Below are 162,854 nucleotides of genomic sequence, written 5' to 3' on the forward strand. Positions count from 1 at the left end.
GTACCACCTGATCCCATCCCGAACTCAGAAGTGAAACGCGCATGCGCCGATGGTAGTGTGGCTTTGCCATGCAAGAGTAGGTCACCGCCAGGGGCTTTACCCTGAAACACCCTCACCGGCAACGGTGGGGGTTTTTCTTTGGGCGTTGTTGCTGTGGCGACCGCCGGTCGCGACCCGCCACAGGTCATCGCCAGGGGCTTTATCCTAGAAGGCCTCCCCATCCGGGGAGGCCTTCGCCTTTATAGCGTTTGCTCCCGCGATCGACGATATCCGACGTTTGTGGTCTCGGCGGTGGGTGGCGCTTGCGTATATCGATAAGCTGCCCCAGCCCGGTGACAAGCAGGCCGGCGCGCATTCAACACGAGCGGGTGAGGCACGACGATCGCTCCAAGCATGACCTGTTGCTACTCTTTACCGACAGGTTAGTGCGAAGGGAAGTGCCGTGGCGCAACGTTATGTATTGGCGATAGATCAGGGCACGACCAGTTCGCGCGCGATGCTGTTTGATCGAGCCGGCGCTGTCGCCGGCTCGGCGCAGCGCGAATTCCGCCAGATTTTCCCGCAGTCGGGCTGGGTGGAGCACGATCCGCAGGCGATCCTGGCCAGCGTGCTGGCGACGGTCGCCGAAGTACTGGCCGCGGCACAAGTCGATGCCAGCGAATTGGCCGGCATCGGCATCACCAACCAGCGCGAAACCACGGTGGTGTGGGATCGGCGCACCGGCCAGCCGGTCTACAACGCGATCGTCTGGCAGTCGCGGCAGAGCCTGGCGATCTGCGAGAAGCTGGAGGCGGACGGCTATGCCCCGCTGGTGCGCGAAAAGACCGGGCTGCTGATCGACGCGTACTTTTCCGGCAGCAAGATCCGCTGGGTCCTCGATCATGTTGACGGCGCGCGCGCCCGTGCGGAGCGCGGCGAACTGTTGTTCGGCACGATCGACAGCTGGCTGATCTGGAATCTCAGTGGCGGCAAGCTGCACGTCACCGACGTCAGCAATGCCGCGCGTACGTTGTTGTTCGACATCCACACGCGTCAGTGGGACGACGAACTGCTGCACATGCTGGATATTCCGCGCAGCATGTTGCCGCAGGTGCGTTCGTGCAGCGAGGTATACGGCCATACCGTGGCGTTGCCCGGTTTGCCAGCCGGGGTGCCGATCAGCGGCGTGGCCGGCGACCAGCAGGCGGCGCTGTTCGGCCAAGCCTGTTTTGTGCCCGGCATGGCCAAGAATACCTACGGCACGGGTTGCTTCATGCTGATGCATACCGGAACCCGGGCGGTGCCATCACGCCACGGGTTGTTGACCACGATCGCGTGGGAGCTGGATGGCGTCGTCGAGTACGCGCTGGAAGGCAGCATCTTCGTCGCCGGCTCGGTGGTGCAGTGGTTGCGCGATGGCTTGCACATGCTGGCGCACGCCAGCGATTCGCAGGCCTGTGCCGAGAGCGTGGATTCGAGCGAAGGCGTGTACCTGGTACCGGCTTTCGTCGGGCTGGGTGCGCCGTACTGGCGCAGCGACGTGCGTGGCGCGATGTTTGGTTTGTCGCGCGGCACCCGCAAGGAGCATGTGGTGCGCGCTGCGCTCGAGTCGATGGCCTATCAGTCGCGCGACGTGCTGGCTGCGATGGAGGCCGATGCCGGCATTCCGCTGAAGGAATTGCGTGCCGACGGCGGCGCGATCGCCAACGACTTCATGGCGCAGTTCCAGAGCGACATGCTCGGCGTGCCGGTACTGCGCCCACGGGTCGCCGAGACCACCGCACTGGGCGCGGCCTACCTGGCAGGCCTGGCCGTGGGCTTCTGGGAGAGTCGCGAGCAGATCGCGGCGCTGTGGCAGATGGACCGGTGCTTCCAGCCCGTCATGGAAGAGTCCCGCCGTGAGCGGCTGTATCGCGGCTGGCAGGATGCGGTGAGCGCCACCATCGGTTTTCGCGTCGACTGAGAACGAGCGAGGCTCGCGGGGCATGCCGCGCGAGCCTTGTGATCAAGCCACGGTCAGTCCAGCGCGTAACCGAACTGATCGAGGAACTCCGCGGCGAATTCGGCGTAATCGAAGCGCTGGTTCTGCGTGCCGGGATGCTCCACCTTGAGCGCGCCCATCAGCGAAGCCATGCGACCGACCGTGGGCCAGTCCTTCTTGCGCATGATGCCGAAGATCAGGCCGGCTCGATAAGCGTCGCCGCAGCCGGTCGGGTCCACGATCTGGCGCTCGCGTGCCGGCGGGATGTGATGGGTATCGCTGCCGACGTGGATGAGCGAACCGCGCGGGCCCTGGGTCACGATGTACGCGGTCACCCTTCCGGCGATCTCGGCGGCGCTCCAGCCAGTGCGGGCCTGCAGCAGTTGCGACTCGTAGTCGTTGACGATCACGTAGGTCGACTTGCCGATCATCGAGCGGAACTCGTCGCCGCTGAACAACGGCATCGCCTGGCCCGGGTCGAAGATGAACGGCACGCCGCGCGTGGCGAACTCCTCGACGTGCTGCAGCATCGCCTCGCGGCCGTCGGGCGCGACGATCGCGAAGTCGATCTCGGGGATGTCGCGCACGTGGTTTTCCTGCGCGCTGGACATCGCGCCGGGGTGGAAGGCGGTGATCTGGTTGTTGTCCAGGTCGGTGGTGATGAAGCACTGCGGGGTGAACTGGTCGTCGAATTCGCGCACGCAGTCGAGCCGGATGCCGCACTGTTCCATGTGCTTGCGGTACGGCCCGAAATCCTGGCCCACGGCCGCCACCGGCAGCGGGTCGCCGCCGAGCAGCTTGAGGTTGTAGGCGATATTGCCGGCGCAGCCGCCGAACTCGCGGCGCATCCGCGGCACCAGGAACGACACATTCAAGATGTGCATCTGGTCGGGCAGGATGTGGTTTTTGAACTGGTCCTGGAACACCATGATGGTGTCGTAGGCCAGCGATCCGCAGATGACAGCAGACATGGTGTGCGGGAGTCCCCCGGATAAGGTGTGGAAAGACCGTGCTACCGCGGTCGGTCGAGTGCCGAGCCGACCGGCTTCGGCCAAAGGCTGGAATCGTACCGCTATCTGTCCTTGTTGGCGACTTTTTACGAGAGGCTTCAGCTCACTTCGAGACGCAGAAAGTGTGCTTATGGTCGTGTTGTAAAAGGGTTTCTTAACGTTATTGTCCTTGCGCATGCGAGCCACGCTGACTAGACTGGCGAGCTTACTTTTTAGCCAGGCCGAACCACGGCGGACCCATGTTCAAGAAGTTTCGCGGGATCTTCTCCAACGACATCTCCATCGACCTCGGCACAGCCAACACGCTGATCTATGTGCGTGGGCAGGGCATCGTGCTGAACGAACCTTCGGTGGTGGCGATTCGCCAGGATCGCGGCCCCGGCGGCCCGCGCACGATTGCCGCGGTGGGCGGCGACGCCAAGCGCATGCTCGGCCGCACGCCGGGCAACATCGCCACCGTGCGGCCGATGAAGGACGGCGTGATCGCCGACTTCACCATGACCGAGGCGATGCTGCAGCACTTCATCAAGCAGGTGCACAAGTCGCGCTTCCTGCGCCCGAGCCCGCGCGTGCTGGTCTGCGTGCCGTGCGGTTCGACCCAGGTCGAGCGTCGCGCGATCAAGGAATCGGCCGAAGGCGCCGGTGCGCGCGACGTGTTCCTGATCGAGGAGCCGATGGCCGCGGCGATCGGCGCCGGCATCCCGGTGCACGAGGCGCGCGGCGCGATGGTGCTGGACATCGGCGGCGGCACCTCGGAAGTGGCGGTGATCTCGCTCAACGGCATCGTCTACTCGCAGTCGGTGCGCGTCGGCGGCGACCGCTTCGACGAGGCGATCATCAACTACGTGCGGCGCAACCACGGCACCCTGATCGGCGAATCCACCGCCGAGCGGATCAAGCTGCAGATCGGCTGCGCGTTCCCGCAGAGCGAGGTCAAGGAGATCGAGATCTCCGGGCGCAACCTCGCCGAGGGCGTGCCGCGCATGTTCACGATCAACTCCAACGAGATCCTCGAGGCGCTGCACGAGCCGCTCGCCGGTATCGTGGCGGCGGTCAAGTCGGCGTTGGAGCAGACCCCGCCGGAATTGTGTTCCGACGTCGCCGAGCGCGGCATCGTGCTCACCGGTGGCGGCGCGTTGCTGCGCGACCTCGACCGCCTGATCTCCGAGGAGACCGGCCTGCACGTGCAGGTGGCCGACGACCCGCTCACCTGCGTGGCGCGTGGTGGCGGCAAGGCGCTGGAGCTGATCGATCAGCACGGCAGCGACTTCTTCGCGCCCGAATAAACAGAGCCTGCTCATGGTCTCTCCGCAGCGCGCGTTGTCGGCGAACTGCCCCTTTGGGGCAGCCCGCCGACAACCCTTCGGGCCGGGGCGATTTGCGCGCATGCCGGCGTCATCGCTCAGTCGTGTATCGACATACACTCCTTCGGTCTTCCTTGGCCTGCGCGCAAACCGCTCCCGGCGCGGCTGTGGCGAGACCATGAGCAGGCTCTAGTCCATGGCGCGCACGCGCGATGAGTCCTCGCCGCTGTTCGCCGGCAATGCCGCCGGCACGCTGCGGCTGATCGTCTATCTCGCGCTGGCCGTGGTGCTGATGGTGCTCGACCATCGCAACGGCTGGTTGTGGCGTCTGCGCTACACGGCCGCGGCCGTGGTCGAGCCGATGTATCGGCTGGCCGGGCTGCCGGCGGTCGGCGTGCGCACCATGAGCGTGGCGTTTGCCGACCGCCAGCGGCTGACCGAGCAGAACCAGCGCCTGCGCGAGGACCTGCTGCTGGCCAACGCCAAGTTGAACCGGATGGCGGCCGTCGCCGAACAGAATCAACGGCTGAAGGAACTGCTCGACACCCAGCACAGCCTCGAACTGAACGTGCAGCTGGCGCGGGTGATCGGCGTGGACCTGGGCGCCTACCGTTACCAGATGACTCTGAACATGGGTGCGCGCGACGGGGTCAGGCCGGGCCAGCCGGTGATCGACGCGCATGGCGTGATGGGCCAGGTGAAAGAGGTGCTGCCGACCACCTCGGTGGTGATGCTGATCACCGATCCGGCGCACGCGATTCCAGTGGTGATCGAGCGTACCGGCTTGCGCACGGTGGCTTATGGTTCGCGCGACGGCGACCAGCTCGCCCTTCCGAACATTCCGCTGGCGGCCGATGTGCGTGCGGGCGACAAGCTGCTTACGTCAGGTCTCGGTGGGCGCTTCCCGCCGGGCTTCCCGGTCGGCGAGGTGCGCACGGTGGCGCCGGCGGCGACCGGCATGTTCCTGGTGGCGATGGCGCAGCCGTCGGCCGACCTCGACCGCAGCGAAGACGTGCTGCTGCTGCACGACCAGGCCGAACCGGACGGGCCGCCCGCGCCGGTGACGCCGATGGGGCCGCCCGGTGATCTGGCGCCGACGGGCGCAGCCTCGACTGCTCCGCCGGCAACCAGCGGAGCGCTGCGATGAACAAGCAGCGCCTGAGCCTGTGCTGGTTCGTCGGCACGCTGGTGTTCGCGCTGCTCTCGATGCTGGTGCCGTTGCCCGGCGTGCTGGAGCCGTTCAAACCGTACTGGCCGGCGCTGTTCCTGCTGTACTGGTCGCTGGAATCGGAGGATCGGGTCACCCTGGGGCTGGCCTTCATGGTGGGCCTGGCGGCGGATCTGCTCAACGGCATGGTGCTGGGCGAGCAGGCGTTGCGCCTGTGCGCACTGGTCTTCATCGCCTTGCGTTTCCGCTCGCGCCTGCGTTTCTTCCCGATGTGGCAGCAGGCCCTGGCGGTGCTGGCGCTGCTGCTGAACGACCGCATCCTGCTGCTGATCGTGCGCGTGCTGGCCGGTGCGTCGCTGCCGCCGGCAAGCTGGTGGATCTCGCCCTTCGTCGGCGCCGCGCTGTGGCCGTTCCTGTTCCTGCTGCTCGACGACCTGCGCGCGCGACTGCGGATTCAATGAGGCATGAACCAGTGACATGAAGCTCCGGCGTTCGATCAAGGACCCCCGCGGCGAAAGCCTGCTGTTCCGGCGCCGCGCGCTGGCCGGCTTCGTGCTGATCGTGCTGAGCCTGTGCCTGCTGCTCAGCCGTTTCGTGTTCCTGCAGGTGACGCATCACGACGAGTTCGTCACGCGCTCGACCAACAACCGGGTCAAGCCGCGCGCGATTCCGCCGGCGCGCGGGCTGATCTACGACCGCAACGGCGTGCTGCTGGCCGACAACGTGCCGGCGTTCCGGCTGGAAGTGGTGCCCGAGCAGATCAAGGACATGCCGGCGCTGCTGGCCCAGCTGGGTCAAGTGGTGCCGCTGGACCAGGACGACCTGGACGCGTTCCGCAAGCAGCTCAAGCAGAGCCGGCGCTTCGAGAGCGTGCCGTTGAAGATGCATCTGACCGAGGACGAGATTGCGCGCTTCGCGGTGAACCGCTGGCGCTTTCCCGGCGTGGACGTGGTGCCCTACCTGACCCGGCGCTACCCGCTGGGCGGGATGTTCGCGCACGTGGTGGGCTACGTCGGGCGCATCGACACGGACGACCTGGAGCGGCTCGACCCCAAGCGCTACCAGGGCACCAGCCACGTCGGCCGCAGCGGTCTCGAGCGCTCCTACGAAAATATCCTGCACGGCACGCCGGGCTACGAACTGCTGGAGGTGAATGCCGACGGGCGCACTCAGCGCGTGCTGGAAACGCACGCGCCGACGCCGGGCAAGAACTTGTATCTGAGCCTCGACGTGCGCCTGCAGAAGGCCGCCGAAGCCGCGTTCGACGGCCGTCCCGGTGCGGCGGTGGCGATCGATCCGCGCAACGGCCAGGTGCTGGCGATGGTCAGCGTGCCCACGTTCGACCCCAACCTGTTCGTCAACGGCATCAGCCAGGTCGACTACGCCGCGCTGACCAACGATCCCGACAAGCCGCTGTACAACCGCGCGTTGCGCGGCGTGTATCCGCCCGGTTCCACGGTGAAGCCGCTGGTCGGCCTGGCCGGACTGGAGACCGGCATGCGCACGCCGCAGGACAGCGTGGTTTCCACCGGCGTGTTCTACATTCCAGGTCAACAGCGCGGCTATCGCGACGACCAGCGCGGCGGCGTGGGGCGAGTCGATCTGGTCGGCGCGATCGAGCAGTCGGTGAACACCTATTTCTACAAGCTCGCGCTGGACATGGGCATCGACCGGTTCAGCGACTACATGGGCAAGTTCGGTTTCGGCCGGCCGACCGGAATCGACCTGATCGGCGAGTCGTCCGGCGTGCTGCCCTCGCGCGAGTGGAAGGCGGCGAACTACAAGCAGCCGTGGTATCCGGGCGAGACGGTGATCGCCGGCATCGGCCAGGGTTTCTGGGCGGTGACGCCGCTGCAGCTGAGCCATGCGATCGCCACTTTCGCCGGGCATGGCGTGCCGTATGCGCCGCGCCTGGTGATGGCCACCCAGGGTGGCGTCAACGCGAAGCCGCAGCCGCTGGCCAATCCGCCGAGCGGACCCTCGGTGATCCGCAACCCGGCCGACTGGGACGTGGTGAACCAGGGCATGCAGCAAGTGATCTACGGCGCCAAGGGCACCGGTCGCCAGCTTGGCATCGGCTTTCCGTATCTGATGGCTGGCAAGAGCGGCACTGCCGAGCGCTTCTCGCGCCGGTCCGAGGCCTACGATACGAACCGCAGCACGGAATACCTGGCGACCCGCCATCGCGCCTGGTTCGTTGCCTACGCGCCGGCCGACAATCCGCAGATCGCGGTGGCGGCGATCCTGGAATCCGGCGCCTGGGGCGCCTCGGCGGCCGGGCCGATCGTGCGCACAATTCTCGATACCTGGCTGGCCGGGCACGACGGCGTGATCGCCGACGCGAAGCGCCTGCCGGTGTCGGCCGCGCCGTTGCCGCCGGCCGCGAGCATCCCGCCCGATGCCGGCGCGGAAGATATCGAGCCGGTCGAAGATTTGCCGGCGCAGGCTACGACGACGGGAGGCCCGCCATGATCGAGGCGCTGTACGCGCGCGCGCGCCGCTTCCTGCGCCGCATCCTTACCCGGCCGCGGATCGACCTGCCGCTGGCGTTCGGCCTGTTCGTGCTGGCGTTGACCGGACTGGCCACGCTGTACAGCGCGGGCGACGGCAGCCTGGCCCTGGTCGGCGGCCAGGCCGGCCGTTTCGTGCTGGGCGGTGCGCTGCTGCTGCTGGTATCGCGCATCCCGCCGCCGGTGCTGCGCGGCTGGGCGCCCTGGCTGTACGCCGGCAGCACCGCGCTGCTGGTGGTGGTGGCGATCCTGGGCGAGGGGCGCGGTTCGATCCGCTGGCTGGACCTGGGCGTGATGCGCTTCCAGCCGTCCGAACTGCTCAAGCTGACGATGCCGATGATGGTGGCCTGGTACCTGCACCCGCGCCAGTTGCCGCCGGGCTGGAAGGACATCGCGATGGTCGGCCTGCTGATCGCGATCCCGGTCGGCCTGATCGCCGAGCAGCCCGATCTGGGCACCGCCGTGCTGGTGGCCGCGGCCGGCGCGTTCGCGCTGTTCCTGTCCGGCATGGCGTGGTGGCGCATCGGCCTCTTGGTCGGTGCGGTCGCCGGCATGGTTCCGGTCGGCTGGCATTTCCTGCACCAGTATCAGCGCGATCGCGTGCTGACCCTGCTCAACCCCGAGTCCGATCCGCTCGGCAACGGCTGGCACATCATCCAGTCGCAGATCGCGGTGGGCTCCGGCGGCATCTTCGGCAAGGGCTGGCAGCACAGCACGCAGTCGCGGCTGGATTTCCTGCCCGAGCACACCACCGACTTCATCTTCGCGGTGTTCTCCGAAGAGTTCGGGCTGGTCGGCGTGGCCGCGCTGATCGCGCTGTACGCGTTCATCATCGGCCGCTGCCTGTGGATCGCGATGGAAGCGCGCGACACCTATTCGCGTCTGCTCGCCGGCGCGATCGGCATGAGCTTCTTCGTCTACGTGTTCGTCAACGGCGGCATGGTCGCCGGCATGTTGCCGGTGGTCGGTGTACCGCTGCCGCTGATCAGTTACGGCGGCACCTCGGCGGTGTCGCTGCTGACCGGTTTCGGCGTGCTGATGTCGATCCACGCGAACCGCAAGATGCACCTCTGAGTCCGCCCGGCGCATCGGCCTTGCGGCGCCCGAAGTTGCGCTCGCGTGCGTGTTAGGCTTTCGACGACATCGTTATTCTGTGAGCGAAGCCACAACATGACAGCCACGCCTGCGCCGCACCCGGCCCGTTTCCTCGCCATTCCGAGCCTGCTGTGTATCGGCCTGCTGTGGATGGGCGCACCGACCCCGGCCCTGGCGACGACGCACCCCGGCCAGGCCGAACTGGTACGCGAGGTGGCGCGCGAGACCGGCAAGAGTCCGCAGGCGCTGGACGCGCTGCTCGACGGCGCGAAGATGCAGCAGAGCATTCTCGATGCGATCAGCCGCCCGGCCGAGGCGAAGCCGTGGAAGGATTACCGGCCGATCTTCCTGACCGACCAGCGCATCGACAACGGCGTCGCGTTCTATCGCGAGCACCGCGCGCTGCTGGAGCAGATCTGCAAACAGTACGGCGTGGCGCCGCAGTACATCGTGGCGATCGTCGGCGTGGAGACCAGCTACGGCCGCAACACCGGCAAGTACAAGGTGCTCGACGCGCTGGTCACGCTGGGCCTGTACTACCCGCCGCGGGCGAAGTTTTTCCGCGAGCAGCTGAAGGAACTGCTGAGCATGCCGGACAACCACCTGGCCGGGCCGATCGACACGCTCACCGGCTCGTACGCCGGCGCCCAGGGTTGGGGCCAGTTCATGCCCACCAGCATCCGTGATTTCGCGGTGGACGCGGATCACGACGGCCACATCGACCTGCAGAATTCGCTGCCGGACATCTTCGCCAGCGTGGCGAACTACTTCGTGAAGCACGGCTGGGTCGATGGCGGCCCGGTGGCGGCGCGGGCGCAACCGGACGGGGCGGCCAAGCCGGTCGCGGCGAAGGACACCAAGCCGCAATGGCCGCTGGAGCAGTTCGAAGCCTGGGGCTACGCGCCGCTGCAGCCGTTGTCGCCGGCCGAACCCACCAGCCTGCAGACGCTGGAAGGGCCGAACGGGCCGGAATACTGGTTCACCTTCCAGAACTTCTACGTGATCACCCGCTACAATCGCAGCCCGCTGTACGCGATGGCGGTCGACCAGCTGGCGCAGGCGATCGCCGCCGGCGTGGGCCAGGCGGAAGTCGCGCGATGAGGGCGCTGTGCGCGGCGGCAATGCTGACGACGGTCCTGCTGCTGACCGGCTGCGGCAGCCACAAGACGAAACCCTCGCAGGGCGGCAGCCGGCAGGATCACGCGCGGGGCCAAGCCTCCGCCGGCAGCGGCGACGGTTTTCGCGACGACCTCAGCAAGCCGCAGGGCAGCCGCTATCGCGATGGCGAAGACAGCGTGCCGCCGCCGCTCGACGTCAGCAAGCTGGTCGAGCCGGTGCCGAAGGCCGAGCCGCGTTCGCTGTACGGCAACAAGTCGCCCTATACCGTGCGCGGGCAGACCTATCGCGTGCGGCCCAGCGCGCGCGGCTACGACGAACGCGGCATCGCCTCGTTCTACGGCAACAAGTTCCACGGCTACAAGACCTCCAGCCTGGAAACCTACGACATGTACGCGTTCAGCGCGGCCAGCACCACGCTGCCGCTGCCCAGCTACGCGCGGGTGACCAACCTGGAGACCGGCAAGAGCGTGATCGTGCGGGTCAACGACCGCGGCCCGTTCCACGACAACCGGCTGATCGACCTGTCCTACGCCGCCGCGGTGAAGATCGGCATCTGGCCCAAGGGCACCGGCCTGGTCGAGGTGCGCGGGATCGACCCCGGGCAGCCGCTGCAGGAACTGCCGCCGCCAGCCGTGGTCACAAGCGGACACCCCGGGATCTACCTGCAGGTAGGCGCGTTTGCCGACGCGGACAACGCCGACCGGCTGGCCCAGCGCCTGCGCCAGGCCAACCTCGGCGCGGTGCAGGTGAGCGCGGCGGTGATCAACGGCCAGCAGGTCCGCCGCGTGCGGGTCGGGCCGCTGGCCAGCGTGGATCGCGCCGACCAGGTCAGTGCCCGGATCGAGGGCATGGGTCTGCCGCGGCCCCAGGTCGCGGTAGACTGAACAGGATTTGCGCAGCTTTTTCCCATCATGTCGGCACCTGTCGCGCCGATATCCAGAAACCGGACTGAACAACACGATGAATTTTTTCCGCCGCACCCTGATCCCGTTCGCCGCCGTCCTGCTGGTCGGTGTTGCCGTTGCCCAGACGCCGCCGCGCCCGTCGCCGGTACCGCGTCCGGTGGTGCCGGACGCGCCGGTGCCGCCGCCGCCGGATGTCGACGGCAAGAGCTGGGTGCTGATGGACTACGCTACCGGCCAGATCCTCGCCAGCAAGGACCCCGACCTGCGCGTGGAGCCGGCGTCGATCACCAAGGTGATGACCGACTACGTGGTCTCGGCCGAAGTCGCCAACGGCAAGGTGCACATGACCGATCCGGTGACCATCAGCGAGAACGCGTGGCGCGGCGGCGGCGCCGGCACCGACGGCTCCACCAGCTTCCTGAAACTCAACAGCCAGGTGCCGCTGAAGGATTTGCTGTACGGCATGATCATCCAGTCCGGCAACGATGCGGCGATCGCGCTGGCCGAGCACACCGCCGGTTCCGAGCAGGCGTTCGCCGGCCTGATGAACGCGTACGCCAAGCAGTTGGGCATGGTCAACTCGAACTTCCAGAACGCCTCGGGCTACCCGATCGCCGACCACTACACCACCGCGCACGACATCGCGATCCTGTCGCGCGCGCTGATCCACGACTTCCCCGACGACTACGCGATCTCCGCCGTGAAGGAGTTCGAGTGGAACGGGATCAAGCAGCACAACCGCAACACTCTGCTGTGGCGCGACCCCAGCGTGGATGGCATCAAGACCGGCCACACCTCCGGCGCCGGTTACTGCCTGGCCGCTTCGGCCAAGCAGGGCGAGTCGCGCATGATCGCGATCGTGATGGGCGCCAGCAGCGAGAAGGCGCGCGCCGATTCGGCGATGGCCCTGCTCAACTACGGCTTCCGCTTCTACGAGACGCACAAGCTGTACGACGCCAGCAAGCCGCTGGCCACGCCGCGGTTGTGGAAGGGCGCGGCGAACCAGTTGTCGCTGGGTGTCGCCGACGACGTGCTGGTCACCGTCAAACGCGGCCAGTACGACCAGCTCAAGGCGACCATGGACATCCCGGCCACGCTGATCGCGCCGTTCACCAAGGGTCAGCAGATCGGCACGCTGCGCATCGCCCTGGACGGCAAGCCGGTGCAGAGCGTGCCGCTGGTGGTGCTGGCCGACGCGCCGCAGGGCGGTTTCTTCTCGCGCCTGTGGGACAGCATCCTGCTGTGGTTCCACAGCGACAAGAAAGCCGAGGCAGCCGCGCCGGCCAAGAGTGCGGACGCGAAGTAATGCAACCGATCGACTTCAGCAAGGCGAAGCAGGAAGGCAAGGGCTTCCAGTTTCCCGGCGAATTCGAGATCACCGCGGTCGGCAGTGCCAGCGCGAACCTGCCGACCCACGTGCCGCAGCTGCTGGAGCGCGCCGGTCTGCACGTGTTGCACGAGAGCGTGCGGCACCGGCATTCCGGCGCCGGCAACTTCGTCTCGGTCACGGTGAGCTTCCGCTGCGACAGCCGCGAGCAGTACGAGGCGGCGCACCAAGCGCTGCGCGCCGATCCGGATATCCGTTACACGATGTGACGCGCAGGGAACACGGCGCGGCGAAAGAGGTAGCCTCGCCCGTTTCGCCCGGGTGCCATTGATCACCTGCGAAGTACCCCAACGTTCCCCGTCTCCCGTTCCCCAAGGTTTGCTGTCATGTCGTTGCCGCTGAAAATCCGCCGTCTCGGTCGCCAGCCGTACGAGGCCATCTGGAAGGCGATGAGCGCGTTCACCGACAACCGCACCGCCGATACCGCCGACGAACTGTGGCTGCTGGAGCACGACCCGGTGTTCACCCTGGGCCAGGCCGGCAAGATGGAGCACGTGCTGGCGCCGGGCGATATTCCGGTGATACCGGTCGACCGCGGCGGCCAGGTGACCTACCACGGCCCCGGCCAGATCGTCGGTTATCCGCTGATCGACCTGCGCCGGGTCGGCGTCGGCGTACGCGAACTGGTCCACCGGATCGAGCAGTCGCTGATCGATACGCTGGCGCACTGGAACGTGGTCGCCGTGCGGCGCGAAGGCGCGCCCGGCGTCTACGTGGCCGACGCCAAGGTCGCCGCGCTCGGTTTGCGCGTGCGCCGCGGCTGCAGCTTCCACGGGCTGGCCTTCAACGTGGCCATGGACCTGGAGCCGTTTCACCGCATCAACCCCTGCGGTTACAAGGGTTTGGCAGTCACGCAGCTGCTAGACTTGGGCGGCCCGTCGCAGTTGGCCACGGTCGAGGACGTGCTGGTGGAGGAGTTCTGCCACCAGTTCGGCTTTGTCGCCGAGCCTGCTGCCCCCATCTTGCCCGAACTCCCCGCTCGCGCAGCGGTCTGAGCTGTCTACATGAGCGAAATCTCCACCTCTTCCGCCAAGGTCATCCCGATCACCGTCGTCAGCGGTGCGCCTGCGGGTGAAAAGCAGGTCGGCAACGACAAGATCGCGCTGAACCGCGCCGGTTTCGACACCGGCGTGCCGACCCTGCGCAAGCCGTCGTGGATCCGCGTGCGCCTGCCGCAGGGCAACGCCGTGCAGCAGCTGAAGGCACGCCTGCGCGAGAACTCGCTGGTCACCGTGTGCGAGGAAGCGTCCTGCCCGAACATCCACGAGTGCTTCAGCAAGGGCACCGCTACTTTCATGATCCTCGGCGAGGTCTGCACCCGCCGCTGCTCGTTCTGCGACGTGGCGCATGGTCGCCCGGTGGCGCCCGATCCGCTGGAGCCGGCGCGGCTGGCCGAGACGATCCACGACATGCGGCTGAAGTACGTGGTGATCACCTCGGTCGATCGCGACGACCTGCGCGATGGCGGTGCCGAACACTTCGCCGCCTGCATCCGCGCCACGCGCCACGCCAGTCCGAGCATCCGCATCGAGATCCTCACCCCGGACTTTCGCGGCAAGGGCCGCATGGAGCGCGCGCTGGAAGTGCTGAAAGACTTCCCGCCGGACGTGTTCAACCACAACCTCGAAACCGTGCCGCACCTGTACCGCGAAGTGCGTCCGGGCGCCGACTACCAGTGGTCGCTGGACCTGCTCAAGCGCTTCAAGGCGCAGCACCCGCAGGTGCCGACCAAGTCCGGCATCATGCTGGGCCTGGGCGAAACGATGGAGCAGGTGCTCGAAACGATGCGCGACCTGCGCGCTCATGACGTCGAGATGATCACCATCGGCCAATACCTGCAGCCCACGCCGCACCATCATCCGGTAGTGCGCTACTGGACTCCCGAAGAATTCGACGCGCTGCGCGTAGCCGGCGAGACGATGGGTTTCCACCACGTCGCCTCCGGTCCGCTGGTGCGTTCGTCCTATCACGCCGACCTGCAGGCCCATGCAGCCGGTGTCACCGAGTCAGCCTGAGAGCATCCATGAAATTCCGTCCCGCGCTGTTCCTGCTGCTAGCCCTCACCGCAACCTGTGCGTTCGCGCAGTCGGCGGCCGACCTCGGCGCCGGCAAGCCGCGCAAGGCGGCCACCTGGCCGCTCACGTCCACTCCCGAAGAGGCGCAGGCCGCGCAGTTGTCGGCGCGCTTCCTGACCCGTTTCCATTACGACGCGCAGCCGCTCGACGACGCGATGTCGGCGCGCATCTACACCGCCTACTTCAAGCTGCTGGACAGCGAGAAAGTGTTCTTCACCCAGGCCGACATGGCGAAGTTCGCGCCGCTGAAGCCCCAGCTCGACGACGCGATCTGGAACCAGGACCTGTCCGCGCCGTTCGCGGTGTTCAACCTGTACGTGCAGCGCGCGGTCGAGCGCATGAGCTACGCGCGCAACCTGCTCAAGCAGGGCTTCGACTTCTCCGCCGACGAGAGCTACACGTTCGACCGTGATCACGCCGACTGGCCGAAGGACCAGGCCGAGCTGGACGAGCTGTGGCGCAAGCGCACGATGAACGACTGGCTGCGCCTGAAGCTGGCCGGCAAGGACGATGCCGAGATCCGCAAGACGCTGGACAAGCGCTACGCGGGCTACATCGAGCGGGTCAGGCAGCTCGACGGCCAGGATGCGTTCCAGACCTTCATGACCGCCTACGCCGAGACCACCGATCCGCACACCGATTACCTCGGCCCGCGCGCGGCGGAGAACTTCGACATCTCGATGAAGCTGTCGCTGGAAGGCATCGGCGCGGTGCTGCAGCCGCGCGACGACTACACCCAGGTGCGCGAGCTGGTGCCGGCCGGCCCTGCCAACAAGTCCGGCAAGATCCAGGTCGGCGATCGCATCGTCGGCGTCGGTCAGGGCGACAACGGCCCGATCGTCGACGTGATCGGCTGGCGCCTGGACGACGTGGTCAATCTGATCCGCGGCAAGAAGGACACCACCGTGCGGCTGGAGGTCATTCCCGCGGACGTCGGCGTGGATGGCAAGCACGAGATGGTCACCCTGGTGCGCAAGAAGGTCAGCATTGAGGAGCAGGCGGCGAAGAAGAAGGTCGTCGAGATCAAGGACGGCGAGGTCACCCGCAAGATCGGCGTGATCGAGCTGCCCACGTTCTACTCGGACTTCGGCGCGCGCAGCGCCGGCGACAAGGACTTCAAGAGCGCCACCCGCGACGTCGCCCGGCTGCTCGGCGAACTGAAGCACGAGGGCGTGCAGGGCGTGGTGGTGGACCTGCGCAACAACGGTGGCGGTTCGCTGGCCGAGGCCAATTCGCTGACCGGCCTGTTCATCGACAAGGGCCCGGTGGTGCAGGTGCGCGACTCCAAGGGCCAGGTCGAGGAGCAGGGCGACGACGACCCGGGCATGGCCTGGAGTGGCCCGCTGGCGGTGCTGGTCAACCGCGGCACGGCGTCGGCGTCGGAAATCTTCTCCGCGGCGATCCAGGACTACCACCGCGGCCTGGTCATCGGCGAACCGACCTTCGGCAAGGGCACCGTGCAGAACCTGGTCGACCTGGACCGCTTCTCGCAGAGCGACAGCGAGAAGCCGCAGCTGGGCGAACTGAAGATGACCATCCAGGAATTCTTCCGCATCAACGGCGGCTCCACCCAGCTGAAGGGCGTGACGCCGGACATCGCGTTCCCGAAGAACGGCGACGACAAGGACTTCGGCGAGTCGACCTACGACAACGCGCTGAAGTGGACCCAGATCGCACCGGCCGACTACCAGGTGGTGGCGAACCTCAACGCCTACCTGCCGCAGCTGCAGCAGAAGCACGCCGAACGCGTGGCGCAGTCGCCGGCGTGGAAGCTGATGCTGGACGAGCTGGCGCAGTACCGCACGATGCGTGCGAAGACCGCGATCTCGCTGAACTTCGCCACGCGCGAGGTCGAACGCAAGCAGATGGAGGCGGTCCAGGCCGACTTCCGCGCGCGGCACAAGGCCATCGACGGCACCGACGCCTCGCTTGCCGACGAGGCGAGCAATCTCGACGACGGCCTCAACGCGAACGAGCGCAGCCTGAAGAGCGAGCTCAAGCAGGAGAAGGACGCGAAGAAGGCCAAGGACGTGCAGCTCAACGAGACCGCGCACATCCTGTTCGACGCGATCGGCATGATCAAGGCCGACCCGAAGCTGGCCAGCGAAGTGTTGCCCTACGGCGGCAAGTTCTCGCCCAACGCCATCGCCAGCGTTTCGACGCCGGCGCCGGCAACGAGCAGCGCCACGCACTGAGTGACCGGTTCCCGCACGACGAAGAAGGCAGCGCACAGCGCTGCCTTCTTCGTTTCCGGCACAAAGATGCGTGGAGATCGCGAACGGGCTTTCACGTGGTGTAGCCGAGGCGGTCGATCCACGGCTGCAGCACCGGCAGCACGGGCTCGAACTGCTCGCGGTAGTTCTGCCAGCGGTCGACCGCCTTGCGGTGAACGCCCTCGGTGACTTGCGCGTAGCTGGGTGTGCTGATGAAACGCTTGTGCCGGGCGTGTTCGGCGAAGCGTGTCATGGCTGACGTGTCGGCGGTTTCGAGAAACTGCCCCAGGCGCGCGACCTGCTCGTCGAACTGGCTGACCACGGACTCGTAGCGCCACTCCAGCACCTGCGGCGCAAACATCGCGACGTCGCGGTGCCACTGCTCGAAGGCCTTCGCGTAGCCCCGTGCCAGGCGTTGCAGCGACGAGCACAGCACCATGAAGGCCGGTGAACGGAACGGCTGCATGCTGCAGCTGAGCAGCACGTCGCAAGGGTGGCGCAGGCACAGGATGATGCGCGCGTGCGGAAACAGCCGCATGATCATCGGCAGGCACAGCATGTTGAGCGGATTCTTGTCGACCAGGCGACGCTCGCCGAGGTCGGGCAGCACTTCGCCGACCAGGCGCCGGTAGACGCTGCGCAGTTGGTCGGCGTCCTGCTGCGTCAGGTTCGCCAGGTCCGCGGGGTACGGCTGGCCGACCAGTTCCATGCCTTCGATCAGGTCGTGGATGTAGGCGCGCTCGTCCATGGACTGGAAATCCGGATGGGCATCGAGCATCTGTTCCAGCAAGGTGGTGCCGGAACGGGGGAAACCGACCACGAAGACCGGGCTCTGTCGGCTGCCAGGCGAGGACAGCGGTTTCCAGTCGGCACGGGTGCCGTGCCCGACGCCGCCGCCCGTCAACTGCAGCGGTTGACTGTCGGTTGCCAGCAGTTCCGGCACCACGTTGCGGGCGGTCTCGAGCTGTATGGCGTGCGCTTTCTGCAGGGCCTGCCACGCCTCGGGATAATGTCCTTGCCGGTCAAGCGCGGAAGCCAGGCCGAAAGCAGCGCTGGCCTGGCTTTCGTCGTCGTTGGCGCAGGCGAGTACACGCTGGTACAGCGCGTCGGCCTCGGCATAGGCGCCCCTGCGCATCGCCAGTGCGGCGTGCGCGCGCCAGCCGTCGGCGCGGGCCCGTTGCGCATCCGGCGGCAGGGCATCGAGTACGCTCGGCGGCAACTGCCGCAGTTCGTCTTGCGCTGCGTCGATCCGGTTGTTTCTTTCGTACAGCAGGGCGCGTTGCGCGGCGATGCGCAAGCGCATGATTCCGGCCGCCGGTTCGTCGTCGGGCACACGTGCGTGCGCCAGCGTGCGCAGCGCTGCGTCCAGGTCGCCCTGGACCGACAGCATGGCGGACAGCACCAGGGCTTGCTCGGCCGGTTGCGCCGGCCAGTCGATGGCTCCGCGCAGCATCGCCTCCTGCTGGGTGTTGTCGCCGCAGACATAACAGGCGTACGCAGCCTGCAGCCGGGCTTCGATGAAATGCGGGTCCAGCTGCGCGGCGTCCAGCAGGGCCTGCCTGGCCGGTATCCAGCGCTGTTGCTGCGTGTAGAGCAGGCCGAGGTTGTAGTGCACCTCGGCATCGTCCGGCGCCAGCGCCAGCGCCGTCAGCAGGGCCTGCTCGGAGGCGGGCAGGTCGCCCGCCTGCCGGCAGGCGACCGCCAGGTTGTTCCAATAGGCCGAAACGCCCGGCCGCATCTGCGCCAGCCGACGGAACGTCGCCGCGGCCTGCCGGTGACGACCGGTGGCCTGCTGCGCCAGGCCAAGCAGCGCCAGCACGCCTTCGTCTTCCTCGTCGGCCGGCGTGGCCTGCCCGGCGAGGGCAATGACCCGCTCTGTCTCGCCGGCGTTCCAGGCGCCGGCCATGGCCTTGGCCAGATCCGTGGTCGAAGTGGACACGGCTTCTCCATCAATCGTCTTCCGACCCCCATTATGCAAGAGGGCCGCGAATATGCTCGCGGCCCTCCTGCATGCTCCGGATTTTCCGGATGTCGCCTACCCGATCAAGTTGTCAGAACTTGATCGTCGCCCGCGCCCAGTAGTAGCGGCCGAGCACGTCGTACGTGGCGGTGTCCACGTTGTAGTTTCCGCTGTTCTGGTAGACCAGCGGCGGCAGCTTGTTGCTGAGGTTGTCCACGCCGATGTCGAAGCGGGTGTGGATCGACGGCACTGCGTAGCCCAGCTGGATCGAGTGGTAGAGCACCGAAGCCATCGGGATATTCACCCCGGTGATGGCGGCGTCGACGTTGAGGGCGGTCAGCCTGTGGATGTAGCGCGACTGCCACTGGGCGCTCCAGTTGTCCTTGTCCCAATTGAGCGTGGCCGTGCCGCGCCAGCGCGAGATGTTGCCGAATTGCTGGCTGTAAGTGCCGGCGTAGTTGATCGTCTTCGCGCCCGGCTCGCCGGGTGTGGCGTTGTTCTTGTACGTCGACGTGTAGCTGGTGCTGAGGCCGGCGCGGAAGTTGCCCGGATCCATGTTGCCCAGGTTGAAATGCGGGATCTTGTAGCGCAGCGTGTAGTCGATGCCGGTGGTGCTGAGGTTGCCCAGGTTGACCACCGGGGTATTGATCAGGAACACCTGGCCGGGCTGCCGGCTGGTGTTGTCTTCGCGGTGGATGAACGAGCAATACGGACTGCTGGCGTTGTTGAAGCAGGAGCCGACCACGGTATCGGCCTGGATCGCCGTGAGCGTGTCGGACAGGTGGATGTGCCAGAAGTCGAGGCTGGTGGACAGGCCGGGCAACCAGTCCGGGTCGTAGACCAGCCCGAGATCGATGGACTTGCCCTTTTCGGGTTTCAGCGTCGCGCCCACCGTGGAGGCGCCCGAGTAGAACGTGTTGACCTGCGCCGGCGAGTTGCCGGCCCAGTTCACCGGAACGAACTGGCAGGCTGCCGGATGCGCCGCAAGCTCGGCCGCGGTGAGTCCGACGCACGGGTCGTTCAAGTTCGGCTGGACCAGCGTGCGGCCATCGTAGAGTTCATTGAGATTGGGCGCGCGGAATACCTGGGAGACCGTGCCACGCAGCAGCAGATCGGACGTGGGACGCCACTCGATCGCGATCTTGCCGTTGGTGGTCGTGCCGGTGGTGCTGTAGTTCGACGTGCGGATGCCGAGGTCGAGGTTCAACGAGTGGGCCCATGGCTGCTCGGAGAGCAGCGGGATCAACGTTTCGGCATAGACTTCCTTGACATCGAAGTTGCCACGCCCGGGCGAGCCGCAGGCTTCCTGCAGGATCTGGCAGGTGGTGGTCACCGGATCGAGCACGGCAAAGTCGCTCACGGTGTAGTTCATGAACTGCTTGCGGTACAGGGCACCGGCAGACAGCTGCATCGCGCCGGCGGGCAAGTCCCACAGCTCGCCGCTGGCATTGAACTGGGCCTGCTTGGTGGACTGGGTGAAGACGTAGATCGGCGTCTTCACGCCGCCCCTCAATTGCGCGCCGACGCTCGGGTCGGCCTGGTTGAAGATGTTCGCGCCACCGTCGACGGCGGCCTGCAGCGCCGGTATGTCGACCTCATTGGTATCGCTTTGTTTGCGATTGGTATGGCTGTAGTTGACCGACGCATCCCAGATCCAGCTGCTTTCCTGGCCGAAATTGCCGCGCAGCCCTGCATTGATCTGTCCGGTGCTGGTGGTGAAACTGTGCACGCGGGTGCCGGCGCCGGTGAGGCGGGTCTGGAAGTTGTAGCCGCTGTTCGGGTCGCCGGGGACCGGATTCTGGCTGAACGTGACGCCAAACGGATTGATCGGATTGCTGGAGGAGATGATCAGGCCGTCGCCGGTGCCGACCGGCGAAGGAGCATCCTGGCCACTGGATACCGTGCGGTTGTAGAACGCATCGACGTACGCGGTCAGGCTGTCGGTGAGGTTGTAGCTGCCGAGCACAAAGCCGTTGGTGCGCTTCTGCGCGGTCTGGATGTAATTGAGCGCAGCGTAGTTGTAGGTATCCGAGGAGAGACGGCAGCGGTAGTCGCCGAGGGCCGATCCGTCGCCCTGCGCCAGGGTCACGTTGGCGGTGCCGCTCGAATTGATCGGGCAGCCGTACTGGTTGGCGATCGATGCGGGCAGCTGGATTCTGCCGGTCGGGATCGAGCTGGAACCGGCCGCCACGACAGAACCGCTCGACAGGTACAGCTGCTGCTTGGAGAACTTGCGCCTTTTGCCCAATACCGCGTCGTACTTGTTGTAATCAAGGCCGCCGACGATGCTGTAGTTCTCGCCCGTGTTGCCGGCGGTCAGGTTGAAGCCGCGGCGCTGCGCGTCGCCGTGGCTGGAGATACCGTCGTTCAGGCTGAACTGGGCGCCCTTGAAGTCCTTGCGCAGGATGAAGTTGACGACGCCGCCGATGGCGTCGGAGCCGTACACCGTGGAGGCGCCTTCGGCCAGCACGTCGACCCGATCGATCATTTCCGGCGGAATCAGGTTGAGATCCGGGTTGGCCATGCGCTGGCCGTTGACCAGTACCAGCGTGCGGTTGATGCCCAGGCCGCGCAGCGAGACGCGCGACGCGCCATTGCCGCCTTCCAGCAAGGGGCTGGCCACGCCGCCACCGTTGCTGTTGTTCTGCGGATTGGTGGCATTGCCGGAGATGCTCGGCATCTGCTGCAGCACGTCGCCCAGCACGGGCTTGCCCGAGTTGGAGATGGTTGCGCGGTCCAGTGTCACTACCGGGCTGGCCGTCTCGACGTCCACGCGCCGGATCAGCGAGCCGGTCACGACAACCGCTTGCAAGGTCTTGGCCTTGCTCTTGGACGGTGGCGTGGCCTGATCCGACGACGGCGGGTTATCCGCCTGCGGCGCCTGCGCCTGGGCCACACCCGCTGCCGTGATGATTCCCGCGGTCAATGCCAGGCGTACCGCCAGTGACAAGTGATTCATGCCGTATTTCATTTGGTATCCCCAATGGATGTTGGTATTCGTTCCCTGCCTTCGAGCGCGTCGAGTCCCCTCCCCGGGGTACGCGTTGGGCCACGCGACAATGATTGCCTGCGGTGCCCAACCGCCAGAAGATTACTCCGAGAGGCGGTCCAGCGCACAACCGCCGCAGTCGGCCCGACCATCGATCGACCAGGCCGCGGTCAGGATTTCAGGGATGGCGCTGCCGTCTCGCTGGACCGGTTGAAGTCGCCGATAGCTGCGACCAGGTCGGTTACCGCAGCCTGTTCCGCTTCGCTGAGATCGGGATTCCAACTGTCCAGAATCAGTACCACGCGGGTCTGGTCGCTGCGGTTCCACGCTTCGTGCTCGAACGTGTCGTCGAAGGTGACGCAGCGGCCTTCTTCCCACACATGGGTTTCGCCGCCCACGCGCAAGGCGCAGTCCGGCGGCACGATGAGCGGGAGATGCGTGACCAGGCGCGTGTTGGTGACGCCGCGGTGCGGCAGGATATGCGTGCCCGGGCGCAGCACGGAATACAGCGTTTCCGGCGCGTGGTCGCGCACCCGGACCAGCGGCATCGAGTCCAGCAGCGCGCTGGTGCGCGGGCAACGCGCGCACTGCATGTCGTGGCGCACGCCGTGCCGGTAGAAGAAGAAGGCATCCCAGGCTGCCTCTTGCGCACCGGACGAACCCAGCAACTGGGCCGCCACGGCCTCGCCTGAGTTGGTGCCCAGGAACGGCACCAGATCGTCCTGCGCGTGCGAGAGCACGGCGCGCAACTCCTCGCGTATCACGTCGACGGCAGCTTCCAGCCGCGCATGCGCCGGAAAGCGCTCGCGCGGGTAGAACGTCCGGCTGGGGATGCCCGGGAAATACAGGAACTTGGGGTGCTGTCGCGGATCGGGCAGCACTGCAGCCTGCTCGCCGAGATAGATCGCCAGGCACTGGTCGACGCGGGTCAGTTCCGATCGGCCGTAGCGTTGCCGCAACGGCTCGATGACCGCGTCGAACAGCTCGCGCCGGCCGGCCGCCACGTAGCGCACGGCATGCTTCACCGCGTCGCGCAGGCCCGGCGCGGTGGTGGCGTCGTCCAGCCACCGCCCTTGCGCTTGCGCGACATCGATCGCGCCGAAGTAGGCCAGCATGGCCTCGTGCCGGCGTCCCTGCTGCTCGAGCGCGACGCCCAGGCGCAGGCGCGCCACGAACATGCCGGGTGCGACTTGCAGACCTTGGCGCAAGCTGTCGGCGGCGGCCTCCAGCTCCCCGGCCAGCATCTGCACCTCGCCCAGCCGGTGCAGGATGGCTGCGTCCTGCGGTTGTGCGCGGTGTGCCGCGAACAGCAGCTCGATCGCGTGTTCCGCATCGCCCCGACCCAACTGGCGGGTGGCCAGGAACTGCAGCGCCTCGGCATCATCGGGCTGGGTTTCCAGCAGACGCAGGAAGGCCTGCTCGGCCATCGCCATGTCGCCGCGCTGCCATGCGGCAAGCGCCTGCTCGCGGCAAATGGCGGGAGAGGCGGGTGACGGCTTGTTCATCGGGAAGATTCGCTGTTGAACGTTCCCGGTGATTATAGGGACGCGCGCGACGGCTGCCGGCTCATGCCGTGGCAACTATTTGCGCGCCGCCCGCTGCTGCTTCATCCATTGCCGGTACGCTTCGACGTGCGGCATCGCGCGCAGCACCTTCGAGCGCGGGTCGACGATCAGCAGGCTGCCGGCCGGCACCTGCAGCTGGCCGCTGCCGTCGCGCATGGGCAAGGTGTGCACGCTGTCGCCCACCTGCACGTCGACCGGCATCGGGAACGGCTTGCCGTGTTCGGTCACCCAGCGCAGCTTCAGCGTATCGCCGTCGCGCTGCTCGTCCAGCCGCGGCAGCGCGGCGTCGCGCAGGTAGACGTCGAAGAACCAGTCCAGCTTGCGCCCGGTGACCTGGTCGACGATCGCGATGTAGTCGTTGGTGGTCGCGTAGCGCGGCTTGAAATTGCCCGGCTGCGGGTCGGGGCGGCCGTAGACCAGCCGGCGGGTGCTCTCGAAGAAGTCCCGGTCGCCGATCAGCTGGCGCAGCGTGTGCAGCATCAGCGCGCCCTTGTTGTAGATGTCTTGGCCGGGGCCGGCCGTCTCGTCGTAGACCTGCTCTTCGGTCTTGCTGCTGCCGGACACGATCGGATGGCGATTGCGCAACTGCAGCCGCAACTGGTGCAGCCAGCTGAAGTAATCCATGTCGCCGTTGAGGTACTGGCTGTACAGCGGCTGCATGTAGGTGCCGAAACTCTCGTGCAGCCACATGTCGTCCCAGTCGGCGTTGGTGACCTGGTTGCCGAACCATTCGTGCGCAAACTCGTGCTGCAGCAACCGGTCGAAACCGTAACCGTCCTGCTTGTAGCCGTTGCCGTAGGCGTTGAGGGTCTGGTGCTCCATGCCCAGGTGCGGGGTTTCCACCACGCCCATCTTCTCGTCGCCGAACGGATACGGGCCGATCTGCTGCTCGAAGAAATCCAGCATGCGCGGGAACCCGGCGAACAACTGTTTCGCCTGCGCCTCGTGTCCGCGCAGGTACCAGAACTGCATCGGGATGGTGTTGCCGTAGCGGCTCTTGTAGTCCGCCTTGAGTTCGTCGAACGGGCCGATGTTGATCGCGATCGCGTAGGTATCCGGGTGCTTGGCGCGCCAGTGGTACGTGTGCTGGTCGCCCGCGTCGGTGATGCCGACCAGCACGCCGTTGCCGGGCGCGGCCAGGGTCTTCGGCACGGTGACGTAGGTGTCGACCAGGTCGGGTTCGCCTTGCGGCTGGTCGATGCACGGCCAGAACAGGTCGCAGCCTTCGCCCTGCACCGCGCTGGCGACCCACGGCTGGCCGTCGGCGGTGTGGCTCCACACGAAGCCGCCATCCCACGGCGCCTTCTTCGCCACGTGCGGCTTGCCGCCGTAGCGGATCGTCACGCTCACTTTGCCGCCGGCGGCGAGCGGTGCCGGCAGCTGGATGAGCAGGCGGCCGTCCGGGTTGCTCCACGCGCTGGCAGCGAGCGGCTGGCCACCCAGCTCGATCGCGCTGATCGGCAGGTTGCGGTCCAGGTCCAGCAGCAGCGTGTCGGTGGCGGACTTCGCGGTGAAGCTCAGTGTCGCGCTGGCGTCGATGCTCTGCGTGGCCGCGTCGACCGCGAAATGCAGCTCGGCATGATCGAAATGCACGCGCGCCTGTTCGGCCGGCATCACGCCGCCTGAGTTCAGCGTCTGCGCGGTCGGTGCCGGCTGGGCCGGCGGCGCGGTTTTGGCGACGGGTACGCTGGTGCAGGCGGCGAGGCCGAGCGCTACGCCGGCGGCGAGCAGGTGCGGGCGAAGAGGCATGGCGGGCTCCGGTCCGGGGAATCCCGCAGGATGCAATTTTTCACTCCGGCGCGACAACGCCAGAAGTCATGCTGCCGGCTCAGCCGCCGTAGCGCTGCCGCAGGAACGCGAACGTCGCGCGCAGTCCCATCGCCTCGCCGCCGCGCGGGCGGCCCGGGCGGTCGGCGTCGTTCCACGCGTAGGTGTCCAGGTGCAGCCACGGCGTGCCGTCCGGCACGAAGCGTTCCAGGTACAGCGCTGCAGTGATCGCGCCGGCATGGCGCGACGGGCCGGCGTTGGCGAAGTCGGCCAGGTACGAATCGAGCATCTTGCGGTACGGCCGCCACAGCGGCAGCTGCCACAGTGGGTCGTCGACCGCGCGGCCGGCGGCCAGCACGCCGGCCGCCGCGGCCTCGTCATTGGCGAACAGCGCGGGCAGGTCCGGGCCCAGCGCCACGCGCGCGGCGCCGGTGAGGGTGGCGAAGTCGAGGATCAGGTCCGGCTGCTGCTCGGCGCCGTAGGCCAGCGCGTCGCACAGCACCAGGCGGCCTTCGGCGTCGGTGTTGTCGATCTCGACCGCGTGGCCGGCGCGGGTGACCACCACCTCGCCCGGGCGCAGCGCATTGCCGGCCACGGAGTTTTCCACCGCGGGAATCAGCAGGGTCAGCCGCACCGGCAACTGCGCCTGCATCACCAGGCCGGCCAGCGCGATCGCGTGCGCCGCGCCGCCCATGTCCTTCTTCATCCAGCGCATGCCGTCGGCGGATTTCAGGTCGAGTCCGCCGGTGTCGAAACACACGCCCTTGCCGACCAGCACGAGTTTGGGATGCTCGCGTTTGCCCCAGCTCAGCTCGACCAGCCGCGGTGCGCGATGGCTGGCGCGGCCGACCGCGTGGATGGTCGGAAAGTTCGCCTTGAGCAGTTCGTCGCCGACCCAGTCGCGCACCTTCGCCTTGTGCGTCTTGCCGAGCTGCTTGATCGCGTCGCCCAACTGCTCCGGGCCCATGTCTTCGGTCGGCGTGTTGACCAGGTCGCGCACCAGCGCGGTGGCTTCGACCAGCGGCGCCAATTGCCGCAAGTCGGCGGCCGGCACGGCGAGCCGGGCCGGCGCGCGCTTCGGCTGGCGATAGCGGTTGAACTGGTAGGCGCCGAGCGCCCAGCCCAGCGCGGCCTGGCCCGGATCGGCCAGCACGCCTTCATCGGCAAGGTGGTAGTTCGCTTCGGGCAGGCTGCACGGCAGCGCGGCCAGTGCCGCCAGCGGGTCGCGTGCGTCGACGCCGACCAGCACACGCACCAGCTTGCCCGCGGCGTCGGCCAGCAGCGCGAACGTGCCCGCGGCCGCCTCGAAACCGCTGTCCGCCAGCCAGCGCCGCTGCGCCGCGGTGAGCCGGCGACGGCTCGCGGCGTAGTGCGCGGCGTCGGTGGTCTCGATGGCGATGCTGTGGCGGGTGCCGGGCTGGCGTTCGATCAGGGCGGACATGCGGGATCCTTCTGGCTTGCGATGGCACGACGCGGGGCGTGCCATGAATGGCGAATCGCCAATGATGCGCGCAATGGCTGCTGCTTGCCTATGCGGCAGGATGCTGCGCTTCGAGCCAGTCGGCCAGCGCAGTCATGTCGCGCAGGTCCAGCTCGGGCGGCGTGCCCAGTTCGGCTGGCCAGGGCAGGCCTTCACGATTCATCCAGGCGGTGCGCAGGCCGGCGTCGCGCGCACCAACGACATCCATGACCGGGTCGTCGCCGACGTGCAGGATCTGCCCGGGCGCCACGCCCAGCCGTGCGGCCGCGGCCAGGAAGATCCGCGGGTCGGGCTTGGCCACGCCGCTGTCGCGCGCACAGACGTGGTGGGCGAAATGCGCGTGGATGCCGATGCGCTGCAGGTCGGCGTTGCCGTTGGTCAGGCTGGCCAGCGGCCAGCGCGCGGTGATCCGTTCCAGCGCGGGCAGGCTGTCCGGATACAGCTCCACGCGGTTGCGCGCGGCGAAGTAGATTTCCCACAGCGTCTCGATCGGCGCATCGTCCACGCCGCAGGCGGCGAACGCCTGTCGCAGGGTGAGCTGGCGCTGGCTGGTGAAGTCGTGTGCGAGGTCGAGCCGCTCGGTGGCGACCTGCATGCGCAGCGCGCGCATGGCCGCGATCGGCCACGCGCGTGCGACGTCGGGATGGTGCCGCTGCAGCCAGGCATCCACCGCCTGGTCGGCGCGTTCGAGCGCCGGCAGCACCGGCCACAAGGTATCGTCGAGATCCAGCGTCAGCGCGAGTATCGGCACGCCCGCACGGCTCAGCGGTTGCGGATGCGCAGCACCTGGCCGAGTTTGATCTGGTCGTTCTTCAGGTGGTTCCACTCGCGCAACTGGGCCACCTCGACCGAATGCCGCTTGGCGATCGTCGACAGCGTGTCGCCCTTGGTCACCTTGTAGGTAGTCGCGGCCTGACCGGCGTCGGCGCTGACCTTGCCGAAGTCCTTGCCCCTGGTCTGGCTGACCGTGGTGGCGCTGCCGTTCGCATGGGTTACGCCGCTGACGGTGACGTCGCTCACGCTGCCCTGCACCTTGCTCAGGCGGGCGGTGTCCCTGGCATCGGCGCGACGCTGTTCCAGCGCCTGCCGCGCTGCCAGCGTGTCGGGCGAGGTCGGCGCGATCGCGGCACGCGCCGCGTAGGTGGCACCCGGTGCCGACACCGGCGTGCTCCTGACCGGGCGCGCGCCGACTTCGGCCAGGATCCGGCTGCGCCGCGAGATGTCCATCGACGCCAGCGCGCCGCCATCCTGATACGGCAGCACGGCATGCCTGCGCAGCGCGGCCTTGCCCGGCTCGGTCTGCATGAAGTCGATGAACGCCTGCGCCTGCGCGGCCTTCGGGCTGCGCGGGTTGGTTACCAGGTACAGCGGGGTGAACAGCGGGTAGCTGCCGTCGGCGATGTTGGCGACGGTGGCCGGCTTGCCGTTGATCGGGATCGCCTTGAGCTTGGCATTGCCGCTGATGCTGGACAGCGTGGACACGCCCAGGCCGTTCGGGTTCAGCGCGATGCCTTCTTCCAGCTTGCGCGTGTTGACGTACAGCCGCGGCGCCGCCACCGGCTGGTTGCCGCGGCCGAACAGCAGGCTGCGCAGGCTGTATTCCACGCCGTCGCCGGGGCTGGCCACCGCGTATACGTCGATCGGCGCGCTGCGGCCGCCGACTTCGCTCCAGTTGTGGATCTTGCCGTAGTAGATGTCGTGCACCTGTTTCAGCGTGAGGCTGCGGACCGGGTTGGACGACTGGGTGATGATCACCAGCGCGTCCCACGCCACCGGGGTGAAGGTGAGGTTCGCGTTCTGCGCGCTGTTGTCGCTGGCGCGCGCGCTGCCGGCCAGGTCGGCGGTGCCCGACGCCACCGCGTCGATGCCCGAGGCGGTGTTGAACGGCTGCAGTTCGATCCGCCCGTGGCCGGTCTTCTCCCACGCCTTCGCCACTTCGTTGACCACGCCGTTCGCGGTGGCGACGTCGCCGCGCCAGACCAGGCTGCTCTTGGCGGGGGCGCTGGTGTGCGCCTTCGGCTTGCTCCTGGCGAACGCGGGGGTGGTGAGGCAGGCCCCGATCAGGGCGACGGACAGCAGGCGGGTAAGGCGAACGGACATGGTGGTAGGGAGCCCCGGCAAGATTTGAATGTGGATGTAATGGCGCGAGTATGGCGCCTTGCAGGCGCACGCAGGATGAAGCGGTGAGGATATTTCATCGGCCTGAATGCAGAACATCAAGCGCTTTCATGGGTTTGCGCGACGGCAGACCCCGAAGCTGTGCGCCGGGACACGGCCCGGAGGCGATCCCGGCCACGCTTTCGCCTGAACGGCTTTCGCCTAGTTGACCACCACGTAGCGCGTGCCATCGTCGTCGGCGACCACCAGCACCAGCTGGCGCGGCTTCACCCCGGCCAGTCCGCGCAGCATGTTCAGGCCGGTGATGCGCTGGTTGCCCACGCCGATCACCACGTCGTCGGCACTCAGCCCCGCGCGTGCCGCGCGACTGCCCGGCTGCACCGCGCTGATCGCCACGCCGTACCAGCCCTGGTTGCGCTGGTTCTGGCTCAGCTCGGTGAAGCGCACGCCGGCCAGGCGCGGATCGAGCTGGCCGCCGTCGACGCTGGCCAGCTTCTCCGCGGTGAGCGTGGCGCTGACTTCGCGCAGCTTGCCGTCGCGCAGCACGCCCAGGCGCAGCGTGCTGCCCAGCGGCAGCAGGCCCTCGGCGTTGTTCAGTTCCTGCACGTTATGCAGCGACTTGCCGTTCAGCGTGGTCAGCACGTCGCCCGGCTGCAGGCCGGCGTGCGCGGCGGCCGAGCCGTCGGTCACGCCGGTGACCACCACGCCGTTGCTGTCCTTCAGCCCGAGCAGCTGGGCGATGCGCGGGGTGATCGCCTGGGTCTGCGCGCCCAGGCTGCCGCGCTGCACCTTGCCGTGCGCCAGCAGTTGCGCCATCACTTCGCTGGTGAGGTTGCTGGGGATCGCGAAACCGATGCCGACGTTGCCGCCGGACGGCGAGAAGATCATCGTGTTGATGCCGACCAGCTCGCCGCGCAGGTTCACCAGCGCGCCGCCGGAATTGCCGGGGTTGATCGAGGCGTCGGTCTGGATGAAGTTCTGGTAACCCCCCGTGCCCGACGAGTTCTGGCCGAGGCCCGAGCGGCCCAGTGCCGAGACGATGCCGGCGGTGACCGTCTGGCCCAGCCCGAACGGGTCGCCCACCGCCACCACGTAGTCGCCCACCTGCAGCGCGGACGAATCGGCCAGCGGCAACGCCTTGAGGTTCTGCGCCGGAATCTGCACCACCGCCACGTCGGTGTCCGGGTCGCTGCCGATCAGCTTGCCCTTGAACGTGCGCCCATCCTGCAGCGTCACGCTGATGTCGTCGGCGCCGCCGACCACGTGGTTGTTGGTCAGCACGTAGCCCTTCGCCGCATCCACGATCACGCCCGAGCCCAGGCTCTGCTCGACGCGCTCGCGCGGCGTCGCCGGCAGGCCGAAGAACTGGCGCACCATCGGGTCGTCGAAATACGCATCGCGCACCTGCACCCGGGTCGTGGTGGAAATGTTCACCACCGCCGGGGTCACCCGCGTCAGCATCGGCGCCAGCGACGGCAGCGGTTGGCCGCCGATCGCGGCCGGCAAGGTCGCCGCACGGCTGCCGCCGGGCACGCTGCCGAGGGCGACGACGGCCACGACCAGCAGGCCGGTCAGCCAGGGCACAAGACGGGAAGGCAACGGCGACATGGAGTCCTCCAGAAGGCGGTAAAAGCAGCGCTGCTTCGACCGGAGCGCGGCGCGGCGGTTCCGTCCGGAAGAATGCTGTCGTGGGACTTTACAACCAGCGATGTCGGGGTTAACTTGCTTACCCGATATCAACCACAACATCTTGTGTTCACGAACCAGCGCCAAGACAAGCACTGGTGTCGACCGTCGCACTCTTGAGGGGGAGTCGTTGTCGTCGGGAATCAGCTGACACATGGGCTGGAGGGCAATCCTCGATGGCCCGTCACGTTGCCGCTGATGTAGTTGTGAATGACATAGCCGTATCGAATAAAAAACAACGCCGGCCACAAGGTCGCAGCGAGAGGTCAGGAAGCCGATGAGCACAGTGCGTGCGCCAGCCACAAGTTCAGCCCCCAGCGCGAACCCAAGTTCAACCATGAATCCAGCCGCCAGCCGTGATGCCGCCGTGGAAATTCCGCTGCAACCGGCGTCCTACGACATCTGGGACAAGAAGTATCGTCTGAAGGCGAAGTCCGGCGAACCGGTCGACGCCACCATCGACGAGACCTACCAGCGCGTGGCGCGCGCGTTGTCCGACGTCGAGGCCACCGACGAATTGCGCGGCCTCTGGTACGAAAAATTCCTGTGGGCGCTGCGCCGCGGTGCGATCCCGGCCGGCCGCATCACTTCCAACGCCGGCGCGCTGGCGCACAAGCCGGCCACTTCCACCATCAACTGCACCGTCTCGGGCACCATCCGCGACTCGATGGACGACATCCTGGAGAAGGTGCACGAGGCCGGCCTGACCCTGAAGGCCGGTTGCGGCATCGGCTACGAGTTCTCCACGCTGCGTCCGCGCGGCGCGTACGTGTCGGGCGCCGGCGCGTATACCAGCGGCCCGCTGTCGTTCATGGATATCTACGACAAGATGTGCTTCACCGTGTCCTCCGCCGGCGGCCGCCGCGGCGCGCAGATGGGCACGTTCGACATCAGCCATCCCGACGCCAAGGAATTCATCCGCGCCAAGCGCGAGGACGGCCGGCTGCGCCAGTTCAACCTCAGCCTGCTGATCACCGACGGCTTCATGGACGCGGTCGAGCACGACCAGGACTGGCCGCTGGTGTTCCCGGTGCACGTGAAGGAACGCGACGAAGTCGACCTGGCCGACCCGGCCCAGGTGGTCTGGCGCGAGTGGCCCACCCACGAGAACTACGTCGACCGCGAGGACGGCCTGGTCGCCTGCAAGATCTACGGCCACATCCGCGCGCGGCACCTGTGGGACATGATCATGGTCTCGACGTACGACTACGCCGAGCCCGGCTTCATCCTGATCGACAAGGTCAACGAGATGAACAACAACTGGTGGTGCGAGCACATCCGCGCCACCAACCCGTGCGGCGAACAGCCCTTGCCGCCGTACGGCTCGTGCCTGCTCGGCTCGATCAACCTGACCACCTTCGTGCGTGATCCGTTCGGCCCGAAGGCGCGTTTCGACTGGGACGAATACCGCGACGTGGTCAAGGTGTTCACCCGCATGCTCGACAACGTGGTCGAGATCAACGGCCTGCCGCTGGAGCAGCAGCGCAACGAGATCATGGGCAAGCGCCGCCACGGCATGGGCTTCCTCGGCCTGGGTTCCACCGTGACCATGCTGAAGATGCGCTACGGGTCGACCGACGCGGTCAGCTTCACCGAGGACGTCTCGCGCGAGATGGCGGTGGCCGGCTGGGAAGTGGCGCTGGAGCTGGCACAAGAAAAGGGCGCCGCGCCGATCCTGCTGCGCGACTACACCGTCACCGGCGACATGCTGCGCAAGCGCCCGGAAATGGTCACCGACGGCTACAAGGTCGGCGACGCCATCCCCGGCCGCGTGCTGCACGCCAGGTACAGCCGCTACATGCAGCGCATTGCCACGGTGGCGCCGAACCTGGTCGAGCAACTGGCCGAGACCGGCGCGCGCTTCACTCACCACAGCTCGATCGCGCCCACCGGCACGATCAGCCTGAGCCTGGCCAACAACGCCAGCAACGGCATCGAGCCCAGCTTCGCCCACAGCTATTCGCGCAACGTGATCCGCGAGGGCAAGAAGTCCAAGGAAAAGATCGAGGTGCTCAGCTACGAGCTGCTGGCCTACCGCGCCCTGATCAACGCCGACGCCAAGGCGTCCACCGACGAGGCGGCCAACAAGCTGCCGGACTACTTCGTCTCCGCCGACGACATCAGCCCGAAACAGCACGTGGACATCCAGGCCGCCTCGCAGAAGTGGATCGACTCGTCGATCTCCAAGACCGCCAACGTGCCCACCGACTACCCCTACGAAGACTTCAAGGACATCTACTTCTACGCCTACAAACAGGGCCTGAAGGGATGCACCACGTTCCGCTTCAACCCCGCCGCGTTCCAGGGCGTGCTGGTCAAGGACGCAGACCTTGAAAGCACCCTCTACCGCTTCGAGCTCGAAGACGGTAGCGTTGTCGAACTGAAAGGCAATGAGCAGGTGGAATACGACGGCGAGATGCACTCCGCCGCCAACCTCTTCGATGCCTTGAAGGAAGGCTACTACGGCAAGTTCTGAACCGTCGCACGCTCCCGGCGTGCGACAACTCAAGCGGTCCACCGGAGGGGAACACCAGCATGTCCATCGATAACGAAGTTGAAATGAACGCCACCACCGCGCCGGCCGCCGCCGAGGCGCCTGCCGTCGTCCTGCCGGTCTTGCCGGAAGTGCCGCCGGCTGCGCCGGTTGCCGCACCCGCGCCGGCAAAGAAGAAGCCGGCAGCGAAGAAGAAGGCCGCTCCGAAGAAGGCCGCGGCCAAGAAGGCTGCGCCGAAGAAGGCCGCTGCGAAGAAGGCTGCGCCGAAGAAGGCTGCTGCGAAGAAGGCTGCACCAAAGAAGGCTGCCGCCAAGAAGGCCGCGCCGAAGAAAGCCGCGGCAAAGAAGAAGGCCGCGCCCAAGAAGGCTGCGGCGAAAAAGGCCGCGCCGAAGAAGGCCGCCGCCAAGAAAGCCGTGAAGAAGGCGGCGAAGAAAGTCGCCCGGAAGGTGGCGAAGAAAGTGGCGGTGAAGAAGACCGCCGCGAAGAAGGCCGTCAAGAAGGCAGCAAAGAAAGTCGTCAAGAAGGCCGGCGCCGCGAAGAAAGCGGTGAAGAAGGTCGCCAAGAAAGTCGCCAAGGTGGTGAAGAAGAAAGCCGCCAAGGCCGCAAAGAAGGTCAGCAGCAAGAAGTCGGCCAGCAAGAAGGCCGCACCGAAAAAGGCGGCAGCGAAGAAGTCCGCCAGCAAGAAAGCCGTCGCCAAGACGGTCAAGAGGTCCACTGCCAGCAAGAAAGCGAGCGTCAAGTCGGCAGCGCGCAAGCCTGCCGCCAAGAAGGCCGCTGCAAAACGGAAGTAAGCAGCACCGCATCCGGCCCGGCCCAGCGCCGGGCCGGATGATCCACGCAGCACGCCGCGTCCGCACCGGCATCAACACTCAAGAAAGAAGCGAACACCATGGCGATCAAGATCGACAAGAAGATCACGGGCTACAACGTGGTCAAACCCGAAGACAAGGTTGCCGCCACCCCGGTCACCGCCGCCGCGTCGAAAGAGGCGCCCACGGCCGAAGTGATCCAGATGCACGAAAGCGTCGAGCGGCCCGAGACCCTGGTCGGCTCCACCTTCAAGATCAAGTCGCCGCTGTTCGAGCACGCGCTGTACGTCACCATCAACGACATCGTGCTCAACGCCGGCACCAAGCACGAGCTGCGCCGCCCCTTCGAGATCTTCATCAACTCGAAGAACATGGACCACTTCCAGTGGATCGTGGCGCTCACCCGCATCCTGTCCGCCGTGTTCCGCAAGGGCGGCGACGTCACCTTCATCGTGGAAGAACTGAAAGCCGTGTTCGACCCCCGCGGCGGCTACTTCAAGGCCGGCGGCATCTACATGCCCAGCATCGTCGCCGAGATCGGCGGCGTGATCGAACAGCACATGAAGAACATCGGCCTGATCCACGACCCGGAGATGGACGACGCGACGCGCAAGCTGATTGCCGAGAAGCGGGCGGCGTACGAGCAGGCTGGGGCAAAAAAAAACTCTGACGTGAGCAAGGCGGCTTCGGCCGCGACGACCTCCAGCGATACCGAATCCTCGGGCTTCCCGCCGGGCGCGACGCTGTGCGCGAAGTGCAATACGCAGGCGCTGGTGCTGATGGATGGGTGTCAGACGTGTTTGAATTGTGGGTATTCGAAGTGCGGCTGAGCAAATAAGCGTAATGTCGGTTTGAAAAAGGGTGGCAGTGATGCCGCCCTTTATTCTTTGAGCTAAGGAGGGGGTACGTGAAGACTATTTCAATCTTTAACAATAAAGGTGGCGTCGGCAAAACAACGCTGACCTACCATTTGGCGCATGCACTCGCCGAAATGGGGCATAAGACGCTAGTTATCGACCTCGACCCTCAGTGCAATTTAACTATCCTAGGTATGGACGAGGAGGTAATTCATGCGATATGGGCCGCGGAAGATGACTTCATCCAAGATTTTGAGAAGGCTAAGATTTCTATAGATGATGCGGCATTCGAGGCGATGCTTGATGCACCAAGGTCCATACATTTTCTTCTTAAACCGACTGAGGATGGTGTTGGTGATATACCAAGACTCCCGCCGCCATATGAGTTGTCGCACGGTCTGGGGCTTGTCCCTGGGCGCTTAACGATGCACATGTATGAAGACAAAATAAGCAAATTGTGGAGCGAGGCATTTCAGGGTGATCCTCAGGCAGTTCGCACGATTACAAAAATCCGCACGATTGCCCGTGCTTATGCATCCGCGCATGGTTACGAATTCGTAATCATGGATACTTCGCCGAGCCTTGGCGCCTTGAACAAGGTCGTTATCTCAACGACAGACGGCTTTTTGATTCCTTGCATGCCCGATATGTTCTCTTTGTATGGCATTCGTAATATCGGTGCTGCACTCGCGGGATGGAAAAAACAGTTTCACACCATGTATTCACTGCTTTCGGACGAGAAGCGTGCTGAGTTCCCGGAGCGTTTCATTAAATTGTTAGGATTTACAATTTATAATGCAAAAAAATATACTGCAGTCGATCATCCATGGAATTTGGCGACGGCGCATTTTAACTATGCAATGCAGATACCTACCGCTATCACTGATTTTATCCCAGAGGTCATTAGAGATCACTTGAGTCCTAAGTTGCTGAGTGCTCCAGTAGGCGGAGAGTCTGTGATGCATGGTCACAACACGCTTCCAGGTATGGCGCAAAAATATCATGCCCCGATCTGGAGGGTTCCAGATATAACTTCACTTGAAACGGATGATGCGTCGACAATTAGAGGTAATCGAGCAATTTATTATGGGACGAGAGCGAGTTACTTCGCTTTTGCTGAATCGCTCCTGGAACGAGTTGCTCTAATCTGACAACTGGAGGAAATCATGACTCCAGAGCGTCTGCGGGAGTTGATTGAAATTTTTAAGTCAAAGCGTAATGACTTTGACGTTTTTGCTAGTGGCATCAGGCAATGGTTTTTGGGTCATGAAGTCCTATTGAGAAAGAATAGTGTTCACTCGGTTAAATATCGCTTAAAGGATGTTGATCATCTTGAGGGGAAGTTGCAGCGTAAATTTGGAGAGGTAGATCTATCCAATCAGGATTTCTTTGCCCGGTTGACTGATTTGGCTGGTGTGCGGGTATTGCATCTACATCAAGCTCAGTTTGTCGATATTCATGAGGCGATCCGTGCGAAGATCGATCAGAACGACTGGGTTCTTGCTGAGCCTGCTAAAGCATTTACTTGGGATCCTGAGTCAAGGGACTTTTTTGTAGAGCAAGGCCTTGAGGTGGAGCTTCGAGATACTCATTATACAAGTGTGCACTATTTGGTTAGGCCTCGCGCTGACTCACCGTTATGCTGTGAAATTCAAGTGCGTACGCTATTTGAAGAGATCTGGGGTGAAGTTGACCACCAAATAAATTATCCCGTGCCTACACAAAATATTGCTAGTCGAGAGCAACTGCGTGTTTTATCTAAATTAGTCGGTGCCGGAAGTCGACTTCTGGATTCGATTTTTAGAACAAGAGAGTAAAGCTGGAGAAGCCGGGCCGCAGAAGCGCCCGCGAAACAGCGGAACCGGGACGGAGGCTGAGGTTTCCCCACGTTTTCATGCTGTCGCGGCCATCTGATCAAGCAGTGCGGGAGACGGCTTTCGTATCTGCTCCATTAGTTCTTTGAGCTTGGCGTTTGACCATCGTCGCATCAGCGCCTCACGGCCCAGTCGCATGATCGAGTACAGGCGTCGTTTGGCTCGGCATGGCGTCAGCCACCGCGAAACCGGGATGCAGAGAGCTGGGGTCAGAGTGCACTTCCCGGGAAAGGTCGGCTCACCCCTGTTTCAAAACGTGAGGGTCAGGTCTTGTTCTGCCACATGCCCGCTCGCGCGATATGGCTCACCGTGGCGTAGTGCAAACCGAAGCGCTCACTGATGGTCTTCAGTGCGAAGAGGGCAGGCATAGACGCGGGCTACGCTGAGCGATGTGGCAAAACAAGACCCGAGCCGGGGCTTCTTCAGATCACACGCCGCTTAATCGAGTTGCCAAGGTCAGGATCTGCTCGCGAACCTGGGCCTCAAGCGTGTGAGTCATCTCCGGATTGAGCTTCACCGAAAGTACTGACAGACGACCAATTTCGAGCCCAGGACTAGAGAAACCATCGGCGAGCGTTGGGCATTTTGGCGTACGCCCTGGTTCCTTGGGGTAGCGAGTCCGGCAATCAGCAAGCGTTGAGCCCTGCTACTCACGGCGTGATGGCGGCGACGGTCTGCTGGTCTGATGCTCGGCTTTCGCGCAAGCCAGCCAGGGTGCGGAAGTCCCGGGGCGGCATGTCATAGGCGCGACGGAACGCGTGATTGAAGTCTGCTGCGCTCCTGAATCCGAGCCCGTAAGCGATCTCCACCACCGGTGCCTGCGGGAATCGGATGAGTTCGTGCGCGGCTTCGCGCAGCCTGCGATTGCGAATGTAGGTGGCCAGGCCGCCCTCATGCTCGAACAGGCGGTACAACGTGGCGCGCGACAACCGCGACGCGCCCACGATGCTTTCCAGCGACAGTCCCGGCTCGTGCAGGTTGTGCTCGACATGCCGCCGCACCCTGCCGAATACCGCCGCGCGGACCGCGGCGCGCGCGTCGCCACTCAGGCCGCTCTGTTTGGCGAAGGCCCCGACGATCAGGCGCGCGCATGTGGCCATCATCACGCGGACTTCGGCCCCGCTCATCGCGCCGATGTTGCTGGAAAGCGCTTCCAGTTCGCCGAGAAACAGGCGCGCGAGTGGCGATGCGTAGTCGATCACGCGGCCATGCAACGATTCTGCATCGGGCAGCACCGACTCCACCAGGGCACGCGGCAGGAACAAGGCCATGACCTGGCTCCTGCACCCACGCTCCATGCGCATCGGCTGGTTCATATCCAGGGCCAGGATGCCCGGCTGGGCTTGCAGTGCCTTGCGCCGTGGATACAGGCCCGTCGTGGTTTCGATGCCGCCCCCCACCAGCACGTGGAAAACGTAATCGCGCATGTTGTCCGTGGAAATCCGCGCCGCCGTGCGGGTCTGCGTGGTCGGGTCGGTGCAGGCGTCGAGAAACGTCATGCCATCGACCCGGTAATGGTCGAGCGTGGCGCGAAACCCGTCGGCCACCTGCGCGTGCGACACCGCTATGTCGAGAAAGGAGGAGGTCTGATCACGCCATGCCACCAGCTGCTGCGCTCGAGCGATGTCGCATGTGCTGAAGTGGTGGTGGATCGGCGCGGAAGCGTTTGGCTCGACATCGACATGGCTTGTGCTGTTGCTGGTCATCCCGGGCCCCCGTCCGCGCGCGCCCATGCTACAGGACGCGCGCCCGCGCGCCCGCCTTTATCCCCGCATGTCGCCGCCTGTCGTGGCATGCCGTAACACCCTCCCGCGCAGGCCCTTCAGGGAACCTCGAAAACCTCCAAATGACGTCATTCCCGCGAAAGCGGGAATCCAAGCTGCCGTTACGCAAGGTCAAAATGGATTCCCGCTTTCGCGGGAACGACGTCATCGGGGGCGAGATTCCCTTCGGCTTCGGGCAGCTTGCGCATCGAGCCGGCACCCGGCACGACGCGCCACCCGCGGACACCACGAACAACCTTCCCTTCCCAACTGAGACAGTCGATCAAGTCGTCTGTGCTTTCGCGCGCAAAATTCGCCACTAACCAACCCGGTCATCCGAGCCTGCCCAAGAAGAGCTTGCACCGGAGATATCTGCGTTGCACCACAGGGGAATCGCGTGAATCACATCTACCGGCTGGTCTGGAGCCAGGTCCGTCGCACCTGGCTGGTCGTTTCCGAACTCGCCCGCGGTCGCGGCAAGGCCGGACGTACCTCGACGCCGCGCCGCGCACGCTCGGTCTGGTGGGCCGCGCTACCCCTGAGCCTGCCCATGCTGGCCCTCGCTGCCGCGCCAGCCGGCATCACGGCGATCGATGCCGTCCGTCCGGCTGCGGCAATCGTCGCCGTGCGTCCGGCGCTCGCGCTGACGGTCATCGCGCCGGCGGCATCCTCGACCCGTCCCACCGGTGGTCAGGTCACCGCCGGCAGCGGCCGTATCGATTACGGCGATCATCTCACCACCATCCAGCAGAACAGCCAGAACCTGTCGCTGAACTGGTTGAGCTTCAACATCGGCGCGGACAGCACGGTCAACTTCGTGCAGCCCAACGCACAAGCCATCGCCGTCAACCGCATCGCCGACCCCAACGGCAGCGTGATCCTCGGCCACTTGAACGCGAACGGCCAGGTGTTCCTGATCAATCCCAACGGCGTGCTGTTTGGACAAGGCGCGCAGGTCAACGTGGGCGGCCTGGTCGCCAGCACGCTCGACGTCAGCGACAGCGAACTGGGTCGCGGCACGTTGCACTTTGCCGGCGCGGGCGATGGCAGCGTGACCAATCGCGGCACGATCACCGCTGCGCCCGGCGGCTACGTGGCCCTGCTCGGCCACGCCGTGTCCAACCAGGGCGCGATCCACGCGCCGGCCGGCAGCGTGGCGCTGGCCGGCGGCAGCGCGGTCACCTTGAGTTTCGACGGCAACCATCTGCTCGACGTGCAGGTCGACGCCAGCACGCTGAACGCCCTGGCCGAGAACAAGCAGCTGATCGTCGCCGACGGTGGCCAGGTGCTGATGAGCGCCGGCGCGAAGAATGCGCTGCTGGCCAGCGTGGTCAACAACACCGGCACGATCCAGGCGCAAACGGTCGAAAACCGCGCCGGGAAAATCGTGCTGCTCGGCGGCATGGAAGCGGGCACCACGCAGGTGGACGGCACGCTGGACGCCAGCGCGCCGAACGGCGGCGACGGCGGCTTCATCGAAACCTCGGCGGCGCGCGTGCAGGTGGCCGACGGCACGAAGATCACCACCCTGACCGCCGCGGGCAACAACGGCACCTGGCTGATCGACCCCACCGACTTCACCATCGTCGCCAGCGGTGGCGACATGACCGGTGCCACACTGAACAACCAACTGGGCAGCGGCAACGTCACCATCGAATCCAGCCAAGGCGCCAACACCAGCGGCAGCGGCGACATCCACGTCAACGATGCGCTGACCTGGAGCGCCAACACCCTCACGCTCACCGCCGCCCACGATATCGACATCAGTGCCGTGATGACGGCCGCCGGCAGCGCCGGCCTCGCGCTGAACCCGGCCACCGCCAACGGCACCGATGCGATGGTGGCCCGCGGCACCGTCAACGTCCTGGCGGAACAGGGCGGCCGGGTGGATTTCATCGGCAATAGCAACACGCTGAAGATCAGCAATCAGCCGTATACCATCATCACCGCGCTGGGCGCGGCCGGCAGCGCGACCGGTACGGACCTGCAAGGCATCAACGGGGGCCTCGGCGGCCATTACGCGCTTGGCACCAATATCGACGCCAGCGCCACGGCCAGTTGGAATGGCGGCCTCGGCTTCACGCCGATCGGCAGATCAAGCACACGGTTCACCGGCGTCTTCGATGGCCTGGGCCACACCATCAGCGGTCTGACCATCAAGCGGGTCGTCGAGGATCTTGTGGGCCTGTTCGGTCTCACCGACACCGGCAGCGCAATCCGCAACCTTGGCCTGCTCGGCGGGTCGGTCACGGGCAACGACTACGCCGGCGGCCTGGTCGGAGGGAACTATGGCGGTACGATCAGCCACACCTACGCCACAGGCGTAGTCAACGGTCGGTACTACGTCGGTGGTCTGGTCGGGCAGAGCTTGGGTGGCGGAACGATCAGTCAGGCTCATGCCACTGGCGCGGTCGGAGGCTGGAGCGGCGTCGGCGGTCTGGTCGGGAAGATCGACAGCAGCAGCATCAGTCAGGCTTATGCCACCGGTACGGTCAGAGGCGACAGTGTTGCCATCGGCGGCCTGGTTGGGACCAGCAATGCCGGCTCGATAGGCCAGTCCTATGCCACGGGTACGGTCACCAGCTCCGGCGATCTAGTCGGCGGTCTGGTCGGGGACAATCGCGGCACGATCATCTTCGCCTATGCCACTGGTGCAGTCAGCGGCGCCGACTATGTCGGCGGTCTGGTCGGGTACAACAACAGCGGCGTGATCATCCAGACCTACGCCACCGGCGCGGTCAGCGGCGCAGCCAGCGTCGGTGGTCTGATCGGTTACAGCAACCGCGCGACCAGCAACAGCTACTGGGACACGGAAACCACCGGCCAGGTCGCCAGCGCCGGCGGCACTTCACTGACCACGACGGCGTTGATCGCGGCGCTGCCCACGGGTTTTGATGCCGGTGTTTGGGCCAACAGCGACAACCAGACCACGCCGTACCTGCTGGGCATGCCCGGCAATCAGGTGTTCAACAAGAACGACCTTCCCGGCACCGTGACGAGCGCCAGCCGGCCCAATCTCTACACCGTCATCCTGGATCTGAACCAACTGCAGGCCGTCGGCACCGGCCTCGCCGGTCGTTACGTGCTGGGCAACGACATTGACGCCAGCGCCTCAATCCACTGGGTGGGCATGGAGATGGATGCCAACGGCATACCCCGCTGGGGCATAACCGGCTTTGCGCCGATCGGCAACTCAGGCGCGTCGTTCACCGGCATCTTCGATGGCCTCGGCTACACCATCAACGGCCTGACCATCGACCGGCCAAATACCGATTACGTCGGCCTGTTCGGCGTTGCCGGCACCGGCAGCGCGATCCGCAACCTGGGTCTGCTCGGCGGGTCGGTTACCGGCCGGAAATACGTCGGTGGCCTGGCCGGAGACAACGGCGGCACGATCACGGGTACCTATGCCACCGGAGTAGTCAGCGGCGTCGCCTCCGTCGACGGCGACTACGTCGGCGGCCTGGTGGGGTACAACGACGCAGGCGGCAAGCTCACGGGCGTCTATGCCACCGGCACGGTCGGCGGCAACGACCATGTCGGCGGCCTGGTCGGAGACAACCTTGGCGCGATCACGAACGCCTATGCCACCGGGGCGGTCACCGGCACCTTCTATCTCGGTGGCGGTGACTACGTCGGCGGCCTGGTTGGCCACAACGACGCGGGCAGCACGATCACAAACACCTATGCCACCGGGGCGGTCAGAGGCAGCAACTATGTCGGTGGTCTGGTCGGTCTCTACGGCGGCGGCACCATCATCGGCAGCTACTGGGACACGGAAACCACAGGCCAATCCACCAGTGATGGCGGCGGCACCGGCCTGACCACCGCGCAGATGATGGACCCGGCCAGTTTTGCGGCCTGGGGCACGGATATCAGTGCGGTCGGCGGCAGCTCCGCGGCCTGGCGGATCTACGCGGGTGACACCGCGCCGTTGTTGCGTACCTTCATGACTGGCCTGGCGGTCACCGCCATGAATGTCGGCATGTTCTACAACGGCACCGCCTTTGTCGGCAGCAGCAGTTTGATCTTCGGCACGCTGACGCCGGGCTACTGGCTGCCGTCGAGCAGCGTGGATGCGAGCCTGATTCTGGGCGATGCCAACGCCAGAACCAGCACCCCGGCGACCAATGCCGGCAGCTACGCGCTGGCTGGCGACCTGTATTCCGGCCAGATGGGTTACGACATCGACTTCACGCCCGGCAAACTGACCATCGCCCCGGCCACACTGACCTATCTGGCCGATACCGCAACTACCACCTACGGCAGCACACCGACAGGGTTGACCGGCAAGGTAACCGGTTTTGTCAACGGAGAGACCCTGGCCAGCGCTACGACCGGCACCGCCAGTTTCACCACCGGTGCCACGGCCACCAGCAACGTCGGCAACTACGCCATCGTCGGCAACGGCCTGACCGCGGACAACGGCAACTACGTGTTCGCGCAGGCGGCAGGCAACGCCACCGCACTGACGATAAACCCCGCGACACTGACCTATACGGCGACATCGGCCAGCAGCATCTACGGCAACACACCGAGCGGCTTGACCGGCACGGTGACCGGCTTCGTCAACGGCCAGACCCTGGCCAGCGCCACGACCGGCACCGCCAGTTTCACCACCGGTGCCACGGCCACCAGCAACGTCGGCAGCTACGCCATCGACGGCAGCGGCCTGACCGCGAACTACGGCAACTACACGTTCGCGCAGGCGGCAGGCAACGCCGCCGCACTGACGATCAATCCCGCGACGCTGACCTATACGGCGACATCGGCCAGCAGCATCTACGGCAACACGCCGAGCGGGTTAACCGGCACGGTGACCGGCTTCGTCAACGGGGAGACCCTGGCCGGCGCCACGACCGGCACCGCCAGTTTCACCACCGTTGCCACGGCCACCAGCAACGCCGGCAGCTACGCCATCAACGGTAGCGGCCTGACCGCGAACTACGGCAACTACACGTTCGCGCAAGCGGCAGGCAACGCCGCCGCACTGACGGTGAGCCCGGCCATCCTGACCTATCTGGCGACATCGACCAGCAGCATCTACGGCAGCACACCGAGCGGATTGACCGGTACGGTAACCGGCTTCGTCAACGGAGAGACCCTGACCAGCGCCACGACCGGTACGGCCAGTTTCACCACCGGTGCCACGGCCACCAGCAATGTCGGCAGCTATGCCATCGACGGCAACGGCCTGACCGCGAACTACGGGCCGCCGCACTGACGGTGAACCCGGCCACGCTGACCTATCTGGCCAATACCGCCACCACCACTTACGGCAGCACGCCGAGCGGGTTGACCGGCACGGTAACCGGCTTCGTCAATGGAGAGACCCTGACCAGCGCCACGACCGGCACGGCCAGTTTCACCACCGGCGCCACGGCCACCAGCAACGTCGGCAGCTACGTCATCGGCGGTAGCGGCCTGACCGCGAACTACGGCAACTACACGTTCGCGCARGCGGCAGGCAACGCCGCCGCACTGACGGTGAACCCGGCCACGCTGACCTATCTGGCCRATACCGCCACCACCACCACTTACGGCAGCACGCCGAGCGGGTTGACCGGCACGATGACCGGCTTCGTCAACAGCCAGACCCTGGCCAGTGCCACGACCGGTACGGCCAGTTTCACCACCGGTGCCACGGCCACCAGCAATGTCGGCAGCTATGCCATCGACGGCAACGGCCTGACCGCGAACTACGGGGCAACGCCGCCGCACTGACGGTGAACCCGGCCACGCTGACCTATCTGGCCGATACCGCTACCACCACTTACGGCAGCACGCCGAGCGGGTTGACCGGCACGGTGACCGGCTTCGTCAACGGCCAGACCCTGGCCAGCGCCACGACCGGTGCCACCAGTTTCACCACCGGTGCCACGGCCACCAGTAATGTCGGCAACTACGCCATCAATGGCAGTGGCCTGACCGCGGACTACGGCAACTACACGTTCGCGCAAGCGGCGGGCAATGCCACCGCACTGAAAGTCAACCCCGCGATGCTGACCTATACGGCGACATCGGCCAGCAGCATCTACGGCAGCACGCCGAGCGGATTGACCGGCACGGTGACCGGCTTCGTCAACGGCCAGATCCTGACCAGTGCCACGACCGGCACCGCCAGTTTCACCACCGGTGCCACGGCCACCAGCGACGTAGGCAACTACGCCATCGACGGCAACGGCCTGASCGCGAACTACGGCAACTACACGTTCGCGCAAGCGGCAGGCAACGCCGCCGCACTGACGGTGAACCCGGCCATCCTGACAATCACGGCCAACGACGCCAGCAAGACCTACGGCGACACCCTCACGTTTGCGGGCAACGAGTTCACGGCCAGCGGCCTGCAGAACGGCGAAACCATCGGCGATGTCGCGCTCACCAGCGCCGGTGCCGCGGCAACCGCCAGTGTCACCGGCGGCCCGTACACCATCACGTCGAACGCAGCCACCGGCGGTAGCTTCAGCGCGAGCAACTACGCCATCACTTACAAGGGTGGCAACCTCACGGTGGGTCAGGCCGCGCTGACGGTCACCGCCAATGACGACAGCAAGACCTACGACGGCCTCGCCTACGCGGGCGGCCACGGCGTCACCTACAGCGGCTTCGTCAACGGCGAGACCGCCTCGGTGCTCGGCGGCACGCTGGGCTATGCCGGCGACTCGCAGGGCGCGATCGACGCGGGCAGCTACCTGCTGACCCCGGAGGGCCTGACCTCGGGCAACTACGCCATCACCTATGACAGCGGCACGCTGCTGGTGAACCTGGCAGCGTTGGTCGTCACCGCCAATGACGACAGCAAGACCTACAACGGTCTCGCTTACATGGGCGGCCACGGCGTCATCTACAGCGGCTTCGTCAACGGCGAGACCGCCTTGGTACTCGGCGGCACGCTGGCCTATACCGGCGACTCGCAGGGCGCCATCAACGCGGGCGGCTACACGATCACGCCCGACGGCCTCACCGCCGGCAACTACGCCATCACTTACAGGGGTGGCAACCTCACGGTGGGTCAGGCCGCGCTGACGGTCACCGCCAATGACGACAGCAAGACCTACGACGGCCTCGTTTACACAGGCGGCCACGGCGTCACCTACAGCGGCTTCGTCAACGGCGAGACCACCTCGGTACTCGGTGGCACGCTGGGCTATGCCGGCGATTCGCAGGGCGCGATCGACGCGGGCAGCTACCTCCTGACCCCGGAGGGCCTGACCTCGGGCAACTACGCCATCACCTATGACAGCGGCGCGCTGCTGGTGAACCTGGCAGCGTTGGTCGTCACCGCCACCGACGCCAGCAAGACCTACGACGGCCTCGCTTACACAGGCGGCCACGGCGTCAGCTACAGCGGCTTCGTCAACGGCGAGACCGCCGCCGTACTCGGTGGCACGCTGGGCTACGTCGGCGACTCGCAGGGCGCCACCAACGCGGGCAGCTACCTCCTGACCCCGGAGGGCCTGACTTCGGGCAACTACGCCATCGATTACGAAGATGGCCGCCTCACGGTGGATCAGGCCGCGCTGACGGTCAGCACCCGTGACGTCAGCAAAACCTACGATGGCGGCCTGAGCGCGATCGGTACAGCGGTGGTGAGCGGCGGCACGTTGTTCGGCAACGACACCCTCAGCGGTGGCAGCTTCGCCTTCACCGACAAGCAGGTCGGCACCGGCAAGCATGTGACCGTCAACGGCGTCACCGTGAGCGACGGCAACAGCGGCGGCAACTATGCCGTCACCTACGTCGACAACACCGGCAGCATCATCACTGCGCTGGGCATCACCGTCGATGCCACCGGCACCAACCGCGTCTACGACGGCACCACGGCCGATGCGGTGAACCTGGCCAGCACCGGCCTCCTCGTCGGTGACACGGTGCTCTTCAGCGGCATCGGTGCCTTCGGCGACAAGAACGTCGGTATCGCCAAGGCGGTCGGTGTCAGCAGCATCGTCGCCACGGGCGCCGACGCGAACAACTACAGCTTCAACACCTCCGCCCATACCACCGCCGACATCACCGCCAAGCCGATCACGATCGATGCGACCGGCGTGGACAAGGTCTACGACGGCAGCACGGCCGCAACGATTTCGGCGCTGGGCACGACCGGCCTGGTGGCGGGTGATGTAGTCACCTTCGGCAACACCGCGGCGGCCTTCGACGACAAGAATGCCGGCACCGGCAAGACCATCACCGTCAATGGCATTGCCGCCAGCGGCACCGACGCCGGCAACTACAGCTTCAGTACCAGCGCCAATACCACAGCCAACATCAGCCAGCTCGGCATCACCGTCGATGCGACCGGAAGCAACAAGGTCTACGACGGCACCACGGTCGATGCGGTCACGTTGGCGAGCACCGGCGTGCTGTCCGGTGACACGGTGAACTTCACCGGCACCGGTCATTTCGTCGACAAGAACGTGGGTGCCGGCAAGTCGGTGAGCGTGTCAGGCATCGTCGCCAGCGGCAGCGACGCCGGCAACTACAGCTACAACGCCGTTGCGGGCACGACCGCCGATATCGCCCCCGCCACCTTGACCTACCGCGCGAACACCGCTTCCTTCTGGACCGGACAGATTCCGGGCGATCTGGACGGTACCGTGACCGGCCTGGTGGGTGGCGACACGCTGGCCGAAGCCACCGCCGGCACGCTGGGATGGAACACGTCGGCCACTTCGGGCAGTCCGGCCGGGACGTACGCCATCGACGGCAGCGGTCTGTCTGCGCTCAACTACCTTTTTGCGCAGGCAGCTGGCAATGCCTCGGTGCTGCGCGTGGCCAATGGCAGCGCACCCGCCGCCGTGACCGCCATCGTGGCCGGGCTGCAACGGGATGACATGGCGCAGGACCGCGATGCGCCCACGCTCCATGCGCCGGATGTACGCGTTGTCGGTGGCGGGGTGCGTCTGCCGTGAAGCTTTCCCGCTACCTGCCATCCACCCATCATAGGGATCGCTGCATGTCCGTGTCCTCTTGCCTCCGCCTCTCGCCGCTGGCGTTGGCCTTGCTCGCCCTGCCGCTGGCCACGCCGGCACAGACGATCCCCAACAGCGGCCAGATCCTGCAGCAGGTGCAGCCGGCGCCATCGGAGAAGCCGCAGGCCGAACCGGGTCTGGTGATCGAATCGCCGGCTTCGTCCACGACCGCCGACAGCACGCCGTTCGCGGTGGCGCGCCTGCAGATCGACGGCAATGGCGCGTTCGACACTGCCACGCTGCATGCGCTGGTTGCCGACGGCGAGGGGCGCAGCTTGACCCTGACCGGGCTCAACGCGTTGGCGCAGCGCATCACCGATTACTACCGCGCACACGGTTATCCGCTGGCGCGCGCGCTGGTGCCAGCGCAGACGCTGAGCAACGGCACGGTGCACATCACCGTGGTCGAGGCGCGTTACGACCAGGTGCAACTGGATAACCGCAGCCGCGTCGGCGACGGTCTGTTGCGCGCCACGCTGGCGCCGCTGCAGGCGGGTCAACCGGTGACCCAATCGGCGCTGGATCGCAGCCTGCTGCTGCTCGGCGAACTGCCTGGCGTGTCGCCTCACGCCACGCTCAGCCCCGGTACCGACGCCGGCACTTCGACCCTGGGCGTGATGGCCGATGTGGCCCCGGCGCTGCAGGGCAACCTGCTCGTGGACGATGCCGGCAGCCGCTACACCGGCCGTTTGCGCGTGGGCGCCAATCTCGATATCAACAATCCGCTGCATCACGGCGACCAGCTCAACCTCAGCGCACTCACCGCCGGTCACGGCATGCGCTATGGGCGGCTGGGCTATCAATACACGTTGAACGGGCAGGGCACCCGGCTGGGCGCGGCGTATTCGGCGCTGACCTATGCATTGGGCGGACCGCTCGACGCGCTGGACGCGCACGGCGCGGCGCGGGTGGCCAGCGCATGGCTGACGCAACCGCTGGTGCGCACGCGCGGCAGCCGTCTGGACGTCCGTTTGCAATTCGACCGCAAGCAACTGCGCGACCGCATCGACACCACCGCGCTGCGCAACGATCGCCACAGCAACCATTGGGCCGCCGAGGCCTACGGTCAGCACAGCGACGATCTGGCCGGCGGCGGTCTCACCAACGCCAGCCTCAGCCTCGGCCACGGCCAGCTCGGGTTCGATCGCGGCGCGGCCGCGGCGGCCGCCGCGGATGCCGCCACCGCGCGCACCCAGGGCAGCTACACCCACTGGAACGCCAGCCTCGCGCGACTGCAGTCGCTCGGTTCCAGCACCCGTCTGTACGCCAGCGTCAGCGGCCAGCACAGCAACCGCAATCTCGATTCGTCCGAGCAGTTCCTGCTCGGCGGCCCGAACAGCGTGCGCGGTTACGACGTCGCCAGCGTGGCCGGCGCCAGCGGCTGGCTGGGCACGCTGGAGTTGCGCCACGACCTCGACTGGGGTTGCGCCGGCCACTGCGAAGGCAGCGTGTTTGCCGACCACGGCAGCTTGCGCATCAACGCCGATTCGTGGACCAGCGGCCCCAACCGCGCCCACCTGAGCAGTGCCGGCGTGGGCTTCAACTGGGTTGGCACCCGCCAATGGCAAGCGCAGGTGCAACTGGCCGTGCCAATGGGCGCCGCACCGGCATTACTCGGCAAGCGCAGCTCGGCGCGGGTGTGGTTGCAGGTGCTCAAGGGATTCTGAGCCCCGCGCTGAGACATCGGTGGCGCTCTGGAGAGGGCTTGCGCCGATCGCGGCGTCGCCACCGCGGCAGGCTACGAGAAGGTGCCTACGGTTCCCGCACGACGTCGAATGACCTTCACCGGGTTATTGAACGCCGGCGGTTGTCGATGACGAGGTCATGCGTGCTCGATCGACGTGTCCGATATCGATGGGTTCTCTTTGAAAAGCCAGGGTCCGCACGATCAGCAAGGCCAGGAGCGGGATGGCGATCGCGTAAACGTATTGCGTCCGCGATACGCCGATGCCGAACGGGAACCAGATGCCCGGCACGCCGATCGTATCGAGCAGCTCGGCGCCGAATAGCCCGGCCATGATCGAAGCCAGCGTGACAAGCGCCAGGATTTGCATCGGGCCGTTGCGGACCATGCGCGCGCCGATCACCACGAACAGTGCGATCGCCCCAAGCCGGCTACCGCTTGTCACGCTGGCCGAATGGGTCACGGCGCCGATGATCCCGGCGACCGCCAGCGCGACAGCCGACACGTCGATGCTCCGCCATGGACGCAGGCACCAGCGGTTCCAGGCCAACAGCCAGGCGGCCATCGTCGGCGCCCATATCACCGACGCCAGCCACGCATAGGTAGCCAGATCCAGCAGGTCGGTCCATGCGACGATCGCATTGTTGAGGCGCCTGGCTGCCGTAAGCGCAAGCGCGATGCTGGCAAAGACCAGGAAGCCCTTGCGGCTGCTGCGGGACCGGTAGCCAAGCGCCAGGCCGATGAGCGCCAGCATGGCGATCGGCTCGACCGCATCGACGATGTAACCGGCGATGGTTCGCTTCCATTGCACGCGGTGAAGCGCAGCGCCTATCGGCTGCGGCGCCAGTATCGGCGCGCTGTGCATGCCGCCGCCGTCCGCGCTGGCCCCGGAAACGGGAAGCATGTAGGTACGGACAGCGAGCACGCCACGGGTGCCTGCCGCATCGGCGGGAAGGGCGAACCGCAGCGGCCGCGTGCCGACGACGTGCGGGGCCGGGCCGAGCCTGCCCGACCCGCCTAGCCGTTGGCCGTTCCAATACAGTTCGTAGCCGTTCTCGACGAGGGTTGGCCCGAGGATGTCCCATGACGCTCGCCCAGCCGGCACGGTCACCTCGCGCCGGTACCAGGCGTAGCCGTGATAGCCGGGATGACCGTGCGCCATCCACCCGGCCACGTAATCGGGCAGGCCCACGTCGCCGTCGTGGCTGCCCGGCAAGGCGGTCATGTCGATCGTCTCCCAGTCGGTATCGTCCGTATTGGCGTCCGCCCAGCGTGGGTCATCGCCGGTATGGAATCGCCAGGAGCCATCGAGCAGGGTGGCGGCGGCGCGCAGCGTCGGCGGATCGGCGCGGCCACCGCTTGCCAGGTCGGCGATCACGATGGTCAATGCCATCAGCGTCGCCATGACGATGCCGGCAATCAGTTTGCGCTGTGTCGCATCGATCGATGGCGTCATCGAAGACATCCATTTGGGCATCATGCAATGATCTCGTCATCTTTTTGGCCATGATCGGCCTTCTTGGAAGTGTCCGCGTTAACGGGGGTGGAACCCGGCCAGTTTCATTTAACCGCGATCTGCATTTCATCGAGGAACAGGGATGACGTTTGAAGTCGATCAGAAGCTCCGGCCAGAACTGGCGCGGGACGAACGCCTGCTGTGGAGTGGCATGCCAGGACAAGGTCTGCGATGGCGTGCCGGCGACTGGTTCACCGTGCCCTTCACGTTATTCTGGCTGTACATGGTGGTGTTCGGCACGTCCCGGCACGGTTTCCAGGCAGACCAACCACCGCTGTATTTGCGGCCGGAAGGCATCCCCTTCGTGCTCGTCGGTGTCTACATGCTCGTGGGGCGATTCCTCGTGGACTGGTACCAGCGGACGCGCACGTACTACGGCCTCACCGATCAGCGCGTTCTCATTCTCGGCGGCCTGTTCAATCGGCAAGTCAAAAGCCTGACGCTGGCGACTCTCAGCGACATCACCTTCGATGTGCGATCCAACGGAAGCGGCACCATCACCTTCGGGCCTGGTGCATCGACGTCTTCATGGTTTGGTCGCAGTTCCTGGAGGGGTACGAACAACCAGCAGGCGCCAGCCTTCGACATGATCCAGGACGTGCGCAGGGTCTACGCGATGACCCGGGAAGCGCAGCAGTCGAACCGGTCGCGCACAATGGCGTGACGAAAGAAATACGGGGTGAGCCATGAGTGGTCGTGATGCCGACGCGGTGTTTGTGGGTTCCGTCCCGGAACTCTACGACACGTACATGGTGCCGCTGATCTTTGCGCCGTACGCGGCGGATCTGGCGAGCCGGTTGCGACCGAGGCCGCTTTCCCGGCTGCTGGAAATCGCCGCCGGTACCGGCGTGGCAACGCGTGCCATGGCAGCGGCGCTGCCGGAAAGCTGCGCGATCGTCGCCACCGATTTGAATCAGGCGATGCTCGATCATGCCTGCGCCGTGGGAACCCCTCGCGCCGTCGAATGGCGCCAGGCCGACGCGCTGCGGCTGCCCTTCCAGGACGCGACGTTCGACGCCGTGGTGTGCCAGTTCGGCGCGATGTTCTTCCCGGACAAGTCCAGGGCGTTCGCCGAGGCGCGTCGGGTGCTCGGGAAAGGCGGCGTGTTCATTTTCAGCGTGTGGGACCGGATCGGGGAAAACGAATTCGCCGACGTCGTCACCACCGCGCTGGCATCCGTCTTTCCGTCGGATCCGCCGCGCTTCATGGCCCGCACGCCCCACGGTTATCACGATCGCGAGCAGATCGCGCGGGATCTGGCCAAAGGCGGTTTCACCCGCGCGCCGCGGATCGACACCGTCGCGGCGCGCAGCCGCGCAGAGTCTCCCCTTGCCGCCGCCATGGCTTACTGTCAGGGCACCCCGCTGAGGAACGAGATCGAGACCCGCGATGCCACCCGGCTCGGTGAAGCCACCGAGGTCGCCGCGGAAGCGATCGCCAGGCGATTCGGGCGGGGCAGGGTCGACGGCAAGATCCAGGCGCACGTTGTCACCGTTGAAGCTGACGACTGACAGGCAAGCATGGCGGCCAGCTGGCCGGGTCCGAAAACATGCCAGTGACAATGGCTGCGGCTGGAGATGCCGGACACGGCCCTGCCGTTGCGAACGGACTGATCCGGCGCCCGCGAAAGGACTAGACTGGCCTCGGCAAACGTTCCCGCCCTCACGGCGTGGAGGGTTTCGGCATGGTGACCTGGGCGTACGCGGCAATCCTGGCATGGTCTGTTGCCGTGCCTGCACCGGTCGCGTCGGTTGCGCCGGCCCCCTCGATGGCGCCGGTCTCCTCGGTCACGCCAGTCACGCCGGCCGTGTTGCCGATACCGCGACCGGAGCAGGTCATGGCGGTGCCGCCGGAGTTGCGTGCGCAGCTGCAGCAGCAGGTCATCGACGCCGGCGGTTCCGGACGGTCGCGACTGGAACGGCTGGTGGGTTTCCTGTTCCAGAAGCCGGGCCTGGGCATGGAGTATTCGGCCGACGCCACGTCGACCGTCGAACAGGCCTACCGCACACGCAAGGCCAACTGCCTGACCTTCACCCTGCTGACCGTGGTGCTGGCGCGCGAGTCCGGCTTGCAGGCCTACGGGCAGGAGCTTGACGACATCGTGGCTTGGCGCGTGGGCGACGACATCATCTACCGGTTCAACCACGTCAACGCGGGAATCGCCATCGGTCGCTCGCGCCTCACGGTGGATGTGGCGCGGGATCTGGTGACGGCGCGCAATCCGCCCCAGCCGATTTCCGACCAGCGTCTGCTGGCGCTCTACTACAACAACCGCGCCGCCGAGCTGCTTGTCGGTGCCTCGCCCGCGGCGGCCATTCCGTACATGGCCATGGCGTTGCAGCTGGCCCCGCGCTATGCGAGTGCCTGGGCCAATGCCGGCGTGCTGCACCTGCGCCTGGGCGACCCGCGGGCGGCCGAACGCGATTACCTGAAGGCGCTGGCGCTCGATCCGGCCAACGCGGGTGCGCTGGTCAACATGGTGGCGCTGTACCGGTACAACGGCGACGAGGCGCGCCGCGCCATCTATGCGCGGCGTCTCGAGAAGGTCCAGGTGAAAGACCCCTACTTCCAGTTCCTGCAGGCCGAGGACGATGAGAAGCGGGGCGATTACGCGGGCGCCGTGCAGCACTACCGGCAGGCCATCCGCCTTTACGACGGCGACTCGCGTTTCTACTTCGGACTGGCCCGCGCTTACCAGCAACTGGGCGAGGAACGCCACGCACGCCGAGCCATGAGTCGTGCCGCCGCGCTCAGTCGCAGCGGCGCCGGGGAAAGAAACTAGGGTCGAGCTGAAGTTCAGAGTGTGCTTTTCGAGCGGGCCAGGCGAGTCGGAGGAACCAACCGGGCCACCTCAGCGCCACTTGCTTGTGTGCAGCAGGCTCCTGCGTTGGGGCAGGCCACCGCACGCTGGATCGGCGCCCCGTTCGTTTTCAGTAGAAGCGGATGCCCGGCCTGAGAACGAGCTGGAAGAGCAGTAGCAACCCTACGACCGCGGCGAACAGGTAGGCGAGCGACGGGGCGGTCGAGGTTCCGTTGGCCCTCACTTCGCGTACGCGCCAGGCTCCCGCCTGGATCCAGGGGGCGCCGGCAAGGAGCACCAGCAAGGGCACGACGAGGACTTCAATCAGTTCGCGCGGAACGCGGAACGGGAGGACCAGCGCGGTGGCGAGCAGCGCCGGCAGCGTGATGACGCGGAACACGAAACGCGCGCGGGAGCCGGGGCCCTCGATGTGCTCGCGTGCATGGGCGAGTTCGAGCGCCGGACGCCGGAGTTGCAACGCGATGACCGGCATCAGGCCCAGGGCGAGCAGGCCCGCACCGACGCGTGCGGTTTCGCCGAAGTGCAGGTAGCCCATCGCCATGCCGACGTCGCTGCCCGGGCTCAACGACCCGATGACGACCTGTGGCAACGCCATGAAGCAGCCGCAGTACGCCATCCAGTACAGGAACAACCGGGTGCCGTCCGATCGTTCCCGCGGTCGCCCGAGCAGCCACAGGCAGAACAGCCCGACGGACAGGGCCGCCAGTGCGCCGGTGCCCTGGAACAGGCCGGCAAGCGGATTCGTGCCCTCCCAGCTGTGGTTGTTGTGGAACAGGGTGGGGCGCAAACCCGGCGTGAGTGCCTTGGGGAGCACCAGGAGCAGTTCCTGGATGAAGAACGTCAGGTTGAACGCGAGCACGTAGAACAGCGTCGACGCCGCCGTGAGCCGCCAGCTTCCGGCGATGGCTGCACGGTCGCCAGGTGTGCGGCGAGCGGATAGGGCGCCGGCCAGCCCCAGCGCCAATGGCACCGCAACGATCGTCAGCGCCGAGGCTGCGAGGATCAGTATCGCTCCGGCAGTCATGATCCGCGATCTCCTGGAATGCCAGGTGACATTCTGTCGGCGCATGCTTGCATGGTCGATATGCCGTCGGTCACGCCGGAGTATCCGCAACGCGAAAAGCGCCTGACCTGCCTTCCGGGCCGGACGTATACTGACCCTCGCTGCTCCACTGCTACGACAGGCGGCCTGTTCCGCCACGGGAGATCCGCCATGAAATCTTCCCCGCTGTTCCGCCTGCTGTGCCTTGTCTGCCTGGGCCTTGCTTCGGTGACCGCATGGGCGGCGACGCCGCCGGACAACGTCAGCGTTCGCTACAAGAACCCCCAGCACTTCGCCGAGGCGACGCGCAGTTTCGGGTTGCACATGATCAAAGCCGACGCCTACCTGGAGCCGCTCAGGATCTACATCGCCCAGCGCGCCTCGCGCGTGCTGGCGCCGGGCCAGCGGCTGGACATCGAGGTGACCGATGTGGACCGCGCCGGCGAATACGAGCCCTGGCGTGGCCCCGACTTCGACGACGTGCGCATCATCAAGGACATCTATCCGCCGCGCATCGACTTGAACTTCACCTTGTACGGCGCCGACGGCAAGGTGCTGCGCGAGGACAGCCGCAAGCTGCGCGACGCGGCTTTTCTCAGCCGCAGTTCGCCGGTGGATCAGGATTCGCTGCGTTACGAGAAATCCCTGATCGATCTCTGGCTGCGCAAGGGCGCCGGGGAGCTTTGACGGGGGCGTCCCCGAACCGGGTCAAAACCTCTTGCCCGTTCGCTGGAATACGACACCTCGGGCACACCGTGCTGCCTGGTTTCCACCCCAAGTGGTAGCCCGCGAGGCGCTGCGTCGCGGCGCCTTGTCTCGGCTGGTGTGACGCCGTGCACGCTGCTTTGCCCATCGGCAGGCGTGTGTCGCAGTAGCATGTGCGTCAGGGGAGTGGATGTCGGCGTAGTCCGCGTGCCTCGGTGGAAATCACGTGCCTGCACAACGTCAGGCGAATGCTGCAAGCAAGCGAGGCTCCTCATGGTCCGTACCGGATGGTCGTGGTTGATGTGTGCAGTGCTGGCCACCGTCGACGGCGGGGGCGCCGTGCTGGCGGCTGACGTGGCAGCGGCGAACGACGCCCCATCTCCGGCGGCAGCATCCTCCAGTCATCGCATGCCGGCGCCGACCCATTACGCGGAATGGCCGGCGATCCACAGCCGGCTGGCCGCCGATCCCGCGCTGGAAGCGCGCGTGCGAAAGATCGTGGCGAGCATGAGCCTCGCCCAGAAAATCGGTCAGATGACGCAGGCCGAGATCAAGTCGATCACGCCGGCGCAGGTGACGAAATACCACATCGGCTCGGTACTCAACGGCGGCGGCTCCTGGCCCGGTGGCAACAAGCAAGCCGGGATCGCAGATTGGCTGGCGCTGTCCGACCGTTATTACGATGCGTCGATGGCGACCGACGCGGCGATCAAGGTGCCGATCATCTGGGGCATCGACGCGGTGCACGGGGACAACAATGTCTTCGGGGCCACGATGTTCCCGCACAACATCGGCCTGGGTGCGGCGCACGACCCGGCCTTGATCGAAGCCATCGGCGCGGCGACCGCCAGGGCGGTACGCGCCACCGGCGTCGAGTGGGTGTTCGCGCCGACCCTCGCCGTCGCGCAGAACGCCCGCTGGGGGCGCACCTACGAAAGTTTTTCCACCGAGGGTCCGCTGGTGCGCGCGTATGCGCGCGCCTACGTGGAAGGACTGCAGGGCAGCTTTGGCGACCACAACGTGATGGCGACCGCCAAGCATTTCATCGGCGACGGCGCGACGCAGAACGGAACGGACCAGGGCAACGCCAAGGTCAGCCAGAACGACATGATCAACGTGCACGGCTCGGGCTACTTCGGCGCGATCGAGGCCGGCGTGCAGAGCGTGATGGCGTCCTACAGCAGCTGGGATGATGTGGCTGCCGGCATCGACTACGGGAAAATGTCGGGCGCACGCGCCTTGTTGACGGGTGCGCTGAAGGACAAGATGGGCTTCGATGGCTTTGTGGTTTCCGACTGGAATGCCATCGGCCAGTTGCCGGGATGCACCAACGCCAGCTGCCCGCAGGCGATCAATGCCGGCATCGACATGGTGATGGTGCCCGATGACTGGCAGGCCTTCATCGCGAACACCACCCGCCAGGTCGAGCACGGCGAGATTCCGATGGCGCGCATCGACGACGCCGTCAGTCGGATCGTTCGGGCCAAGTTGCGCATGGGCCTGTTCGGCACGCGGCCGTCGCAACGGGCGGGGGCTGGCGACGCCGGGTCATTGCAGAGCCGCGCGCTGGCGCGGCGGGCCGTTCGCGAATCGCTGGTCCTGTTGAAGAACAATCACGGCGTGCTGCCGTTGAAGTCGGGGTCGAAGATCCTGGTCGTGGGGAAGAGCGCCGACAGCCTGTCCAACCAGACCGGCGGCTGGTCGTTGACCTGGCAGGGCACGAGCAACGGCAATGCCGACTTCCCCCACGGCGAAACGATCCTGGCCGGGCTGCGCCACGCCGCCGGTGCGGCGAACGTCACTTACAGCGAAACGGCACAGGGCGTGGATCTCAAACCCTTCGATGCCATCGTGGCGGTGATCGGCGAGACGCCGTACGCGGAGACCATGGGCGACATCATGCCGTCGGCAACGCTGCGGCATAGCGATCGCTACCCGGAGGATCTGGCCGTCTTGCAAACGGTGGCCAAGGGCCACAAGCCCATCGTCGCCGTGTTCGTGGCGGGGCGCCCGCTCTACGTCAACAACCTGCTCAACCTCTCCGACGCGTTCGTGGCCGCGTGGTTGCCCGGGACCGAAGGCGCGGGCGTGGCCGACGTGTTGTTTGCGGGCCATTCCGGCACGGGTGCCTACGATTTCAGCGGAACGCTCGCGATGCCGTGGCCGGGGGTTCCCTGTCCCGACGCGGGCGGCAGCAGTGCCAGGGCGACGCGCTGGCTGTTCGCGCCCGGCTACGGGCTGCACTATTCCGGCAAGCACGAGATGGCCACGCTGCCTACCGATCCCGCCGTCGACGCGTGCGCCGAAGCGTCGGTGCTGTCGGTGTTTCACACGCTTGCCGTGCTCCCGTTCTCGCTCTACCTGGCCGACGAGAACCCGCAGCACCCTGCGCACGACATCGGCGCCGATCTGAACGCCGTCGTCGAGTGGCCGGCCAGCCATCCGGCGCTGCGTTTGCGCACGGTGCAAGTCAACACCCAGCAGGACGCCAAATCCGTCACCTGGCTCGGCGCCGGCCGATTCTTTGCGCGGAGTCCTCAACCGAGGAACCTGACGCCACTGGTAGCCACCCACGCGGCCTTGCAGTTCGATGTGGTGATCGCCACGCCCGCCCAAGGGCCGGTGAAGGTGTACATGGGGTGTGGCCGCGACTGCACGAGGAGCGTCGACCTTGCGCACACCTTCGCCAGCTACGCGAACGGCGCCCGCCACACCGTGTCGATTCCGCTGGCGTGCTTCATCAAGGGCGGCGCCGACCTCTCGCACATCGACGTGCCGTTCGGCGTGCTGGCATCGCCGCCGTTTTCCGCGGCGTTTGCCGACGTGAAAATCGTCGCGGGTGCGCCGGCCGGACGCGCCGACCTGCCGTGCGCAAGCCTGGACACCCCGTGAGCATGGGGTGGTCGCAGGTACGCTGCAGCGCGGGCGATATGCGTCGCCGTGTGCACCATGGATGAGCCCAAGGGGGTCTCCGGCTGGATCGCCATTGCATCCGTTGCCCTGATTACCCTGTTTGCACTGGCGGCCCTGCAGTGGCAGCGCCACATGCATTCCGCGATAGAGTCCAGCGTTGCCTCGACGCCGCATCCGGTGCTGCCCGGCGTCGAGCTGTGGCTGAGCACGGCTGATCGCCGGCTGCGCCTGGCGCGGCAGCCTGACGTCGAGATGAGCGCCACCGAACCGGAGCCTGCCGATGTGGTCATCGACATCGACAGGAAGTATCAGTCCATCGTCGGCTTCGGCGCCGCGTTGACGGACTCGTCGGCGTGGTTGCTTCAGAACAAGTTGAATGAGCGGCAGCGTGGCGCGCTGTTGCAGGAACTGTTTGGCCCGCCGCCCGGCCTCAACCTGAACATGACGCGCCTGACCATCGGCGCCTCGGATTTCTCGCTGCAGCACTACACCCTGGACGATCTTCCCGTCGGCGAGGTCGATCCGACATTGCTGCATTTCAATGTCGCCTCCAATTTGCGTGACGTGATACCGACCATGCGCGAGGTCCTGTCCGTCAACCCGCAGCTGCGCACCATCGCATCGCCATGGAGCGCGCCGGCGTGGATGAAGACCAGTGCCAACCTGATCGGCGGGGAGCTGCTGCCGCAGTTTGAAAGCGCGTACGCGGACTATCTCGTCAAGTACCTCGACACCTACCGCGGCTACGGCATCCCCATCTTCGCCTTGACCCTGCAGAACGAGCCGGGCTTCGTGCCGGTGACCTACCCGGGCATGGAAGTGCCCGCGGCCACGCGGGCGCGCATCATCTCGCAGTATCTCGGCCCGGCGTTGGCGGGGCGCAAGCCGAAAACACGCATTCTCGATTGGGACCACAACTGGGACACCCCGGAACAGCCCTTGAGCGTGCTGGCCGATCCCGATGCGGCGCGCTATGTCGATGGCATCGCCTGGCACTGCTACAGCGGCAGCCCGTATGCGCAGGGCCAGGTACATCGTGCGTATCCCCGGAAGGACGCTTACATCACCGAGTGTTCGGGCGGGGACTGGGAGTCCGCGCGGAATGGCGAGCTGATGTGGTTCACGCGCGACTTGCTGCTCGCGGGGCTCAGGCAGTGGGCGCGCGGCGTCGTGTACTGGAACCTGGCGCTGGACGAGCAGCATGGCCCGCATTTCGGCGGGTGCGATCTCTGCAAGGGCGTGGTCACGATCGACTCGCGCACGGGCGAGGTAAGCCGCAACGATGAGTACTACGCGTTCGCACACTTCAGCCGATTCGTTCTGCCCGATGCCGTCCGGGTGGGCTCTACCGCGACCGACAAGGGCATCGACAACGTGGCCTTCCAGAACGCGTCCGGCGGGTCGGTGGTGCTGGTGATGGTCAACAGCAATGCGGATGCGCGCCGCGTCTCCGTGATGCAGGATCAGACCCGTTTCCACTACACGTTGCCGGCGCAGAGCGTGGCGACTTTCGTGTGGAACCCGGAGCCGACCGGCAAACCCGCGGACACCACGCGCCCGTCCCCGGCTGATTCATCCCCGGTGGATTCGCCGCCGGTCGAAAAGGCGCCCGGCGCCACGGCCACTAGCGAGACGATCGGTGAGCGCCAGGTGATCGAGTGATGCCTGTGTTCTGACAGGCGCCTTTTCTCCATCGACGGGATCGCATGATGTACTCAACTTCCGGTTTGCTTCGAAGCGTCGTCGCCACGGCGATGCTCTTTGCGGGCAGCGTCTCGCTCCCGCTGTGCGCACAGGCGGCGCCCGCAACGCAGAGGCCGAAGGTCATCGTGATCAGCCTGGACGCCTTCGCTGCGGCCAGCCTGCATGAGCCGCGGCTGCCCGCGCCGACGCTGCATGTGCTGATGCGACGCGGCGTCCATGCGGTTTCCATGCAGCCGATCAACCCCACCGTCACCTGGCCGAACCACACCGCCATGGTCACCGGCGTCGATGCGAGCCGGCATCACGTGCTGGTCAACGGGCTCATCGTCGACCAGCGCAGCGCCACGCCACCCAGTATCGACATGGGAGCGCCGAAGTCGCGGCTGGTCGCCTTCCCCACCGTGTACGACGCCGCGCACCAGGCGGGCCTCACCACGGCGCAGGTGGACTGGGTCGCCATCGAAGGCGCATCGAGCATCGACTGGCAATTCGCCGAACACCCCGATCCCGACGGCGCCATCGAGCGGGATCTCGTGGAACAGGGCATCGTCACCCGTGACCAACTCGCGCGTTTCGGCGAATCGTCCCAGGCGTGGCGCGATCGCATCTACACCCACGCGGCAATCGACATCATCCGGAAGCATCACCCCGACCTGCTGTTGCTGCACTTGCTGGCGCTCGACAACATCGAGCACGAGACGGGCTTCGGCAACGACTCGGGGCGCAACACCATCGCCTTCCTCGACGACCGCGTAAAGGATGTCGTCGACGCGGTGCGCGCCGCCGGCGAACTCGACCGCACGACCTTCATCATCGTCTCCGACCACGGCCAGCGGAGCGTTCACCAGCTATTGCACCCCAACGTCCTGCTCAAGCAAGCCGGCCTGCAGGCAGCCTCGGCGGCCCGCCCCAGTTTCTGCGTACCGGATGACGGTTTCGCCCTGGTCTTTCAGCAGCACGCCACGGAGGCTTCGATCAAAGAGTTGAAATTGCTCTTCGCGGGCAAGCCCGGCATCCGCTCGGTGCTGACGCCCGCCGAGGCGGCGAAAGAAGGCTGGCCGGTGCCGGCGCAAAGCGATCAGGCGCCCGATCTGCTGCTCTACGCAGCGGACGGCTACGCCTTCAAGAAGGGCGACACGGGAGACTTTGTGACACCGACCGAAGAAATCGGCGCCCACGGCTACCCCAACTCGGACCCCCTCATGCAGGGCATCTTCATTGCCGCGGGCTTCGGCATTCGGCCCAGGGGTGAAATCCCGGCGTTCCCCAATGTCGACATTGCGCCGACGATCGCGCAGCTGCTGCACGTTTCCCTCGGCACGATTCAGGGCAAGCCGCTGACGGACATTCTGGAATCGCCGGGCCGCGTGGCCGAGTAGGCAGGCCCGGCGCCAGTGTCGCGGCGGCCCGCGTTTCGGTCCGGTGTTAAAGTTGTGGGCATGGATATCCATGCAGAGCGAGCGACGCGATGACGAATGCCTTCTATCCGATCGGCACCCCCGGGCATCCCTGGGGGGCGCAGGAAGTCGCTGCCTGGCGCTCGCGACAGACCGTGCAGCGCAGCTACGCAGCGGATGTGCTGAGCGTGATCGAGACCCTGCGCGCACGCTTCGACGTGTCGGAGTACGGCCGACTCGATTACGCGCCCGACAGCTACCCGCTGTTCGCGATCAAGAGCCGCCACTGGCGCGACGAACTCCCCATCGCGCTGGTGACCGGCGGCGTGCACGGCTATGAAACCAGCGGCGTGCACGGCGCGCTGCAGTTCGTCGAGAAGCATGCGGCGAGCTATGCCGGCCGGGTCAACCTGATCGTGGCGCCGTGCGTCAGCCCGTGGGGTTACGAGCGCATCCACCGCTGGAACCCGAATGCGCTCGATCCGAACCGCTCGTTCCGCGACGACAGCCCGGCGCCGGAATCGGCGGCGCTGATGCGCCTGGTCGCGCCGCTGCGCGATCGCGTGCTGGTGCACATCGACCTGCACGAAACCACCGACAGCGACGAGAGCGAGTTCCGCCCGGCGCTGGCCGCGCGCGACGGCAAGGCGTACGCGCCGGGCACCATCCCGGACGGCTTCTACCTGTGCGCGGACAGCGCGCGGCCGGAACCGGCGTTTCAGCAGGCGGTGATCGCCGCAGTGGCCGAGGTCACCCACATCGCGCCGGCCGATCCCGACGGCACTATCATCGGCTCGCCAGTGATGGCGCATGGCGTGATCGAGTACGCCTGCCGCGAGCTGGGCCTGTGCGCCGGCATCACCGACGCGCACTACCGCACCACCACCGAGGTCTATCCCGACAGCCCGCGGGCGACGCCCGCGCAGTGCAACGATGCGCAGGCGGCAGCGGTGTGCGCGGCGATCGATTTCGCGCTGGCGCATCCGGCAGGCTGAGCCGGAAACGCGCATGTCGCTCAAGCTCGATTTCGAACTGATGGCCCGCTACAACCAGTGGATGAATGCGCGGCTCTATGCGGCCGCCGCGCAGCTGGACGAGGTGCAGTGGCATGCGGACCGGGGCGCGTTCTTCGGTTCGATCGCCGCCACGTTGGATCACATCCTCGCCGCCGATACGCACTGGATGAAACGTTTCGCGGCAGCCTTGCCCGAGCTGACCTCGCTCGATGCCGTGCGCGCGCTGCCGCTGCCCGAACTGGTCCGCGACATCACGTTTCCCGACTTTGCGCAGCTGCGCAGCGCGCGCGAGGCGATGGATGCGGCGATCGTGGACTTCACCTGCGAAGCCACCGATGCGTTGTATGGCCGGCCGCTGCACTACGTGAACAGCGCCGGCGAATCGCACGCCAAGCTGTCCGGGCCGGTGCTGCGCCATGTTTTCAATCACCAGACCCACCATCGCGGCCAGGTCACCACCTTGTTCAGCCAGCTCGGCATCGACGTCGGCGCGACGGATCTGTCCGCGCTGATTCCGGAATGTCTCGACTGAGTCCATCCATCCTGGCCTTCAACGAGGTCGCCCAGCGCGCTCGCGGGCACGCAGCCGCGTTGCGCGGAATGGGTGTGTTAGCATCTTCCGCTGAAGGGGAGTAGCTCCCAGTCGCTGTCGCCGTCATTACGGGCTCATGCCCCGGTGCAGCAGCAAACCGCCAGGCGGTTTGCGAGCAAGACCTTCGCCGTTCCACGGCGAAGGTGCGTCCATCACAGATGCCTTTCCAGCCGTGGCCTTTTGAGCCTTGCTGGAGCATCCGCATGCCACTGGACGTCCATCCGAAGTCGTGAAGCGCGCTTGTGCGCGTTCGTCGTTTCCGTTTGTCGGGGCTTGCCCCGGCAGGCTGGCCCGCGCATCCGCGCGGCTGGCGCCAACCCTTCATGCAACACCCGAGGAATATCCATGCTGTGTCCCGCCTGCAAAGACGTGAACCTGTCGATGACTGATCGTCAGGGCATCGAAATCGATTACTGCCCCAGCTGCCGCGGCATCTGGCTCGACCGCGGCGAGCTCGACCGGCTCATCGAGCGCGCCGAACTGGCGGCTCCCGCGCCTGCGCAGGCAGCCCCGTTCAACCGCGACTATCCGCCGCCGCATCGCGGCGATCGCCATGGCGATCACTCGCAGCACGAGCATCGGCCCAGGCGACGCAAGTCGTTGCTGGGGGATCTGTTCGATTTCTGAGTAGCGGCGGTTCCGCTTTTCTGCACCATCCCACCACCGCACCGTCACGCCGCCAATGGCGTGATGGCGCGCCACCCCTCGTCCATCGAAGAGACTTCCCATGGAATTGCTGGCCAATCCCGAAATCTGGATCGCCCTCGCCACACTGACCGCGCTTGAGCTGGTGCTGGGCATCGACAACATCATTTTCATCTCGATCCTGGCCGGCAAGCTGCCAGCGGAGCAGCGCGACAAGGCGCGCCGCGTCGGCATCATCCTGGCGGCGGTTACCCGGCTGGGGCTGCTGCTGGCGATCGCCTGGATCGTCGGGCTGACCGCGCCGCTGTTCTCGCTGCTCGGGCATACGTTCTCGTGGCGCGACCTGATCCTGATCGGCGGCGGCCTGTTCCTGATCGGCAAGGCCACCCACGAGATCCACCAGAAATTGGAGGGCGCCACCGAGCAGGTCACGGTGGGTACGGCGGCGGCGACGTTCGGCGGGGTGATCGTGCAGATCATGCTGCTCGACATCGTGTTCTCGCTCGATTCCATCATCACCGCGGTCGGCATGGTCGACGAGCGCTGGGTGATGGTCACCGCCATCCTCGCCTCGATCGGTTTCATGCTGATGTTCGCCCGGCCGATCGGCGAGTTCGTCGAGCGCCACCCCACGGTCAAGGTACTCGCGCTGAGCTTCCTGATCATGATCGGCCTGGTGCTGATGGCCGACGGCTTTGGCCAGCACATTCCCAAGGGCTACGTCTACGCCGCGATGGCCTTCTCGGTGTTCGTGGAGCTGATCAACCTGTGGATTCGCCGGCGCGCGAACAGGCAGGTCGCGCCGGTGGCGTTGCACGAGAAGTACGCGCAGGGCAGCGTCGAATAGGTTTGCGGGAGTGCTGCGCGGCGTGCCAGCGTGATGGCGCGCCGCCGGCGGTGGCCCGAATCGGAAGCTCTTGAAGTTGCCCGGCTTCGCGCAAGGTTCACGCGCCTGCGATCGTCCGGATACCATGAGTTCCCCTGCGGCTCGGAGCCCTTGCATGACCATGCTGCGCGACGCCACTCTCGCTGATTTTCCCGCCATCCTCGCCCTCAACGAGGCGTTCGTGGCCGTGCTCAGCCCGCTCGACGGCGCGCGACTGGCGCGGCTGCATGCGCAGGCGGCGCTGCATCGGGTGATCGAGCGGGACGGGCAGGTCGAGGCGTTCCTGCTCGCGTTCCGCGAAGGGGCGGACTACGACAGCCCGAACTACCGCTGGTTTGCGCAGCGCTATCCGCGCTTCCTCTACGTGGATCGCATCGTGGTGGCCGGCAGCACGCAGGCGCGCGGCGCCGGCCGCCGGCTCTATCGCGAGCTCCACGCGCTGGCGGTGCGCGACGCGGTGCCGTGGATCACCTGCGAGTTCGACGTCGAGCCGCCCAACCTGGCGTCCGAGCGCTTCCACGCCCGGCTGGGTTTTCGCGAAGTGGGTCGGCAGCAGCTGCATGGCGGAAGCAAGACCGTCTCGCTGCAGGCGCTCGATGTCGCCGCGGGCGATACGCCGCTGGCCAACCTCGACGCCGGCTGACGTCGGAGCGCTGCGGGAGTTCGCCGCCATGCCGCGGCGACAAGGGGCTATGCTGGCGGGGCAATCACGCCAGGAGGCTCCCGCCATGACTACGGTCTCCGGCACGACGAAGAACGGTTTTACCTACGAAGGCGATTACGAGCAGGCGAGCGCCGGCCGCATCGTCTGGTCGGCGACGTTCCGTCGCGATGGCGATTACGCCGGCATGCGGCATGGCCGCATGTTCGACATGCAGGATGTGGCGCCGACGGCGCTGGATGACCTGGTGAAGGCCGACATCGAGGCGACGTGGACTGACGCAACCTGATGTCGTCGTGCCGCGACTGGCGCGCTCGCCGATAATGCTTCCCCCTTGATTGCCTGGCATGCCCGTGACTGACCCTCGGCCGCCATTGCTGCTGCTTCCCGGATTCCTGTGCGACGAAGACCTGTGGCGCGACCAGTTGGCGGGTCTTGCCGATGTCGCCGACGGCCAGGTCGCCGACCTCGGCCACGGCGACAGCATCGCCGGGCTGGCCCGGCAGCTGCTGGCGACGGCGCCGCCGCGTTTTGCGCTGGCCGGCTTTTCGTTCGGCGGCTACGTCGCCCAGGAAATCGCGCGGCAGGCGCCGCAGCGCATCGAGCGGCTGGCGTTGCTCGACACCTCGTTCCACGCCGATACGCCCGAACGCATCGCGCGGCGGCGGGCGGCCAACAAGTCGGTCAGCCTGCCCGGCGAGTTCCGCGGCATGACCGAGCAACTGCTGCCGAGCTTCATCGCGGCGGAGCGCCTGCACGACACCGCGCTGGTGCAGCGGATCAACGCGATGACGTTGCGCCAGGGCCGCGAGGTGTTCGTGCGGCAGAATGCGATGCGGCGCGAAGACGGCGCGGCGGCATTGCGCGGACTGGCGTGTCCGGTGCTGGTGCTGTGCGGCCGGCACGATGCTCTCACCCCGCCGGCGCTGCACCAGGCGATGGCGGCGCTGATGCCGCAGGCACGGCTGGTGATCGTCGAAGACAGCGGTCACATGAGCCCGATGGAACAACCCGCCGCGGTCACCCGCGCGATGCGGCAGTGGCTGGCGGCGTAGTCGGGCGGTAGTTGCCTTGTGCGGGCCCGCCTCTGTCTGTCCGGCTGTCCGGCGACACTGCGTCAGCTGTCCGCGGACAGCCGGCGCGCATCGTCGGCGCCGTGCCGGCGGCCGATAAAACAACGGTTTGCGCGCTCCGGACGGGTTGGCACGGCGATTGCTCTCCATGCATCACAGGGAACATCACCCATCACTGGAGACACGTCATGAAATTCGAATCGCTGATCCTGGCCAGCCTGTTCGTCGTCTGCTTCACCGTTTGCGCGCTGGTCATGGGCGCCATGCTGACGGCCACGCCGAGCTCGGTACAACTGGCCGGCGCGAACAAGACCGCGGTGGTCGTACCGGTTGCGCGGGCGGGCTGAGACTTCGGGCGCGTGCGCACCCGGGTGGCCGCCGCGAATCGCCGTGACCCATGGCTTTAGTCATGGATGAAAACGCCGCGCATTGGGTAGGATCGGGGTTTACCCCACGACGAGATCCTTACTGATGAAGCATCCCATCGCGCTGGCCCTGGCCATTGCCCTGTCCGGCTCCATGGCCGCCTGCACCGATGCCGGCAGCGGCAAGAGCGAGTCCGCCACGTCGCAGGCGCAGACCGATAAGGTCGCAGCCGACGCCGGCAACCCGTTCTTCAGCGAAAGCCCGCTGCCGCTGCACTACCCGCAGTTCGACAAGATCAAGGACAGCGATTTCGCGCCCGGCTTTGACCGCGGCATGGCCGAGCATCTCAAGGAAGTCCAGGCGATCGCCGGCAACGCCGAGGCGCCGAGTTTCGACAACACCATCCTCGCGCTGGAGAAATCCGGGCAGATCCTCTCCCGCACCTCGACCGTGTTCTTCAGCCTGGTCGGCGTGGACACCAACGACGCGCGCAAGGCGCTGCAGGCCGAGTACGCGCCGAAGCTGGCCGCGCATCGCGACGCGATCTCGTTGGATCCGGCATTGTTCGCGCGCATCCAGCAGCTGTACGACACGCGCGACAGCCTGGGCCTGGACGCCGAGGGCGTGCGCCTGATTGAGCGTTACCACACCGACTTCGTGCGCGCCGGCGCCAAGCTGTCCGACGCCGACAAGGCGCACCTGAAGGAGATCAACGGCGAGCTGGCGAAGCTGGGCACGAAATTCAGCCAGAACGTGCTGGCCGAGGTGAACGACTCCGCCGTGGTGGTCGACACGAAGGAGGAACTGGCCGGCCTCACTGACGAGCAGATCGGCGCCGCCGCCGCTGCCGCGAAGGCGAAGGGCCTGGACGGCAAGTACGTGATCGCCTTGCTCAACACCACCGGGCAACCACCGGAAGCCCAATTGCAGAACCGTGCCCTGCGCGAACGCCTGCACCAGGCGTCGATCGTGCGCGGCAGCCGCGGCAATCAGTACGACAACACCGCGATCGTGTCGCAGGTGCTGAAGCTGCGCGCCGAGAAGGCGAAGATGCTCGGCTATCCCACCTACGCCGCCTACGTGCTGGCCGACGAAACGGCGAAGACGCCCGAAGCGGTCAACGCCATGCTGACCGAGCTGGCGCCGCCGGCGGTGGCGAATGCGAAGCGCGAGGGCGCGGCGATCCAGGCGATGATCGACAAGGAGCAGGCCGCGAAGGGCAAGCCCACGTTCGCGCTGCAGCCGTGGGACTGGGCGTACTACACCGAGAAGGTGCGCGCCGAGAAATACAGCTTCGACGAGAGCCAGTTGAAGCCCTACCTGGAAATGAAGAACGTGCTGGAGAACGGCGTGTTCTACGCCGCCGGCCAGCTCTACGGGCTCAGCTTCAAGCAGCGCACCGACCTGCCGGTCTACAACCCCGACGTGCTGGTGTACGACGTGTACAACGCGGACGGCAAGCAACTGGCGATCTTCCTGGCCGACATGTACGCGCGGCCGTCCAAACGCGGCGGCGCGTGGATGAACTCCTACGTCGAGCAGTCCGCGCTGACCGGCAACCTGCCGGTGGTGGCCAACCACCTCAACATCACCAAGCCGGCCAGCGGCCCGACCCTGCTGACCTGGGACGAAGTGACCACGACGTTCCACGAGTTCGGCCACGCGCTGCACGGCATGTTCTCGAACGTGAAGTACCCGTACTTCAGCGGCACCAGCGTGCCGCGCGACTTCGTGGAGTTCCCCTCGCAGGTCAACGAGATGTGGTCCGACTGGCCGAGCGTGCTGGCGAACTACGCCAAGCACTACCAGACCGGCGCGCCGATGCCGAAGGCGCTGCTGGACAAGGTGCTGGCCACCTCGAAGTTCAACCAGGGCTTCGCCACCACCGAGTACCTCGGCTCGGCGATGCTCGACCAGAGCTGGCACCAGATCGGCGCCGACAAGATTCCCGAAGCCGGCGGCGTGGTGGCGTTCGAGGCCGCCGCGTTGAAGGCGAACGGCACCGACTACGCGCCGGTGCCGCCGCGCTACCGCACGCCGTATTTCAGCCACATCATGGGCGGCTACGCAGCCGGCTACTACGCCTACATCTGGTCGGAAGTGCTGGACGCGGACACGGTCGATTGGATCAAGGCGAACGGTGGCCTCACCCGCGCCAACGGCGACCGCTTCCGCGCCACCCTGCTTTCGCAGGGCGGCAGCAAGGACGCGCTGCAGCTGTTCCGCGACTTCACCAGCCAGGAACCGAAGATCGAGCCGCTGCTGAAGCGTCGCGGGCTGGACGCCGCGGTCGACTGATCCAGAACCGCCCGCTGTAAACGAAGCCGCCCGGAGCGATCCGGGCGGCTTTTTCGTGCGATGCATGCAGCAGCGCAGGCGCGGTGAAACAGGCGCAGGTCGAATGCTCCGGGGTCGCGATGCCTTCGGCGCAAATGCCGAATGCCTGGGCCAGGTCATGGCCATGCACGAGCGCGTCGACCAGCTGATGCAGCAGCAGTAGGCCGTGGCAAGGGACAGCACGTCCCGGCGTGTCGGCATGCACCGGGGCACGAGCGCCGGGATGGATTGATCACGGAACCGGAACGGATTGACCACCGCCACCGATTTGGAATAACGGCCGACGGATATGCTGATCCTGGTGCGAGAGACTGCTACCGGCCACGAGCGGACGCACTAGCCAGCCACTTTGCGCTTGGATAAATGTACTGATGCCCGGATGAGTTGCGCTAGGCTGTCAGTGGCAAGTAAGGTCGCAACTGCCCCAGGATTCCTAGCCTATCGCACCGCGGTGATCCAAGCGCTGCTCGACGGCAATATGGAGAATGAAGCCTCCAACAGTATGGTTATGTTGTTTATCAGCTCCAAGCGAGCTCATTCTTGCGCAAAGGCAGCAGGAGGCTGATGGAGACCTGCGCGCTCTGTGGCGCTACTGTGCCGAGGCTAGCGGAATCGCACGTCTATCCGAAGGCGCTGCATCTCCTTTTCTCGGACGCACGAGACGATCTTCCACCGTTCGTGATCAACCGGAAGGCCGCCTATCCAGGCCAAACCGTCCAAAAATGCCGCGGAGGCGTATACGGCGAGTTCGTGTGCCCGGTTTGTGAGTTCAAACTCTTCGGGCCCGCGGACAACGAATTCATGCGTCTGCGCCATCAACTTTCGTCATGGCCGCTGCCCGACGGACAGATCGAAATGGCCCCAAACGTGGTTCCGGGCGACCCCAATCTCTTGCATCGTTTCGCTTTGCAGACGCTTTGGCGCTGGGCTGTTTGCCCTCGAAGCGGCATCGAACGGGTCGATGCTGTCGGGTTCGGCCCGGTGATTGAACGTATTCGCTCTTGGCTGTTGAATCCGGCAGGCACGCTTTGGACAAAGCATGACATCACCATCAGCTATCGCATCGCTGATGACCACGGTTTAGCACTACCGCCTCACGGTGGCTGGCGTGCTGGCGTAATCGTCATGACCATCGGGAGCTTCACCTTTTTCCTCGCCAGCCGGACGCGCGGGCTACGCGGTTCGTTGCAGGCCAACCGCCTACAAGCGGAAAACGGGGTGCGTTTGCTAGCAACTACGCGCATGCACGACTGGATCATCGATCCGATGGTGGACATGCTCGGGGAAGGGCGGATGGAGCTAGCCGACGAATTCATGGAGAGGATGCGAGCCTACTCGCGAGCGAGAAGGCGTTGAGGACTGCTGCTAGGCGCTCTGCGGAGAGCACAGGGGACGTGGTCTGAGAGGTCCGCTTTGGGTCGATAGCAGCCACTGAGCTCGAATAATCCGCATGGCGGCGCACTGATCAAGATTTCTTGGCCCTGGTGATCCATTTCATCGGCATGCGCTAGAGTCGGTCGACATCATTTTCACGAGCCTGCTTCTTGTCCATGTCTGGCCCAGCCGCCCCGGAACAACGTCGAGCCCGCATCGTGCGCTGGCTGCTGATCGTGGCCGGTGCGCTGTCGTTGGCGCTGGCCTTGGTCGGCATGGTGCTGCCGCTGTTGCCGACCGTGCCGTTCCTGTTGTTGACGGCGGCCTGCTGGTCGCGAGCGTCGCCGCGCTGGCACCGCTGGCTGTTGTCGCGGCCGCGGCTGGGGCCGGCGATCGCGCGCTGGGAGCGCGAGCGCACGGTGCCGCGGCGGGCCAAGCTGACCGCGATCGCGCTGGTCGTGCCGTCGATGACCGCGTCGATCTGGCTGGTGCGCAACCATGCGTGGCTGCCGTGGGTGCTGACGGGCGTGGCCGTGCTGGTGATCGTGTTCATCCTGCGCCTGCCGGAAACGCGCGACGGCGCGTGATGATCGAGCCGCGGCATGCGCGGATCGAGATGCGGACTGGTCGCGCAACGCGGACCCGACGGCAGGCGCATCGAGCTCAGTGGACGTAGTTGAGCGCCACCGCCGGGGTGATCGTGGTGGCGGTGGCGTGGCCGCCGGTGATCACGCGAACGCCTACCAGCATGCCTACGCGGGCGCTCCAGTTGTATTCGATCGCCGGTGCGAAACCGAACGCCGCGCTGGTGCCGGAATCGCTGCGCAGGTGTGAGCTTGCCTGCGCGCTGCCGGGAAGCGCGACGTCGCCGCGCACGCGGGTGTTGTGGCTGTGCCGGTAGGTGAGGTCGAACGCGAGCACCCAGCGCTGGCTCAGGCTGTATTCCCACGCCGCGTTGACGAGGAAGGAACGACCGGGCCGGGCCGTGCCGTGGAAGCCTTCCGGCGTGCCGTAGACGCTGACGTCCGCGACATCCGCCGTGCCGGAAAACGACTGCGCCACGTTGAAACGCATGCGCAGGATGCGGCCGTTGCCCAGCCAGAAGTAAGTCTGCGTGTTGACCTGCAGCGTGGTGGTGCGCGCGCCGCCGCCGAGGCCGTCGGCGGGGCGGTCGCCCAGCCGGTCGTACTTGCCGGTCGGCAGGGTTTCCTGCAGCTGCAGCGAGATCGTGGGCACCCAGCTGCCTTCGTGGAACTGGGTCAAGCGGTACTGCGCCTGCACGCTGACGTCGCCGAAGCCGACGCCGGAGCTGTCGGGGCCACCGTCCACCCGGTTGTAGCCCAGCACCGGCACCAGCCCGACGGTGAGCCGGTCGGTGAGTCCGTACAGCATGTAGGTGAGCGAGCCGTAGCCGTTCGCATGGGCCGAGCGCACGTCGTACAGATAGGGCTCGACCAGGACGTGGCCGCGCGGCAGCGTCGCCGCCGAGTTCGCCAGCATCGGGCCGGTCCACCACGCGTCGTCCAGCGACTGGCGCGGCGCCGGCGCGGCGCCGCCGACGGTCTGCGAATGCGCCACCTGCAGCGGCAGGGCGATGCCCAGCACGCTGCACAACAGTAGAGCCCAGCGGCCGTCCGGCCGGATTTTCATGATCGGTCTCGCACCGCTTTTTCCAACACGCACGCGTCGTTCTCCCCGCAGATGATCGTCGTTGACCCGGATAGTTACGTCCCGTGCACGCGCCGTGCATCGCGGCGCCCTGCCGGGAGCGCGCACAGCATGCGCCCGACGAACGGGACGGGACACCCCGTTTCTTGTCATGCCCCGCGCAGCGGGCCGGGCGCACGGTGGGCCGGTTGACGGCGCAGGATACATCGGTCGCAGAAGCGTGCCGGTTGCATCGGCGGGGCCATGGTTACACGCTGTCGCGCATGTATCCACGGCGTCCATCCATGACCATGAAAAAATCATTCCTGTCATTTGTCCTGTCCGGTCTGGCTGTCCTGCTTGCCGGCACGGCGGCCGCGGCGCAGCCCGATGCGCAGAAGACGCGCGCCTACATCGACCGCGCGTGGACCACGCTGACCCGTTCGATGGACGACTGCTCGGCGCTGGGCGACAGCAAGGTGGGCACGCCGCCGGTGCTGTACCTGCCAGCCAACCTGCCGGCGCCGCCGGGGCTGGCCGCGGTGCAGGCGCGTTGTCGCGTCGACGTGCACGTGCTGCCGCGGGCGATCGACGTACTGGGCGATGTCTCGCCACGTGCGTTGCCGCAGCAGGGGCTGCTCTATCTGCCGCATCCGTACGTGGTGCCGGGCGGCTTCTTCAACGAGATGTACGGCTGGGACAGCTACTTCATCGTGCTCGGGCTGCTGGCCGACCAGCGCACGGCGCTGGCGCGCGACATGGTCGACAACGCGCTGTTCGAGGTGCAGTACTACGGCGCGGTGCTCAACGCGAACCGCAGCTATTACCTGACCCGTTCGCAGCCGCCGTTTCTCGGCGCGATGATGCGCGCGCTGCTGGACGACCCGGCCAGCTTCAAGGACAAGGCCGCCGCGCGTGCGTGGCTGCAGCAGGCGTATCCGCTGGCGGTGCGCGACCATGCGACGTGGACGCGCAAGGAACACCTGGCCGGCGCTACCGGGCTGGCCCGCTACTACGACTACGGCGGCGCGGCGCCGGTGCTGGAGTTCCGCGACAGCCACTACCTGCGCGGCGTGATCGACTGGCTGCTGGCGCACCCGGCCGACGACCCGGGCTATCTGGTGAAGGCGGCCGAACACCCGGATGCGGCGGAAGTCGCGCGGCTGAAGAAAACCAGTTGCGACGTCGCGGCCTCGAAAGTCTGCGCCGGCGCGTGGTCGCAAGGCTATCGCCTCAGTGCCGACTACTACCTGGGCGACCGCGCGATGCGCGAATCGGGCTTCGACACCACTTTCCGCATGGGCCCGTTCGGCGGCTCCACCCATCACTACGCGCCGGTGGATCTGAACAGCCTGCTGTACCGCTACGAACGCGACCTGCACGACTTTGCCGTGCAACTGGGTCTGCAAGCGGATGCCGCGCACTGGGCCGATGTCGCCGCGGCGCGGCGCGCGGCGATCGACAAATACCTGTGGCGGGCCGACCAGGGCATGTACATGGACTACGACTTCGTCAGCGGCAAGCCGTCCGGCTACCGCTTCGTCACCACCTACTATCCCTTGTGGGCCGGTGCGGCCTCGCCGCAGCAGGCCGCGGCGCTGCGCGGCAAGCTCGGCGTGTTCGAGCGCAAGGGCGGCCTGCAGATGAGCGACCACGCCAGCGGCGCGCAATGGGATGCGCCGTTCGGTTGGGCGCCGACCAACTGGCTGGCGATCGATGGTCTGGACGCCTACGGTTTCCACGACGACGCCCGCCGCCTCGCGCGCGCGTTCACCGCCACCATCGACCGCAGCCTCGCCGCCGACGGCACCATCCGCGAGAAATACAACATGGCCAGCGGCAATGCCGACGTGAAGATCAGCGCCGGCTACAAGGACAACGTGATCGGCTTCGGCTGGAGCAACGGCGTGTACCTGAAGCTGCAGTCGCTGCTGCGGAAATAGTCCGTCCGGATGCGTCGGCGACCCGTTTGCACGTCAGTTTGGGGAAGCGGGTCAAGGCATTCCGCGGGAAGGAAACGGGTTCACGCAACTCAACAGGGGGAAGGGAAATGAATACCTATGATCCGTACGAGGCACCGAAGGACGATATCGCGGCGCCGGTGGCGAACGAGGCCGGCATCGAGCAGGTGGCCAGCGCGCAGAAACTGATCATCTACTCGATCCTTGCCTATGTCGCCGGCGCCGCCGCGAGGATTTTCCTGGGCCCGGTCGGCCTGCTGGTGGTGGTGTGCGCGGCGCTCGTGGGCCTGGTTGGCACCTTTCGCCTGTGCTCGGGCCTGGGCTACTCGATGGCGACCCGGGTGATCCTGATCGTGCTGATGTTCGTGCCGCTGGTCAGCCTGATCGTGCTGCTGGTGCTGAACGCGAAGGCGACCGGCAAGCTGCGCGCGGCCGGGTATCGCGTGGGGTTGCTGGGGGCGACGCGCTGAAGCGCGGACAGTGTTGTTGAGCAAGGCTCAAGGTTGCGCCGTGCTCTTCGGTTCGACGATCTCGCTCTCGACCACCATGTCCAGCACGTACGCGCTGGACGGCGCATCGGCCGGCGACTGCTTCAGCGGGTAGCGCTTCACGCGCAGCACGTTGCGCACGCCGGGCTCGTGCACGTAGCCCTCGATGTCCTGCTGCAGCGGCTGCCACGGGCCGGGCTCGCCCGCGCGCAGGCCGTTCGCGTCGTAGTGGCGTTCGCGCACCTGCAGGCAAGTTTTTTCCGGTATCAGCGGGTGCCGGCAGGGCACCGTCTGCGGCGCCACTTCCAGGAACATCGTTTCGCCGGGGCCGCCGTAGCGCGTCTCGGCGGTGGGCTGGCCGGCGAACGTGAGGGTCTGGCCGTTGGCGGCCGCCAGGGTGAGCAGCGGCGTGTTGCCGGGCGTCGACAGGATCAGCGCGGGCCGGCTCTGCAGCACGGCCTTGATGGTGGTTTCGCGCTGCATCAGGGTGGCGTCGGTGCAGGCCATCATGGTCTGCCGCAACGAAGTGGCGACCAGGTGGTCCTCGACGATCTTGTAGCCGCCGCCGATCGGGTTGCAGGCGTTGCGCACGCTGAGCTGGTCGGTGGTGAAGTCGAGTTGCAGCGGCGGCTTGTCCGTCTTGCCGAACAGCGCATCGAGGCGCTGGTTGCCGGCGTCGACGGCGTCGTGCAGTTGCCAGCGGTAGCGCGTGAGGGTGGTGGTCGATGTCGGCATGTCATCGCTGGCCGGCGCGGGCACGGCCGCTTGCGTGCCCGACTCCGGTGCCGCCATGCAGGCGGTCAGCACGAGCGGGAGCAGCCACAGGAAGTTTTTCATGCGATGCCTCCGGAAGGGCGTATGCCGTGAGGGTAGCGCAGGCGTCGCCGGTCATGGCGCGCGCGGTTCAGTGTGCGTTGAGGCTCGCGGTCATGGCGCGTGTCAAGCAGCTGCGGGGTGAGTTCGTGGTGGTCGACGGCCACGGCGCCGCTCTGAGGGCACCTCGGAGACCCTCGAACGTCCGTCATTCCGGCGAAAGCTGGAATCCAGCGCCTTGGCTGTTCAAGGGCTTGGAGTCGCTGGATCCCAGCTTTCGCTGGGATGACGAACAAAAGCCGAGTTATTCGAGGTTCCCTGAACCAAAAAAAGCCGCGCCGGCGGTAGAGCCGGGCGCGGCCAAGGTTTGAACCGATCCACTGCCAGTGCATCGGGTACCGGTGGCGGAGCGGTCCGCGCCGGCCAGGGCAGTTTGCCGAGCGTAGGTCTCACGGGCTGGGATTGCCCTGATCCCGGTCAGGGCGCCCGGCCGGGCCGGCCGCCATCATCGCCGTTGGCGGATGTCCCGCCGTTGCCCTGGAGACCGTACCGATGCTGTTTCAAGTGAAGGATCTTGCCGGTGATACCGGCGCCATCGCCGCCATCCTGCGTGCCCATGACGCCAACGCACAGGTCAGCGGCGATCCCGTCGCGGGACAGATCGACGTGGCGGCGTCATTGACCTCCGGCCAGGTCATCACCGCCCTGCACGAGGCGGGCTATGAGGCCAGTCGCGTGTCCGAGCCGCGGCAGATCCACGTCAGCGGCGGCAGCACGTGCTGCGGCAGCTGCTCATGATGCGTTGACGTCGTCGTCCGTGCCGCGTGGCCGCGCCGAGCGCGGCTTGCGCGGCCCCGGCGCGGAATGCCGGCCCTGCGCCGCGTCGATCGCGTCGATCCAGCCGGCGCGCGAACCGGGGAACGCGTCCGCGTACGGCACGTACGGCTTGATGTCGAGGATCGGCGTGCCGTCGAGCAGGTCCACTCCGCGCACGCGCAGCGTGCCGTCTTCGACCGCGACCAGCTCCACCGCGGACAGCCCGATCGCGTTCGGCCGGTGCGGCGAGCGGGTCGCCAGCACGCTGCGCTTGCCGCCGCCGCGTGGCGGGCGTACCTCGGCCTTCCAGCCTTCGCTGCGGTGGAACGCGAACAGCAGCCAGATCCGCTCGAAGCCGGCGAGATCGCGCCAGGCCGCCGCGGGGAAACCCGCCACGAACTCGATCACCGCCTCGGCCGCCGCCTGCGTCTCGGTGCCGGCGACCACGGTGGACTGGTGCGGCGCGTCGATGCGCCGCGCGTACGGCGAGCGCACGAACGCGATCGGATGGCAGGAGAATGCGCCGGGGGTATCGTGCACGGTGGTCATGTGCGGCATTATCCACGTTCGCACCGCTTCCCCATGGTTCCGTGAACCTTCCCCTGCCGAGGACGCCATGAAATTTCTCGTGATGATCTACTGCGACGACGCCTTGCTGGACGCGTTGCCGGAAGGCGAGTTCGACACCTTGATGCGCGGCTGCCTGGGCCACGCCGACGAATTGCAGGCCGACGGCTGCCTGCTCGGCTCGCAGCAGCTGGAACACCCGGCCACGGCGCGCACCCTGCGCGTGCGCGGCCAGCGCAGCAGCGTCGTCGACGGCCCGTTCGCCGAAACCAAGGAATACCTGGGCGGCTTCAACCTGATCGAGGCCGCCGACATGGACGAGGCGGTGCGGATCGCCGCGGAGTTCCCGTGGGCGCGCACCGGCGCGATCGAGATCCGCCCGGTGCGCGACATGGATGCGGTCAGGCGGCGGGTGGGCGCGTGAGCATGCGCGACGACGACGATTTCGATACCGGCCCGGACTTCGACGAGGAGGACGACTCGGTCGAGGCGAAGGTCTGGCAGTTGCTGCTGCTGATCAATCCCGGCGACGAGGAGACCGCGCTGCAGCAGTTCGCGGGTTACCGCGAGGCCGCGGCGGAGGTCGAAGACGCGGAGCCGGTCGAGCTGGTCGGCCGGGTGATCGACTGGCGCTCCGGCTTCATGGTCGACGAGCACGACCTGCGTGCGCTGGTGCAGGCGTTGGACGAGCTGAGCGCGCGCTGGAACCTGTCGATCGACTGGAACGGCGACCCGGACGACGACGACTTCTTCGACGACACCGATGCGGGCACCCTGCTCGGCATCGCCTACGACCGCCTCGCCGAATTCGGCTACACGGTGTGGTCGTGGGAAACCGCCGACGATGCCTGCGCCGGCTGGATCACCCTGACCCGCGACAACGAGCCGATGCGCGAACTGGCCACGGCCCTGCATATCAACCTGCGCCTGGGCAGCGACGTGGGCTGAACGGCGGAACACAGAGAACGGAACAACCATGCTGCAATTGATCGGTTTCGACGGCGACGACACGCTGTGGCACAGCGAGGGCTACTACCGCGCGGCCAGCGAGGCGTTCGCCGCGATCATGGGGCGCTACGTGGACCTCGGTGACCAGCACGTGCACGACAGCATGCTGGCCACCGAGCAGCGCAACCTCAAGCTGTTCGGCTACGGCGCCAAGGGCATGGCGCTGTCGATGGTGGAGACGGCGATCACGATCAGCGACGGCCGCATCAGCGCCGCCGACATCCATCGTCTGGTCGAGCTGGGCAAGACCGTGCTGCAGCATCCGGTGGAACTGCTGTCCGGCATCCGCGCAGCGGTCGAGGCGGTGGCGCAGCGGTACGAGGTGGTACTGATCACCAAGGGCGACCTGTTCCACCAGGAAAAGAAGGTGGCCGAGTCCGGGCTGGCCGACCTGTTCCGCCGCATCGAGATCGTGTCGGAGAAGAACGCCGCCACCTACCAGCGCGTGCTCGGCGAGTTCGCGCTGCAGCCGGCGCAGTTCGCGATGGTCGGCAACTCGCTGCGCTCGGACATCGAGCCGGTGGTGCGCCTGGGCGGCTGGGGCGTGTACCTGCCGTACCACGTGACCTGGGCGCACGAGTTGGAGAACGGCCTCGACGCCGACGAACCGCACGTGCTCACGGTGGATGCGCCGGCGGCGATCCCGGCGGCGGTGGAACGCTTGCGCGAACTCGCCGCGGTCTAGTCGTCGAAGCCGGTGTAGCCCTCGGGGAAGATCGGCGTGCCGTCCGCTTCCAGCCCGGTCATGTCGGCCAGCGCCTTGGCGGCGGCGGCTTCGGCGAGGCCCTTGTCGCGGAAGCTGCGGTTCTCGCAGATCGCGTAGTACACCGGAAAGCCGTGGCGGCGCGGCGTGACCGCGAGCCAGGCGGAGTAGCGCGAGCCTTCCAGGCTGGCGCCGGAGCGGGCAAGGTAGTTGTCGAACTCGCGCTCGGCCATGGTCGTCGGTTCCGGTCGGAAAGCGTGCAGTGTATAGCGTGGCCCGCTTGCCTCATCATGGCGCGATGACTGCCGACCACCTGCCGCCACCGCGCATCGTGCTGGACACCAATGTGTGCCTGGACCTGTTCGTGTTCCATGAACCGCAGTCCGCGGCGCTGCATGTGGCGATGCAGGACGGCACGATCGAGGCGGTGACGCGCGCCGATTGCCGCGCCGAATGGCTGCGCGTGCTGCACTACCCGCAGTTGCCGGTTACCGACGCCGCCCGCCCGGCGATCGAGGCGGCGTTCGATGCGCTGGTGCGCTGCCTGCCGGACGAACTGGCCACGGCGCCTGCCGATGTGCCGTTGCCGCGTTGCGCCGACCCGGACGACCAGAAGTTTCTGGAACTGGCGCAGGCATCGGGTGCGCGCTGGCTGGTCAGCAAGGACAACGAACTGCTGAAACTGGCCCCGCGCTGCGCGCGCGACGCGCTGTTCTGGATCGGCCTGCCGCAGGCATGGTCCCTGCGCAAGGGTTGAGCGTCGCATCGCCGACGCTACGCCGCCGTGGTGTACTTGGGCGCCCGCCTGTCGAGACGCGCCCATGCTCACGCCGCACACCATCGACTGCCCGTACTGCGGCGAGCCGATCGAGATCCTGGTTGATGCCTCGATCCCCAGCCAGCAGTACATCGAGGACTGCCAGGTGTGCTGCCGGCCGATCACGCTGCGCGTGGAGGTCGACGCGGACGGCGAGCCGCAGGTGCGTGCCTCCGGCGAGAACGACGCCTGAAGTTCAGGTGGCCGCCAGCGCCGTCGACGTGACGATGCCGATGCCTTGCGCCTGCAGCGTGGCGCGGCTGGCCTCGTCGCCGGCCGGCGCCACCGGGCGGCTCAAGTCCCACAGCACGCTGGCGCGGAAGCCCAGTTCCTGCGCGTCCTGCGCGGTCCACAGCACGCACACGTCGCGCGCCAGTCCGCACACGAACACCTCGTCCACGCCGCGCTCGCGCAGCCAGCCGGCCAGGCCGGTGCTGGGGCGGTTGCCGTGCGGGCCGTGGTTTTCGCGGAAGCCGCTGTAGGAATCCACGGCGGGGTCGCTGCCCTTGCGGATCACCGCGTCCAGCGCCGACCAGTCGATGCCCGGGTGCAGCTCGGCGCCCGGCGTGCCCTGCACGCAATGCTCCGGCCACAGCGTCTGCGGCTGGCCGTACAGCGTGATCTGCTCGAACGGTGCGCGGCCGGGATGCGAGCTGGCGAACGAGACGTGCCCGCGCGGATGCCAGTCCTGCGTGGCCACCACGTGGCGGAAGCGGCGCTGGCGCAGCAGCGCGTCGATGCCCGGCACGATCGCGTCGCCCTCGTGACAGGCCAGCGTGCCGCCGGGCATGAAGTCCGGCTGCACGTCGACCAGGATCAGGGCGGTGCGCGGCGAGAGTGGCTGGTTCATGGCGTGGCTTGCGCGGAAGTTCCGCCGAAGTCTAGCGCGCGCCGCGCCGTCCACGGCGATGACCCATAATGCGCGATGCAGTGGCAACACGGTTCAGGGGTGCGCGATGCAGTACGACCAGTCGTGGATGGGTTACGGGATCGTCGGCGGGGTCCAGGCCGGCTTGATCGCCGCGGCGGCAGGGCTGCTGCTGTTTTTCGTGTTCCACTGGCTGGGCCGGCGCAACGGCTGGGGCTACGGCCCGCAGATCGGCTGGTCGTTCCTGCTGGCAACCGCGCTGACCGCCAGCGGCGACTTGTGGAACCTGTTCTATTTCAACTACGGCCGGCTGCAGTCGCTGCAACTGTTGAGGGTGAAGCTGGCCGAAGTGCATGACCCGGACCACATCGGCCTGCGCGTGCTGTGCGAGTTGCTGGGCGTGACCGCCGGCATCTACGTGGGCTGGGCATTGTGCAGCGGCGACTGGCGCCGGCGCTTCGGTGGGCGCCGGTAGTTTCTCAGCGCGCGGGCAGGCGGTGCGCGAACAGCCACGGCCACAATTCTTTCGTCGCGTACGCCGCTTGCCAGGAGCCGTGGTTGACCCCGGCGAATTCGGTGTAGCGCACTTCGCTGCCGCGCGCCTGCAGCGCCGCGTGCATGCGGCGCGATTCTTCCGGCGGCACCACGTCGTCGAGCGCGCCGTGGAAGATCCACACCGGCAGCGCGCCGAGGTGTGCGGCGACCCAGGCGTACGGATCGCCGGCCTCGGCGGGAATCCCCTGCACGGACAGGTCGGCGTTGTCGTTCGGATGGCGGATGCCGCCGCAGATGACCGCGGCGGCGGCGAACATGCCGGGGCGGTCCAGTGCGATCTGCCACGCGCCGTAGCCGCCCATCGACAGGCCGGTGAGGTAGAGCCGCCGGCGGTCGCCGTGCCATTCGCCGATGCTGTCGTCGAGCGCCTTGAGCGCCATCTGCTCGATCTCGCCGTTCCAGCGGCGACCGTCGGGCGCCTGCGGGATCACCACCACGGCCGGAAAATTCCTGCCGTGTTCGCCGAGCCAGGGCGGCAGGCCCTGGCCGAGCTGGGCGCGGTTGTCGTTGCCGCGCTCGCCGCTGCCGTGCAGGAACAGCACCACCGGCCAGCTGCGTTTGGCCGTCCAGCCGTCCGGCACGAAGACCCGGTAGTGGTACGTCGTGCCGTGCAGTTCCAGCGAGCGCTCGACGAAGCGCGCCGGTTCGCTGGCGTGTCCGGCCAGGCTGACGGCCATCAGGCAAAGCAGCAGGGCGAGCTGGCGCATGGGCGTGCTCCTACAGCAGCGGATCGAACAATCGTGCCACATGCATCGCCACCCGGCGCAGGTACGGCGTGTTGCGGTATTCGTGTTCGTCGACGGCCTTCGCGTGGCTGAAATCCGCGTCGAGCATCGCGGCCACCTCGGTGGCGAAGGCGTGATCGACGACCAGGGCGGCGACCTCGAAGTTGAGCCGGAACGAGCGGCTGTCCAGGTTCAGGCTGCCGATCGCGGCGGTGTCGCGGTCGACCAGCAACGCCTTCTGGTGCAGGAAGCCGGGCTGGTAGCGGTATACGCGGATGCCGGTGCGCACGGCGTGGTAGGCGTGCAGGGTGGAGGCGAGGAACACGGTGCGGTGGTCCGGCCGCGACGGGATCAGCACGCGCACGTCGACCCCGCGCAGCACCGCCAGTTGCAGTGCCGCGCGCACCGCGGTGTCGGGCACGAAGTAGGGCGTGCTCAGCCATACGCGCTGCTGCGCCGCGTTGATCGCGGCGGCGAAGAACAGCGAGCCGGTTTCCTGCGGGTCGGCCGGGCCGCTGGCCACGACCAGCGCGCTGGCGTCGCCGTCGCCGGGCGGCGTGGGCAGCAGCGGCGGCGGCGCGCCGGTGATCCATTGCCAGTCCTCGGCAAACAGTTGCTGCAGGTCGGCCACCGCCGGTCCGCGCAGTTCCAGGTGGGTGTCGCGCCACGGCGCCAGCGGCGGCTTCAGGCCCAGGTATTCGTCGCCCACGTTGAGCCCGCCGACGAAGGCGCGCGCACCGTCCACCACCACGATCTTGCGGTGGTTGCGGAAGTTCAGCTGGAAGCGGTTGCGCCAGCGATGGGTGGCGAAGCGGTGGATCGCCACGCCACCCTCGCGCAAGGTCTCGACGTAGCGTCGCGGCAGCGCGTGGCTGCCGATGCCGTCGAACAACACGCACACTTTCACGCCGGCCGCGGCGCGTTGCAGCAACACCTGCTGCAGGCGCCGGCCCAGCGCGTCGTCGTGGATGATGAAGAACTGCACCAGCAGGCAGTGCTCGGCCGCGGCCATCGCCGCCAGCATGGCGTCGAAGCCGGCTTCGCCGTCGATCAGCAGGCGCAGCCGGTGGCCGCCGCGGAACGGCCGCCCCTGCAGCGCGCTGAGCGCGGCGTGGCGGGCGCAACCCGGGTCGACCGGCGAGGCGGCATCCGTCGCCGCGGAAAGCGCGCGTGCACGTGGCACGGGGTGCCCGGCGCGATAACCGAGGAAACGGCTGGAGCCCAGATACAGGTACGGCAGCAGGGTCACGTACGGCAGCAACAGCAGGCCGAGCGTCCAGCCGACCGCGCCCTGCGGCGTGCGTGCATGCATCACTGCGTGCATCGCCGCGAACATGCCCAGCAGGTGCAGCAGGACGATGCAGGCGGTGAGTGCGCTGGCGGTCATCGCGGGCGCGGCGGGTGGCTCAGTCGCTCAACAGCTGGTCGGCCAGGTGGCGGGCCTGTTGGCGGATTTCCGGCATCGCGGTGGACTCCCACAGCGTGCCGCGCAGCAGGCTGCCGATGGCGAACAGGTTCGGCCAGTACTGCTCCCCGTGCTGCAGGTGGCCGTCGGTGTCGGCCTGCACGCCAAGGCCGAGCGGGTCGGGTGCGATGTGCGCATTGGTGAGCAACTGGCTGACCAGCCGGTGGCTGTTGCGGCGCACGTCGGTATCCAGGCCGACGGTCTGGATCACCAGGTCGGCATCCAGCAGGTGGGTCGCGCCGGCGTGGCCCACGGTCAGTTGCAGCGTGGCGCCGGCGACGTCCACGTCCACCGCGTGCACGCGTCCGCGCTGGCGTTGCAGCCGGCTGTCGCGTTCCAGCGCGGTGATCGTTTCGCGTATCTGCGGCGGCATGCGGTGGCGCACGCGCTCCCACGCCCAGCGCGCGTGGCGCATGAAGCGCGCGCGCTGTTCCGGCGACAGCTCGGCCCACAGGCTGGGCAGGTGCGGGCGCAGGCTGTCGACGACGGCGCGCCATTCGGTGCCTTCCAGGGCGATCGCCTCGCGCAGCAGGCGCATCCAGCGGCGGATCTCGGGTGCATCGCGCATCGCCTCGACCAGCGCGGCGCCGTCATCGGCGGGCGCGGCGGCGGCGCGCAGGTGTGCCTCGGGGAAGCGGCCGTGGCGGGAGACCGCAACGAATTCGGCCTGCGGCCATTGCGCGGACAATTCCAGCAGCACGTCGACCGCGGTCAGCCCCAGCCCGATCACCACCACCTTGCGCGGCGGCGGTTGCAGCGCGCCGGCGTTGGCCAGCAGGCGCCATGGATCGACCACGTAACGGCCGCTGGCGAGGGCGGCGGCGCCGACTCCGGCCAGCGGCTGCGCCGGCAACGCACCCAGGGCCAGTACGGCGGCGTCGGCCGGGTGGCTTTCCTCGCCGTGGATCACGGTGACGCCATCGCGCTCGGGCACCAGCGCGTCGACCGCGAACGGGATGATGTTGACGTGGTGCCCGTGCACCTTGCCCTGCTGCAGTGCGCGCGCCACTTCCGCCTCGAGGTAGTCGCCGTAGCGGCGGCGCGGCAGGAAGTCGGTGCCGGCGATGGCGGGGTTGTCGCGCTGCACGAAATCCAGGAAGCCGCGCGGCTTGCCGGCGAACATGCTCATCGAGGCCGCCCGCACGTTCAGCAGGTGGCGTTCCGAAGTGGTGCCGTAGGCCACGCCGCGCGCCGGCGTGCCGCCGCCGGTGAACCAGTCCAGCTGCAGCGGCTGCGGCGACGCGCGCTCCAGCAGCTCGCTGAGCAGCGTGGCGGCCGCGGCACCGCCGCCGATGATGGCGACCCGTCGAAACATGAAATTCCTTGTGTGTGGTGTCGTGCGGGTCAGCCGGGCAGGCGGCCGGCGATGACGCTGCGCCGTGGCTGCGCGATCCAGCGCCCGGTGGGCTCGGCTTGTTCGTAGGCGAAGTATTCTGCCAGGTCGCCACCGTAGACGTGCAGCGACAGTGCCGTGTCGTGCCGCGACAGGTTGCGGCAGCGGTGCGCCTGCCCGCGGTCGCCCTCGAACCAGACGCCGTCGCCCGGGCCGAGCCAGTTGCGGCCGTGCAGGTTCAGTTCGCCGGAGTCGGCGTCGCGGTGGTACGACTGCACTTCCAGCGCGCCTACCAGGGTCATTTCCAGGCCCCACAGGCCGGCGTGGTCGTGCACGGGGGTGGCGTGGTTCGGCGGCCATGCCAGTACCAGCACGCTGATCGGCGGCTTGCTGCGCTCGGCCAGCAGCCAGCGTTCGAAACCGTGCCGGCGCTGGCGCAGCGAGGCCAGCCGGGCGGCCAGCGCCGACGCGTCCTGGTGCACCACGCGACCCAGTTCGCGCGCCATCGTGGCGAGGTCGGGGTGTTCGGCGGTGGCGTGTTCGAGCGCGATCGCGCGCAGGGTTTTCAAGGTGTGCTGATGCTTGCCCATGCGGTGGAACCTGGCAGGGTGAATGGGCGCCAGTGGAGCATGCGTATCGTTAAAGACGCGTAAGCCGACGGCACTGCTGCGGGCACTTGCGCCGGCGCGTGGATGGGTATCCGGTCGGCGTGGTTGCCGGCCGGATACCCGCGCCGGGCCGCTATTCGCGCAGGTCGAACGTCACCGGTACCCGCGCCCACGCGCGCACTGCCTGTCCGTTCACCATCGCCGGCTGGAACCGCCACCCGGCCAGCACCTGCTCGGCGGCACTGCGGTCGAGCAGCAGGTAGCCGCTGCCGTGCTCCACCGACACCTGCACCGGCTTGCCGGTCTCGTCCACCAGCACGCGCAGCAGCACCGTGCCCTGCATGTGCTGCTGCAGCGCGCGGGTGGGGAAGCGCAGCGGGGCCGAGCGGTAGGCCAGGCTGGCCTCGACCGGCGCGGTCAGCGCCGGCCCGGGCGTGCTGGCGTTCGGCAGCAGGGTCGGGGTGGTGACCGGCGGCACGGCGACATGGCCTTCGGTACTGGGCACGATGGCCGGCGGGCTGGCCGGCAACGGCCGCAGGTGCGCGACAGGCGCGACGGATGGATGCGGCAGTGGCGCCATCTCGACCGGCGGTAGCGGCAGTGGCGGTTTCGGTTCGACGAAACGGATCGTGGGTATCGGGTTGATCTGTTCGATCGCGTGGAAAAACGCCGGGCCGGTCGGTCGCGAGGCGATCACGATTACGGCAAGGTTGAGTGCGATCGCGGCGCTGATGGCGGCGATGCGTGCACGGTCGGGGTGGGTACGATGAGCTACGGCCAGGCTTGCGGACGACATGGCGACCTCCTGACTTCGGTGGGGATGTTGCGGCGGTCACGCTGCGCGAGCAGGGGGATCGTGCCGTCGCGACTGCAGCGTATGCCCCGGCAAGGCGGTTGCGCAAGCAGACGGCTGGATGGCCAAATGCCGGATGGCGGCGCGGTGGCCGCAGCGGGCAAAAAAAGCCCCGCGGGGAGGCGGGGCGGTAATGACGGATGGTCAGGGGATGCTCGCATCCGTAGCGGTAGCTTGAACGACGGCGGCCATGATCGGGTGTGGATTCTTTGTGAAGGCGGCTTTCACGCCGGTTCACGCCGCGAGCGCCGTCGTCCTGCAACAATCGGTCCCTGGCAACGGGCCGGCAGGCGATGAGGAACGACGATGAACCTGATCAAATGGGCGGGCGTGGTGGGGCTGGCGTGCGGCAGCCTGCTGTTGGGCACGCCGGCGCGGGCCGGCGACATTTCCTGCAAGATGAGTTTCCAGCTGTCCGGCTGGTCGGTGTTCTACAAGACCGCCAGCGGCAGCGGCACGGTCCGCTGCAGCAACGGCCAGAGCCTGCACGTGAAGCTGCGCGCCAAGGGCGGCGGCCTGACCTTCGGCAAGACGAAGATCACCGACGGCGTCGGCAAATTTACCGGCATCAGCAATGTGCGCGACGTGCTGGGCCACTATGCCAACGCCGAGGCGCATGCCGGCGCGGAGAAGTCGGCCGCGGCGCAGGTGCTAACCAAGGGCAACGTCTCGCTGGCGCTCAGCGGCAAGGGCGAGGGCTGGAACCTGGGCGTGGCGTTCGGCGCGTTCATCATCGAATAACGTGACGGGGTGCCGGTGCGGCCATGCGTCACGGTAGGCGGACGTGGGCGTGCCCGGTTAAGGTATGCCCACGCGCCTCGCGTTACCCAGGAGCCACGCATGTCAGGCACATCCGGTGCGGTGATCCCGCGCTACAGCTTCGGCGACGAGCTTGCCAGCAGCATCATCCACGGCCTCGGCATCGTGCTCAGCATTGCCGGGCTGGCGACGCTGGTGGCGTTCGCGGCCCTGCATGGCAACGCGCTGACCGTGGTGGCCTGCGCGGTGTTCGGCACCTCGCTGGTGCTGCTGTACACCGCCTCCACGCTGTACCACTCGGTTTCCGTGGCGGCCGCCAAGCCGGCGTTGCGCGCACTCGACCACATCGCGATCTACGTGCTGATCGCCGGCACCTACACCCCGTTCACCCTGGTCGCCTTGCCGGGAGCATGGGGCTGGAGCCTGTTCGTGGTGGTGTGGGCGCTGGCGCTGGCCGGCACCGCGCTGGAACTGGGCCTGCTTCGACGCTACCGCAAACTGGCGGTGCTGCTGTACGTGGGCATGGGTTGGATCGGCATGGTCGCGTTCAAGCCGCTCAGCGAGCATCTGCAGGCCGGCGGTACCGCGCTGCTGCTTGCCGGTGGCTTGGCCTATACGCTGGGCGTGCCGTTCTACCTGTGGCGGCGGCTGCCGTATCACCACGCGTTGTGGCACGTGTTCGTGCTGGCCGGCAGCGTGCTGCATTTCCTGGCCGTGCTGCTGTACGTGATCCCCGGACCGGCGTGAGCGTGCCGGCGAGCCTCGCGACCCTGCGCCGCGAACTGGAGGATGCCGCCACCCATCTGGGCCGGCCGCACGACCTGCGCTTCAAGCCGATGTTCGGCGGGCTGATGGCCTGGCTCGACGAGCAGCCCTGCGCGTGGCTGACGTCGGGCGGATTGGCCTTGAAACTGGCGCCGGCCGACCAGCCGGCGCTGCTGCGGATCGAAGGCACGGCGCGGCTGATCGCCAAGCCCGGTGCGGCACCGAGCCGGCACTACATCGTGTTGCCCGCCGCGCTCAGCCGCGACACCGTGCAGCTTGCCGGCTGGCTGGCCAGGAGCGCGACCGGCGCGGTGCGGAACGCGCGCTGAAACGCGTTCAGCCGAACAGCATGGCCAGGCCGAACAAGCCGACCATCACGAACGAGAGCACCAGTTTCACCAGCGTGCCGAGCAGCAGGCCGAGCCAGGTGCCGATGCCGACATGGGCCGAGCGCAGCACGCTGGTGCCGGAAGCCAGTTCGCCGGCGAGCGCACCGAGGAACGGCCCGAACAGCAGGCCGGGGATGCCGAGGAACATGCCCACCAGGGTGCCCAGCGCCGCGCCCCACAGGGCCAGCTTGCTGGCGCCCACCCGTTTGGCGCCGAGCGTGCTGGCGACGAAGTCGACGATCACCCCGAGCGTGCCGAGCGCGCCGATGATCAGCAGCCACCACAGACCCAGGTGCCGGTAGCCGTCCACCGCGGCGGCCAGCCAGATGCCGCCGAACAGCATCGGGATGCCGGGCAGGGCCGGCAGCACGGCGCCGGCCAGGCCGCCGACGATCAGCAACGCGGCCAGCACATACAACGCGATATCCATCAGTCCGATTCCGTTGACACGATCACACGGCGGGCATGCCGGCCGCACGACCATCGCCGGTTGAGACACTATGGCATGCAACCGCGCGTCGTTCGCGCCTGCCGGAATCCCCGTGTGGACGCTGCCAACCCGATCCTGCTCAAGGCTGATGAACTCGGCCGCATCGAGATCGTCGAACGCGACGGCGTGCGGATGATCCGCCGCGACGTTCGCGCCGCGCGATGGTGGGCGTGGCCGGCCGCCCATCGTGCGGCGGCGCGCGAGGCGCGGGCGCTGGCCCGGCTGGCCGGGATCGACGGCGTACCCGCACTGCTGGGCTGGGATGGCCGCGAACTGCTGCGCAGCTACATCGCCGGCGCGCCGATGCAGCAGGCGCGGCCGCGCGAACGCGGCTACTACCGTGATGCGCTGCGCCTGCTGGCGCGGTTGCACCGGCGCGGCATCGTGCACAACGATCTGGCCAAGGAACCGAACTGGCTGGTGCGCGCGGACGGCCGTCCGGCGCTGGTGGATTTCCAGCTTGCCTGGACCCGCGGCCGCCGTGGCCGCCTGTTCCGGTTGCTGGCGCGCGAGGACCTGCGCCACCTGCTCAAGCACAAGCGCACGTATTGCGCGGGGGCGTTGAGCGCACGCCAGCGCGCGATCCTCGAAACCCCCGCGCCGCATTCGCGGCTGTGGCGCGCCACCGGCAAGCGGCTGTACAAGCTGGTCGCGCGTCGCGTGTTCGGTTACTGGGACAACGAAGGCAACGGGCGCGTGCGCGATTGAAGCGTCCGGCACGTAAAAGCTACTTCTCCACGAACGCCCGCTCGATCACGTAGTCGCCCGGTTCGCGCGTGCGCGGTGAGGAGCGGAAGCCGCGGCCGTCGAGCAGGCCGCTCAAGTCGTCCAGCATCGCCGGGCTGCCGCACAGCATCACGCGATCGGTGGCCGGGTTCAGCGGCGGCAGGCCGGTCGCCGCGCTCATCACGCCGTCGACGATCGCGTCGGTGATGCGGCCACGGTGGCGGAACGGCTCGCGCGTCACGGTGGGGTAGTAGATCAGTTTCTCGCGCACCAGCTCGCCCAGGTAATCGTGCTGCGGCAGCTGGTTTTCCAGGTAGTCGGCGTAGGCCAGGTCGTCGACCCGGCGTACGCCATGGGCCAGCACGATCCTGTCGAAGCGCTCGTAGGTATCCGGGTCGCGGATGATGCTCATGAACGGCGCCAGCCCGGTGCCGGTGCCGAGCAGGTACAGGTGCCTGCCGGGCTTGAGGTCGGTCAGCACCAGGGTGCCGGTGGGCTTGCGCGTGACGATCAGCGGGTCGCCGGGTTGCAGGTGCTGCAGGCGCGAGGTGAGCGGGCCGTCGGGCACCTTGATCGAGAAGAACTCCAGGTGTTCCTCCCAGCTGGCGCTGGCGATCGAGTACGCGCGCATCAGCGGACGGCCGTCCGTTTCCAGCCCGATCATCACGAACTGGCCGCTGTCGAAGCGGAAACCCGGGTCGCGGGTGGTGCGGAAGGAAAACAGCGTGTCGTTCCAGTGCTGCACGTCGATCACGTGCTCGGTTGCCATTGCCGCCATGGTCGGTTGTCTCGCGTTGTTGCCGTATCGGTGCCGGGAAGTCGCACGCCGGGCCATCCGGCAGGCCGGAGATGGGGACTCGCGGGGAGGGCGGCCGTGGCCGCGGTGCCTTGCGAGCGCCGGGATGGGCGCGGCGACAGCTGCCTAGGATACGCGAGCGGCCATGAACACGCCCGTTTCGGACGCGGCCATGAGGGCGATGCGGCATCGTGCCGCGTCGCCAGCCATCGCCGGGAGCCGGGTGTCACGACGGAGCGCCGGTTTTGTGATCGGCGGCCGTTTCTGGTGCAGACAAGGTGATGTATTACGCCAGTCAGCGTTCCAGTACTACGTCGATAACGGCCAAGGATGACAGCAAGAACAGCCTTGGACTGCAGCGCGGAAACTGCGCATACTCCATCGTCGCCGCTGATCCGGTGCGCCGAGGCCGGATCGCGATGGGTACCAGGGGGATTTCATGGCGCGCCGATACTGGCGTGCCGGGGTTCTTGCTGGTGACTTCGGGGGCGGACGATGCCGGTGATGCTCGGCCAATCCAAGGCGATCCAGGCGGTGCGCGCGCAATTGCAGCGCTATGCCGGCTGCGATGTGCAGGTGCTGATCGAAGGCGAGACCGGCACCGGCAAGGAACTGGCGGCGCGGGAAATCCACTACGCCAGCGCACGCCGCGACCACCCGTTCGTGCCGGTCAACTGCGGCGCGATCCCCGACAGCCTGATCGAGAACGAACTGTTCGGGCATGACCGCGGCGCCTTCACCGACGCCAAGGGCGCCCAGCCCGGGCTGATCGACCACGCGCGCGGCGGCACGCTGTTCCTCGACGAGGTCGACACGCTCTCGGACAAGGGCCAGGTGACCTTGCTGCGCTTCCTGCAGGACAACGAATACCGGCCCGTCGGCTGCGGCGCGGCGCGAGTGTCGGACGCGCGCATCATCGCTGCCACCAATGCCAGCCTGGAGCGCCAGGTGGTGGCCGGGCGCTTCCGTCGCGACCTGCACTATCGACTCAATGCCTTGTACCTGCGGCTGCCGCCGCTGCGCGAACGCGACGACGACGTGGCCCTGCTGGCCGGCCATTTCGTCGGCGCCGTCGCGGTGCGGTTGCGGGGGCCGGCCAAGCAGTGGGGGGAAGATGCCCTGCAGGCGCTGCTTGCGTATGCCTGGCCGGGCAACGTGCGCGAGCTGGACAACATCGCGTTGCGTGCCTACATGTGCAGCGAGGGGCCGATCATCGGCCTCGCCGAACTGGCGGCGGCCGAGCCGGCCTTTGCCGGCGCGGGCGCGATGCCCAGGCGCCGCGCCAGCGAGCCGGACCTCGGCTTCAGCGCGGCCAAGCTGCACGCCATCCGCAAGTTCGAGCACGACTACCTCACTCACCTGATGCAGCAAGCCTGCGGCAATATCAGCGCCGCCGCCCGCCTGTCCGGCACCGAGCGCCGCCAGCTCGGCAAGCTGCTGCTGAAGCACGGCATCGGGACCAAGCCGTTCCGTCCAAGGTAATCGCGGCACGCGTTGTGCCCACCATCTTTTGTGCCGGGTGCAATGACACCCGCCGGGCCATCGCAGCGGGTCAACGCTGCCCCATGGGCCGCTGCCCGCGGCGCCGCCAACCCACGTGACAAGCCATTCTGCCGCGCCCGACGCGTGGCATGGATGTTGCCTTTTCAGCTGGCGCCTGCTGCATGACGCAATTCATGCGCAGCGGAACATCCCGCACCGTCGGCGCACGCGTGATCCGGAGGGCGACATGGCCAAGCATGAAGATTCTGCGATGAACACCGCACACACGCCGGCAGCGATTCCGTGCTGTCCACCCCTGGTGCCATGTGCGGTTTGCGACGTTCTGAATTTCACTTATCGGCTGCCGTTTCGCCCAGTGGTGACTGTTGGCGATCAGCGCCAGGCCGTGCCGGTCGAAGTCACCCTGCATTTCCGCCTGACGCGCTGCGCAGGCCCCCTTTCGCTGGGCGACCCGATATACACCACCACGCTGTTGCCTGGCGAGCAGGTGCGGCTCACCTCCAGCGACCGTCATACCCGCTACAGCTTCGACAGCGAAACCAACCTCAGCTATCGCAACGAATCCACCTCCGAGGAGTCCTACTACGCGGCCGGCATGGCGTACGGCATGAGCAACCTCGATGTGCTCGACACGACCAAGGCCAATTCGTCGTTCAGTTCGTCGTCGGTCAGCGGCGGCGGCGGTGCGGGTATCGATCTGGGCATCTTCAGCATCGGCGGTTCGGTCGCCGCCAGCTCCCATGACGCCCACTCCACCAGCACGCTGGCGCACTCGCTGAGCCAGCATTCACAGACACTGCAGCAGCACATGGAGGTCAGCACGCGCGCTGCGGCGTCGACCTCGATCGGCGAAGTGGCCACCCGCAGTCACCAGCAGGGCGAATCCGAGGATCAGTACGAGTCGGCCACGCGCACCTTCAGCAACCCCAACCATTGCCACGCCATCACGTTTTTCTTCTACCGCATCAACAAATGCCAGACGGTCAAATTCGAACTGGTGAGCATTGAGCGCCGCGTCGACGACCCGCTGGCGCCCACATCGGTGGCGTTGAATCCGCCGAAGCCGGCCACCGGAGTCGCGGTTCATTCCAGTGCGGTACTCGCCACAGGCGCGAATCGCCTCGATGTCGCACGCCGTGCCCTGGATAGCGTGGCGGTCGAACAGGCCGGCGTCGGCCCGGCTGCCGGGGTACTGCTCGGTCGGTCGTTCACGAATTTCACCCACGCCGCACCGATACCCGTGGACGCTCGGCGGGCCGCCCTGAAACAGGTGGATCAGGATCTGGTGAAGGAAGGCCTGCTGGACAAGGAGGGTGGAACGGTTTCCGCAGCGGCGCAGAAAACGCTCGGCTGGGAAAAGACCATGGCGATTCCTACACCGGGTGTTCTCGTCAAGGGATGCCTGGACGACTGCGATATCTGCGAGCCGGAACTCAAGCAGCAGATCGCGCTCGATCTGGTGCGCCGGGATCTCGAGAATCAACTGTTGAAGAAGCAGATCGACCTGCTGGAGAAATCACAGGAATACCGCTGTTGTCCGGCGGCTGAAACCGAGACCGTCACGCACTAGTTGCCATCTCGCCGAATCGGTTCGGGTCGCTTGGGCATCTGAGCAGAGGCTGGGTCATGACGAAACCGCGGAGCAGAGACGCGGGGGACGAAGGCGGTGGCGAAATCGAGATGTCGGTGCTCGCCTATCTGCAGCGTCACCCGCAAGCAGCGGACACCCTCCGCGGCATCGTCAACTGGTGGTTGCCGCGGCAGCGCTATGAAATCAGCTGCCAGCGTATCGAACATGTCCTGGGTCGGCTGGTGACCGAGGGGCTGCTGCATCGCGACGAGTTGCCCGATGGCGAAGTGTTGTATGCGCTGAACAAGCACAAGAAACCGCCGCAGCCGAACTGACTGCGACACGGGTTTTCACGACGGAGGACCGATCCCATGCCATCTTCGCTCACCTATCCGGGCGTCTACATCGAGGAAATTCCCAGCGGCGTCCGCACCATCACCGGGGTGGCCACCTCGATCACCGCCTTCGTCGGCCGCGCCGCCCGCGGACCGGCCGATGCCGACACGGAAAGCCCGGTCATCATCAACAGCTACGGCGATTTCGAGCGCAACTTCGGCAGCCTCGACCCGGCCTATCCGATGGGCTATGCCGTGCGCGACTTCTACCTCAACGGCGGCGCCCAGGCGGCGATCGTGCGGCTGTACAAGGGCACCGACGGCAAGCCGGCGAAGGCGGTCGTCGCGATCGCCAACCTGCCGCTGGAGGCGGCCACCGCCGGCAGCTGGGGCAACCAGTTGCGCGTGCGCGTCGACAGCAATGTGTCGCCCGATATTGCCACCAGCTTCGGGCTGGCGGTCGGCGATCTGTTCAACCTTACCGTGCGCGACATGGCCAGCGGCACCCAGGAAAGTTTCCTCAACCTCAGCGTGAAGGAAAGCCCGCGCCGGGTCGACCGCGTGCTGAAGGCGGGCTCCGCGTTGCTGCGCGTGGCCGCCGCGCCTGCGCTGACGGACAGCGTGCCGACCGCCCATGCCGCTGCGCCGGCGGGCAAGACTGTATGGGACGACGACACGTCCTCCACCGGTGTGGCTGCGCCAGCGGGGCAGGCCGTTGACAGCGCGGCGCTGGATGACAACACCTACCTGGGCAACGCCGACGCCAAGACCGGCATCTACGCGCTGAAGAAGACCGACCTGTTCAACCTGCTGTGCATTCCGCCCGACCTGCGTGGAGGCAACACGTCCAAGCCGGTCTACCAGAACGCGATGGCGCTCTGCGTGGAACGGCGTGCCTTGCTGATTGTCGATGCGCCGACCGAATGGGGCAGCGCCGGCGCCATCACCCCGGCCGTGCTGGCTGCCCTTGGCCTCACCGGCATCGCCGCGCGCAACGCCGCGCTGTACTTCCCGCGGGTGATCGAGTCGGACCCGAAGCGCCAGGGCCAGCTCGACACCTTCGTGCCCTGCGGCATCGTCGCCGGGGTGATGGCGCGCACCGATACGCAACGCGGCGTGTGGAAGGCGCCGGCCGGCATCGACGCGGCGCTGAACGGCGTGCAGGGGCTCGCCGCCACGCTCAACGACGCCGAGAACGGCATGCTCAATCCGCTCGGCGTGAACTGCCTGCGCAGCTTCCCGCTGGTCGGCCCGGTGGCATGGGGTTCGCGCACGCTGCGCGGCGCCGACCTGCTCGCCGACGAATACAAGTACGTGCCGGTGCGCCGGCTCGCGCTGTACATCGAGGAGAGCCTGTTCCGCGGCACCCAGTGGGTGGTGTTCGAGCCGAACGACGAGCCGCTGTGGTCGCAGATCCGCCTCAACGTGGGCGCCTTCATGCAGAACCTGTTCCGCCAGGGCGCGTTCCAGGGCAAGACGCCGAACGACGCCTACTTCGTGAAGTGCGACAAGGAAACCACCACGCAGAACGACATTAACCTCGGCATCGTCAACATCGTGGTCGGATTCGCGCCGCTCAAGCCCGCCGAGTTCGTGGTCATCCAGCTGCAGCAGATGGCCGGCCAGATCCAGACCTGAGGAAACCACCATGGCTCAGTTCAGCGTCAATGCGCAGCGCTTCGATCCGTACAAGAACTTCAAGTTCCGGGTGAAATGGGACGGCCGCTACGTGGCCGGGGTCAGCAAGGTGTCGGGCCTGAAGCGCACCACCGAGGTGGTCAAGCACCGCGAGGGCGGCGACCCCAGCAGCACACGCAAGTCGCCCGGGCGCACCGAGTACGAGGCGATCACCATCGAGCGCGGCGTCACCCACGACAGCGAGTTCGAGAAGTGGGCGAACAAGGTGTGGAACTTCGGCGCCGGACTCGGCGCGGAAGTCTCGCTGAAGGACTTCCGCAAAGATCTGATCCTGGAGGTCTACAACGAGGCCGGCCAGCTCGCGCTGGCGTACAAGCTGTATCGCTGCTGGGTCTCGGAGTACCAGGCGATGCCCGACCTGGACGCGAACGCGAACGCGGTGGCGATCCAGCACCTGAAGCTCGAGAACGAGGGCTGGGAGCGCGACGTCGGCGTGCCGGAGCCGGCCGAGTCGAGCTTCACCGTGCCCGCCGGCTGAGCGTCATGCATACACCCACGCCCGCGCAGCTGCTGCAGGTCTGGGAACGCGGGGGCGACCCGTCCGCCGCGGCGCGCGGGCTGTTGCTGCTCGGCTGCAGCTGCGACGACGAAAGTTCCGTCGAGGCGCTGGCGGCGTTGCCGCTGGGCCGGCGCGATGCGCTGCTGCTGGAGTTGCGCGAGCGCCTGTTCGGCGCGGCGATCGACGCGGTGGCGACGTGCCCGCATTGCGCGGCCACGGTCGAGGCGACGTTCCGCTGCGATGACCTGCGGTTGCCGGATGCGGACGCCGCCGCCTCCACGCTGGAACATGCCGCGCGTGGCATTCGCGTGCAGTTCCGTCTGCCGGACAGCCGCGACCTGCTGGCATTGGAAAACTGCGGCGATGCCGAAGCCGCGCGCGCGCTGCTGCTCGATCGTTGCGTGTTCGACGCTCGATTCGGCGACGAAGCGCACGAGCCGCGCAGTTTGCCGCACGAGCTGCAGGCGGAGATCGCACAGGCGATGGCGCAGGCCGATCCGCAAGCCGACTTGCAACTGGCGTTCCGCTGCCCGGACTGCGATCACGAGTGGCAGCCGCTGTTCGATATCGCCCGTTTCCTGTGGCAGGAGCTGCACGCGTGGGCGCTGCACATGCTGCGCGAAGTGGACACGCTGGCCGCGACCTACCACTGGGCCGAGGCCGACATCCTCGCGCTGAGCCCGCGCCGCCGCCAGGCTTACCTGGAGCTGTGCGCGCCATGAGCGATTTCCTCGACCGGCTGGCGGCACGCGCGATCGGCAGCGAAACCACGCTGGCGCCGCGACTGCCGTCGCTGTTCGAGCCGCTGCAGCGCGCGCCGATCATGCCGCTGGCCGATGCGGGCGAGGCGCCGCCGGACCGGCGCGAGGCAGCGCCCGCCATTCACGCGGTGCCGGTCGAGGCGCCGGCAAGTGCCGCACCCGCGAGTACGTCGACGCTGCCGGTTGCAGCACCCGTCGCGCCCATCGAGCACGTGGTGGCGGCGGTGCCGGCAAGCGCTGCCGCGAGCGCAGCGCAGCCCGCATCGGCACCATCGATCGTCAGCGGGCGGGCTCCCATGCCCGCGGCCGACCGTGCCGCGTCGCCACCCGTATCGGCGCGTCCGGCCGCGGCTACGCCACCGCTACCGGTACAGCCACGGCAGACGCGCGTCGCGCCGGATCACCAGGAGACGGCGCGGACGCCAGCATCGAACGGCGTCTTGTTGCCCGCGCCTGCGCCGGTGTTTGCCGCGACGCTCACGGCGCCCGCACGATCCGGGCGCACCGTCGCCGCGCGGGCCGCTGCCGCGCGAGACGAAGGCAACGCCGCTGCCGCCACGACCGAGCCGGTGGTGCACGTCAGCATCGGCCGGCTCGAAGTGCGCGCCGCGCCGGTGGCCGCCGCCTCACCGCGCCGTCGCGAAAGTCCGCAGCCGAGCAGCCTCGACGATTACCTGCGCCAGCGTGGCGGCAAGGCGTCGCCATGAGCAACGTGCTGGCGATCGCCGCGACCACGCGCACGCTCCGCAATCTGCTGCTGGCGCAGATGCCCGCGCTGGATGCCGAGCTGAGCGATCTGGAAGTGACCCTGCAGCCGCCGGACGTGGCGCGCAAGGGCATCAGCAAGGCGCAGCTCAACCTGTTCCTGTATCAGGTGGTCGCCAATGCCGCCTGGCGCAATCTCGACCTGCCCGGCCAGGTGCGTCCTGGCGAGACTGCGCCGCCGCCGCTGGCGCTGAACCTGCACTACGTGATCACCGCCTGGGGCCGCGGCGAGAACGACAACGACGCGATCAGCCAGCGCGTGCTGGCCGCGGCGATGAGCACCCTGCACGACCGCGGCGTGCTCGACGGCAACGACATCCGCAACGCGCTGCCGGACAACGACCTGGCCGGCCAGGTCGAGCGCGTGCGCGTCACCCCGCTGCCGCAGAGTGTGGACGAGCTGTCCCGGCTGTGGACCGCGTTCCAGACCAACTACCGCACCTCGGCCGTGTACGAGGCGGCGGTGGTGTTGATCGACAGCCAGGCCGCGATGCGCGCGCCGCTGCCGGTGCTGCGGCGCGGCCCGCAGGATCGCGGCGTGATCGCCACCGCGTCCGCCGCCGCGATGCTCGATGCGCTCGACTATCCGCGCCACCAGGCTGCCGTGCGCCTCGGCGAGGACATCGTGCTGAACGGTCGCCAGCTCGCGACGGATCACGCGCTGGCCCGCTTCAGCAGTCTGCGTCTGGACGCGCCGGTCGATCTCGCACCGCAACCCGGCGACACGGCCGGCACGTTGCGTGTGCATCTCGCCGACACCGCCGACGATGCCGATGCCGTCGCGCGCTGGGCGCCAGGCATCTACACCGTGGCCCTGCTGGTACAGCCGCCCGGACTGCCGCCGCTGCTCAGCAACGAGCTGCCGCTGGTACTGGCGCCGCGCATCACGCTCGGCTCGCTCGCCGCCGCGGCCGGCGACTTTGCCTTGAACCTCACCTGCGCGCCGCGCATTCGCGACGGTCAGCGCGTGTTCCTGCTGTTCGGCGATCGCCTGCTGGCGCCGGCCAGCTTCAACAATCCGGCCGATACGCATCAGCCGACCGCGCTGGTCTTTCAGCTCACCGGCGTGGCCGCGGGCACGTACACCGTGCGCCTTCGTGTGGATGGCGCCGACAGCATCCCGGTCGACTTCAGCGGCAGCGCGCCCGCGTTCGCCGCGAACCAGCAGGTGATCGTGTCATGAACGACTACGTGCCATGGCTGGAAGCGAACGATCGCTACCTCGCCGGCGCGCTGGCCGATCTGCGCGCGCGGCTGGAGCGCGCGGCGCAGCGGCACGACACGCCGGCGGCGGCACCGGCGGCACCGGCTACCGCGCTGATGGAATCCGCGCCGAAGGTGAGTGTGCCGGCCGGGCCGAAGCCTTCCTGGGTCGCGCGGATCTTCAGCGGCCAGCATGCACAACAGCCGTCCGTAGCGAATGCCGACGAACCGCCCGTCGCCGCTGTGCCGGATGACGGCACGGCCGCTGCCGCACCAGGCGCTGACGAGGGCGATCACATCCCCGCGCTGGCAGTGCTGGCGAACCGCCTTGGCCTGTCCGCGTTCGAGCGCGACGTGCTCCTGCTGTGCATCGGCATGGAACTGGACACGCGTTTCCCCGCGCTGTGCGCGCAGGCCCAGCACGATCCGGCGCGGCCGTACCCTACTTTCGCACTGGCCTTCGCCGTGCTCGACGCGCCAAGCTGGGATGCGCTGTCGCCGCAACGCCCACTGCGCTACTGGCGTCTGCTCGACATCCACCAGCCCGGCGCGCAACCGCTGATCGGCGCGGCGCTGAGTGCCGACGAGCGCGTGGTGAATTTCGTCAAGGGCATGAACTACCTCGACGACCGGCTGACGCCGCTGCTTACCGCATTGCCATTGGCCACGCTGCCGCCGTCGCAGCAGGCGATTGCCGACCAGCTGCTGGACAGCCTGCGCCACGTGCCGCCGGGCGAGCCGCTGCCGGTGGTGCAACTGCTGGGCAGCGACAGCGTGAGCAAGCAAGCCATCGCGCAGACCATCGCCGCCGCGTTTGGCGCACAGGCCTATCGCCTGTCGGCCGAACTGTTGCCGGCTGCGGTCACCGAACAGGAAACCCTGCTGCGGCTGTGGCAGCGCGAAAGCCAGCTGCTACCGCTGGCGCTGTACCTCGACGCGGCCGAGGTCGAACGCGGCGACACCGCTGCCGCGTGGGTCAAACGTTTCCTTGCGCGCACCGGCGGGCTCGCCTTCGTCGACGCACGCGAGCCGTGGGCGAGTGCAGCCACGCAGGCGCTCAGTGTCGACGTGGCCAAGCCCACCGCGGTCGAGCAACGTTCGCTGTGGCAGCGCCTGCTCGGCGACGCCGCCGGCGCGCAGCCGCAGCAATTGGCCGGCCATTTCGATTTCAACCTGGGCAAGATCGAGCAGATCGCGCGCGGTGCGCTGGCGGCGGCCGAGGACAAGCCCGCCGCGCTGGCGCAGACGCTGTGGCAGGGCGCGCTGGCGCATACCCGGCCGGCGCTGGACCAGCTCGCCCAGCGCATCGAGCCGAAGGCCGGCTGGGACGACCTGAAACTGCCCGACAGCGAGAAGGCCCTGCTGCGCCAGATCGCCGACCAGGTCGCCCAGCGCAGCACGGTCTACGACGACTGGGGTTTCCGCCAACGGATGAATCGCGGCCTGTCGGTCAGCGCGCTGTTCACCGGCGAAAGCGGCACCGGCAAGACCATGGCGGCGGAAGTGCTGGCGCAGGAACTGGGCCTGTCGCTGTATCGCATCGACCTGTCGGCGGTGGTCAGCAAGTACATCGGCGAGACCGAAAAGAACCTGCGCAAGCTGTTCGACGCGGCCGAGGGCGGCGGCGCGATCCTGTTCTTCGACGAGGCCGACGCGCTGTTCGGCAAGCGCAGCGAAGTGAAGGACAGCCACGACCGCTACGCCAACATCGAGGTGAACTACCTGCTGCAGCGGCTGGAGTCGTTCAGCGGGCTGGCGATCCTGGCCACCAACATGAAGGGCGCGCTGGACAGCGCGTTCCTGCGTCGGCTGCGCTTCGTCATCAACTTCCCGTTCCCCGGTACGGCCGAACGCCGCGCGATCTGGGCCTCGGTGTTCCCGGCGCAGGCGGCGGTGGGCGCGCTGGACTTCGACCGGCTGGCGCGGCTCCCGCTCACCGGCGGCAGCATCCAGGGCATCGCGCTGAACGCGGCATTCATGGCGGCCAAGGGCGGCGTGCCGATCGGCATGCCGCTGCTGCTGGATGCCGTGCGCACCGAGTACCGCAAGCTCGACAAGCCGATCAACGAAGCAGACTTCCGCTGGCTGGAAAGCGCCGGAGGCAAGCCGTGAGCATCGAACTGCACATCGAACGGCTGGTGATCGACGAAGCCGCGCTCGGCGGCGAGCGTGCAGGCAGCGTGCGTACCGCACTCGAATGCGAGCTGGGCCGCCTGCTGGCGCAACCCGGCGCGGCCGGCGCGCTGCGCGGCCTTGGCGCGGTGGCCACGCTGCCACCGGCGACGCTGCCGCCGGCCAGCCACCCGCACGACCGCCTCGGCATGCGCATCGCGACGGCGGTGCAGCACGGCCTTGGCATCATTCCCGCCACGCGCGTCGCGGGCAAGGAGCAATGACATGAAAGCGATCCCCAAACCCCGACCTGGCGGCATCGTGCGCTTCGGCAAACGGAAGGCCAAACGCGACGACCGCAACCTGATGTTCGCCGCGCTGCTGAAGGCGCCGCCGGCGCTGCCGGCCGAGTACGACTTCGACGTGGCACATCACGGCATCCCCACCCCGATGTTCGGCAACGACGAGTACGGCGACTGCGTGATCGCCGGCCGCGCGCACCAGACCCTGCGCTTCGAGAAGGCCGAGCAGAACAAGCTGATCGCGATCGGCGAGCACGACGTGCTGCGCGAGTATTTCAGCGAGAGCGGCGGCGTCGACAGTGGCCTGGTCGTGCTCGATTCGCTGAAGGAGTGGCGCAGCAAGGGCTGGCTCGCGGCGAAGCGGCGCTACAAGATCAAGGCCTTCGCGCAGATCGACCAGGCCAAGCGCAGCGAGGTCAAGCGCGCGGTGTTCATGGACATCGGCGTGGGCCTCGGCTTCACCCTGCCCGATGCGGCGCTGACCCAGTTCTACGCCGGCAAGCCGTGGGCGGTGGTCAGCGGCAAGGCCGGCCAGCCGAATCCGCGCAACGGCCACTACGTCTACGTGCCCGGCTACACCAAGAGCGGCCCGGTCTGCGTCACCTGGGGCCGCAAGCAGCAGATGAGCTGGGCCTTCCTCGCGAAGTACTGCGACGAGGCCTACGCGATCATCGACGCGATCGACACCGCGAAGAAGAAGCGCGCGCTGGATGCGGGCAAGCTCGACGCCTTCCTCGCCGGCTTGCGCAAGGCGAAGCTGGCGAACGCGAAGAAGTCGGCGACACGCGCGGGAGGCCGGCATGGCTGAGCGCAGCGCCGCTGCTGTGGGCAAGTCGCTCGCTCGTCCAGCGGCGCCGGCCAGCGTGTTGCGCCGCAAGTGCGCGTGTGGCGCGCACGTGCCCGGTGGCGGTGAGTGCGAATCCTGCAAGAAAAAGCATGCGGGTCTGCAGCGTTCGACACGAATGCCGGACCCGCCCGTCGCGCTGCGGACTGCCGATCCACTGACCGCGTCATTGATGCGTTCGCGCTTCGGTGAAGATTTCTCGCGCATTCGCGTTAACGGCGCCAGCGTGCCCATGGCGCGAGCGAACGACGGCGGCAGGGAAATGGACATCGACGTGCGTACGGTGCGCCATAACGCGCCCGCCCGCCTGGGCGCGTTGCAGCAGGTAGGCGAGCGGCCGAAGGAAAACGAAGGCGATGGCGCGGGCGGCATCACGCGCACGGCACAGGTCACTTCGCCACCACCCGGCATCATGGGTCCGGTAGGCCCCGGCCCCGGCACGGGCGGCTGCAGCTTCGCCATCCGCTACGAGAACGTCCGGAATACCGGCTGCGGAGCGAATTGCGGCGCGCAGATCGAGTACGACGTAACCGGCGTGACCGCGACCGGCAGCGGTTGCCCGGCGACACTCAACGGCTTGCGTGTTACCGAATCAGTAACCACCGACAACGGTTGTGGCCCCGGTGGCGTGACCACTGGCGCGGGCTGTCCGATCGAGGAACATCCACCGCTGCTGCCCGGCCACGGCATCATCCGCAACTGCCACGACACCTACGCGCTGTGCGGTCCGGCCGCTGCCTTCGGCGCGACCGGATGCACCGAAACCTACACGCAGGCGCTGTCCGTCGGCGGCACGTTGGCCGAGACGCGCACGATCCGCTTCGTCATCACCAAGTCGGGCAGCAGTTGCTCGGGCACAGTCACGCGCACCTGAGGGAACGCCATGAAGCCGCCCGCCCGCCGATCCGATGGCCCGTCCGCCTCCACCCCAAGGCAAGCCGCTGCGTATCTGCGCGAGCAGCACCACATGGCGTTGTGCTTCATCGAAAACGGAGTCGCGTCCCGTGACTGGCGGGCGGCATCGCACGCGACGCCGGAAGCGCTCTTGAATTCCTTTGTCGCCGTCGTGCCCGAGTACGCATGGACCGCGGTGGGCAGCCGGTGCGTACTCCATCCGCGTCAGGACATCTGGCGCGCATCGCTGTCGGGTAAGGCGTTTCAGGGACCACGTCTGCAGACGGCGCGGGCCTATGTCGAGTTTCTGCGCGGCACGGCAGCGGAGATGGCCGATCTGGCGCCGCCCCTGCTGAAAGGCGATCCCGCCGCAGCGCTGTACACGGCCACGGTGTCGATACGCGAGAACTGCAGCGCACTGCAGGGGCTGGTCGATCTGCTCGGTCCCGATCCGTCGATGGTGTTCACCGTGGAACGCCAGGATGCCGACCGACGGGTGCTTTTTTTCGAGCGGGTGGATGCGGGGGAGAAGCACCATGAGCGCGAATAGCTCCTTCGCTCGTGCGCAGCCGCCAGATGCGACATTCTCCGCGATGAGCCTGCGCCGCAAGTGCGCCTGCGGCACGCACACGCCGAACGGCAGCGAGTGCCGGGATTGCACGAAGAAGCGGTTGCGGCGCAGTGCTCGCGATGCGGCAACCGTGCCCGCGGTGCCGCCGCTCGTGCGGGACGTGCTCGCCACTCCCGGTCGGCCGCTCGAACCCGCGACCCGGCAGTGGATGGAGCCGCGCTTCGGCAGCGACTTCAGCCGCGTGCGCGTGCACGACGACGGTCACGCCGCCGCATCCGCGCGCGCGGTGGGCGCGCTGGCCTACGCGGTCGGCAGTCATGTCGTGTTCGACACTCACCAGTACGCGCCGGGCACGTCGGCGGGTCGTCACCTGCTCGCGCACGAGCTGGCGCATACGCTGCAGGACCCCGGCGCCGGCGGCCTGCACACCTCGCTGGCGATCGGCCAACCCGGCGACGCCGCCGAGATCGCCGCCGACCGGGCGGCCGACGCGGTGACGCGGGGCGAGCGGGTTTCCGTGGCACCCAGCGGCGGCGGGGTGGTGCGCCGGCAGCTGCGCGGATGCGCCGCCAGCGCGGGCGACAGCGCGGACGTGCGCAAGGTGCATTGCCCGGACGGCTCCGACTACCGGGTGACGATGACGGCCACGGACGGGCCGCCGGTGCCCGGGTTCCATGGCTCGGTCACGCCCGGCGCCAACCTCAAGGAAATCTGGCTGGACATCTCCCTGTGCAAGGGCAACATCCAGGTCAACCTGCAGCCGGGCGTGGACATACCGAAGGCGCTCGGCTCGGTGGTCGCCAACATGGTGGCGGGCTCCGATGCGTTGAAGGGCGTCGCCATCAATCCCGAGCTGAAGATCACCTTCATCCAGGGCTCGAGCTTCACGGTGTCGCTCACGCCGTCGGTCAAGCTGGACGACAAGGGCGTTGCCGGCGCCGGCGGGTCGGTGGAGGTGCAGACCAAGGACGTGACCGTGAAGGGCGGCGTGAATTGCGACCCGCGGGCGGGGTCGTGCATGTTCACCATCGACATCGGCGGCGGCGCGGCCACGAAGGATGTCGACTGCCGCAAGAAAGGCAAGCAGAAGCTGGTCTTCGCGTGCGAGAAGATCACCCACGTGCCGGCGGTACCGGAGGTGCCGGCGCTGAAGCAGACAGACGCTCAGACGCGCTACGTGTTCTTCCGGCATGCCAGGCACGAGGTGCGCAAGGATTTCCGGCTGCCGACCGACATTCAGGCGTTGAACGAGCAGGGCTATCGGGTCACCTCGATCAAGGGCTTTACCTCGCCCGAGGGGCCGCGCGGCTCCGAGCATGCGCCGCAGTTCGAAGGCAACGTGGCGCTGGCCGTCGAGCGGGCGCAGGCGGCCCGCGACTGGCTGGCGGACCCGAAGGTGTGCGCCGGCTGCGATCTGTCCGGCGCCAGGCAAAGCGGCGAGAGCGAGTTGCCGCCGGAACAGGGCCAGCAGGAGCCCGAGCCGAAAGGGCCGGGCATGGAGCGCGGCGCCGTGGACGAGTTCCTCGGCAAGCAGGGTACGCCCGACCCGCTGGCGCCCGCCGATCCGGCGGCGCGTGCGAAGTTCGAGCGCATGCCGTTCGGCAAGCAGCGCGAACAGGCGTACGAGCTGATGCGCCGGGCCGCCATCGTGCTGGAGCGTACGCAGGTCGTGCGCGAGAAAGTGCCTGCCGTTCCCGCGCGCGACGATCCTGCCCCCGTCGAATGCCCAGCCGAGGTGCTGGAGGCGGCGCAGAAATCGTTCGGCATAAAGACTCCGGGGCCATTCAATTTCGACACGCCGGGGAAACCCTGATGGACACCTTGCCATGAACGTCTTCGACGGCCTGCTCGGCTACGAAAAACTGATGCTGATCTGCGGCTTCATCCTGTTCGTGTTCGCGCTGGCGGCGATCACCGTGATGATCGTGCAGCGGCGCGACTTCAAGATGGCGATGGGGCTGATCGTGTTCGCGATCGTGCTGATGGGCTTCCCCGGCATCCAGGCGGTGAAGTTCAGCCAGGACACGGTCGAGCTGGACCGCATCCGCACGCAGCCGCAGGCGCCGGCCGATCCGGCGCAGAAGCAGCAGGCCGAGCAGGCGCTGGCCAATCTGGAGCAGCGCGCGACCGGCAATCCGCAGCTGCAGGCGCAGGTGTCGGACGGCTACCGCGCGATCGGCGAGGTGGACAAGGCCTATCGGCTGGCGCAATCGGTGCTGCACGAGAAACCCTCGGCACAGGTGCAGGCCACCCTGGTGCCGGTGCTCACCGCGAAGTTGAACCAGGTGCAGGCTGGCGCGCCGATCGCCGCGCCGGCGGTGCCTGTCGCGAGTGCCGGCTCGGCCATGGCGGCAACGCCCGCACCCGCGGCGACAGGCACCGCTTCGTCTGCGCCGCCTGCCGCGCCCGCCGACAAACAGCGCGAGATCGCCGCCATCGCCAGCCAGTTGCAGGGCACCGGCGCACCGTTGCCGGCGGCCTCGCACGCCGCGCTAGCCAAGGCCTACGTGGTGCTGGGCCAGCCGCAACGAGCTCAGGCGAATGTCGACGCCGCCCGCCGGATCGATCCGAACATCAGGATCAACGCCGCCGTGCTGCGTGCGGCCAGAACGGGCGGCAACCCATGAGCGCATTCCCCGGCTCTCCGCGCATCCTGAAGGGCGGCATCGTGCTGATCGACGCGGCCAGCTCGGCGGTGCTGCGGGTGATCGCGCTGCAGTACAACCCCGATTCGCTCACGCGCTCGCTGCAGGTGCAGGCCGTCAGTGCGGACGGTGGCGACCGTTCCGAGGTGCTGCGCCTGAAGGGACCGCCGGTGGAGACGCTGAAGCTGGAGGCGGAGATCGACGCCACCGACCAGCTGGAATTTCCGGAGCAGAACGGCGGTGTCACCCAGTCCGGCATCTTCGCCCAGCTGGCGGCGCTGGAGACGATGGTCTATCCGACCAGCGGCCAGCTGCGCGCGAACGACCTGCTGGCGCAGATCGGCACGCTGGAGATCGTGCCGATGGAGACACCGCTGGCGCTGTTCGTGTGGAGCAAGTCGCGCATCCTGCCGGTGCGCGTCACCGAGTTCGGCATCACCGAGGAGGCCTTCGACACGGCGCTGAACCCGATCCGCGCCAAGGTCAGCCTGGGCCTGCGCGTGCTGTCGGTGAACGACGTGCCGTCCGGGCACAAGGCCGCCAGCCTGTTCATGAGCTACCTGCAGCAGAAGGAGCGACTGGCCGGCGGTGCCGGCGGGCAGCTGTCCGCGCTCGGCTTGAGTGGTGTCCCGTGATCCGGGCGCCAGACCACCAGGACTTCCGCCCGTGAAAAGTCGGGCATCACGATCAAATCGGAGACCACCATGCGTATCGAGGAAATGATTGCCGGCGTACAGCAGGTTCTCGGTGTTGCGGTGGATGGCAAGGCGGGCCCGCAGACGTGGGGCGCAATCTACGCGCGGCTGGTCGACAAGAAGATTGATCGGATGAAGCCGTCCGAAGCCATTTCGCCGGTCGACGATCGCAGCGAAAAGGTGATCGCCACGCTGCTGCCGGAACTGCGGCCGATCGCGCGCGCCCTGGTGCAGAAGGCGGCGAGTACCGGGATCGCCATACGCGTGATCAGCGGATTACGCACCTACGAGGAGCAGGCAGCGCTCTATGCCCAGGGGCGGACGGCTCCCGGAAAGAAGGTGACCAACGCCCGGGCCGGTTACTCGAATCACAATTTCGGCATTGCGTTCGACGTTGGCGTGTTCGAGGGGAGCAAGTATCTGCCCGAGTCTCCGAAGTACAAGGCAGTCGGCGCGTTGGGCCTGGATCTGGGTCTGGAGTGGGGTGGCAACTGGAAAACCATCGTCGATCAGCCGCACTTCCAGTTGAGACCTTCATGGGCGGCTGACCTGGGCGAGCAGCAGATGTTGGCCGAGCTGCGATCGAGAAGGGATCTCGGCCAGGCGGTGTACGCCTGACGGAACCGGGGCGATCGAGATGCCCGCAAGGAGATGATTTCATGACTTTGAACTTCCCGCCCACCAGCCGCTACGCGCTGACGCCCACGACGAGCCTGGTGCGCGCCGACGGCAGCATGGTGACGTACCTGAAGCGCCGCTTCGTGCCGCCGCCGGAAAACCTCGCCTTGCTGCAGTGGCATCGCGTGGTGCAGGGCGAGCGGCTGGACAATATCGCCGCGAAGTACCTGGGCGATCCCGAACAGTTCTGGCGGCTGTGCGACGCGAACCGCGCGCTGCGCCCGGAGGAGCTGACCGGGACGATCGGAAAACTACTGCGCATCACCTTGCCCGAAGGCATTCCGGGGGTGCCGCATGCTTGAGGGCGTGCACCTGACCCTGCTGGTCGGACCGGTGGTGCCGGTGCCGGTGCCGCAGCTCGTGCTGGACGCGCTCACCCGGGTCGAGGTGAACGCGCCGGACGAGGCGGCGGGCGCGTTCACCCTGCAGTTCACGCTGAGCGTGCAGTCGCCGCTGCACACGCTGTTCCTGCTCGCGGGCGGCGGCGTGGTGTCGTTGCTGCGGGTGATCGTGGTGGTCACCGTGAACGGCATGCCGCAGGTGCTGATCGACGGCGTGGTGACCCGCACCGAAGTGGTGCCGGGCGCGGACCAGCGCCACACCACCTTGCAGGTCACCGGCGACGACCTCACCGCGGTGATGACCAAGCTGGAATTCTCCGGCCTGCCCGGCCTGCCGTATCCGGCGATGCCGGCCGAGGCGATCGTGGCGCTGCTGCTGGCGAAGTACGCGTTCCTCGGCATCGTGCCGCTGGTGATTCCCAGCATCGCGATCGACGTGCCGATCCCGACCAACCGCATCCCCACCCAGCAGGGCAGCGACCTGGAATACATCCGCCTGCTGGCCGAGCGCGTCGGCTACGTGTTCTATCTCGATCCCGGCCCGCTGCCCGGCATGAGCACCGCGTACTGGGGGCCGAAGATCAAGGTAGGCGTGCCGCAGCCGGCGCTGAACGCGGACATGGACGCGGCCAGCAACGTCGACGAGCTCAGCTTCAGCTACGACGGCAACGCGCGCCAGCTGCCGGTGGTCTACATCCAGAACGAGCAGACCAAGGTGCCGCTGCCGCTGCCGATTCCCGACATCGGGCCGCTGAATCCGCCGCTGGGCCTGATCGATCCGCCGCCGCAGCAGTTCCGCCCGCTGCCGGAGACCGCGAAGTATTCGCCGCAACGCGCGCTGCTGCTGGGCATGGCCGAGGCGGCGAAATCCGCCGACACCGTCACCGGCCGCGGCAGCCTCGACGTGGTGCGCTACGGCCGCGTGCTGCAGCCGCGGCAGCTGGTCGGCGTGCGCGGCGTCGGCCCTGCGTTCGACGGTTTGCATTACGTCAGCCAGGTGCGCCACACGATCCGCCGCGGCGAGTACAAGCAGAGCTTCCAGCTGTCGCGCAAGGGCCTGGTTTCCACCGTGCCGCTGGTGCCGTCATGAACAAGTTCTTCGGCAAGTACCGCGGCACCGTGATCCAGAACGTGGATCCGGAACAGCGCGGGCGCATCCAGGTGATGGTGCCGGACGTGTCCGGCCTGATCCCGTCGAGCTGGGCGATGCCGTGCGTGCCGATCGCCGGCAAGCAGAGCGGCGTGTACGTGGTGCCGCAGATCGGCGCCGGCGTGTGGATCGAGTTCGAGCAGGGCGATCCGGATTATCCGGTCTGGGTCGGCGGCTTCTGGGGCACCGCGGCGGAAGTGCCGGCGCTGGCCTTGGCCGGCAATCCGGCCAGCCCGAGCATCGTGCTGCAGTCGGGCCTGCAGCACACCATCGCGATCAGCGACGTGCCGGGGCCGGCCGGCGGCATCCTGCTGAAAAGTGTTACCGGCGCGATGATCATGGTCAACGAGGTCGGCATCACGATCTCCAACGGCCAGGGCGCCACCATCGTGCTCGCGGGGCCGACGGTGACGATCAACAACGGCGCGTTGGTCGTGACGTAGGAGATGCATGATGCCGGGCTTCCTCATCCATGTCGGCGCCAGCGTGCTTTGCTCGCACGGCGGCCAGGCGCAGGCCACCGCACCGAACCCGCGCGTCGCGGTGAGCGGCCAACCCACGGTGACGATGGCCGCGCCGTGGCTGGTCGCCGGTTGCGCACTGCCGCCGCCCACGGCGGCGAACGGGCCGTGCATCAGTGCGCAGTTCGTCACGGCCGCGACCCGGGTCACTTCCAGCGGACAGCCGCTGCTGCTGTTCGACAGCCAGGCGATCTGCGCGCCGACCGGCACGCCGCTGCTGATCGTCGCCAGCCAGACGCGCGTCACCGCGATGTGAGGACGTCATGATGAATATCGACTTCCCATTCCACTTCGACAACCGCGGCCGCGTCGCGGAAACCGGCGACGACGACCACGTGCGCGACATGATCGAGCAGCTGCTGTTCACCAGTCCCGGTGAACGCGTCAACCGGCCCGACTTCGGCAGCGGCCTGCTGCAATTGGTATTTGCGCCGAACAGCCCGGAGCTGGCCGCCGCGCTGCAGTTCACCCTGCAGGCGGCACTTCAGCGCTGGCTCGGCGACGTGATCGACGTCGGTGCGCTGGAAGTCAGCAGCGAGGACGCCACCTTGCGCGTCGATCTCAGCTACACCGTGCGCGCCAGCGGCGACACGCGCAGCGACAGCTTCGTGCGGAGCCTGCCATGAACCGCGCGAACGTCCATGCGAGTCTCGGCACGATCGGCTGCGCATCGCTGCCGGTATGCAGCGTGCCGGCGCGGCGCGAAAAATTGCGCCTGGCCGGCACGCTCAACGGCATCGACTACGTCGAGGTGGGCGACGACGGCGTGAGCCTGTGCGTGCACCTGTTCGGCGACATTCCGCAGGGCCTCGGCGTGGCCAACGTGCGCATCAGCGGCGGCGACCGCATCACCGGCCTGCGCGTGCTCAGCGTGAACCCCGAGCTGGAACCGGAGCTGCACGACGACGCCTGCCTGCGCGTGGTGCTCGATCGCGAAGGCGACCACACGGCGTACTGCCTGTGCCTGGTGGATGCGGCCTCCGGCAACGACCCGGCCGGCTGGCAGGCGTATCCCGGCTTCGACCCGCGCTACGCCTGCGCCACGCTGCACTTTCGCCTGGACTGCGCGAAGACGCTGGACTGCGCGGACGAGGCGCCGTGCGTGCAACCGCCGCCGCCGACGCCTGAGATCAACTACCTGGCGAAGGACTACGCCAGCTTCCGCCAGCTGTTCCTCGACCGCCTCGCGCTGGACATGCCGGCATGGCAGGAGCGCCACGTGCCGGACCTCGGCATCGCGTTGGTGGAGACGCTGGCGTACACCGCCGACTACCTCAGCTACTACCAGGACGCGGTCGCCACCGAGGCCTACCTGGGCACCGCGCGCCGGCGCATCTCGGTGCGCCGGCATGCGCGGCTGGTCGACTACCGCATGCACGAAGGCTGCAATGCGCGCGCGCTGGTGACGCTGGCCAGCAGCAACGACCTGAGCCTCGAACTGGCCAATCTGCTGCTTCTGGTACCGCCGCCGGGGCAGGGCCATCCGCAACCCGGCGTGATCGACGCGGCCCGACTCGACGCGGCGCGCGCGCAGGGTGCGTTGATCTACGAGCCGATGCCGCTGGACGGCGCGGTCACGTTCGACGTGGTCGCCGCGCACAGCACGATCCGCCTACACACCTGGGGCGACGAGCTGTGCTGCCTGCCGCGCGGCAGCACGCGGGCGACCCTGGTCGACACGCCGCCATCGGCACCGCCGGCAGCGACGGATGCCACCGCGATCGTGGTGCCGCAACGTGCGCTGAAACTCGCGGTTGGCGACCTGCTGATCTTCGAGGAAGTGCTGGGACCGCAGACCGGCAACCCTGCCGACGCCGATCCCGCGCACCGGCACGCGGTGCGCCTGACGGACGTCCAGACGTCCGTCGACCCGCTTGATGGCACCTTGCTGCTGGAGATCGCGTGGGATGCCTGCGATGCCTTGCCGTTCGACCTGTGCCTGTCGGTACGCACGCCAGCGCCGGACTGCGCGTGGCTGCACGACGTCAGCCTGGCGCGCGGCAACGTGCTGCTGGTCGACCATGGCGAGCACGTGCGCGGGCAGTGCGTTTCGTCGGCGATCTGCATGCCGACAGGCAGCGACGGCGACTATCCCGGGCTGACCGCCGCGCTTGCCGCGATGCCGGATGCCTGCACGCGCTGCGGCGCGCTGGCCGAGGACTGCTGGCTGGTGCCCGGCGGTACGCACTACGGCTGCTGCCGCTGCGACGGCGCGGTGCAGGATGTGCGCCGTCCGCCCGCCGATACCGGCCACGTGCTGCCGGACGCGCCGCTGACCTGGGCCGAACCGTTGCCGCCGCATGCGCCGGTATGCCGGCTGCTGGCGCGCGATCCGCGTCAGACGCTGCCGCAGCTCACCGTCTATGGCGGCGCGCTCAACAACGTGCTGGTGGCCAGCACGTCCGACCCGCGCTGGCGGTGGCTGCCGCGCCAGGATCTGCTGGCGAGCGGTCCGGACGATCGCCACTTCGTGGTCGAGATCGACGACGACGGCGCCGCTCACCTGCGCTTCGGCGACGGCGTGCTGGGCGCGCAGCCGCAGGCCGGCGACTTCTTCCGCGCCGCCTCGCGCATCGGCAACGGCCCGGCCGGCAACGCGGGGCGCGACAGCATCGTGTGGCTGGCGCTGAAGTCGGGCGTGCTGTCCGCCGAGTTGCAGCCGCGCAATCCGCTGCCGGCCAGTGGCGGCACCGCGCCGGAGAGCCTGGCCGAAGTGAAGCTGTATGCGCCCGGCGCGTTCCGTGCGAAACCGCTGCGCGCGATTGTCGCCGACGACTACGCGAGGTTCGCCGCGCAGGCGCCGCAACTGCAGGGCGCGGCCGCCGCGCTCGAGTGGAGCGGCAGCTGGTATGCGGCCGACGTGATGGTCGACCCACTGGGTCGCGAGAACCTGCCGGCAGGACTGGCGCAGCAGATCAGGGCGCAGCTGGAGCGCTACCGCCGCATCGGTCACGACGTCGAGGTGCACGCAGCCTGCTACGTGCTGCTGCGGATCGCGCTGTTCGTCTGCGTGTTGCCGGACTTCCTCGTCGCCCACGTCGAGGCCGAACTGCGCGACTGCTTCGGCGCCGGCTTGCGCCGCGACGGCAAACCCGGCTTCTTTCATCCGGACCGGCTCAAGCTGGGCGCGCCGGTGTTTGCCAGCGCACTCATGGCCGAGGCGCAGTCGGTCGCCGGCGTGGCCCACGTCGAAGTCACCACGCTGGCCCGCGCCGAGGGCGACGGTGACGGCGTGCCCGACGATGGCGTGCTGCATCTCGCCGCGCGCGAAATCGCCCAGGTCGACAACGATCCGGATCATCCCGACCACGGAAGCATCGCGTTCACGCTGGGAGGTGGCCGATGAGCTGCTGTAGCGCCTGTGGCAAACATGCCTGCGCTTGCGGTTGCGGCGCGGTCGCCGGCACGCCGTTGCCGCTGTACAACCGGCCGGGACTGGCCAGCCTCGCGTATCGCGTCGGCGCGTACGCCGACTTCCGCGCCACCATGCAGGCCGACTTGAGCGACGCCGCGTTGCCGGCGCTGGCCGGGTTGCGCACGCGCGAGGCCGACGATCCGGCGATGGCCTTGATCGACGCGTGGGCGGTCGGCGCCGACGTACTCACGTTCTACCAGGAGCGCATCGCCAACGAAGGCTACCTGCGCACCGCTACCGAACGCCGCTCGGTGCTGGAGCTGGCGCGCCTGGTCGACTACCGCCTGCGCCCCGGCGTGGCCGCCAGCATCTACCTCGCCTACACGGTGGAAAAGGACTCGCCACCGGTGACGATTTCCGCCGGTGCACGCGCGCAGTCGGTGCCGGCACCCGGCGAACAGATGCAGACCTTCGAGACCGCCGAGCCGCTGGACGCGCGCTTCGAGTGGAACGCGCTGCAGCCGCGGCTGACGCGGCCGCAGAACATCACGCTCGACAACGTCGTCACGCTCGATGCGGTGTGGATCGCAAGCACGACCACCGGCCTGAAGTTGAACGACCACCTGCTGTTCCTGTTCGGTGAGCTGCCGGCCGGCGTGCCGGCGATCCGCCTGGTGCAGTCGGTCGAGGTGCAGCAGCAGAGCAGCCGCAGCAAGCTGCTGTTGCAACCGCTCGCCACGGCCACGGTGAAGATCGTGGCGGCAGCGAATGCGGCCTTCGTGGCGCTGGGTTCGTCGGGTGCAGGCCCGAATCGCGACGAATGGTTGCGGGCTATCGGTGAGGTGCGCAGGACGCTGCTGCTCGGCGGCGACAATGGCGGCAGTTACGACGAACTGATGAAACCGCCGTTCGGCGATGACGCACCGCCCGAGGGGCCGCCGGCGATCGACGATTTCAAAAACGCAGTGGATGCGGCATTCGGCACGGCCGCACCGCCAGCGGCAGGCTTCGCCGGTTTCGGTGCGCTGTTCGGCGCGCTGACGCTGACGCCGACCCCGCAGCCCGCCAGCCAACTGCGCCTGCGGCGCGACGTCGCCAGCGCGCTGGGCAAGGCCAGCGACGTGCGCCCGCAGCTGCTGCTCAACTTCTCGCCCCTGCTGCGCGACACGTTCTACCGGGCCTGGAGCAGTGTGCCGCAAGTTGACTCGTCGCCGGACTTGAAGGGCGTGTTTGCGCTGCGCGTGGCCGCGCCGCTATTCGGCTACAACGCGCCGGTGCCGGGAAGCCTGCTGATGAAGACCAGCGGCCAGACCACAACCACCGAACCCAACCCGAGCCCGATCGACTGGTCGCTCGCCGAATCCGGCAATGTGCTGTCGCTCGATCATGCCTACGAGGATGTCGTCGCCGACAGCTATCTGGTCATCGAGGCACCCAATCGAACGACCCCGATCGTGGCCCGGGCACTGCAGGTGCAAACCGCGCCGCGCACCGCTTACGGCCTCAGCAGCAAGACCACGTCGATCACGTTGGCGCATGCCTCCGACGACAGTTTCTGGTCCGCATTCTCAATGGCGAACCTGCGGTGCATGCTGGTGCGTGCCCAAAGCGAGGCGATGACCCTGGCCGAATTGACGATCGCCGATGACATCGGCCTGCTCCCCAAGGGCAGTCTCCCGCGCAGCACCGGCGACAACGCCACCCGCCTCACCCTCGACGGCGCCGTCGACGGACTCAAGGCCGGTCGCTGGGTGATCGTCGAAGGGCAGCGCAGTGACGTGCCGGGCACCGATGCGGTGACAGCCGCCGAGCTGGTGATGCTGGCCGCGGTGGAGCAGGGTGTCGATGCCGATCTGCCGGGCGACACCGTGCATAGCGCCCTGGTGTTTGCGAACAAGGGGCTGGCTTACAGCTACGTGCGCGATAGCGTGGCGGTGCACGCCAACGTGGTGCGTGCCACCCACGGCGAGAGCCGGCGCGAGGTACTGGGCAGTGGCAGTGGCGCGTTGTCGATGCAGGCGTTCGTGCTGAAGCAGTCGCCGCTGACGTACGTTTCCGCCGCCACCGTCGACGGCGTGCAGAGCACGCTCACGCTGCGCGTCAACGACATGCAATGGCACGAGACGCGCAACCTTGCCTTCGTCGGCACGGCCGACCGCCACTTCGTCACCGCCATCGACGACGGCGGCAAGACCAGCGTGCAGTTCGGCGACGGCGCGCACGGCGCGCGCCTGCCCACCGGCGTCGAGAACATCGTCGCGACGTATCGCAACGGCATCGGCACGCCGGGCAACGTGCGTGCGGGGCAGGTCAGCCTGCTGGCAACCCGGCCGCTCGGCGTCAAGGAGGTGATCAACCCGCTGCGTGCCTCCGGCGGTGCCGACGCGGAGACGCGCGACCAGGCGCGCCGCAACGTGCCGCTGGCGGTGCTGGCGCTGGATCGGCTGGTCTCGGTGCCGGACTACGCGGACTTCGCGCGCACGTTCGGCGGCGTCGGCAAGGCGGCGGCAATCAAGCTGGGCAACGTGGTGCAGGTCACCATCGCCGGTGCCGCCGATGCGCCGATCGACCTGAGCTCCGACCTCTACCGCAACCTGCTGGCGGCGCTGCAGCAGTACGGCGATCCGTCGCTGCCCGTGCGCCTGGGCGTGCGCGAGCTGCTGGCGCTCACCGTGAGCGCGAAGGTGGGGCTGTTGCCGGACTTTGCGTGGGAGTCGGTCGAGCCGGCCGTGCGCGCGGCGCTGCTGGATGCGTTCGGCTTCGAGCGGCGCGCGCTGGCACAGGCCGTCTACCTCAGCGAACTGGTCGCCTGCATGCAGGCGGTGCGCGGCGTGGCCTGGGTCGACGTGGACGCGTTCGGTAGCCTCGACGAAGCGACCCTGCTGGCCGGCTTCGGCGCCGGCGGCGACAACGGCAAAGGCGGTGATGGCGCTTCGTTGATGACCCACGTTATCGCCACGACCACCACGACGGTACCGCCGCGCGTGCAGGTGCTTCCCGCCCGCTACGACGGCAACGGCACGCTGCGCCCGGCGCAGCTGGCCTACCTGCCGCCGAACGTCCCCGACACCTTGTTGCTGCAGGAGGCCACGCCATGACTGCGCGCCCGGATCGACTGTACGACTTGCTGCCGGTGGTCTACCGCATGCGTGATGCGGAGCAGAGTTACCCGCTGCGCGATTTCCTGCACGTGCTTTCGAGCCAGGCCGACGTGCTCGAGCAAGACATCGCACGGCTGTACGACAACTGGTTCATCGAAACCTGCGACGACTGGGTGGTGCCGTACATCGGCGACCTGCTCGGCTACACCTTGTTGCCCGAGGCGGCCACGCTGGGCGAGGACGGTCGCCGCGACGCCAGCCTCGGCCGCGTGCTGGCGCCGCGAGCCGACGTGGCGAACACGATCGATGCGCGCCGGCGCAAGGGCACGCTGTCGCTGCTGGAAGACCTTTCCCGCGACGCGGCCGGTTGGCCGGCGCGCGCGCTGGAGTTCTACCGCCGGCTCGGCTGGATGCAGCATCTCGATCATCAACATCCACAGCGCGGCGGCACGGCGGACCTGCGCGATCCCGGCCGGCTGCAGCGGCTCGGCTGGGCGAACGGCGCGTTCGATCCGTTCGCGCGCAGCGTCGATGTGCGGCGCATGGGCAGCGCTCATCGGCGCGGCCGCCACAACATCCCCGCGGTCGGCGTGTTCGCCTGCCGCCTGCGCAGTTATCCGGTGACCTGCACACCGGCGTACTGCATCGAGGAACGCGGCCCGCAGTGTTTCAGCTTCAGTGTGCTCGGCAACGACACGCCGCTGTTCCAGCGCCCGGTCGCGGAAACCGAACCCACCCACATTGCCGACGAGCGCAACCTGCCGCTGCCACTGCGCCGTTGGCGTTTCGCCGAGCGCGGCCCGCTGGCCGACTACGCCAGCGTGTCGGCCGAACTCTATGGCGACGGTCGCAGCGTGCAGGTGTGGGCGCCGGACTGGCCGGCGAAAGGCCAGGGCGTGCCGGTGCCGCGCGAGCTGCTGATCCCGGCTGACCTGTCCGGCTGGCGGGGGCAGGTGAAGCGCGGGCGCGTGGCGGTCGATCCCGAACGCGGTCGCCTGATGTTTCCGGCGAACCAGCGGCCGAAGCGCGGCGTGTGGGTGAGCTACCAGTACGGCTTCGCCGCTGACCTTGGTGGCGGCGAATACGCGCGGGTCACGCCGGAACTGGAAGGCGCCACCCGCTACGTGGTGCATGCCGCGTTGCCGGATCGCGCGACGAACGGCAGCTGGCCGGCCGGCCACTTCGGCAGCATCGCCGAGGCGCTGGCGGCGTGGGCGCAGGCGAAGGCGGCCACGCCGGCATTGCGTGCGCTGGTGATCGAGCTGGCCGAGAGCGGCGTGTACGAAGGCAGCGTCGAGCTGCAGCTGGATGCGGGCGAGGCGATCCAGTTGCGCGCCGCCGAACGCACCCGGCCGGTGCTGCGCCTGCTCGACGTGCGCGCCAGCCAGCCGGATGCGCTTGGCATCGGCGGACGCGCCGGCAGCCGCGTGTTGCTGGACGGCCTGCTGATCGTGGGCCGCGGCATCGAAGTGCACGGGCCGGGTGACGAGGCCGCCGCGGACGACGACCTGTGCGAGCTGCTGATCCGCCACTGCACCCTGGTACCGGGCTGGGCGCTGCACTGCGACTGCGACCCGAAGCGCCCGGGCGAGCCCAGCATCACTCTCGACGGCACGCGCGCCGCGTTGCGCGTCGAACACAGCATCCTCGGCGCGATCGCGGTGATCAGTCCCGAGCGGCGTGGCGAGCCGCCGTCATTGGAACTGTGCGACAGCATCCTCGACGCCACCGGCATCGAGCGCGTGGCGCTCGGTGCACCGGACGAAGCGGTGGCGTATGTGGAGGCCAGCTTCCGCCGCTGCACGGTGATCGGCGAAGTGCAGGCGCATGGCATCGCGCTGGCCGAGGACTCGATCTTCGCCAGCCCGTTGCGCGTGCTGCGTCGGCAGCAGGGCTGCGTGCGCTTCTGCTACGTGGCGGACGGTTCGCGCACGCCGCGACGCTTCCACTGCCAGCCCGACCTGGCGCTGGCCGCGGTCGCCGCGGCCGATCGCGCGCACGAACGGCTGCGCGTGGTGCCGCAGTTCCGCAGCCGCCGCTACGGCACGCCGCATTACCTGCGCCTGGCCGACGGCTGCTGCGCGGAGATTCGCAGCGGCGCGTCCGATCGTTCGGCGATGGGCGTCTACCACGACCTGTTTGAGCCGCAGCGCGAGGCGAATCTCGCGGCGCGGCTGCAGGAATACGTTCCGGCGGGCACGGACGCCGGCATCCTTTTTGCGAGTTAGGAGATCGACCATGAAAGGCGACTTCGCACGCGTCAGCTTCGATCCGACCCAGCATTACAGCCAGGTGTTCCAGCAGCAGGGCCGCGTGCTGCTGGAGGCGGACTGGAACGAACAGGCGCACATCCAGCTGCATCTGCTGCGCACCTTGGTGCGCGACCTGGTCGGCCCGTGCTGGGCCGCCGGCAGCGGCTTCGCCATCACCGGCAGCACGACCAATGCGGACGGCAACAGCAAGCCGCTGCCGCTGACCGATTGGCAGCTGGCGCCGGGGCACTTCTACGTCGACGGCATCCTGTGCGTGAACGAGGTCATGTGCACTCTCGCGCAGCAGCCGAACGCGCCCACGCCCGACTACGGCGTGGCCGACGGCAAGAACGGATTCGAGAATCCGCCGCAGGGTTTCGCGTTGTGGCTGGACGTATGGGAGCGGCACCTGTGCGCGGTGGAGGCGCCGCTCATCGCCGACGTGGCACTGGACGGCGTCGATACCGCTTCCCGCGCGCAGGTGGTGTGGCAACTGCGCATGCTCGATCAACCGCGGGCGCAGCAGCAGCTCGACGACGTCACCGCGGCGTTGAAGGTGCGCCAGGCTGCCGCCGACAATCCGACCGACGCGGCGACGATCAAGCAGCAGCTCGCCGAGGTGGCCGCGCTGCGCAAGAGCCTCGACGGCGGCGACCAGGCTGGCGCCTCGCCGTGCACTGCGGTGCGCCAGTTGCTCGGCGCACGCGCAACGTACGCGTTGCCGCGACTGCGCGCGGAACTGGGCCCGCAGGAATCCGACAACGATCCCTGCGCGATCGCCGCCGACGCGCGCTACCGCGGCTGCGAGAACCAGCTGTACCGGGTCGAGATCCACCAGAGCGGATTGGCCGGCGCGGCCAGCTTCAAGTGGTCGCGCGAGAACGGCTCGGTGGTGTTCCCCGTTACGCACCATGACCCCGGTGCGGTGGCGGACGACGGCAGCGCGCCGCTGACGGTGACCCTGGCCCGGCTCGGCCGCGATGCCCGGCTCGGGTTGGCGGCAAACGACTGGGTCGAGCTGGTCGACGACCGCTACACGCTGGGGCAGCGCGCGTACCCGCTGCTGCAGGTGCTCGCCGTCGATGCGGCAAGCTGCACGGTTACCTTGAATGTGCCGAAAAGCACCACGCCGTGGCCGCTGGACGATGACCCGCACCGGCATCCGTTGCTGCGCCGCTGGGACCAGCGCGAGGCGGTGAACGCGCAAGGCGTGCTGGCCGTGGCCGAGGGCGCGCCGATCGCGCTGGAGGACGGTATCCAGATCAGCTTCGAACCAGGCGGGCTGTATGCCACCGGCGACTATTGGCTGATCCCCGCGCGGGTGGCCGGCAACGGCCAGCTCGACTGGCCATCGGCTGGCGCCACGCCGGCCGCGCTGCCGCCGCGCGGATTGCATCATCACGCGGTGCTCGGCGTCACCGGCGACAACGGTACCTACGACGAATGCTGCTGCCGTTTCGACTCCTTGTGCCAGTTGCTGCAGGCAGGGCGGAACCAGCTGGTTGGAAAGCGTGCCGCACCTGTACGGGCGGCGCCCGCGGCGGTGAAGAAGGCGCGGGCGAAGGTGGCGAAAAAGGTCACGAAAGTGGACAAGCCGGCGTAAGGAAGACGCGCGGAAATAGCCGCACTTGCGCTGCATCCCGCAGGGCGACGCTCTGCCGTACGAAGTGCGTCCGCGACGCGTCCCGAAGGCAGACCGCCGTTCCATCGGCGGCCTGCCGGCCATGATCCGTCAGCCCTGCTTGACGGTGTCCGCGGGTACGAAGGTGTAGCCCATCGCCTGCAGGCCCGCGACGATCTGCTTCAGGTTGCTGATGTTCAGGAACGGGTGGAAGAAGAAGCTCTGCACGCCGTCCTGGATGACGGCGTTGCGATTGGCGCTGTAGAGGATGTCGGCAGGAGAGCGTGGCGGGTTGTGGTTGAACTCGACCAGCTCGACGTTGCCGAGCTGTTCCGGTATCACCACCGAGCCGTAGATGTCGCGTACCAGGTAGGGGTAGAACTGGCCGTAGATCCTGGTGTAGTCCGGTATGCCGCTTCCGCAGGCCCCGTTCGGACACCAGCCGGCCGCGAACAGGCCGCGGTCGTAGCGTGCGGTGAACGCGGGCTGGAACACCTGGTAGTCGATCGCCGAGGCGGCGTAGTGCGGCGCTTCGAAGATGTTCGGCACGGCGAAGCCTGCCTGGGCGAATTCCTGCTGGCCGCTCGCGATGCGTCCCTGCGCCCACAGGGCGGAGTCTTCCGCCATCGGCGAGTCATAGATGACGTAGTTGTCCGGGCTGACGTGCGCACGGTAGAACTCGAAATCGTCGCCGCTTGCACCGCTGTACGGGTTGGCGACGTTGGAGTACTGGTGCGTGTAACCGTGCATCAGCAGCGTGCCGCCCTTGGATTGCATGTAGCGCAGCGCCTTGACCACGGCGCTGGCCTGGTAGAGGTGTGTACTGACCGGCACGCCGTTGTTGTACGTCCCGTTCGGATCCTTGTAAAACGGGATCACCGCCACGCTGAAAGGCACGTTCTTGCTGTACAGGTAGTCGGCGATCGCGCGCAGCCTGGTCGGGCTGGCGTCGGCGCCGACATCCTCGATGCGCACCAGCGCACGCTTGCGCGACAGCATGGACGGGTTGGATACCTTGCCGATCAGGTCGACGGCCGCGAGATAGCGGTCGTTCGGCCCCGTATAGCTGAAGGGAATCTCGCCGATATAGGTCAGGTTGGCGCCGCGGGTGGCCCAGTTGATGGTGCCGCCGACGTCGTTGGTCGCCGTGGCGAGCACCTGCGCCTTGGTGGGGTCGTTGATTACCGTCTGCAGCAGGCCGGTGGGAGCCGCCAGCGCATTGCGCTGCAGCGCGACGCCCTTGTAGGTCACCGTCAGCGCATTGCTGAAGTCGAAGAACATCGGCGTGAAGCCGTACTGCCCGGCGAAGTTGCTTGCGCGGGCGGCCAGCTGCCAGATGTTGTTGCTCATCCACAGCACCGGCTTGGTGGTCGCCAGCACGTCGTCCAGCAGCGCGGTCGGCAGCGGTTCGTCGTACGTCGAGCCGACATAGATCAGGCCGGTGTAGCCGCCGAGTTCGCCCGCGACGTAGCCCGCCGCCGGATGCAGGGTGTACTTGCTGCCGTGGGTGACCAGGTTGCTCGCCATCACGCCGTAGGCCTCGCCCAGCCAGCCCCATTGACCGGAGCTGTCGTACAGCACCAGCGTGTTCTGGCTCGGGTTCGCGCCGGGCGCGCCGGCGTACTGGCTCACTGCCTGCAGCAGCGCCGGCGCCAGGCGACTGGTCGACGTCGGGGAAACGACGGTTGATTTTTTCTTTGGCAGCGCCGCGCCCGGTGGTGGTGGCGGCGCGGGAAGCATGCGGTTATCGACGGAGCGCACGGTCGGCGCGGTCGCAGAGACGAGTTGCGTTGCGCCGGCGACGGACATCGAACCGAATGCCGCCGCGGACAGCAGTACCGCACTGATGATGACGGACTTAAGAGTCGACAGTCCGACAAGCGTTGACCTTGTCATGGGAATTCCTCTCACGCAGTGGTGGGGCAGGCGCGCGGCCAGCGCGCGCTGCTGGAAATGCACTACACATCCCGAATGCCCAGGCCCCTGATCCCGTGAAAGGGACGCCTCGCCCTCCGTGGCAAGCTTGCTTGCAACCGGATTGCTTACTTTGCTACTCGGCTAGTGTAAATTCATACATATGTCAAGTGCAATAGAGAGAGAATTCATCAAAAATTGGCGTCAGTTTAACGTTGAGTTGGCAATATTGAACATCAAGGCGGAATTTCTGACCGCCGATACGGGCTTGATCGCAAGCACTCCCCCGCCCACTCGAGGCGCTTGCGATCGGCTTCTCGTGACAATGGGGACATGGGCAGGACGCCCGCGTAGCAGGACTGAGTTGCGGTCCTGTGGGGGAAGGCACATGCAGGATGCACTGATCATCTGTGGCACGCGCCCGGAGATCATCAAGCTGGCACCGCTGTATCACTGCATGCGCGCCAGCGGCTGGGTGCGGCCGCACTGGCTGCATACCGGGCAGCACGACGAGATGGCGCGTCAGATGCTTGCCTGCTTCGACATTGTTCCCGACATTTCGCTCGAGCGCGCTGGCGAGGGGTTGCACGAGTTCAGTGCACGCTGTCGCAGCTTGCTCGACGCGGTGATGTCCGACGGGTCATGGTCGCTGGTGGTGGTGCAGGGCGATACCGAAAGCACCTTCCTCGGCGCGTTGTGCGGCTTCCATCACCGCGTTCCCGTCGCGCACGTGGAGGCGGGCCTGCGCACCTACGACCTGGAGCGGCCGTTCCCCGAGGAAGGCCTGCGCCAGATGGTCAGCCGGATCACCCGGTTCCATTTCGCGCCGACCGAGCGCGCGGCGCTGGCGCTGCGCGAAGAGGCGATTCCGCGCGAGCGCATCTTCGTCACCGGCAATACCGTGATCGACGCGCAGCACTGGGTGGTGCGGCACCATCGGATACGGCGCAGCGTGGAGGGTCGCGGCCACCTGTTGGTCACCTCGCATCGCCGCGAGAACTGGGGCAGCGACCTGCGCGAGATCTGCCATGCGATCGCCGAGGTCGCGAGCCGCCACCCGGAGCTGCAGGTGCTGTTTCCGGTGCACCTCAACCCGGTGGTGAGTCAGCCCGTGCACGCCATCCTCGGCGGACTGGCCAACGTGCGCCTGAGCCCGCCGTTCGACTACCTGGAGATGCAGCAGGCGCTGATCGACTCCTGGCTGGTGCTGACCGATTCCGGTGGCCTGCAGGAAGAAGCGCCCACCTTTGGCGTGCCGCTGCTGGTGCTGCGCACGGAAACCGAGCGGCCGGAGGCGATCGAAGCCGGTTGCGCCCGGCTGGCCGGCACGCAGCGTGCATCCATCGTGAAGCAGATCGAGGAGCTTTGGTCGGACCCGATGGCGCACCAGTCGATGGCGCGTGCGGGCAATCCATTCGGTGATGGCCAGGCCAGCCTCCGGATCGTCGATCTGCTGCAGAACGCGTTGGCGTGCGACGAACGCCTTCGCGCGGCGATCTAGCCAAGGAGAACGGCATGTGGTGGCTGGATGCATTCTCGACCTATCTCTACGGCTTGAGCGTGGTCGTTACCGCGATCGCCCTGCTGATGCTGGTCAGCGGCCTGGACGACCTGTTCATCGACGTCGCCTACTGGCTGCGCCGGCTGTGGAAGTCGCTGGTGGTCTACCAGCGGCACGAGCACACCAACTACCACGAGCTGTACCGCCCGGCGGAAAAGCCGCTGGCGATCATGGTGCCGGCGTGGAATGAAACCGGTGTGATCGGCCACATGGCCGAACTGGCGGCGACCACGCTGGACTACGAGAACTATCACATTTTCGTCGGCACCTATCCGAACGACCCGGATACCCAGCGCGACGTCGACGAGGTATGCGCGCGTTTCCCCAATGTGCACAAGGTGGTGTGCGCGCGGCCCGGGCCGACCAGCAAGGCCGACTGCCTCAACAACGTGCTGGATGCCATCCTGCAGTTCGAGCGGCGCGCCCACATGGCGTTCGAAGGCTTCATCCTGCACGACGCCGAGGACGTCGTGTGCGCGCTCGAACTGCGCCTGTTCAACTACCTGGTCGGCCGCAAGGACCTGATCCAGATTCCGGTCTACCCGTTCGCGCGGCAGTGGAACAACTTCACCAGCCTGCACTACCTGGACGAGTTCGCCGAACTGCATGGCAAGGACGTGCCCATGCGCGAGGCGCTGGCGGGGCAGGTGCCCAGCGCCGGCGTCGGCACCTGCTTCAGCCGGCGCGCCGTGCTCACGCTGATCGATGCGGGCAACGGCGTCGCGTTCGACGTGCAGAGCCTCACCGAGGATTACGACATCGGCCTGCGCCTGAAGGCCTGGGGCATGGAGGAGATCTTCGTGCGCTTCCCGGTGCTGCGCTACCGGCGCCACCCTTCGCCCGAGAACCGGCTGGGCCAGAGCTGGCGCGAGTCCAACGTGATCTGCGTGCGCGAATACTTCCCCGACCGCCTGGCGACGGCGGTGCGGCAGAAGTCGCGCTGGATCATCGGCATCGTGTACCAGGGCTACCGCACCCACGGCTGGAGGCACGGTCCGGTACTCAACTATTTCCTGTGGCGCGACCGCAAGGGCGCGATCAACAACTTCGTCAGTTTCGCCGCGATGCTGATCCTGCTCCATCTGATCGCGATCTGGCTGCTGCAGCAAGTCTGGACGCAGGCGCCGCGCTTCGTCTCGATCTTCGAGGGGCGGCCGTGGTTCGAATACTTGCTGGTCGCGAACTTCGCGCTGATGGGCAACCGCATGCTGCAGCGAATCATCTTCGTGTCCAGCTACTACGGCGTGAAGCAGGGTTTGTTGTCGATACCGCGGCTGCTGTGGGGCAACCTGATCAATTTCCTCGCCAACTGGCGCGCCATCCGCCAGATCATCAAGTGCGGCGATCCGCGCCGCGTGGCCTGGGACAAGACCACCCACGACTTTCCCAGCATCGGCGGCGAGAACCATGCCAAGCGTTCGCTCGACGAGATACTGGTGGCGAACGGCGCGGTATCGGCGCTGGAGTTGCGCGAGGCGAAGCTGCATCGCATCGACGGCCTGCAACTGGGCAGCTCGATGATCCATGAATTCCGAATCACCGCCGCGCAACTGGCGCGTTCGACCGCCGAACAGATCGGCGTCAGTTGCGAGTCGGTGGACTTTGCCGGGTTGCCGCACGAACTGCTGGACGCGCTCCCGGCGCGCATCGCGCTGCACTACGCGGTGCTGCCGCTGCGCTACGAAGGCCACGCGCTGGTTCTCGCCAGCGAGTCCTACATCGACCCGGTGTCGTTGGCCGCACTCGCGCGCCAACTCGACCGGCCGGTGCGTTATGTGATCGCGCACAAGGGTCAGGTCGCGGTCGGGCTGCGTCGCTGGTACGCGCATTTGTGCGACTGCGATCGCGACCCGCATCATCTGCTCGACGCCGCTGCGCGCAGCGGGCGAATCGATGGCGACCGCGTGGCGTCGCTGTGGGACAGCTATGTGTCGCGCCAGGTCATGCTGGGCGAAATCCTGGTCGCGCAAGGCCACCTGGATGAAGTGGCGTTCAGGTCATTGCTGCTCAGTCACGCACGCAGCGCGCAGCCGCTGGGAGAGTTCCTGGTCGAGCAGGGTGTGATCGGTCGTGAAACGCTGGATCGCATGCTGGCCCTTCAGACGGCACTGCAGCCGAACATCGCCAGCCTCCTTGAAATCGAGGCCGCCGTGTCGGCGCAGCTGGCGACGCCGGCGGAGCAAGCAGCATGAAACGACCATGGCCAATCCGCTGTGCGGTGGCGCTGCTGGTGATGGCGCCGACGTGGTCGCCGCACGCGGCGGGGCAGGCACCGACCGTTGGCGGCAGCCGCTACCGGCAGTTCCTGGTGTACCCGCATCGACAGGCCGGCTACGCGGCCATGCGGGCCGGCAATGAGCGCGTCGCGGTGGAAGAATTCGAGCGCGCGCGCGCGCTGGCGCCGCAGGATATCGACACGGCGCTGGACCTGGCCGCGGCCTATCGGCATTTCGGCCACGCGGTGCAGGCGCAGCAGGTGCTGGACGAGCAGCGTCGCCACACACCGGGCGATCCGCGGCTGCAAGTCGCTGCACCCGTCGCTGCACCCGTCGCGGCAGCCGCGGTCGACTGCAGCCGCGACAACCGGCCGGTGTGCCGCGCCCGGCGCGGCTTCGACGACTTGCAGGCCGGCGATCTCGCCAAGGCGCAGGCCGAACTCGACGCCCCGGATTTCGCGCGCAGTCCCGAGGGTCGCGCCTTGCGCCATGCGCTGGTCCAGCGCGCGGTCTACCTCGGCGACCGTCAGCGCGCCGCCGCGCAACTGGCCGAGCTGGATGCCGGCGACGAGCTCAGTGCCGACGAGCGCGGCCAGTGGTTCAGCCTGCTGCTTCAGCTCGGCGAGCTGGATGCGGCGCGCCAGCTGCAATCGCGCGGCGGGCTGGATGCGCCGGCGCAGAACCTGGCCCTGGCCGAGGCCATCGGTGGCCGCGGCGATCGCAAGCGGCTGGCTGCGTACATGGCCGCCCGCCAACCCGCATTCGCCAGTGAAAAAGACGAGCGGCGATGGGTGAATCTGCTTGCGTCGGTGGTGCACGACCGGCCGGGGCTGCTGGTCCGTTATGCCGCGCGCTACCCCGCCAACGCGGCGTTGCAGGCGCGGCTTTCGGTACCGCTGGCGATGGCGCGCGGCGACAGTGCGATGGCGCAACGCATGCTGTCGCGGCTGCCCGACGGAAGCCTGCGCGAGGAGCGTTTCAGCCTGGACCTGCAGCAAGGCCGCCATGCCGAGGCAAGGCAGCAGGCCGAGGCGCTGATCGCCCAGCCGGAAGGCTACCGCCTGCTCGATCCGCTCAGCTATCGCCTGATCGAGGCCGGTGCGCGCGGCGAGGCGAAGCAGCTGATGCTGGGTGCATACCCGTTTGCCGGCAACCCGGGCCGGGCGGCCCTGTTTTCCCGCCTGGCCGTGCTGGCCGGCGAGCAGCCGACGCTTTTTTCATCGGACGATCGCGCGCGTCTGCGCTTGCCGCTGGAAAGCGTGCCGCTGCGCGTGGCGCAGATCCCCATCCTCAGCGCGCTGCGCGACTGCGAGGGGATCCGCCAGGTGATGGCCGACCTCTCGCCGGACTACCCCGCCGGCCTGTGGCGGCAGCTCGGCGATTGCTACGGCAACGACCGGCCCGGTCTCGCCGAGTACGCCTACGCCGAGGCCAACAAGCGCAAGCCCGACAGCGACGTCACCCGCGCGCTGGCCTATCAGGCCTATGGCGCGCAGGACTATGCGACGGCCTTGCAGGCCTGGCGTTCGGTACCGGCGGCGCACATGCAGCCGGCCGACCTGCTGGCTGCCGCGACCACCGCACTCACCGTCGACGATCCGGCCGTCGCACGTTCCTGGCTGGATACGTATGCGGCGCAGGGCGGTCGGCAGGATCACGCCTATTGGTGGTTGCGCGCGCAGGCCGACGAGCCGCGCGATCCGGCGCTGGCCCGCGTCGATCTGGAAAACGCCGTGGCGACGCACGCCGATCCACGTTACTACGCGCGCCTGGCGGCCCTGCAAAGCCGGGCCGGCGAAGCGCAGCCGGCGCTGGTTTCGCTGCAGCGTGCCAGTGCGCTCGCGCCCGATGACAGCCGGCTGGCCGCCTCGCTGGGCTACGCCTATCTGCAGGCGGGTGCGCCGGACGAAGCGGTGGCGCAGTTTGAGCGCGCGCACCGGGCCAACCCGGACGATCCGGCACTGACCCGGCAGTTGCTGTACGTGCACCAGCAGCTCGGCGACAACGCCCAGGCGCAGGCCTATGCGGCGCAGGCGATCGACCAGCTCGGTTCCGTCGCGGCTGCCGACACCGTGGGCGGCGGCACGACGCAGGAAGACGAGGACCAGCAGCGCTACACCTTGCGGCGCCTGCACGAGGATCTCGGCCGCAAGTGGCGCTTCAACGCCGACATGACCCTGGGCGATACCGTGTCCTCGGCGGCCAACGCGGCGGCGCCGGGCGTCTCCTATCGCAGCTACCTGCAGCTCGAGGCGCAATACCGCTTCGATCCGCATCTCACCGGCGGCGACGCCAACACGCTGGCCGCCTACGCGCGCGTCTTCGCGGGCAGCGGCGTCAGCGGTTCGGTGTGGCCGGTGCATTCGCCGATGCTCGGCGTGGGGCTGCACTGGAAGCCGCTGCTCGCGCAGAACGTCGTGCTGTCGATCGAGCAGCAGACGCCCATCGGCGACAGCCGCAATACCCGCAGCGACACCATGCTGCGTGCCAGCGGGTCGTGGTCCTTCAGCCCGCGGCTCAGCGACGACTGGCATGCGACCGGGTCGGGCTGGTTCACCCAGAACTTCTACGTCGACGTCGCCCGCTACCTGCGCGCCCGGCAAACCGTGTTCACCGCGGACTACCTGCTGGGCTGGCAGCGCAAACTGGTCGACGGCCAGACCATCGAACCCTATGTCCACGTGCAGTACACCGGTATCGACCGTGCGCACGGCGCGGGCTATGCGCGCGACGCACGCGCCGGCGTCGGCCTGCAGTGGAACCTGTGGTACGGCGAGACCCGTTACGACGCCTACCCGCACCGCTTCAGCCTCGCGCTGGAAGGGCAGCACGCCTTCACCAGTTACCTGCGCGAGAGCAACGCGGTGTTCCTGATCGTGAGGACGCAGTGGTGAAACCTGCGTTGTGCCGGCTTGTCGGGCTGGCGCTGCTGCTGACGGCGCTGCTGGCCGATGCGACCACGGCGATCTTCTACCAGCCCCAACTGCGCGATCGCGAGGTCGCGCAGGCGCAGTGGCCGTCCGCATTTGCACAAGTGCGCGCGCGCGGCTTCGACACGCTGGTGGTGCAGTGGACGCAGTACGGCGACGCGTTCGGCGACCCGGCCGGGCATGCCTGGTTGCTGCAGCGGGTGCGCGAGGCGCACGCGGCCGGGTTGCGCATCGTGCTGGGGCTGGATAGCGATCCCGCGTTTTTTCAGCGCCAGGAAGCGTCGCCGGTGGCGCTGGACACGTACCTGCGCACGCTCTCGCGCCGCAACGCCGAGGCCGCCCGGCGCTGGGTCGACGACCTGGGAAGCGCAGCGATCGTCGGCTGGTATCTGCCGCTCGAGATCGACGACAGGCGCTGGCGCGATCCTGCGGTGCGCAGGCAACTGCTGGATTATCTCGCCGCGGAACGGCGCCAGCTGGACGGCATCGCGCAGCGGCCGGTCTACGTGACCTCGTTCTTCGCGGGCAACATGACGCCGACTCGCTATGCGGAGTTGCTGACCGACGTGCAGCGCAGCGGCGTGCGTGCCTGGGTGCAGGATGGGGCGGGCACGGGACGCCTCGGCCGGGGAGAGCGCGAGCTGTATCTCGGCGCGGCGAGCCAGTGTGCGGGATCGCACGCGCACGGCATCGTCCACGAAATCTTCCGCCAGATCGGCGAAGACAGCGCCTTCACCGCCGTCGCTCTGTCGGCCGCCGAAGCCGATGCGGCCCTGGCGCAACGCGCGCCGTGCGGAGGCGACAGCGTCTTCTTCGAATTGCGTTACCTGCCCGGGATGGCGACGGTGTTGCAGCGCTAGCGTCGCGGAAAAAAGAACGCCTCCATCCGGAGGCGTTCTTCTTTATGCTTTCGAACTACCGATTGCGCAAGGCGATCGGTTCGCCGCACGGTACGGTTGCCGGCTTACTGTGGCACTTTCAGCGGGGCGATCGTGTCCCTGAGCGTGGTCCAGTACGACTTGGTGTACGGAACCATCTGCTCGGCGTAGTTCCACCAGAAAACACCGCCGACGAACTTCGGGTTCTTGATGGTGTTGATCATCGGGTAGTACGTCTTGATCATGTTCGTCTGCACCGATACGGGTGCGCTGAGGCTCGACGTGCCGATCTCGCCGAAGCCGATCTTCGCGTTCGGGAAGATGCTTGCGAGTGCACTGAAATCAGCTTCCCACGAGGGCTTCAGGTTGGGGCAGTCCTGGTACGGGTAATAGCTGAAGAACGCGTAGTCGGTGCCCTGGCGGACGCTGGCCGACAGGAAGGTGGTGGGCCAGGTCTTCCAGTAGTCCTGCGGTTTCGCCCAGCAATTGGTGCCCTTGCTGTCGTCGTTGTAGTAAAGCGTGATGGCGGTCTTGCCGCCAACGCCCTTCACGATCGAGTTGGCGGCGGCGACCATTTGCCCGATGGCGGTTTCCTGGGCGTTCACCGTGGCCTTGCTGCCGTTCGGGTTCTTGCGCAGCCATTCGCCGTTGATCTCGTTGGCGATCTCCCACACGTCGACCGTACCGTTCAGGCCGTAGACCAGTTCCTTGGTGCGCGCCGTGTAGGTGTTGATGTCGGTGGGGAAATAGTACGAGTCCATGATCTCGCCCATCACGTAAGCCACCGTGTGCAGCTTGACCAGCGCGGGGTAGTACTCGGCGGCGCTCGTGCCGGGGTCGAACACCACGCGCACCATGGGCTTGTGCGGCAGCTTGGTCAGCGAGGTGATGATCGCATTGAGGTTGGACAGGTCGTCCAGGGTGACGCCGTAGATGGGTGCTTTGATCGTCGTTGCCGCCTGGGCATGGGCGGCTGGTGCGAGCGGTGCCGATGCGGCGTAGAGGGCGACGGACAGGGCGAGTGGAGCCAGCAGGGTTTTTGCAGCGGTTGCAAGGTGGGTCATCTGATGAGAGTTCTCGTATGTGGGCGATCCTTTACCCGTTTGGGAGTAGTGGTTGTGACACGGGATGTGCCACGGCATGGCGCCGGCACCGTGGAAAAAGCTTGCGGGATCGGGCCGGGTCGTGCTCGTCCGGGCACCGTGAAAATCGTCCATGCAAAGGACCCCCTCCCCGAGCACCTAGGCAAAGGGATGGCGATGAAGCTGCCGTTGGGGATGCCAGCGAAAACGCCGATACTGCATGGATGGCCGAACCAGGCCGGAACCATCCGTCGACACACCGATCAGACCGGCCTTATCTTGCTTGGACCGGAGACCGCGCGTGGATATCGCTGGCGCTGCGAGTCTAACAAACCGACTTTCGGCGACATCAAAATTTGGTTAGTACGTGATAATTTGCGGTGATGTCCGTGTGTTTTTGTGACGTGGTTGGCAGACGTGTGGCTTGTCAACGCGTCGATGACATCGTCGCTGCGAGTGCAGTGGATACGTGCCTTGGGCCCGCGCCGATGGCTTGCTTCCGCCCGCGACGGGCGCTGTGACGTCGGTCGTGCTGGGCTTGAAGGTATCCTGCGCGGACTCGTCCAGGACTCGGCGGTGGCTTGCCGCGGAAGCTTCCGGCAAAGTTCCGGCGGCGTGCAATCGACGCGCCCCAGGAGTGGGTGCCGGCGACACTGCCGGAAATGAGTGAATGAGAGAATGCATGACCTGGCGCTGCGCCAGGCCGATCGCAAAGTTTGAAAACTTGATTGAGCAACCCATTGAACACGTCAGGCTACCAAGTGTCCGTCGCTCCGATGATGGACTGGACCGACCGGCACTGCCGCTACTTCCATCGGCTGCTGTCGCCGCGGGCGCGGCTGTATACCGAGATGGTGACCAGTGCGGCGCTGGTGCGCGGCAAACAATTGCGTCTGCTCGAGCACAGCCAGCAGGAGCACCCGCTGGCCTTGCAGCTGGGCGGCAGCGAGCCACACGAGCTGGCACAGGCGGCGCGCTTCGGCGCCGAGGCCGGCTATGACGAGATCAATCTCAACGTGGGTTGTCCGTCGGACCGGGTGCAGTCGGGCCGCTTCGGCGCCTGCCTGATGCGCGAGCCGGCGCTGGTCGGCGAATGCGTGAAGGCGATGCGCGACGCGGTCACGGATTCAAATCGGCATGTCCCGGTGACGGTGAAGTGCCGCATCGGCGTGGACGACCAGGACGACTACGCCGGGCTGCAGCACTTCACCGAGCTGATGCTGGAAGCCGGCGTCGAGGTGCTGATGGTGCATGCGCGCAAGGCCTGGCTGAAGGGCCTGTCGCCGAAGGAGAATCGCGAGGTGCCGCCGCTGGACTACGCGCGGGTGTATCGGCTCAAACGCGAATTCCCCGAACTGGTGGTCGTGATCAACGGCGGCATCACCACGGTGGCGCAGGTACAGGCACACCTGGCACAACTGGACGGGGTGATGCTGGGCCGCGCCGCATACCACGACCCGTACCTGCTGGCGCAGGTCGAGCATGCGCTGCACGGCGAACCGCTGCCCACGCGCGAAAGCGTGCTGCAGCGCCTGCGGCCGTACATCGAGGCCGAGCTGGCGCGCGGCACCGCGCTGAAGCACATCAGCCGGCACCTGCTCGGCCTGTATCAGGGCGAACCGGGCGCGCGTGCGTTCCGCCGCACGATCAGCGAAGGCGCGCATCTGCCGGGCGCGGGCTGGGACTTGCTGGAGCAGGCGCAGGCGCCCCGCGCGGCGGCGTGACAGTCGCCGTCCGTCCGGTCAGTATTCAGGCCTGATTGCCTAGGCTGGATGTTTCGGCAGCTGCCGGGCGGGGACTTCGCGCATGACAACGCACAAAAACTTCATCCCTGCTCTGTTCATATCGCTGTTCATCGGCGTGTCCGGGGCGGCCTTGGCGCAGTCGACCGAGTCGGCGGTGACGCTGGACCAGGCGGTGCTCAGGGTGCAGCAGGACACCGGCGGCAAGATATTGTCGGCCGAGCAGCGAGCGGTCGGGCGTCGGCAGGAGTACCGCATCAAGGTGCTCACTCCCGATGGTCACGTCAAGGTGATGGTGGTCTCTTCCGAATCGGGCAAGAATCCATCATCTACCCAGTCAACCAAGAATCTGCCCGCCAAGAGTGCGGGCCGCAAGGAGAAACGCTGATATGCGCATCCTGTTGGTGGAGGACGAGGCGCCGTTGCGCGAGACGCTGGCGGCACGCCTGAAACGGGACGGCTTTGCCGTCGATGCGGCGCAGGATGGCGAGGAGGGCATCTACCTCGGCCGCGAGGTGCCGTTCGACCTGGCGATCATCGACTTGGGCCTGCCCAAGATGTCCGGCATGGAACTGGTCAAGGCGCTGCGCGAGCACGGCCAGCGCTACCCGATCCTGATCCTGACCGCGCGCGGCAGCTGGCAGGACAAGGTCGAGGGGCTGAAGTACGGCGCCGACGATTACCTGGTGAAACCGTTCCACGTCGAGGAACTGCTGGCGCGCATCAACGCGCTGGTGCGCCGCGCCAGCGGCTGGTCGAAGCCGATCCTGGCTTGCGGCATGATCAAACTGGACACCACCGCGCAGACGGTGACGGTGGAGGGCAAGCTGGTCGACCTCACCAGCTACGAATACAAGGTGCTGGAATACCTGATGCTGCACGCCGGCGAGCTGGTCTCCAAGGCCGACCTCACCGAGCACATCTACCAGCAGGATTTCGACCGCGACTCGAACGTGCTGGAAGTGTTCATCGGCCGGTTGCGCCGCAAACTGGATCCGGAAGGCACCCTCAAACCCATCGAGACGGTACGTGGACGCGGATACCGCTTTGCCATCCCGCGCACCGACGGCGACGACGAATGAGCGTGGGTCGCCGCGCCGTCCGCTTTCACTGGCGGCGCGCGCGGCGATCGCCACCAGTTTCGTGCTGGCCGGCTTTCTCGGCCTGGTCGGGCTGACCCTGACCCAGACCAACAAGGCGCGCGCGCTGCGCACGCTGCATGACCGGCTCGAGAGTTTCGCGATTGCGTACATCACCAATACCGACGTCAACCGGTACGGCAAGCTGTTGCAGCCGGAAACGTCGCCGAACCCGAACTTCTCGCGACCGGGTTCCGGCCTGTATGCGGTGGCGCTGGGCGACCATGACTATCACTGGGAATCGTCCTCGGCGATCGGCCGCGACTTCACCTTCCTGAAGCCGCTGGAGCCCGGGCAGAGCCAGTTCGTCGGGCCGATCGACACCCGCATGGGCCGGCTGTACTACTACAGCTACGGCGTGGCGCTGGATACGGTGGACAGGAAGTCGGTGCGGCTCACCGTGATGGTGGCGCAGACCGAGGACCAGCTCGAAGGCGAGAACGCGGTGTTCCGCCACACCTTGGTGATCTGGCTGTCGATCCTCGGCGTGATGCTGATCGTGCTGCAGCTGCTGCTGCTGCGCTGGAGCCTGACTCCGCTGCGCAAGGTGGCCAGCGACATGAGCCGGGTCGAGCGCGGCGACAGCGAGCAGCTGGACAGCCAGTACCCGCTGGAACTCACCGGTCTGACCGAGCGCATCAATGCGTTCATCACCAACGAACGCGAGCAGCGCACGCGCTACCGGCACACCCTGGCCGACCTGGCGCACAGCCTGAAGACGCCGCTGGCGGTGATCCGCTCGCAGCTGGAATCGCCGGCGACCGGAGACGAGGCGGCGCGGCGCGGCAGCGTGCTCGACCAGGTGCGGCGGATGAACGAGCTGGTGGCCTACCAGCTGTCGCGCGCCGCCACGTCCGGCCGGCAGACCTTCGCCAGCGCGGTGCCGATTGCCGGCCATGCGGAAGATCTGGTGCAGGGCCTGGAAAAGGTCTATGCCGCCAAGAATGCCCTGTGCGAATTCGACATCGAGGACGGTGCGGTGTTCTACGGCGAGCAGGGCGATCTGCTGGAACTGATGGGCAACCTGCTGGAGAACGCGTTCAAGTGGGCCGGCCACCGTGTGCTGCTGGTGGTGAAGATGCAGCGTCAGGCCGGCCGGCAGCGGCCCGGCCTGTGGCTGAGCGTGGAGGACGACGGCCCGGGCATCGCCGAGGACAAGATCGAGAAGGTGCTGCAGCGCGGCGTGCGTGGCGACGAGCGGGTGCAGGGTCACGGCATCGGCTTGTCGATCGTGCAGGACATCGTGCATGCCTACCAGGGCGAACTGGTGGTCGACCGTTCGCCGGAATTCGGCGGCGCACGCTTCAACGTGAGCCTGCCGGCAAGCTGACCTCTCAACGCGCGCGGCAGAAGCCGGCCGGCTCGCAGCCCTCGGCCGGCGAGCGGCCGTAGAACGCGCCCAGCAATTCGGCGATCGCCGGCTCGGCCTGGCGCAGCAGCGCCGGCTGCGAGTAATGCAGCTCGCTGACTACGGCGAAATACTCGGCGGCACTTTCGGTGGCGTAGTGGTCGATCGGACTGTCGCTGCTGTCCTGCGGCATCGCGGCCAGGCGGTCGTAGGCCAGCTGGAACTGCTGGATCCAGCGTCGACGCGGAATGTTCACCAGCGGCGGCACGCCGTCGGGTGGGCCGTCGAGCATGTCCAGCTTGTGCGCCATTTCGTGCACGACCACGTTGTAGCCGTCCCACGGCTGCTCCAGGTCCAGCTGCACGTCGGCCAGCGACAACACCAGCGGGCCGCGTTCCCACGCCTCGCCGATGCGGATCTCGTCGCTCTCGGTGACCACGCCGGTGCGGTCGTCATGATGACTGCGCCGTACCTTGAACTCGCCCGGGTAAATCAGTACCTCGCGCCAGCCGCGCAGGCTGGCGGCGCCCTGCTGCAGCGCAGGCAGGCAGGCCTGCATGGCGATCAGCAGGCGCCAGTAGTCGTCCAGCACGGCGCCGGCCAAGGCATGGAAGCGTTTGCGTGCCAGGAACAGGGCGGACAGCCGGCGCAGGTGTTGTTGCCGGTCGGGGTCGAGCCGGCGCGCCAGCGGGCAGCCGGCCAGCGCGCGTCGCCACAGTGGGTCGGCTATCGGCGCCGGCTCAAAACGCGCCCGCAACGATTGCCACCATGGCCCCGGCATGACGCCGAGCGCTTACTGGATCGACCCAGGCAGCAGCGATTGCCAGCCCAGATGCGGCCGGCGGGTTGGCGTCGGCGCGGAGGAAGCGCCGCCGGAGTGATCGCTGCCGTTGCCGGGAGTGCTGCCGGAACTGTCGCTGCTGCTGGCCGGCGGACAGTCACGGGTCAGCCCCAGCGCATCGCCGCCGCTGCCGGTGTTGCCGTCGTGAGGGCTGGCGCTGTCCAGCGCGGCGTGCGAGGAACTGTCCAGGTCCTGGGTGGTGTCCAGACTGGTTGCCGCGGCGCTGCCGATCCCGGCAATGCACAAGGCGCAACCGACAAGCCAATAGGTGGCACGCATGGCGATCGAACTCCCTGACCCGCAAGCGAAGATCTTGATCGTCTCAGAAACATGGGTGCCATGCCAGTGCTGCCGCCCCGACGGCGGTCACGCAACAGGCCGGCGGTGGCTGCCGCAGGGTCGGCCGGCCGGGCTAGAATCCGCCGATGCGCAATCTGCCCCACGATTCTTTTTCCAGTTGCCGCCGGCTCGTCGCCGCTGCCGTGTCCGGGGCTCGCTGATGCAGCCGGCGCAGTTGCTGGCCCTGCTTGCCGAAGGCGAGCCGCTGTCCGGTGCCGGACTGGCCGCGCAGGCCGGGGTGACCCGTGCGGCGATCTGGAAGCAGGTCGAGGCCTTGCGTGCCCGCGGCGTGCCGATCGAGGCACGTGGCGCGGCCGGATACCGCCTGCCGTGGGCGCTGCAGATGCTGGACGCGAAGCAGATTCGCGCCGTGCTGCCGGCGCCGCTGGCGCGTTCGCTGGGTGCGCTGGAAGTGCATTGGGAGCTCGATTCCACTTCCAGCGAACTGCAGCGCCGCGGCGCCGCCGCGAAGGACTTCAGCATCGTGCTGGCCGAGACCCAGCATGCCGGCCGCGGCCGGCGTGGCCGTGAGTGGCTGTCGCCGCCGGGGCTGAACCTGTATCTGTCCTGCCTCAAGCGTTTCGAGTCGGGGTTCGCTGCGCTGACCGGGTTGTCGCTGGCCGTCGGCGTGATCGTGCTGCGCGCGCTGGAGAACCTGGGCATCGCCGGGGCCGGCTTGAAGTGGCCGAACGACGTGCTGGCCGTCACCGACGGGCAGGCGGGCGGCAAGCTGGGCGGCATCCTGGTCGAGCTGAGCGGCGAATACCAGGGACCGTGCGCGGCGATCATCGGCATCGGCCTCAACCTGCGGCTGACGCCGGCGCTGCACGAACAGGCCGGCCAGCCCGCCAGCGACCTGGCCACCCTGGCCGGCGGCACGCCGCCGGATCGCAACCGCACCGCGGCGGCATTGATCGCGGTGCTGGTCGAGGGGCTGCGGCAGTTCGAGCGCGACGGTTTCGCCGCATTCGGCGCCGACTACGCGCGCTACGACCTGCTGCGCAACCAGCCGCTGCAATTGAGCGGGGCGCTGGGCGCGTTCGACGGCGTCGGCGCCGGGGTGGATGCGCACGGCGCGCTGCAGGTGCGCACGACCGACGGCAGCGTGCGTCGGATCGACAGCGCGGATGTCACGGTGCGCCGCGCATGAGGCTGCTGCTCGACCTCGGCAATACGCGACTGAAATGGGCGCTGCAGGCGCAGCCCGATGGTTGGCTGGCGCGCGGCGCGGTGGACTGGCAGGAGGATTCTGCGGCCGCGTTGGCGTCGGCCTGGACCGGCCTGCCGCGACCGCAACAGGTGATCGCGGCATCGGTCGTCGATGCCGCGCGCGAGGCGCAGGTGGCCGCTGTGGCGGAGCACCTGTTCGCCTGCACGCCGACCTGGCTGCGCACGCCGGCCCATGCCTGTGGCGTGCGCAACGCGTATGCCGAGCCGCAACGGCTGGGCGTGGATCGTTTCCTGGCGATGGTCGCGGCGCATGCCGATGGCCACGCGCCGTGCGTGCTGGCCGGCGTCGGCACCGCACTCACGCTGGATGCGCTGGCCGCAGATGGACAGCACCTGGGCGGCTTGATTGCGCCCGGTCCGCGGTTGATGCAGCAGTCGCTGCTGGACGCCACGGCGCGGGTGCGGCCGGAGCGGCCGGGCGAGATCGTGGAACTGGCCGACAATACGGCCGATGCGGTGGCCTCGGGCTGCTGGCAGGCAGCCGCCGCGCTGGTCGAGCGTTTCGCGACGCGCTTGGCCGTACGACTCGGCGCGCCGCCCGCGCTGATCCTCGGTGGCGGCGACGCCGCGCCGCTGCTGCCGCTGCTGTCGTTGCCGGCCAGGCTGAGCCAGGACGGCGTGCTGCGCGGCCTGGCCGTGTGGGCCAACGCGCAGTGACGCCGGCGCCGTCCCGTTTAGAATGCTGATTGCTGCCGGTTGATGGGGGTTCGATGTTCCTGCGTCTGCTGTTCGTACTGTTGACCGCGCTGAATATCGCGGTGGGCGCCTGGCTGCTGCTGGGGCAGCCGTATGCCCGCGGCGGCACGCCCAGCGATCCGGGCGTGGCGGAACTGCGCCTGCTGTCGGAGTTGCCGGAACCCGGCCCGGCGGCGGCGGCGGCGACGGCGGCCGCGCCCGCGCCCGCGCCCGCGCCTACGGCGGTGACGTCATCGCCCAACCTCAGCTACAGCTGTCTCGCGCTGGGCCCGTTCGCCACCCCGCAGGACCTGCGCAACGCACGCCAGGCGCTGTCCGCGCAGGTCATGCGGATGCGCTCGCGCCAGGAACAGGCCAGCCAGACCAGCGGCTGGTGGGTCTACCTGCCGGCGGCCGGCAGCCGTGCGCAGGCGCTGGCGGTGGCGCGGCAGCTGGCGGCGCGCAACATCGATGACTACTTCGTGGTCAGCTCCGGCGACCAGCCCAACACGATCTCGCTGGGGCTGTTCAAGGATCCGGCGAATGCGCGCAAGCGCCGCGACGAGGTCACCGCGGCCGGCTTTCCCGCCCGCATGAACGAGCGCAGCGAGAGCGTGCCCGAATACTGGCTGGACCTGGTGGTCGCCGACGGCGGCAATTTCGACTGGCGCAGCCACGTCCGCACCAGCGGTATCGGCTCGCACAGCACCGGCTGCTTCTGAACACGCGTTGCGATGCAGCCTGCTAGAATCCCCCACCTTCGCCGGCATAGCTCAGTTGGTAGAGCAACTGATTTGTAATCAGTAGGTCCCGGGTTCGACTCCTGGTGCCGGCACCACGAAAACCACGCGCCAGGGCTGCCTTTCCGGCTGGCTCGTGCGGCCTTGGCTGAACGCTTCGCACAGGTCTTAACGCGATCATCGCGATTCGTCTACTTCGGTTTGTCCACGCTCGGATCTTCGAGGGCGCGCGAGACACATCATGGGTACGCTTTACGTGGTGCAGAGCTTTCACACGGTGAACGGCGATTTCATCGCGGACAAGCCGATTCTTCACGGCATGGAACAGCTGGCGCGCACACGCGGCGAGATGCTGGCTGAAGAGCGTGACGGTGTGCTGGTTTACGCGCAGGCGGCGGATACCGATCGCGACGAATACTCGGAGCCGGTCATCCTCGCCAAGTATGGCCGTGTGCCGCATCCGGAGCAGCAGAGCCTGCGTCAGGCTGGCTGACGGGGCGCCGACCAAGGCCACTCCGGGCGGGGCAGCTGCGCACACGTGCCGTAGGCGTACGCCGACATACACGGCGAACCGCGCGGGGCAGACTGGGCAAACACCGGAAGCACACGATCATCCGTCACCGGGGGGGCACGGATGGACGCTCCGGGCGGTTTCTTTGTCCGAGGATGCGGCGATGCGCATGGTTTTGACGATCAAGGAAAGCAGCCACGGCCTGTGGCGTATCTGCAGCGGGGAGGCGGCGCTGTACGACAAGCTGCGCTTCGCGCACGCGATTCGGCTGGCTCGCGGACTGGCCCGCGAGGAACACGCCAACTCCGGCCGTGCGGTCAGTGTCGAGATGGTCTGTTCGGAATTCACCATCGCCCTGGTGCACTACGCGGGGCCAGTCGTGTCACAACGTGCCGCTGCCTGATTCGCCGTCGGTATAGATCTCATACGCAGCACCGGTCGTGCCTCGACCGGCAGGAGCCATTTCGCCCGTCGGTCGGCTGCGGTTTCGCACAGCATCTCAAGCACATGTGATACGGACGGGCCTTGGCGGGCGGTTCCGTGTCGCTCCGCTTGGCCGGCGCCTGGCGCCTTGATGTGCGCGTAGCGTAAAAACTTGCTAGGATCGGCCCACGGCTGCGCAGGGGTAGCCCGGGGTGATCGACATGCAAACGCTTCTTGCACATTCCGCCTTCTGGCGTGGAGTGTCGCTGTTTGCAGGGATGCTGTTCGGAAAAATCGTTCGGGACGCTGAACCCGGAGCCTCGCTGACCCGTGGCGCCGGAGATCTGGTGTCCTGGAGCCCGGGTGCGCAATCGCGTCGCGAGGACGAACTGGCACGAAGTCGCCAGGCGGGACTCCACTAACCGGCGAACGCGCCGGTTCCGGTTGGGTAACGTGGTTGCAGTGGATGTGACCACCGTGGTCGTGTGCGTCGATCCGGTGCCGTCACTTTTCAAGCCGAGCCGGAGAATGTCCATGCCCCTGTCATCCCTTGCCCGCATCTGCGGTCTGTGCGCGTTCGCGTTGCTGGCCACGGCAGCGTCGGCGCAGTCGGATTCCGGCAACGTGATGAAGATGAACGTCACCATGAAGATGCAGGTGCAGGTGCCGGTGCCGGGCGCGGGGGACATGCCGGCGTATACGACCACGCAGGACGTGTGCACCTCCAGGACCACGACATGCGCGCCATGCTGCAACAGCGGAAGGACTGCACCGTCAGCAATTACCGGCAGGTCGGCGATGTCGTCAGTTACCACCTGGTCTGCGGCGGCGATCCGCCGAGGATGACCGGCGACGCGCGCTTCGAGTTGCTGCCCAACGGCAACATCAAGGGCAGCGTTCACGCGAACAGCAACATGGGTGGCCAGAGTGTCATCATGGACATGACTTATGCAGGCGAACGCACCGGTAGCTGCGACTACGCCGCGAGCCGGCAGCAGCGCTGAGCGGGAACCCGCTGGCGCCGACCTTCGTGACTGTCGCCTGCTGAAACCGCCGACCGCCGCTCCGGCGTCGGCGGGACCATTGCGGTAAACTTCAGGTCACTCGTGGCGGTTGCGTCGCGGGTGTCTTTCTCACAAGGGCGGCGGTGACGCGCACGGCAGGGCGGCAAGACGCCACCCTTCACCGGCTGCCGTACCGGCATTGACGGTGTGCGATGGCCCAGGCCTGCGCCTGCCGTGACGCATGGCAGGAACACGGATCATGAGCGAGCAGACTGTTTCACTTATCGGCGTGCCGACCGACATCGGCGCCGGCCACCGTGGTGCCGCGATGGGGCCGGAGGCGCTGCGGGTGGCCAACCTGGCGGAAAGGCTGGAGCGTCGCGGGCTGAAGGTGATCGATCGCGGCAACCTGCAGGGGCCGCTCAATCCGTGGCTGCCGCCCGAGCATGGCTATCGTCATCTGGACGAAGTGGTGGCCTGGAATACGGCCGTCTATACGGCTGTTCACCAGGAACTCCAGGCCGGACGCCTGCCGATCGTGCTCGGTGGCGACCACTGCCTGGCAATCGGCTCGATTTCGGCGGTGGCCCGCCATTGCCACGATGAGGGCAAGCAGCTGCGCGTGCTGTGGCTGGATGCGCATACCGATTTCAACACGGCGCAGGCCACGCCCACCGGGAACATCCACGGCATGCCGGTGGCCTGCCTGTGCGGCATCGGCCCGGCCGGGCTCACCGATCTGAGCGGCGCCACGCCGGCCACCACGCCGGACGTGTTCCGCTACATCGGCATCCGTTCGGTCGACGAGGGCGAGAAGAAACTGGTGCGCGGGGCGAACATGCAGGTGCACGACATGCGCCATATCGACGAGGTCGGCATGAAGCGCGTGATGGAAGAGGCGCTGGCCGGGATCGACGAGAACACCCACCTGCACGTGAGCTTCGACGTCGACTTCCTCGACCCCAGCATCGCGCCGGGCGTGGGCACCACGGTGCGCGGCGGGCCGAATTACCGCGAAGCGCAGTTGTGCATGGAAATGCTCGCCGATACGGGACGCGTGGCGTCGCTGGACATCGTCGAGCTGAACCCGGCCTTCGACAAGCGCAACCAGACGGCCAGGCTGGCGGTGGATCTGGTCGAGTCGCTGTTCGGCAAGTCCACGCTGATCCGCTGAGGCGGGTCGACGGGGGTTTCGGCGCGACCCGACGGGGTCGCGCCGAAGTGCTCATTCCTCGCCGAGCTTGGCGTCCGGCGCATTCGCCATCACCGAAGCGATGCCGGCATCGCGCGAGCGCTCGCTGTCGTACATCTCGCTGCTGCCGATGACCTGGTGGTTGGCGGCCTTCAGGTTGAAGTGGAACTTGCCGCTGGCCGAGGTCTTCTTCTCGTAGCGTGCCGCATCCGGCGCGTTCTTGCGCACCGACTCGACGCCGTTGTGCGCGCTGGCCTTGTCCTTGTAGCCCTCGCTCTTGAGGATGATCTCGCCGTTGCCGGCCTTGAGGTTGAAGTAGGTCTCGCCGTTCTTGCCGGTAAACAGGGTGAACTTTCCGCTCATCAGCCGGATCTCCTTGCCATGGTCAGGGTCGACAGAATCTGGACTCGCCCACGTGATTTTTTTGGCAAGAGGCAACGCCGATCGCGGTGGACGGCGGGCCGGTCGGTCGAGCCGTTTTGCCGGATGTCGTAGACTGGCGTTTTCCTTGCGCGACGCAGCATGAATACCCGAGTCCTCACCGGCATCACCACCACCGGTACCCCGCACCTGGGCAATTACGTGGGCGCGATCCGCCCGGCCGTCGAGGCCAGCCGGCGCGACGACGTGGATGCGTTCTACTTCATGGCCGACTACCACGCGCTGATCAAGAGCGACGACGCGGCGCGGATCGAGCGGTCGCGGCTGGAGATCGCCGCGACGTGGCTGGCCGCCGGACTCGATCCGCAGCGGGTCACCTTCTATCGCCAGTCGGACATCCCGGAAATCCCCGAACTCACCTGGTTCCTCACCTGCATCGCTTCGAAGGGCATGCTCAACCGCGCGCATGCGTACAAGGCCGCGGTGGACAAGAACGCCGCGGCCGGCGAGGACGCCGACGCCGGCATCACCGCCGGCCTGTACATGTACCCGGTGCTGATGGCGGCCGACATCCTGGCGTTCGACGCGAACCAGGTGCCGGTGGGCCGCGACCAGATCCAGCACATCGAGATGGCGCGCGATCTCGGCCAGCGCTTCAACCACCTGCACGGGCACGAGTTCTTCGTGCTGCCGGAGGCGCTGATCGAGGAGCAGGTGGCCACGTTGCCGGGCCTGGACGGGCGCAAGATGTCGAAGAGCTACGACAACACGATCCCGCTGTTCGCCGGCGGCAAGAAGCAATTGCGCGAGACGATCATGCGCATCGTCACCGACTCGCGCCTGCCCGGCGAGCCGAAAGATCCGGACGACTGCGCGCTGTTCACCATCTTCCGCGCGTTCGCCAGCGAGGCCGAGACCGCGGCGTTCCGCCAGGCTCTGCTGGACGGCATCGGCTGGGGCGAGGCGAAGCAGGTGCTGTACGAGCGGATCGAGGCCGACGTGGCGCCGATGCGCGAGCGCTACGAAGCGTTGATGGCGGACCCGGCCGCGATCGAGGCGATCCTGCAGCAGGGTGCGCAGAAGGCGCGCGCGATCGCCGCGCCGAAGATCGTCGCGCTGCGCGACGTGCTCGGGCTGCGTGCGATGACTACCGCACCGGCACGCACCGATCAGCCGAAGGCCGCGCCGAAGCAGGGCAAAGTGCCGCGCTTCGCCAGTTTCCGCGACGCCGATGGTAGTTTCCGTTTTCGTCTGTTCTCCGCGGAAGGCGAGGAGCTGCTGCTGTCGAAGCCGTTCGCCGATCCGAAGGCGGCCGGTGCGCTGCAGAAGCAACTCAAGACCCTGGGTGCCGCTGCGGCCGTGCTGCAGATCCAGCCGCTGGGCATGAGCCTGGAGCTGGATGGCGAGGCGGTCGCCCGCACGCCCGATTACCGCGACGGGCAGGCTCGTGACGGGGCGCTGGCGCAGCTGCGCGACGCGCTGGACCAACTTGCCGCGCAGGAATGATGCGCGGCGCCAAACTTTCCAGGTGATCGACCGATGCGTTACCTTGCCGTCCTGCTGCTTGCGCCGTTGCTGCTGATCCTGTGCTGGGGTTACTGGGCGTACCCGAAGAGCTTGCCACGCACGTCCGGCCGGCGCATTTTCGATTTCACCGCCTTGCTGCTGGCGCTGATCGCGGCGGTGCAGTGCGCGGTGCTCGGCTTCGACATGGTCGAACTGCCCGCGGTCGACGGCTTCGGTCGCGCCAGTGGCGCGATCTGGCAGCAGGTGCTGCCGGCGTTGTACGGCTACGGCGCGTTCGCCGCCGTGCTGGTGCTGGCGATGCTGCTGCGCCATGCGTTCTGGGGTCGCCGCCGGCGATCCTGATCGGGCGCGAAGCCGCGCCCGGCGGGGCCGGGCAGCGCCTGCCACAAGTCATTGCGTGACTTATGGCGGTCGAGGCAACTAAACGCAAAAGGCAAGCTGCGCATCCTATCCGACGTGGCGAATCCCCTCGCCCCGTTGCGCAATCCTGCGTCAGCTCCCTGGAAACCTTGTCATGCGCATGGCGTGCCTGTTGTTCGTGAGTCTTGCCGCGTTGTCGGCGCCGGTGCTGGCCGTCGACATCGACGGCCACATCGGCGCCGACGAGTGGAAGGGCGCGCGGCATATCGCCGATTTCCGCCAGACCCAGCCACTCTCCGGCAAGCCGGGCTCGCTGCATACCGAAGCCTGGGTCCTGGCCACGCCGAAGGGCCTGGCGGTGGCGTTTCGCTGCGACCAGCCGGCCAATGTGCCGCGCACGCGGCAGCGCGTGCAGCGCGATTTCGAGGACCAGGTCGACCGGGTCAACCTGATGGTCGACTTCAACGGCGATGGGCGCACCGGCTACGACTTCGTGGTCAGCTCGACCGGCGGCATCAACGATGCCGTGGTCACCAACGAGAACCAGTTCAACAAGGACTGGGACGGCAACTGGCTGCATGCGGTGAGCGAGGATGCCGAAGGCTGGACGGTCGAGATACTGATCCCGTGGTACATCGCGCCGATGCACACGGCTCGCGACGGCAAGCGCACGATCGGCGTCTACCTCGACCGCGTGACCGGTTCAACCGGCGAGCGCGATTCGTGGCCGGTGGCCAGCTTCACGCTGCCGCGCTTCCTGTCCGAGTTCGGCCGGGTCGAGGTGCCGCAGTACAGCCAGTCGCTGCTGGCGGTCACGCCGTACGTGTCCGGCCTGTACGACAACGTGCGCGGCCGCAGCCATTTCCAGGAAGGCGCCGACCTCTTGTGGAAGCCGAACGGCCAGTTCCAGCTGACCGCGGCGCTGAACCCGGACTTCGGCCAGGTCGAGAGCGACGACCTGGTGGTCAACTTCAGCGCCACCGAAACCTACGTCAGCGACAAGCGGCCGTTCTTCACCGAGAACCAGGGCATCTTCGACTTCAGCCTGCTCGACGACTACAGCCAGCTGGTCTATACGCGGCGTGTCGGCGGGCCGTCCGACGACGGTCACGGCGCGGCCGACATCAACGCGGCGGTGAAGCTCAACGGCAGCTTCGGCACCACCAGCTACGGCGTGCTGGCCGCCGACGAGGATGGCGAGGCGGGGCGCTTCTTCGGCGCCGCACGGCTGACCCACGATTTCGGCGACCAGAGCCTGGGCATGCTGCTGACCCGGGTCGACCGCCCGTGGCTGGACCGCGAGGCCACCGTGCTTGGCGTGGACCATCACTGGCGGCCGACGTCGCAGCTGACCATCGCCTCCAACGTGGTCGGCAGCGACATCCTGCAGTCGGGCACGCACACGCGCGGCAGCGGCGGCACGGTCATCGCCGATCTCGAGATGGGCGATGGCTGGCGCCAGCAGTGGCTGGGCATGCATTTCGGCGACCGGTTGCAGGTCAACGATTTCGGCTACCTGGAGCGCAACAACTTCAATTACGGCCACTGGGAAGTGCGCAAGCGCTACACCGCGCTGCCGGCCGACTCCGCCTACAGTTCGCACGAGTGGCGCTTCCGCATCGATGGACTGGACAACGACCATGGCCTGCGCCTGCGCCGCCAGCTGCGCATCAGCCGCAACAGCAACCTGCGCGACGGTGCCAACGAAATCGTGCAGCTCAACGTCAACAGCGCGGGCTGGGACGACCTGCTCACCCGCGGCAACGGCGCGTTGTTCCTGCCGCCGTCGGTGGACCTGGTCTACGAGCGCATCAGCCCGCGCCATGGCGACTGGGCGTTCAAGCTGGACGCGGAAGTCGAGAGCGGCGGACTGGGCGGCAATCGGCAGTTCGGCTACAACGTCAAGTTCATCCCGACCTATTTCGTCAGCGACGCGTTCAGCGTCTACGCGGGCCCGTACTACGAACACACGCCGGACTGGCTGGTGTGGCAGCACGACAACCTGATCGGCCGCTTCGACCAGCACACGCTGCTGCTCGACGCCGGCTTCGACTGGAGCATCGACAGCCGCCAGGAACTGCGCCTGAAGCTGCAGGCGATCGGGCTGGATGCACGCGCACGTGGCGGCTATCGCGTTGGCGTCAATGGCCGGGCCGTCGCCAGCGGCGAGCCGGTCGATGACTTCGGCGTGCGCAACCTGGGTTTGCAGATCCGCTATCGCTACGAGCTGGCGCCGCTGTCGTACCTGTACGTGGTGTACGGGCGCGGTGGTTATGCCCAGGACGAGTTCGCCGGCAACACCACCGACGCGCTGCGCAACAGCTTTGCGCTGCGCGATGACGAGCAGCTGCTGGTGAAGCTGAGCTACCGCTTCGACATCTAGTCCGGCGCCTGGCCTTCAGTCCCAGGTGTTGAGGTGCGGCCCGAATGCCTTGCGCTGCGGCCGCACCACGCAGAAACGATGCCCGCTGGGCGCCTCCAGCACCCACCAGCGCTCGCGCACGAACGCGATTCGGCGCGCCCCCAGCTGCTCCAGCCGCGCCACCTCGGCGTCGAGGTCGTCGGTCTCGATGTCCAAGTGCACGCGGCTGGCATGGTCCACCTTCTGCAGCAGGATGATCGGTTCGTCCGCGGCGGTCTGCAGCTCCGCGTACTTGCCGTCGCCGTCCTGATCGACGCTGGCGATCGGCTTGCCCAGCGCCCGGCTCCAGAAATCGGCGACGGGCGCGAGTTCGTCGACGTGGCAGTCGATGACGATGGTGCAGAGTCGGCTGTGATGCATGGGATGTCTCCGTCGGCTTGTCGGTACGTGTGCAGCGGTGCAGTGCGAGAATACCCCGCATGATCCCGCTCAAATATCTCCAGGCCTACCCCGCCGCCTTGCAGGACAAGGTGCGCGAGCTGATCGCGCAGGAGCGTCTGGGCGAGCACCTGGCGAAGCGTTATCCGGGTCGCCATGAGGTGCAGAGCGACAAGGCGCTGTACGCCTATGTGGCGTCGTTGAAGCAGCAACACCTGAAGAACGCGCCGGGCATCGACAAGGTGCTGTACGACAGCAAGCTCGACGTGTTGCGCAATGCGCTGGGCCTGCACACCGCGATCTCGCGCGTGCAGGGCGGCAAGCTCAAGGCGAAGAAGGAAATCCGCGTGGCCAGCCTGTTCAAGGCCGCCGCGCCGGAGTTCCTGCAGATGATCGTGGTGCACGAACTGGCGCACCTGAAGGAAATCGATCACAACAAGGCGTTTTACCAGCTGTGCACGTACATGCTGCCGGACTACCACCAGCGGGAGTTCGACCTGCGTGTCTACCTGACCTGGCGCGAACTGCCTTCGACGAACGACGCGAACCACCGGGGGTGACGATGGACAGTGCGGCGCTGCAGAAATACCTGTTGCGGTTGTTCGAACGCCATGATGTCGAACTGGAGGCGGACGAGGACGGCTGGCTGGTCACCGACGGCGACTTCCCGGCGATTCGTGCCGCCTGGCACGAGGGCGTGGCCGGCGAGCCCGGCCGGCTCGACGTCGATGTGGTGCTGAGCGAGGAGCGCTACATCGAAGAGAGCTTCGCCGGCATCGGCGGCGGCGACGTCGGCTGCCGCGATGCCCTGCACACGTTCGAGCAGGATGTGTTTCACCCGCTGCTGGCCGCCTGCTGGTACGTCACCGACGACCGCAAGATGCGGATCGCCGCGTGGGATATCGGCGTGCGCACATGGGACGTGTTCATCGGCCCGTTCAGCGCGCGCGGTGCGGACGCTGCAAGCATGCCGGCCGAGGCGCTGGCGTCGATCGAGGCTGCGTTGAAACGCGAGGCGCTCAGCCCCGAACTGCACTGGTTGCGGCTGGTGCACAGCCATGGCGCCGAAGGCGATTCACGCTGCGAAGCGCTGCTCGACAACGAACTGTGGACGGCCGGGACGCTGGCATTGACCGCCGCCCCGTGGCCGCACAGCGGCGACTACAGCGCACGCTGCTTCATGCTGCTGGACGTGCGCGATTACTGACGGCTGGCAAAAACAAACAGGGCACCCGAAGGCGCCCTGTTTGTTTCTGCGGTTGCGGCGCCCGATCAGTTCGGCAGGGCCAGGTCGTCCAGCATCGCCTTGAGGAACCTTGCGGCCTCGCCGCCGGTGGCGGCACGGTGGTCGAAGGTCAGCGACAGCGGCATGCGGCGGTGCACTTCGATGCCGCCGATCACCGCGACCACGTCGTGGCTGAGCTTGCCGGCACCGACGATGGCGACGGTCGGCGGCACCACCACAGGGGTGGCGTAGCGGCCGGCGAACATGCCGAAGTTGGACAGGCTGATGGTGTAGCCCGACAGCTCCGAGGCCGGGATCGTGCGCTCCTCGACCTGCGTGCGCAGGCGCTTGATCGCGGCGCGCACGCCGGCGGCGTCGAGCACGTCGGCGTTGCGCAGCGCCGGCACGAACAGGCCATCGTCGGTGTCCACTGCGATGCCGATGTCGACCTGCGGGTGCAGCGTGCGGGTGAGGTTCTTGCCGTCGAACCAGGCGTTCAGCGCCGGCACCGTCTTGCACGCCGACACGATCGCGCGGATCAGCCGCGCAGTGATGTCCTGCTTGCCGATCCACGCATGCAGGTCGGCGTCGTCGACGAGCGTGGTCGGCACGACCTGAGCGTGCGCGTCGGCCATCACGCGGGCCATGTTGCGGCGTACGCCCTTGAGCTGCTCCGGCTGGCCGCTGGCCGTCTGCGACGGCGGTGCGGTGCGCACCGGTTTGCCAGCGAGCGAGACGGGGCCGCGGGTAGGTTCGGGCTGCAGCAGTTCCGGGGCCAGGTGGCGGCCGGCGGAGGCGAGCACGGCACGCGCCGGTGCGGCGCCAAGCGCGGCCGAGCCGTTCGCGGCGGCGTCCTTGACGTCCTTCATCGTCACCACGCCGTCGGCGCCGCTCGGGCGCACGCGGGCGAGGTCGATCTTGAGCTTCTTCGCCAGCGCGCGCACCGCCGGCACGGCCTTGACGCCGCCGATGCTGGAAGCCTGCTCGACGTGCACGGAGTTGCCGCTGACCATTGCGCCGACCACGGTGCCTTCGTCTTCGCGTGCCGCGGCGGTCTCTTCGACTTCGCCGCCTTCGTCGGAAGCGACCACCTTGTGGCCGTCATTCGCGGCCGGGCTACCCACGCTCTTCTTCGGGCCGTGGTGATGGCCGGTGGATTCGGCTTCGGCGCGCTGCTTCGCGTTCGGGTCCGGCTCGAAATCGGCCAGCGCGGCGCCGGTCTCGATGATGTCGCCGGGCGCGCCGTGCAGCTTGACGACCTTGCCGGTATACGGCGAGGGCACGTCGACCACCGCCTTGGCGGTTTCCATCGAGCACAGCGGCGCGTCGAGCTTGATGCTGTCGCCCACCTTCACGTGCCACTCGACCACGGTCGCGTCGGGCAGGCCTTCGCCGAGGTCGGGGAGGTAGAACGTCTTGATATCAGCCATGGGATCGTTTTCCGTTGTCTGGCGCTACTGGCGCTATCGTCGCTTCGGTATTTTGGCCGTCATTCCCGCGAAAGCGGGAATCCATTATCTCGTGGTGGACGATCAAAATGGGTTCCCGCTTTCGCGGGAATGACGTCGTGCAATGTTGATGCTTCCTGCTTATGACGCCGCCATCGTACGCTTGGCCGCGTCGACGACGCGCTCCACGCTTGGCAGGTATTTCATTTCCAGGCGGAACAGCGGGATGTGCGTGTCGAAGCCGGTGACGCGTTCGACCGGGGCGAGCAGGTCGTACATGCATTCCTCGGCCAGGCGCGCGGCGATCTCGGCGCCGAAACCGGCGGTCTTCGGCGCCTCGTGCACGATCACGCAGCGGCCGGTCTTCTGCACCGATTCGGCGATGGTGTCGAAGTCCAGCGGGGTCAGCGTGGCGACGTCGATCACTTCGGCGCTGATGCCCTGGCTGGCCAGCTCGTCGGCCGCTTCCAGCGCTTCCTTCACCTGCGCGCCCCAGCTCACCAGGGTCACGTCGGTGCCGTCGCGCAGCACGAAGCACACGTCCAGCGGCAGCGCCTCGCCGTCGTCCGGCACCTCTTCCTTGTACTGGCGGTAGATGCGCTTGGGCTCGAAGAACATCACCGGATCCGGATCGCGGATCGCCGCCAGCAGCAAGCCGTAGGCACGCGCCGGCGAGGACGGCATCACCACGCGCAGGCCGGGGATGTTGGTGAACAGGTGTTCGTTCGCTTCCGAATGATGCTCCGGCGCACGGATACCGCCGCCCCACGGCGCACGCCACACGGCCGGCACGGTCAGGCGGCCGCGGGTGCGGTTGCGCATGCGCGCGGCGTGGCAGGCGATCTGTTCCATCATCGGGTAGATGAAGCCTTCGAACTGCGCTTCGGCGACCGGCTTCATGCCGGCCACGGCGAGACCGACAGTGACGCCGGCGATGGTGGTTTCGTCCAGCGGCGTGTCGAGCACGCGCAGCTCGCCGAATTTTTCCTGCAGGCCCTGGGTGGCGCGGAACACGCCGCCGTTGACGCCAACGTCCTCGCCCAGCACCACGACGCTGTCGTCGTGCGCCATTTCGTAGGCGAGCGCCTGGGTGACGGCTTCGATGAGAGTGATTTGTGCCATGACTTAATTCGCCTTGTTTTCAAGCGAGAGGACGTAGTCGCGCTGTTTTGCGAGATCGGCGGGGACTTCGGCGAAGATGTAGTCGAACATCGCCGTGACCGGCTGGGTCTTGGTTTCGAGGTAGGCATTCACCTCGTTGTCCATCCAGTCGTCGCACTCCGCTTTCCAGGCTTCTTCCTTCGCGTCGTCCCACACGCCCTTGGCCACCAGCCAGTTGCGCAGGCGCTTCATCGGCTCCTTTTCCCAGCCGTCCTTCACTTCCTGCTCGCCGCGGTAGCGGCGAGCGTCGTCGGCGGTGGTGTGGTCGCCGAGGCGGTAGGTGACCGCCTCGATCACGCTGCCGCCCTTGCCGCTGCGGGCGCGCTCCAGCGCGTCTTCCATCGCCTTGCGCACCGCGATGATGTCGTTGCCGTCCACCTGGATGCAGAACAGGCCGGCGGCGATACCCTTCTGCGCCAGCGTGGGTGCGCCGGACTGGATCTTGCGCGGCACCGAGATCGCCCACTGGTTGTTGACGATCACCGCCACCAGCGGCAGATTCTGCGCGCCGGCAATGTTGATCGCGCCGTAGAAGTCGCCCTTGGACGAGCCGCCGTCGCCGATCGTGCATACCGCCACGCGCTTCTCGCCGCGGATCTTGAACGCCAGCGCCGTGCCGGCCGCGTGCAGGCACTGCGTGGCGATCGGCACCGACCAGGCGAAGTCGTGCCGCGCCGGTTCCTTCTGGTAGTCGTTGCCGCGCTCGTCGCCGCCCCAGTACATGTACACCTCACGCGGCTGCACGCCGCGATAGAGCTGCGCGCCGTATTCGCGGTAGCTCGGCGCGTAGACGTCTTCCGGTTTCATCGCGCTGCCGATGCCGACGTGCGCGGCTTCGTGGCCGAGGCAGCTGGCGTAGGTGCCGAGCTTGCCGGTGCGTTGCAGGGCGATCGACTTGGCGTCGAACACGCGGGTCGACAGCATCAGCTTGTACAGCTCGACCATGTGGCCGAGATCCTTGGCGAACTCGGGCAGGTCATCGCGTACCTGCTTGCCCTCGGCGTCGAGGTATTGCAGGTATTCGATTTCAAACTTGGCGGCGATAGTCACGACTCGCTCCGGGGGTGAGGAAGAGAGGGGAAAAACCTGGCCGATGGTGTGTCCTCGAAGGATCCGCGGGCACACAAACGACCGAACAAGACCGCGCTTGATAGCAGGCGGACATGTTGCGCTGCAAGGTACGGCGCAGCATTCGTGGGCGTATGGGGAGGGGGTTTGCCGGCCTTGCAAGAGCGCCAAGGCGCGTTCTACAGGGCTTTCTCGCCCGCAACCTGTAGGAGCCCGCTGGCGGGCGATGCTTTCTCACGGGACTCGGGAGTCGCAAGAGCATCGCCCGCCAGCGGGCTCCTACCCGCGCCATGTCCAAGGTCAAGATTTGAGCGATGCGCAGCCGTTACCATAACCGTTTCCGGAAACGTGACGGAACACCATGAGCGACAACCAGCGCGATATCGAAGCGGGCATCCAGACCGACCTCAACGGGCAGATGACGTATGGCGGCTATCTGCATCTGGACACGCTGCTGTCGGCGCAGCAGCCGTTGAGCCAGCCGCCGCATCACGACGAGATGCTGTTCATCGTGCAGCACCATGTGTCCGAGTTGTGGATGAAGCTACTGATCCACGAGTTGAGGGCGGCGGTGACGCATCTGCAGGCAGACGACGTCGACGCCTGCCTGAAGATCCTGGCGCGGGTGAAACAGGTGCAGCGCCAGCTGTTCGAGCAGTGGGCGGTGCTGGAGACGCTGACGCCGTCGGAGTACCTGGAGTTCCGCGGCGTGCTGGGGCCGTCGTCGGGCTTCCAGTCACTGCAGTACCGCCAGATCGAGTTCCTGCTCGGCAACAAGAATGCCGGCATGCTGAAGGTGTTCGCGCACGACCCGGCCGCGCAGGCCGAGCTGCGCGCGGTGCTGGAAGCGCCCAGCCTGTACGACGAATTCCTGCGCTACCTGGCGCGGCGCGGCCACGCAGTGCCGGCCGGGCTGCTGCAGCGCGACTGGACCGAAGCCTATCGGCGCAACGAGGCACTGCTGCCGGTGCTCAAGCGCATCTACGAGCAGCGCGCGGAGTTCTGGCCCGAGTACCACATGTGCGAACAGCTGGTGGACGTGGAAGAGAGCTTCCAGCTGTGGCGTTTCCGCCACATGAAGACGGTGGAGCGGATCATCGGCCATCGTCGCGGTACCGGCGGTTCGTCCGGGGTGAGCTTCCTGAAGAAGGCGCTCGACCTGGAATTCTTCCCCGAGTTGCTGGACGTGCGCACCGTGCTGGGCAGCTGAGCGAAAGGCCCGTGCTGCAGCGCATTTGACGATCGCGCAGCCTGCGGTTACATCTGGCCCCTCGCAACATCTTTCGATCAGTCGACAAACAGGGGTCAGGCATGGGCAACACCACACTCTCCGGCGATACCAGGCCGGTACCCGACTACCCGCAACTGCTCGGGCATCCGCGTCCGCTGTGGATGCTGTTCATGTCGGAGTTCTGGGAACGCTTTGCGTTCTACGGCATGCGCTGGGCGCTCACGCTGTACATCGTGGCGCAGTTCTACGACGGCAACGACGCCGGCCAGGCGGATGCCAGCCGCACCTACGGCGCCTACCTGGCGCTGGTCTACGCCACCGCGGTGTTCGGCGGCTACGTGGCCGACAAGATCCTCGGCTACCAGCGCTCGATCCTGCTTGGCGCGGTGGTGATGGCGGCCGGCCTGTTCATGGTGATGGTGCCGCAGCACGGGATCTTCATGCTCGGACTGGCCACGATCATCGTCGGCAACGGCCTGTTCAAGCCGAATATTTCCTCGATGGTCGGGCAGTTGTATGCGCAGGGTGATTCGCGCCGCGACCGCGGCTTCACCTTGTTCTACATGGGCATCAACGCCGGCGCGCTGATTGCGCCGGTGCTGACCAGCATGCTGGCGACCAAGGTATTCGGCACGCCCGGGCATCAGAACTACCACGTGGTGTTCGCCGCCTCCGGCGTGGGCATGTTGATCAGCCTGGTGTGGTTCTGGTTCGGCCGCCGCCAACTCGGCTCCATCGGCATGCCGGCACCGGAAATCGCCAACCCGATGCGCATCGTCTACGTCGCGCTTGGCGTGCTGGTGGCGATCCCGCTGGTGTACCTGCTGATGGATCGCGCCGGCGCGGTGGTGTTGCAGTGGTTACTGACCGCGCTGTTCCTCGGTGTGGGCGTGATGCTGGTGGTGGAGGCGATCCGCACCGGCCGCGTGCAGATCCAGCGGGTGATCGCGATGTTGATCATCTTCGTGTTCAACGTGCTGTTCTGGATGTTCTTCGAGCAGGCCGGCAGCTCGTTCAACTTCCTCGCCCAGCACATCGTCGATCGGCAGATGTTCGGCGGCTGGGAGTTCCCGATCGGCTGGTTCCAGTCGGTCAATCCGATTGCCATCGTGCTGCTGGCGCCGTTGGTCACCCTGGTATGGGCGTGGCTGGACAAGCACCGCATCGAGCCGTCGATCCCACGCAAGTTCGGCCTCGGCCTGATCGGCAATGCGCTGGGCTTTGCGGTGCTGATGTACGCGTTGTCCAGCCTGGTCGACAGCAGCGGCATGATTCCGCTGTGGACATTGGTGCTGTGCTACGTGCTGCAGACCTCCGGCGAGCTGTGCCTGTCGCCGATCGGTTTGTCGATGGTGACCAAGCTGGCGCCGGTGCGGCTGGTCGGCCTGGGCATGGGCGGCTGGTTCCTGTCCACCGCGATCGGCAACAACCTGGCCGGCCTGTTCGCCGGCCACGTCAGCGGCGAGACCGGCATGACCGTGGACTCGGCGCTGTCCGGCTACACCATGGGCTTCTGGATCCTGCTCGGCGGCGGCATCGTGCTGTTCCTGATCGCGCCGCTGATCAACAAGCTGATGCACGGGGTGCGCTGAGAGCCGGGATTCGGGATTGGGGATTCGGGATTCGCAAAAGCGGCGGCGGCGCCAGCTTTTCGCTCTCCGAATCCCGAATCCCCGATCCCGAATCCCGCTCCATCATTGACGCGGTGCCGGCGCCCGGTTACATCTGGGCGCTTGCGGCTGCCTGACGCATGCCGACGAGAGGATTGCATGAGCCAGACCAGCGCCGCCGGCGACAGCGTACCGATGCCTGCTTATCCACAACTGCTCGGCCATCCACGGCCGTTGTGGATGCTGTTCATGACCGAGTTCTGGGAGCGCTTCGCGTTCTACAGCGTGAGCTGGGCGCTGGCGCTGTACATCGTGGCGCACTTCTACAACGGCGATCCGTCCGGCCAGGCCTGGGCCAGCAGCATCTTCGGCGCGTATACCGCGCTGATCTACGCCTCCAGCATCTTTGGCGGCTACGTGGCGGACAAGGTCATCGGCTACCAGCGCTCGATCCTGCTCGGTGCGCTGGTGATGGCGCTGGGCCTGTTCGCGGTGATGCTGCCCAGTCGCGAGATCTTCCTGGCCGGCCTGGCGATGGTGATTGTCGGCAACGGGCTGTTCAAGCCGAACATCTCCACCATGGTCGGGCAGCTGTACGGACGCGACGACCCGCGCCGCGATCGCGGCTTCACGCTGTTCTACATGGGCATCAACGGCGGCGCGCTGCTGGCGCCGCTGCTGACCGGCTGGCTGGCCAGCCATTTCACCGACACGCCGATGCAGCAGAACTACCGCATCGTGTTCGGCGCCGCCGGCGTCGGCATGCTGCTCAGCCTGCTGTGGTTCTGGTTCGGGCGACGCGGCCTGCAGGGCGTGGGCCGTCCCGCGCCGGAAGCCGCCAGCCGGATGCGCGTGGCATGGGTGCTGCTGGGTGTGGTGGTGGCAGTGCCGCTGGTGTACCTGTTGCTGGCGTTCGTCACCACGGGCTTGTCGTGGGTGCTGGGCGTGCTGTTCGCCGGTGTCGCCGCGATGCTGCTGGTCGAGGCGCTGAAGCACGGCCGGGTGCAGGTGGATCGCGTGGTGGCGATGCTGGTGATCTTCGCCTTCAACATCCTGTTCTGGATGTTCTACTTCCAGCTGGGCACGTCGTTCAATTTCCTCGCGGCGAACCTGGTCGACCGCGAGATGTTCGGCGGCTGGGTGTTCCCGGTGGGCTGGTTCCAGTCGGTGAGTCCGCTGGCGATCCTGCTGCTGGCGCCGCTCGTCACCGTGGTCTGGGGCCTGCTGGCGGCGCGCCGCCGCGAGCCGTCGATCCCGCGCAAGTTCGGCCTGGGGCTGGTCTTCAACGGGCTGGGTTTCGCGGTGCTGATGTATGCCTTGTCGCACCTGCTCGACAGCCACGGGCTGATTCCGTTCTGGCCGCTGGTGCTGTGCTACGTGTTGCAGACCGTGGGCGAGCTGTGCCTGTCGCCGATCGGCCTGTCGATGGTGACCAAGCTGGCGCCGCCGCGGCTGGTCGGCCTGGCGATGGGCGGCTGGTTCCTGTCGCTGGCGGTGGGCGGCAACCTGTCCGGCCTGCTGGCCGGCCGCATCAGCGGGGAAAGCGGCATGACCGCCGCCTCGGCGCTGGCCGGCTTCACCTTCAGCTTCTGGCTGCTGGCCGGCGCCGGCGTGCTGCTGCTGGCGGTCTCGCCGCTGATCAACAGGCTGATGCACGGCGTGCGTTGAAGGCCGGGATTCGGGATTGGGGATTCGGGATTCGCCCAGGAGCGAAGCGCGAAGCCCCGGCTTTTTCGAATCCCGAATCCCGAATCCCGAATCCCGAATCCCGAATCCCGAATCCCGAATCCCGTCAAGAAAGCAGCTTGTCCAGGATGCGCGTGAGCCACACGCGCTCTTCCGCATTGAGCTTCGCCAGCACCTCGCGTTCGCGCGCCCGGGCCATCGGCGCGACTTCGTCGTGGATCGCCCAGCCGGCGTTGCTGAGGTTGAGCACCGAGCGGCGCTTGTCGTTGTCGTGGACGGCGCGGTCGACCCGGCCGGCCTCGACCAGCCGCGCCAGCGCCCGGCTCACTGCCACCTTGTCCATCGCGGTGCGCTCGGCCACCTCGCGCGCGGACAGGCCGGCGTAGCGCGCCAGCACGGCCATCACCCGCCATTCGGTCATCGAGATGTCGTGGCGGCTCTGGTAGTCGTCGGCGATCGTCTGGCTGATCGTGTTGGACAGGATCGACAGCCGGTAAGGCAGGAAATGCTCCAACTGCAGCGGGGCGTGCTCGGCAGTGGCGGGGGCTGGATGGCGCTTGACGGGCATTGCGGCGATGATCCTTGCAAATGGTTTCATATGAAACTATAACGTGGGAGTTACCCCGATGGTGGCACGCTCATGTGCTGCCATCGTGCACCGACAGACAGGAGAGCGCCATGAACGCCCAGCCGAACCTCGGCATGCAAGTCACCACGTTCGAAAACCCGATGGGTATCGACGGCTTCGAATTCGTCGAGTTCGCCGCCCCGGTCGGCCGCGCCAATGAGCTGCACGACCTGTTCAAGCGGATGGGCTTCAGCGCCGTACTCAGGCACAAGACGCGGCCGATCACCGTGTACCGGCAGAACGGCGTGAACTTCCTGCTCAACGAGGATCCGGATTCGTTCGCCGCCGACTTTGCCGCGAAGCACGGTCCCAGCGCGTGCGGCTTCGCGATCCGCTTCAAGAAGCCGGCCGCGGACGTGCTTGCCGCCGTGCTCGGCAACGGCGGCGAAGCGATCAGCCACAAGGCGGCGAGCAAGGCGGTGAACGCGCCGGTGATCAAGGGCATCGGCGACTGCATGCTGTACCTGGTCGACCGCTACGGCAGCGCCGGCAGCATCTACGACGCCGATTACGAGGCCATCCCGGGCGCCGGGCAGAACCCGGCAGGCTTCGGCCTGACCTTCATCGACCACCTGACCCACAACCTGTATTTCGGCAACATGCAGAAGTGGTCGGACTACTACGAGAAGTTGTTCAACTTCCGCGAGATCCGCTACTTCGACATCAAGGGCGTCAAGACCGGCCTGGTGTCGAAGGCGATGACCGCGCCGGACGGCGTCGTGCGCATCCCGCTGAACGAGTCGAACGACCCGAAGAGCCAGATCAACGAGTACCTCGACGCGTATCACGGCGAAGGCATCCAGCACATCGCCTGCTTCACCGACGACATCTACACCACGGTGGAGAAGATGCGCGAAGCCGGCGTCGAGTTTCTCGACACGCCCGACGCCTATTTCGAGGTGATCGATGTGCGCGTGCCGAACCACGGCGAGGACGTGGCGCGGCTGGCGAAGAACAAGATCCTGATCGATGCCGACCTGGAGACCAAGCAGCGCAAGCTGCTGCAGATCTTCACCCAGAACGCGATCGGTCCGATCTTCTTCGAGATCATCCAGCGCAAGGGTAACGAGGGTTTCGGCGAAGGCAACTTCCAGGCGCTGTTCGAGTCGATCGAGCGCGACCAGATGAAGCGCGGCTTCCTGTAAGGAGCAGTTCCCATGGCGACGAGCGTCAGCAACGGCTACCAATCCGGTTTCGGCAACGAGTTCGCCAGCGAGGCCATTCCTGGCATCCTGCCGCAAGGGCAGAACTCGCCGCAGCGGGTGGCGCACGGCCTGTACGCGGAGCAGCTGTCCGGCACCGCGTTCACCGCGCCGCGCCATGCGAACCGGCGCAGCTGGCTGTACCGGATCCGTCCGGCGGCGGTGCACCAGCCGTTCCAGCCGCTGGCGCATGCCACGTTCCACAATCGTTTCGACGAAGCGCCGGCCACGCCGAACCAGCTGCGCTGGGATCCGCTGCCGCTGCCGGAACAGCCGGTCGACTTCATCGACGGCCTGGTCACCCTGGCCGGCAACGGTGGGCCGGCTGAACAGGGCGGCATCGGCATCCACGTCTATACGGCCAATCGCTCGATGCAGGGGCGGTTCTTCTACGACGCCGACGGCGAGCTGCTGATCGTGCCGCAGCTGGGCCGGCTGCGGCTGGCTACCGAACTGGGCGTGATCGAAGTCGAGCCGCAGGAGATCGCGGTGATTCCGCGCGGCGTGCGCTTTCGCGTCGACCTGCTTGATGAAGCAGCCCGTGGTTACGTCTGCGAGAACTTCGGCGCGCTGCTGCGCCTGCCGGATCTCGGCCCGATCGGCTCGAACGGCCTGGCCAACTCGCGCGATTTCCTCACCCCGCGCGCGGCATATGAAGACGTCGAAGGCGCGTTCGAGCTGATCGCGAAGTTCCAGGGCGCGCTGTGGACCGCGGCGATCGGCCACTCGCCGCTGGACGTGGTCGGCTGGCACGGCAACTACGCGCCGTACAAGTACGACCTGCGCCGCTTCAACACGATCGGCTCGATCAGCGTCGACCATCCCGATCCGTCGATCTTCACCGTGCTGACCTCGCCCAGCGACACCGTCGGCACGGCGAACGTGGATTTCGCGATCTTCCCGCCACGCTGGCTGGTGGCGCAGCACACGTTCCGGCCGCCGTGGTTCCACCGCAACGTGGCCAGCGAGTTCATGGGCCTGATCACCGGTGTGTACGACGCCAAGGCCGAGGGTTTCATGCCCGGCGGCGCGAGCCTGCACAATTGCATGAGCGGGCACGGCCCGGACGCGGCCACGTTCGAGAAGGCCTCCAGCGCCGACCTGGCGAAGCCGGACGTGATCGGCGCCACCATGGCCTTCATGTTCGAGACGCGCAAGGTGATCCGGCCCACGCAGCAAGCGCTGGACGCGCCGCAACTGCAGCACGACTATTACCGATGCTGGCAGGATATCCGCAAGCACTTCGCGCCGTGACGGCGATCCATCCACGCAGCAGACACAAGGCAGCACGATGAAACTCGGATCTCTCAAGGAAGGTGGCCGCGACGGCACGCTGGTCGTGGTCAGCCGCGATCTCTCCCGTGCGGTGAAGGCGGCCGGCATTGCACCGACGTTGCAGGCAGCGCTGGACGACTGGTCGAACGCCGCGCCGCGACTCAACGCGTTGTCGGACGAATTGAGCGCGGGCAACGCTGCCGGTGCCTTTGCACTGGACATGGCCGCGCTGGCCTCGCCGCTGCCGCGCGCCTATGAATTCGTCGACGGTTCGGCCTACCTGCCACACGTCGAGCGCGTGCGTCGCGCCCGCGGTGCCGAGGTGCCGAAGTCGTTCTACACCGACCCGCTGATGTACCAGGCGACCAGTGCCGGCTTCCTCGGGCCGCGCGATCCGGTGGTGGTGCCGAGCGAGGATTACGGCATCGACCTGGAAGCCGAAGTGGTGGTGGTCACCGACGACGTGCCGATGGCGGCGACGCCGGCGCAGGCGTCCGAACACATCCAGCTGGTCGGCCTGATCAACGACGTGAGCCTGCGCGGGTTGATTCCGGGCGAGCTGGCCAAGGGCTTCGGTTTCCTGCAAAGCAAGCCGCGCTCGGCGCTGTCGCCGGTGCTGGTGACGCCGGATGAACTCGGTGATGCGTGGCAGGGCGACAAGCTGCACCTACCGATGCGCACCTGGTTGAACGACGCCTGGTTCGGCGAGGCCGAGTGCGGCGTCGACATGCAGTTCAGCTTCGCCGAGCTGGTTGCCCACGTGGCGAAGACCCGCCCGCTGACCGCCGGTACCATCGTCGGTTCCGGCACGATCGCGAACGAGGACACCGGCAAGGGCGCCTCCTGCCTGGCCGAGCAGCGCACGGTGGAAACCCTGCGCGACGGCCATCCCACCACGCCGTTCCTGAAGTTCGGCGACCACCTGAAGATCGACGTCACCGACACCGCCGGCGCCTCGATCTTCGGCTCGATCGAGCAGCGGATCGAGCCGTATAGCCGCTGAAACGCGTCGGAGCCCCGCGCGAGCCGGGACTGCGGCAGGTCGCCACAACAGCTGCGCGACTTGATCCGGATCAATGCGGGCGGGCGGGGGCGTCGACAGACTCGCTGCCATGGCCATTCCCATCACACCTCCCGAATTCGACCCGGCGCTGATCGCCCGCTACGACGTGGCCGGGCCGCGCTACACCAGTTACCCGACGGCGCCGCAGTTCACGGCCGACTTCGACGAGGCGGCGTTGCGCGAGGTGATCCGCGCCTCCAACGAGGAGCCGATCCCGCGGCCGCTGTCGCTGTACGTGCACGTGCCGTTCTGCATGAGCCCGTGCTTCTACTGCGGCTGCAACCGGGTGATCACCCGCGACGTGACCCAGGCCGACCGCTACCTGGAACGGCTGTACCGCGAGATCGAGCTGATCGCGCCGCTGTTCGACCGCGACCGGCCGGTGCGCCAGCTGCACTTCGGCGGCGGCACGCCGAACTTCCTCGATACCGCGCACATGGGCGAGCTGCTGGAATCGCTGGCGCGGCATTTCAGTTTCAGCCACGCGACGGATCGCGAATACGGCATCGAGATCGACCCGCGCTTCGCCGACGGCGCCTACATTCGCAACCTGGGCGAGCTGGGCTTCAACCGGATCTCGGTGGGCATCCAGGATTTCGACCCGGTGGTGCAGAAGGCGGTGAACCGGATCCAGAGTTTCGAGCAGACTCGCGAGGTGCTCGAGGCGGCGCGGGCCGCGTCGTTCCGCTCGGCCAGCGTCGACCTGATCTACGGCCTGCCGTTTCAGAGCGTCGACGGCTTCAGCCGCACGCTGGACCAGGTGGTGGCGCTGAACCCGGATCGGGTGGCGGTGTACGGCTACGCGCACCTGCCGGAGATGTTCAAGGCACAGCAGCAGATCGACGCCGCCGACCTGCCCGACGCGGCCACCCGGCTGGCGCTGTTCGGGCGCGCGCTGGAGCACCTGTCGGCGGCCGGTTACGTCTACATCGGCATGGACCACTTCGCCAAGGCCAGCGACGAACTGGTGCTGGCACAGCGCGCCGGCACGCTGCAGCGCAACTTCCAGGGTTACTCGACGCATGGCGACTGCGACATCGTGGGCCTGGGCGTCAGCGCGATCGGCCGCATCGGCGACAGCTACAGCCAGAACGCGCGCGACCTGATCGGCTACTACGCGGCGCTGGACGCCGGCCGCCTGCCGGTGGTGCGGGGGCTGATGCTGGACGAGGACGACGTGATCCGGCGCGAACTGATCAACGAACTGATGTGCCATGGCACGCTGGACAAGCAGGCGTTCGGCGCGCGCCACCGGCTGCTGTTCGACGAATACTTCGTGCGCGAGCGGCAGCGCCTGGTGCCGCTGCTGGACGACGGACTGGTGCTGGAAAGCCCGCGCGAGATCCGGGTAACCTCGCGGGGGCGGTTGCTGTTGCGTATCATCGCCATGTGCTTCGACGCCTACCTGGACGACGCGGCACAGGCCCCACGCTACTCTCGCGTGATCTGATCCACGCAGCCCCGACCCGGCAGCCCATCACCATCATGCAATCCAAGCCCATGGCAGGTCGCCTGCCCGAGCCGCCAAGCCCGATTGCCGACGACGGCGACGAGACGCGATTCTGCGGCACCTGCGCGTTCTCCAGCGCCTGCATCGCGGCCGGCTACGACAAGCCGGAGCTGGCCGAGCTGCAGTGCCTGGTCGAGCACGTGGGGCCGTTCCGCGCCGGCGAGCACATCTTCCGCACCGGCGATCCGTTCCGCGCGATCTTCGCCGTGCGCGCGGGCACCGTGAAGACCCGCATGGTCGACAAGGACGGCCGCGAGCAGGTGCTGGGCTTCTACCTGCCCGGCGAGGTGATCGGCCTCAACGCGATCTACCCCGAGCATTTTCCGTGCGATGCGGTGGCGCTGGACACCGCCTACTTCTGCCGCTTCTCGTTCCCCGCGATGAGCGCGCTGGCCTCGCGCATCCCCGCCGTGCAGCAGCACCTGTTCCGCATGCTGAGCAAGGAGCTGGGCACCGCCAGCCTGCTCGCCGGCGACCACAGCGCCGACGAGCGCGTCGCCGCGTTCCTGCTGGACCTGGCCGGCCGCTACGCCGTGCGCGGCTTCTCCGGCACGCGCTTCCACCTCAGCATGTCGCGCGGCGACATCGCGAACTACCTGCGTCTGGCCGCGGAAACCGTCAGCCGCGTGCTCAGCCGCTTTCGCAGCCAGAAGCTGATCGAGATCGAGGGGCGCGAGCTGGAGCTGCTGAATCCGAAGAAGCTGCGCGAGATCGGGCAGGCGCTGCTGCCGGAGTGACCGGCCCGCTCCCGGGCGGGCACTGGCCGCGTCGGGAAGTGTGGACGGCTGATCCAGGTCAGTGCCCGTGGTGGCGGTAAGCTGCCACCATGACGAATCATTCTCATTCGGGCTGGCGCCGTCATGGCTGAATCACGATCCCCCGCGGCGAAATCGGCCGCGTTCGCGGAGCTGTCGGCGCGGCTGGCTTCGGCGCCGCACCGGCCGCTGTTCCTGGCCGGCACCATCGCGGTACTGCTCAGCATGGCGTGGTGGGCGGTGGAGCTGACCTGGATGCGTTTCGGGCTGGCCGGCTGGCCGCAGCCGTCGATCCCACCGGGCTGGGCGCACGCGATGCTGATCCAGTACGGCCTGTTTCCGCTGTTCATGTTCGGCTTTCTGCTGACCACGTTCCCGCGCTGGCTGGGCCGGCCCGATCTGCCGTGGACGCGCTACGTGCCCGTGGCCGGCTGCGTGTTCGGCGGTTACGTGCTGGCGAACGTGGGCCTGCTCGACCTGCCGTGGCTGCTGAAGCTTGGCATCGCCGTGATGCTGGCCGGCTACCTGATCGGCGTGTGGACGCTGGCCGGGGTGCTGCGTGCATCGGTGGCCGAGCGCAAGAGCCACGCCCGTTCCTGCCTGGCGGCGCTGAGCCTGGGCAGCCTCGGGTTGGCGGTGTTCCTGGCCTATCTGTTCGGCGCGCCGGCGGACTGCGCGTTGCTGGCGATCAAGCTGGGCACGTACGGCCTGCTGTTGCCGATCTATTTCACGGTGATGCACCGCATGCTGCCGTTCTTCAGCGGCAACGTGGTGGCGGGCTACAAGGTGATTCGTCCGGACTGGAGCCTGCCGGTAGTGTGGCTGTTGCTGCTGGCGCACCTGCTGCTGGAATGGCGCAGCGCGTTGGGCTGGTTGTGGCTGGCGGACGTGCCGCTGGCCCTGGCATTCGCCTGGCATGCGCTGACCTGGCAGCCGTGGAAGGCGATGCGCCCGGGCCTGCTGGCGGTGTTGCACCTGGCGTTCGCGTGGCTGCCGGTGGCGTTCGTGCTGTACGCGGTGCAGGACGTGGTGTACGCGGCCAGCGGGCATCTCATTCTTGGTCGCGCACCGCTGCATGCGCTGGGGATCGGCTTCTTCGGCTCGATGCTGGTGGCGATGGTGACCCGGGTGACCCAGGGCCATTCCGGCCGGCCATTGCAGATGGGCGCGGTGGCGTGGCTGTGCTTCGGACTGCTGCAGGTGGTGGCGCTGTTGCGCATCCGTGCCGAGTTGGGCGGCGACGTCTACCTGTGGCTGGTGATCGCCGCCTACGGCTGGCTGTTGGCGTTCCTGCCGTGGGTGCTGCGCTCGGCGTGGATCTACCTGACGCCGCGGGCGGACGGCAAACCCGGCTGAGCAGCCGTGGCGCAAGAGTCTGTGGCAGGGTGACGCAGAGGGCCGCCAACGCGACTCAAATTGACTCAGATCAGTAGGGCGACCGGGCGATCTCCTAGGCTAGGATGCGCAAGAACTCACGGAGATCGCCCCATGTCACGTTCATCGCTCCTCGTCGTCGCTGCCGCCGCGTTGCTGACGCTGGCGGCCTGCTCCGGCAAGCCGCAGGCCGCAGCCAAGACGGATGCCGCCCCGACCGCCAACGCCCCGGCCGAGCACATCCGCGGCGACTTCGGCCCGCCGCAGGGCGAGCCGATCCACGCGGTGCTGACCAGTCCGCCGCACGTACCGCCGCCGGTCAACCGCAACTACCCGGCGAAGGTGATCGTCGAGCTGGAAGTGATCGAGAAGGAGATGCCGATCTCCGAGGGCGTGAGCTACACGTTC

General features: G+C 67.3%; 145 protein-coding genes, 1 tRNA gene, 1 rRNA gene and 1 pseudogene. 113 read left to right on the forward strand and 35 right to left on the reverse strand.

The genetic code is table 11. The features are described from left to right. A 5S ribosomal RNA gene (gene rrf, locus ASG75_RS15075) occupies positions 1-93 on the forward strand; the annotation flags it as partial. A gap of 349 nt (positions 94-442) precedes the next feature. Next, the gene (glpK, locus tag ASG75_RS15080) at positions 443-1,942 is read left to right on the forward strand and encodes a glycerol kinase GlpK (protein ID WP_082547642.1); all 1,500 of its coding nucleotides are present in this window, start codon (positions 443-445) and stop codon (positions 1,940-1,942) included. 53 nt (positions 1,943-1,995) lie between these two features. Here glpK and ASG75_RS15085 read toward each other — a convergent pair whose 3' ends face one another. Next, entirely contained in the window at positions 1,996-2,931 is a 936-nt protein-coding gene (locus tag ASG75_RS15085; protein WP_056391416.1) for a carbohydrate kinase family protein, read from the reverse strand. 278 nt (positions 2,932-3,209) lie between these two features. Here ASG75_RS15085 and ASG75_RS15090 point away from each other — a divergent pair, with 278 nt between their 5' ends. The 12 genes from ASG75_RS15090 to ASG75_RS15145 all read left to right on the forward strand — a co-directional run bounded on the left by ASG75_RS15090 (position 3,210) and on the right by ASG75_RS15145 (position 16,728). After that, entirely contained in the window at positions 3,210-4,256 is a 1,047-nt protein-coding gene (locus ASG75_RS15090; RefSeq protein ID WP_056391419.1) for a rod shape-determining protein, read from the forward strand. 214 nt (positions 4,257-4,470) lie between these two features. Then, complete coding sequence (gene mreC / locus ASG75_RS15095) at positions 4,471-5,421, forward strand: rod shape-determining protein MreC (protein ID WP_056391422.1); 951 nt, start codon at positions 4,471-4,473, stop codon at positions 5,419-5,421. Continuing rightward, positions 5,418-5,903 carry a rod shape-determining protein MreD gene (mreD, locus tag ASG75_RS15100; RefSeq protein WP_056391425.1) on the forward strand — a complete coding sequence of 162 codons (486 nt, stop codon included), beginning with the start codon at positions 5,418-5,420 and terminating at the stop codon, positions 5,901-5,903. The genes mreC and mreD overlap by 4 nt, the downstream gene beginning before the upstream one ends. Before the next feature lie 16 nt (positions 5,904-5,919). Next, positions 5,920-7,914: a penicillin-binding protein 2 gene (mrdA, locus tag ASG75_RS15105; protein ID WP_056391428.1), complete on the forward strand. Its 1,995-nt coding sequence runs from the start codon at positions 5,920-5,922 to the stop codon at positions 7,912-7,914. Further along, positions 7,911-9,026, forward strand: a complete 1,116-nt coding sequence (gene rodA, locus ASG75_RS15110) for a rod shape-determining protein RodA (RefSeq protein ID WP_056391430.1) — start codon at positions 7,911-7,913, stop codon at positions 9,024-9,026. Before mrdA ends, rodA begins: the two co-directional genes overlap by 4 nt. 96 nt (positions 9,027-9,122) lie before the next feature. Next, entirely contained in the window at positions 9,123-10,148 is a 1,026-nt protein-coding gene (gene mltB / locus ASG75_RS15115; RefSeq protein WP_056391433.1) for a lytic murein transglycosylase B, read from the forward strand. Then, positions 10,145-11,050 carry a septal ring lytic transglycosylase RlpA family protein gene (locus ASG75_RS15120; RefSeq protein WP_056391436.1) on the forward strand — a complete coding sequence of 302 codons (906 nt, stop codon included), beginning with the start codon at positions 10,145-10,147 and terminating at the stop codon, positions 11,048-11,050. Before mltB ends, ASG75_RS15120 begins: the two co-directional genes overlap by 4 nt. Before the next feature lie 76 nt (positions 11,051-11,126). Further along, positions 11,127-12,377: a D-alanyl-D-alanine carboxypeptidase family protein gene (locus tag ASG75_RS15125; RefSeq protein WP_056391438.1), complete on the forward strand. Its 1,251-nt coding sequence runs from the start codon at positions 11,127-11,129 to the stop codon at positions 12,375-12,377. Next, complete coding sequence (locus ASG75_RS15130; RefSeq protein ID WP_056391441.1) at positions 12,377-12,667, forward strand: DUF493 family protein; 291 nt, start codon at positions 12,377-12,379, stop codon at positions 12,665-12,667. The genes ASG75_RS15125 and ASG75_RS15130 overlap by 1 nt, the downstream gene beginning before the upstream one ends. Before the next feature lie 117 nt (positions 12,668-12,784). After that, on the forward strand, positions 12,785-13,453 hold the full coding sequence (gene lipB / locus ASG75_RS15135; RefSeq protein WP_056391443.1) for a lipoyl(octanoyl) transferase LipB: 669 nt from the start codon (positions 12,785-12,787) through the stop codon (positions 13,451-13,453). Positions 13,454-13,462: 9 nt separating this feature from the next. Continuing rightward, complete coding sequence (gene lipA / locus ASG75_RS15140) at positions 13,463-14,473, forward strand: lipoyl synthase (protein ID WP_056391445.1); 1,011 nt, start codon at positions 13,463-13,465, stop codon at positions 14,471-14,473. 8 nt (positions 14,474-14,481) lie between these two features. Further along, positions 14,482-16,728: a carboxy terminal-processing peptidase gene (locus ASG75_RS15145; RefSeq protein WP_056391448.1), complete on the forward strand. Its 2,247-nt coding sequence runs from the start codon at positions 14,482-14,484 to the stop codon at positions 16,726-16,728. 91 nt (positions 16,729-16,819) lie between these two features. Here the strand turns inward: ASG75_RS15145 and ASG75_RS15150 are convergent, their stop codons facing one another. From ASG75_RS15150 to ASG75_RS15185, 8 genes are all read right to left on the reverse strand, one after another. Continuing rightward, entirely contained in the window at positions 16,820-18,685 is a 1,866-nt protein-coding gene (locus tag ASG75_RS15150) for a tetratricopeptide repeat-containing sulfotransferase family protein (RefSeq protein WP_082547643.1), read from the reverse strand. A 112-nt stretch (positions 18,686-18,797) separates the two neighbouring features. Then, the gene (locus ASG75_RS15155; protein WP_082547651.1) at positions 18,798-21,665 is read right to left on the reverse strand and encodes a TonB-dependent receptor; all 2,868 of its coding nucleotides are present in this window, start codon (positions 21,663-21,665) and stop codon (positions 18,798-18,800) included. Positions 21,666-21,865: 200 nt separating this feature from the next. After that, complete coding sequence (locus tag ASG75_RS15160) at positions 21,866-23,200, reverse strand: aspartyl/asparaginyl beta-hydroxylase domain-containing protein (RefSeq protein WP_056391454.1); 1,335 nt, start codon at positions 23,198-23,200, stop codon at positions 21,866-21,868. Positions 23,201-23,275: 75 nt separating this feature from the next. Beyond that, the gene (locus tag ASG75_RS15165; protein WP_056391457.1) at positions 23,276-25,009 is read right to left on the reverse strand and encodes a M1 family metallopeptidase; all 1,734 of its coding nucleotides are present in this window, start codon (positions 25,007-25,009) and stop codon (positions 23,276-23,278) included. Between the two features lie 79 nt (positions 25,010-25,088). Continuing rightward, entirely contained in the window at positions 25,089-26,468 is a 1,380-nt protein-coding gene (locus ASG75_RS15170; protein ID WP_056391460.1) for a leucyl aminopeptidase family protein, read from the reverse strand. 88 nt (positions 26,469-26,556) lie between these two features. Beyond that, complete coding sequence (locus ASG75_RS15175) at positions 26,557-27,258, reverse strand: HAD family hydrolase (protein ID WP_056391463.1); 702 nt, start codon at positions 27,256-27,258, stop codon at positions 26,557-26,559. Positions 27,259-27,269: 11 nt separating this feature from the next. Continuing rightward, positions 27,270-28,607 carry a substrate-binding domain-containing protein gene (locus ASG75_RS15180; RefSeq protein ID WP_056391471.1) on the reverse strand — a complete coding sequence of 446 codons (1,338 nt, stop codon included), beginning with the start codon at positions 28,605-28,607 and terminating at the stop codon, positions 27,270-27,272. Positions 28,608-28,826: 219 nt separating this feature from the next. Continuing rightward, entirely contained in the window at positions 28,827-30,233 is a 1,407-nt protein-coding gene (locus ASG75_RS15185; RefSeq protein WP_056391474.1) for a Do family serine endopeptidase, read from the reverse strand. 415 nt (positions 30,234-30,648) lie between these two features. Here ASG75_RS15185 and ASG75_RS15190 point away from each other — a divergent pair, with 415 nt between their 5' ends. The 5 genes from ASG75_RS15190 to ASG75_RS16080 all read left to right on the forward strand — a co-directional run bounded on the left by ASG75_RS15190 (position 30,649) and on the right by ASG75_RS16080 (position 36,288). Beyond that, positions 30,649-32,787: an adenosylcobalamin-dependent ribonucleoside-diphosphate reductase gene (locus ASG75_RS15190; RefSeq protein ID WP_056391478.1), complete on the forward strand. Its 2,139-nt coding sequence runs from the start codon at positions 30,649-30,651 to the stop codon at positions 32,785-32,787. A gap of 59 nt (positions 32,788-32,846) precedes the next feature. Next, positions 32,847-33,596 carry a hypothetical protein gene (locus ASG75_RS15195; RefSeq protein ID WP_056391481.1) on the forward strand — a complete coding sequence of 250 codons (750 nt, stop codon included), beginning with the start codon at positions 32,847-32,849 and terminating at the stop codon, positions 33,594-33,596. Between the two features lie 98 nt (positions 33,597-33,694). Then, positions 33,695-34,444, forward strand: coding sequence for an NrdJb (locus ASG75_RS15200; RefSeq protein WP_056391484.1), 750 nt, complete (start codon positions 33,695-33,697; stop codon positions 34,442-34,444). Positions 34,445-34,521: 77 nt separating this feature from the next. Further along, entirely contained in the window at positions 34,522-35,622 is a 1,101-nt protein-coding gene (locus ASG75_RS16075; RefSeq protein WP_082547644.1) for a ParA family protein, read from the forward strand. 15 nt (positions 35,623-35,637) lie between these two features. Next, the gene (locus ASG75_RS16080; RefSeq protein WP_082547645.1) at positions 35,638-36,288 is read left to right on the forward strand and encodes a RelA/SpoT domain-containing protein; all 651 of its coding nucleotides are present in this window, start codon (positions 35,638-35,640) and stop codon (positions 36,286-36,288) included. Positions 36,289-36,995: 707 nt separating this feature from the next. Here ASG75_RS16080 and ASG75_RS15205 read toward each other — a convergent pair. Continuing rightward, positions 36,996-38,051 carry a helix-turn-helix domain-containing protein gene (locus ASG75_RS15205; protein WP_056391487.1) on the reverse strand — a complete coding sequence of 352 codons (1,056 nt, stop codon included), beginning with the start codon at positions 38,049-38,051 and terminating at the stop codon, positions 36,996-36,998. Between the two features lie 454 nt (positions 38,052-38,505). Here ASG75_RS15205 and ASG75_RS15215 point away from each other — a divergent pair, with 454 nt between their 5' ends. The 4 genes from ASG75_RS15215 to ASG75_RS15230 are packed head-to-tail and all read left to right on the forward strand — an operon-like array spanning position 38,506 to position 48,744. Continuing rightward, a complete protein-coding gene (locus ASG75_RS15215; protein ID WP_056391493.1) occupies positions 38,506-43,332 on the forward strand; it encodes an MBG domain-containing protein in 4,827 nt (1,608 codons plus the stop codon). A 2-nt stretch (positions 43,333-43,334) separates the two neighbouring features. Next, a complete protein-coding gene (locus ASG75_RS15220) occupies positions 43,335-43,832 on the forward strand; it encodes an MBG domain-containing protein (protein WP_056391495.1) in 498 nt (165 codons plus the stop codon). A 2-nt stretch (positions 43,833-43,834) separates the two neighbouring features. Beyond that, a complete protein-coding gene (locus tag ASG75_RS15225) occupies positions 43,835-47,017 on the forward strand; it encodes an MBG domain-containing protein (protein ID WP_056391498.1) in 3,183 nt (1,060 codons plus the stop codon). A 44-nt stretch (positions 47,018-47,061) separates the two neighbouring features. Continuing rightward, positions 47,062-48,744, forward strand: coding sequence for a ShlB/FhaC/HecB family hemolysin secretion/activation protein (locus ASG75_RS15230; RefSeq protein WP_056391501.1), 1,683 nt, complete (start codon positions 47,062-47,064; stop codon positions 48,742-48,744). Between the two features lie 123 nt (positions 48,745-48,867). Here ASG75_RS15230 and ASG75_RS15235 read toward each other — a convergent pair whose 3' ends face one another. Beyond that, positions 48,868-50,217 carry a glycoside hydrolase family 2 gene (locus tag ASG75_RS15235; RefSeq protein WP_235580252.1) on the reverse strand — a complete coding sequence of 450 codons (1,350 nt, stop codon included), beginning with the start codon at positions 50,215-50,217 and terminating at the stop codon, positions 48,868-48,870. A 142-nt stretch (positions 50,218-50,359) separates the two neighbouring features. Here ASG75_RS15235 and ASG75_RS15240 point away from each other — a divergent pair, with 142 nt between their 5' ends. Together ASG75_RS15240 and ASG75_RS15245 are read left to right on the forward strand one after the other, a co-directional pair. Then, on the forward strand, positions 50,360-50,941 hold the full coding sequence (locus ASG75_RS15240; protein ID WP_056391505.1) for a hypothetical protein: 582 nt from the start codon (positions 50,360-50,362) through the stop codon (positions 50,939-50,941). A gap of 22 nt (positions 50,942-50,963) precedes the next feature. Next, the gene (locus ASG75_RS15245; RefSeq protein WP_056391508.1) at positions 50,964-51,788 is read left to right on the forward strand and encodes a methyltransferase domain-containing protein; all 825 of its coding nucleotides are present in this window, start codon (positions 50,964-50,966) and stop codon (positions 51,786-51,788) included. A gap of 151 nt (positions 51,789-51,939) precedes the next feature. Here ASG75_RS15245 and ASG75_RS16725 read toward each other — a convergent pair whose 3' ends face one another. After that, positions 51,940-52,116, reverse strand: coding sequence for a hypothetical protein (locus tag ASG75_RS16725; RefSeq protein WP_235580253.1), 177 nt, complete (start codon positions 52,114-52,116; stop codon positions 51,940-51,942). On the opposite strand from ASG75_RS16725, the gene ASG75_RS15250 reads away from it, so the two are divergent. Then, positions 52,115-53,059 (forward strand): tetratricopeptide repeat protein, encoded by a 945-nt coding sequence (locus ASG75_RS15250; protein ID WP_235580254.1) that lies wholly within the window; start codon positions 52,115-52,117, stop codon positions 53,057-53,059. The genes ASG75_RS16725 and ASG75_RS15250 overlap by 2 nt on opposite strands. Before the next feature lie 148 nt (positions 53,060-53,207). On the opposite strand, the gene ASG75_RS15255 is transcribed toward ASG75_RS15250, so the two are convergent. Next, a complete protein-coding gene (locus ASG75_RS15255) occupies positions 53,208-54,122 on the reverse strand; it encodes a hypothetical protein (protein WP_056391511.1) in 915 nt (304 codons plus the stop codon). A 189-nt stretch (positions 54,123-54,311) separates the two neighbouring features. On the opposite strand from ASG75_RS15255, the gene ASG75_RS15260 reads away from it, so the two are divergent. The 15 genes from ASG75_RS15260 (at position 54,312) to ASG75_RS15330 (ending at position 70,396) form a co-directional block, all read left to right on the forward strand. Then, positions 54,312-54,827, forward strand: a complete 516-nt coding sequence (locus ASG75_RS15260) for a DUF3016 domain-containing protein (RefSeq protein WP_056391513.1) — start codon at positions 54,312-54,314, stop codon at positions 54,825-54,827. 204 nt (positions 54,828-55,031) lie between these two features. After that, positions 55,032-57,737, forward strand: a complete 2,706-nt coding sequence (locus tag ASG75_RS15265) for a glycoside hydrolase family 3 N-terminal domain-containing protein (RefSeq protein ID WP_235580255.1) — start codon at positions 55,032-55,034, stop codon at positions 57,735-57,737. A gap of 57 nt (positions 57,738-57,794) precedes the next feature. Next, a complete protein-coding gene (locus ASG75_RS15270; RefSeq protein WP_056391520.1) occupies positions 57,795-59,420 on the forward strand; it encodes a glycoside hydrolase family 30 beta sandwich domain-containing protein in 1,626 nt (541 codons plus the stop codon). Positions 59,421-59,464: 44 nt separating this feature from the next. After that, positions 59,465-60,841, forward strand: a complete 1,377-nt coding sequence (locus ASG75_RS15275; RefSeq protein ID WP_200935730.1) for an ectonucleotide pyrophosphatase/phosphodiesterase — start codon at positions 59,465-59,467, stop codon at positions 60,839-60,841. A gap of 89 nt (positions 60,842-60,930) precedes the next feature. Continuing rightward, on the forward strand, positions 60,931-61,854 hold the full coding sequence (locus tag ASG75_RS15280) for a M14 family metallocarboxypeptidase (RefSeq protein WP_056391523.1): 924 nt from the start codon (positions 60,931-60,933) through the stop codon (positions 61,852-61,854). 13 nt (positions 61,855-61,867) lie between these two features. Beyond that, the gene (locus ASG75_RS15285; RefSeq protein ID WP_056391525.1) at positions 61,868-62,407 is read left to right on the forward strand and encodes a DinB family protein; all 540 of its coding nucleotides are present in this window, start codon (positions 61,868-61,870) and stop codon (positions 62,405-62,407) included. Positions 62,408-62,812: 405 nt separating this feature from the next. Then, entirely contained in the window at positions 62,813-63,094 is a 282-nt protein-coding gene (locus ASG75_RS15290; protein ID WP_056391528.1) for a zf-TFIIB domain-containing protein, read from the forward strand. Positions 63,095-63,194: 100 nt separating this feature from the next. Further along, positions 63,195-63,959, forward strand: coding sequence for a TerC family protein (locus ASG75_RS15295; RefSeq protein WP_056391531.1), 765 nt, complete (start codon positions 63,195-63,197; stop codon positions 63,957-63,959). Positions 63,960-64,113: 154 nt separating this feature from the next. Beyond that, entirely contained in the window at positions 64,114-64,641 is a 528-nt protein-coding gene (locus tag ASG75_RS15300) for a GNAT family N-acetyltransferase (protein WP_235580256.1), read from the forward strand. A gap of 85 nt (positions 64,642-64,726) precedes the next feature. Then, positions 64,727-64,948: a hypothetical protein gene (locus ASG75_RS15305; protein WP_056391534.1), complete on the forward strand. Its 222-nt coding sequence runs from the start codon at positions 64,727-64,729 to the stop codon at positions 64,946-64,948. A gap of 64 nt (positions 64,949-65,012) precedes the next feature. Then, positions 65,013-65,714 (forward strand): alpha/beta fold hydrolase, encoded by a 702-nt coding sequence (locus tag ASG75_RS15310; protein WP_200935733.1) that lies wholly within the window; start codon positions 65,013-65,015, stop codon positions 65,712-65,714. A 206-nt stretch (positions 65,715-65,920) separates the two neighbouring features. Next, on the forward strand, positions 65,921-66,079 hold the full coding sequence (locus ASG75_RS16430) for a hypothetical protein (RefSeq protein WP_157616996.1): 159 nt from the start codon (positions 65,921-65,923) through the stop codon (positions 66,077-66,079). Between the two features lie 124 nt (positions 66,080-66,203). Beyond that, positions 66,204-68,396: a M3 family metallopeptidase gene (locus ASG75_RS15315; RefSeq protein ID WP_056391540.1), complete on the forward strand. Its 2,193-nt coding sequence runs from the start codon at positions 66,204-66,206 to the stop codon at positions 68,394-68,396. A gap of 603 nt (positions 68,397-68,999) precedes the next feature. Next, complete coding sequence (locus ASG75_RS16435) at positions 69,000-69,791, forward strand: hypothetical protein (protein WP_157616997.1); 792 nt, start codon at positions 69,000-69,002, stop codon at positions 69,789-69,791. Positions 69,792-70,027: 236 nt separating this feature from the next. Then, on the forward strand, positions 70,028-70,396 hold the full coding sequence (locus ASG75_RS15330; RefSeq protein ID WP_056391549.1) for a YbaN family protein: 369 nt from the start codon (positions 70,028-70,030) through the stop codon (positions 70,394-70,396). A 76-nt stretch (positions 70,397-70,472) separates the two neighbouring features. Here ASG75_RS15330 and ASG75_RS15335 read toward each other — a convergent pair whose 3' ends face one another. Next, positions 70,473-71,459 carry a hypothetical protein gene (locus ASG75_RS15335; protein ID WP_056391551.1) on the reverse strand — a complete coding sequence of 329 codons (987 nt, stop codon included), beginning with the start codon at positions 71,457-71,459 and terminating at the stop codon, positions 70,473-70,475. A 308-nt stretch (positions 71,460-71,767) separates the two neighbouring features. Here ASG75_RS15335 and ASG75_RS15340 point away from each other — a divergent pair, with 308 nt between their 5' ends. Beyond that, positions 71,768-73,399 carry a trehalase family glycosidase gene (locus tag ASG75_RS15340; protein ID WP_056391846.1) on the forward strand — a complete coding sequence of 544 codons (1,632 nt, stop codon included), beginning with the start codon at positions 71,768-71,770 and terminating at the stop codon, positions 73,397-73,399. A 107-nt stretch (positions 73,400-73,506) separates the two neighbouring features. Beyond that, entirely contained in the window at positions 73,507-73,887 is a 381-nt protein-coding gene (locus tag ASG75_RS15345) for a hypothetical protein (RefSeq protein WP_056391554.1), read from the forward strand. 27 nt (positions 73,888-73,914) lie between these two features. Here ASG75_RS15345 and ASG75_RS15350 read toward each other — a convergent pair whose 3' ends face one another. Further along, positions 73,915-74,742 carry a DUF4377 domain-containing protein gene (locus ASG75_RS15350; RefSeq protein WP_056391557.1) on the reverse strand — a complete coding sequence of 276 codons (828 nt, stop codon included), beginning with the start codon at positions 74,740-74,742 and terminating at the stop codon, positions 73,915-73,917. A gap of 92 nt (positions 74,743-74,834) precedes the next feature. Here ASG75_RS15350 and ASG75_RS16440 point away from each other — a divergent pair, with 92 nt between their 5' ends. Next, complete coding sequence (locus ASG75_RS16440; protein ID WP_157616998.1) at positions 74,835-75,089, forward strand: hypothetical protein; 255 nt, start codon at positions 74,835-74,837, stop codon at positions 75,087-75,089. Positions 75,090-75,270: 181 nt separating this feature from the next. Next, complete coding sequence (locus ASG75_RS15355; protein WP_056391560.1) at positions 75,271-75,516, forward strand: hypothetical protein; 246 nt, start codon at positions 75,271-75,273, stop codon at positions 75,514-75,516. Here the strand turns inward: ASG75_RS15355 and tsaA are convergent. Further along, entirely contained in the window at positions 75,511-76,083 is a 573-nt protein-coding gene (gene tsaA / locus ASG75_RS15360) for a tRNA (N6-threonylcarbamoyladenosine(37)-N6)-methyltransferase TrmO (RefSeq protein WP_056391564.1), read from the reverse strand. The genes ASG75_RS15355 and tsaA overlap by 6 nt on opposite strands. Positions 76,084-76,150: 67 nt before the next feature. Between tsaA and ASG75_RS15365 the strand changes: the two genes are divergently transcribed. The 3 genes from ASG75_RS15365 to ASG75_RS15375 are packed head-to-tail and all read left to right on the forward strand — an operon-like array spanning position 76,151 to position 77,794. Then, the gene (locus ASG75_RS15365; protein ID WP_056391571.1) at positions 76,151-76,525 is read left to right on the forward strand and encodes a YciI family protein; all 375 of its coding nucleotides are present in this window, start codon (positions 76,151-76,153) and stop codon (positions 76,523-76,525) included. A gap of 2 nt (positions 76,526-76,527) precedes the next feature. Further along, positions 76,528-77,049, forward strand: coding sequence for a hypothetical protein (locus ASG75_RS15370; RefSeq protein ID WP_056391574.1), 522 nt, complete (start codon positions 76,528-76,530; stop codon positions 77,047-77,049). Positions 77,050-77,077: 28 nt separating this feature from the next. Beyond that, entirely contained in the window at positions 77,078-77,794 is a 717-nt protein-coding gene (locus ASG75_RS15375; protein ID WP_056391577.1) for an HAD family hydrolase, read from the forward strand. Here the strand turns inward: ASG75_RS15375 and ASG75_RS15380 are convergent. Beyond that, positions 77,791-78,045, reverse strand: a complete 255-nt coding sequence (locus ASG75_RS15380; RefSeq protein ID WP_056391579.1) for a hypothetical protein — start codon at positions 78,043-78,045, stop codon at positions 77,791-77,793. The genes ASG75_RS15375 and ASG75_RS15380 overlap by 4 nt on opposite strands. Positions 78,046-78,110: 65 nt before the next feature. Between ASG75_RS15380 and ASG75_RS15385 the strand changes: the two genes are divergently transcribed. Both ASG75_RS15385 and ASG75_RS15390 read left to right on the forward strand, forming a co-directional pair. Next, positions 78,111-78,569: a putative toxin-antitoxin system toxin component, PIN family gene (locus ASG75_RS15385; protein ID WP_056391583.1), complete on the forward strand. Its 459-nt coding sequence runs from the start codon at positions 78,111-78,113 to the stop codon at positions 78,567-78,569. Positions 78,570-78,633: 64 nt separating this feature from the next. After that, complete coding sequence (locus ASG75_RS15390; protein WP_056391586.1) at positions 78,634-78,822, forward strand: CPXCG motif-containing cysteine-rich protein; 189 nt, start codon at positions 78,634-78,636, stop codon at positions 78,820-78,822. 3 nt (positions 78,823-78,825) lie between these two features. Here the strand turns inward: ASG75_RS15390 and pncA are convergent, their stop codons facing one another. Then, positions 78,826-79,479, reverse strand: coding sequence for a bifunctional nicotinamidase/pyrazinamidase (pncA, locus tag ASG75_RS15395; RefSeq protein WP_056391589.1), 654 nt, complete (start codon positions 79,477-79,479; stop codon positions 78,826-78,828). Between the two features lie 106 nt (positions 79,480-79,585). On the opposite strand from pncA, the gene ASG75_RS15400 reads away from it, so the two are divergent. After that, positions 79,586-79,972, forward strand: a complete 387-nt coding sequence (locus ASG75_RS15400) for a hypothetical protein (RefSeq protein ID WP_056391596.1) — start codon at positions 79,586-79,588, stop codon at positions 79,970-79,972. 4 nt (positions 79,973-79,976) lie between these two features. Here ASG75_RS15400 and ASG75_RS15405 read toward each other — a convergent pair whose 3' ends face one another. The 5 genes from ASG75_RS15405 to ASG75_RS15425 all read right to left on the reverse strand — a co-directional run bounded on the left by ASG75_RS15405 (position 79,977) and on the right by ASG75_RS15425 (position 84,979). Beyond that, complete coding sequence (locus ASG75_RS15405) at positions 79,977-80,759, reverse strand: prolyl oligopeptidase family serine peptidase (protein ID WP_056391599.1); 783 nt, start codon at positions 80,757-80,759, stop codon at positions 79,977-79,979. A gap of 10 nt (positions 80,760-80,769) precedes the next feature. Next, positions 80,770-82,164 carry a cardiolipin synthase gene (cls, locus tag ASG75_RS15410; protein ID WP_056391602.1) on the reverse strand — a complete coding sequence of 465 codons (1,395 nt, stop codon included), beginning with the start codon at positions 82,162-82,164 and terminating at the stop codon, positions 80,770-80,772. Between the two features lie 19 nt (positions 82,165-82,183). Then, positions 82,184-83,557: an FAD/NAD(P)-binding protein gene (locus ASG75_RS15415; protein WP_056391605.1), complete on the reverse strand. Its 1,374-nt coding sequence runs from the start codon at positions 83,555-83,557 to the stop codon at positions 82,184-82,186. A 29-nt stretch (positions 83,558-83,586) separates the two neighbouring features. Beyond that, entirely contained in the window at positions 83,587-84,165 is a 579-nt protein-coding gene (locus ASG75_RS15420; protein WP_056391608.1) for a cysteine dioxygenase family protein, read from the reverse strand. Positions 84,166-84,316: 151 nt separating this feature from the next. Beyond that, positions 84,317-84,979, reverse strand: coding sequence for an energy transducer TonB (locus ASG75_RS15425; RefSeq protein ID WP_056391611.1), 663 nt, complete (start codon positions 84,977-84,979; stop codon positions 84,317-84,319). Between the two features lie 363 nt (positions 84,980-85,342). Here ASG75_RS15425 and ASG75_RS15430 point away from each other — a divergent pair, with 363 nt between their 5' ends. From ASG75_RS15430 to ASG75_RS15440, 3 genes are all read left to right on the forward strand, one after another. Further along, positions 85,343-85,777 carry a hypothetical protein gene (locus ASG75_RS15430; protein WP_056391614.1) on the forward strand — a complete coding sequence of 145 codons (435 nt, stop codon included), beginning with the start codon at positions 85,343-85,345 and terminating at the stop codon, positions 85,775-85,777. Between the two features lie 99 nt (positions 85,778-85,876). Further along, on the forward strand, positions 85,877-86,542 hold the full coding sequence (locus tag ASG75_RS15435) for a hemolysin III family protein (protein WP_056391617.1): 666 nt from the start codon (positions 85,877-85,879) through the stop codon (positions 86,540-86,542). 2 nt (positions 86,543-86,544) lie between these two features. Next, complete coding sequence (locus tag ASG75_RS15440; RefSeq protein ID WP_235580257.1) at positions 86,545-86,889, forward strand: TfoX/Sxy family protein; 345 nt, start codon at positions 86,545-86,547, stop codon at positions 86,887-86,889. Positions 86,890-86,896: 7 nt separating this feature from the next. Here the strand turns inward: ASG75_RS15440 and ASG75_RS15445 are convergent, their stop codons facing one another. After that, positions 86,897-87,379 (reverse strand): DUF456 domain-containing protein, encoded by a 483-nt coding sequence (locus tag ASG75_RS15445; protein WP_056391623.1) that lies wholly within the window; start codon positions 87,377-87,379, stop codon positions 86,897-86,899. A gap of 75 nt (positions 87,380-87,454) precedes the next feature. Between ASG75_RS15445 and ASG75_RS15450 the strand changes: the two genes are divergently transcribed. After that, positions 87,455-88,147 (forward strand): serine/threonine protein kinase, encoded by a 693-nt coding sequence (locus tag ASG75_RS15450; protein WP_056391627.1) that lies wholly within the window; start codon positions 87,455-87,457, stop codon positions 88,145-88,147. 19 nt (positions 88,148-88,166) lie between these two features. Here the strand turns inward: ASG75_RS15450 and ASG75_RS15455 are convergent, their stop codons facing one another. Next, positions 88,167-88,943, reverse strand: a complete 777-nt coding sequence (locus tag ASG75_RS15455; protein WP_056391632.1) for a ferredoxin--NADP reductase — start codon at positions 88,941-88,943, stop codon at positions 88,167-88,169. Positions 88,944-89,465: 522 nt separating this feature from the next. Here ASG75_RS15455 and ASG75_RS15460 point away from each other — a divergent pair. The 26 genes from ASG75_RS15460 (at position 89,466) to ASG75_RS15585 (ending at position 118,359) form a co-directional block, all read left to right on the forward strand. Next, positions 89,466-90,443 (forward strand): sigma-54 dependent transcriptional regulator, encoded by a 978-nt coding sequence (locus ASG75_RS15460; RefSeq protein ID WP_235580258.1) that lies wholly within the window; start codon positions 89,466-89,468, stop codon positions 90,441-90,443. A gap of 247 nt (positions 90,444-90,690) precedes the next feature. Next, positions 90,691-92,034 carry a hypothetical protein gene (locus ASG75_RS15465; RefSeq protein WP_157617000.1) on the forward strand — a complete coding sequence of 448 codons (1,344 nt, stop codon included), beginning with the start codon at positions 90,691-90,693 and terminating at the stop codon, positions 92,032-92,034. A 110-nt stretch (positions 92,035-92,144) separates the two neighbouring features. Continuing rightward, positions 92,145-92,369 (forward strand): hypothetical protein, encoded by a 225-nt coding sequence (locus tag ASG75_RS15470; RefSeq protein WP_235580259.1) that lies wholly within the window; start codon positions 92,145-92,147, stop codon positions 92,367-92,369. Positions 92,370-92,405: 36 nt separating this feature from the next. Further along, positions 92,406-94,007, forward strand: a complete 1,602-nt coding sequence (locus ASG75_RS15475) for a phage tail sheath C-terminal domain-containing protein (protein WP_056391644.1) — start codon at positions 92,406-92,408, stop codon at positions 94,005-94,007. 10 nt (positions 94,008-94,017) lie between these two features. Beyond that, on the forward strand, positions 94,018-94,545 hold the full coding sequence (locus ASG75_RS15480; protein WP_056391647.1) for a phage tail protein: 528 nt from the start codon (positions 94,018-94,020) through the stop codon (positions 94,543-94,545). Positions 94,546-94,550: 5 nt separating this feature from the next. Beyond that, positions 94,551-95,288, forward strand: a complete 738-nt coding sequence (locus ASG75_RS15485) for a hypothetical protein (protein ID WP_056391650.1) — start codon at positions 94,551-94,553, stop codon at positions 95,286-95,288. Next, positions 95,285-96,034, forward strand: a complete 750-nt coding sequence (locus tag ASG75_RS15490) for a hypothetical protein (protein ID WP_056391655.1) — start codon at positions 95,285-95,287, stop codon at positions 96,032-96,034. The genes ASG75_RS15485 and ASG75_RS15490 overlap by 4 nt, the downstream gene beginning before the upstream one ends. After that, on the forward strand, positions 96,031-97,275 hold the full coding sequence (locus ASG75_RS15495; protein ID WP_056391663.1) for a DUF4255 domain-containing protein: 1,245 nt from the start codon (positions 96,031-96,033) through the stop codon (positions 97,273-97,275). Before ASG75_RS15490 ends, ASG75_RS15495 begins: the two co-directional genes overlap by 4 nt. After that, positions 97,272-99,407: an ATP-binding protein gene (locus tag ASG75_RS15500; protein WP_056391667.1), complete on the forward strand. Its 2,136-nt coding sequence runs from the start codon at positions 97,272-97,274 to the stop codon at positions 99,405-99,407. Before ASG75_RS15495 ends, ASG75_RS15500 begins: the two co-directional genes overlap by 4 nt. After that, complete coding sequence (locus ASG75_RS15505) at positions 99,404-99,691, forward strand: hypothetical protein (protein ID WP_056391671.1); 288 nt, start codon at positions 99,404-99,406, stop codon at positions 99,689-99,691. The genes ASG75_RS15500 and ASG75_RS15505 overlap by 4 nt, the downstream gene beginning before the upstream one ends. 1 nt (position 99,692) lies before the next feature. After that, a complete protein-coding gene (locus ASG75_RS15510; protein WP_056391674.1) occupies positions 99,693-100,517 on the forward strand; it encodes a hypothetical protein in 825 nt (274 codons plus the stop codon). Continuing rightward, positions 100,510-101,427: a hypothetical protein gene (locus ASG75_RS15515; protein WP_056391677.1), complete on the forward strand. Its 918-nt coding sequence runs from the start codon at positions 100,510-100,512 to the stop codon at positions 101,425-101,427. The genes ASG75_RS15510 and ASG75_RS15515 overlap by 8 nt, the downstream gene beginning before the upstream one ends. Before the next feature lie 9 nt (positions 101,428-101,436). Continuing rightward, positions 101,437-101,997: a hypothetical protein gene (locus tag ASG75_RS15520; protein WP_235580260.1), complete on the forward strand. Its 561-nt coding sequence runs from the start codon at positions 101,437-101,439 to the stop codon at positions 101,995-101,997. Further along, entirely contained in the window at positions 101,984-103,831 is a 1,848-nt protein-coding gene (locus ASG75_RS15525) for a DUF4157 domain-containing protein (RefSeq protein ID WP_235580261.1), read from the forward strand. Before ASG75_RS15520 ends, ASG75_RS15525 begins: the two co-directional genes overlap by 14 nt. A 13-nt stretch (positions 103,832-103,844) precedes the next feature. Beyond that, on the forward strand, positions 103,845-104,645 hold the full coding sequence (locus ASG75_RS15530) for a hypothetical protein (protein WP_056391683.1): 801 nt from the start codon (positions 103,845-103,847) through the stop codon (positions 104,643-104,645). Next, positions 104,642-105,298, forward strand: coding sequence for a hypothetical protein (locus tag ASG75_RS15535; protein ID WP_056391686.1), 657 nt, complete (start codon positions 104,642-104,644; stop codon positions 105,296-105,298). The genes ASG75_RS15530 and ASG75_RS15535 overlap by 4 nt, the downstream gene beginning before the upstream one ends. 69 nt (positions 105,299-105,367) lie before the next feature. Beyond that, positions 105,368-105,976 (forward strand): M15 family metallopeptidase, encoded by a 609-nt coding sequence (locus tag ASG75_RS15540; protein ID WP_056391688.1) that lies wholly within the window; start codon positions 105,368-105,370, stop codon positions 105,974-105,976. Between the two features lie 41 nt (positions 105,977-106,017). Next, complete coding sequence (locus tag ASG75_RS15545) at positions 106,018-106,338, forward strand: LysM domain-containing protein (RefSeq protein ID WP_056391691.1); 321 nt, start codon at positions 106,018-106,020, stop codon at positions 106,336-106,338. After that, a complete protein-coding gene (locus ASG75_RS15550) occupies positions 106,331-107,467 on the forward strand; it encodes a hypothetical protein (RefSeq protein WP_056391694.1) in 1,137 nt (378 codons plus the stop codon). The genes ASG75_RS15545 and ASG75_RS15550 overlap by 8 nt, the downstream gene beginning before the upstream one ends. After that, on the forward strand, positions 107,464-107,970 hold the full coding sequence (locus tag ASG75_RS15555) for a phage baseplate assembly protein V (RefSeq protein WP_056391698.1): 507 nt from the start codon (positions 107,464-107,466) through the stop codon (positions 107,968-107,970). Before ASG75_RS15550 ends, ASG75_RS15555 begins: the two co-directional genes overlap by 4 nt. A gap of 10 nt (positions 107,971-107,980) precedes the next feature. Beyond that, positions 107,981-108,304, forward strand: a complete 324-nt coding sequence (locus ASG75_RS15560; RefSeq protein WP_056391852.1) for a hypothetical protein — start codon at positions 107,981-107,983, stop codon at positions 108,302-108,304. Between the two features lie 10 nt (positions 108,305-108,314). Beyond that, positions 108,315-108,674 (forward strand): GPW/gp25 family protein, encoded by a 360-nt coding sequence (locus ASG75_RS15565; RefSeq protein WP_056391855.1) that lies wholly within the window; start codon positions 108,315-108,317, stop codon positions 108,672-108,674. Then, a complete protein-coding gene (locus tag ASG75_RS15570; RefSeq protein ID WP_056391701.1) occupies positions 108,671-111,394 on the forward strand; it encodes a putative baseplate assembly protein in 2,724 nt (907 codons plus the stop codon). Before ASG75_RS15565 ends, ASG75_RS15570 begins: the two co-directional genes overlap by 4 nt. Next, positions 111,391-114,501, forward strand: coding sequence for a putative baseplate assembly protein (locus ASG75_RS15575; protein ID WP_056391704.1), 3,111 nt, complete (start codon positions 111,391-111,393; stop codon positions 114,499-114,501). Before ASG75_RS15570 ends, ASG75_RS15575 begins: the two co-directional genes overlap by 4 nt. Next, on the forward strand, positions 114,498-116,732 hold the full coding sequence (locus ASG75_RS15580) for a hypothetical protein (RefSeq protein WP_056391706.1): 2,235 nt from the start codon (positions 114,498-114,500) through the stop codon (positions 116,730-116,732). Before ASG75_RS15575 ends, ASG75_RS15580 begins: the two co-directional genes overlap by 4 nt. Positions 116,733-116,742: 10 nt before the next feature. Further along, positions 116,743-118,359 carry a DUF6519 domain-containing protein gene (locus ASG75_RS15585; protein WP_056391709.1) on the forward strand — a complete coding sequence of 539 codons (1,617 nt, stop codon included), beginning with the start codon at positions 116,743-116,745 and terminating at the stop codon, positions 118,357-118,359. Positions 118,360-118,488: 129 nt separating this feature from the next. On the opposite strand, the gene ASG75_RS15590 is transcribed toward ASG75_RS15585, so the two are convergent. Further along, positions 118,489-120,138 (reverse strand): polysaccharide deacetylase family protein, encoded by a 1,650-nt coding sequence (locus tag ASG75_RS15590; protein WP_200935731.1) that lies wholly within the window; start codon positions 120,136-120,138, stop codon positions 118,489-118,491. A gap of 541 nt (positions 120,139-120,679) precedes the next feature. Here ASG75_RS15590 and wecB point away from each other — a divergent pair. From wecB to ASG75_RS15610, 4 genes are read left to right on the forward strand one after another with little or no spacing between them, the layout of a single operon-like run. After that, a complete protein-coding gene (gene wecB, locus ASG75_RS15595) occupies positions 120,680-121,792 on the forward strand; it encodes a UDP-N-acetylglucosamine 2-epimerase (non-hydrolyzing) (protein WP_082547647.1) in 1,113 nt (370 codons plus the stop codon). 14 nt (positions 121,793-121,806) lie between these two features. Beyond that, positions 121,807-124,044: a glycosyl transferase family protein gene (locus ASG75_RS15600; protein ID WP_056391712.1), complete on the forward strand. Its 2,238-nt coding sequence runs from the start codon at positions 121,807-121,809 to the stop codon at positions 124,042-124,044. Beyond that, positions 124,041-126,962: a tetratricopeptide repeat protein gene (locus ASG75_RS15605; protein WP_082547648.1), complete on the forward strand. Its 2,922-nt coding sequence runs from the start codon at positions 124,041-124,043 to the stop codon at positions 126,960-126,962. The genes ASG75_RS15600 and ASG75_RS15605 overlap by 4 nt, the downstream gene beginning before the upstream one ends. Then, on the forward strand, positions 126,959-127,858 hold the full coding sequence (locus ASG75_RS15610) for a DUF4434 domain-containing protein (RefSeq protein ID WP_162253129.1): 900 nt from the start codon (positions 126,959-126,961) through the stop codon (positions 127,856-127,858). Before ASG75_RS15605 ends, ASG75_RS15610 begins: the two co-directional genes overlap by 4 nt. A gap of 104 nt (positions 127,859-127,962) precedes the next feature. Here the strand turns inward: ASG75_RS15610 and ASG75_RS15615 are convergent, their stop codons facing one another. Continuing rightward, positions 127,963-128,940 (reverse strand): hypothetical protein, encoded by a 978-nt coding sequence (locus ASG75_RS15615; protein ID WP_056391721.1) that lies wholly within the window; start codon positions 128,938-128,940, stop codon positions 127,963-127,965. A gap of 746 nt (positions 128,941-129,686) precedes the next feature. On the opposite strand from ASG75_RS15615, the gene dusA reads away from it, so the two are divergent. The 4 genes from dusA to ASG75_RS15635 all read left to right on the forward strand — a co-directional run bounded on the left by dusA (position 129,687) and on the right by ASG75_RS15635 (position 133,169). Then, positions 129,687-130,682 (forward strand): tRNA dihydrouridine(20/20a) synthase DusA, encoded by a 996-nt coding sequence (gene dusA, locus ASG75_RS15620; protein WP_082547650.1) that lies wholly within the window; start codon positions 129,687-129,689, stop codon positions 130,680-130,682. 82 nt (positions 130,683-130,764) lie between these two features. After that, the gene (locus ASG75_RS15625) at positions 130,765-131,088 is read left to right on the forward strand and encodes a PepSY domain-containing protein (RefSeq protein WP_056391724.1); all 324 of its coding nucleotides are present in this window, start codon (positions 130,765-130,767) and stop codon (positions 131,086-131,088) included. Position 131,089: 1 nt separating this feature from the next. Continuing rightward, positions 131,090-131,782 (forward strand): response regulator transcription factor, encoded by a 693-nt coding sequence (locus ASG75_RS15630; protein ID WP_056391729.1) that lies wholly within the window; start codon positions 131,090-131,092, stop codon positions 131,780-131,782. Then, positions 131,748-133,169: an ATP-binding protein gene (locus ASG75_RS15635; RefSeq protein WP_056391732.1), complete on the forward strand. Its 1,422-nt coding sequence runs from the start codon at positions 131,748-131,750 to the stop codon at positions 133,167-133,169. The genes ASG75_RS15630 and ASG75_RS15635 overlap by 35 nt, the downstream gene beginning before the upstream one ends. A gap of 4 nt (positions 133,170-133,173) precedes the next feature. Here ASG75_RS15635 and ASG75_RS15640 read toward each other — a convergent pair whose 3' ends face one another. Together ASG75_RS15640 and ASG75_RS15645 are read right to left on the reverse strand one after the other, a co-directional pair. Then, on the reverse strand, positions 133,174-133,944 hold the full coding sequence (locus tag ASG75_RS15640; protein ID WP_235580262.1) for a M90 family metallopeptidase: 771 nt from the start codon (positions 133,942-133,944) through the stop codon (positions 133,174-133,176). 36 nt (positions 133,945-133,980) lie between these two features. Continuing rightward, a complete protein-coding gene (locus tag ASG75_RS15645) occupies positions 133,981-134,307 on the reverse strand; it encodes a hypothetical protein (RefSeq protein ID WP_056391739.1) in 327 nt (108 codons plus the stop codon). Positions 134,308-134,527: 220 nt separating this feature from the next. On the opposite strand from ASG75_RS15645, the gene ASG75_RS15650 reads away from it, so the two are divergent. From ASG75_RS15650 to rocF, 8 genes are all read left to right on the forward strand, one after another. After that, positions 134,528-135,517, forward strand: a complete 990-nt coding sequence (locus tag ASG75_RS15650) for a biotin--[acetyl-CoA-carboxylase] ligase (protein WP_056391743.1) — start codon at positions 134,528-134,530, stop codon at positions 135,515-135,517. After that, positions 135,514-136,254, forward strand: coding sequence for a type III pantothenate kinase (locus ASG75_RS15655; RefSeq protein WP_056391745.1), 741 nt, complete (start codon positions 135,514-135,516; stop codon positions 136,252-136,254). The genes ASG75_RS15650 and ASG75_RS15655 overlap by 4 nt, the downstream gene beginning before the upstream one ends. A 53-nt stretch (positions 136,255-136,307) precedes the next feature. Next, complete coding sequence (locus ASG75_RS15660) at positions 136,308-136,994, forward strand: SPOR domain-containing protein (RefSeq protein WP_056391748.1); 687 nt, start codon at positions 136,308-136,310, stop codon at positions 136,992-136,994. Positions 136,995-137,034: 40 nt separating this feature from the next. Beyond that, positions 137,035-137,110, forward strand: a tRNA-Thr gene (locus ASG75_RS15665). A gap of 143 nt (positions 137,111-137,253) precedes the next feature. Beyond that, a complete protein-coding gene (locus ASG75_RS15670) occupies positions 137,254-137,505 on the forward strand; it encodes a hypothetical protein (protein WP_056391752.1) in 252 nt (83 codons plus the stop codon). A gap of 181 nt (positions 137,506-137,686) precedes the next feature. Then, complete coding sequence (locus ASG75_RS15675; protein WP_056391755.1) at positions 137,687-137,926, forward strand: hypothetical protein; 240 nt, start codon at positions 137,687-137,689, stop codon at positions 137,924-137,926. Between the two features lie 757 nt (positions 137,927-138,683). Further along, positions 138,684-138,950 carry a DUF3617 family protein gene (locus tag ASG75_RS16730; protein ID WP_235580263.1) on the forward strand — a complete coding sequence of 89 codons (267 nt, stop codon included), beginning with the start codon at positions 138,684-138,686 and terminating at the stop codon, positions 138,948-138,950. Positions 138,951-139,209: 259 nt separating this feature from the next. After that, a complete protein-coding gene (gene rocF / locus ASG75_RS15685; RefSeq protein WP_056391761.1) occupies positions 139,210-140,124 on the forward strand; it encodes an arginase in 915 nt (304 codons plus the stop codon). 51 nt (positions 140,125-140,175) lie between these two features. Here the strand turns inward: rocF and ASG75_RS15690 are convergent, their stop codons facing one another. Then, positions 140,176-140,505, reverse strand: a complete 330-nt coding sequence (locus ASG75_RS15690; RefSeq protein WP_056391768.1) for a YegP family protein — start codon at positions 140,503-140,505, stop codon at positions 140,176-140,178. Between the two features lie 159 nt (positions 140,506-140,664). Between ASG75_RS15690 and ASG75_RS15695 the strand changes: the two genes are divergently transcribed. The 3 genes from ASG75_RS15695 to ASG75_RS15705 all read left to right on the forward strand — a co-directional run bounded on the left by ASG75_RS15695 (position 140,665) and on the right by ASG75_RS15705 (position 144,793). Further along, the gene (locus tag ASG75_RS15695; RefSeq protein WP_056391771.1) at positions 140,665-142,029 is read left to right on the forward strand and encodes a tryptophan--tRNA ligase; all 1,365 of its coding nucleotides are present in this window, start codon (positions 140,665-140,667) and stop codon (positions 142,027-142,029) included. 33 nt (positions 142,030-142,062) lie between these two features. Continuing rightward, positions 142,063-142,392: a hypothetical protein gene (locus ASG75_RS15700; protein WP_056391775.1), complete on the forward strand. Its 330-nt coding sequence runs from the start codon at positions 142,063-142,065 to the stop codon at positions 142,390-142,392. 172 nt (positions 142,393-142,564) lie between these two features. Next, a complete protein-coding gene (locus ASG75_RS15705) occupies positions 142,565-144,793 on the forward strand; it encodes a DUF5916 domain-containing protein (RefSeq protein WP_056391778.1) in 2,229 nt (742 codons plus the stop codon). A gap of 15 nt (positions 144,794-144,808) precedes the next feature. Here ASG75_RS15705 and ASG75_RS15710 read toward each other — a convergent pair whose 3' ends face one another. Then, positions 144,809-145,192, reverse strand: coding sequence for a VOC family protein (locus ASG75_RS15710; RefSeq protein WP_056391781.1), 384 nt, complete (start codon positions 145,190-145,192; stop codon positions 144,809-144,811). Positions 145,193-145,251: 59 nt separating this feature from the next. Here ASG75_RS15710 and ASG75_RS15715 point away from each other — a divergent pair, with 59 nt between their 5' ends. Beyond that, a complete protein-coding gene (locus tag ASG75_RS15715; RefSeq protein ID WP_056391784.1) occupies positions 145,252-145,770 on the forward strand; it encodes a M48 family metallopeptidase in 519 nt (172 codons plus the stop codon). A gap of 2 nt (positions 145,771-145,772) precedes the next feature. After that, positions 145,773-146,417: a DUF6348 family protein gene (locus tag ASG75_RS15720; RefSeq protein ID WP_056391788.1), complete on the forward strand. Its 645-nt coding sequence runs from the start codon at positions 145,773-145,775 to the stop codon at positions 146,415-146,417. A 65-nt stretch (positions 146,418-146,482) separates the two neighbouring features. On the opposite strand, the gene ASG75_RS15725 is transcribed toward ASG75_RS15720, so the two are convergent. Next, positions 146,483-147,865 (reverse strand): dihydrolipoamide acetyltransferase family protein, encoded by a 1,383-nt coding sequence (locus ASG75_RS15725; RefSeq protein WP_056391791.1) that lies wholly within the window; start codon positions 147,863-147,865, stop codon positions 146,483-146,485. On the opposite strand from ASG75_RS15725, the gene ASG75_RS16745 reads away from it, so the two are divergent. Then, positions 147,864-147,998: a hypothetical protein gene (locus tag ASG75_RS16745; protein ID WP_268793550.1), complete on the forward strand. Its 135-nt coding sequence runs from the start codon at positions 147,864-147,866 to the stop codon at positions 147,996-147,998. The two genes, ASG75_RS15725 and ASG75_RS16745, sit on opposite strands and share 2 nt — an antisense overlap. Positions 147,999-148,024: 26 nt before the next feature. Here ASG75_RS16745 and ASG75_RS15730 read toward each other — a convergent pair whose 3' ends face one another. Further along, a complete protein-coding gene (locus tag ASG75_RS15730) occupies positions 148,025-149,005 on the reverse strand; it encodes an alpha-ketoacid dehydrogenase subunit beta (RefSeq protein WP_056391794.1) in 981 nt (326 codons plus the stop codon). A gap of 3 nt (positions 149,006-149,008) precedes the next feature. Continuing rightward, positions 149,009-150,094, reverse strand: coding sequence for a pyruvate dehydrogenase (acetyl-transferring) E1 component subunit alpha (gene pdhA / locus ASG75_RS15735; RefSeq protein ID WP_056391797.1), 1,086 nt, complete (start codon positions 150,092-150,094; stop codon positions 149,009-149,011). A 379-nt stretch (positions 150,095-150,473) separates the two neighbouring features. On the opposite strand from pdhA, the gene ASG75_RS15740 reads away from it, so the two are divergent. From ASG75_RS15740 to ASG75_RS15750, 3 genes are all read left to right on the forward strand, one after another. After that, positions 150,474-151,322 carry a tryptophan 2,3-dioxygenase family protein gene (locus ASG75_RS15740; protein ID WP_056391800.1) on the forward strand — a complete coding sequence of 283 codons (849 nt, stop codon included), beginning with the start codon at positions 150,474-150,476 and terminating at the stop codon, positions 151,320-151,322. Positions 151,323-151,423: 101 nt separating this feature from the next. Further along, the gene (locus tag ASG75_RS15745; protein ID WP_056391803.1) at positions 151,424-152,935 is read left to right on the forward strand and encodes a peptide MFS transporter; all 1,512 of its coding nucleotides are present in this window, start codon (positions 151,424-151,426) and stop codon (positions 152,933-152,935) included. 177 nt (positions 152,936-153,112) lie between these two features. After that, positions 153,113-154,621 (forward strand): oligopeptide:H+ symporter, encoded by a 1,509-nt coding sequence (locus tag ASG75_RS15750; RefSeq protein WP_056391806.1) that lies wholly within the window; start codon positions 153,113-153,115, stop codon positions 154,619-154,621. A 124-nt stretch (positions 154,622-154,745) separates the two neighbouring features. Here ASG75_RS15750 and ASG75_RS15755 read toward each other — a convergent pair whose 3' ends face one another. Further along, positions 154,746-155,207, reverse strand: coding sequence for a MarR family transcriptional regulator (locus ASG75_RS15755; RefSeq protein WP_056391809.1), 462 nt, complete (start codon positions 155,205-155,207; stop codon positions 154,746-154,748). 110 nt (positions 155,208-155,317) lie between these two features. Here ASG75_RS15755 and hppD point away from each other — a divergent pair, with 110 nt between their 5' ends. From hppD to ASG75_RS15790, 7 genes and pseudogenes are all read left to right on the forward strand, one after another. Further along, entirely contained in the window at positions 155,318-156,412 is a 1,095-nt protein-coding gene (gene hppD, locus ASG75_RS15760) for a 4-hydroxyphenylpyruvate dioxygenase (RefSeq protein ID WP_056391812.1), read from the forward strand. Between the two features lie 12 nt (positions 156,413-156,424). After that, positions 156,425-157,723, forward strand: a complete 1,299-nt coding sequence (gene hmgA / locus ASG75_RS15765) for a homogentisate 1,2-dioxygenase (RefSeq protein WP_056391815.1) — start codon at positions 156,425-156,427, stop codon at positions 157,721-157,723. A gap of 37 nt (positions 157,724-157,760) precedes the next feature. Further along, on the forward strand, positions 157,761-158,747 hold the full coding sequence (locus ASG75_RS15770) for a fumarylacetoacetate hydrolase family protein (RefSeq protein ID WP_056391818.1): 987 nt from the start codon (positions 157,761-157,763) through the stop codon (positions 158,745-158,747). Between the two features lie 109 nt (positions 158,748-158,856). Further along, positions 158,857-160,257, forward strand: a complete 1,401-nt coding sequence (gene hemN, locus ASG75_RS15775) for an oxygen-independent coproporphyrinogen III oxidase (RefSeq protein ID WP_056391829.1) — start codon at positions 158,857-158,859, stop codon at positions 160,255-160,257. Between the two features lie 35 nt (positions 160,258-160,292). Further along, positions 160,293-161,054: a helix-turn-helix domain-containing protein gene (locus ASG75_RS15780; RefSeq protein WP_056391832.1), complete on the forward strand. Its 762-nt coding sequence runs from the start codon at positions 160,293-160,295 to the stop codon at positions 161,052-161,054. Between the two features lie 123 nt (positions 161,055-161,177). Continuing rightward, the gene (locus ASG75_RS15785; RefSeq protein ID WP_056391836.1) at positions 161,178-162,428 is read left to right on the forward strand and encodes an NnrS family protein; all 1,251 of its coding nucleotides are present in this window, start codon (positions 161,178-161,180) and stop codon (positions 162,426-162,428) included. A 132-nt stretch (positions 162,429-162,560) separates the two neighbouring features. Beyond that, positions 162,561-162,854 (forward strand): annotated as a pseudogene (locus ASG75_RS15790) (nitrite reductase, copper-containing); the annotation flags it as partial.

Source organism: Rhodanobacter sp. Soil772 (assembly GCF_001428385.1).
GTDB lineage: Bacteria > Pseudomonadota > Gammaproteobacteria > Xanthomonadales > Rhodanobacteraceae > Rhodanobacter.

Excerpts from the sequence above, each read along its gene's own strand:
- ASG75_RS15085 (WP_056391416.1), bottom strand. The coding sequence starts at position 2,931 with ATGTCTGCTGTCATCTGCGGATCGCTGGCCTACGACACCATCATGGTG.
- ASG75_RS15090 (WP_056391419.1), top strand. The coding sequence starts at position 3,210 with ATGTTCAAGAAGTTTCGCGGGATCTTCTCCAACGACATCTCCATCGAC.
- mreC (WP_056391422.1), top strand. The coding sequence starts at position 4,471 with ATGGCGCGCACGCGCGATGAGTCCTCGCCGCTGTTCGCCGGCAATGCC.
- mreD (WP_056391425.1), top strand. The coding sequence starts at position 5,418 with ATGAACAAGCAGCGCCTGAGCCTGTGCTGGTTCGTCGGCACGCTGGTG.
- mrdA (WP_056391428.1), top strand. The coding sequence starts at position 5,920 with ATGAAGCTCCGGCGTTCGATCAAGGACCCCCGCGGCGAAAGCCTGCTG.
- rodA (WP_056391430.1), top strand. The coding sequence starts at position 7,911 with ATGATCGAGGCGCTGTACGCGCGCGCGCGCCGCTTCCTGCGCCGCATC.
- mltB (WP_056391433.1), top strand. The coding sequence starts at position 9,123 with ATGACAGCCACGCCTGCGCCGCACCCGGCCCGTTTCCTCGCCATTCCG.
- ASG75_RS15120 (WP_056391436.1), top strand. The coding sequence starts at position 10,145 with ATGAGGGCGCTGTGCGCGGCGGCAATGCTGACGACGGTCCTGCTGCTG.
- ASG75_RS15125 (WP_056391438.1), top strand. The coding sequence starts at position 11,127 with ATGAATTTTTTCCGCCGCACCCTGATCCCGTTCGCCGCCGTCCTGCTG.
- ASG75_RS15130 (WP_056391441.1), top strand. The coding sequence starts at position 12,377 with ATGCAACCGATCGACTTCAGCAAGGCGAAGCAGGAAGGCAAGGGCTTC.
- lipB (WP_056391443.1), top strand. The coding sequence starts at position 12,785 with ATGTCGTTGCCGCTGAAAATCCGCCGTCTCGGTCGCCAGCCGTACGAG.
- lipA (WP_056391445.1), top strand. The coding sequence starts at position 13,463 with ATGAGCGAAATCTCCACCTCTTCCGCCAAGGTCATCCCGATCACCGTC.
- ASG75_RS15145 (WP_056391448.1), top strand. The coding sequence starts at position 14,482 with ATGAAATTCCGTCCCGCGCTGTTCCTGCTGCTAGCCCTCACCGCAACC.
- ASG75_RS15155 (WP_082547651.1), bottom strand. The coding sequence starts at position 21,665 with ATGAATCACTTGTCACTGGCGGTACGCCTGGCATTGACCGCGGGAATC.
- ASG75_RS15160 (WP_056391454.1), bottom strand. The coding sequence starts at position 23,200 with ATGAACAAGCCGTCACCCGCCTCTCCCGCCATTTGCCGCGAGCAGGCG.
- ASG75_RS15165 (WP_056391457.1), bottom strand. The coding sequence starts at position 25,009 with ATGCCTCTTCGCCCGCACCTGCTCGCCGCCGGCGTAGCGCTCGGCCTC.
- ASG75_RS15170 (WP_056391460.1), bottom strand. The coding sequence starts at position 26,468 with ATGTCCGCCCTGATCGAACGCCAGCCCGGCACCCGCCACAGCATCGCC.
- ASG75_RS15180 (WP_056391471.1), bottom strand. The coding sequence starts at position 28,607 with ATGTCCGTTCGCCTTACCCGCCTGCTGTCCGTCGCCCTGATCGGGGCC.
- ASG75_RS15185 (WP_056391474.1), bottom strand. The coding sequence starts at position 30,233 with ATGTCGCCGTTGCCTTCCCGTCTTGTGCCCTGGCTGACCGGCCTGCTG.
- ASG75_RS15190 (WP_056391478.1), top strand. The coding sequence starts at position 30,649 with ATGAATCCAGCCGCCAGCCGTGATGCCGCCGTGGAAATTCCGCTGCAA.
- ASG75_RS15195 (WP_056391481.1), top strand. The coding sequence starts at position 32,847 with ATGTCCATCGATAACGAAGTTGAAATGAACGCCACCACCGCGCCGGCC.
- ASG75_RS15200 (WP_056391484.1), top strand. The coding sequence starts at position 33,695 with ATGGCGATCAAGATCGACAAGAAGATCACGGGCTACAACGTGGTCAAA.
- ASG75_RS16080 (WP_082547645.1), top strand. The coding sequence starts at position 35,638 with ATGACTCCAGAGCGTCTGCGGGAGTTGATTGAAATTTTTAAGTCAAAG.
- ASG75_RS15205 (WP_056391487.1), bottom strand. The coding sequence starts at position 38,051 with ATGACCAGCAACAGCACAAGCCATGTCGATGTCGAGCCAAACGCTTCC.
- ASG75_RS15230 (WP_056391501.1), top strand. The coding sequence starts at position 47,062 with ATGTCCGTGTCCTCTTGCCTCCGCCTCTCGCCGCTGGCGTTGGCCTTG.
- ASG75_RS15235 (WP_235580252.1), bottom strand. The coding sequence starts at position 50,217 with ATGACGCCATCGATCGATGCGACACAGCGCAAACTGATTGCCGGCATC.
- ASG75_RS15240 (WP_056391505.1), top strand. The coding sequence starts at position 50,360 with ATGACGTTTGAAGTCGATCAGAAGCTCCGGCCAGAACTGGCGCGGGAC.
- ASG75_RS15245 (WP_056391508.1), top strand. The coding sequence starts at position 50,964 with ATGAGTGGTCGTGATGCCGACGCGGTGTTTGTGGGTTCCGTCCCGGAA.
- ASG75_RS15250 (WP_235580254.1), top strand. The coding sequence starts at position 52,115 with ATGGCGGTGCCGCCGGAGTTGCGTGCGCAGCTGCAGCAGCAGGTCATC.
- ASG75_RS16725 (WP_235580253.1), bottom strand. The coding sequence starts at position 52,116 with ATGACCTGCTCCGGTCGCGGTATCGGCAACACGGCCGGCGTGACTGGC.
- ASG75_RS15255 (WP_056391511.1), bottom strand. The coding sequence starts at position 54,122 with ATGACTGCCGGAGCGATACTGATCCTCGCAGCCTCGGCGCTGACGATC.
- ASG75_RS15260 (WP_056391513.1), top strand. The coding sequence starts at position 54,312 with ATGAAATCTTCCCCGCTGTTCCGCCTGCTGTGCCTTGTCTGCCTGGGC.
- ASG75_RS15270 (WP_056391520.1), top strand. The coding sequence starts at position 57,795 with ATGGATGAGCCCAAGGGGGTCTCCGGCTGGATCGCCATTGCATCCGTT.
- ASG75_RS15275 (WP_200935730.1), top strand. The coding sequence starts at position 59,465 with ATGATGTACTCAACTTCCGGTTTGCTTCGAAGCGTCGTCGCCACGGCG.
- ASG75_RS15280 (WP_056391523.1), top strand. The coding sequence starts at position 60,931 with ATGACGAATGCCTTCTATCCGATCGGCACCCCCGGGCATCCCTGGGGG.
- ASG75_RS15285 (WP_056391525.1), top strand. The coding sequence starts at position 61,868 with ATGTCGCTCAAGCTCGATTTCGAACTGATGGCCCGCTACAACCAGTGG.
- ASG75_RS15290 (WP_056391528.1), top strand. The coding sequence starts at position 62,813 with ATGCTGTGTCCCGCCTGCAAAGACGTGAACCTGTCGATGACTGATCGT.
- ASG75_RS15295 (WP_056391531.1), top strand. The coding sequence starts at position 63,195 with ATGGAATTGCTGGCCAATCCCGAAATCTGGATCGCCCTCGCCACACTG.
- ASG75_RS15300 (WP_235580256.1), top strand. The coding sequence starts at position 64,114 with ATGACCATGCTGCGCGACGCCACTCTCGCTGATTTTCCCGCCATCCTC.
- ASG75_RS15305 (WP_056391534.1), top strand. The coding sequence starts at position 64,727 with ATGACTACGGTCTCCGGCACGACGAAGAACGGTTTTACCTACGAAGGC.
- ASG75_RS16430 (WP_157616996.1), top strand. The coding sequence starts at position 65,921 with ATGAAATTCGAATCGCTGATCCTGGCCAGCCTGTTCGTCGTCTGCTTC.
- ASG75_RS15315 (WP_056391540.1), top strand. The coding sequence starts at position 66,204 with ATGAAGCATCCCATCGCGCTGGCCCTGGCCATTGCCCTGTCCGGCTCC.
- ASG75_RS16435 (WP_157616997.1), top strand. The coding sequence starts at position 69,000 with ATGGAGACCTGCGCGCTCTGTGGCGCTACTGTGCCGAGGCTAGCGGAA.
- ASG75_RS15335 (WP_056391551.1), bottom strand. The coding sequence starts at position 71,459 with ATGAAAATCCGGCCGGACGGCCGCTGGGCTCTACTGTTGTGCAGCGTG.
- ASG75_RS15340 (WP_056391846.1), top strand. The coding sequence starts at position 71,768 with ATGAAAAAATCATTCCTGTCATTTGTCCTGTCCGGTCTGGCTGTCCTG.
- ASG75_RS15345 (WP_056391554.1), top strand. The coding sequence starts at position 73,507 with ATGAATACCTATGATCCGTACGAGGCACCGAAGGACGATATCGCGGCG.
- ASG75_RS15350 (WP_056391557.1), bottom strand. The coding sequence starts at position 74,742 with ATGAAAAACTTCCTGTGGCTGCTCCCGCTCGTGCTGACCGCCTGCATG.
- ASG75_RS16440 (WP_157616998.1), top strand. The coding sequence starts at position 74,835 with ATGGCGCGTGTCAAGCAGCTGCGGGGTGAGTTCGTGGTGGTCGACGGC.
- ASG75_RS15355 (WP_056391560.1), top strand. The coding sequence starts at position 75,271 with ATGCTGTTTCAAGTGAAGGATCTTGCCGGTGATACCGGCGCCATCGCC.
- tsaA (WP_056391564.1), bottom strand. The coding sequence starts at position 76,083 with ATGACCACCGTGCACGATACCCCCGGCGCATTCTCCTGCCATCCGATC.
- ASG75_RS15365 (WP_056391571.1), top strand. The coding sequence starts at position 76,151 with ATGAAATTTCTCGTGATGATCTACTGCGACGACGCCTTGCTGGACGCG.
- ASG75_RS15370 (WP_056391574.1), top strand. The coding sequence starts at position 76,528 with ATGCGCGACGACGACGATTTCGATACCGGCCCGGACTTCGACGAGGAG.
- ASG75_RS15375 (WP_056391577.1), top strand. The coding sequence starts at position 77,078 with ATGCTGCAATTGATCGGTTTCGACGGCGACGACACGCTGTGGCACAGC.
- ASG75_RS15380 (WP_056391579.1), bottom strand. The coding sequence starts at position 78,045 with ATGGCCGAGCGCGAGTTCGACAACTACCTTGCCCGCTCCGGCGCCAGC.
- ASG75_RS15385 (WP_056391583.1), top strand. The coding sequence starts at position 78,111 with ATGACTGCCGACCACCTGCCGCCACCGCGCATCGTGCTGGACACCAAT.
- ASG75_RS15390 (WP_056391586.1), top strand. The coding sequence starts at position 78,634 with ATGCTCACGCCGCACACCATCGACTGCCCGTACTGCGGCGAGCCGATC.
- pncA (WP_056391589.1), bottom strand. The coding sequence starts at position 79,479 with ATGAACCAGCCACTCTCGCCGCGCACCGCCCTGATCCTGGTCGACGTG.
- ASG75_RS15400 (WP_056391596.1), top strand. The coding sequence starts at position 79,586 with ATGCAGTACGACCAGTCGTGGATGGGTTACGGGATCGTCGGCGGGGTC.
- ASG75_RS15405 (WP_056391599.1), bottom strand. The coding sequence starts at position 80,759 with ATGCGCCAGCTCGCCCTGCTGCTTTGCCTGATGGCCGTCAGCCTGGCC.
- cls (WP_056391602.1), bottom strand. The coding sequence starts at position 82,164 with ATGACCGCCAGCGCACTCACCGCCTGCATCGTCCTGCTGCACCTGCTG.
- ASG75_RS15415 (WP_056391605.1), bottom strand. The coding sequence starts at position 83,557 with ATGTTTCGACGGGTCGCCATCATCGGCGGCGGTGCCGCGGCCGCCACG.
- ASG75_RS15420 (WP_056391608.1), bottom strand. The coding sequence starts at position 84,165 with ATGGGCAAGCATCAGCACACCTTGAAAACCCTGCGCGCGATCGCGCTC.
- ASG75_RS15425 (WP_056391611.1), bottom strand. The coding sequence starts at position 84,979 with ATGTCGTCCGCAAGCCTGGCCGTAGCTCATCGTACCCACCCCGACCGT.
- ASG75_RS15430 (WP_056391614.1), top strand. The coding sequence starts at position 85,343 with ATGAACCTGATCAAATGGGCGGGCGTGGTGGGGCTGGCGTGCGGCAGC.
- ASG75_RS15435 (WP_056391617.1), top strand. The coding sequence starts at position 85,877 with ATGTCAGGCACATCCGGTGCGGTGATCCCGCGCTACAGCTTCGGCGAC.
- ASG75_RS15445 (WP_056391623.1), bottom strand. The coding sequence starts at position 87,379 with ATGGATATCGCGTTGTATGTGCTGGCCGCGTTGCTGATCGTCGGCGGC.
- ASG75_RS15450 (WP_056391627.1), top strand. The coding sequence starts at position 87,455 with ATGCAACCGCGCGTCGTTCGCGCCTGCCGGAATCCCCGTGTGGACGCT.
- ASG75_RS15455 (WP_056391632.1), bottom strand. The coding sequence starts at position 88,943 with ATGGCGGCAATGGCAACCGAGCACGTGATCGACGTGCAGCACTGGAAC.
- ASG75_RS15460 (WP_235580258.1), top strand. The coding sequence starts at position 89,466 with ATGCTCGGCCAATCCAAGGCGATCCAGGCGGTGCGCGCGCAATTGCAG.
- ASG75_RS15465 (WP_157617000.1), top strand. The coding sequence starts at position 90,691 with ATGGCCAAGCATGAAGATTCTGCGATGAACACCGCACACACGCCGGCA.
- ASG75_RS15470 (WP_235580259.1), top strand. The coding sequence starts at position 92,145 with ATGTCGGTGCTCGCCTATCTGCAGCGTCACCCGCAAGCAGCGGACACC.
- ASG75_RS15475 (WP_056391644.1), top strand. The coding sequence starts at position 92,406 with ATGCCATCTTCGCTCACCTATCCGGGCGTCTACATCGAGGAAATTCCC.
- ASG75_RS15480 (WP_056391647.1), top strand. The coding sequence starts at position 94,018 with ATGGCTCAGTTCAGCGTCAATGCGCAGCGCTTCGATCCGTACAAGAAC.
- ASG75_RS15485 (WP_056391650.1), top strand. The coding sequence starts at position 94,551 with ATGCATACACCCACGCCCGCGCAGCTGCTGCAGGTCTGGGAACGCGGG.
- ASG75_RS15490 (WP_056391655.1), top strand. The coding sequence starts at position 95,285 with ATGAGCGATTTCCTCGACCGGCTGGCGGCACGCGCGATCGGCAGCGAA.
- ASG75_RS15495 (WP_056391663.1), top strand. The coding sequence starts at position 96,031 with ATGAGCAACGTGCTGGCGATCGCCGCGACCACGCGCACGCTCCGCAAT.
- ASG75_RS15500 (WP_056391667.1), top strand. The coding sequence starts at position 97,272 with ATGAACGACTACGTGCCATGGCTGGAAGCGAACGATCGCTACCTCGCC.
- ASG75_RS15510 (WP_056391674.1), top strand. The coding sequence starts at position 99,693 with ATGAAAGCGATCCCCAAACCCCGACCTGGCGGCATCGTGCGCTTCGGC.
- ASG75_RS15515 (WP_056391677.1), top strand. The coding sequence starts at position 100,510 with ATGGCTGAGCGCAGCGCCGCTGCTGTGGGCAAGTCGCTCGCTCGTCCA.
- ASG75_RS15520 (WP_235580260.1), top strand. The coding sequence starts at position 101,437 with ATGAAGCCGCCCGCCCGCCGATCCGATGGCCCGTCCGCCTCCACCCCA.
- ASG75_RS15525 (WP_235580261.1), top strand. The coding sequence starts at position 101,984 with ATGAGCGCGAATAGCTCCTTCGCTCGTGCGCAGCCGCCAGATGCGACA.
- ASG75_RS15530 (WP_056391683.1), top strand. The coding sequence starts at position 103,845 with ATGAACGTCTTCGACGGCCTGCTCGGCTACGAAAAACTGATGCTGATC.
- ASG75_RS15535 (WP_056391686.1), top strand. The coding sequence starts at position 104,642 with ATGAGCGCATTCCCCGGCTCTCCGCGCATCCTGAAGGGCGGCATCGTG.
- ASG75_RS15540 (WP_056391688.1), top strand. The coding sequence starts at position 105,368 with ATGCGTATCGAGGAAATGATTGCCGGCGTACAGCAGGTTCTCGGTGTT.
- ASG75_RS15545 (WP_056391691.1), top strand. The coding sequence starts at position 106,018 with ATGACTTTGAACTTCCCGCCCACCAGCCGCTACGCGCTGACGCCCACG.
- ASG75_RS15550 (WP_056391694.1), top strand. The coding sequence starts at position 106,331 with ATGCTTGAGGGCGTGCACCTGACCCTGCTGGTCGGACCGGTGGTGCCG.
- ASG75_RS15555 (WP_056391698.1), top strand. The coding sequence starts at position 107,464 with ATGAACAAGTTCTTCGGCAAGTACCGCGGCACCGTGATCCAGAACGTG.
- ASG75_RS15560 (WP_056391852.1), top strand. The coding sequence starts at position 107,981 with ATGCCGGGCTTCCTCATCCATGTCGGCGCCAGCGTGCTTTGCTCGCAC.
- ASG75_RS15565 (WP_056391855.1), top strand. The coding sequence starts at position 108,315 with ATGAATATCGACTTCCCATTCCACTTCGACAACCGCGGCCGCGTCGCG.
- ASG75_RS15570 (WP_056391701.1), top strand. The coding sequence starts at position 108,671 with ATGAACCGCGCGAACGTCCATGCGAGTCTCGGCACGATCGGCTGCGCA.
- ASG75_RS15575 (WP_056391704.1), top strand. The coding sequence starts at position 111,391 with ATGAGCTGCTGTAGCGCCTGTGGCAAACATGCCTGCGCTTGCGGTTGC.
- ASG75_RS15580 (WP_056391706.1), top strand. The coding sequence starts at position 114,498 with ATGACTGCGCGCCCGGATCGACTGTACGACTTGCTGCCGGTGGTCTAC.
- ASG75_RS15585 (WP_056391709.1), top strand. The coding sequence starts at position 116,743 with ATGAAAGGCGACTTCGCACGCGTCAGCTTCGATCCGACCCAGCATTAC.
- wecB (WP_082547647.1), top strand. The coding sequence starts at position 120,680 with ATGCAGGATGCACTGATCATCTGTGGCACGCGCCCGGAGATCATCAAG.
- ASG75_RS15600 (WP_056391712.1), top strand. The coding sequence starts at position 121,807 with ATGTGGTGGCTGGATGCATTCTCGACCTATCTCTACGGCTTGAGCGTG.
- ASG75_RS15605 (WP_082547648.1), top strand. The coding sequence starts at position 124,041 with ATGAAACGACCATGGCCAATCCGCTGTGCGGTGGCGCTGCTGGTGATG.
- ASG75_RS15615 (WP_056391721.1), bottom strand. The coding sequence starts at position 128,940 with ATGACCCACCTTGCAACCGCTGCAAAAACCCTGCTGGCTCCACTCGCC.
- ASG75_RS15625 (WP_056391724.1), top strand. The coding sequence starts at position 130,765 with ATGACAACGCACAAAAACTTCATCCCTGCTCTGTTCATATCGCTGTTC.
- ASG75_RS15630 (WP_056391729.1), top strand. The coding sequence starts at position 131,090 with ATGCGCATCCTGTTGGTGGAGGACGAGGCGCCGTTGCGCGAGACGCTG.
- ASG75_RS15645 (WP_056391739.1), bottom strand. The coding sequence starts at position 134,307 with ATGCGTGCCACCTATTGGCTTGTCGGTTGCGCCTTGTGCATTGCCGGG.
- ASG75_RS15650 (WP_056391743.1), top strand. The coding sequence starts at position 134,528 with ATGCAGCCGGCGCAGTTGCTGGCCCTGCTTGCCGAAGGCGAGCCGCTG.
- ASG75_RS15655 (WP_056391745.1), top strand. The coding sequence starts at position 135,514 with ATGAGGCTGCTGCTCGACCTCGGCAATACGCGACTGAAATGGGCGCTG.
- ASG75_RS15660 (WP_056391748.1), top strand. The coding sequence starts at position 136,308 with ATGTTCCTGCGTCTGCTGTTCGTACTGTTGACCGCGCTGAATATCGCG.
- ASG75_RS15670 (WP_056391752.1), top strand. The coding sequence starts at position 137,254 with ATGGGTACGCTTTACGTGGTGCAGAGCTTTCACACGGTGAACGGCGAT.
- ASG75_RS15675 (WP_056391755.1), top strand. The coding sequence starts at position 137,687 with ATGCGCATGGTTTTGACGATCAAGGAAAGCAGCCACGGCCTGTGGCGT.
- ASG75_RS16730 (WP_235580263.1), top strand. The coding sequence starts at position 138,684 with ATGCGCGCCATGCTGCAACAGCGGAAGGACTGCACCGTCAGCAATTAC.
- rocF (WP_056391761.1), top strand. The coding sequence starts at position 139,210 with ATGAGCGAGCAGACTGTTTCACTTATCGGCGTGCCGACCGACATCGGC.
- ASG75_RS15690 (WP_056391768.1), bottom strand. The coding sequence starts at position 140,505 with ATGAGCGGAAAGTTCACCCTGTTTACCGGCAAGAACGGCGAGACCTAC.
- ASG75_RS15695 (WP_056391771.1), top strand. The coding sequence starts at position 140,665 with ATGAATACCCGAGTCCTCACCGGCATCACCACCACCGGTACCCCGCAC.
- ASG75_RS15700 (WP_056391775.1), top strand. The coding sequence starts at position 142,063 with ATGCGTTACCTTGCCGTCCTGCTGCTTGCGCCGTTGCTGCTGATCCTG.
- ASG75_RS15705 (WP_056391778.1), top strand. The coding sequence starts at position 142,565 with ATGCGCATGGCGTGCCTGTTGTTCGTGAGTCTTGCCGCGTTGTCGGCG.
- ASG75_RS15710 (WP_056391781.1), bottom strand. The coding sequence starts at position 145,192 with ATGCATCACAGCCGACTCTGCACCATCGTCATCGACTGCCACGTCGAC.
- ASG75_RS15715 (WP_056391784.1), top strand. The coding sequence starts at position 145,252 with ATGATCCCGCTCAAATATCTCCAGGCCTACCCCGCCGCCTTGCAGGAC.
- ASG75_RS15720 (WP_056391788.1), top strand. The coding sequence starts at position 145,773 with ATGGACAGTGCGGCGCTGCAGAAATACCTGTTGCGGTTGTTCGAACGC.
- ASG75_RS16745 (WP_268793550.1), top strand. The coding sequence starts at position 147,864 with ATGGGATCGTTTTCCGTTGTCTGGCGCTACTGGCGCTATCGTCGCTTC.
- ASG75_RS15725 (WP_056391791.1), bottom strand. The coding sequence starts at position 147,865 with ATGGCTGATATCAAGACGTTCTACCTCCCCGACCTCGGCGAAGGCCTG.
- ASG75_RS15730 (WP_056391794.1), bottom strand. The coding sequence starts at position 149,005 with ATGGCACAAATCACTCTCATCGAAGCCGTCACCCAGGCGCTCGCCTAC.
- ASG75_RS15740 (WP_056391800.1), top strand. The coding sequence starts at position 150,474 with ATGAGCGACAACCAGCGCGATATCGAAGCGGGCATCCAGACCGACCTC.
- ASG75_RS15745 (WP_056391803.1), top strand. The coding sequence starts at position 151,424 with ATGGGCAACACCACACTCTCCGGCGATACCAGGCCGGTACCCGACTAC.
- ASG75_RS15750 (WP_056391806.1), top strand. The coding sequence starts at position 153,113 with ATGAGCCAGACCAGCGCCGCCGGCGACAGCGTACCGATGCCTGCTTAT.
- ASG75_RS15755 (WP_056391809.1), bottom strand. The coding sequence starts at position 155,207 with ATGCCCGTCAAGCGCCATCCAGCCCCCGCCACTGCCGAGCACGCCCCG.
- hppD (WP_056391812.1), top strand. The coding sequence starts at position 155,318 with ATGAACGCCCAGCCGAACCTCGGCATGCAAGTCACCACGTTCGAAAAC.
- hmgA (WP_056391815.1), top strand. The coding sequence starts at position 156,425 with ATGGCGACGAGCGTCAGCAACGGCTACCAATCCGGTTTCGGCAACGAG.
- ASG75_RS15770 (WP_056391818.1), top strand. The coding sequence starts at position 157,761 with ATGAAACTCGGATCTCTCAAGGAAGGTGGCCGCGACGGCACGCTGGTC.
- hemN (WP_056391829.1), top strand. The coding sequence starts at position 158,857 with ATGGCCATTCCCATCACACCTCCCGAATTCGACCCGGCGCTGATCGCC.
- ASG75_RS15780 (WP_056391832.1), top strand. The coding sequence starts at position 160,293 with ATGCAATCCAAGCCCATGGCAGGTCGCCTGCCCGAGCCGCCAAGCCCG.
- ASG75_RS15785 (WP_056391836.1), top strand. The coding sequence starts at position 161,178 with ATGGCTGAATCACGATCCCCCGCGGCGAAATCGGCCGCGTTCGCGGAG.